Genomic DNA, 223,415 nt, shown 5'->3' with positions numbered 1-223,415 from the left:
CCACCGGCAGCCGAGGCCGCCATGGCCAAGGCGATCGGCGCCGAGGTGACCGAGCTATCGACCAGCCACGTCCCGATGCTCTCCAGGCCGCGAGAAGTCGCCGATGTCATCCTGGCGGCGGCGGACGCGTTGAAATAGCCAAGAACCGTCCCATCGCATGCTCTTTCGTCGCACCGCGACTGTCGCACTCGAAGACGAACAGACGCGGCCAAGGGATTCCGCCGAAACGGTTTTGGCGCAGGGCTTACGCCACCCTGTCACCCCGCTGGCGCGTATCGGCTCACCACCATGCCGCAGGCATAGGATTTCGAGCCGAGCAGCCGCAATGTCCGGAACCCGCCTTGGTCGAAGATGCGGCGTCCGGCGCCAAGCACCGCCGGGTTGATGAACAGCTGGAACTCGTCGACCAGCCCGGCCGCGATCAGCGCCGAGGCGAAGCCGGCGCCGCCGAATACCGCGATGTCGCCGCCCTCACCCGCCTTGAGCGCGCCGACCTCCCGTGGCAGGTCGCCGCTGACCACTGTCGTGCGCTCCCATCGCGAGGCCTTGAGCCTGTCGCTCGGCACCACCTTCTTCGCCTCGACGATGCGCTGGGCAAAAGCATAGAACGGGTCCCTGGGAAATTTCTTGGCCGCATTGCCCCAATGGGTGAGGTAGCCTTCCTCGGCCATCTTGCGGCTCAAGAGGATGGTATCGATGCCGGCGAAGACGGCGTTGAAATCCCGTTTCAGCTCCTCGTCCCAGGCGCTGTCGTCGCCCCATTCCCAGAGCTGCCAGCGATGATCCGCGTCGGCGCCGACAAAACCGTCGACCGACATCTGCATCTGCAGGATCAGCTTTTTCATCATGGTTCTCCCCGGTCAAAGGGCCGAGCGGCTCGTTTTACCCGCTCGGCCGGCACGGCTGCCGATGGTTTACATTTGGAACTATTGACCTGAGATGAAAACGCTGTCAATAGTAAAGCGATTTAAAAATGGAACCATGCACATGTCGACGCGGGACCGGTCCGGCTGCCCCATCAACCTGTCGCTCGAACTGCTCGGCGACCGCTGGACGCTGCTCATCATCCGAGATCTGGTCTTCGCCGGAAAAAAGCACTTTCGCGAATTCCTGCAATCCGACGAGGGCATATCCTCGCGCACGCTGGCCGAGCGCCTCCAGACATTGCAGGACGAAGGCATCCTCACCCGCAGCGGTGATCCCACGCATGGGTTGAAGGCGATCTATCGCCTGACCGAGGCCGGCATCGACCTTGTGCCCGTGCTGGCCACGCTCGGCGCCTGGAGCAGCAAGCACCGCAAGGCCGACGATCATCTGGCAAGGATCGCCGATAAGCTCGCTGCCGGCGGGGAGCCGGCGCTGGAGCGCCTGAAGCAGGCGCTGCGAGCGGAGCATCTCGGTTAATGGATGCCGCCCAAGGCTACCTCGGGACAACGACACGCATAGGCAACGCGCGTTGAAAAGCGTGTGACGGCCCTGTGTTCGGAATAGCGCAAAAACAAGCACGCCGGCGACGAGCTATGGCGTGCGCAATATGTCGGCGCCCGCCTGCTCATCGAACAGCACGGCACAGCCGCATTGCAGCGCGACTTCACTCAACGCATTCGCAACCGTTTCGTCGGCCGAGACGAAATCGCCGGTCAGCACCCGCAATTCCTCCACGGCCCTGGCCATCGACACCAGCCGCCCGGCGGCGCGGTCGGTGGAGCAGGCGTTGACGACGCAAACCAGATCGATCATTTCAAAGTTGCCCATGCCAGCCTCCGCATGCAGCTCCCTTCGGCCCGTCAACGCGATTGTGAGCGACAATGTTCCGGCAGATCGCGACCTCGCTTGACAGCGAGCAATGTTTGTTCTCTTTATGTTCCATATTCTACAACGTGGCGAGGAACCGGGGATGGAGCCCACCATCCTGCATGCCGATCTCGATGCTTTCTATGCCTCGGTCGAGCAGCTTCTCGACCCGTCGCTGCGCGGCAAGCCGATCGCGGTCGGCGGCGGCGTCGTGCTCGCCGCCTCCTACGAGGCCCGCGCTTTCGGCGTGCGCGGCGGCATGCCGGGCCGCAAGGCGCGCGAGCTCTGCCCGCGGCTGATCTTCGTCGGCGGAAATTTCCGTGACTACCAGCGGCTCGGCGACGCCGCGATGAAGGTGCTCGACGATTTCACGCCGCTGGTCGAGCGCATCTCCATCGACGAGGCCTTCGCCGATGTCGCCGGTTGCACGCATCTGTTCGGACAGCCGCGGGAGATCGCCTCGACCATTCGCCGCCGCGTGCGGAGCGAACTCGGCCTGCCGATCTCGATCGGCGTGGCGCGCACCAAGCACCTGGCCAAGATCGCCTCGCAAGTTGCCAAGCCGGATGGGCTGGTGGTGGTCGAGCCCGGCACCGAGATCGCCTTCCTGCACGACCTGCCGGTCTCGCTGATGTGGGGCGTCGGCCCGGCGACCAGGGCACGGCTGGCCGAGATCGGCGTCGAGACCATCGGCGAACTGGCCAGGACGCATAGCGGCGCGCTGGCGCGGCTGCTCGGCCCCGCCGCCGGCGAAAAGCTCGCCGCCTTGTCGTGGAACCGCGACCCGCGCAGATTGGAAACACATCGCCGCGCCCATTCGGCCGGTGCCCAGTCGGCGCTTGGCCGCAAGCCGGCGCTGGAATGCATCTACATCCCCGTCCTGCTGCATCTGGCCGATCGCGTCGCCAGCCGGCTGCGCGCCAAGGCGCGCCCCGGCCGCACGGTGACGGTGCGCGTGCGCTTCGCCGACCTCAGCGCGGTCACCCGCTCGATAACGCTCGACCAGCCGATCTCGGCGACGGTGATGCTGGCCGAGATCGCGACAGACCTGGTGCGGGGCGTGCTTGCCGATCATCCGCATGACAGGACGATTTCGCTGCTGGCGATCTCCGTCTCGCATCTGGAGGAAAGTGCCGAATTGCAGCTCGAACTGCCGCTCGGCCTCGCCGACGAAAAGCGCCGCCCCGGCACCAGGAAGGGCCTCGCCCGCTTTGGCGCCGACCGCGCCATCGACAAGATCCGCGAACGCTTCGGCAAACAGGCCGTCGGCTACGGCACCGTGGCGCTGGAGGCGGCCCGCTCCGTGCCCGACGAGTTCAGGGAATTGGCGCAGAAAGAATTGTGAGCGGGAATGGCCGCCTCATCCGTCCGACCTGCGCTCCCCGAATGGCGCGCACCTTTGGGCTTCAGAGGCGCATCGTGCCGAAAACCCGATCCCAGAACAGCGACGTCACGCCGTAATTGACGTTTTCGTCGACATGATGATGCAGCGCGTGGCGGCGCTTCAGCGTGTAGAGATAGCTCGGATGCCTGGGATGCCAGTGATGGATTATGTGGTGGATGCTGATGTACCAAAGGTAGCCCAGCATCAGCCCGCAGCTCGCCGCGCTGGCGACCGCGAAATCCGAGACCATCCATACGGGAAAGAACGCGACAAGCGCATGCACGCCGAGGCTGAGCCAGGTGGGCGTGCCCACCGGACTGCGCTCCTCGACATGATGGCGGTCGTGCAGATCCCTGATCCAGGGAATGTGGTGAAGGACGAACCGGTGCATGACGTATTCGATCAGCGTCCACAAGCAGAGACAAGCGATGACCGTGGCCAGCCAGCCCGGCGCACTCTCTTCTCCGGCCTCGAGCAGTCCGGCGACGGCGAGTACGACGATCGCCAGCGGATACACCACGAAGTCGCTATAGTATCCAACGAGACCGAGTTCCATCGGGACCAAGCCTTCAACGCCGAAGAAGCGATCAGATTGCCGAACGCGCGCGCGAGAAGCAACGCGGATGTACCTGACATAGCGTCGCAATCACCTCGCGCAAGGTCCGCGGCAACGATTTGGAAACAGTCAACCGGCTGCTGCCCTCGAAACCAGCCTCGCAACGAACTGAAAAATGGCGGAACTCAGCATGGTCCCGAATGGACAGCCAACTCTTGATCGCCGTCAACAGCGCGGCACCGTCGACGTGGCCGCGATGGCGTGCTTCGCATTCGACGGCACACCCCTCACCCGAAGCTTGCCGCCGTCCACGCCCCATCAGCCGCGTTCGACTCCACCGCCGCGGCGACGAACTTCACGCCGCGCGCGCCGTCGACCACATCGGGCACCTGCGCCGCCCGGGCCGCATCTACGGCAGCGCCCGAACGATGCGCGCGGATGATGTCGACGGCGTCGCGGTAGAAATTGGCAAAGGCCTCGATATAGCCTTCGGGATGCGCCGCCGGCATGCGTGACACGCGCCGGCTTTCCTGCGTCGAGCCATGGCCGCCGCGCACGAGCGTGCGGGTTTCCTCGCCATATCTGGAGAAACGCAGTTCCTCAGGCCGCGTGCCCGACCATTCGAGCCCGGCCTTGTCGCCATAGATGCGCACGGAGAGATCATTATAGTGGCCGGGCGACGTCTGGCTGGCCAGGATCGTGCCGCGTGCGCCGCCCGCCCAGCGCACCAGCACATGCGCGTTGTCGTCGAGCCGCCGTCCCGGCACGGCGGTGAACAGGTCGGCTGACACCGTCTCGGCCTCGTGGCCGCTGATGAAACTCGCCAGATTGAAGGCATGCACGCCGATATCGGCCAGCACCGCCGATTGTCCGGCACGCGCCGGGTCGGTACGCCATTCCGCCTGCTTCTGGCCGTCGGCATCGATCGGCCTGGTCAGCCAGTCCTGGATATAGGCGCCGTGCACGGAGACGATGCGGCCGAGCTCACCCGCCGCCACCATCTCGCGCGCCTGGCGCACCATGGCGTAGCCGGTGTTGTTGAGGGTGACGACGAAGCGGCGATTTTTCTCCCGCGCCAGCGCGACCAGCGCTTGCGCCTCGCCCAGCGTCGTCGACAGCGGCTTGTCGCAGATCACATCGATGCCGGCTTCGAGAAAGGCTGTCGCGACCGGCGCATGCAGGTGGTTGGGCGTGACGATGACGACCGCCTCGATGCCGTCCGGGCGCGCAGCCTCCGCCTTTGCCATCATGCGGTAATCGGCATAGCTGCGCTCGGGCGCGATGCCGATCTCGGCGGCCGAGGCGGCGGCGTTCCCGGGGTCGGACGATAGCGCCCCGGCCACCAGCGCGATCTGGTCGTCAAGCCGCATGGCGAGGCGATGCACCGCGCCGATGAAGGCGCCCTGCCCGCCTCCCACCATGCCGACGCGCAAACGCTTGCCCGCCGATCCGTCGGATGTCGCATAGACCATGCTGATGATTCCTCCCGATAGTTTGTTTGCCCAGCACCCACTGTCGAGTTCTGTGGCGCCCCCCTCTGTCCTGCCGGACAACTCCCCCTCAAGGGGGGAGATCGGATGTCACGCCGGCTTTCGCCAATTGCCGGCGTTGCATGAAAGGCGTCGCGGTCGACGCTTCCAATCTCCCCACCTGTGGGGGAGATGTCCGGCAGGACAGAGGGGGGCGCCGTAGAGCGCTATGGTTGAACAGATCGAACTTCTTCGCTGCAGAACGGCTATCACCTTCGAACAGGATTTCCAATTTTCATATTGTAAAACGATCGTATCGCGCTAGCCTGAAATCATGAGCGGGGCGCGCAAAACATCCGGACGGTCCAGTGCCGACGAGGCGGCGACCCGCAAGCGCGGGCGCTCGCTGGCGGCGCTCGGCCATATCAAGCCGCAGACTTATGAGGAACTGCGCGCGGTGCTGTCGTCGGGCACGGTCCATTTCCCCAAGCGGCTGCGCCAGGTCGCGATCTTCCTGTGGCAGCATCCGAGCGATGTCGCGCTCGGCACCATCGCACAGGTCGCCGCGCAGGCAGGGGTGCAGCCTTCGACCCTGGTGCGCTTCGCCCAGATCTTCGGCTATGCCGGCTTTTCCGATTTCCAGGGCCTGTTCAAGGACCATGTCAAGGCGTCCTGGCCGGAGGGACGTGGCGAGCAGCGGACCGAGCCCAACGCCGACCTGCATTTCCTGCGCGGCATTGTTGGCGCCTCGCAGGCCTCGCTCGGCCGCATCGAGGCCGGCTTCGATACGGAGAGCTTCGAGAAAATGGTGGCGCTGCTTTCGGCCGCCGAGCTGATCTATGTCATCGGCTCCAAGCGTGCCTTTCCCGTCACCAGCTATCTCTCGCTGACCTTGTCGCAGCAAGGCGTGCGCAATGTGCTGGTCGACAATGTCGGCTCCACCGCGCTCGACCAGGTCGGCTGCATCGGCGGACGCGATGCGGTGCTGGCGGTCTCCTTCAGCCCCTACAATTCGATCACGCCCGACCTCGTCGCGGTCGCCCATGAGAGGCGCGCGCGGATCGTCACCATCACCGACAGCACTTTTTCTCCGCTGGTCAAGTTCTCGGACACCTGGCTGGAAGTGGTGGAACAGGACTTCGCAGGCTTCCGCTCGCTGGCGGCGTCGCTCGCCGTCGGCATGGCTTTGGTCCATGGCGTCGTGGCCCAACGGGCAGAATGATCGCGCGGTTGACTAACAAGAACTGACATTCCATATTTCCAGAAATAGAAACTTTGTTCCGGGAGGAGGAATGGAGCTTCAGCTCGACGGCAAGATGGTGCTGGTCACCGGCGCGACGCAAGGCATCGGCCGGGCGGTCGCCCAATCGCTGGTGCGTGCCGGCGCCGGCGGCCTGCTGATCACCGGCCGCGACAGGACGCGCGGCGACGCCGTCGCTGCGGACCTTTCCCAAACCGGCACGCCGGCACACTTCGTCGCCGCCGAGCTTTCCGACCCGGCAGCCCCTGCCCTCCTGGCGCAAGCCTGCATCGACCGCTTCGGCCGTATTGACGGCCTCGTCAATGCCGCCGGCCTGACCGACCGGGCCTCCTTCCTCGATGCGACCCCCGAGGACTGGGCCTCGCTGTTCGCCGTCAATGCCCGCGCCCCGTTCTTCCTCATGCAGGCGGCGATTGCCGACATGCGGAAGCGGGGCCAGGCCGGCGCGATCGTCAACATCCTGTCGATCAATGCCCATTGCGGCTCGCCCGAGCTCGCCGTCTATTCCGCCACCAAGGGCGCGCTGGCGACGCTGACCAGGAACGCCGCCAACGCCCACCGCTTCGACCGCATCCGCGTCAACGGCATCAATGTCGGCTGGACCGATACGCCCGCCGAGCGCGTCATGCAGGCCGAGACGCTCGGCCACGGCGCGGGCTGGCTCGATGCCGCCAACGCCGCGCAGCCTTTCGGCCGGCTATTCTCGGCGGAGGACGTGGCCAGGCTCGCCGTCTTCCTTCTCTCCGACGCCGCGGGACCGATGACCGGCGCGCTGATCGACCAGGAACAGTGGGTGATCGGAGCCAACCGGTGAGCACGGCCGCACCCGAGACGCTCGGTCCGGCCTTGCTCGGCCGCCTGCCGGCGACGGTGCAAAGGCCCGGCTATGACCGTGCCTTGCTCAAGGCCGGCATGGCGCACCTCGGCGTCGGTGCCTTCCACCGCTGCCACCAGGCCGAATACACCGACGACCTCCTGGCGCGGACCTTCGGCCGCTGGGGCGTGGTTGGCATCAACATCCGTCCGCCGGCGCTCGCCGATACGCTCGGCCCTCAGGACGGGCTCTACACCAGGCTCATCCGCCAGGATTCCCATGTCGAGGCCCGCGTCATCGGCAGCATCGTGCGCGTTGTCGACAGCCAGGCGACCGCTATGCCCGCGCTCGAAGTGCTCTCCTCCCCGGACATCGAATTCGTGACGCTGACCGTGACCGAAAAGGGCTACTGCCATGTCCCGGCCAGCGGCGCGCTCGACCTCGACCATCCCGACATCGTCCACGATCTCGCAAACGCGCTGACGCCGCGCAGCGTGCCCGGCATTCTGGCGCGGGCGCTGGAGCAACGCATGGCCACGCACGGCCGGCCGCTGACGCTGCTCTCCTGCGACAACATCCCGGCCAACGGCACAATCCTGGAAAATGTCGTGCGGACTTTTGCCGAACGGCGCGGCAACGGCCTTGCCGGCTGGATCGCGGCCAATGCCGCCTTCCCCAGCGCCATGGTCGACCGCATCGTGCCGGCGAGCACGCAGGCCGATCTCGACGGCGTCGAGCAGCTTTTCGGCTACCGCGATGGAGCCGTCGTCGCAGGCGAGCCGTTCCGGCAATGGGTGATCGAGCAGAAATTCGCCGGCCGCACGCCGCGCTGGGACCTGGTGGGGGCAACCTTCGTCGACGACGTCACGCCGTTCGAGCATCTCAAGATGCGTGTGCTGAACGGCGCCCAGACGACGCTCAGCTATCTCGGCGTGCTGGCCGGCCTCGAACACACTTCCGATGCGATGGCGGACCCGCTGCTGTCAGCCTTCGTGCGCCGCATGCTCGTCGAGGAGACTCTGCCAACGTTGAAGCCGGTGCCCGGCATGGACCCATCAGCCTATGTCGAGCAGAGCCTTGGCCGCCTGAAGAATACCGCGATCCGCCACCGCAACCACCAGATCGCCACCGACGGCTCGCAAAAGATCGTTCAACGCCTGCTCAACCCGATCCGCGATCGGCTGGGCGAGGCAAAAAGCATTGCGCTGCTGTCGGTGTCCGTCGCCGGCTGGATGGCCTATCTGATCCAGGCCTCATCCCGGTTCGGCCGGCGCTGGCCGGTGTCGGATCCCTATGCCGGCAAGATCGCCGGCATAGCGGAGGCAAGCGGACGCGATGTCCCGGCGCTGGCCGCGGGCATCCTGGCGATCGACGCCATCTTCGATCCCGCTCTCGCCGCCAATGACATGTTCCGCAAGGCCGTCACATCGGCGCTCGACGGGCTGTTATCGGACGATCCGATGGCAACCGTCAGGCGTGCATGCGCGCAACCGGCAGATGAGCGGTTGAAGCAGCCGGCACGATCTGCATAGTAGGAATCGGTCGTGAATTCACGATCAGGGGAGGCATTATGAGGCTTGGACTGCTCACCGCACCGTTCGCGGAGACGCCGCTCGACGCGGTCGCCGACTGGGCAAGCTCGGCCGGCTTCGAGGCGCTGGAAATCGCCTGCTGGCCGAAAGCCTCGGGCGCCAGCCGCCGCTATGCCGGTACAAGCCATATCGACGCCGCCGCGACCTCGCCGGCGCAGGCCAGGGACATCGCGGCAAACCTAACCGGCAAGGGGCTGACCATTTCCGGTCTCGGCTACTATCCCAACCCGCTGCATCCCGATGCCGCCCACCGCAAGACGGTGATCGACCACCTGAAGCAGGTGATCGTGCTGGCCGCGAATATGGGCGTGCCCCTGGTCAACACCTTCTGCGGCGGCGATGCCTCGAAGACCGTCGACGTCAACTGGCAGCACGCGCTCGAGGTCTGGCCCGATATCGTCGCCCATGCGCGCGACCACGGCGTCAAGCTCGCCTTCGAGAACTGCCCGATGATCTTCAGCCATGACGAATGGCCGGGCGGCCACAACATCGCCTATTCGCCGCTGGTCTGGCGCCGCATTCTCGAAACCTGGGGCGGCGATGTCGGGATGAATTTCGATCCTTCGCACCTGGTCTGGCAGATGATCGACCAGGCCCGCTTCATCAGGGAATTCGGCCCCTACATGCTGCATGTCCACGCCAAGGACCTGATGATTGATCATGATGGTTTGTACGAGCGCGGAATCCTTTCGTCCGGCATAGGCTGGCAGGTGCCGCGCATGCCGGGGCTGGGCGATGTCGGCTGGAACGGCTTCTTCTCGGGCCTTTACCGCGCCGGCTATGACGGCCCGATCATCATCGAGCACGAGGACCGGTGGTTCGAGGGCAGCGACGATAAGGTCAAGCGTGGTTTCCTGCTCGCGCGGGACGTGTTGCGACCTTTCGTGAAATGACGGCGGAAAACTGAAACGGAAACTTGAATTTACGCCGCCTGAATCTCTTTCTGAGCGGCGCGGTGTAACGACTTGGAATTGAAATTAAAATCAAAGTGGAGGAAATCTGAAATGAAGAAATACCTGACCATGGCGCCGCTGCCCATTGTTCCACTCCTTGCCGGCGCTGCCTTGCTGGCCTCGATGGGCGTCTCGTCCGCCGAGGGCAAATACACGATCGGCATCTCCAATACCGTGCAGGGCAATGGCTGGCGCGAGGAGATGGTCTGCGCCATGAAGGCGCAGGCGCTGGCCTCCGGCGAAGTGACCAAGCTCAACATCGCCCACCGCAACACCGACGCCGCCGGGCAGCTCGAGGATATCCGCAACCTGATCAGCGCCAAGGTCGACGCCATCGTCGTCAATCCGGCTGATCCCGCCGGCATCAAGGCGGGGCTGGAGGAAGCCACCAAGGCCGGCATCGTTGTCGTCGCCGTCGACCAGGCGGTCACCGAACCGTCGGCCTACATCATCTCCAACAACCAGGAACAATATGCCTATCTCGGCGCCAAATGGCTGTTCCAGCAGATGGGCGGCAAGGGTGAGGTGTTTTACATGCGCGGCGCCGCCGGCGCCTCGGCCGACAGCGACCGCGACAAGGGCTTCAAGAAGGCGCTGGCCGAATTCCCCGACGTGAAGGTCGCGCAGGAAGTGTTCACCGGCTGGCAGCAGGACCAGGCCAAGCAGCAGATGCTGTCCTTCCTCGCCACCGGCACGCCCTTCAACGGCGTGTGGACCTCGGGCATCGACAACGTCATCGTCGACGCGCTGGTGGAATCGCAGGCGCCGATGGTGCCGGTCGTCGGCGCCGACAATGCCGGTTTCGTCGGCCAGCTGAATTCGGTCAAGGACCTGGTCGGGGCAGCCGTGACCAATCCCGGCTCGATCGGCGGCGCCGGCGTGACGCTCGCGCTCCAGATCCTCGACGGCAAGAAGCCGGCGCAGCAGACCGTTCTGGTCGAGCCGCAGCTCTGGGAAAACGCCACCGAGGAAGGCAAGGCCAAGCTGAAAGCCGCCGCCGATCCGTCGCTCAGCCCGGAATGGCCGGTCTCGATCTCGATCCCGGACTGGACGACCTATACCAAGGACCAGATCGTGGCTTGTAAGGGCCCGGGCGAGTAAAACAGGATTGACGAGCCGGGGTGTGCTTCTTCCTTCCCCCCTTGTGGGGGAAGGTGGATCGGCGCCCTGGCGCCGAGACGGATGAGGGGTGTTCCAGCGGAGTGAAACGTTAGTGCTCCCTGGAGCACCCCTCATCCGACCTCGCTTCGCGAGGCCACCTTCTCCCACAAGGGGAGAAGGGAAGGCCGGCATCGGAACTGCCAATCTCCCCTTGTGGGGGAGATGTCCGGCAGGACAGAGGGGGCGCCGTAGAGCGCCAGCAATTGAGTTTCTGATACGGACAGCAATTTGACCACCAGCCCCCTCCTCGACGCCTCCGGCGTCGCCAAGAATTACGGCGCGGTTGCCGCGCTGCGCGACGCGTCGCTGTCGGTGCTGCCGGGCGAGGTGCATGCCCTGATGGGCGCCAATGGCGCCGGCAAGTCGACGCTGGTGAAGATCCTGACCGGCGCGGTTCCTGCCTCGGCCGGGCGCGTCCTGATCCGTGGCGAGGCGCGCGATATACGCTCGCCCGCCGCCGCGCGTCGCGCTGGCCTTCTGCCCGTCTACCAGGAACCGTCGTTGATCCCCGATCTCGACATACTGTCCAATCTGCGGCTGACCGGCACGCCTGTCGAGCCGTTCCGCGCCTGGGTGCGCGAACTCGGCATATCAGACCTCGACCTGCGCGACACCGCGCGCGACATTCCGCTGGCGGTACTGCGCGTGCTCGACCTGGCGCGGGCGCTCGCCGTCGAACCCGACGTGCTGCTGCTCGACGAGATGACCGCGGCGCTCCCCGCCAACCTCGCTGAAAAAGTGCTGGAAGTCGTGCGCCGCCAGGGCGACAGCGGCCGTGCCGTGATCTTCATCTCGCACCGCTTCGTCGAGATCTCGGCGCTCTGCGACCGCGCCACCGTGCTGCGCGACGGCGCGACCGTCGGCGTTCTCGACATCGAGCCCGGCGTGGAGGAAAAGATCGTCGAACTGATGCTCGGCGCCCGCATCGAAAAAACCAAGGTGGCCGCCCGCGCCGCCGGCCAGGCCGCCACGTCGACCCCTGCCCGCCCGCGTCTCACCGTGCGCAACCTGCGCGTCGGCACCAAGCTCAACGACGTCTCCTTCGATCTCGCCGATGGCGAGGTCGTCGGCGTCGTCGCGCTCGAAGGCCAGGGACAGGATGAATTGTTCGCCGCCCTTGCCGGCTCGATCAAACCGTCCGGCGGCACCATCGAGGTCGACGGAAAGCCGGCGAAATTCACGCATCCGATCGACGCCATCCGCGCCGGCATCGCCTATGTGCCGGGCGACCGCTCCGAGGCCCTCGCCATGCAGCGCTCGGTGCGCGAGAACATCGCGCTGCCCTTCAGCGCCGCCTTGCGCAACTGGGGGCCGATCGCCATGCGCAAGGAGCGCGCCACGGTGGCGAGCGCCATCGCGCGCCTCCAGATCGACACCCGAGCGCAAGGCGAGGTGCAGCGCCTGTCCGGCGGCAACCAGCAGAAGGTGACCATCGCCCGCTGGATCGCGGCGGACGCCCGCACCATCCTGTGCTTCGACCCGACGCGCGGCATCGATGTCGGCACCAAGCAGGAGATCTATAAATTGCTGCGCGAGCTCGCCGGCCACGGCAAGTCGGTGCTGTTCTACACCTCGGAACTCGAAGAGGTGCAGCGCGTCTGCGATCGCGTCATCGTCATCTTCGGCGGCCGCGTCGTCGATATCTTCCCGGTCGAGGAGGCGGACGAGCCGGCACTGATGCGCGCCGCCTACGGCCTGCCGCGCGGCGTCAAGGCCGATGTCGGCATCTTGGCGGACCCGACAGCAAATGCCCCGGATGCACCGGAGGCGACGCCATGAGCCATCTCTTGCGCCGTCAGGGCTGGGTCGCCGGCCTGTTCGCCCTCCTCATCGTGCTGTTCGTCGTCACCAAGCTGATCCAGCCCGGCTACGGCAGCGGCGATTTCGGCTCGCTGGCGCGCGCCGTCTTGCCCTACGCCTTCGCCGTGGCCGCGCAGACCGTCGTCGTCATCGCCGGCGGCATCGACCTGTCGGTCGCCGCCATGATGGCCCTGACCAGCGTCACCGCCGCCTCGATGATGGCCGGCGCCTCGGAAGAATACGCGCTGTTCGTGGTGCCTTTCGTGCTGGCCATGGGTTTTGTGCTTGGCGCGCTCAACGGCCTGCTCATTGTGGTCACGCGCGTCCCCGACATCGTGGTGACGCTCGCCATGCTGTTCGTCCTGCAAGGGGCGGCCCTTCTGGTGCTCGGCGCGCCGGGCGGGGCCGCCGCCGAATGGCTGAAGGCGATGATTTCAGGCACCGTGCCGATACCGGGCCTGCCGCAGAACATCGACGCCTGGCTGCCGAAGGCGCTGCTGGTGCTGATCATCTGTCTCTGCATCGTCTGGATACCGCTGAGGCGCTCGCGCCTCGGCCTGTCCATCTACGCCATCGGCTCGAGCGAGCTGGCGGCGTTCCGCAGCGGCGTGCCGGTCAAGCGCACCCGCATCATCGCCTATGCGCTGTCGGGCCTGTTCGCGGCCATGGGCGGCCTGGCGCTGACCATGAGCACCGGCATCGGCGCCCCCATCCCCGGCCCCTATCTGCTCGCCAGCGTCGCGGCCGTGGTGCTGGGCGGCGTGGCGCTGGGCGGCGGCAAGGGCGGCCTGCTCGGCCCCATCGTCGCCGTCTTCGTGCTGCGCCTGGTGCGCACCGACCTCACCCTGCTTGCCATCGACCCCAACGTCACCGCCATCATCGAGGGCCTGATCATGGTCGCCGTGGTGATGTTCGGGGCGTTCATTACGATGCGAGGGCGGCAGTCGTGAGGGGGAATGACTTGGCGCGTAGCGCTCTACGGCGCCCCCCTCTGTCCTGCCGGACATCTCCCCCTCAAGGGGGGAGATCAAAAGCTTTGGCGCCCCGCGCTTTCCCGCAACGTCGGAGATTGGCGAAAGCCGCGACAACAGCCAATCTCCCCCCTCGTGGGGGAGATGGCCGGCAGGCCAGAAGGGGGCGCCGTAGAGCACAACCTTCCCAGAGCATCGGGCAAACTCCATGAGCACCACCGCGATCACACCCGTCCCCTTCGGCCGCCGCGTCAAACGCTTCATGGCCGACCGGCCGCTGATCCCGCTGATCATCCTGCTGGTCATCCTGGTTGTGATTTTGCAGATCCTGCGCCCCGGCATCGTCAACGAGCGCTGGATCGCCAACACCATCAAATTCGCCATTCCCCTGGCGATCCTCGCCGGCTGCCAGACCATGACCATGCTGACCGGCGGCATTGATCTCTCGGTCGGCACGGTGGCGACGATGAGCGCCTTCATCATGGCTACCCAAGCCGTCAACCAGGACTCGGCCGTGGCCTTCCTCCTAGCGATGATGCCGGCGGTGCTGATCGGCCTCGTCAACGGCATCGGCGTCGGCGTCTTCCGCGTCCATCCGCTGATCATGACGCTGGGCACCAGCCTGATCGGCACCGGCTTCCTGCAGGTCTATCAACGCACGGTGATCGCCTCGGGCGCCAAGATCCCTGATTTCCTCGCCTGGCTCGGCACCGGCGTGACCGCGGGGTTTCCCAACGCGCTGCTTCTGTTCATCCCCGTCGCGGTGCTGATCGTCTTCGGCTTGAACCGCACCGGCTTCGGCCGCCTGCTCTACGCCGTCGGCGACAATGAGCGCGCGACCCGCCTCTCCGGCGTGCGCTACTGGCAGGTCATCACGGCGCTCTACGTTCTCTCCAGCCTGCTCGCCGGCATCACCGGCCTGCTCTATATCGGCCTGATCAAGGCCCCTTCCCTGTCCCTTGCCGAACCGCTGGTGCTGCCCTCGGTGGCCGCCGCCGTCATCGGCGGCACGTCCATTTTCGGCGGCCGCGGCGGCTATACCGGCACTATCATCGGTGCCTTGATCCTGACCGTGCTGACGACGCTGCTGACGATTTTGCAGATGCCGGAGGGGGCAAGAAGGATCCTGTTCGGCCTGATCGTCCTGTTCGTGACCGCGGCCTATCTGCGGATCGTGGAGGAGCGGTAGGAAGGGGCCGCCGGCCCATCCCTCGAAACACCAACGCAGTGACCGCCCTCACTTCACCGTGATGCTCATGCCGCTGAGATCGGCGTTGACTTGCAGCCCTACCTGCCTGCCCGTGAGCTCGAGCTGGGCGCCCTTGTCGTTCGTCATGACGATCACCTGGGCGCCTTTGCCGAGCGCGCCGCCGCCGCCCGCTGCGCCGTACACCCCGGTCACGTCCCGCGCGCGCTTGATATGGCGCACGGTGCCCCGGAAATAGGTCTTGGAGGCACCGAAGGCGAGGCCGCCCGAGATGCCGCCGACCGAGATCGGATACCGGCGGCCATGGAAGGTCAGCGTGCCCTCGCCTCCGGAGCCACCGATGAAGAAGGCCGCCTTGTAGACGGAGAAGCGGATCGTTCCGCTGTCGGCGTGCGCGGCACTGGCAAAGCCAACGCCCGCGGCGGTGATGACGGCAATCGCGACTGAACGAAACCTGGACGAAATCATCATGACGAAGCGCTCCTCAAGATTGCCGCCTACCGGCCGGGCCGGGACGTCGGCATCGCATCGAAGTCATGGCTAAACAGTCTCGCCCATCAATTGGTTCCAAGCACATGGCCTCGCTCCGGCCGTGAGGAGACAGTCACGAAACGGGGCGGCCAGTGGGCGAATTGTCGAGCGGCCGCGGGCGGCGTCGCGGATCGAGCAGGGGAGCACGGGAGAGCCTTGGCGCCATCTGGAGCGGGCCTCGTGAAACCTTTTGATTTTTAGGCCGTTGTCGCCGTTACATCCGAGGCTGAACTCATGCCGAAATCGGTCGACGGCGCCAGGCGGCGCAAGGCAGAGAAGTCGCACCAGGAGAAGGCCTCGACTGTCGAAGTTGCATCCGAGGTCGTGGGCGAACCTGCGCCGCCGCCCGGGGCCATCGAACCCGGTCCGGAGCTGACGCCGCAGGAGGCCGAGGAGGCGCGCAAGCGATACCTGCTGAGGCGCTTCTGGATCAGCGCGCGCGGCTATTGGAGCACGCGCGGCGACAAGCTGGCCTGGCCGTTCACAATCGGGCTGTTGATGCTGATATGCATCAATGTCGGCTTCCAGTACGGGATCAACATCTGGAACCGCTCGATCTTCGACGCCATCGAGCAGCGCGACGCCCACACCGTCTATGTGCTCAGTGCCGTATTCCCGCCGCTCGTGGTTGGAAGCGCAAGCCTTGTCGTTGCGCAAGTCTACCTTCGCATGACGATCCAGCGCCGCTGGCGTTCCTGGTCGACCACCGCGATCATCGCGCGCTGGCTGGCAAGCGGCCGCTATTATCAGCTGAACCTCGTGAGCGGCGACCACACGAACCCTGAAGCCCGCATAGCGGAGGATTTGCGGATTGCGACGGAGTCGCCCGTCGATTTCATTTCCGGTGTCCTCAACGCGTTTCTGTCGGCCTCCACCTTCATCGTGGTGCTGTGGACGATCGGTGGGGCGCTGACTTTGCCGGTCGGAAGTTGGAGCATCACCATCCCCGGCTTCCTCGTGGTGACCGCGGTGATCTACGCCGCCATCACCTCCACCTCGATGGTCGTCATCGGCCGCCATTTCGTGCGGCTCTCCGAGCAGAAGAACCAGGCGGAAGCCGATTTCCGCTACACGCTGACGCGCGTGCGCGAAAACGGCGAGAGCATCGCCTTGCTCGGCGGCGAGGAGGAGGAGCGCAGCGGCATCGACAAGACGTTCGGCACGGTGCTCCGGCAATGGGCGCTGCTGACAGGCCAGCACATGCGCACAGCCCTGGTATCGCAGGGGTCGAGCCTGTTTGCGCCGGTCGTGCCGGTCTTGCTTTGCGCGCCAAAATTTCTCGAAGGCAGCATGAGCCTCGGACAGGTCATGCAGGCCGCCTCCGCCTTCGCCATCGTGCAGGGCGCGTTCGGATGGCTGGTCGACAACTATCCCCGCCTCGCCGACTGGAACGCCTCGGCACGGCGTATCGCCTCGCTGATGATGTCGCTCGACGGGCTGGAGCGCGCTGAACGCAGCGATGCGCTGGGACGGATCAGGCACGGCGAAACCGAAGACGGCGCGATGCTCAGCCTGGACAATCTCTCGGTGTCGCTCGACGACGGCACCGGCGTGGTCAAGGAAACCGAGGTCGAGATCGAGCCTGGCGAGCGGGTGCTGGTGGCCGGCGAATCCGGTTCCGGCAAAAGCACGCTGGTGCGGGCCGTCGCGGGTCTGTGGCCGTGGGGTGGCGGCAGCGTCGACTTCCACCCCGGCAGGCGGCTGTTCATGTTGCCGCAACGTCCCTACATCCCCTCCGGGACGCTGCGCCGCGCGGTCGCCTATCCGGCCGCCGCCGACAATTGGACGCTGGAGAAGATCAACGCCGCCCTGGAAAAGGTAGGGCTCGATTACCTCACCGGCCGGATCGAGGAGGACGCGCCCTGGGACCAGACCCTGTCCGGTGGCGAAAAGCAACGGCTCGCTTTCGCGCGCCTGCTCTTACACCATCCCGATATCGTCGTGCTGGACGAAGCGACATCGGCCCTCGATGAGAAGAGCCAGGACAAGATGATGGAGACCGTCATCCATGAATTGCCGAAGGTGACGATCATAAGCGTCGCGCATCGCGCCGAGCTGGAAGCCTTCCATAGCCGCAAGATCACACTGGAGCGGCGCGAGGGCGGCGCAAAGCTTGTCAGCGACATCGATCTTGTGCCGCGCAAGGGCAGACGAAACTTGCTCGGGCGCGCCTTGTGGGGCTCCGGCGCTCCGGCCCAGAGGCCGCGCGAGCTGGAGTAAAGCCGACTTCGTCCCTCCTCAGCGCCCGCTCAGCGCCGCGACGCGGTCGAGGGCGGCGCCGAGGCCTTTCAGGGAGACGGGAAAGTTGAGCTTGGTCTCGGCGTCTGTGATGACGTTGAGCGTCAATACGCCGCCCGCTTTCAGCTTCTGCGCCAGCGCCCGGTCGATCGGAAACTGCGCCACGCATCCGTTCGGCAGGCAGGTGCGGAACCGCAATTGGCCGAGGGGCGGCTGGTCGTCGATCTGGATCGTCACGCCTGGATCGAACAGGATGCCGAAAGGCAGAAGCAGGGTTCCGCTCAATCCACCCTTCGGCCCCGTGCGCAACTCCACCGCCAGCAGCCTCTGGCCGTTCTTCTGCGTCTGGTCCTGCGAAACCGAGCAGGACCGTGCATTGTCCTGGATGGTGCAGGCCAGGCTCCAGTCCTGATAGGTCTCCTGGAGCGACGACGCGCCGTTTGGAAGCGTGGCCGCCTGCTGCTGTTGCGCAGAGGCACTCGATGCGGCCAAGGCCGCCGCGCAGAGTGCGGCCGCCTTCAGAAGAACAAATCTGTCAAACAACGATTGCGACTTTCTCTTTCGGGTTTTTACGCGCATGGCCCCGAAAACCGGTGCGATCTTCGGGACCCGAGGGCCACCGTCATCTGCCTCACGCAGGGTGCAAAAGCAATTCCAAAGCGCCTCGCCCGAATCCGTTTCGGCCGGCGCGCTTCAGGTACAGACCCACTCGCGGATCTTGCATTCGGTTCCCGCCGCCTCGCAGGCATGCAAAGCGAGGTCTTCCGCGTCCTTGCGGGTCTCGGCCGAGTTCGCGCCCCACGGCGTCAGCCGGTCGCTCTGCTTCTCCTTAGCCACGGCCAGGGCGCCGCAGTGCTTGTAGGGAAAGCCCGTCTCGTCGTCGTCTGTCCAATGGCGGTGGTTGCGGAATACGGTGACAACAGTGCAGCCCTTGCCGCCGGCGTTCTCGCAATATTTCATCGCGGCATCCTTCGCCTCCTGGCGCTTGTCGGCGCCCCAGAAGAAGCCGTGCTTGGTATCGACGCTGGAATAGGCGATCGCCCCCCAGATGCCCTTTTCCTCCTTCGGCTCCGGCTCCGGCGGCGCCACAAGGTCGGCCGACACAACCTGCCCGCTCCACAGCAGGGCCATGCACAAAACTGCCAGACGTCGCGATTTCATGGTCTGCAATCCTTTCCAGGAGCCCTCGCCCATTCGCCTATCCCGTAGCTCACTTCGACGCCGACGCGATCGAGATCACCACGCAGCTGTTGCCGGTCGGCAGCAGAAGCGCTTCACCCGAATTGCCGCCGAGCTCGTACACTTCCACCTGGCCGAGATGATCGGTGATCTTGCTGCCTTGCGGAAGGATGGAGGGAATGTCGGAGCAAGCGCTGGCGAACGGCGCCACCCGCACCATCGCGCCTTCGCAACCCGAGGCGGTAGGCGATGCGAAAACCACGCCGGCGGCCGGTCCGCTGTATTTTTCCGTTGCATAATCCATGCCGACGAGGGCCTGCACGGCGTGCTTGTCGGCGGCCTGGTCGTTCCACAAGGATTTGACGCTGTATTTCGCGCCCGTCGTCAGGACCTGTCCGAGCACCGGAAAGATCGTCGAGCAGGCCTGCACGCCGGCCTGTTTGACATGTTCGAGGAAAGGCGAGTCCGGCAATGCGGGCGGCGCCGTGCCGGCCTGCGGGGCCGTCGGGGTGCCGACGAGCCCGGCGATCGCGGCATAGTTCGCCGCGGCGAAGCCGATGCCGATCATGGCCAGCCCCAGCAGGGAGAAGCCAAGAACGCGCGGCCACCGTCGCTGCGGCTCGGCGACCCTCTTGCGATCGGGCTCGACGATCCTCTTGCGATCCGGCTCCACGCTCGGGCCGCGCGCTGGGGAGATGAACGGGTCTTGCTGGCTCACGGTGCTGCCTCGGTTATTTGATTGGCGCAAGGGCCTCGGACAGTCCCTTGAGCGTTGCGGTCACGGTAATCGTCTGGCCGTCGACGGTCGGGTAGGAGATCGCCGGCGTCGCTTTCTGCACGATCTGCTGGCGCATGATAGGTCCCACCGGCAGCATTCCGACACAGACCATTTCGTTGCAGCCATTCAAGCGAACGCCGATCGGGTCGCGCCCGTCGAACTTCACCGACACCAGGCCGTCGCTCTTCGCGTTCGGCGCGGTGCGCAGGATCATGTAGGGCTTGCCGTCCTGCGTGGCGGCGAGCGACCAGCTGAAGGCCATCTTGCCGGCCCCGTCCTCGATCACCTGCGAAACGTTGCAGACCTTCTTGCGCGCCTTGAGGTTCTCGTCGCAGATCAGCGTCCAGTTCTCGAAGGGGCGGATGGTGCGCTGGTAGTCGCCCAGCTTCACCTCCGGCGGCACCGCCACGTCGGACGGCTTGATCCTGTAGGGCGCGGTCGCTTGCGCGGCGGCCGACCCGGCGGCCAGGGAGAGGCCGCCGGCAGCCGCCAGGCAGGTCAGGAGGAAGAGCCGGGCATGATGGCTGGTTGCCCCGTTCATTCCCGCCTCAGTTCAACGTGAGGCTCAGGCCGGCGCCGACACCGACATTTCCGCCCGCCGCCGTGCCCGAGACATTGCCGCGGATACGACCGTCCTCGCTGGTGTAGCCGGCGCCGAAGGCGAAGGCGCTCGCATCCCGCCAGAAGCCGCCGCCGACCGCCACGCTCAGCTTGCCGGGCCGGTCGTCATAGCGCAGCGAGGCAGCCGCAAGGCCGATTGCCGCCGCTTGCCGGGCTTCGTCGCGGATGCCGCTGATGTCCGAATTCAGTTGGCCGAGTTTCTGGTCGGTATAGTCGTTGGCCTGTTGCAGGGTCGTGGCGGCCACCTTGTCGGTATAGGTGTTGGATGTGCTGATGGCGGTGTCCAGGCCCTTGGTCAGCTGGTTGACATTGACCGCGTCGGTGCCGGCGACACCGGGGCCGACATTGGAGATGACGACCGGCGCGTTGACGTCTCCGCCTTGCAGCGTGATGCTGTTCTTCTTGCTGCCGTCCGGATTGGTGTCGTAGGTCACCGCGGTCTGGTTGAGATTTCCGACGCCGGTTTGCAGGTCCTCGATCGCCTGGTTGGAGGCGAAGAGCTGCGAACCGTTGATCGCGTCGGTGCTGTCGGCTGCGACCCGTCCGGCAGCGACATTGGTGATCGTCCTCTCCGCGCCAGCATCGCCGACGCTGACCGTTCCGATCGGCGTCGTGCCGGCAAAAGCGTAGGTCTTGCCGTTGATGACGGTGCTCGACGTGCCGACGGCGGTCTGCGTCACCGAGCCGGAGCCGAGCGCCACGTCGTTGGCGTTGTTGGCCTGCGCGCCCTGGCCGAGCGCGACCGCGCCCTGCCCGGTGGCCGTCGAGCCATGGCCGGCGGCCAGGCTGTCGGTGCCGCTGGCCACGCTTTCAGGTCCGATCGCCACGGCGTCGGTGCCGCCGGCGATGCTGTCGGCCAGTGTCGAATTGGCGTGGAAGTACTTGATGCCGCCGCCATTGTTGATGGTGGTCAGCGCGTTGTCGACGGCCGTGAGGCCGTCATAGACGGTCGAGTAATTGTTGCCCTGGATGGTGTAGGTCGGGCCGGTGACCGAGCCGTCGGGATTGAGGACGGTGGTGCCGCCGAACAGGCTGCTGACATTCTGCTCCAGGCCGCGCAACTGCGAGACGTTGACGCCGTCGGTGTCGGCCGAGCCGGCCGCGACATTGGTGAGCTTGCGCTCGGCCCCGGCACCGCCGATCGACACCTCGCCCACCGAGGTCTGCGGGGCGGTCAGCGCAAAAGCCGTGTAGCCGGCCTGCGCGCCGACCGAGGTGATGGACTGCGCGCCCAGCGCCACGCTGTTGATGAAGGTGCTTTGGGCGCCGGCGCCGAGCGCCACCGACTGGATGCCGGAAGCGAGCGAATTGGTGCCGAACGCCAGGCCGTCGGCCAGCATCACATGCGCGTTCTGGCCGATGGCCGTTCCGCCGGGCGCTGTCTGGTCGACGACGGCGCCGTTGCCGATGCCGATGCCGTTATCGCCGTTGACGACCGTGGTCGGACCGACCGCGACCGATTCCGCGCCGACCGCCAGCGAGTCGGCCGCCACCGAATTGGCATGGAAATACTTGGTCGAGGTCGCCGATACGGCGGCGATGGCGCCGGCGAGCTGGCGCACCGTCACCGCGTCGTGATCCTGCGTGCCGTCGGCCACGTTGGTGATCTGCCGGTAGGATGTAGCGTTGCCGACCGACACGGCGCCGAGCAGCGTCTTGTCGGTGGTGTTGTACTCGATGAAGTTGGATGGGCCGGCGGGCAGTTGCCCGGTAACCGGAGCGATCGGGCGATCGGAGACCGAACCCGAACCGAGCGCCACGCTGCCGTCGGTGCTGGCCAGGGTGCCGCGGCCAAGCGACAGCGCGCTGTCCCCGGTTGCGGTCGCCTGGTAGCCGACAGCCGTGGAGCCGACGCCCTGTGCGAAGGAATCGGTCTGCGCCAGGCCGGCTTCGTTGGTGCGGGCGTAGCGGATGCCGATGCCGTTGGCGTCGGTATAGGCGGTCGAGGTGTCGCCGGCGATGTTGTTGATCGTGTTGCCGAGATCGGTCACGCCAGTGCCGATATTGGCGATATCGGTCGTGTTCTGCGTCACCTGCTGGTTGGTGGCGAAGAGCTGCGAGCCGTTGACGGCATCGGTCGAACCGCCGTTCAACTGTCCGGCCGCGACATTCTGGATCTGGCGCTCGGCGCCCGCCGAGCCGACCGAGAAGGCGCCGGCTGGAGTGCCGCCGGCGAAGGTGTAGTTGACGCCGCCGATCGTCGTGCCGCCGACTGCGGTCGTCGCGCCCGACGCCGAATTCAGGCCGATCGCCACGTCGCCGGCATTGTTGGCCACCGCATTGGGACCGACGGCGACGGAATCGGCTCCAAGAGCCTGCGAATCCGCCAGGATCGAGTTGGCGTGGAAATATTTGATGCCGCCGCCGACATTGATGTTGTTGAGCGTGACGCCGATGGCGTCGACCGCCTGGTTGGTGGCGAAGAGCTGCGAACCATTGATGGCATCGGTCGAGAGCGCACTGATCCGCCCCGCCGCCAGGTTGGTGAGCGTGCGTTCGGCGCCGGGCGCGCCGATGCTGACGGTCGAGAGCGGGTTGGTGCCCTGGAAGGCATAGGTGGTGCCGTTGACCACCCCGCTCGCCGTGCCGACCGCCGTGGCGGTCACCGAGCCGGAGCCGAGCGCCACGTCGCCGGAGCTTGCCGCCGCCGTCGCGCCGTCGCCCAGCGCGACATTGCCGGCGAGGCCGGCCGCGCCCGCCGTGGAACCGTTGCCGAGCGCCACCGAGCCCTGCCCGATCGCCTTGTTGCTGTTGCCGATGGCGACGGCGCCGTTGGCCATATTGGCCGCGGTGGCGGTCGCCGTGCCGTCGCTGTTTGCGATGTTGTTGGCGCCGCCGGTGAAGGCGCCGGTGCCGCTGGCATAGCTCGGATCGCCGATGGAAACCGCGCCGTCGCCATAGGCGGTGTTGCCGGACCCGATGGAGACGGCCTTGCCGCCGGTCGCCACCGCATTGGTGCCCATCGCGACCGCTCCGGCGGAATCGGCGGTGGCAGCCGGGCCGACAGCAATGGCGTTATCCGCTGACGCATTGGCCTGGAAACCCGCGGCGAACGAGTTGACGCCGGTGGCATTGGCATTTGCGCCAACTGCCGCAGCGCCGCTGGCAGTGGCGTTCGCGCCCCCACCGACAGCCGTCGAGGTCTCGCCGGAAGCCACGGAGAAGACGCCAACCGCCAGGCTGTTGGTTGCGCTAGCGCTTGCGCCGCCGCCGAGCGCCGTCGAACCACTGGTCCCCGACGCAACGGAGCCTACGCCGATGGCAACGGACTGGGCGGCCGAAGCCGCCGCCGTATCGCCTAGCGCCACGGACTGGTTTCCGCTCGCGGCGGCTTGGTATGCCCCGGCGAACGAATTGGTGCCGGTGGCCTGGGCCACCGTTCCGATCGCAATTGCGTTCTCGGCTCCTCCGTTCGCGTTGATGCCCAAAGAGACCGCCTGAATCCCGCTGGAGACCGCGCCACCGCCGATCGCTGTGCTGTTCACACCGCTGGCAGTGGTGGACTCGCCTAAAGCCAGGGTGTTTGCCTGGCTCGCGGCCGCGCCAGCGCCTAAGGCGACGGCATTGATGGCTGTGGCTTTTGCGAGAGACCCCATGGATACGCCGCCCGTCGCCGAGGAGGTCGCTCCGTTGCCTATCGCGACGGTCAGATTGCTCGAAGCAACGGCTGTGGCGCCCATCGCGATGGCGGCCGTTCCCGTTGCCTTGCTTGAGCGTCCGATCGCGGTGGCATCAACCTGAGACGCCGTCACATCCGTGCCGATGGCGATTGCGCTCTGGGCCAGCGCCCCCGTTCCGGCGGCGGTGAGCGATCCGAGATAGACGGCGTTTATCGCGGTTGCGGTCGACTGGAAGCCGACAGCGATGGCATTCTGGCTGTTTGCAGTGGCGTTGGTACCCTGGGCAATGGTGTCCAGCCCCGACGAAACTGCTTGACTCCCGAGCGCAATGGCGCGCCCCCCGGTTGCTCGGGACCCCCAGCCTCCAGCGAATGACGTGCCGCCGCTGGCTAAGGAGCTGACGCCGACGGCGGTGGAGTTGCCTCCAGAAGCAACGGAGAAGGTGCCAAGAGCACTGGAGCCGGCGGCGATGGCCTGAGCGTCGACGCCGAGCGCCACCGTATTGACGTTGTTCGAGATCGTGCCGGAGCCGATCGCCACCGCGCCGCCGGTGCCGGTGGCCGACGCGGTCCGACCAATGGCGACCGAGTATTGCGCCGCCGAGTTGGCCTGGAAGCCGAGCGCTATTGCCCAGACATTGGTGGCGGTTGAGCCATTTCCGATCGCCACGGCTTCGGGAGTGGTCGCGGACCCGCCACCGGCCTGATATTGCGCCTGGGCCGGCGTCGCAGCCATGCCGATCGCGAAGGCGCCCAGCATCGCGGCCGCCGCTGACGCCCCGCCGACGCCCAGCGTCCCCAGCCCCAGGCGCTTGCGCCGCATGCCGAGCACGCTATGAGCCAGACGCAGCACCGCCATCAGGCGGCGCCGGGTCGAACGGGAGCGAGGATCGGCATTTGCGATCCAGTGAGTGGCGAAATGCGCCGCACGACGCTGAACAAAAGAGCCGCTCGAAATGTGGCCGCCCGAAATCTGATTGTCGGTCATGGTTCCCTCTCCGCTGGCCGGCACGAAATGTGACAATTCCGCTCGGCAGCAGAAAGACATGATTCCCGCTCGCGGTATTTCACGAAATTGCTGTGTTGTGAGAAAAGATCCGAGCATATAGGCGGAGGTTAACGGCTCGTTACCTTAGCAACTGCTTTAAAACCAAGTAATCAAATAATGCCGAGGGCGCGACTTCATCTAACCTTGGCCTTAAACTTGGCCACCCGCGCCTGCATCGGCGTCATCTGCCGGTATTTCTTCATCATCGTAGTGAAATGGCTCTGGCTCGAAAAACCGCTGACATGGGCGATGTCGGCGATGGTCATGCGGCTGTCGGCAAGCAGTTTTTCCGCGAAGTCCAGTCGGAGATCGAGGACATACTGATGCGGCGGCATGCCGAACGTCTTCGAGAAGGCGCGCACGAAGTGATAGGAGGAAAACCCGCAAACCTCTGCCATTTCGGCAAGCGCCAGCTTGCGCGAGAAGTTCTCGTTCAGGAACTCCTGCACCTTGCGCGCGCTGCGGACGGAAAGCCCGCCCTTCACGTTGAGCAGCGGCTGCCGGGCCGAAGTGGCTCCGGAAACCGATCCGGGGGGACCATCATCGCCCGGCATTTTTCGGCCTCCCGATATTTCCCAGATGAACTTCAACCTGAGGCCTCCCTCCCCGTTCCCCTGAAAAACAATTCGTGATTGATCGAAGCGGGCCCGCATCGCCAGCCCCGCATGTGATCGATCCGGCCGGATGGCAAACAATGCACGAACTGAATGGCATTCCAATGACTCCAGCAAAGCTTGGGGCACAGGTGGTGACGGATGTATTTTGAAAAACTCCGGAAGCCTTGTAGGAAATTCCGGTCCTGGATGGTCGGCCAGCAGGTGTTGCTACTTTGCCATAGTCGGGCCTTCAGGTCTTGAGCGAAGCATTCCCGGCCTCGCCCGGCGTTCTTCCCCTGTATTTCTTCATGGTCGCGGCCAGATGACTCTGATCCGAGAATCCGGCGAGGTAGGCGATTTCGGCGATCGGAAACTCGCCGCCGGCCAGCAGCTTTTCCGCGAGGTCCAGGCGCAGGTTGATCAGATACCGATGCGGCGGCATGCCGAACGTCCTGGCGAACCTTGCGATAAAATGATTTGGTGACACCCCCGCGACCGATGCGAGCTCGGCGACCATGACTTTTCGCACGAAGTTCTGGTCGAGATACTCTCGCACGCGTCGGGCGCCAACGGCCGAGAGCCCGCCTTTGGACGACACGGCCTGCCTGTTGCGGCCCGTGTAGGTGCGCAGCAGATGAACCCCGAACACTGTCAGCAGCGAGTCCAGGTAAAGCTCGTTGGGCGGCAGCCTGCCGGTCAGTTCGGCAGTGATCATTTGCGCTATGTTGAGCGCCCTCAGGTCAACCGTGCCGAACGCGGGCGGCTCGAGCTCCACGCCCGGGAGGTCGAGTTCATGGGCCGCCAACTCGGACAGCGCTTCGGGAGAGATGGAAACGACGGCGTTCTCCCTGGTCTGCGACCAGGCCAGCCTGCTGTCGACGCCCGCTGGGTTGATGACGAGACAGCCGACCGGCGCATCGTACTGCGTGGTCCTGTCGCTGCCGAGCGAGGCTCTCAGTTTGCGTGCCGGCCTCAGCACGATCCCCGTCGAATGCTCCCTGGCCAGGAATTTCTGCGATCCAGGGCTGCGGACGGAATAGATGACGCTGCCGCGCGCAGTGGCTCTTCTGGGACCAGCACTTTCCGGAATGATATCCAGGACGTATCGAGCTGTCCGCTCTTGATCGACACCCCGGGAAGCGCCGCTTTCCCGAGCCCCGCCCGCATGTTTCATACGTGTCGCCTCAGCCGGCTCACCGCCGCTTGGTATCCCCTTCCCCTAACCCGGAATCAACGTAACGCACACACCTCGGATTGGAAAGAACTTCCACGCGCAAAGAAAATTCTTTATTCGAGATAAGAAAGAAGAATTGACCGTCGAAGGAAGTTCAGCAGCATTTCTACCGTCAATAGCGAAGAGCCTTGACGGTTCTTCGCTTACGGATTCGTCGGCCCGGGCGGAAGCCGGCAACGCATCGGTCACGAAGGAAGAGTTCACATGCACGGCTGTGTCGGCCCCGTGTTCCGACAGCGTTGTTCGGTATCAGTGGCACGCAACGGCGCGGCGTGGAGCCAGTCGTTCATGGCCGTCTATTGCGGGTCCCCGCGACCTTTCTCGTAAAGATCCCACGCGAGTTCCACAAAAGCCAGAAGCACATCATCCTTGTCCCAGCCGGCCGCGACCGCCGCCTCGACGATTTCGCCCACGAGAGGCAACAATTGGCGCTGGCAGGCGAGCGGGATGTCGGCCTCGGACTCATCCACTGGAGGTCCATCGAAGTTGAACTTCATCGTTTGGCGCTCCCCTCGCCATCAAACGAAATGCTACTCGTTCCCAACAAACGAAGTGCTATTCGCCAGACCTTATTCCTATACAATAAGTCCAACATTAAACATAGCAGGCTAGGCCGCCAAGGGCGCGCAAAACAGGATAATCCGTGGATCGACCGGCTGTCCTAGTGACGCTGGGGAAAGCGTTATTACATCACTGTCCAAGGCAAGCTGCCGAATGGACGCCCGTCGGCCGCGCCGTCATGAAGCACGAGGAGTTGGCCGGGTTCGGAGACGAACCAGGCGAACGAACCCCAGGCAAGCTGCGCGACGGTCTTCTTGAAGCCGGCTGACTGGCGGTCCTGATAGGCGGTCAGGAACGCGATCTGCTTTCGGTCGAAACCGGCCGCGTCCGTGACGGCATGGAGGGCATCGCGCCGGCGATCCGTGATGGCGCCATCGGTCGCCACCACTTCCACGAACAGGATCAAGGGCTCCTTGCGGCCGAGATCGGCGAGGATGATGTCGGGCAGGTTCCTGTCGGCCTCGATCTTGAGGCCGATCGCACTGGCGACGGCGTCGTCGCGAAGGACCACCTTGTTGCCGCTCTCGCTCAGCCACAACATGGCAGGGGCGGCGAGAAACCGTTTGGCGAACACCTCGATGACGGCTTGCGCGATGACCGAACTCGGTCCCGGCGCCAAAAGCCTCGTGTCGCCGTTCGGAAAGGTGACGCGGATGCCGGCGGTGTTGGCGACGGCGCCGGCGCGCATGATGGTCACGCGGGCCAGCGCGCCCTTGCTGAGATGCGTTTCCTGGAAGTCCGCGATGGCTGTTTCCAGCGCCTCGCCTTCCAGCGCCGGGTCGAACAGGGCGGCAAACGCCGCTCTCAGCGCATAGCGGGGCTGGCCCGAAGTCGTCGGCAGATCCTCGCGACGCAGCACCGCGCCGATCGCCACCAGCCCGTCGCGCAGCGTCTCGTCGCGGATGGGCTCGCGCGTATTGTCCGCGTACCAGCGCGATCCCGCGACGGCGCCGTTCTTGCGCAGGACGGTTGCGGCATAGGCATCGCGATCCGCATCGTCCGCCAGCGCCGCCTGCTCGCGGGTCATGCGATAGACATGGACGGGGCCCAGGAATCGCCCCGAACCCTCGACGGCGCCGATATAGAGAGCGGCAAACACGGTGCTGGCGGCAAGTTCGCGGATGCAATAGATGCGGTTCGGCGTGCCCTCCGGAAAGATCAGCGGCAGGCGCCCGGCGACAAGATCGCGCGTCGCATAGGGCGGCCGTGCCGTCATGCAGGCTCACCGTAGAGGCGGCTGCATTCCGCCTCGATTTTTTCGCGCGTCGCACCGGCTGCGACAAGCTTCGCCAACGTGCTGGTGCTCTTGGGCGGCGGCAGCGGCAGCGCTTCCAGTTCGAAGGCGGAAACGGCGACGCTGCCGCTGATGCAGCGGAAAAGATCATCGACGACGCGGCTGTTCAAAAGCGCCGCCACGACCGCCGCCGGCACTTTCGCGCTGCCGGTCGCGCGGACCATGTTGAGATGGTTTTCGACGACGACGCCGCCATGCGCATCGATGAATTCCTGGCGAAGTTCGGCGGCGATCAGGCGCCGGGCCTGTTCCTTGGCGGTGGTGCGCTGGACGAGGATGCAGGGTTCCTCGACAAGCAGCCAGCCGTCGCCGGCCTCCAGCTTGAAATAGGGAGCATGGTTCTTCTTGCGCGCGCGATAGGCGAACTGGCCGTCGGCGGTCACGGCTTCGGCCCAGATCAACGGATGCACCCCCTTGCCGCCGGCGCGATCGCGCAATTGACCCTTGAAGCGGTTCCAGACCAGCGGACCGGTCGAGACCCCATAACCCCAGTCGGCAAGGCGATGCGTCATGGTCTCGGCCCGGGCGATGAGCCGGCTGTGCTCCGGCGTGCGCGGCGCAAGCCAGGGCGCGGCGCGGTCGGATGGCAAGCCTATCGTGCCGTTGCGGGCAATCCCGGCCTCGGTCTCGGAGGCGACGGTCAGGTAGTGGATCTGCGCGCGCCGCGGCTCCGCGCCGTTGACGTAGACGGCAAGCAGCGTCTCCTGCAGCACATCCTCGAAAACGCCGCGCCGCGCATGCACGAAGTCGATCGCGACGGGCGGCGCCTCCTTGGCCAGAAGGCTGCGCAGCGCCGAATAATACTGGCCGCCGAGAAAGCTTGTCGGCGTCAGGAAGGCGATGAGGCCGCCAGGCTTGGTCCAGCGCAGCGCGGTGTCGGTGAAAACGCCGTAGAGATTGGCGTGCCCGTAGAGCCCGCGCGCATAGCGCTCGCGCAATCGCGACGGCAGCGAGACCCGCCCATAGGGCGGATTGCCGACCACGAGGTCGAAGACGGGTTCCGGATCGGCTTCAAGCGTGTCGCAGGCCATCACCATGGCGGGGGCGGCCCGCCCGGCCCTGGTCGCGATATCGGCGAGCGCGATCTCCAGGGCGCCTTGCGCCAGCCGCGCCGCGAGAGGGTCGATCTCGAAACCGGCAAGCCTGGTGCCGACATGGCTGAGCGCGAAGGCGGGCTCGCAATCGCCGAGCGCCGCGATCATGCGGTGCGCGGCATGAAACAGAAACGTCCCACCGCCGGCGGCGGGATCGAGAACCCGGGCGCTGCGCCAGTCGAGGCCCTCTTCCTCGGCCTGGTCGAGCAGGCGGTTGACCAGGGCCGGCGGCGTGTAGAAGGCGCCGCGCTCACCGCGCTCCCTGGCCGGAAGCAGGACCGGATAGAGGCTGGTGACGAGATGCAGCGCTTCGAGGATCGGCAGCCGCGCGGCGGTCTCCCCGATGCTGCGCGCAAGGGCGGAGGCCGGCTTGTCCAGCGCCTCCGTATCGAAGGCGAGCGAGGGGCAGATCGCCGGGGAAATGCCGAGCGCCGCCGACAAGGCCTCCAGCGCGCGCCGGGTCAGCGAAACCGCATAGGTTTCGCGATCGCATTCGTCGATCGTCTCGCACCATGCGCGCGCCAGAACGCGAGCCTTCGACAGCTCCGCGCGCGCCGCTGCCAATGCATCGGCCGCCGAGCGCAAGACGGCAGCCAATTTCGACCCGCGAATCTGTGAAATTTTTCCCATCGCCCTCGACCATACCGCGCAAGACTCACCGATGCGATAGAGTATCACATGTTCTCGTTATGTTCCAGTGGAAAACCGCAACCATGCCGCGCATGCATCGTTCACAGCGCCAGGCTGCCCTGCTCCGTCTCCTCGGCATTGGGCTCGCCCGGCGCCGCATTGGGATCGCCCGGCGCTGTCGCCCAGGCGAGTTCAACCAGCGTCACGGTGCGCCGGCCGGTGCCGTCGAGCTGGCACACGATCAGGCCCTGCTCCTCGATATAGGTGAGCAGGCGCCGGGCGCGGCGCATGGAGTGCGAGCCATAGGCGCGGGCGATCGCGGCGTCGCTCGGGCAGGGCCAGCCCTCCTTGGCCGCGCGGGCGATCATCATGAACACGCCCTGCATGTCCTCGGGCAGCAGCGAGGCACGCACGGAGACGTCGCGCCATGCATCGCCCTGCGCCATATCGGAGCCGACGCCGGCGCGGGCGCGCGTCAGCATGCGGCGGAACTCCTGCAGATCGGGCACGACCGAAGCCAGCCCCTCGATGCGGCAGCGCACCACGAACTCCTGGTAGAGCACGCCGATGACGCGGAAGCCCGCATCGGGTTCGGCCAGGATGGCGCGCAGGATGCGGTCCATCCGCTCACGCCGCTCCGCCAGGTCCGCCGCGCTGGGCGCCGGCTCGGTCGGTTCGGGGCGGATCTCCAGCGCCGCCGACTTCGCCGCCATCAACTGGTCGAGCAGGTCCGGCGACGTCACCCGCCGCTGCGTCCGCACGGCCTCCGGCGGCGGCGCCGCCAGGATGATCGCGCGGGCATCCTCCAACGCCGCTTCCGGCAACGGCATCAGCCGCGGCGTGCCGTTGCGCGGGCTGGTATCCGTCGGGCCGATGCGCAGGCCGAGCGGACGGCGCGACAGCGCCGGGCCCAGCGCCATGAAATGCCCGCGCTCCAGGTCGCGAAAAGCCTCCGCCTGCCGCCGCTCCATGCCAAGCAGGTCGGCCGCGCGCGCCATGTCGATGTCGAGGAAGGTGCGGCCCATGAGGAAATTGGAAGCCTCCGCCGCGACGTTCTTGGCAAGCTTGGCCAGGCGCTGCGTGGCGATGATGCCGGCAAGCCCGCGCTTGCGCCCGCGGCACATCAGATTGGTCATGGCGCCGAGCGAAAGCTTTCTCGCTTCGTCGGAAACCTCGCCGGCCACCGCCGGCGCGAAAAGCTGCGCCTCGTCCACCACCACCAGCATCGGATACCAATGGTCGCGCGCGACCTCGAACAGACCGCCAAGGAAGGCGGCGGCGCGCCGCATCTGGTTCTCGGCGTCGAGCCCCTCGAGGTTGAGCACCGTGGAGACGCGGTGGATGCGCGCCCGCTCGCCGGCGCTCTGCAACCCGCGCTCGGTATGCTCCTCGGCATCGATCACCAGATGGCCGAAGCGTTCGCCCAGCGACACGAAGTCGCCTTCGGGGTCGATGATGGTCTGCTGCACCCAGGGCGCGCTCTGCTCCAGCAGCCGGCGCAACAAATGAGATTTGCCGGAGCCCGAATTGCCCTGCACCAAAAGCCGGGTCGCCAGCAGTTCCTCAAGGTCCAGCGCCGCCGGCGCGCCCGCGGTCGTCTGTCCCATCTCGATCGCAACGGTCATGTCAGACTCAGCCGCTCCTTCGCAGAGGGACTTATCAACCCGATTGCAACGCGTCGAGCGCCGATGGCCGGCAGTTGGGCGTTGCGCACAGTTGTGCGAATGCTGCCTGCCTGATGTGAACATCCGGCGGGCTGAACGATTGCATGACAAGCGCGCAATCGTTTCGGATGCACATGAAAACAACCAGTTGAAGAGGAATCGCGATTCAAACCCTGAAGCCTGGTCGACCGCTCCCCCGTCGTCTCACGCGGGCATCACAGTCCGGGGACCGGCGCCAATGCGGGCGCGTCCAGTCCCTGGAACGGATCGCGCCAGGCCTCGATCTCCTCGAGCCGGCGATACCAGCGCTCGATCTCGGGATAATCGCCGAGCGGCAAGCGGGCGGCGTCGTTGAAGGGCAGGAACGTCGCCATGCGGAAATCGGCATAGGAAACCGAAGTCCCTGCCAGCCATGGCCGCCGGCCAAGTGCCGCCTCCAGGATCGGCGCGGTCCTGTGGAACTGCTCCAGTCCTTCCGCGACCTTTTCCGCGTCGATCGGACCGATGCCGTAGCGCTGCTTGGTGCCGCGCTCGAAATGAACGATGTCGCAGGCCCTGACGAACTCCTCCTTGCCCCAGCTCAGCCAACGGATCATCTCGGGTTCGTCATCGCCCGCGCGCCAGAAATCCGAACCCATGTCGCGCGAAAGCCGGCAGGCTATGGCGTCCGCTTCCCAGAGGCTCCCACCAGGCCAGGCCAGCAAGGGCAGGGAAAGATTGGGATTGAGCGGACGGAACCGCTCCGCCTGCCCCGGCGCCATGGGCGACGCGAATTCGAACGCGACCTTCGCCCCGAGGTGACGGGCCACCGCGACTCCCAGGCGCGGATTGGGGTTCCGGCTGAAGAACAGTTTCATCCCCGCGTCCGCCCCGTGCGGTTCCGGCCCGACCTTGTCACTCGCCATCGCCTCGCTCCTTTGTTGCGGCATTCACGCCAAGGACGGATAGAGCCGATCGAATCCGACAATGCGGTCGACCGCAATGACGGGTTTTGCGAAAAGTCCGGGTTGACCGCTTCCGGACGCGAGGCGACTATCCCTCTCGAAGCACGGCAATGGATCTCGAGGAGGATGAGCGATGGATGAGCCCGACCGCTGGCGCCACATGTCAAGCGCGCCCAAGGACGGCAGCAGGATCCTCGTCACGGTCCGGCCGTCCGAGCAGGGGCCGGCGGAAGTCGACCTCGCCTATTGGTCGGATGGCGACCAGTTCGGCGAAGAGGGCTGGCGCGCGTCGGACTCCTCGCCCGGCCGCATCGTCGAATATGCCGAGCCGGAGCTGAAATGCTGGATGCCCATGCCCTCGGCCAATCTCGCCCGCGCCTCCATGCCCTCGCCCTGGGAAGGCGACGACGCCCAGCAGCTGGATGGCTCCGGGATTTGAGGCACTGAAGCTGCTGATCTCCTGAGACGCCGGCGGGACAGCCCCCCTCTGCCCTGCCGGGCATCTCCCCACAAGGGGGAGATCGGCTGTCGCGAATGCTTTCGCCAATCTTCAACGTTGAAGAATGTGGCGCTGAAGTCAAAGCTGCCAATCTCCCCCCTCGTGGGGGAGATGTCCGGCAGGACAGAGGGGGGCGCCGTAGAGTAAAAACGTTGTCGTCATAACCTCAGCTCAAGCAACCTCACACCATGCCACACACACCCTTGCCCCCAAAACACCGCGCTAACGCGAAATCGATGCGCAGGATCATGACCGATGCCGAACCAAAGCTCTGGAATGAGCTTCGTGCGCATAGGCTGATGGGCCTGGGCTTTCGCAGGCAATTCCCCATCGCCGGCTACATCGTAGACTTCGCCTGCCCGGAGAAAAAGTTGATTGCAGAGGTCGATGGCTCGCAGCACGGCGACGCCGGTCGTGCAAATGCTGACGAGGCCAGAACCAAACGCTTGGAACAGGATGGCTGGATCGTCTTGCGCTTCTGGAATGACGATGTCATCCGCGACATAGACAATGTCTGCCAGCATATCGTTATCGCGGCAGGTCTGGGCGGGCCACCCTGAGACGCCGGCGGGACAGCGCCCCCCTCTGCCCTGCCGGGCATCTCCCCCACAAGGGGGGAGATCGGCAGCTTTGGCTCCAGCGCCACATTTTTCAAAGTTGAAAATTGGCGAAAGCATTCACGACAGCCAATCTTCCCCCTCGTGGGGGAGATGTCGGGCAGGACAGAGGGGGCCGCCGTAGAGTAAAAACCTTGGTGACCTCAAAACAAGAACGCCGCCGTCGCAGGGTTTGGCCCGACGCGGCCGTCGGCTGAATCCATGCCGCGGATGGCTTTCAGGTCCTGCGCGTCCAGTTCGAAATCGAAGACGTCGAAATTGGCTGATATGCGGTCCTGGTGGACCGATTTCGGGATGACGATCAGCCCTTCCTGGAGATGCCAGCGGATCATCGTCTGCGCCGCGGACTTGCCGTGCTTTGCGGCGATGCCTGCTATGGTCGCGTCGCCGAGCAGCCTGCCGCTGCCGAGCGGGCTCCAGCTTTCGGTATGGATGTTGTGCCGGGCATGGAACTCCCTGATCTCGCGCTGCTGGAAGCGCGGATGCAGCTCGATCTGGTTGACGGCGGGCGTGACGCCGGTTTCGCCGATGATGCGCTCCAGGTGATCCCGGTTGAAATTCGACACGCCGACCGACTTGATCCGGCCAGCCTTCTGCAGCTCGACCAATGTCTGCCAGGCCTCGACATATTTGTCCTGGCTGGGCACCGGCCAGTGGATGAGGAACAGGTCGATCTGGTCGATGCCGAGCTTGTCCATCGTATCCTCGAAGGCGCGCAATGCGGCATCGCGCTGGTGCGCGCCGTTGCGCAGCTTCGAGGTGATGAACAGCTCGCCTCTCGGCACGCCCGCGCTCCGGATCGCCTCCCCCACGCTCTTCTCGTTCTGGTAGCCTTCGGCGGTGTCGATCAGCCTGTAGCCGGCCTTGATCCCCCAGCCCACCACCTTGGCGGTGATAGCGGGATCGACCTGCCACACGCCAAGGCCGAGCCGGGGAATGGTCGAGCCGTCGTTCAACGAAATCTGTTCAGGCATGGTCTGGTCCTTTGTAAAGCTGGTCCAGCCTATCTAGGCCCGGCATCGGACGACGGCCAGCCGGCGGCGGACAAATTGCCGAATGTGTGATCGACACAGGCGATGCTCCTGTCGCTTGTCGCAGGCGCCGGCAGGTGAGCTCACCGCGAAGATCAGCTTTCATTTCGGCCGGCGCACGGTCCTCACCATGCCGCCCGGGCCACCGCCGCAGAAGAAGCGGTCGCCGCCGTCGGATTCGAGCCCCGATACGCCTTTGCCGGGTGGCATGTCCAGCCGTTCCAGCACGTCTCCGGTCTTCGGGTCGACGCGCCGCACGTCGCTCTGGTCGCCTTCCCAGGTGCCGTGCCACAGCTCGCCATCGACCCAGGTCACGCCGGTGACGAAGCGATTGGATTCGATGGTGCGCAGGACCGCCCCGGTCTCGGGATCGATCTGGTGGATCTTGCGCTGGCGGTTCTGCCCCACCCACAACGTGCCCTCGGCCCAGGTGAGGCCGGAATCGCCGCCGCCGCCGGGCGCCGGAATGGTGGACAGCACCGTGCCGGTGTCGGGATCGATCTTCTGGATCCGGTCCTTGGCGAGCTGGTAGAGATAGTGGCCGTCATAAGCCGTCCCGGCATGCGCGGCGACATCGATCGAGCGCACCGCCTGCCCGCTCTCAGGGTCGAAGGCGGTGAGCCCCTTGCCCGAGGCAAACCAGACGTTCTGCCCGTCGAAGCTCACGCCATGCACGCTGTCCACGCCCGCGAAGGGGCCGTATTCGCGCAGGATCTCGGCCGCTGCATGTTTCATCTCTTTTCATCCTCGCCTTTGATCGAATGATCCATTCCTAGCCGTTCGGCAACGGCGCCGGGAGTAACAAGGTGGTCGTGAAACCCGCCACCGGCGGCGTCATCCAGCGGCGCGCCCGGCCATGGCCGAACCATTGCACCTTGCCCGTCTCGGCGAGCTGTTCAAGCGCGCGCTGCACGCTGCGCTGGCTGGATGCGAGCGCCAGCGCCAGCGCCGAGCTCGACCAGGCTTCGCCGTCGGCGAGGAAGGCGAGCACCGCCGCATGTCGCTCCTCGATCGGCCGCGCCAGCACCAGCACCTCGCCGCCCCCTTTCGGCGCCAGCGAAAAACCGCGTTTCGTCGCCTGGATGCCGGCCAGCCCGCGCAGCTCGGCGCGCAGCCGGCCGATCTCGACCCGCAGCCTGGCGCGATGCGATTCGTCGGCGTGCCGGCCGCCGAAGGCCCTGGCGATGAGCGCCGCGCGCGGCATGTCCCCGGGCCAGGCCTCGGCCAATGCGCGCGCCAGCGCAAACAGCACCGGGCGCGTCGCCAGCGAGGCCAGCGCCTCCTGCCTGCGCACGACATGACGAAGAGCGTCGACCACCAACGCTTCCGATGCCTGCAAGGCCTCGACCTCCTCGAGCAGCAGCGGACGCTCCTGGCCGTTCGCGATCAGCCGTGCCGCCGGCGTTGCCAGTGCCCGGAACGCGCTGTCGACCTCGGCCATCAGTCCCGGAATGCCGGACCGCCATGCGGCGTGCCGTGCCCGCTCGAGTGCCGCGCGCGCGGTCTTCGTCCTGAGGCGCCGCATGGCGATGCCGGCGACGACCAGCTCGTGCGCGGCCCGCGAGGCCGGCGGAAAGGGCGTCGCATCGAGCCCGGCCAGCACCTGCTCGGCTTCGTCGAGGCGGCCGATCAGCAACAGGAACCGCACTTCCAGGTGCCGCGCATGCGCGGCGTTCAGCCGGTCGCCTTGCCTTTCCAGCGTCACCCGCGCCGCATCGAGCGCCTCGGCCGGCCAGCCGAGGTCGCGCGAAACCAGCGCGATCTCGGCTTCGGCGACGACGCACCTGGCGCGCGCCACCGCTTCCCTGGGTCCGAAGGCGCGCCCCGCCCGCCGCAGCAGCGCCCTGGCCCGGTCGAGATCGCCAAGCTGCGCCATGGCGATGCCGCGCAGCGCCAGCGCCGGCGCGTCCTCGCGCAGCGCCACGCGGTCGAGCGCGCCGAGCGGATCACCCGCCGCCAGCAACAGCCCCGCGGCCGTGATCAGCGAATCCATCAAAATCCCGCCACGGCGAATCCCGCCACACTTGTAACTCTCACCATCCCGCTGTCCGGCGCTATGTCAGTCCCGTCACATCAAACCGGAACAGCGAGGCAAAAGCCATGACCAAGCAGATGCACACACCGCCGATCGTTTCCCAGCAAGCATGGGAGGCGGCGCGCCAGCAGTTGCTCGTAAAGGAGAAGGCGACGCTCCGCGCCAAGGACGCGTTGGCCGCCGAGCGCCGCCGCATGCCGTGGATGGCCGTCGAGAAGGATTACACGTTCGAAGGACCCAACGGAAAGGCGAGCCTGCTGGACATGTTCGAGGGCCGCCGCCAGCTGATCGTCTACCGCGCCTTCTTCGAGCCGGGTGTGTATGGCTGGCCCGATCACGCCTGCCGAGGCTGCTCGCTGGGCGCCGACCAGGTCTCCAACCTCGCCCATCTCAACGCCCGCGACACCACGCTGGCCTATGCCTCGCGCGCGCCGCAGGCCGACATTGCGCGGCTGAAGAAGCGGATGGGCTGGGCAATGCCCTGGTACACAATCACCGACAGCTTCGACAAAGATTTCGGCGTCGACGAATGGCACGGCCACAACGTCTTCATCCGCGACGGAGACCGCATCTTCCGCACCTATCTGATCAACAACCGCGGCGACGAGGCGATGGGCACCGTCTGGAGCTATCTCGACGCCACGCCGCTCGGCCGTCAGGAGGTCTGGGAGGACTCGCCCGAAGGCTATCCGCAGACCCCGACCTACAAATGGTGGAACTGGAGCGACAATTACGACGCCGACACCGCGCCGGACAAGAAATGGGACGAAGTGTCTGCTGCCGGCGAGGCGGCGTTCCGCAACAAGGACGCCCAGTAGAGCCTGGCTAGAGCGCCGGCTCCGCGCAAGCGCGGCCGGACGCTCTTCGCAAGGCGACAGCTTTCCGGGAAGGCCACAGCCTTCCAGGTCCTCGCCACTACGCGACCGAGGTAGCAAGACATGAGCGACATCCACACAGCCGACCACCCTATTCCCGATCAGGACGCGGCCCGCCTCGGCATCGCCGACTGGCTGGGCCTCGCCGCCGCGCCGACCTTCGCCCTGATGGCGCTGCTGGCCGGCATCTTCGGCGGCGATGCGGCGATGCTGTGCATGGGCACGTCCTCGCCGCTCACCGGCATGCCGGCCATGTACCTGCTGATGAGCGCCTTCCATCTGGCGCCCTGGTTGCGCATGATTTCCAACAGGCAGGCGGGCCGGGACAAAGCAAAGCGCTTGGAGAAAGCACCGCAAAAACAGAGCATTGCGCAAGCAGTTTGAATCGCCGATGCAACCATCAAGGAGAAGGACCATGACACGGACGACCGAGACGCACGGTCCCGACACACGGGAGCCGATCGAGGCGGAGCCGACACGGCGGGGCGACGAGCCGTCGCAACCCGCCAAGGGCTGCCCCTGGTGCACGCCCGAAAAGACCTGACGCTTCGACAACGGAGCCGGCGCGCCGCCCAGGCGGAATGACGCCGGCCGTTCGCCCTGCTCATCGCCGCCAAGCGCGCTGGCTTTTACGTCGCGATGTCGTTGACAGGCAGCAATGGCGCGGGCAGGTCGACCTCGCCGAGCCCGGTCCGCATCTCGATCTCGATGTCGCGGCAGATCTGCGAGATCGGCACATCGTTGGCGTTGCCCTCGAAAGGGTTGGCGCTGCTCTCGCCGACCTGGTCGAGAGACATGTATGCCCAGCCCAGCAGCGTGCTGAACGGGATCGTCAGCCAGATCGCGATCGAGCCCAGCGCCCCGCCGAATTTGCCCATCTCGGCGAAGACCGGCACGACGCCGAACGGCAACAGCGTGCAGAAGATCATGACGAACATGGAACTGACGATGGCGTATTGGCGGGGATAGGGATTGTTCTTGATGCGGTCGCAGCGCGCCTGCTGGTCGTGGAAGTCGCGGATGAGTTTTGTCAGTTCGCCATAGACCTGCGGAGGAATCTTGGCGTCCTTGAACAAGCCATTGACCTGCACCGATTGCATTTCGAGCAAGGCGATCGCCGGGCGGGGCGATTTCAGGACGTCCCCGGTCTGCTCGGCCAGCAACGGCCGCAATTCGTCGGCAATCGAGCCCTTATCCTCCTGGACATGGTAACGCCGCCGATATTCGATATTGGCGGCCCGCGCCATGGATTCCCATGGCATCGGCCGCCGCAGCGCGAAACGCAGCGCCGTCATCCAGGCGATGTGGCGATAGATGAGTTGCTTCGCCGTCGGGGCGTCGGTGAAGTCCTTGCAGAAATTGGACCACAACCGGCTGCTGGCCGTGATTTGCGCAAAGGCCTGCAGCGCTTCACCGCTGCGGGTGAACACCTGGGAATTCTTGAAGCCCGCAACCAGTGACACCGTGGTGCCGAGCACCAGCACGACAGACCATGGCACCGAGAACCCAGCAAGGCCGGGAAGGCGGTAGGCCGCGACGGCCAGTCCGCTGACGACCACCATGTAGATGACGCTGCGCCGCGACCAGAGCGCGAAATCCATCACCTTGTAGGAACGGCCCACATACATAAGATGCCCCCAAATCGCGGACGTGCCCGCTAGCCGCAGGCCAGTCTCAAGTCGCCCTCACCTAGCCTTGGCGGCGCCGAACCGCAATCCGTCCATCAGCAGCCGGACCAGCCGGCGCGAGCGATCGCGCCAATCCGGGGTGTCGGGCGCCGAATAGATGCCGCCCAGCGCATGCAGCACGTCGGACGCGTCGACATCGCCACGGATGGTGCCGTCGGCCACCGCCGCCTCGACCAATTGCCGCAACGCCGCCGAGACCCGACCCGACGTGTCGGAATAGAGATTGGCATTCGCCGTCAACAGGATGCGCAGGCTGGTCGCAAGCCCTCGCTTGGTGGCGATATAGTCGACGAAGCGCCGCATCCATTCTTCCAGCGCGACGTCGGACGGATGCTTTGCCGCCAGTTCGCCGGCAGCCGCGCACAGCCCCTCCACCTCGCGGCGGTAGACCACCTCGACCAGATGCTCGCGTGTCGGGAAATGCCGGTAGAGCGTGCCGATGCCGACGCCCGCGCGGCGCGCGATCTCCTCCAGCGAGGCATCGATCCCGCGCTCGGCGAAGACCGAGGCCGCCACCTCGACCAGCCGGTCGCGGTTGCGCTGCGCGTCGGCGCGCAGCGGCTTGGCCCCTGCGGTCTTCTGGTCGGGGATGGCGGACGGCTCTGCAGCCAATTTTTTCTCCACTGTCGAAATATGGGGCTTGAACCCCATCGGGTCAGCCCCCACGTAATAAACGGAGGCGCCTCCGCTTTAGTGGAGCACCTTTATCATATAATCAAGGGAACCGGTATGTCACGTGCTGAAAGCTTGCAAGCCAAAGCCGATATTCGCTGGAGAGTGGCCGTGACCGCGAGGCTGCCAATCTCACCTCTTGCGAGGAAGATCGCGCTCTCCGCCGCTCCGCCTCCGGCCTTGCCCTTCCCCGCCCCGACACCACTTCATTTCCCTCAGCGTCAAGCAACTGGAGCCAGACGCCCATGACGAACACCACAATCCCCGTCCATCTCGATATCAACGGCCAGCCGCATACGCTGGACCTCGAACCGCGCGTCACGCTGCTCGACGCCTTGCGCGACCGCCTCGGCCTGACAGGCACCAAGAAGGGCTGCGACCACGGCCAGTGCGGCGCCTGCACCGTGCATGTCGACGGCGAGCGCGTGCTGGCTTGCCTGACGCTGGCGGCACAGGCCGAAGGCCGCACCGTCACCACCATAGAGGGGCTTGCACGGGAGGGCGAACTGCATCCCGTGCAGGCTGCCTTCCTCGACCAGGACGCCTTCCAGTGCGGCTATTGCACATCGGGGCAGATCATGTCGGCGGTCGCCTGCATCCGCGAAGGCCATGCCGGCTCCGATGACGAGATCCGCGAATACATGGCCGGCAATCTCTGCCGCTGCGGCGCCTATCCGCACATCGTCGCCGCCGTGCGCCAGGCAGCGCTGGAGGCCGCGTCATGAGGGATTTTTCCTATCTTCGCGCCACATCGGTCGACGCCGCACGCCAGGCGGCCGCCCTGCCCGGCGCCATGCTGCTGGCCGGCGGCACGACGCTGATCGACCTCGCCAAATGCGGCGTCGCCGAGCCCGATAGCCTGGTGGACATCACCCATCTCAAGGGGCTCGATACCATCGAGATCGACGAGCGCGGCGCCGTCATCGGCGCGCTCGCCAGGATGAGCCATGTCGCCGACCATGCCGGCATCAAGGGTGGCTTTCCCGCCGTCTCGGAGGCGTTGTGGCAGGCGGCTTCGGCGCAGCTCCGCAACATGGCAACCGTCGGCGGCAATTTGATGCAGCGCACACGCTGCCCCTATTTCCGCGATCCCTCGAATTTTGCCGCCTGCAACAAGCGCGAGCCCGGCAGCGGCTGTTCGGCGATCGGCGGCGTCACCAGGGGCCATGCGGTGCTCGGCACCAGCGAGGCCTGCATCGCCACGTATCCCGGCGACCTCGCCACCGCGCTGGTCGCCTTCGATGCGGTGGTCCATCTCGGCGAACGTCGCGTCTTGGTCGACGACTTTTTCCTGCTGCCCGGCACCACGCCTCAGAAGGAACACGCGATCCAACCGGGCGAGATGATCACCGCCATCGAAATCCCCGGATCCGCCGCCGCCCGCCGCTCGACCTACGTGAAGGTCCGCGACCGGCAGTCTTACGAGTTCGCCGCCGCCAGTGCCGCCGTCGGCCTCGAACTTGAGGCCGACGGGCGCACCGTCCGCGACCTGCGCGTCGCGCTCGGCGGCGTTGCCACCAAGCCTTGGCGGGCGCGCGCCGTGGAAGAGGCGCTGAAAGGCAAGGTGCTGGAGCCTGAGGCTGTCCGCGCGGCCAGCCTGCTCGCCGTCGAGGGCGCCGTCGACCATGGCGCCAACCACTACAAGATCGAGCTCGCGCCGCGCGTGGTGGCCAGAGCGATCCTCAAACTGGGAGAAGCGGCATGACCGTTCACATCGCAAGACATGGCGACGCCTCCGACGGCGTGCTGGCACAAGCCGTCGGAGGCCGGCTGTCGCGCGTCGACGGCCCGGCCAAGATCACCGGTGCGGCCAAATACGCCGTCGAACAGCAGCTCGAAGGCTTGGCCTATGCCGTGCTGGTCGACAGCACGATCGCGTCCGGCAAGGTGCGCGCCATCGATACGGCGCAGGCTGAGGCGGCGCCCGGCGTGCTGCGAGTGCTGACGCCGGACACCATCATCGCCTTGAAAACCGCGTCGGACTGGTTCGGCATGCCCCCGCCCGACAAGCCCTATTGCCCGCTGGCGCGTGACATCACTTTTTCAGGCCAGCATGTCGCCGCCGTGGTAGCGGAAACCTTCGAGCAGGCGGTCGCGGCAGCGGCCCTGGTCAAGGTCGACTATGACGAGACGCCGGCCATCGTCGACCTCAACGATGCCAAAGCCGGGGACGGCATTCCGATAGAGGCCATGACCAAGGAATGGGGCGACGCGCAGGCTGCCTTTGCGTCCGCTCCCGTCCGGATCTGCGCCGCCTACAACACGCCGCGCGAATATCAGGCGCCGATGGAGCCGCACGGCCTGATCGCCCGCTGGGATGGCGACCGGCTCACTGTCTGGGAGCCGAGCCAGTGGCTCGACGGAATGGCGCGCACCTATGCCGAATGGTTCGATGTGCCGTTCGAGAATGTGCGGCTGGTCTCGCCCTATATTGGCGGCGGCTTCGGGTCCAAGGCGCTGGCGCTCGGCCACGGCGCGGTTGCCGCGAGTGCCGCAAAAATGCTCGGCCGGCCGGTGCGCCTGGTGATGACGCGCCCGCAGACCTTCACCGGTTATGGCGGCCGCGCCGCGACGCGCCAGACGGTGGCGCTCGGCGCCGACGCGGAAGGAAAGATCCAGTCGATCGTGCATCGGGGCGTCAACGAGACGTCGATCGAAGGCATGTGGGTCGAGCCGTTGGCCTCGGTTACCTCGATCATGTACGCGACGCCGAACTTTTCGTCCCGGCAGAACGTCGTGCGGGTAAATTCCGTGGTGCCGGGCGCCATGCGCGCGCCGGGCGAAAACCCTTCGGCCTTCGGCATCGAAAGCGCCATCGACGAGCTCGCTTACGAAGTCGGCATCGACCCGTTGGAGATCCGGCTGCGGAACTATGCCGAGCAGGATCCGGAAGTGAAAAAAGCCTGGTCCACCAGACAGTTGCGCGAGGCTTTTGCCACAGGCGCCGAGCGCTTCGGCTGGGCCAGGCGCACACCGGAGCCGCGTTCGATGCGCGACGGCAGCCAGCTGATCGGCTGGGGCGTGGCCGCCGGCACCTACCCGGTGCGGCGCGCCTATGGCGAGGCGATCGTGCGCATCCTGGCCGACGGCTCGGTCGAGGTCGAAAGCTCCTCGATCGACATGGGCCAGGGCACCTACACCATCCTGGCGCAGACGGCGGCCGAGACGGTCGGCGTGCCGGCCGACGACGTCGTGGTGAAGCTGGGCGATTCCCGCTTTCCCCGCGCCGGCGTCGCAGGCGGCTCGCGCCTGGCCGGCGTCATGACCGGTGCCGTCTACAAGGCCGCTACCTCGGCGCTCGACCAGCTTGTCGGCCTGGCGATCAGCGACCCGCGCTCGCCCTTCCATGCGCTGCAGGCCAACACGCTGGTCGTCGCCAATGGCCGTATCGCCTCGCCGCGCGGCGACGGCCCCGACGTGTCGATCGCCGAGCTCCTCAAAAGCGTCGGCCGCGACCGCATCGAGGCGACAGGCGATACCATGCCGGCCAACTCGAGCGCCGAGGACCGCTACAAGAACTACACCACCATCGCCATGGCGCTGCCGCACACGGAAGGCGACTATTCCCGTCACTCCTGGTGCGCGCATTTCATCGAGGTGCGGGTCGACGAGGATTTCGGCACGGTGCGCGTCTCGCGCGTCGTGTCGGCGCTGGATTCGGGACGGCTCTACAATCCGAAGCTGGCGGAAAGCCAATGGAAGGGCGGCATCATCATGGGGATCGGCCAGGCGTTGCTGGAAGAAGGCATCATCGACCGCCGCCACGGCCGCATCGTCAACAACAACCTCGCCGACTATCTGGTGCCGACCAATGCTGACATCCCGGACATCGAGGTGATCTCGGTCGGCATCCCCGACCCGCACTCCTCGGTACTCGGCGGCAAGGGCGTCGGCGAACTGCCCATCGTCGGTGTGGCGCCTGCGATCGCCAACGCAGTGTTCCACGCCACCGGCAAGCGCGTGCGCGACTTGCCGATCACGCTGGAGAAGTTGATCTGAGGTTTGGAGCTGCCAATCTCCTGCGCAGGGGATTGGCAGCTCGACCGTCTCGCCAATCTCCAGTATCAGCCCCGCCTACCGACATGACCCGCCCCCTCAAGGACGGTCACGCATGGTCGCTCGCCACGCTTTTGCGGCGCAGGCGAACCCGATGCACAACCCTCGTCGGCCACATTAACGGCACGGCAGGTGCCACACATGAACCATTCGTCTCGCCGCCAAACGCATTGACAACGGCGAAATGATTGATCGTGGCCACCATCGCTGCGATCCCAAGCAGGCGCTCAATGACTGCCGAAAGCGGCATACATCAAGTGAGCAAAATCAACATCTTGCGGGGCTTCTGGACAGTTTCGCTTTCCACCCAATCATCAGGCTTTTTGAAATAGCGCGTCCAGCCGCCAATCGGACCGCGCCCGGCCAATTACCGCTTGGGCGTCTGCCGGCCCGTAGGCGAGATATCCGGCGTACAGGTCAGCCCGACATCCTGCCGCCGCACATGGCGGTGCCCTGCCAGAGCGGCAGCCCGGTCGAAACCGCGACTTCAGGATCGGCCGTGAAGATTTTAGCGCCACGGCTGTGAAGCTTCAGCAAGATCGAGCGGTCCATGTCGCTATGAAGCCTCCTCAAGCCGAGCTCGTTGTAGTCATGGCCGGTCGAGCTGGGATTGATGCCGGAGATGACGACAGCCGACGCGCCGCTGTTGAACGCGTAGAGTACGGCGGTGATGCCGTTCGAAAACTTTCCCGCATTGTCCAACTCGCTGTGGCGAGTGCCCATGACCGCTTCGTGCAGGGCCATGCGCTGGTACTTGTTAACCAGCCGGAGCTGGTCGTAGCGATAGTGGAATGCCGCAAGGCCATCGCGCAGGCGCTGCTCGTCCCACTGCCAGCGGAGCACATGCAGAATGCCGGTCTCTTCGCCATTGAGGAGGCGCCGTACGGCCACCGCATTCTGGTTCTTGCCTTCGACCTGGGCGAACTGAAGAAAGGTCGCATCAGGCTTGGCGATGCCCCATTTCTTCGCCACCGACTGCGAACCGTTGACGGTGAGAACCGAAAAGCTCTCGTCGAATCCCTTGGGCCGGTTCGATCCAGGGGCGGAACCGACGACGAGCACCGGGCCCACGAACTGCATTGGATGACGCAGGGGCTGAGGGCGGGAAAATCTGTAGACGAGTGCTTCCTTGATCGTTCGTCTGATCGTGGAATAGCGCATCGACTCGCCAACCCCGTTGAAATCCATGAGGCGTAGAAACCACGCTGCATCATCCTGCGTATGACTTTCAATTCCCCGGAAAGAGAGGCGTTCCGGTGGCGGAGAGAAATTGTAATCCGATCAGCCTGAAATCAGGATTGGGCCAAGCGGTTTGTGCGCGGGGATGGCGGCAAAGATCAAATTCCTGCTCGATCTCGGGATGACGGAGCACGACATCGCTGCTCATTTTAAGATCAAAGACACGAGCCTCAACCCCGAGGACACCCACATCACCGACCCAAAAGCTGGCAAGCCTCATTGTCATCGTCATGCCCGCCACATGGGCTTATCGATGCGCCACCCACACGATGGGCATGAAGGCCATACTCCGCAAAAGCCACCGCCGCCGCGAAAAATCCTGGTTCCGCATGAGCTTCGACGCGCTTAATGCGCTGCCAGGGGCGTGCCTATGTCCGAGACGAGCTTGACGAGATCGGCTTGGCGTCTCGTCCCGGTTTTGGCGAAGATACGATTGAGGTGTGTCTTCAAGGTGTTTTCGCCGATGCCGAGCGACAAAGCGCTCTTCGACGCCGACAATCCGCTGCCGATCCGCAGCAGGACCCGCGCCTCCGCGGGCGTAAGGTCGAACAGCGTGGTCAGGACGGCCTCCGGCAGAGGAGAAGCCGACGTCGTGGTCGATATGAAGACAGCCGCGCATGCCGGCCGGAAAGCCGCGCGCGCGGTTCCTTCGGTCAGCGGCAGCACATAGGCAACGGCGGGTGGGCGGCCCGAGGCCGAGATCGGCAGTCCTATGCCGCGGGCGCCAAGCGAAGCATCCGCGCTCGCCGCACTGGCGATCGCTTCGAGCAGGGCTCGGGCCACCGCCGGATTCTGCGCCTGAAGCAGGCCATTCCTGGAAAGAATCGGACCTTGCGCCGACAACATCCGTTCGGCAGCGCCATTGGCATGGAGGATTGCCCCGTTGGCGCCGGCAAGCACGACAGGCACTGCGAGATTGTCGAGCGCCTGGCGGTAAAGGCTGGCGGTAACGCGAGCCTGGTCGAGCAGGTCTCCGATCAGGGAAGCACGGCGCAGATGCGGCGAGAGCAACGCCAGGAAATGTTGGTCTTCGGCGGATATGGTCCCCCTGTCGGCCCATGTGGTGCAACCCATGAGCCCGATCCGGTCCGATGTGTGGACGAATTTGGTGATGCAGGCTTCGCGCAATCCCTGCGGTTTGGCCCAATTCTGAAAAAATGCCGTCTGCCCGAGTTCGGCTTCGCTCATCAACGACAGCGTCGCGACGGGCGTGTCGACATCGCCGACGACCGCCGTCTTCAGACCTGGAATTGCGTCAAAGTCATAATCCTGGAGCACGCGCATTTGCACGGGATCCCAAGGCGATTGAGCGGCGAAGCGGCCATGATTGTCGGCGGTGCTGGCAAGCGCGATGGTTGTATAGGCCGCGTCCATGGCGGTCGTGATCCGGGTCATGACGCCGGCCCAGCCTTCCGGGTTCAAAACGCAATCGTAAATATCGCCGATAATGGAACCAAGAACTTCGCTGCTCAGCCTCTCCACCACGCCTCCAGACACACTGCGATCTCGCCTCGGAGAATTTTGCGGCGTCATACTTTTGGATGACGCCACTCCTGGCTGATCTCGATTAAGATTCAACTCGATTGCTTGATGCCAGCCGCCACTGTTGCCGGTTATTCTGCCGATGGAAAGTATGGCGATCGGTATTTTTTAAGCGCGGATACTTTATCGAGGTTTTCCATTGTCGCGAAAGACGGTGTTTTCATCGGCTCGGTTGCCACCGCATCTTAACGAACGCGAGCGATTTTTCCTGTGGCAGGACATCCACGTCGCGGAAATATGGTCGGTGGAGTACGGCATATCGGAAAACCTGCCCTTCGAGGCCTCGATCGAAGCCACGGCTGTCGGTTCACTGGTTCTCGGACAAATGTCCGGAACGATCAAGCAGGCGACAAGGAAGGCGAGCAACATCGCCGAGGACGACAATGATGGCTATTTGCTGCTGATCAACAACGCCGACACCCTCTTGTCCGGCGCACAGGTCGGCCGCGAATATGCTGTCGGTCGGGGAGAAGCCGTCCTCGTCACGGCTTCGGAAGCGCTGAAAATGACCGGTGCCGACCGCAATATCTGGACCAATGTGGTCGTCCCCCGCGCGGTCCTCATGCGCGCCTTCCCGCAAATCGACGACAGGCTGGGGTTGAAGATCGGCGCCGACAACGAAGCCCTCGATCTTCTCAAGCGCTATTGCCAGCTTCTTGAAAGCGGCAGCCCGCTCGCCTCGGCCGATCTCATAGCCCATGCGACGGATACGATCGTGGACCTGATCGGCCTTGTGACCGGGGCGAAAGGTCGGGCTGCCGAATTGGCCGGCCTTCGCGGCCTGCGCGCCGCCAGGCTGGAGGCGATCCTGGCAAGCATCGCCGAGGATTTCGCCGACCCCGGCATTTCCGCTCAAGGTGTCGCGCAAAAGCTCGGCCTGTCGGCGCGCTACGTCCACGATCTCCTTCAGGAAACGGGAGTGAGCTTCTCCGAGCGCGTTCTCGAGCTACGGTTGCAGAGCGCCCACAGGATGCTCTCGCTGGGACACAGCGACATGCGGGTCAGCGATATCGCGATGACGAGCGGGTTCAGCGATGTATCGTATTTCAATCGCTGCTTCCGTCGCCGTTTCGGCTACACTCCGACAAGCGCCAGATAAGTTGCGGCATTTTCTGTGGCCGGCCGGCGGGAGTTCGATTCTCTCTTTGAGCGGCCGGTGCGGCGCGCCTGCGCGATCGATGGCGCAGAACTGCCACAGTGCGCGCAAAAGGCACGGCTTTTCACTCCAGTCCAATTCCAGTGCGGCCCTGCCCAAGACAAGCCCGGGCTCCAATGACATGTCAGCCTCAGGGTGAAACGACTGTCATGTCAGGGGTTTGGATGCCGCAGAATGGTTTTGGTGGCCGTAAGGCTAACGCGTGGAAATATCTGGCGCTGACGTCGACGGCGCTGGTCGGGCTCGGCCAGCCGATGGCCGCGACGGCGGCCGAGATCTGGACCGGTGCGGCCTCCACGGATTGGTTTACCGCCGGAAACTGGAACCCCGCCGCCGTTCCGACGTCGGGCGATGACGTTTATCTCGATGCGACGTTCCCGAATCCGGCCGTCATCGATGCGGCGAATGCAGCGGCGCACACTCTGTTTGTCGGCACTATCGCAAGCTACACGGGCTCGCTGACGATTACGAATGGCGGCATACTTGCCGGGACCGCCGGCTATCTCGGCTACGCTTCGGACGCAAGCGGCGAGGTAAGCGTGGTTGGAGCAGGCTCCGCCTGGAACAACAGTTCGGACCTTTTCCTTGCCTTGGGCACCAACAGCAGCGGCACCTTGACGATCTCGAACGGCGGCGTCGTGAGCGACACCGTGGGTCATGTGGGCTACGGCAAGGGCACCGGAACGGTGACCGTAAACGGGCCCGGTTCGACATGGACCAACAGCGGCGATCTCTATATTGCTGAGTTTGGCGACGGCACGCTGGACATCACCAATGGCGGCGCAGTCAACAATGCCACGGGCACCATAGGTTGGCATGCGGGCTCCAACGGTACGGTCACGGTCGACGGCGTGGGCTCGACCTGGACAAACGCTTCCCACCTGTTCATCGGCGATCAGGGCACCGGTACGCTGACGGTTTCGAGCGGCGGCAAAGTCAGCAACCTGAGCGGCATTTTGGGCAACCTGGCGGGTTCCACTGGCACGGCAACCATCGATGGTGCTGGCTCCACCTGGGCCAACGCCGCGCTCGCGGTCGGCAACGCGGGTTTCGGCACGCTGACGATAACGAATGGCGGTAAAGTCACCAGTTCAGTGGGATATGCGGGCTATGCCGCGGGCTCCACCGGCATGGTGGCGGTCGACGGTACCGGATCGTCCTGGACAAACACTTCCGACCTGTTCATCGGCGACCAAGGCCAGGGTGCGCTGACGGTCTTGGGCGGCGGCACGGTCAGCAGCGCGATCGGCACGATCGGCGCGCTGACGGGCTCTGTCGGCTTCGCGACGGTCACCGGTTCCGGCTCGACCTGGACCAACAGCTCGGATCTATTCGTTGGCGATAGCGGCAGCGGCACGCTCTTGGTTGGAAGCGGCGGCGTGGTCAGCAACGCCTCGGGGAATATCGGCGCGAAGGCAGGTTCGACCGGTTTCGCGTTCGTCGACGGCGCCGGCTCGACCTGGAACAACAGCTCCAACCTGGCTGTGGGCGATTTCGGCACCGGCACTCTGGCGATCTCCAGCGGCGGGGTCGTCAAGAACAGCGCGGCGGTCATTGGCGCGAAGGCAGGTTCGACCGGCAGCGTGTTCGTCGAAAATGCCGGCTCGACCTGGACCAACAGCTCCAACCTGACTGTGGGCGATTTCGGCACCGGCACTCTGGCTATCGCCAATGGCGGCGTCGTCAGCAATGCCTGGGCCTATGTTGGCAACTCTGCGGGCTCGACCGGCGCCGTGTCCGTCGATGGAACGGGCGCGGCCTGGAACAGCAGCGGAAACCTGTATCTCGGCGGGCTCGGCACGGGCACGCTGTCGATCTCGAGCGGCGGCGCAGTCAGCAGCGACGCGGGCTTTGTCGGCTACGGTGCCGCCTCGATCGGCACGGTAGCGGTCGACGGCGCAGGCTCGATTTGGACCAACAGTTCGGACCTGATCGTTGGCGATCAGGGCACAGGTATGCTGACGGTTTCGAACAAGGCCACGGTCAGCAATCAGAACGGCATTTTGGCCAACGTTGCGGGCTCCACCGGCACGGCAACGGTCGACGGTGCAGGCTCGAGCTGGGCCAGCGCAGCCCTTATCGTCGGCTTCGCCGGCACCGGCGAACTGAACATCCTCAACGGCGGCGCGGTCAGCAGTGACCTGGGCTTCGTTGGTCTCGATTCTGGTTCCGCCGGCACGGTCACGGTTGACGGCGCGGGATCGACCTGGACAAACAGTTCCAACCTGTTCGTCGGCGATCTGGGCACCGGCACGCTGAATATCTCGAACGGCGGCAAGGTCAGCGATACCACAGGCTATGTGGGCACATTGGCGGGCTCGACCGGCACGGTAACGGTCGATGGTGCGGGTTCGGCCTGGAACAACAGCTCGGACCTGTTCGTAGGCGGCTTCAGCACGGGTACTCTGACGATCTCGAACAGCGGCACGGTCAGCAATAGCTGGGGCTATATCGGCTTTGTTGCCGGTTCGACCGGCACGGCTGCGGTTGACGGCGCGGGATCGAAGTGGACGAACAGCGGGGACCTCTATGTCGGAGGCTATGGCACGGGCACGGTGACGGTTTCGAACGGCGGCGTGGTCAGCAATGGCTTGGGCTTGGTTGGCTACGCCGCAGGTTCGGTAGGCACGGTAGCGGTCGACGGTGCCGGCTCGATTTGGGCAAACAGTTCGGACCTGACCGTCGGCGAAGACGGCACCGGCACGCTGGCGATCTCAAACGGAGGTATCGTCTCCAGCGCTGCTGGCTATCTGGGCTTTGACGCCGGGGCGGTGGGCACGGCAATAATCAGCGGCGCAGGCTCGACATGGGCCAGCAGCGGAGATCTCGATGTCGGTGTCAGTGGAGCGGGCACACTGACGATCGCCAATGGCGGCGCCGTGTCGAGCGGCGGCGTGGTCAACATCGCCGCCATGGCGGGTTCCGTCGGCACGCTCAACATCGGTGCGGCGAGCGGATCGCCAGCAGCGGCCGCGGGTACGCTCAATGCGGCTGGCGTCCAGTTCGGACCGGGCGCGGGTGCGATCAACTTCAACCACACCGATACGAACTACACCTTCGCGTCGGCGATCGGTGGCGCAGGCACGATCAACCAGATCGCCGGCGCGACGAACCTTACCGCCGATTCGGGCGGCTTCACCGGCGCTACCAATGTGGATGGCGGGCGGTTGGCCGTAAATGGTTCGCTGGCCAACTCGCTGGTGACGATCTTCGGCGGCATTTTGGGCGGCAACGGTACGGTGGGCGGTGTCATGGCGCGGTCGGGCGGCATCATCGCACCCGGCAATTCGATCGGCACGCTCAACGTCGCCGGCAATCTCGACCAGGCGGCGGGCTCGATCTACCAGGTCGAGCTGACCTCGACCGGCCAGGCCGATCTCATCCACGCGACGGGCACGGCGACCATCGCCGCCGGCGCGATCCTCGACGTGATCAAGACCGACGCGGCACCTTACGTGGCGGGCACGCATTACACCGTGCTGCAGGCAGACATGGGCGTCACCGGCACCTACACGATCAGCGGCCTAGGCCCGTTCACCGGCCTTTCCGCGAGTTACGACCCGACGCATGTCTATCTCGACGCGACGCAGGCAAAATCCTTCGCCGAGGTCGGCCTGACGCCAAACCAGATCGCCACCGGCGGTGGTGCCGAAAGTCTTGGCAGCGGCAATCCGCTGTTCGATGCCATATTTGCTTTGCCGAGCGAAGCAGCCGCCCAGGACGCCTTCGACCAGCTTTCCGGGGAAATCCATGCCTCGGCCAAGGGCATGCTGCTTGAAGACAGCCGCTTCGTCCGCGACGCCGCCAGCAATCGCATCGCTGCCGCCTTTGGCGATGGCGGCGCTGCGGCACTGCCGGTCATCGCCTATGGCGAGGGTGGACCGGAAATGGTGGCGGCCGATACCGACCGCTTCGCCGTCTGGGGCCAGGTGTTCGGTTCGTGGAGCAACACCGACAGCGACGGCAATGCCGCCGCCTTCGACCGCTCGACCGGCGGTTTGCTGGCCGGCGCCGATACTTTGGTCGGCGGCTGGCGTGTCGGCCTGATCGGCGGCTACGGCCATTCCTCCTTCGATGCCGACGACCGCGATTCATCAGGCAAGGGTGACAGCTATCATCTCGGCCTCTATGGCGGCACCAACTGGGGTGCCATCGCCTTCCGCAGCGGCGCGGCCTATAGCTGGAGCAGTATCTCGACCAGGCGCTCGGTTGCTTTCAACGGCTTTGCCGATCAATTATCAGCCGACTACGATGCCGGCACCGCGCAAGTGTTCGGCGAACTCGCTTACAAGGCGGATGCCGGTCGCTTCCATTTCGAGCCCTTCGCCAACCTCGCCTATGTCAGCGTGCACACCGATGGCTTCACCGAAACGGGTGGTGCCGCGGCGTTGACCAGCGCCAGCACAAACAGCGACGCCAGCTTCACCACGCTCGGCCTTCGCGGCGCGACCGACTTCGCGCTTGGCGGCATCGACGCCACCGCCCGCGGCACGCTCGGCTGGCGTCACGCCTTCGGCGATGTCACGCCGACCTCCGCCTTCGCCTTCGCCGGGGGCGATCAATTCACCATCGCCGGCGTGCCGATCGCCAGGGATGCCGCAGTGATCGAGGCCGGGTTCGATATGCACCTCGCCGCCAACGCGACGCTTGGCCTGTCTTATACCGGCCAGTTCGGCAGCGGCACGGTCGACCAGGGCGCGAAGGTCGATCTGGGCGTGAAGTTCTAAACGACGATGGCGAAACCGGGTTTGCAGCACGAACCTGTACGTTGACCAGCCCCTACTCCGGCGACGGCACGGGCGGCTTCGACGTCAGTGCGGTGCCGGCGGCCGCGACGATGACGGCGGCGATGCCGGCCAGTTGCGGCGCGGTCAGGCTCTCGTGCAGGAACAGGAAGCCGGCCAGCGCGCCGAGCCCTGGTTCCAGGCAGGTCAGCGTGCCATAGATGCGGGCCGGCATCCGGGTCAGCGCCACCATCTCCAGAAAGAACGGCAGCGCGCTCGAGAACAGGCCGACGAGCAAGGCACTGACCAGGATCGACGGCGCGAGCAGGCCCGTTCCCGCCTGCGCCACGCCGAAAGGCAGCACCAGCACGGCGGCTATCGCCATGCCGTAGGCGGTGGTGCGGGTGCCGAGCTCCGCGCCCGCCTTCTGCGCCAGCACGATGTAGAGCGCCCAGAAACCGCCGGCCGCCAAGGCCAGCATCACCCCGGTCGGATCGAGCGGCTGGAGCGAACGGATGAAGGGTGACAACAGCACGATGCCGGCGACCGCCAGTGCGATCCAGGCAAAGTCGCCCGCGCGCCGCGAGGTCAGCGTCGCCACCAGCAGCGGTCCTGAAAACTCCAGCGCCACCGCGACGCCGAGCGGTATAGTGGCGAGCGCGGCGTAGAACAGGAGGTTTAGCGCGCACAGCGTTACCCCATAGGCGACCAGCCACGGCATGGTGGCGCGCGAAGGCCGCATTTGCCAGGGCCGCAGCACGGCGATCAGCATCAGCGCGCCGACGACCAGCCTCAGCGTCGTCGTGCCCTGCGCGCCGATCACCGGAAACAGCGTCTTGGCGAAGGTGGCGCCGATCTGGATCGACACCATGGCGCCCAGCAGCGCCATCACGGGCAAAGGCGCCGCTTCACGACTGGCAACCGGCGTCGATGTCACTTGATCCCCTCCTCCATGCGCCATCAGGCAAACGCTGCGTCATGGGAGATAGGGCGAACCGGCCCGCTCGTCGTGAGGCAGGGCCGGCATCTGGATGGGGCAAGAAAGGCCACGCACGAGCCGGCCGCTCTCAGACGCGGCCGTTGCGCGCGTTCGGCAGTCTCGTGATCGCTGTCAGGACCAACAGTGCGATGCCGCCCAGAAACGCCATTGCCCCCAGCGACCAGGCAATGCCGACATGGACGATGGCAAAGGCGAGCGCAAACGGCGCGACGGCCGAAACGAGCAGCCGGGCCGATGTGACGCACCCCTGCAACCGGCCATAGTCCGCACTGCCGAACAATGTCAGCGGCAGGGCGCCGATGACGATGCTGAAGAGCCCGTTGCCCATGCCGAACACGACGGCGAAGATCATCGCGCCAGCGACGGAAGGCGCCGTGCAGTCCAGCACGACGACCCCGCTCGTCATCAGGCCAGCCGAGATGATGGCCAGCGTCAATGGCGGAAGGTTGATGCCGAAGATCATGTTGATGAAGCGGCTCAACACCTGTGAGGGCCCGAACAGCGTTCCGACGATGGCGGCGGTCGCCCCCAGGCCAAGTCCGGAAAGCAGCGGCACCATATGCACCAGGACAGCGGCGCCAAGCAGGTTCTGCAGCGAGAAGGCGATGACCATCAGCGCGAAGCCGAGCGGCCGCGCCGAAGCGGGAAGCGAGCCCTGGACATGCCGTGGCGGCTCGGTCGCCGCACGCCTGCTCTTGGCCAGCCCATGCGAGAGCCAGGCGTGCAGCGGCAGGCAGACGAGCAGGTTCAGCCCCGCGAAGACGAGATAGACACTTCGCCATGACATCTGCGCGTGCAGGGCCGAGGTGATCGGCCAGAACACGGTCGATGCGAAGCCGGCAATGAGAGTGAGATAGGTGATGCTACGTTGCGCCGCGCGCGGTCTTATCTGCACAAGCAGCGCGAAAGCGGCGCCGTACTGGACCAGGTTCGATGCCACTTCCAGCACGATCAGTGCCGCCACGAAGGCCCCGGCCGCCGGCGCGTAGGCACAGGCGGCGAGCGCAGCCGCGGCAAGGATCGAGCCGGCGGTCATGATCTTGCCGGCGCCGAAGCGGTCGATCCAGTTTCCGAGCCAGGGCGCCGTCAGGCCGCCAACCAGCAGAGCCGCCGAGAGCGCGCCGAAGATCCATTCGGTCGGCCAGTCCAGATCCCTGGCCATATCGGCGGCGAGAATGCTGAAACTGTAGTACAGTGTGCCGTAGCCGATGATCTGGGTGACGCCGAGGGCGGCAATGGCGGCCAGCGGCGAGCGCTCCGGGACTTCGAGATCGGAAAGGCTTCGATCACTTGATGCCACGGTCATGGATCACCACCTCGCCGTCTTCCTTGGTGAAGCGGGCCACCGGATGGTCGAGCAGATCGAGCACGAGTTCGGACGGACGGCACAGCCGCGTCCCCTTGGGCGTCTCGACGATCGGCCGGTTGATCAGGATCGGATGCCTCAGCATGGCGTCTATCAGCTGTTCATCGGTCCATTTGGCATCACCCAGGCCGAGCTCGGCATAGGGCGTACCCTTTTCGCGCAGCAGGGCGCGCGCGGGAATTCCCATGGCGGCGATCAGCTGGCGCAAGCGGTCCCGGCTGGGCGGATGTTCCAGATACTCGATGATGTCAGGCTTCTCGCCGCTCGCCTGGATCATGGCTAGCGTGTTGCGCGAGGTGCCGCAGTCGGGATTGTGGTAGATCGTGACGGTCATGGCTTGGTCTCGACGGCAAGAAGTTGGATTTCGGACCGCCACTTCGGCAGCGGGATGATCGCCCGGGCTGTCGGCGCGACGATCACTGAACCGATCCCTTCACATCGGTGGGGCAGCAGCCTGCGGCCAACGCCGAAGCGCGGATCTCCAGCCGGCCGGAGCAGCAATCCTCCATCAGGAAACGGATGAGGCCGCTCAATGCGTCATATTGCGCGCTGTAGACCATGGAGCGCGAATCGCGCCGCACGCTGATCAGCCCTGCCCGCTCAAGCTCCTTCAGGTGGAAGCTCACATTCGAGGCCGAGACCTCGACTTTTTCGGCGATGGCGCCGGCGGCAATCCCGTCCGGACCGGCAATCACCAGATGCCGCAGGATGCGCAGGCGCGTTTCTTGCGAAAGGGCCGCAAAGGCGGAAAGGGCTTGACGTTCATCCATATTTCATCAATCCTAAAAATGTTGAAACAAGGATTACCCCACATGCTCGTTTCTGACAATCGGGAATTTGAACCCGCTGACGTCGTTGATCCCGGCGACATCACCATCGCTGGCTTGCTGGAGTTTCTGGCGGGCTACGAGGACCGGCGGCTGGTGTTCTTCTACGACGGCCGGCCGGTGCGGCCTGGCTATCACGTCACCGAAGTGAAGGCCGGCCAGTTCGCTGCGCTGGACTGCGGTGCAAACCCGGAATCCTGGGCCGAGATCTTCGTGCAACTCTGGGACGTCGAGGAGGACCGCACCCATATGCCGGCCGGGAAATTCTCGGCGATCATCCGCAAGGTGACGGAGCATGTCGGCCTCGACCATTCCGCCAAGCTCACTTTCGAAGTCAGCGACGGCGTGCGCCCGATGCAGCTCTACCGCGCCGCGCTCCCCCGGCTCGCCGGTGATGCGGTGCATGTCGAGCTTTCGCCGCGGCCGGCAAGCTGCAAGCCACGTGACCGCTGGCTGGAGGAAGAGAGGAAAGCCAAGGCCTGTTGCGGACCTTCGGCCGGACCGCAACCTTGCTGCGGCTAAAGCAATTCCAGGAAAAACGTGCACGGTTTTCCCGGGAAAAGCGCGTAGCGCTTTCCTTTGGGAATTGCGTCAAATCAAAGAGTTAGAGCGGTTCGCCGTTTCCGTGAAACGGTGAACCGCTTCAACCTTTCGCAGCCAAGCACATCGCTTGGCGCCGTCCTGACGGCCAAGACGGCCTTCCGCTCTTTCAGTTCAGCGATTTGCCCGGCAGCGCGGCGCCGGGTGGCGCTGCTCGAGTTCCTCCGCTGCGGTGGCGTTCGAGGCCGAGTGATCGCGTTGAGGCTTTTGGCGGCATCGTGAAAGGCAGCGAGCGCGGAACGCCGCCAGCAGCGGAACCTGAGGCCATGCCGGGGGAAATGAGCTACGGCGTGGCGCGGAGATTCCTGCGGATGCGCCGCCTGCCCGTTCCACGGGCTTTCTCCGCCACTACGGTGGCGATGTCGACCACGTCGGCCTCGCGCGATCTGCCGTTGGTGGCCTTGTGGAGCCGCTCGTAAGGCAGCAATTCCTTGATCCGCGCATTGAGCGACACGATTTCAGCTTTGAGGTCCTCGCATTCCTGCCTCTGGACATCCAGCTGTATCTGTTCCGATGCTTGTTGCAGCGCAAGCTGCGAAAGATTGGCGTTCGCTTTCGAAAGGCTCGTCTTGTCGTTTTCGTTCTCGTCAGTGAGCGAGGACAACTTTTGATCGGCGATTTTCTTTTCGGCCAGGGTGTCGTTCAAGTCGGTCTTGAGCCTGGCGATCTCGGCTGCGGCCTCGCTGTTCTCGTGCGAGGCCCGCTCCAGCCGTGATTGCAGGTCCTGGATCTCGGAACGCAATCCGCGCATTTCCGTCTGGCTGCGCGCGAGTTCAGCTTGCCTGTCGCCTTCCATCATGCTGGCCGCTTCGGTCATTTCCGATAGCTTTGCCTGGGCAGTCTCGAGTGATTTCTGGAGCCTTATCTCCTCCTTTTCGCTCTTGCCGAGCGCGGCCAGCAGTTCGGTAAGCCGCGCTGCTTCGCTGGCATGGATCGTCGAGAGCTCGTCGAGCCTGTGGCGCGTCTGGGTTTCCCGCTTCAGCGCCTTGTCGAGCTCGATCGACAGGCTGACATGTTTTTCCCGCAGCATCTTGCTCTCGCGCAGGCGCCTGTTGGCCTCGACCGCCCTGGCCGTCAGCCGCTTGGCGATGTCGCCGAACTCCGCGTCGCGTTTTGCGCTCGCATTGGCCGTTTCGGCAAGTTCCAGCCTGGCCGCTGCCAGCGCTGCGCGAAGCGCCTCCCTGTCCTGCACCAGGCTTGTCTCGCGCTGTTGCAGCAATTCGCAGGCGCTTTCACGCTCGCGCAGCTTTCTTGCCGTGTCGTGCAGCTTTTCCGACAGCGTTCTTTGTTCCGCGATCAGGTCGCCGTTTGCGAGCTCCAGCTCGTTGGCGCGAAGAATGTCGGTGTGGAGGATGTTGAGGAATTCGCGCGTCAAATGGTGCGAGGTCGCGATCTCCGACAGTTTGCCGTTGATCTCATCCAGATAATCCCTGGCATCATGGAACATCCCTTCGAAGGCACTCAATGCCGCCATCCGGGTCTGGGTATGGGGCGTCAGTCGTGGCGCGGTTTCGGTGGCGTCGGCGTTGCCCGCGCCGTCCGGATTATCCGCACCATCCGCCTCTGCCGCATTGGCTTCGGGTGCCGAGGCCTCGGCTCCTGGAGCGGAATCCGGAACATAGCCGCTGTCTGGCGGCGCGTCATATTCGGTATCGAGGCTGGCATCCAGAGCGTCCGCAAGATCGGCCTGCAGCTCCTGGAGTGCATCATCTACGTCTTCGGCACGCTTGATCAGACCCTTGAAATTCATAACGAATGCCCTTTACGCATACCCCATTCAGTATTTAATAATTGGCTAATATGTATGCTTACATCCACTGATTGCGCAGGGGAAGCCCCCCATTAGGGGGAGCGTAAAGCTGAACATTTGGGGTTGGGATGCGGCGGGCGACCAGTGCCGAGGCCGTCTTTTTGCAGAATTGACGCACCCAATCTCTGGGTGAAATCTGAATGCGGAAAATCCTGGGCTCCTACTTCCCCTCGTGGAAGGTAGGACCGAGGGCGCTGGCGCTGGAGGATGCTCGTCCTGGAGCGCCGCGCCAACTCCGCCCGCTGCTTGCTGCGACCCTCCCCACAAGGGGAGGGTAAAAGTCAGCCCGCCATGGCTAGCGGCACGGCGCTTTTGTTGGGGATCTGGATGTCGATTTCCAGCGTCGACATAGTCTCGCCGCGGTCCATCGAGATTTGCAGATAGTCCTGGTCGATCTGCACGTGCTTGGCGATGACGGCCATGATCTCCTCGCGCAGCACCGAGACGAGGTCGGGCTGGCCACGGTTGCGGCGTTCGTAGGCGAGCAGCACCTGCAGCCGCTCACGCGCCACGGGCGCGCTGGACCGCCGCTTGAAGAGGTCGAGAATGTTCATGCCGCCCTCCTTCCGAGCAGCCTGTCGAGGAAGCCCTTGCGCTCGAAGGGAACCACGACCGGCAGGTCTTCGCCTTCCAGCCGCCGCGCCGCTTCGATATAGGCCTTGGCGGCGGCGTTCAGCGGATCGCTCAGCGTCACCGGCGAACCGAGATTGGAGGCCCTGAGCACATCCTGGCTCTCCGGGATGATGCCGAGCAGCGGCACCGACAGGATTTCCAGCACGTCGTCGATTGACAGCATCTCGCCGCGAGCCGCGCGGCCGGCATCGTAACGCGTCACCAGCACGTGCTTGGCGATTTGCTCGCCCTGCTCGGCGCGCATGGTGCGGGCGTCGAGCAGGCCGATAATGCGGTCGGAATCGCGCACCGACGACACTTCCGGATTGGTGACGATGACCGCCTCGTCGGCGAAGCGCATGGCGAGCTGCGCGCCGCGTTCGATGCCGGCCGGACTGTCGCAGAACACATAGTCGAACACCGAGCGCAGCTTCTCGATCACCTCGCCGACGCCTTCTTCGGTCAGCGCGTCCTTGTCGCGCGTCTGCGAGGCCGGCAGCAGGAACAGCGTGTCGACGCGCTTGTCGCGGATCAGCGCCTGCGACAGCTTGGCCGTGCCCTGGATGACATTGACGAGGTCGAACACCACGCGCCGCTCGGCGCCCATGATCAGGTCGAGATTGCGCAGACCGACGTCGAAATCGACCAGCGCCACTTTCTTGCCGGTCCTGGCGACCGCGGCCCCCAATGCGGCCGTCGAGGTCGTCTTGCCGACACCTCCCTTGCCTGAGGTGACCACCACTACCTTGCCCATGAAAAAAGCCTCCGTCGCCTGATGTTGTCGTTTGTTATTGCTCCGTGCGTCGCACGGCTATTGTTGGAACCTGCCATCATCCCACGCGAAACCGGTCCCAACCTTGCGGGGCTGAGCATCCTGTCCGCGGTCGGACAAGATGAGAACTGGTTCGGCGTTTTCATCCCGGCGCCCTAGTTCAGCGGCACGACGCGCAGCACGCCGTCTTCGAGGAAGGCCTGCACCGGCTTTCCGCGTGAGGCGCCTTCCATGTCCTCCGCCGTGGTGTACCAGCCGTCGATGGCGAGCAGTTCGGCCTCGTTCCTGCGGCAGAAGATGCGCGCCGAAATATTGCCTTCCGAGCCCGCAATGGCGCGGCCGCGCAGCGTGCCGTAGACATGGATCGAGCCCGCCGCGATGATCTCGGAACCGGAAGCGACCGATCCAAGCACGATGACATCGCCATGCGGATGAAAGATCGATTGACCCGAACGGAGGGGCGACTTGACCATGAGCGTTCCGGCCGGCACCGGCTCCGCCGCACCGGCTTCCTGTTCTGCCTTGACCGGCTTGGCCGCCTTGACCTTTCCAGCCTCGGCCTTGCCCTCGTCGGGCTTGCCCGTTTCCTTGCCGCGTTCCGAAGACTCCGCTTCCGTTTTGCGGGCCTCCTCCGCGACGCCTGCCTTGCCGTTGCGGCCGGGCTGCGCCAGCAGGCCATCTGAAGTGGCCTCCTTGGCGCCGGTCAGCAGCGGCGGCAGCTCGGGCCCGAGCGAGGCCCCTTCGAGCTCGATGGCATAGACCCGGATGCCACGCGCGCCGAGCGAGGCGACCAGCGTCGCGATCTCGCCGGCCCCGGGCTTCAGCGCATTGAGATCGAGTACCACCGGCCGACCGGAGAAATAACCCGGCGAATTGCCGATCCAATGATCCAGCCCCTCCAGCCAAGCACCGATCGGCGCCTCCGGCGTCAGCGTGAACGCGACGAACGAACGGGCGCGAAAGCGGATGGATTTGGTCTCCAGGGGAGCGGCAAAGGTCACGGCTGGCGAATCCTTACTCAATGGTTAAAGGGTGCCGGCCGAATGGTTAACAAATGGTTAATAAAGACGGCTGGCACCTTGGAAGCCGCCAGAAATTGGAGGGTCGGCTAACCGCCAGTTGCGGATGCCGGCTGACAACACGCGGAATGTGCTGATAGCGCCGCATCAGCAAGCGGATTACCACCGTTCAATCGACAAGCTAGATCTCAAAATGCACCAAGGCCGGTAACAGCGGGGGCCACCGCCAGCGACGACCGATCCCCTCCCGAAAGGCGCGCGCGCAGGTTGACAATCCTTGGGTTGATGCAACATCCTGCCGACCTTTGACCGGGAGGTAGTATGACTGTTTCGATCAATCGTCGCGTCTTTTCCGTCTACGCGGGTACTTTGGCGCTGGCCGCGGCGGGGTTTTCGCCGGCGCGCGCGCAGCAGGCTTTTTTCCGTATCGGCACCGGCGGCACGTCCGGCACCTACTATCCGGTGGGCGGGCTGATCGCCAACGCGATCTCGGCGACGGGGCCGGCCGGCGTCGAGGGCCTGGTTGCCAGCGCCACGTCCTCCAACGGTTCGGTGGCCAACATCAGCGCCATCCAGTCGGGCGCTTCCGAATCGGGCTTCACGCAATCCGACGTCGCCTACTGGGCGCATTCGGGCACCGGCCTCTACGAGGGCAAGCCCAAGGTAGAGGATCTGCGCCTCATTGCGACGCTCTATCCCGAAACCATCCATCTGGTCGCGCGCGCTGACGCCGGCATCAAGACAGTGGCGGATCTGAAGGGCAAGCGCGTCTCTCTCGACGAGCCGGGTTCCGGCACCATCGTTGATGCGCGCCTGGTGCTCGGCGCCTACGGCCTAACCGAGAAGGACGTAAAGCCCGAATATCTCAAGCCCGGCCCGGCAGGCGAGCGCCTGCAGGACGGCGCCATGGACGCCTATTTCTTCGTCGGCGGCTATCCGACCGGTGCCATCGTCGAGCTTGCCAGCACCAACAACATCACGCTGGTGCCGATCACCGGCCCCGAGGCCGACAAGCTCCTGTCCGAACAGAAGTTCTTCTCGACCGACATCGTGCCCGCGGGTACCTACAAGAATGTTGGCGAGACCAAGACCATTTCGGTCGCCGCGCAATGGGTGACCAGCGCCAAGCAGAGTGATGACCTCATCTACAAGATCGTCAAGTCGCTCTACAGCGACGAGACCCAGAAGGCGCTGCAGGCTGGTCATGCCAAGGGCAAGCTGATCACGCTCCAGAACGCGGTCACCAGCGCCGGCATTCCGTTCCATCCGGGCGCGGAGAAATTCTACAAGGAAGTTGGCGCCCTGAAATAAGCGGCCACCCGACAGACTGGCGATAACGAGGCGGAAGGCGTGCTTTCCGCCTCCTTCGTCTGGGGATTCAGGATACGGAACCGGCTATGAGCGACGACGACAAGATCAGGCTTTCCGGCATGGAGTTCGACGAGGAAAAGGCTCGCGAACTGGAGGAGAAATTCGACTCCGAGATCCGGTTCCGGCCGCTGACCCGGGCCGCCGGCTGGCTGGTCGGCTTCCTTCTGGTGGCCTTGTCGCTGTTTCACTATTACACGGCTGGCTTCGGCTTGCTGCAGGAGATGCTGCACCGGGGCATCCACCTGTCGATGGTGCTGTCGCTGATCTTCCTCGTCTTCCCTCTGGTGAAGAAGGGCTACGACCAGCCCGCCCAATCCAGCCTTCTGCGGCCGCTCGGCATACCGGTTTTCGACTGGTTGCTGGCGCTTGCCGCGGTGGTTGCGGTCCTGCACGTGCCGATGATCCCGCTCGACGATCTTGCCTTCCGCGTCGGCAACCCCACGACGACGGACGTCGTGCTCGGCCTGATTCTCATTCTGCTCCTGCTGGAGGCGACGCGCCGGTCCGTCGGCATCCCGCTGCCCATCATCGCCATCCTCTTCATGGCTTATGCGCTGTTCGGCCCCTATATGCCGAGCATCCTGGTGCATCCCGGCGCGTCCGTCTCCCAGCTCGTCGACCACCTTTACCTGACGACGCAAGGCATCTACGGCATCGCGCTCGGCGTCGTCGCCACCTACGTTTTCCACTTCGTCCTGTTTGGCGTCTTCGCCACCCGCATCGGTCTCGGCCAGCTCTTTCTCGATTGCGCGGCATGGGTCGCCGGCCGCTACGCCGGCGGTCCGGCCAAGGTATCGATCTTCGGCTCGGCCCTATTTGGCATGATTTCCGGCTCGTCGGTCGCCAACACCGTCACCGTCGGCTCGCTGACCATCCCGGCGATGATCCGGCTCGGCTACAAGAAGCATTTCGCCGCCGCGGTGGAGGCGGCCTCCTCCACCGGCGGGCAGGTGACGCCGCCGATCATGGGAGCCGCCGCCTTCCTGATGATCGAGTTCCTCGAACTGCCCTACACGACCATCATTCTGGCAGCGATAGTGCCGGCCTTCATGCACTTCTTCGGCGTGTTCATGCAGGTGCATTTCGAGGCCAAGCGCACCGGCTTGCGCGGACTGCGGCCGGACGAGATGCCGGACGTGGTCGAGGCATTGAAACGGGACTGGCCGACCATCATCCCACTCGTCGTCCTGATCGGCGTGCTTCTTGCGGGTTATACGCCCTACATGGCTGCCTTCTGGGGCATTACCCTGTGCATCCTGGTCGGCCTGTTTAACCCGCGCCGGCGCATGTCTCTCGCCGACATCGTGGTGTGCCTGCGCGACGGCGCCAAGTATGCGCTCGCCGTTGGCGCCGCCGCCGCCACGGTCGGCATCGTCGTCGGCGTCGTCACCCTGACCGGCGTCGGCTTCAAGCTGTCCTACATCGTAACATCGACGGCAGGCCATCTGTCGCTGCTGTTCGGCACCTTTGTCCCCGAGGCGATCTTCTCGACGCACGGGCTGACCCTTTTGTTCACGCTGATCATGACCGGCGTGGTCTGCATCCTGATGGGTTGCGGCATCCCGACGACAGCGAACTACATCATCATGGTGACGATTGCCGCACCGGCACTGGTGATGCTCGGCACCGAGCCGATCGTCGCCCACTTCTTCGTCTTCTATTATGGCCTGCTGGCTGACATCACGCCGCCGGTTGCGCTGGCTGCCTACGCTGCCGCCGGCATGGCGGGAGCTGATCCATTCAAGACCGGCAACACTGCCTTTCGGCTCGGGCTCGGCAAGGCGCTGGTGCCCTTTGTCTTTGTCTTCTCGCCATCGCTTCTGCTGGTGACGAAAGATTTCACCTGGCCGAACTTCCTCCTGGCCTTCTTTGGCTGCGCGCTCGGCATCACCTGCCTGGGCGCCGCCCTCTCGCGCTACCTGCTCGTGCGCACCCGGCCATGGGAAAACGTGTTGCTGGTGCTGGCCGCCCTGCTTCTGGTGGCGCCCGAATTCTATTCGTCCCTACTCGGCCTGGTGCTTATCATTCCCGTCATCTTGCGCCATTGGAGCGCGCGCAACGTCGAAGAGGCGCGACCAGCTTGATCAGCGCCGTCCCAACGATCCCTCCCGGAGAATTCAAAGGGGCCGGGAACGTTTGGGGGACTTCAGGAAGTCAGCTTGCTTTTCAGCCTGAACCTGACGCGAACCGCCAGGATCGGTTCTGCGGGGGAAATGCTCCCGGAGAGCTGACAGACGGCTTTCAACATCAGAAGACGGCAGCCGAAGTTTCAAGTCATTGAGGGCCTGTGACGAAAGGCATGATGTCCACGCCGTCTCCCGGGAAGACCGTGAAATGCGGGTGGCTTTCGAACAGGCGGGCGGCGGCATCGATTGTATCGGCCTCGACGACAATGTAGCCGCAGAAAGGGTTCACCGCGTCTGCGATCCCATCCTTGGTAACGCGCGTCGTCCTGCCGACCATGCCGCCGCGATCGGGGAAAGATGCGGCATTTCTCTCCTCCCAGTCCGTCCACTGCTTTAGGCCGACGGCATCAATCGCATCTTGCTCGGGCTTGGGCAGGCTGCGAAAGCGGGCAAGGTCTTCGGGCTTCATGGTGTAGACGGCAAGAAAGCGGGGCATGTGACGGCCTTCGTGCTGACGGAAACGCATGCCAGCCTAGACTCCCGGTTGGCCAAAGTCACTAAGCACTATCACCCTCAGGCACGGCGAATTGCCCTTGTCCGGGCACTTTCGGATCATCTCACTCTCCTTTCGAAAAGGGCCACGGTCGGGCCCTTCAGTCGCGGTGCTCCGGCACTCCTTTCAGCTGGTCCTTGGTCCATTGGGTCACGGCGTGGCGCCCGTCCTCGTCGTGCATGAAATCGAGCTCGGTGACGGCCACCGGGCTCGGCGAAGGGCGAGGAACGCCAGCCGTTCAAGTTTTCTCCGCGTCCGCGCAGGTCACTAAACACCGCTCTTGGCGCTGCCATGAAGATGTATCGCTTCGGCCATCGTCTCTGGCCAGCTTCAGGCCGGCGCCTGGTCGGATGTGGGTGACCCCATGCCGAAGACATGGGGTCACATCGCTCTCAGACAGTTTGATACGACTGCCCGCCAGTCAGTGAATGTTGATACGTCGCGTCACCTGACCGTTGCTTTCCCAATAGGTATGCTTCTTGGCAATGATGGGATCGTCCATTGCGGGTTGGACCTGCCCTCCCGTATCAACCGCGCGCGAGGTGACGGTGTGCTCTCCGGCGGAAGGCTTGGGCCAGTCGACGGACCATAGTTTCCAGGCAAAGTCCGCCTTGTCGGTTTCGTCGATGGCCGCCGGCATCCATGGCCCGTCATCGATCTTCACCTCGACCTGGTCGACCGGTGCGCCCCAGGCGGCCCCGACGATCCGGTAGTCATCGCCGATATGAGTGACCCGGGCCGGTGCCGATTTCAGCCGCGCCCGCCCGACCGAAGTTTCCACCCATACTGTCTCGCCGTTGTGGTCTTCCTCGCGCAGCGTGACATAATCGCGTCCCATGAACCGGTTCTCGAAGCGCTGATCGTTCACATCTATGCGCTTGATCCATTTGACGTTCGCGATCCCGTACCATCCCGGCGCAATCAGCCGCAGCGGGAAGCCGTTGTCGGGAGGCAAGGGGGACCCATTCATCTCGTAGCAAAGGATGTTTTTGGGATCCATGGCGTCGGCAAGCGACATGCTGCGCGCAAAATTCTGCGTGAACTTGACGTCGTCGGCCCGCTTGATTTCCCCTTTATCGGTGCCCCAGAAGACGACCTCGATACCAGTGTCGAGGACTCCGGCCTCCTTGAGGATCGGCGCGAGCGGCGTGCCCGCCCAGCGCGCATTGCCAATGCCGCCATTGAAAAACGGCAGGCCGGTATTGCCCGAACATTCGACCGTGAAGGTGACTTCCTGGCGCGGTCGAGCCTTGATGTCGGCGAGCGTCAGGGTTGTCGGCTTTTTGACGGAGCCGCCGATTTCGAGCTTCCAGGTGCTCTCGTCGATCACCGGCCGGTCGAAATGCGCGATTGAAAAGAACTTGTCGTTGGGCGTCACCCAGGAATCGAGATCCTCCCACACCAGCTGATTTTTGATGACTTGCGGAACCGGGTTCGGCGGCAGCTGATCGAGCCATTTGATGACTTCCTCGCCGGCCCGGCTTGGAAAGGCAGAGGCAATCCGCGATTGAAAGGACGCCAACGCTACGAGGGCTGCCCCGCCTTGAACGATGAATTCACGTCTGGGAAGGTAATGCATGACGACTTCTCCTCCAGTGAAAAGCTCAGTTCTCCTTCAGTGATAGATGCAATAGCGACCGGGATCGCGCAAAGCAGAGGCCGGCCGCGGCGGGCAATTATGAGAGCGTGTGAAACAACCCGAGTTAGAAGCGCGCCGTAGTTAAAGCGACGTCTCCGCTCTCAATCGCCAGCTTGTCAGGTCCGAGCCGGCGATCTTCAACTATATGCCCTATCTGTCCTCGTGGCGAGGGCAAGGGCCGCATCTTCGCATCACGATTGGCATCTGCATCGTGTTCCAAAATCCAATACCGCCTACAATTGGTGGGTTGGATTTTGTGAGCGGCAGGGACAACGCCGAGAATAGAGGACCAACGAGTCGATTTCCTCAATGGCGCTTGAAATACTGCACCTCCCGCTCGTGCTTCTCCGCTGCCTCACGCGTATCGAAAGTCCCCAGGTTCCGTCGCTTGCCCGTCTTCTCATCCTTCTTGCGCGAATAAAGCCGGTATTTTCCGTCCTTGAGTTTGCGGATCATTTGGCCTCTCCCTGACCGGGATTTCGCCGCCGCTTGCCCTTCAGCCCGAGTGCTGCCTGTTCGATCGCGGCGCGGTCGTTGCCCAGCCTGTCGATCAGGTCCTGTGCCTGCTTGCCTGATATGCCGGTGCGCATGGCCAGCTCCTCGACCGTAAGCACGTCGGTGCTGGCGATCTCGCGCGGCGGCGCATTGCCTGCCGCCATCGACAGCTCCCTGTCGATCTCGGCCTCGGCCCGGTGCCAGTGCTGCTCGGAGTCGCCGCCGCCCTCGCGCTCCCAGATCCGATAGGCGCGCTCCTGAATTTTCCCATGCCGTTGGTCGTCGCCCATTTTTCAAATCCTCCGTTGGGTAGCATCTGAACGCCGCCCGCGTCCGAACGATCCAAAGAAATTGCGCCATCGCCGGGCTGGTTCGCTGGAGGATGGGACGATGCAAGGCAGAGCCCGACGCTGTGCAAAATAATCCAGGCGGCGGGCCCGCCCGCCGCCTGGCTGCCGGCCGTGGCGGCCGGCTTTGTCGTCAGCGTCCCCAGATGCCCTGACCATAGCCCTGTGCAGGCATGTCGCGGTTCGAGTTTGCCCCCATTGCGCTGTCAGCGATGCTGTTTGTGACGCTCGGGACAGCCGTCTTGGCACCGCCCGACATCATCGCATGGGTGGTTGGATAGCTGCTTGCCGCAGGGATGAAGTCGGAGCCGAAGTGGTCGCTGCCGGCAAAAGCCATGCCAGAGGCGAACAACAACGAGGCAACGGTCAATACGATCTTCTTCATTTCGGTTTCCATCTTTTGAAGTTGACATTTGGCCCCAACGCGCCGCCCGCCCGCGTTCATGGGACCGTGTTTGTTGTTTCAGGCGAAACCGGCCAACCGCGATCCCACTGGATCTTGCAGTGACAGGTCGTTCAGCGCACGACCGTCTCGGTCCGTTGTTGCGCTGTTGGCGGCTTGATAAGGGCGTGGTGTTTGTGCGGGCGTGGTAGGCGGCGTGGTAGAAACCGCTGCCGGAGTGGAATTTTGCGTGGAATGCAGCCGGAAAGCGCAGCGCCCGCTATTGGCATTGCCGCCTCGGCCCGCCGGAATAGGGCTGGTAGCTGTTGTCTTCCGGGCGGTAGGAGCGGTAGCGGCTGAAGCAGGAGGCGACATGGTCGTCATCCCCGGCGGCCGCATAGGCGCCCCGCCCGGTGCCGTTTTCCTCGACGTAGCTGGCCTCGGCGGCGGACGGCGCGGCACGGTCGGCGTCGAGATAGGGCGAGATGCAGGGGCGCTGCTGCCCGCTATAGGACATGTAGCTGTTGTCCTGCGGCCGGTAGGAGCGGTAGCGGCTCGCGCACCAAGCGATATGCGGCTGCGGCAGTTCGGCCGTGGCGGGCGCGATGGCGCCGGTGGCGGTGGGGTCGGTCTCCCCGACCTGGCGCTTGGGCTCGATATTAGCGGGCGCGAGCTGCTCGGCCGGCAGGCGCTCGAGATTCTGCGCCGCTTTGTCCACCGGCCGCGCCGTTTTGGTCCAAAGCTCCGCCATGCTGACGGTGGCCGGTGCCTGGCCCGGCGGGCTCGCGGTAATTAGCCAGACGGCGAAGGCCAGGCCGCTACCGAACACCGCAAGGGTCAAAACGAAACCGCAGGCCAGTCCCAACAATGCTTTCACGCCGCGCTCCTTGAGCCCCTGCTAAAGCAATGCGGGGGGGCAAGGCTGGTTCCAGCAAAGCGCGGGAAATAGGCGCGGCGCTCCGCTGGGGGCGTGCGAGGGCAGCGCCGTTCAAACCGGCGGCTTCACGTCCACTGGCAATTGGTTCTCCGCTGGGAGCAGCGCCGCCGGCATGTCCTCGCCGCGCTGGCGCTGCCGCAGATGGAGCGCCAACAGCCGGTCCAGCGAGACCCTGCCGGCGCCGGCAACGGCCAGCACCAACATGCCGCCCGATATCGCCAGGTCCTTTTCGAAATGCAGCAGTTCGTTCTGGCTGCCGAAATTGGTGTGGAACAGCATGGCCGTTGCCAAACAGAACAGGCCTAGCGCGATGGCGCCAAGCCGCGTCAGCAGGCCTGACGCGATGGAGAGCCCTGCCCCCAGTTGCAACGCGACGGTGGCGACAAACAGCGGCAGGTTGACCCCAAGCGCTGCCATCGCTCTGGCGGCGGCACCGAAATGGGTGGCCAGCGTTGCGCCCTCATGCAAGAAGATGAGGGACAGAAGCAGGCGGCCGGCAAGCAGGCCCACGTCCCCGACATGGCATTTAGCGGCGAGATCCCGCAGCTTCGCGGAGCGTTCGGTCAATGTCATGGTCAGCCTCCGATCTTTTTGGCACGGGTAGGCGCCAAGCGCCTGATGTTGAAAAGGCCGGAGCCGGCGCGAGGGAGAGGATGCCGGCTCCGGCAAAGCGCGCCAGCCACGAGCGCCCAACGGTGATGGACGAAGGGGCGAGCTCGGTGCCAATGCTCGCACTCCGTTTCGGCTTCGCCGAGCCAGCTCTCCCATTCCGTGAGAGAGGAAAGGCTCTACTTCGTCACCTTGGTGTCGATGGCCTGCCGCAGGTCGGAAAGCTCGTCGCACCCGGCCGGGCACAGCTTCCGCAGGGAGGCCAGTTGCTCCTTGGCCTTGTCCATGTTGCCGGTCTCGACATAAAGCTCGCCCAGATATTCGCGGGCTGCCCTGTGGTCGGGCTTCAGCTCCAGCGCCTTGGTGTAGTAGGTGAGCGCGGTCTTGTAGTCGCCGGTCTTGCGCAGGGTGAAGCCGAGCAGGTTGTAGACGTCCGCCTGCTGCGTGTCCTGCGCCAGATCGCGCAGCTCGGCCAATGCGCCGGAATAGTCCTTGGCATCGATCTTGGCCTTGATGGCGGTGAGATCCGGCGCGTCGGCGCCTTCGATGTCGTCGACCGCATAGGCCGGCATGATTGTCGCGACGGGAAGCACGGTCAGCACGGCAATGGCGCCGAGCAGGCCGAACATTGCATGTCTGCCCGACAGGGCATTTCTGCTCAAAAGGGATCGTTTCATTGTCTTTCTCGCTTGCGTTGGAAGCTCGTGCTCAGATCTGGACCGGAGTAAATCCGTATGCCTTGCCGTCCTTGACGAAGGTGCCGGTGCCCGGGAACGGGAAGTGCGACCCGGAAATGCAGATATTGTCCGATATCACCCGGTCGATGATCTTGTGGCGCGTGGCGATTGCCGTCGGTCCGTCCTGGTCGTAAGCGCCCTGCCACTCCGGATGCGGCGCCAGCAGCGCCGGCACATACATGGTGTCGGCCGAGATCATGATCTGCTCCTTGCCGGAGTTGGCCAGGTAGACAGAATGGCCTGGTGTGTGGCCGGGCGCGGCGATGATCTGGATGCCGGGCGTGACCTCGGCGCCGTCCTCGACCAGCTTCCAGTTCTTCCATTTCGGAAAGTTCTCGGCGATGCGCTTGCCCGCCGGTTTGCGGCCCTCGGGCAGCTTGGCCAGCCGGCTTGGGTCGGTCCACCACTTGTATTCGGTGGCGTTGACAATGAGCTCGGCATTGGGGAACACCGGCGCGCTGGTGCCCTTTTCCATCAGGCCCCAGACATGGTCGGGGTGGAAATGCGAGATCATGACGGTGTCGATCGCCTTGTAGTCGATGCCGGCGGCGGCCATGTTGGCCGGCAGATGCGTGGCATTGGCCTGCCACTGGCCGACGCCCGAGCCGGCATCCATCATGATCAGCTTGCCGCCCATCTTGAGCACGACGACAGTGAGCGGGATGGGCATGAAGTCGGTGGTCAGCCCCGCTTTGGCGAGTGCTGCCTTGGTGTCCTCGACCGAGACATCCTTGATGAAGGCCGGGTCGTGCGGCTTGCGCCAGATGCCGTCATAGATGGCGGTGATCTCGATATCGCCGACCTTGTATCTGTAGAAGCCGACGGTGGGCTCCACCGGAGCTTGCGCGAAAGCCGGACCGATGAATTCAAGCTTGCCGGCAAGGCCGAAGGCGGCAGCAGCGGCGGCGGTGCCAAGCACTGTGCGGCGTGTCATGGTGAACATGGTGATCTCCTGTTCGAGGTGGTGGCTAAAGTCGCGAATGGCCAAGTCCTGGAAGGAATGACGGAGAGAGGCCGGTACCCAGGGGCTGGCTCCGCTCCATGACTTCAGCGACCCCAGAGGCTGTCGTTGTTGTGCCTGGTGATGATGTCCTGCACCGACCCCTGGCTCGGCCCCGTCTTTATCCTGGTGTCGACGCCATTGGGGCGTGCCGTGTAGGGGATCGAGCCGGTGGCATTGGTGTCGACCGGAGCGACCGGCTGATTGGCGTTGTTGGCGCCATGATCGCTGCCGGCGAAGGCAGCGCTCGAGGCAAGCATCATGGCAGCCACGCTGAGTGCGAGCTTGGTCATTTTGGCTAGGTCCTTGTTTCGTTTCCTCGGCGCGGGCCGTCAGATTTGGCCCCGCTACAGTGAAGACCCTGCAGCCCCGCGCTTTATTCCCGGGCGCGATGAGATTCTTTTGAGGGAGAAAAATCAGGGGGCTCGGCGGCCACAGGACTGGTGTTCCTCGCCCACGAATATCAGCGAGAGGACCAGGCTGGGAATGCCGCTGCCTTCCGGCCCGCCAACCGCCTGTACGCACGAAAGGCGCCGGCACAGCGCGCCGGCGCCTCCAATGATACGCCAGCCCGTGCTGGTTACGGACAGGTCTTCTTGCCGCAGACCGCGATGCAGATCGCCGGGTTCGAACAGGTGTAGGTTTTTCTGGAGCTGGTCCCGGACGAAGACCCGCTGCTGGAAGCGGCGATCTGCCCGGCCGCCCCCTTGGACAGGTCCAGCGCCTTCATGTCGGGATCGCGCGCGGCGATCTTGCCGCATGTTTCGCTGCCGCAGACCGCCCTGCAGATTGCCGGGTTCATGCATTTGTAGGCCGCGAAGACCTCGGTGGGAAGAATTGCGCAGAAAACCGTAATGCCCAGTATCAATCTTTTCGCCGCACGCATTTTTATCTCCAGGGCCAGCTTTCCGATGTCACGGAGGCCTGGCCGCTCGCCCCCGCTCCCGCGCATGCCGTTGCACCCGCGTCCGCCGGCGCGACCATGCCCGCGCCGGGACAAAGGCGTGTCGCACTGACGGCACAGGCAAGTGGCACCGACGGAACAGGTGACCGGCTTGCCATGCGTGAGCGGCCGCATGCGTCTCATGGCGCGCGGCCGGCGCGCACCTCCGATGGGGTCATGCGATAGCGGGACCGGAATTGCCGATAGAAGGTCGAGGGTTCGACCAGCCCCGCCTCGAAAGCGAGATCGGCGATCGGCCTTGCCGAAAAAAGCGGGCTGGCGAGTTGCCGGTGGACCCGCTCCAGCCGTCTTTGCATGACATAGTCGGAAAAGCCCTGCCCCTCTTCGGCGAAAAGGCGCCTGATGTAGCGCGGGCTGAGCCCCAGCCCCCGGCCCGCCGTCTCTGCTGAGAGCCGCGCTCGGTGCAGGTTCTCTTCGATGTAACGCTTGATGGCATGCATGCGAGCGGCGCGAACGCCGCGACCGGCGACCACCTGGTCGACCTCGCGGTTGGCGCCGACTGCCGCGGCGAAGAGATCGGCAATGTGCTGGGCGGCCAGCGGTGCCAGACCGGGGCTGATCGCCCCACGCGCCACCGCCTCGATATAGGCCAGCAGAAGCCGCGCTTCAGGCGTGCCGGGATTGATGGCATCCGGCCTGAGATCGCCGACATGGCGAAGGAGAGGAGTGAGCATCGACCGGGCAAATCGGGCGCAGATCGTCCAATCGCCGTTCTGCGCCCTCGCTCGCCAGCTCCGGTCCATCGGCATGATGCAGGGCGCACCGGGCGAGGTCTCAACCGCCTCGTGCCGTGCCGTATCGAAACGCCACCCGCCCGCGATCCAGGACACCACCACGTCGTCATTGGCGTCCTGCTGGAGCGCGGCCGTGCGTTCCCAGGCCATGGGCGCGACCTGCCCGTGGGCCACGCTCACCCCTGGCAGGATGGTGGTGGAGGCGCTCAGCCGCAACTCGCCGCGTTCAAGGGGCGCAAGGTCCAGCCGCATGCAGATGCGGCCATAAAACTCGCGCGCGGCGGCTTCGCGGTCGCGGTCCGAAAACTCGTCTGTCGACAGGACGATGACATTGTCCTCGGTCGCCACCGGCGTTCGATCCCCCGTTTAGAACCTCACAGCGAACCGCTTTTTCGTGCGGGCAACGGCGGCATTTCAAGACTTGTGTGGAAGCTCCGCGCAAATGTGGCACGAGGCGCAAGGAATGTGGCCGCTGCTGCAAAATCGACCGGTAAAGTTGCGCCGGAGAGCACGGCAAGGCTCTTCACATACCTGCTGATCGAACACCGCTTTCCCATTGATTCATTTTGCCTTTCGGCTGGCACGCCGCTCTATCGCAGTTCCCGGATCCAGTGCCACATGGTGCGGTTCTCGCCATGGCCGAGGGACTGGCTGCGCCCTTGGGCGGCATGTGCCCGCATCTCCCGCGGGGTCATGTCGAAGGAGCGGCGGAAGGCGCGCACGAAGCTCTTGCGGTGACCGAAACCATAGCGACCGGCGATCTCGGCAATGCTTTCGTGCCGGCGGCCGGGATCGGCGAGCTCGGCGCGGCAGCGGCGCAGCCTCTCCTCCTGGATATATCTGGAAAGACCGCCATGAGGCTCGAAGAGGTAATAGAGCTTGCGCATGGAGATGCCGAACATGGCGGCGATGGCCTCGGCGGTGAGGTGCCGGCTGCGGATATGCGCGTCGATGTGGCGACGGATCTCGCCGGTAAGCGCCAGGTGGACCGAAGCAGCGTTCTCCTCCGCCACAGCCGAATTCACGGCCGCGGCGGCGAGTTCCAGCGTCGGCCCGATCACCGCCTCGGCGTCCTGATGGCTCATTGCGGGCGCGGCCCCGTAGAGGCCCACAAGATGCCCGCGCAACAGCGCCGCCAACGGCGCGTTGCCGGAAATGACGCGCATATTGTGCTCGTCCGGCGCCTTCAAAAATGGCGCCAGCAGGCGGCGCGGCATGGTCAGGTTGAGGCTGTCGAAATCGGAGGTGCCCGTCGACTGGGCCTGCGCCAGGTCGGCCACGATCAGGTCCCCGGATGATGCCTTTTCATCCGATGCGCCATCGCGCCGTCCATGGCTTCCGCGCAGGCAGACCTGCACAGTGATGTGATCGAGGCCGTCGCGGCCGATCCGGGCGCGCGAGCGGTCGAAGCTTTGCGCGATGCATCCATACGAGGTGAGGACGATCTCGCCGAAATGAAAGGCATCGGCGTGGAAATGAAACCGGTCATCGCCGGCGTTGCGCGGGCGAACGTCGTAGAGCAGGCCGATATTCTCCTGCCACAACGCAACGGCTTGCCGGGGCGCAAGGCCCACCGTGTCCAGCACGCAGCGCTGAACCCCGGTGTCGACGAATTGCCTTTGCGGCACAACGCTTTGACTGCTGTCTACTGCTGCCACCCGCCATGCCCCGCAATCCGCGAACCGCTCACAATATGCATTTATGCCGGGGCGCGACAACGCCTGATTGCACGGCCGCCCGCCGGAAATGTCGGCTCAGAGCTGGCTCAACACTTCGGTGTATTCCCTGACCTCTCCATCCTGCCCACGAATGCGCCAGTTGCCGCCGCCGCAGTCTTCCACGTAATCCGGCCCGATCGGCACCTTGCCGCCACCGTCGGGCAGGTCGAGCACGTAGACCGGATTGCAGATGCCGGACAGGCGCGCGCGCAGCGCGGCCACCAGCGCCTGGCCTTCGGCGATCGTGGTGCGGCGGTGCGCCATGCCGCGCGCAAGGTCGCCATGGTGGAGGTAATAGGGCTTTACCCCCAGGCGGTACATCAGCTCGCGGCAGAGTTCTTCCTGCACCTCGACAGTGTCGTTGACGCCCTTGAGCAGGACGCTCTGGTTGAGCAGCACGAAACCGGCCTGCCGCAGGCCGCGGCAGGCCGCCTCGGTCGCATCGGTGATCTCGCGCGGATGGTTGAAATGGGTGACGACCGTGATCATCAGCCGGCCTTGCAAGGCAGAGATCAGCCCTGGCGTGATGCGTGAAGGCAGCGAGACCGGCACGCGGGTGTGGATGCGCATCAGCCGCACATGCGCGATCGCCTCGATGCGGGCGCGGATTTCGCTGAGCGCCTTGTCAGGCAGCGAGAGCGGATCGCCGCCAGTCAGGATCACCTCGCGGATCTCGGGGTGGGAAGCGATATAGGCGAGCGCCGGCTCCAGGGCTTCGCGCGTATAGCCGCGTCCGATCGAGGTCAGGGACTCCTTGCGGAAGCAGAAGCGGCAATAGACCGCGCATTGATAGGTTGGAAACAGCAGCACCCGGTCGGCATGGCGATGCGTCAGCCTGGGCACCGGGCTGAAGGCGTGGTCGCCGATCGGGTCGTCGAGCTCGCCTTCGCCGGTCACCAGCTCGTCGGGAGACGGGATGACCTGCGCCCGGATAGGATCGGCGGGGTCTTCCCAGTCGATCAGCTCGAGATAGGATTTGGGGATACGCACCTTGTGGCGGGAGGCTGCTTCCTGGGCCGCCGCGCGTTCGCCCGGCGACAGCGGCAGCACGGCCAGATCGCGCACATGGCGCACGCCGGCGCGGATGTCGTCCTGCCAGGTGACGTCGGCATCGGAAGCGGACTCAGCTTCGGCCGTCGTCGCATCGTGGAGCTGTGTGGTCATGGGGTTCTCGAGGTCTTTGGCGGACCTATCGGCCGGATGGCCTGCCGGGTCAACCGCCTTGCGCCCGCCTTCCCCGTGTAGCAAGGAGGGTCTGTGCTCTCGAAAATGCCGCGGAGAAGACCCCGATGGAATCGCAGAAGCGGAAGCGGGACTGAACTTGGGAACGCCGGCCATGACGACCATTTACGAATTCGCGGTTGTCGAGGGCCAGGAATGGGTGCTTCCTCTCGACGACGCCTACTACGAGGTCTTCTCCTCCCTTGACGGAACACCCCTCGAGAACTGGGATCCACCGGTCATGCGCCGCGTGTCGGAGGGCGACCCCCACTATTCGGACTTCCCCTGGCTTGGCGAGCATGCCCCGCTTTTGCGCAAACCTGCCGTCGATGCGCTGAAGGCATATCTGCTGCCCTATGGACAGCTGATCCCGTTGCGCGGGGAAGAGGTCTGGCTGTTCAACGTGACCACCGTGATCGATGCGCTGGACGAGGAGCGGTCCGGAATCGTCTATTTTGATGACGGCGCCATTCTCGCGATCGAGCGATACGAATTCGACGCGGATAAGATCGGCACCGCCGAAATTTTCAAGCTGCCGATGCGCGCGTCCCCGGTGTTCGTCAACGACACATTCGTCAATCGCGTGCGCGACGCTAGACTGCGGACGGTATCGTTCAAACCCAGGTGGCGCCGCATCGATGGGTGACGTTTGATGGCCCCTGCGATGCCAACTAGATCAGGTTCTGTCCGCCATCGATGCGGATCGTCTCGCCGGTCGTGAATTCGCTTTCCATGAGGTAGAGATAGGCAGGGGCGACGTCGGCGGGCGTAGCGACCTTCCTCGCGGGCAGGCGCTCGGCCATGCCGGCGAAAAAACCGGATTTCGCCTCACCGACGAGTTCGTCCCACATCGGCGTGTCGACCCATCCCGGCGACACGATGTTGACGCGCGTCGGGGCCAACTCCAGCGCCAGCGCCCGGGCGAAATAGCTGAACGAACCGGCGATCGCGGACACCACCGAGCCGCCGGGAACCGGCGGGCGGTCCTTGTTGATGCCTGAGGTGAAGGTCATGGACCCTCCGGCTTTCAGCGTGCGCATGCCATGTTTGGCGAGCATCACGGCGCCGATCAGCTTGTTGTCGACGAAGCGCCGCACGAAGTCCATGTCGGTCTGGCCGATCGGGTCGTTGGGCGGCGGCGTGCCGGCCGTCGAGACGAGGTGGTCGAAGGCACCGGTTTCGTCGAATATCCGGGCAATGTCCGCCTCATCAGTCATATCAGCGGAAAGGCCTCGCACGCGACCGCCCGGGCCGAGCGTCCGTTCCGCGGCCTTGAGCTTTTCGCCCGAGCGGCCGACGATCACCAGCTCCGCGCCGCGCTCCAGCGCGGCTGCCGCTACGCCGAGCCCTATGCCGGAACTGCCTCCGACGACAATAATTCTCTTGCCCTTGAGCGATGCCATGGGAACCTCCGTCTTCAGGATGGACTGCTGGATTTACGCCTTGCCGGCGTGGGCCGCCTCGATATCGGCGACGATGATCTTGCTCATCTTGTACATCGCCTGCCGCGCCCGGCCGGCCTTGTCGCGGTCCGGGTCGTTCATCAGGCGCAGGGCCGCTTCGGGGATCACCTGCCAGTAGACGCCGAATTTGTCCCTCAGCCAGCCGCAAGGCTTTTCCGCGCCGCCGCCCGCCGTCAGCGCGTTCCAGTAATAATCTGTCTCGGCCTGGTCCTTGGTCTCGATGTAGAGCGCGATCCGCTCGTTGAAGGGCGGCATCGAGCCGGCATTGAGCGCGGTGAAGCGCTGGCCCTCGAGCTCGAAGTCGAAAATCGCGTGTGGCACCGTTTTGTTCGTGCCGCCGACGAAGTCGGTGAACTCGATCGCCTCAAGCGCCCGGCCATTCTTGAATACAGACAGATAGAAGTCGCGCGCCTCTTCGGCGTTGAGATTGAACCAGAGGAAGGGGTGAACGGTCGCCATGCTGCTCTCGTGAGGTTTGATCACAAATCCTGCGAGCATTCTGTCCAGCATGCGCTGGACAGACAATCTAAACTTTGGCAAGGATTTGTGATCATATCTCACAGATTGGCCATGATCCGCAGACTTCCCCCACTCAACGCGCTGCCGGCCTTCGAGGCCGCCGCGCGGCATTTGAATTTCTCCAGGGCAGCCGACGAGCTCAACGTCACGCACGGCGCCGTCAGCCGGGCGATCAAGCACCTTGAGGAACAGCTCGGCGTGCTCCTGTTCGAGCGCGCGACGCGCTCGGTGCGCCTCACCGCCGTCGGCGAACCCTATGCGAGGGCGGTCCACGAGATGCTCGACCAGCTTGCGGCCGCCACCCAATCGGCGACGGGCGCCCATTCGGCCTCGACATTGAACGTCTCCACCTCCGACGGCTTCGCGGGAAAATGGCTGGTGCCGCGGCTCTATCGCTTTCATCGCGCGCATGGCGACATCGACGTCAGGATTTCGACGACCGGCAGGTTGACCAATTTCCTTGGCGACGGCATCGACGTCGCCATCCGCTATGGCGCGGGAAACTATCCGGGGCTCACATCGGAATTCCTCACCGGCGAGGAGGTGTTTCCGGTGTGCAGCCCGAGGCTCATGCAGGGCGCCTGGCCCCTGGAGAAGCCCGACGATCTCAGGCACCACACGCTGATCCATGATGGTTTCCCGATCGGCTGGGCGGCCTGGCTGTCCAGCGCGGGAGTGGAAGGCGTGGATCCGCGGAGCGGGATTACCTTCGATTCCGCCACTTTCGCGGTCGAGTCGGCCGTGCAAGGCGAAGGCGTGGTGCTTGGCCGGACCATGCTCGTTGCGGCCGACCTCGCCACCGGAAGGCTTGTCCGCCCTTTCGGCCACGCGCTGAAATCGGTTTCCAGCTTCTACCTGGTCTACCCTCCGGACGCGGTCCGCCGGCGCAAGGTGAAGGCTTTTCGCGATTGGCTCTTTTCGGAAATGACGGCGCAGGGTGCCACGGCCGTTTCCGGAGAGTAGCCTCTGCGCTAGCTTCTCAGTCCCGGTGCCTCCTGCCCGGTGCGCTCGACATATTCGGTGTAGCCGCCACCATAGGTGTGGATGCCTTCCGGCGTCAGTTCCAGCACGCGATTGGACAGCGCCGCCAGGAAATGGCGGTCATGCGAGACGAACAGCATGGTGCCCTCATACTGCGACAGCGCCTCGATCAGCATCTGCTTGGTGGCGATGTCGAGATGGTTGGTCGGCTCATCCAGCACCAGGAGGTTGGGCGGATCGAACAGCATCAGCGCCATCACCAGCCGCGCCTTTTCGCCGCCCGAAAGCACCCGGCACTTCTTCTCGATCTCGTCACCGGAAAAACCGAAGCAGCCGGCGAGTGCCCGAAGCGGAGCCTGGCCGGCCTGCGGAAAATTGTCCTCCAGCGTCTGGAACACGGTGCGCTCGCCTTCGAGCAGTTCCATGGCATGCTGGGCGAAATAGCCCATCTTGACGCTCGGACCGCGCGCCACCGAGCCCTGGTCGGGATCGGACGTGCCGGCCACCAATTTCAACAGCGTCGACTTGCCGGCGCCATTGACGCCCATGACACACCAGCGCTCGCGGCGGCGAACCTGGAAGTCGAGCCCTTCATAGATCGAACGGCTGCCATAGGCCTTGTGGACGTTCTTCAACGTCACGACGTCCTCGCCGCAGCGCGGCGCCGGCTGGAACTCGAAATTCACCGTCTGGCGGCGCTTGGGCGGCTCGACGCGATCGATCTTGTCGAGCTTCTTCACCCGGCTCTGTACCTGGGCCGCATGCGATGCGCGGGCCTTGAAACGTTCGATAAAGGCGATCTCCTTGGCCAGCATCGCCTGCTGGCGCTCGAACTGCGCCTGCTGCTGCTTGTCCGCGATCGCGCGCTGCTGCTGGTAGAATTCGTAATTGCCGGAATAGGCGGTGAGCGAACCACCGTCGATCTCCACCACCTTGTTGACGATTCGGTTCATGAACTCGCGGTCATGCGAGGTCATCAGGAGCGCGCCGTCATAATTCTTCAGGAACTGCTCGAGCCAGATCAGGCTTTCCAGGTCGAGATGGTTGCTCGGCTCGTCGAGCAGCATGGCGTCGGGCCGCATCAGCAGAATGCGCGCCAGCGCCACGCGCATCTTCCAGCCGCCGGAGAGTTTTCCGACGTCGCCGTCCATCATCTCCTGCGAGAAACCGAGACCGTCGAGCACTTCCCGCGCCCGGCCGTCGAGCGCATAGCCGTCGAGTTCCTCGAAGCGGTGCTGCGCCTCGCCATAGCGTTCGATGATCTCGTCCATCCGGTCCGCCTGGTCGGAATCGGCCATAGCTGCTTCCAGCGCCGCCATCTCGGCCGCCACTTCGCTCACCGGCCCGGCGCCGTTCATCACTTCGGCCACCGCGCTGCGGCCATCCATGTCGCCGACATCCTGGCTGAAATAGCCGATGGTGACGCCGCGATCGACCTGCACCTGGCCCTCGTCGGGCTGTTCCTGGCCGGTGATCATGCGGAACAGCGTCGTCTTGCCGGCGCCGTTGGGGCCGACGAGCCCGACCTTCTCGCCCTTCTGCAAGGCGGCCGACGCCTCGATGAAGACAAGCTGACGGCCGTTCTGCTTGCTGATACTTTCCAGTCTGATCATGAGTGGTCCGGGATGATGTGAGGGAATTGTCCCGGCCCATACGCGAATGACAGCGGCGGGGAAAGAGGCGGAAGCGCCGCATCGGACGCAGCGCCCCTTTCCCACGGCGGAGAAGGGAGAAGCGGCGCTGCCATAAGCATTCCCTCGACGGCGGCCACCGCGGCGAAGAACCAGGTGGAGACAGCCGCGCACAAGCACGTCGAGCATCCCAAGAAACACCGCAAGCACACCCGCAAGCACATCGCCAGGAAGCACGCCGTCAGGAAGCCCAGGCTGCGGCTTGATCTTCTCAAGCTCGAACAAGGAGATAGAGCGGCATCTTGATTCTCTTTGATCGCTTCTTCCCGATGTCCTCCCGTAAAAAGGCCGCCACGCGCAAAAAGCATGGCGGCTTTTCTTTGGCGGCAGCGCCATCACGGCTTTCCGTTATGGCCATCCATCGGATATTCCGATGACGCTATCGGCTTCTTCCGTTTCCATTGCCTGCACCTGTCTGTCAATTCCCTGTCATCGATCATCGAGACAAGGGCTGCGGACATGGACATTTCCAACACAAAAACCCTCATCGTCGGCGGCGGCTCCGGCATGGGCCTGGCGCTGGCGCGGCATTGCCTTGATGCCGGCGCCGACGTGATCATCGCAGGGCGCAGCGCGGACAAGCTGCACCATGCCCGCGAGACGCTGGGCAACCCAGCCACGCTGGACACCATTGTGGCCGACATTACCCGCGAGGACGAGGTCGCCGCCCTGTTCGAGCGGATCGGCCAGCTCGGCCATATCGTCAGCACCGCCGCCGACATCGAGGGTGCCTATCAGCTGTTGCCCGCGCTGGATCTCAAGGCTGCGCAAAGGGTGGTGGAAAGCAAGCTCTACGGACCGCTGCTGCTCGCCAAGCATGGTGCGCCCCGGCTATCATCCACGGGCTCCATCACCTTCACCTCGGGTATTGCCGCCTACAGGCCGGCGGCGCGCGGCTCGGTCGTAGCCGCCGTCAACGCGGCGCTGGAAGGGTTGGTGCGGGCGCTGGCGGTCGAACTGGCGCCGATCCGTGTCAATGCTGTGTCGCCGGGCTGGGTCGACACCTCGATCTGGGCTTATGTTGCCGGGGATCGGAAAGACGAGATGCTCAATGCCATGGCAGAGCGGCTGCCCGCCGGTCGGGTCGGCCGGCCCGACGACATCGCCTCGGCCATCGGCTTCCTGATGCGCAATGGTTTTACGACGGGGACAACGCTGCATGTCGAGGGCGGGCATCGGCTGATTTGACCGGCGCGAAGCTCCCGCCTGCGGCCGTCAGCAGCAACTTCAGGGATGGCGGCTGCACGCGCCTGCGCCGCCAGATCATGGCGAGCGCAACCGTGCGGGCCGCGCCTGGCCACGGCATTTCAATGAGTTCGCCCCGCTCCAGCGCCTCGGCCACGGCCATATGCGGCACCAGCGCAAAACCGGCACCCGCCGCCACCAGGCCGGCGATGGTGCCGATGCTGCCGACTTCGCACGCCGGCTTTGGCGCCGCGAGGCCTGCCTCGGTGAAGGCGGTATCGAACATGTGCCGGTAGACGCATCCGGGCTCGGTGGCGACAAAATTCATCGCGGCAAGCCCGGCGAGTTCCTCCCGCACTTGGCCCTGCCCTGGAGGGCCGACCAGCACCAGGGGTTCAGCCGATACGGTTCGCCTCGCCAGCGGTTCATCGCGCCTGAAGGCATCGCCGCGGTCAAAGCAGAAGGCCACATCGATTTCGCCGTCGCCGAGCTTGCGCAGCAGTTCACCGCTGCCGGCGACCGACAAGCGAAAGGCAATGTCGGGATGGCTGGCCTGAAACCGCGCGAGCCAGTGCGCAAGCCTGGTCGAAGCGATCGTCTCCAGAGCGCCGATCGTCAGCGAGCCGCTTACCTGCCCAGCACCTGCCTGAACGGCGGCGCGCGCCTCGTCAGCCAGCATCAGCAACTCTTCCGCGTAAGGCTGCAAGGTTCGGCCCGCTGGCGTGAGGTCCAGACCAATGCGCGAGCGCACGAACAGCGCGGTCCCGAGGTCAGCCTCGAGCGTCTGGATCTGGTCGCTGACGCTCGACTGCGCCAGATGGACTTCTCGTGCGGCACGCGTGATGTTGCGGCTACGCGCCACCGCCAGGAATGTCTTGAGCAATCTGGGATGCATCAGGCGGCTGATATCACTGCAACTGCGGCTTCTTCAGGAAACTGCCGCGATCGGCGGATTTGACGCGCAGCCAGGTTTCGCGGCCGTCGCGCAGGACCCGCATCGGGATCTCGGCGCCGGCCGAACCGCTGTCCCACAGCTTGCGATAGAAATCGGCCAACCCGTCGACCGCGCCGTCGCGTATGTCGGAGATGACGTCGCCCTCGCGCAGGCCCGCCTTGGCGGCTGGGCCGCCTTCGGTCACGCTCATCACCACCACCCGGCCGTCGCTTTCGGCCGAGAGGGCGCCGAGCCATGGCCGTGGCGGCCGCGCCACCTGGCCGCGCGTCAGGAGATCGTCGAGGATCGGCGGCAACAGGTCGATCGGCACCACCATGTTGATATCGGCGACCTCGCCGTTGCGGCTCATCTGCAGGCGCAGCGACCCGACGCCGAGCAGCGCGCCCTTTGCATCGAACAGCGCCGCGCCGCCCCAGGAAGGATGCGCCGGCGCGATGAAGATCGCTTCCTCGAGCAGATATTCCCAATAGCCGGCGAATTCCTGCTTGGTGACGATCCTGGCCTGAACCGACTGGCCGATGCCGTCGGCGAGCACCACGCTGTCTCCGATCCTGGCCCTGCCGGCGTCGCCCAGCGCCACCGCAGGCAGGCCAAGCGGCGCCAGCGCCTGCACCAGGCCGAAGCCCGATTCCTGGTCGTAGGCCAGCGCATGCGCCGGCACGACGCGGCCGTCATGGGTCGTAAGCCATACCTCTTCCGCCTCGGTGATGAGATAGCCGATTGTCAGCACCAGCCCATTGTCGCGGATAACGACGCCGCTGCCTTCGCGCAGCGTGCCCAATGCCCCGGCAGTGAAGGCATCGTCTGGAATGGTGGCGCGCACCGCCACGACTGAGCGTCTGTTGGGATTGATGGGCATACTCTTGTCCTGGACGGGCTTGGGGGTCACGTTCCTATAGGTATGGCACGCGAACCAAGGCGCAAGGGGTTGGGGGCATCCCCTCCTTCCTTTCGAAGCCCGAAGGGAAGATGAGCGGCATGGTCATTGACAATAGTTCAACGCAAGTTGAACTTTCCCGTTTGCAGCCCTAGCTGTAGCTGCAACTGCCCAGTCCCGTTTCCAACCTGTCTCTCCCCCACGATACGAGGCCCTGCGATGACCGAATACACTCCGCCGAAAGTATGGACCTGGAACAAGCCGAGCGGCGGCGCCTTCGCCAGCATCAACCGCCCGATCGCGGGCCCGACGCATGACAAGGTGCTGCCGGTGGGCAAGCACCCGTTGCAGCTCTATTCGCTGGCGACGCCGAACGGCGTCAAGGTGACGATCATGCTCGAGGAATTGCTGGCGCTTGGCCACAAGGGCGCCGAATACGATGCCTGGCTGATCAGAATCAACGATGGCGACCAGTTCGGCAGCGGCTTCGTCGAGGTCAATCCGAACTCCAAGATCCCAGCACTGATGGACCGAAGCGGCGCCACGCCCATCCGCGTCTTCGAGTCCGGTTCGATCCTCACCTATCTCGCCGAGAAGTTCGGCGAGTTCCTGCCGACCGGCCAGCCGGCGCGCGCCGAGACCCTGTCCTGGCTGTTCTGGCAGATGGGCTCGGCCCCTTATCTCGGCGGCGGCTTCGGCCATTTCTACGCCTACGCCCCGACCAAGATCGAATACGCAATCGACCGCTTCGCCATGGAAACCAAGCGCCAGCTCGACGTGCTCGACCGTCGCCTGGCCGAGACCGAATATCTCTCCGGCGCCGGCTACTCGATCGCCGACATGGCGGTCTGGCCCTGGTATGGCGGACTGGCGCTCGGCCGCATGTATAATGATTCCGGCGAGTTCCTTTCGGTGCAGGACTACAAGAACGTGCAGCGCTGGGCGAAGGCGATCGACGAGCGTCCCGCGGTCAAACGTGGACGCATGGTCAACCGCGCCTTTGGCGAACCCGCGATGCAGTTGCACGAACGCCATGACGCCAGCGACTTCGACACGAACACGCAGGACAAGCTGGCGGCCGAATGAAGTGCGGGGGCGGGCAGCGCCGCTGCCCGCTCCCCTTTGATTTGCGAAGCATCGATGACGGCAGCGTCTCACCTGGAAGGAGGCGTGGGCCATCGCGCCAAGTTCGATCAGCGCGGATCCGCTCGGGCGCCTTTCAGGACGGCAATGCGTCTCCTTCTGTCGTCGCCCAACGTCAATAGCGATAGCGGTCCCCTCCCACAGGTCACCTAGAAAATCTGTTGCGCAAATGGCGGCCGAGGCGCAACGTGTTGCCAGCAGATCGATGCATGCGAGCAAATCGATCCTGCGGCGCGGCGTCCGTGCCGCGCAGGGCATGCTTGGGGTTGCAGCGGCGCCAACGTCCTTTTCGGGCGCGGGCACGCCGCTTTGGTTGGGTCGGGGGAACAGATGACGCTCACACTGATCGGGGCCGGTTTCGGCCGCACCGGCACATGGTCGACCTTCGCCGCGCTGAACAGGCTCGGCCTGCCCTGCTATCACATGCAGGAAGTGATCCTGAACAAGGCCAACAAGGGCCATCTCGATTTCTGGCGCAAGGTGGCCAACAGCCCGCCCGGCACGCAGCAGGACTGGAGCCGGGTGTTCGGCAATTACAAGGCAACGGTCGACAATCCCGGCTGCTGCGTGTGGCGCGAACTGATGGCCGCCTATCCCGATGCCAAGGTGCTGCTCACCTTGCACCCGCGCGGCGCGGAAGCCTGGTACGAGAGCACCATCGACACGATCTACTTCACCGAGAATGTCTGGCAGTTCAAGATCCTGGAATGGCTGACGCCGTTCGGCCGGAAATTCGGCGACATGTCACGCAAGCTGATCTGGGGCCGCACGCTAGCCGGCGTCATGGGCAACCGCGCCAAGGCCGTGGCGCGCTACAACGCCTATGTCGAGGAAGTGAAGGCGGCGGTGCCGCCGGAAAGGCTGCTGGTGTTCAAGGTCAGCGAAGGCTGGGCCCCGCTCTGCCACTTCCTCGACGTGGCGCAACCGAACGAACCCTTCCCCAATCTCAACGACCGCGAGACCATCAAGAAGATAATCGCCGACATCATCAAGGGCTCCTACATCATGCTGGGGCTAAGCGTGGCGGCGGTTATGGCGGTGATCGCGGCGCTGTGGTGGTGGCTGGGGTAGTTGGGCGCCGTTCGTCGATCCCTCGGTGCAGCAGGGGCGAAGCGACGCGGCTTTGCGATCCAGGCCACGACGATTGCCAAAAAGCGCTGCGGTCAAAAACAAGGGCGTCGTTGTCGATACCACCAAGCAGGCTGAATCGCGCGATCACCGTGTTAATTGGTGCCGCCGTCCGAGGACCGTCGTACCCGAATTTCAATGCGCCGGCGCTCCCGGATATCGCCACCGTGGCTGCCGTCGGCGATAATGTCTCCCGGCATTACGAGCTGTGCCGCTGACAAGGGAATGATCTTGACACTGCCCAGCCGTCCCGTCTGGATCAATGCGTTCGCTACCGCGATCGCGCGCGAGAGCCCCAGCCCCGCATTGTCGGCCGGCGTCAAATCGCTGATAGCGCTGGCTCCGTTCATCGCCGAGATCGCGGCCGCGTCGAGGTTGGACGGTTTGGCCGGATTGATTTTCTGCTCATCCGTGTGACCGACGATCTCGACGACATCGACTTTGTAGCGTGTCAGCAAAGACAGCACGTCGTCTGTCACCTTGGTCTGCAAACGAGCCCGGAACGCGTCGGTGAGAGCAGCGCTGCCACGTTCAAATGTATAGCCGTCGTCGCTCAACGTTATCATCGGCGGCCACTGCATCGACGATTCAGCGTCCGCGCTCCTGTCGTTGGAGGCCGACAGCGTCTTTTCAAGTCGGTCCAGCAGACGGGGGTCAGCGGCTTTGGCTTCGCTGATTTCGAGCAGCAATTTCCGCAGCGTCGGGTCTGACGTCGGCGCGGCGTCGATGCCCTTTTCCGCGAGCCCGTCAATCACCGCTTTGGCCGCCACGAGCTCGGTCCAGTTGGCTGGCGGCAAAGGAAGCGCCGCTTTTGGAAACAGCGCCTGCAGGCGCGCCAGTTCGGCACGCATGTCGGCAAGCTGGCCCACCGTGATGTCCAGGTTCGCGGAGGCCTGCAGCTCGGCGATCCTCTCATCTTTTCGCTGTGCGATGCTGGCCGATACCAGCAGGAGACAGAAAAGCAGAAGGAGGAGAAGCTCGGCCATCGTGAGCCCAAGCACCACGCCTCGGCGATGGCCGCGTTCCCCTTCGGCGATAAGCGAGGAAGGCATCTTCATCGACATCGTTCCACACTGACCATGCAACGCGCTTTAGCCGCCACGCCAGAGCCGTCTGAATAGACCCTGCCGCGTCGGCGCTCGATCATAACCCTCAAATGTCGCCGCAAGTTTGTCGAGCACATCGCTGGCTCGAAGCGCTTCCGCCGTGGACTGTTCCAGCCCTCGCCGAAGCTCCGCCACATCGCCAAGACGGGAAGAGAAATCGCTCATGGCGGTTTCGATCGCCCGCTGCAAACCGGCCACGACCGGCTCCAGCCGAACCTCGATGACCTTGTCGGGTGTCGACATGCTACCGAGCTTGTCGGCGACCGACTGCGTCGCGGCCGCAATCTGAGTACTGGCGCTGGTCAGGATGGCGTTGATATCGTGAACTGCCTTGGCTGTCTGGTCGATGCCGCCCCGCAGCTCCTTGGTGTCTATTCCATTCTGGATCGCCAGCGAGGATACCCTGATGTGCTCGGAAGCCTCTTTGGCGAGTAGGTCCAGCGACTGGACCAGGGACTTCGCCGAGGTTTCCACTTGCGTTCGTATGTCGTGATAGCCTTCTTGCAGCATCTGCTGGTTGGAGCGTTGGAAATGGTTCATCTCGCTCAGGATGCCATCGAGTTCCCGGCGCACCTTGCGGGACGCTTCTGCAAGCTCGAGACGTGACACGCGTTCCACCTCCATGGGGTCGCGCCGGAGCTGATTGAAGACGATGCGAAATGCAATGCCGGCGATGGTGGAGGAAACCGCGATGCCGAAATTGCGCACGATCTCGTCGACCGCGCCACCGCCCCCATATTGGTAAAGCGAAACGGCGAGGCTGGTGAGCGTGAAGATGAAGCCCATATAGTAGAAGTTGTCGCCGGTTTGATCGTCGCGCAGCCGGAGCCCGCGCGCGATCATGATCATCGCCGCGTAGCCGATCATCAGCGCGATCGGCACAAAGGTAACGACGAATGCCGAGACCGAAAGCGATTTGGCCGCGACGATGTAGGCGGCACCCAGGCCGGTAAAGACGATAAAGACTATTGGCGCCGCAGCGTCCAACTGCCGGCTGGCCGCGCGGGGCCGTCTCACCCTTCAACCCCTTGCAACGACTTGGCGGAGCTGAAAACGCCGTGATTGTAATCAATCCACTGCTGCCAGAATGCCATCAACGCGACGCTGTCGACGGGCGACTTCGCCCGGCGTATGAGCCAGATCGACACATCGCTGCCAGCGAGATCCGTAGCGAACCGGTTTGCCGCGGGCGATTTTTTGAAGGCATCGAAATCTGTGGCGCCCCGGTAGTGGGAGAAGAATTCGGTGTTCTCGAACATGTCCGAAACGACAATCAGCCGCGAGGGGATCGCACGCGCTTTCTGGGCGACCAGATGGCTGACGGCTATCGACTGAATGCCGGCCATGATCGGCGAGCTGTCGGCCTTGTTTGCCTCGACCGCTTTCTCAAGCGCAACCAGCAGCGGCTGGCCGAATCCCGCTTGCCAACGCTCTCGCGCCAGCGCCGCATTGCCGGTGAAAGCACTGAGGTCGCCGCCATTGCCGGGGTTGCACAGCGAGAAGAGTTCTTTCGTATAGGGTGCCGCAGCCGTAAGGGCTCTGATCTCGAGCAAGCCACCGCGCTGGATGCCGGAGGCGGTATCGCGCAATAGGGTCTGGATGTTCAGTTTGGTGACGTCGGCGATTGCATCCGTGGTATCGATCAGGATGATGGTTTGCGACACAGCTCCGACAACCGGGCAAAGCCGATCGTCAAGTTCGACGAGTTGCGAGCGCGCCGAGACATAGACGTAGGTAAAGCCCACTGCCGCGGCAACGAGGCCGAGCGCGAACAGAATGATCCAGCCCCAGTTGAGAAGGTTGGAAGGCGAGCGCCGGGACCGTCGACCGCTCATTGGGCTTCAGGCACCAGCACATCCAGCTCGCGATACTGCTTCAACGCCGCCTCGAACTGTTCACCCAGGCCAACCAGCATCTTGTCGAGGTCGCCTTGCGCATCCTTGATGGAAGCTTGCAATTCGTCGCTGTTCCATTCCCCGTCGCGGAAATACTGAACGCCGATCCGGCCGAGTTGGTATGGCCGCGAAAAGCGCTCCGGCGCGGGTGTCGTGCGTGCCGCGATATTGGCGTCCCTGTAGATTCGGAACAGGCTGTTTGCGGCACGTTCAAGCTGAGCTTGGTGGGCGTCGAACAGCCCAACCAACCGAGAGCGATGCGCCACGATCGCATCGTGTTCTGTCCGCTGCTTGCTGAGATCGGCGCGCGCATCGGCGAGTTCATCCTCGTAACCACTGCGAACATCGGAAAGCTCGCCGATCAGGCCTTGCCGCTTGTTTCGATAATTTGCCCGCGCCTCGTCAAGCCGGTGATCAACCGTGGCGTAGCCTGGATAAGTGTCACGCATGCTGAGCCCGTCGATCAGGGCAAAGAGCGAAAACATCACACCGAGGAAGAAGAGTATCCAGGAGCGAAATTCGTTCAACGCGAATGGCGCGCTTAGCAAGCGTCGCATCACCTCGTCGCCATTGGTCGCGATCGTTCCGGCAACCTCGCGGTAATGCGCCAGTCCCAGATTGATGGCAATCGCGGCGCCGATATAGGCGGCGATGGCCAGAATGCCGACAAATTTACGAAAAATCGAGCGATGCGCGATCTCGCGCACGCCATAGAGGGCGAACATTAGCGCGACGCCGACATTGAGAATCGCGAAGATCAGCGCCTCGACGATGCCGCCGACCAGCCCGAGCTCGTTTCGCTTTGCAAGCAGTTCGCCATTGATGACGAGCTCTGCCATCACCAGCGCCACCACAAAGAGCCATTTCAACGTGGTACCGATGGCCGTGGTTTTCTTGCAGGGGCGGCGAAGCCCGTTCTGATCCTTGAAATCACGATGCCAGGACTCTGCCTCCTTCAGATCGCGCCGCAGCCCATGCAGATCATCGATCCCCATCTGCAATTCGGCTTTCAAGTCGGAGAGACCAGCCGTGGATGCCGCCTTTATATTGGCAAAGCGCGATTCAAAGTCGAGGTCGATGAGACGCTGCCTGAACCCCGCAAGTTGGTTCTCCAGGTGATCGTGGGATTGTTTCTGGGCGGCTCCGACCAATTCGATGATATCGTTTTCAACGGCATCGTAAGGTAGGTCATCGCTTTGAGGCAGATTCTCCCTGCCCCGCTTCTCGCCTTTCTCCGCAAGCCGCATATCCGTTGCAATGCGCTGGACGTCGATGTCGGGGAATGACTCTGTCGTCGGCCTATAGGCATGCGGCGGCCGCAGCAGCCGTTGCTTGAGCTTTTCCAGTGACCCGAACATTCCACCCCACGTACACTCTTCCGACCACCCGGATCGAGGCTAGCGGTAAGCTACGGATTCTTCAACGAGTTTCGCCCAAATCGAAATTCGACCTGAAATATCTCTCGCGGACGCACAGCATCTGCAATTCCGCCGGAATGACTGTCTATTGCTAGGAAGCCGTATTGCACTTCACACCGTATACTGCATGGCCGCTGTTGCTGACCAACGCCGCAGTCTCGATCGCACGGCGAAGCTCTTGCCCTACCCAGCGAGCTTCCCATCCTTCGCGATTTCCCTCCCTCCACGATACACCGTGCGCTCCTTCGGCACCGCCACCACTGCCTCGGGCACATGCTCGGCCCTCAGCGTCACGAAATCCGCCCTGGCGCCGACGGCAATTCCGTAACCTTCAAGTCCGAGCGCCTTGGCCCCGGCATAGCTCACCACGTCGAAGGCCGCTTCCAACTCGCCGTCCTGATAGAAGCCGGAGCGGTAGCCGATCATGTTGGCGCGGTTGAGCATGTCGCCATCACCATAGGGCCACCAGGAATCGCGGATGTTGTCGGAGCCGCCGAATACGGTGACGCCGGCCGCGCGCAGCGCCGCCACCGGCGGGAAGGCGTGGTTGCCGGGTGCGTTGGTCATGATGGCGACGCCCGATCCGGCGAGCATTTCGCCGGCCTTGGCCAATGCCTCGGGGCCGATATCGCCCAAGGTATAGGCGTGGCTGACGCAGACACGGCCTTGCATGCCGAGCGCCTTGGTGCGCGCGGCGATCTCCTCGATCTGGAACAAGCCGAGGCTGCCGCCGTCATGCAGATGGATATCGACGCCAGCGCCATGCTTTTGCGCCAGCCCGAACACCACGTCGAGATGGCTCTTCACGTCGCGGTCGAAGCTTGCCGGGTCGAGCCCGCCAACGAGATCGCAGCCGAGCCTGAGCGCCTCGTCGAGCAGTTCCGGCGTGCCCGGCGACGACAGGATTCCGCTTTGCGGGAAGGCGACGATCTGGATGTCGATGCGCTCGCGATAGGTCTCACGCACGGCCAGGATCGTCTCCATATGCCTCAGCCCGACCGAGCCATCGACCATGACGTGGCTGCGCAGGGCAAGGCTGCCGTTGCCGATACAGAGTTCGAGCTGGTTCTTCGCCCGCTCTGCCATGGGCGCCGCCGCCGCGAGGTTACGCGCCTGGAAGTTAACGCGCTCGCGCACATCGAAACCGTCACTGCAGGGAATATGCGGGCGCCACGCATCGCCGTAAAAGGAGGTGTCGAGATGGATATGGCCCTCGACGAAACCCGGCACCACGAGCACGCCGCCGAGATCGATGATGGTAGCGTCGGCGGCCACTTCGCCACCAGCCGGCGCGACAGCGCTGAAGCGACCGCCGGCGACGGCAAGGTCGACCAGCGCGCCGCTGTTCAGCTTTGCGTTTCGGAAAATGGTGGTGTTCAAGATTGGGAAGATCCTTCGCTGCTGTCGACATCATCCACCATGAGCGCATGGCTGGCGTCAACGCCGCAACAGGTGGAAACAGTTTCCAAGGGACCGCGAAGATCCGGCCCGAACAAGGCCATAGTCGCACATCTTGAATCGGCACGACAGGCCTGCTTCCTGGCTCGTTGACTCCGGCGCCCCGGGGAACAGCGCCTTCGCATCACCGCCGGCTGGTAGCGGGCCGCCGTCGGCACCGTAGCGTCGGCAGCGAAGCCGGCCCTATCGCTGTCGAAAGGGCGGGCTGAAGCCGACTACAGGGCGGGACAGAGGCAGGAGACCGCAAGAGATCTGGCATCCCGCGCCGTCAGCGGCCGCCCTCACCCCAACTCCACCCACACCGGCGCGTGGTCGCTGGCGCCGCCCTCACCGCGCACGCCGCGGTCGATGCCGGCAGCCCTGAGCTTGCGGGCGAGCATCTTCGACAGCAGGATATGATCGAGCCGCAAGCCCGCATCGCGCGGCCAGCGGTTCCGTCGGTAATCCCAGAAGGTGTAGAGCGTCTCTTTGGGGTAGACCTTGCGCAGTGCGTCCGTCCAGCCTTGCTCGATGAGCGCCGCAAAGGCTGCCCGGCTTTCCGGCTGTACCAGCGCGTTATCGTCGTAGGAGCGCGTGGCATAGATATCGCGCGGCTCGGGCACGATGTTGTAGTCGCCCGCCAGCACCACCGGCAGCCCGGTATCGAGCAACTGTTCGGCATGTGCGGCCAGCCGCGCGTGCCAGGCGAGTTTGTACTGAAATTTCGGCCCCGGCTGCGGGTTGCCGTTCGGCGCGTACAGGCAGCCGATGACGATGCCGTTCACCGCCGCCTCGATGTACCGGCTCTGCCTGTCCGCATCGTCGCCGGGCAGCACGTCGCGCGTCAGCACCGGCTCGGCGCCCCGCGCCAGTATGGCAACGCCGTTCCAGGTCGGCTCCCCCTTCCACACCGCGCCGTAGCCGGCATCGGCCAGGGCAGTGCGCGGAAACTGCATATCGCGCGCCTTCAATTCCTGAAGGCAGACCACATCGGGGCTTGCCGCCGCCAGCCAGGTCAGCAGATTCTTCAGCCGGCTGTTGACGTTGTTGATGTTGAAGGAGGCGATTTTCATCGGCGGGTCAAGAGACGACCTTGCCCCAAGCCTTCACCGTCTCCGCTAGCGTCTTCAGATGATCGGCCGTCGAAAACCCCGAAATGCTCTTGCGCGGCTTCAGATCGTGGTCGCCATCCCTGAGCCAGATCACCTCAATGCTGTCGGAGAGCCCATAACCGGCCACCTCGTCGGGCGTGCCGAACTCGTCGCGCGTGCCCTGGAAGATCAGCGTCGGCGTCGTCAGCCCTGCCAGATGCTTGGTCCGCAACTGCTCGGGCTTGCCGGGCGGATGGAAGGGATAGCCGAGGCAAAGCAGGCCCGAGATTTCGCCCTTGGCGAACATCTCGTCCGCCACCATCGAGGCGACGCGCCCGCCCATCGACTTGCCGCCGATGATCAACGTCCCGGTCACGCCCCTCGCCCTGAGGTCGGCGATCGCCTTGATGTATTCCGGGTTCACCGTCTCGGCGCGCGGCGGCGGCTTGCGGTGGCCGTAGCGGCGGGCCGCCATATAGTGGAACTCGAACCGCGCGACCTGAAAGCCCACGGCCGCCAGCGCCTTGGCGGTGGCGGTCATCGAGGGAGAATCCATCGACGCGCCGGCGCCATGGGCAAGCAGGATGGTGACCGGGGCGGTGTCGTCGCCGTCGAAGAGGAAGCTGGTCATGGAATAGGACTCCCGTGGCTCGGCATTGGTGACCCCTTCTCCCCTTGTGGGAGAAGGTGGCCTCGCGAAGCGAGGTCGGATGAGGGGTGTTCCAGGGAACGCAAACGCCTCATTCCGTCACGCACCCCTCAACCGTCTCGGCGCTGCGCGCCGATCCACCTTCTCCCACAAGGGGAGAAGGAAAGAGCCTCACCCCGCCGACTTCGCCAGTTGCATATCCACGAACTGCACGCCCCTGGCCGCTACGCCGGCCCATTCGGATTCGGAATCGAGCTCCAGATAGCGCGCCCACAGCCGCCGCGCCTCGAGCAGTTCGCCGGCATCGAATTCGAGCCGGGCCAGATTGAACACCGGGTCGGCGTAATCGCTGTCGAGCGCGATGGCCTTGCGCAAGTGCCTTCGCGCCGACGCCGTCTTGCCTTCCTCGCTCATCAGCCCGGCGAGGTTGAACCAGGCCTCGACGAAAGCCGGATCGAGCTTGATCGCGCGCGCATAGTCATGGGCCGCTTCCGCCGGATGGCCGCCGGCGCGCAGGCAATTGGCGCGGTTGAAGGCGGCGATCGCGTCGCCTGGATCGATGGCAAGGCAGCGTTGGTAGAGCGCGGCGGCACCGTCATGGTCGCCGTCCTGCTCCGCCGCTTCGGCATCGGCGAAGAGCTCTTCCAGCGGATCGTCGTCGGAGGCGCCGAGATCGAACAGCAATTGCCCGTCGAGCTCGCTCTCGCCGCCATCCAGATAGATCGCGTCGGGCCGCCCGAATGCCGAGCCGACCGCGAGCGACTTGGCGGTGAGCGAAGCCACCGGGCCGGAACGGTGCACCGAGCGCGCGATAGCGCCCCATGTCGCGCCACCGGCGACCAGCCCGGCATATTTGCGCGCCAGGATCAGGTCGCGGAAGGAATAGGGTTCCGAGTCATGTTCGAAGGCATCGAACAGCGACAAGAGATCGAGGTCGGCGCCGGACAGCCGCGACTGATCGATCAGCGATTGCCGCGACAGCGAGGAGGCCTCGGGCGCCTTCATCAGTCCAAGCAGGCGCAGAAAACCGTTCTCGCTGAGCAATGCACGCCCGGCGCCGCGCTCGGCGGCGACGCGGCGTTCAATCTCGACATCGCCGGTCTTCGTAAGCCCGGCCTTGACCAGAAGACCGCGACCGAACACGACATGCGTGGTGCGCCGGGTGACGCCGCGCCTGAGTTCGCCATGCTGGCGCGCGACCTCGCGCGCCGCCAGCCTGAGCGGAAAGGCCGCCAGCGCACCGATCGTGCTGTATATGGCGCCGGCTGGTGCCGTCACTTCTTGCTCTTGCCGACCGCCTTCAGCAGGTTGGCTTTCAGCGGATTCTCAGCAGCCCCACCCGCGGCCGCCTTGGCCTTGGCGGCGGGCTTCTCGTCGGCCTTGCTCTTCGACTTGGCCGGCGGCTTCGACTGCGACTGCGACAGGCTCGCCTTCAGCGCATCCATCAAATTGATGACGTTGCCGCGCTCGGGTGCCGCCGCGATGATCGGCTTGTGCCCTTTGAGCTTCTCGCGGATCATCGCCATCAGCGCGATCTCGTAGCGATCCTCGTAGTTCTTCGGATCGAAGGTGGTTTCCTTCTGCTTGATCAGCGCTTCGGCCAGTTCGAGCATTTCCGGGTCTGGGTTGCCGGCCGGGATGTTGCCGAAATATTCAGCCGTGCCGCGCACTTCGTTTGGATTCCTCAACGTACACACGAACATGCCGTTTTCGCGCGCGCCGATCGTCACCACGCGCTCGCGGCTGGACAGGACCAGCCGGGCGATCGCCAGCTTGCCGGATTTGCGCATCGCTTCGCGCAGCACGGCGAAAGTCTCCTCCGCCATCGCGCCGTCCGGCGCCATGTAGTAGGGCGCGTCCTGGTAGATGACGTCGACCTCGTCCTCGTCGACGAAGGCCTCGATGTTCATCGTGTGGTTGGATTCGATGCGCACCGCGTCGAGGTCGCTGTCGTCGATGATGATGTACTGCTTGTCCTCGTACTCGTAGCCCTTGACCAGGTCCGAACGCTCGACCAGTCCGAGTTCCGGATCGACCGGCTTCATGTTGATGCGGTTGTGGGTCTTCTTGTGCAACTGGTTGAACGAGATGCGCTCGCTGGCGCTGGTGGCGGGGTATAGCCGCACTGGACAGCTCACCAGACTGAGCTTGAGGTAACCTTTCCAACTTGCCCTGGGCGCCATGATGAACTCCTACGCGGCCATGCACTGTCACACCGGTGCAGCGCTGTTCGTCCACAGGACGAACGAGGCTGCGCAAATCCTACACCGACCCCGCATGATACAGGCAAATCCCTGACGAAATCTTCCGCTGTGCCTTTGAGGTCGTTGGGACAGAATAATTCAAATTGTCGGAAGCGTCGATGGCGCGCAAGGCGCAGGTGATTGGCCGAATGCCGCGAGGCTTCGTGATCCTGGGGTCTGCGCGCGTCGCTTCGCTCTTGCTTCGCCCTAGGTCTTCAAGGCTGGCAAATCCCGCGCAAACTCGTCAATCTCCGCCCACGGATCGCCCGACGTCTCCAACAACCCCGGCAGCGACGAGTAGTTCAGATCCTGCGGCGCGTCGATCGCCTCCAGATCGCTCCAGCTCACCGGCGTCGAGGCCGGCAGGTTGGTGCGGGCGCGCAGCGAATAGGGGGCGGCCGAGGTGTGGCCGCGCGCGTTGCGGTGATAGTCGATGAAGATGCGTTTCTTGCGGTTGTCCTTCCCCATGGTGGTGGTGAATGTGTCGGGCGCGGTGGACGCCAGATGCATTGAGATGACGCTGGTCGCCTGGTGCAGCTTCTTCCAGTTCTGCCTGGGAGTCACCGGCACGGTGATGTGGATGCCGTTGCCGCCGGAGGTTTTTGCGAAAGGCACCAGCCCTAGCCCCTCCAGCTCGCCCTTGATGTGGACGGCGGCCTCCACCACTTCGCGCCAGGCAATCCCCTCGCCCGGATCGAGGTCGAAGACGATCTGGTCCGGCCTGTCGAGGCTGGTGCGGTGCGTGCCCCAGGTGTGGAACTCGACGACGCCGAACTGCGCCAGCGCCAGATAGCCCTTTGCGCCCTCGACCGAGAGATAAGATTTGGTCTCGCCCTCGGAATTGGTCGCCTGGAACGTCACCACGGAGGGCGGCATGCCGGTGAAGGCGTGGCGCTGGAAGAAACAGTCCTTGGGCAGGCCGGTCGGGCAGCGCACCAGCGACACCGGGCGGCCCAGTATGTGCGGCAGCATGAAATCGCCGACCAGCGCGTAGTAGACGGCGATATCGAGCTTGGTCGGCCCGGTCTTGCCGAACAGCCGCCTGGTCGGATTGGTGACCCAGATCGTGGCGAGGTCGGCCTCCGCGATCAGCCGCTTGCGCTTGGCCGAGACCGGCGTCGACAGGCCGACATCCCTGAGGCCGCGAAACACGCCATGGCGCAACGAATTGTCCGCCGTGCGGTTGGCGTAATGGATGCGCGCCGAAAACAGCGGCTTCACCCAGTGCATCTCGCGCATGATTTCGCGCGGCACGCCTTCCGGCGCCGTGGCGCCCGCTGTCAGCGGCTCCAGCCGGGCGAGCAGGTCGGCCGCGGTCTCGGCGTCGAAACCGGTGCCGACCTTGCCGCGATAGTGCAGCTCGCCGTCCTGCCATTCGGCCATGCCGAGTGCGGCCAGCCCTTCCGCCGCTTGCGAGGTCGTGTAGCCGGCGATGACGAAATCGTCCCTCTCGAGCGCCTTGCACTTGGTCCAGCTCTTGGTGCGACCGCTCTGGTAGGTCGCGGTGGCGCGCTTGGAGACGACGCCTTCCAGGCCGAGCTCCGTCGCCTGGTCGTACAGCCCCTGCCCGGAGCCCTCGACATGGTCGGAGAACTGGATCGCGGAATTGGCGCCGAGGCCGGCGAGCAGTTCGGCCAGCAGCGCCTTGCGCCTCTCCAGCGGCGCCTTGCGCAGATCCCAGCCGTCGAGATGGAGGAGATCGAAGGCGTAGAAATGCAGCTTGCTGCCGGCGCCTTCGGCCAGCGCGTCCTGCAGCAGCGCGAAACGCGAAATGCCCTTGCCGTCGAGCACGACGATCTCGCCGTCGATAATGGCCTCGCGGCACGGCAGCTTGGCGAAGGCATGCGGCAGATCGCCATAGCGTTTTGTCCAGTCGATGCCGCCGCGAGTGATCAGCCTGACCTCGCCATCGGTCAGATGCGCCATGGTGCGGTAGCCGTCGAACTTGATCTCGTGCAGCCAGATCTCGCCGGTGCGGTCGCCAGGATCGTCACCGCCCGGCGGTTTCGGCACCTGTGTCGCCAGCTGCGGCTCTATGCGGGCGGCGGGCGAGGCCTTGACCGCGCCGGGCAAGGCGCAGGGCTTCAGCGTGCCGGGCCTTGGCGCAGCCTTGGCCGGCGGCTTCACCAGGTCCTCGATACGGCGGCCGGACTTCACGCTCTCCGGCCGTGCTTCCAGGATATCAAGCGTGGGATTGGAGGCGAGGTCGCGCTCCTTGAACAGAAGCCAGTTCTTCTTGCCCTCATCCTCGCCGGGCTTCGGCTTCAGCCTGGTCAACATCCAGCCGCCATTGAGCTTCTGGCCCGCCAGCCGGAACTTGAAGGCGCCGGTGCGCAAGCTCTTCTCGACATCCTCCATCGGCGCCCAGGTGCCGGCATCCCAGACGATCATCGGCCCGCCGCCATACTCGCCCTCGGGGATGACGCCTTCGAAGTCGATATATTCGAGCGGATGGTCCTCGGTCTCGACAGCCAGCCTTTTGTCGGCCGGATTGAGCGAGGGCCCGCGCGGTACCGCCCAGCTCTTCAGCACGCCGTCAACCTCCAGGCGCAGGTCGTAGTGATCCGCCGTGGCATGGTGCTTGTGGACGACGAAGCGATTGCCGTCGCCTAAGATTAGCCCGCCGGCCGGTTCCGGCGTTTTGGTGAATTCGCGCTTGGCGCGATAGGTTTTGAGTTCGGCGGGGGGCATGTCAAAAGCCGAGCCTGGTGGAAACCAACAACCGCCTCGTTCGCCTTAGGGCGCTACCTTTGCACCACTCGCGATCTTTCACCACACTCAATCGTCGGCAGCCGGCGTCAGTTCGAGCTCCGCGGGCGACAGGCCCTGTCGCAACTGGCTCAACCGGAATTCGTCGACCCAGTAGGCCTCGCCATCGACCAGCACACGCGCTCTATAGGTGCCGCCTGAAAAACTCTGCGCGGTGATGTAGACCTTATGGCGATCGAGCGCCTTGCGCACCGCGGCGCGCTTGGAGTTCTGGCTGTTCACGGCACTGGACATGCGTTTCGCCCTCGGTCGCCCTGACACGGAACTCGACCGCTCTTCGCGGTCCGGCGACTGACCCCAAGGATGGCGGAGAGCGGCGCGGGTGTCAATTTCCTCGCCGCGGCGGCTCCCTGCAAGACGCAAGCACAGCCGACGGCATCGGATCGGTTAGGTCGGCGAATCTGCGGCTGGAACAATATGAGACCCTGTTTGGCATACGCGCCGCGGCGGCGCGGCGCTTCTGCTTTCCGCATTGTTAACCTCGGCGCGCCTAGGAATAGGGCGGGCTCCGGCCGCGGCGCCAATGCGTCAGAGCGGCGCGGGGATGGCGCGGCCATCCAGGAGAACAAGGTTCATGACCGCTTCCGTGCGAAGCAATGACTGTGAAGTGGCTGTTGTCGGCGCCGGACCTTTCGGACTTGGCGTCGCCACGGCGCTCAGGGCAGCTGATGTAGACGTGCTTGCCTTTGGCAGCCCGATGGGCTTTTGGCGCGAGAACATGCCTCGGGGCATGCGGCTTCGCTCGCCCTGGCGCGCAACCTTTATCGGTAACCCGAACGGCCCGCTGTCCCTCGATTCCTACGCCAGCGGCCAGCGCGTCCGTTTGCGCGAGCCATTGCTGCGGCAAGATTTCGTCGACTATGGAATGTGGGTTCAGGCTCAGGCAATTCCGGATCTCGACACGCGCATGGTGAGCCGTGTCGAACGGACCAATGCGGGATTCCGGCTGATCCTTGCCGACGGCGATGCGGTTCGCGCCGGGCGCGTCATCGTCGCCATGGGCCTGAAGAACCAGGAACTGGTGCCCGCCGCCTTCAGTGGCCTACCTTCCGAATTGGTCAGCCACACCAGCGCGCACACCGGATTCGAAGCCTTGGCCGGCAAGCATGTCGCCGTCGTCGGGCGCGGACAAAGCGCCTGCGAATCCGCCGTCCTGCTGAGAAAGGCGGGAGCCGACGTCGAACTCGTCTGCCGGGGCGACATCCATTGGCTGGGCGCGCCGTCCAGCAGGCGGGGCCGCAATGTGCTAGGCGCCGCCGAGGAACTCCTGGCGTCGCCCTCGCGCGTCGGTCCCTTCCCGTTGTCATGGCTGATCGAGGCGCCGGGTCTCGTGCATGGCTTGCCGGCGGCGGCGCGACGCTGGGTCAATGCGCGTGGCCTCAGGGCCGGCGCGTCGGGCTGGCTGCTGCCGGACATCGGCGGCATCAAGGTCAAGGCCGGCCGCGTGATCGTCGACGCCTCCGCCAGCAACTCCGGAATAGACTTGCGGTTCGAGAACGGCTCGACCGCTTACGATCACGTCCTGCTCGCGACCGGCTACCGCATAGATATCAGTAAGCTTGGGCTCTTCGCCCCCGACTTCCTCGACGCAATCGCCTGCCACGACGGATCGCCGATCCTTTCCGCGGGACTGGAATCGAACATTCCCGGGCTGCATTTCGTCGGCGCCAGCGCGGTCGCGAGTTTTGGCCCGTTGATGCGTTTCACCGCCGCCACCCCGTATGCGGCGCGGGCCGTCACCCGTTTCATACGCGCCGCGAGACACAAGGGCCAGAACGCACGGCGCTCTACCGTGAGACTGGGCGAGGCCTCGGCTCCCGTCGGGACGAAGCCCCGTTGAGCGTCGCCGGCCGCGCCATGTATCAGCGCGATCGGGCGGGGCTCTCGCCTCTCAAAGCGGAAGAGCTGGGCAACCGGCCGTGCCGGACAACATGTGAGGGTGGAGGCTTGGCACCGTCAGGCGCAGTGTTTCTTGGTGGCGCGCACGGCACGCTTGCCCTGGCGCGCAGCCTCGGCGCCCAAAAAGTGCCCCTCACCTACATCACCAATGATTCGCCGCTGCCGGGCTGGTCGCGATTTGTCGGAGCCACCATCCGCTGGCCCGGCCCGAACGATGAGCGGGCGCTGCCGTTTCTGCTGGAAGCGGCGCGTAAACACCGTCTGGAGGGATGCCTCCTGGTTCCGGCCGCCGATCCAGAGGTTCGCCTGGTCTCTGAAAACCTCGCTGCCCTGTCGGCGCTCTACAGGATCGTGCTGCCCTCCTGGGATGCGCTGCAGTGGGTCTGCGACAAGCCGTTCCTCTACAGGCGGGCAACCGAGTTGCGGCTGTCCATTCCAAGGACCTATGACATCGCATCCATGGCGCAGGCCTCATCCCTGGACATGGTTTTTCCGGTCGTTCTCAAGCCTCACATGGGTGGCGGCAACACCCGCATCGCCAGGGCCAAGGTCGTCCAGGCCGACGACAGGGCCTCGTTTCTCGCCGCCTATCGCGACGCGGCCGAACAGATCGGCGGCCAAAACGTCGTCGTGCAGGAGCGCGTGCCGGGCGGGGGAGAAAGCCAATTTTCTTACGCCGCGCTCTGGAACGAGGGCAAGCCGATCGCGGAGTTCACGGCGCGCCGCTCGCGGCAATATCCGGTCGACTTCGGCTATACCAGCACCTTCGTCGAGATCGTCGACGAGCCCCGCGCCGTCGCCGCCGCGCGCATATTGCTGTCGTCGATCGGCCATAGCGGCCTGGTCGAGGTCGAATTCAAGCACGATTGTCGCGACGGCACGCTCAAGCTTCTCGACGTCAATCCGCGCCCCTGGTCCTGGTTCGGACTTTGCGCGCCCGCCGGCGTCGACCTGGGAGCGATGCTGTGGGAGACAGTGAACGGCCGGGCCGCCGCAGCCGCCACCCCTCGTCCGGGAACGGCATGGATGTATCTGGCCCGCGACGCTGTTTCGTCCGTGACGCTGATGTGGCGCGGTAGCCTCGGCATCGCGGCCTATCTCAACTCCTTCGCGACGGTTCGATCCTGGGCGGCGTTCGCCTCAAACGATCTGCTGCCGGGGCTGATCGAACTGCCGCTGACGGCATGGCGGGTGCTGACGAAACGGCTGCTGAACCCGTCCGGCCGCCGGCGCTGACAAAATCGCTCTTTATGATGGCCGGTAGTCGAAGATCGCGTAATCGATGGTCCGCACCGCGTCGAGAAAACGCGGCATGGGCGGCGTCACGCGTTGCTGGAAAGACCCGGCAGCGCGGATGGCGGGCTTCGCCCAGCCGATGGCCCTGTGGCTCGAACTGCCGTAAACGACGAGGCAGGGCCGCTTGTGCCGTTCCAGCGACGACATGAGATTGCCCAGCACGATTTCGAACACATCCCTGGAAAAGGGATTGTAGAAATAGACCAGCAGCGGCGTCGGCGGGAACTCATACGTCGCGGCATCCGCTTCGATGACCGCAATCTCGCGGCATTTCTGGGCCGGGCTCTTGTATCGCTCGATGTTGCGCCGGGCGATTGCGACGAGCTCCCGCGCGAACTCCACACCGACAATCGCGGCGAACGGGTAGTGCGACGCCAACAGGAGCGTGCGCGACTTGCCCGAACCGATATCGATGAAGGTGTAGTCTGCGAGATCGTCCGTCAGCCTGTCCATGATGAAGGCGAAGGATCTGGGCGACGTGCAGACGCATTCATTGCCCTGGTCCCGGTGCGGTCCGACGACATCGAGCGTGTCGAGCCGGATCGAACCCGCCGTGTCGACGCCATTGTCGCGATCCCACTGGCGCGCCAGCCGGTCGGCAACGAGATGGCGGATGTTGCGTGCGACGAAGCGGCCGCTTTCGCCGAGGCCATGCCGTCGCACGAGCCGGAACGGTTCGAGGATTCCTTGCTGCCGGACGAACCGCAGCGCCCTCGCGATGCGTCCCCTCGATCTGTCCTGCAAATCGATGCTGTGCGTTTCACGGTTCATTGCGGATCGGCTCGGTTGCCTGTCAGCGCAAGCGGCGCAGGCCGCGCACCAGGCCTTGGCCGGCCTTGAGCAGCCGCGGTTTGGAGCGAATGAAAAGCTCGATCCGGCAGCGCAGCGAAATATAGGCGGTGGCGCCCCATCCCCGCAGTGTCATCGACTGGCACAGTTCGGCCAGGACCGAACTGGTGGCGCCGATATGCTCCTTATAGCCCTGGCTGCCGACCGAAAGGTCGAAATAGTCGAAGCCGTGCCCGCGCCCCCACATCATCAGCTTGCCGAATGTCGTCAGTCCCGGCGGGGCAACGGCATTCTGGTCGATCCCGAGCAACAGGGTATGGAGAGTGCCTTTCCTGACCAATACATAGATGACGGCGAGCCAGGCTTCCCCTCCGCGCAATCCGAAGATGCGCACCGAGCCGTCGGAAAGGCCATGCAGCGCGGCATCTCGGTAGAAGTCGACGACGGGCTCCTGCGTCAAAAGGTCGAAACGGCCGAGCTCGCGAAACCGCTTCAGTCGCAGTTCAAGGAGCGTGTCAAAGAGCGTTTCCGTCAGCGCCGGCGTGTCGGCCTCGACCAGGCTCAGGCCGCCGCGCTTTTCGAGGCGGCGGCAATGCTTGTGAAAGCTCTTGGCGAAGGAGGGCCTGCAGATGCGCTTGATAAGCGTTTCCGGTTCGCCGTGCAGGATTAGGCCGGAGGTGATCTGGAGGGAATCGTGCGCCGCCGAAAGCAGCGCCAGAGGATTGGCGACTCGTTGGATCTGTTGCGGGATTCCCGAGATATGGATGCGATCCGCCGGTGGCAGCACGGCGCGGACTGCCGCCCATGCGGCGTCGGCGCCTTGCCTGGTCCACGCCCTGTCATCCGCCAGCAGCGGTGCCGAATAATCGCAGACGCCGCAGCTCAGCCATTCGATCACGGAGTGGCCCAGCGCCCGGCGTCGCATCAGCGGCAAAAGCATGACCGGCGCGCCCGTGGCGGCATCGTTGACCTCGACGACAAGCAGTTCCGCACCTTTGGGCATCAGTCGTTTGGCGATCCCCCCGACCCAAGCATAATGCTGATGCGCGGTGCACACGCCATCGGCCTGAAATCGCAGCCAGAGCGGCTTTACAGCGTCGAGGCTGGTGTGCAGCCGGGCTTTGAAGCGCGCGGCTGTACCGGCGCTGGCGGCAGTCGGGGACAATAACCCGTCGGATAGATCCGTGTTGGGAGCCGTTCCCGTGGCTTGCCACATGCTTCTCCTGTCCTCCCGGCCGGCCATAAACATCGTCCACGCAAGCAGTGTAAACCCCGCCAACTCAGGACCGCCTCGGGCAGCAGTGCGTTGGAGCGCACGAAAGCCACGGTTGCGGACTAATGGCAGTGCTTGCGATACCCCCGCATCGTAAACCACGGCAAAGTTCGGTCAGGACCAGACCTTTGGCGCCCATTATGTTCGTTGCTTTCGCCTACCGGCCGACGGCCGAAATAGTCGAACCTTTGCCCGCGTGCCCAGCTCGTCGACCTGCCATGAGGCCCGGTGAGACGTTGGGCACTTGCGCTCAAGTCGACCGCTAGCATCAAAGCATGAACGGTGCGTTGATGAACAATCAGAAATTGCACCGATCAGTCGTGCCATGTTGGGTCATTCGTGGAGACCACGCCGACGACAAACGGCAGGCCTCCTCGGGCAGCGCGTTCGTTACACTTTCACTGCCTCGCCTGCCACCCGTCTCTGCTACCGTTTTACCGGGGCGAACGGGACCGACCGCCGCCACCCGCCCAACCAGCTGTCGCGCTGCTGGTCCGGGTGCTCGATGTTCCATATACGGTAACGCGCGAAATGCCATGAAGCGGCAAGGACGAAGATTTCGGAAACCGCGGAACCCAATAGCGACCACGGCGGAGGCGCGATTGCCAGCAGGATTGCGATCAGCGCCAGCCCGACGATTGCGCCACCAGTCGTGATGAACGCGACGGTCCGGAAATCGCCGAGGATCTCAAGGATGATGCGAGGCATGACATAAAGCATGACCGGGATGAAATTCGCGATCACGAAAAGTCCGATGAATCCGACCGAGGCATCCTGGAGAGCCTGGGATTTTATCATCGGCAGGACGAATAGGATGGCACATCCATAGACGAGGCCACCGATCCCCATGACCAGTGACCAGATCTTCGCCTGCGCCCAGACACGGCTTGTTTCGTTGTTGCGCATCAGCTTCGCCAACTCCGGCTGCGTCATGTTGAAGAGAGCAAGGCTGACGATGCGCAGTGGGGCAAACAGCACGAGGACCGCCGCCAGCGGCGCGTAAGCGGCGGGTCCGGCAATGCCGGCGACCAGCAGGGCCAGGCATTGACCCTGGATGTTTGTGGTGGTCGCGCTGAACGCCGACCAGCGCAGCTGCGGCCAAAGCCTTGTATAGCGGCGGCGCGTCGGCATGCGGAAGCTGATGCGAGGTGTGCGGCGCGCCAGCCGAACCAGGACGACGATGCCGAGCAGATTTGCTGCCGCAAGCGCATAGAACACGGTTTGCAGCGCGTCCTTCGCCAACCACATGGTCAGTCCGGTCAGGATGATGCCGGTGATCGTGAAAGCGGCGTCGCTGATGGAGACGATCACCTGCTGGCGCCGAGCGAACAATGCCGTGCGCATGTGGCTGCGCAGCGACCATGCGCCGACGAAGCAGCCGGCGGCGATGCCGCTCGGATCGCCCAGCAGATGCATCAGGATCGCCGTGCCGACCGCCATCAGCAGCGACAGCACCAGCGCCGCGGTCCCGAAGGCCACGTCATGGGCATCGACACCGGCGCTGTTGGTGCTCTTGCCCATCCATATCGAGGCGGGGACGGCGGTGAGCGATCGGATGTACGACAGGCCGACGCCGCCCATCACCATGCCGATGGCGAAGAGACCGTAACCTTGCGCCGACAATATGTGCAGCAGCGCGATGTTGAGGGCAAAGTGAAAGCCGCTCTGCATCGCCTCGCCGCCGACCATCAGCACGAGCCGCCGCACCAGATGGACCGGGAATTTCACGGCCGGGTCTCCGCCTGGCGAGCGGTTGCCGGTCTGCCCGGCCTCGCTATCGTCACTTTCAGTTTGTCGGCGGCGATCGCGGCGATCGCCGCAGCTGCGACCGATTCGCTGAAGACGGTCTCGTAGCGCGCGCGGCCGGCGGCAACAAAACCACGCCAGGCCTCGGGCCGCAGGATGATCGCCTGCAATTTCGCGGCAAGAGCGGCGGCGTTGTTAGGCGGAACATGCCAGCCGGTCTCCCCGTCGCTGACCACCTCGACCAACCCGCCGATCGCCGATACCAGTGGCGGCCGGCCATAGGCCATCGCCTCGATTGCGACGCGGCCCAGCGATTCCGGGCGCCGCGACGGAACGGTGACGATGTCGGCCCAGCGGTAGTGTTGCGAGGGGTCCGGTATGAACGGCAGCACGCTGACGCGATCGGCCAATCCCATGGTGTTCACCAGCTCGGCCAAGGCCAGTTCGCGCTCGGTGCTTTCGAAGGCGCCGCCCACCAGCCGCACGTCGATGCGCGCGCGCAATTCCGGCGGCATCGAGGCGACCGCCTCGAGCAGCACTTCCTGGCCCTTGATCCTGTTGATGCGGCCGAGCAGCAGCACCCGCAACGGCCGGCTGCCGTCGTAGCGCATCGGCTCGGCCGCCGGCGGGCCGGCAACGCCATTATAGACCACATGCGTGCGTGAACGGCCGGCAATGCCGAAGGCGGCGCGCGTGGCGCGTGAATTGAAGATCAGGTCGGCATGGCTCCAGCGCATCAAAGCGACCAGGATCGTGCGCATGAAACCTTCGGGGATCTCGTGGATATGCAGGACAGCCTTGTGAGGCAGCAGGCGGGCGGCCAGAGCGTAGTCGGCCACGATCGAGGTGTTGACATAGACCAGGTCGCATTGCCTCAGACGTCGCCATGCCCGCCACAGGGCCAGCGGCAGGCGCGCCATCTCGACGGTCGCGAGGCGCAGGATGGCCTGGCGCCGCAACACCCAGAGCGGCTCGAAGACGATCCGGCTGGCATGCGGTTCGAGAATCTGCACGATCGGCCCGCTGCGCGGCAGCACGACTTCGATGTCGGCGGACGGAAACGCGGCCCGCAGGGCTGCGACACTCTCCGCGAAGCTTCGGTCGGAGCCATAGAGTTCGTAGCCCTGATGAACGCAGGAAATCCGCATCTTAATATCCCGCCAGGTTCACACCCCATCCTGCATCACGCGAGGCAGATGGCTGCCGAAGCCCAGGAGCAAGGATCATGCCCGGTCCGCTTTCCCAGGCCGTTTGGCCGAGGAATCCCCGCAACGCCTCGTTTCGGTACGGATACGCCCGGAAAGTTGACCGATAATGAAACAACCCCGGCGTTTGGTAAGAATTTTTTACGACGTTCTGCGACAGTTGCTCCCACTCTTGCCCGGCTGGAAGTTGCGGGGTGGGTTCTGGTGCAATGAACATTCCGGAAAGTCCCGTCGGCCATGACATCAAAGCCCTCCATCCTGATCCTGGGAACGCGCGGCATACCCGCGGCCCATGGCGGTTTTGAAACCTTCGCCGAGAAGCTGGCGCTTTTCCTCGCCGGACGCGGCTGGAGGGTCGGCGTCTACTGCCAGGACGAAGTCGAGCGGGTCGAACAAAGGGTGCGCAGCGAAACCTGGCGCGGCATCGAACTCATCCACATCCAGGTCGCCTCGAAAGGTCCACGCGCAACGCTGGAATTCGACTGGCAATGCGTGCGCGATGCCGTGCGGCGGCCCGGCGTGTGCCTCGTCCTGGGTTACAATGGCGCACTTTTCCTGACTTGGCTCAGGCTGATGCGGCGCAAGATCATGACCAATATGGACGGCATCGAATGGCGCCGCCCCAAATGGGGCCTGGCGGCGCGAAGCTGGTTCTGGCTCAACGAATGGATCGGCGCCTGGACCTCGCATCGCCTCGTCGCCGATCATCCTGTCATCGCCGATCATCTGGCGACACGCCGGCCACGCAGCGCGATCGTCACCATCCCCTATGGCGGCGATCCCGTGACGACGGCGCCGGAGGCACCGGTCAGGGCGCTCGGGCTCGAACCTGGAAAGTACCTGATCTCGATCGCGCGCATCGAGCCCGACAACAATATCCTGCCGATCGTCGAAGCCTTTTGCAGCAAAAAGCGCGACATGAAGCTGGTGGTGCTTGGAACGCTCTCGGATGAAATCCCCTATCACGCCGCCATTCGCAAGGCCGCGAACGGCTCGGTGGTTCTGCCCGGGGCCATCTATGACCAGGCGACAGTGAAGGCCCTGCGCTATCACGCGCGCGCCTATATGCATGGCCACACTGTCGGCGGCACCAACCCGTCATTGGTCGAGGCGCTGGCTGCCGGCAACATGGTGATCGCCCATGACAATCCCTACAACAGGTGGACCGCGGGCGCCGCCGCCCTCTATTTCACCGATATCGGCACTTGCGCCGGCCGGATCGATCGGGCCATCGAAGACAACGCCCTGGTCGAGAGTTGCGGTGAGGCCGCCAGGACGCGCGCCCGCGAAGCCTTCCGCTGGGAAGACGTGCTGCTGGCCTATGAGAATGAAGCCTTCCGGCTGCTCGGCGTCGTCGCCGGCGAGGCCGTCCCGGTCGACCATCCTTCGCACGCATGACGACGTGGTCGCGCCGGCGGCTTCTCGGAGCGGCGCTGTCCACGGCGGCGTTGTTCGCGCCGCTTCCTCCCGTGTCGTCCAGCCTGGCCGCCACCGGCGAATGGCGCTTCCGGCGCGGCGTCAACGCCTTCCCCTGGTTCTCGCTGACGCGTGAATTCCCCGCACCCCGTACCGACTACGACTGGCCTCCATTCCAGCAGCGGCCGGTCCCGACGGCGGCCGATCTGCGCCGGCTGCGCGCGACGGGTCTCGATTTCATCCGCCTGCCGGTCGATCCCGGCCCGTTCCTGGCCGGCGATGCCGGCACGCGCGGCCGTTTGCTGGCGATGCTCGATCGGGCCGTCACCGGCGCCCTCGACGCCGACCTCGGCATCATCGTCAACGTGCAGGCCAATAGCGCCACCCATTATTGGAATCCGGACCGCATGGTCTCCAGCACCGCCGCGCCCGCCTTCGATCTCTATCGCACGCTGATCGGCGAGCTTGCCGGCCGGCTGGCGCGGTTTCCATCGGGCAAGGTCGCGCTGGAGCCGGTCAACGAGCCGCAGCAATCCTGCGAGTCCAACGTCTGGTCGCAGGTCCAGCTCGCGCTCCTGACCGAAGCCAGGGCATCGTCCGCTACCCTGCCGCTGATCGTGACCGGTGGCTGCGGCTCTATGGTGAGCGGGCTGACCGCGCTCGATCCGGCGCCGCTCTCGCCCTTCGAACCGATCCTGTTCACCTTCCATTTCTACGAGCCCTATCTGTTCAGCCACCAGGGCGCGCCCTGGATGGACGAACCCGTCTACCGCTCGCTCAATAACGTGCCGTGGCCCGCCTCGGCCGGGTCGCTCGAGGCGACGCTGGCTTCGGTGCGGGCACGCATGGCCGAGGACACCGAAACCTCCGAAGCGGACAAGAAAGCCGCCTACACGGAAACCGAGCGCGTGCTGAAGGTCTATTTTGACGCCCGGCCCGACCGCTGGTTCATCGACAAATATCTTAGCCAGGCGCGCGATTGGGCCGATAGCCATGACATCGCGCCCGAACGCATTGTCATGGGCGAGTTCGGCGCACTGCGCACCGACGCCCGCTATGTCGCCGCGCCCAATCCCGACCGCGCCCGCTACATCGCCGACGTCAGGCAAAGCGCCGAGTCGTTCGGCTTTGCCTGGGCCTTCTGGGCCCTCTTCGACGGCATGGGCATGATGGACGACACAACGCGCGCGCTGGACCCGGAGATAGTGGAGGCGCTTGGTCTGACGATGCCGGGCTAGACAGCGCATCCCGATAGCCTGTCAGGCGGACGCAGCGATTTCCGCGGCGAAGTCGCGATATGGGTGCAGTGGGCGTCCGAGCAACTCAGTCAGGCGCTCGACGTCGCCGGCCGCAGGCAGCATCCCGTCGGTGAAGAAGCGCTCGCCCATCAGGCGCATGTCGTAGGCCATCCAGGCGGGCAAGAACTGCCTGAGATTTTGCTCGAAGCCTTCGGCATTGTCGCCGCCGTAGTTGATCGGGCAGGCGAGCACGTCCGACCAGATTGCGGCAATATCCGTCCCGGTCAGCGTCTCTGGGCCGACGAGGTTGATCCGGTCGAGCGCAAGCGGCTTCGTGGACTGTTCGCGGCGCAGCAGCTCAAGGGCGGCGATCTCGGCGATATCACGCACGTCGATCATGGCGAGGCCCTTGGCGCCGATCGGCATTGGGTAGGTGCCGTAGCCGGTGATGACGTCTTTGATCATCAGATCGTTCTGAATGAAGTAGGCCGGGCGCAAGATCGTAGCCTTGAAGTCCATCTGCTCGATCATGCGCTCGACGCCGAACTTGCCCGCGAAATGGGGCACGTTCACGTAGACGTCAGCGTGGATCACCGACAAATAGACGATCCGCTCGATGCCGGCAGATCGGGCGACGTTGAGCGCGATCAAAGCTTGCGTGAATTCGTCCGGTACCACGGCGTTCAAGAGGAACAGAGTGGAGACGCCAGACATGGCTTTGCGCAGGGAATCGACATCGAGAAAGTCGCCTTGCACGACGGAGACGCCTGCCGGGAAGTTGGCTTTCGACGGATCGCGGACGAGAGCACGTACATCGGCGTCGCGCTTGACGAGCTGTTCGACGACTTGGCGGCCAATGTTGCCCGTGGCCCCGGTAACGAGAATGGTCATGAAATTTCTCCTGTTGGATTGCTTGACACCTCCAATGTGTGTGGCTCACTAACTGTCCAACAGGCGGAAATTTTAGACACGTCGTCTCACTGGTGGAACACCCATGGACCTCCTTGCCCTCGCCGATTTCAATCTCGTCGCCCGGCATGGCGGCTTCGGCAAAGCGGCAAGGGCCACCGGCCGGCCCAAGGCAACCTTGTCCCGGCGCGTTGGAGAACTGGAAAGCAGCCTTGACCTGCGCCTGTTTGAACGCGGTGCGCGTAACCTGAAGCTCACCGAAGAAGGACGGGCGCTCTTCGAGCGGACGGGAGCGTTGCTCGCCGAACTGGACGAGACGGCTTCGGCGATTGCCTCAGGCGGTCAGAGGCCCAGGGGGAGACTGCGGATCAGCGCGCCTTTGCATTTTTCGCAGACCGCAATGGGCAGGATCGCTGCGGGGTTCGCCCTCAAATATCCTGAGGTGAGGCTGGAGGTCACGACCGAGGACCGGCCCGTGGACATGATCGAGGAAGGCTACGACCTGGTAGTCCGGGTCAATCCGGATCCCGATGAAAGCCTGGTCGGACGGGCGTTTGTCCGCGACCGTCTGGTCGTCGTGGCGAGACCCGACCTTCCTCGCCCGGCCGGCGGACTGGCCGCTCCTGGCGTTGCGCGCGGGGCAGGCGATCGGCAAACATGGCACGTGAAGACACAAGATGGCCGGTCAACGATCAGGATCGAGCCGGTCCTCGCTTTGTCCACACTCATCATGGTCCGGGACGCGGTGCGGGCCGGCGTCGGTGCGGCACGTCTTCCCATTTCATTGGTGAGCCACGACCTGGCTGACGGCACACTGGTAAGTTGGGGGGATATCGACGGCCCCGAGATCGCACTATGGACGCTCTACCCATCTCGACGGCTGCTCAGCGCGCGAGTGTCGGCGTTCATGGACTTTCTAAAGCAGGCCTTCCCAAACGGGACGCCCGACGAACTCGCCGCCTATATTGGCAGGTGACGACCGTACCCGCTTTCGGGCGTGGAAAGTCCTAAGGGGATCAGCCTCTAACGGCGGAGAGGCTGCGCTCTTCGCTGGTCGTCTCCAATTGCGCGCACTGGCTGCGCCTTTTGCCGCGCCACCGCCCGCGTCGGCCGGTAGAGCACCAGCGCCAGCACCACGAATTTGGTCAATAGCGTCGTCTTGGAGGCGAGGGTCTCGGAGGTGTTGAGCAGGATCAGCCAACCCAGCATGGGCAGCCAGATGCCGGGATGGCAGCGGCGTGCCACTTCATGCATGAACAGCACGAAGCCGAACAGCATGAGCAGGGTAAAGAAGGCGCCCTGATAGAGCACCATGCGTATGATCGGGTTCTCGATGCCTTGTTCCAGGCCGTTGATGCGGCGCATGCTTTCGATCAGATCGATATCAGGCCCCACGATCAGGTCGCCCAGCCCGAGATTCTTGAAGAGGTCGAACATTTCGACGCGGGCATTGGCGCTGCCGCTGTCGGACACGAAGCGTTCCAGCAGCGCGTCGAAGAAGCCGTAGGAAAAGAGAAGGGCGACCGCCACCGGCAATAGCGTGGCGAGCAGGACCGCAAGGGCCGCGCCCAGCAGGCTGACGCGTCCATGCCGCAAATAGGCCACGCCGCTGAAAAGCAGATAGATGCCGCCGAGCGCGAGCGTCGTCACCATCGCCGAGCGTCCGCCGAAGGCGACCAGCGCCGCGGTTTGCAGGCCGATCAGCGCAAGCCGCAGCGGCATCGACAGCGACCGTGAGCCGGAGAGCAGCGCCAGCACATAGACCGCGGTGATCGTGGCATTGGCCAGCGGATGGCCCTGAAGCGCGGTCGAGCGCAGGTCGGTGAACACCTCGCCGTCGAGCCTGTAGGGAAACACCAGCGTCTTGGTCGCGAACTCGAACAGCGCCAGCAGCGCATTCGCCGACATCACCGCGTGAACGACCGTCTGGAGCCGCGCGAAGGTCCGTTCGTCGTCCTCGGCCAGCATCAGCACCAGCAGCGCCGCCGCCACGAACGTATCGACCATGCCCGCCATGCCCGGCCGATGCCTGACGACGACCACCACCAGGAGCACGATCGAGATGACCGCCATCAGCGCGCTGGCCGGCCGCCGGTCGGCAACGGCAGCCATATAGCCGACCGGATTGCCGAACGTACACGCACGCCAGGCAAACACCATTACCAGGAGATAGGTCGACGGATGGATCTTGGTGGCCGGACTGCCGAGCAGGCCGTCGTAATTGTAGCCCACCAGCCATAGCATGCCGCCGGAAACGGCAAACAGCACCGCCACCGTGACCACCAGGCCGAAGCGGGTCACCCAGTCGACGGAACCGCCGGCGCGGGATGCGGCGGCGGCTTGACCCTGCGCGGCCCAGCCGGCTGCCGGGCTGGCGGGCCGGACTGCGGCCATGTCAGGCCGCCTCGTCGACCAGCAAGGCGCCAGTCGGCAACCGCCCCATGACGGAAATGGCTTGCGAGGCCGCCGCGACATCGCGCATCGGCGTCGAGTTCAGCGTGGCGACGAGCAGGATTTCGTCGGCCATCGCTACCAGCGGCGAGGCATTGAGATTGTCGGCCAGCGCGCCGCCATCGATGACGACGAGTTCGAAGTTGCGGCCCGCCTGGGCCAACATCTGCTGGGCAAAATAGACGCCCTGCGCTTCCTGGAAGACGGCCTTTGACCGGCCCCTGCCCAAAAGCGCGACATTGCTGCCGGGCGTATACTGGCTCAACGCCTCGATGCCGTATTCGCCGCGCAGCACGTCGAGCACGCCCGGCTGCTGATCTTTCTGGCCGCCGCCGGCATTGGTATCGATGAACAGGATACGGCCGCCCCGGGCTGCCGCGGCATTGGCCAGCAAGCGCGCCACCCTGCCGCGATGCGCGGCGTCCTCGGGCGGCGACGTCACCAGTATGGACGGCACCAGCGGCCAGTCCGGCGGACGCCGGCCCGACGAGAACATGCGCCTCAGCGCCAGCCCTACAACCGCGTCCGTCTTCTGGCTCGCCGCGGCGGCCGTGCCGCCGAAAGGCCACCAGCGACGGGCGTTGCCCGATTTTGCCGGCACCACGCCAAGCACCGGCGCGTCGATGGCCGATTGCATCTGCGCGCTGGAAAGCACCGTGGGCGAGGAATATTCCGCGATCAGCGCCAGGCCGGTGCCGAGACCCAGGCCGCCGAAGAGCGCGCCCAGGACAAGCAGCGACAGCGGCGGCCAGCTCTTCTTCAGGGCCGGCATGGCGCTGGAGATGATCCGCGCATTGGTGCTGTCGACATTGATCTGCTCGCGCGTCTCCTGCACACGCTGCAGATAGTTGGCATAGACGGAGCGGACGGCCTCGAGATCGCGCTGCAACTCGCGCAGCCTGACCGAAGCCTGGTCCGTATCGAGCGACTTGGCCTTCATGCCGGCGACCTTGGCCTCCAGCGCCTGCTGGTTGGCCAACGCCCGCTCGTAGTCGGTCTCGGCAGCCGCCCCGATGCGGCCGAGCTCTCGCGCGATCAGCGCACGCGTGTCGCGCAGCTGCTGCTGCGCCGCGATCATCGAGGGATGGCGTGGCCCAAGTTCCGTGCCGAACTGCGATACCTTGTCGACAAGCGTCGCCTCCTGCGCCCTGAGGCTCGAAATCACCGAGGAGCGCATCGCTTCCGAGGTCGCGTCCGGCGCCCCGCCCGACCTGCGCAATTGGTCGACCTGCGCCTTCAGCGCCGCGGTGCGGCTTTGCGCCGCCGAAAGCTGCGTATTGAGCTCGGTCAGTTCCTGGTCGCTGACCAGATTGCCCGCCGCCATCACCATGTTGTTGGCGGACCTATAGGCCTCGACGGCATTCTCGGCCTGCTGGACGCGCTTGCGCTGCTCATCCAGTCGCGCGGCGATGGCGTCCGAAGCGTCCTTGGCCATCCGCGCGCGTGAGCTCGCCTGATCCGCCAGGTAGGCCTGCGCGATCGCATTGGCCAGCATCGCCGATTTCTCGGCATTCTTGGTGGTGATGATGACCTCGATGACCAGCACCTTGTCCGCTCGCCGCACCGCCAGACGTGCGCGCAACGCATCGAGCGTCTTGGCCGTCTTGTCGGCTTCGCCCGACCCCGAACCCAGCAATCCGCCGAGTAAGCGTCCCAGCATGCCCTGCCCGTTGAATTCAGGATCCTCGGTCAGGTTGGTCGCCTTGATGGCCCTGAGCAGCACCCCCGTCGACTGGACGACGCTGACCTGGCTTTCCACACGGGTTATGCCGCCGTCGGGCGGCACCTGGCTCGGATTGACGTCGTTGCTGACCACCTGCAGGTCTTGCGGATCGATGATGATTTCCGCCGCCGAGCTGTAGAGCGCCGGCGTCAAAAGCCCATAGAGCAATGCGCCGAGGGTCAGCAGCGCGGTGATGGCAAAGATGAGGAAACGGCGGCGCACCAATATGCGCCTCAGGTCGCCCAGCTCGACGGTCGAGGCCGGGTAGGACGGCGCCGTCGGAACCGCTTCGGGAGCGTATTGCATCGCCTCCGGAGCGTATTGTTGCGGCAACGAGAGCAGGGATGATTGCAAGGGTCGCTCCGACAACACTCCATGCGCCTGCAAAGATCAAATTGCGGCTTTGTCTTAGCTATGCTTCCAACTGTTAAAACACTGTTAATTATATTGAGAGCTCTTGTGATTTTTGGCACGGAGTTTGCCTAGGAGTGGCACGGGGGTGTTGACACGGCGCGGGCAGCGGGGAAACGACATGGAATGGGGCAATGCGTCACCAGTCCGGCCGTTTCCCGCGCCCAAGATCGAACACCGGCCCAATATCGAACATCACAACGATGAGGATGCGACATGCAGGTGAGCCTGCGCCTGGACAGCGAATGCCCGCGTGCCTTTCACCTGACGCTGCTGGAGCGTCTCGCGGCGCTGGCGCATGTCGAGGTCTTCATCGATCTCAGGCCGGCCGAGGGCGCCATACCACCCAGCGCCGCGGCGCTGTTTCAGCTGGAGACGGCCATCCATGGTCTGCCCGCGAACGGGCTGGCAAAACGCCTGCCGCTTTCGGCGCTCGCGCCCTATCGGGCGCCGCCGGTTGGGCCCGATCTGGTGATCGACCTCTGCGGCGACGTGCAGCGCGAAGGAACGCGCGTCTGGCGCGTGACCTATGACGGCGCCGCGGGCGAAGCGGCCCTGCTGGCGCTGATCCTCGATGGGCGAACGCCGATTGCCCGTATAGAGGAAAACGGCGCGAACGTCGCCGAAGGCCGCCTGGGCACCGAATATGGCGGCATCGCGCTTGCCTCGTTCCAGGATATGCTGGCGCGCACCGCGAGCCTGATCCTGGCGGCGATGACCGGCGCGGCGCGGCACGCTCTCCCTGTCCTGCCGGAGCCGGCGCACGGCAACGCCGCGCCCGCCATGCCGTCCGCCGCCAAGCTTGGCATTAGAGCCGGTAAGGCACTGGCGCGGCGCGTCGTCCAGAAGATCTATCATCTCTGCTACAACGCCCCGCACTGGAAGGTCGGCTGGCGGCAAACGCAGGGGCAGGATCTGCTCGACCTGCGCGCGCATCCGGCAACGGGCTGGCAGGTGCTGCCCGACGACGGCAGCCGCTTCTATGCCGACCCGTTCCCGATCCTGCATCAGGGCAAGGTGACCCTGTTCGTCGAGGACTATATCCACCGTCTGGGCCGGGCCATCATTTCCGCCGTGCCGTTCGGCCCGTCGGGGCCGATCGGCCGCCCGGAACCGGTGCTCGACCTGCCCTACCACCTGTCCTATCCGTTCGTCTTCGAGCGCGACGGCGAAGTCTGGATGGTGCCGGAGAGCTGCGCCAACCGCACGGTCGACCTCTACCGCGCCACCGCCTTCCCTGGTGGCTGGGTCAAGGAAGCGACGCTGCTGTCAGATATCGTCGCCAGCGACGCCACCCTGGTCGAGCATGGTGGACGATGGTGGCTGTTCGCCACCGTCAGGGACGGCGGCGGCGCGTTTTCCGATGCGCTGCATCTGTGGTCGGCGCCGGACTTTCGCGGGCCGTGGACGCCGCACCCCAAGAACCCCGTGCTGATCGACATCGCCTCGGCGCGGCCGGCGGGCCGCATGGTCGAACGCGACGGCCAATTGCTGCGCCCCGTGCAGGACTGCCGCAGGAGTTATGGCGCGGCGCTCGGCATCGCACGCATTGTTCACCTCGATTTGGACGGCATGAGCCAGGCTGTCGAAACCATCTTGACGCCTGGCGCGCTATGGAGCGGACGCAAGCTGCACACGCTCAACGAGGCGGGCGGCCTTGAATTCATCGACGGTTCCGCGATCGCACCGCGCTGGAAGCAAAGGAACGGCAGGCGCTGACGACGGCCTGCGCATAAGCTCGATACGGCCCTCCGGCAAAAAGCCCCGCCAGTCAAGGCCGGCGGGGTGAGGCTCTGGAGTAAGCCGGAATCGGTCCGGCATGGATCAACGTATGGCGCGAAGGTTGGTTGCGGCGCCAGAAGCGCATTCCCTTCCCCCCTTTTTGGGCCTTGTGGAAGAACCGCCCTCGCCCTAGCCGCAATCCCGCCTTTCTTGTCGCGAAATTCTCCTCCTCCGTATGCATGTTGTAAGTCGTTTAATCCGGGATAGATTGCATCCAGAAGGGCGCCAAAACGATCGCGCCGGGAGGAATTCGCCATGTCCGACAGCGCCTTGCCGCTGGTCATCAGCGCGCCCGAACCGCGCACGCTCGACCTCATCTTCACGCCGCCGCAGCTGGCGCGCTTCAAGGCGAAATATCGCATCGTCGAGACGACGCCGGACGGCGTGGCGAAACTGCCGGGCGATGTGCTGGCCGAGGCCCGCTACATCGTCGGCCAGCCGCCGATCGCGGCCGAGACGCTGGAGAAGATGAAGGCGCTGCGCTGCGTCTTCAATGTCGAGAGCAACCTCATCGACAATATGCCCTATGAGACGCTGTTCGCGCGCGGCATCCATGTCGTCACAACGGGCCTGGTCTTCGCCGAGCCGGTGGCCGAGCTCGGCCTTGCCATGGCGCTCAACCTCGCCCGCGGCATCGTCGATGCCGACCTTGCCTTCCGCAAGGGCGAGGAATTGTGGGGCGGCGACGGCAACCGGACGGCGCGGCTGTTGTCAGGCGCCGATGTCGGCATCATCGGCTTCGGCGATCTCGGCCGCGCGCTGAACCGGCTGCTGTCGGGTTTCCGCACCAGGACAAAAGTCTTCGATCCCTGGCTGCCGCCGTCGATCCTGATCGACAATGGCGTCGAGCCGGCCTCGATGGACGAGGTGCTGTCCGGCAGCGACTTCGTCTTCGTCGTCGCCTCGGTGACCAGCGAGAACCAGGGCTTCCTCGGCGCCGACGCCTTTGCCAGGATGCGCAAAGGCGCGGCCTTCATCCTGCTCAGCCGCGCCGGCGTGGTCGACTTCCCTGCTTTGATGGCGGCGGTGAAGAGCGGCCATATCCTCGCCGCCAGCGACGTCTTCCCCGAAGAACCGCTGGCGCGGGATCACCCGGTGCGCGCCTTACCCGGCTTCCTGCGCTCGGCTCACCGCGCCGGCGCGCTCGATATCGCCTTCAAGCGCATGGGCGACATGGTGCTGGAGGACATGGACCTGATCGATCGCGGCCTGCCGCCGCTGCGTTCCAAGCGCGCCGAGCGCGAAACGGTCTCGCGCATGCGCTCAAAGCCGGTGGACAGGAATTGACGGGTGGCTGGGTCCGCGCAAATCGGCGGGCCTTCGCATCGCCTTCGCGTCGCTTGACAAAAGCATGGCCAGCGACGACCCTCGACCGGCCCATCGGGGAGAAATCGACGCGCAACGCCTGTGAAAAGCTGAGGCTCGGCAAACGGCAGGGGGCGTCGGCGGTAACGGCGCAGCCGGCGGGCCCAGGGCCAATCGGTCCGGCCGGCCAAGCGGTCCGGTTTTCTTTTTTCGCCATGGCAAGGCGGCAAGAGCGGCCCTTGCCATGAGGCTGTCGAAAACGCGACGGAGCGCGATGCTCAACACGATCGATTATGGCGGCAAGGAAGCCGATATCGTCCACGCACTGGAGGAAGACATCATCTTCGGCAGGCTGGCGCCCGGCGCGCGCCTGGTCGAGGACGTGCTGCTCGCCCGCTTCCCGGTGTCGCGCCATACCATCCGACAGGCGCTCTATCAGCTCGAAAGGCTAGGCGTCGTCACGCGCGAGCGCAACAAGGGCGCCATGGTGCGGCGGCTGTCGCCCGACGAGGTGCGGCAGATCTACGAGGTGCGCGAGATGCTGCAGCGGCAGGCGGCGCTGATGATCCGCCTTCCCGCGAGCGAAGCGCTGATCGAAGAGCTGACGCAGATCCTTCGCATCTATAACGGCCATGTCGAGAGCGGCTATCTGCGCGGCATCCACGAGGCCAATGACCGTTTCCATCTCACCATGTTCTCGGCCTGCGGCAATGCCTATCTGGTGGCCTCGATCGAGCATTACATGCGCCTCAGCCTGCCGGTGCGGGCCAATTCGCTGGCCGACAGGGAAAAGCTCGACATCTCGCGCCAGCACCACGCAATGATGATCGAGGCGCTCAAGCGCCGGGACAATTGGGTGCTGGCGCAGCTCTGCGTCGACCATTTGCAGCCCAGCAAGACGTTCTATCTCCAGGAAATCGAGAGCGGCGACGCCGGCTGAAACCGGGCCGACAGAAGGCAGCAGCAGCGGATGAGCGAGTCCGGTCGCTGCAAATCTAACGATGCAGCCAAACGAAGAAAAAAGCGGAAAGTTTCGCGGGCGTGGAAGAATATATTTCTTCAGACCGGCCGTGGGCGGGCACGGCGAACCGGAACTTTCCTCCGAACCTTCCGTTTCTTTGACGATCGTTGCTTCGACGGTCGAAGAGCAACAGGGAAGGATCCTATCATGAACATCAAGATGATCTGCGTCGGCGCGATGACACTTTCGATGCTCGCGGGCTCGGCCCTCGCCGCCGCGAACAAGGGCACGTCGGCACTCGACGATCCGGCCAAGATGCAGCCGTTCTACACCGACTCCAGCATGAAGAAGATGCGCAGTGGTGACGAGTTCGCGAAGGTGTGGAAAGCGCTCACTCCGGAAGACCAGAAGATGATGATGACGGCCTGCGAGGATGAGGCCAAGGACGCCAACGCCGCCAACAGCCATCCGGAGTTCTGCAGCAGCGTCAAGGCGAATGGCGGCAGCAAATAGACCGGCGGCGAGCAGGCTTTTATAGCCCGTATCCTGAGACAGCCCCGGCCCGCGGGGCTGTTGTCATGCGCCGATGCGCCGGCCGGTTTCGGCGTCGAACAGATGCGCGCAGGCGCGGTCGACCTGGATGCGCACCGGCTGGCCCTGCTTGAGCGCCAGCCGCTCGCGGAAAAGGCAGTCTATCTCCTCGCCGCCGCAGTCGACCTTGGCGGATATCTCCGAGCCGGTCGCTTCCAGCAGCGTGACGCTGCCCGGGATGCCGTCGCTGCTGGCGCGGATGTGTTCGGGGCGGATGCCGTAGACGAACTCCCCGCCCGGGATCTGCGCCGGGTGAAGCGGCGCCGGCAGCGGCAGGGTCAGCCCGCCTGCGCTGCGGAAGATGCCTTCCTCGATGCGGCCGCGAATGAAATTCATGGCGGGCGACCCGATGAAGCCGGCGACGAAGAGATTGGCCGGCCGGTCGTAGAGGTCGAGCGGCGCGCCGACCTGCTCGACCAGGCCATCATGCAGCACCACGATCTTGTCGGCCATGGTCATCGCCTCGATCTGGTCATGCGTGACATAGATGGTGGTGGTGCCCAGCCGTTGGTACAGCGCCTTGATCTCGCCGCGCATCTGCACGCGCAGCTTGGCGTCCAGGTTGGAGAGCGGCTCGTCGAACAGGAAGACCTGCGGGTCGCGCACGATGGCGCGCCCCATGGCGACACGCTGGCGTTGGCCGCCCGAAAGCTGGCGCGGGAAGCGGTCGAGCAGCTTTTCCAGGCCGAGGATGCTCGCCGCCCTGTTGACGCGGCCGGCGGTATCGGCCGGATCGGCTTTCTTGATCTTGAGCGCGAAGCCCATATTGTCGGCCACCGTCATATGCGGGTAGAGCGCGTAGTTCTGGAACACCATGGCGATGTTGCGATCGCGCGCCCTGAGATCGTTGACGACCCGCTCGCCGATGGCGATCCTGCCGGCCGAAATCGTCTCCAGCCCCGCGATCATGCGCAGCAGCGTCGACTTTCCGCAGCCCGAAGGTCCGACCAGGATGACGAACTCGCCGTCGGCGATGTCGACGCTGACGTCGTGAATGATCCGGGTCGCTCCGAATGCCTTCTGCACATTGTTGATCGTCACCGCTGCCATTTCATGTCCTCACCTGGAAAGAGTGTCGTCGGCGTCAGCCGCCCTTGACCGCGCCGGCGGTCAGCCCGGCGACGATCTGCCTTTGCGCGAACATGGTCAGCACCAGCACCGGCAGCGTCACCACCAGTGCGGCGGCGGCCAGCGGCCCCCAGCTCACCTGCTCGTAGGAGAGCATGTTGTAGACCGCGACCGGCAGGGTCCGCGTCTCTCGGCTGGCCAGCACCACGCCGAAGACGAAATTGTTCCAGGAGAAGATGATGGACAGGATGAAGGCCACCACGATGCCCGGCCTGGCGATGGGCAGCGCGACCAGCCGGAATACCTGCCAAGAGGAGGCGCCGTCCATGCTGGCGGCCTCCTCCAGCTCCATCGGCGTGGTCTCGAAATAGCCGATCATCACCCAGACCACGATCGGCACCGTGACCACGAGATGGATGATGATCTGCGGCCATAGCGTGCCCAGTATGCCCGCCCATTGGAACAGCAGGAACAGCGGGATGAGATAGGACAGCCCCGGCGTCATGCGCGCGATCATGATGACAACCGCCGACCGTTCGGCCTTGAGCCGCGCTATGCCGTAGCCGGCAGGCACGCCGATCAGCAGCGCCAAGAGCGTCGCCGTGCCGGTCACCAGCACCGAGTTCCAGAAGTAGAGCAGGAAATTGTTCTCCTCGAACACCTTGGCATAGTTCGACCAGGCCACATGCTCGGGGATGAAGACCGGCGGCGAGGCGCCGTTGTCGATCTCGAATTTCAGGGACAGCGAGATCATCCAGAGGAAGAACAGGATCGCCGGCGAGACGAAGACCAGGGCGGCGAAGAACAGGCCGATCCGGTTGAGCAGTCGCGAACGCATCTATTTGCCCTCCCCGTCGGTCCAGCGGCTGCGCTGGCGCAGCATCAGCAGGACGAAGGACAGCGCTACGATAAGAACAAAGAACACCACCGCCATGGCCGAGCCGTAGCCGACGTCGTAATAGGAGAAGGCGATGTTGTAGAGATAGATGTTGATGGTCTCGGAGGCCGTGCCCGGCCCACCCTGGGTCATCGCATAGATGATGTCGAAGCTCTTCAGCGCGTCGATCGTGCGGATGATCACCGCGATCATCAGGAACGGCGCGATCATCGGCAAGGTCAGGTAACGGACCTGCTGCCAGGCATTGGCGCCGTCGATCTCGGCGCTCTCGAAGGGTTCGCGCGGCACCGAGGCCAGCCCGCCCAGAACGATCAGCATCACCAGCGGCGTCCACTGCCAGGTCTCGACCGCGACCAGCGAGGGGATGACCGTCCTGGCGTTGAAAATCCATTCCTGCGCGGGAATGCCGACCAGCGACAGAAGGTAGTTGAGCACGCCGAGTTGCGGATGGAACATCATCGTCCAGACCAGCGCCACGGCGACGGGCGTGGCCATCATCGGCATCACGAAAATGCCGCGCAGCACGCCGCGCAGCGGGAACCGGGCATCGAAGATCAGCGCCGCGATGGTGCCGAGAAGCATCGGCGCGGCCACCGAGAGGAAAGTGTAGGACAAGGTGTGCGCGAGCGATTCCCAGAACCGCCCATCGCCGACCAGTCGCAGATAGTTCTCCATCCCCGCGAAGCTTCGCGACTGGCCGAGCGTCCAGCGGTTGACGCTCATCCACAGCGTGAAGGCCCAGGGAAAGACGATGACGGCGCCGACGACGACCAGCGCGGGGACGACGAAGGGCCAGTAGCTGGGAGCCAGCTTGACGGGCCGGCCCCCTTCGCTTTCCTGTTTCGCCACCCCGGCGCGATCGATCGTCGCCCCGGCGCGATCCGTCGTCGCCCCGGCGCGACTCGTCGTCGCCCCGGCGCGACTCGTCGTCGCCCCGGCGCGCTCTGGGGCAGTTGCGGACATCAGCCTTGCTCGCTCCTGTCGAGGACCGGCTGGAACTGTTCCGTCGCCTTCTTCAGTTCCTCCGCCGGGTCGGCCCCGGCGAGCAGGTTGCTGAGCGCCACGCCATAGATGTCGCGGAACTCGGTGACCGGAATAATGACCGGCAGCGCCAGCCGGCTGACATTGCCGGAGCCGACCACGGCGTCGAGCCAGCTCGCCGGCATGGTCACGCCCTGGCGCACCTTGGGGTCTTCCAGCACCGATTTGCGGAACGGCACACCGGCACCTGCCTGCAGCAGCCGGGCGCCCATGCCGGCCGACACCGCCCATTGGCAAAAGAGATAGGCTGCTTCCTTCTTCTCGCTGGCCGTGGTCACGCCGAGCCCGTCGCCGAACGTACCCGAGGCATGCGCCTTGGGGCCCTTGGGCATGACGCCGTAGCCGACCTTGCCGACCACCCTCGACTTCTCCGGATTTTCCATCGGCGGCGCGAAACCGACGCCGTCGAACCACATGCCGATCTTGCCTTGCAGGAAGGCGGATTGCGCTTCGGCCCAGTTGAAGCCGGTAACGCCGGGCGGCGCGGATTTGGTCATCAGCCGCTGGTAGAGGGCGGCCGCCTCCACCGCTTCGGGCGCGGTGGTGCGCAGCTTGCCCTTGTCGTCGAGCGGCGTCATGTCGTAGCCGAGCATCAGCGAGGTCCAGACCGGCGTATTGGCGTTCTTGAGGCCGCGCGCGACGAAACCGTAGGTGTTGGCCGACGGGTCGGTCAGCGCCTCCGCGGCCGCAACGAGCTGATCGAAGGTTTCGGGATATTTGAGGCCCTTGGCCTCGAACAGCTCCTTGTTCCAGTAGATTATCCAGTAGTCGACCGAGAACGGGAGCGAGCGCAGCACGCCCTCGCCGTCCTTGGCAAACAGCATGCCGGCATCGGCAAAGTCCTTTTCGACTAGGCTCGGATCGGTCAGCGTCGGGTCGGCAAGGTAGCCCGATATGTCGGCCAGCCAGCCGCCCTTCTCGAACTGCCGCTTCTGCACATGGTAGCTCAGATGCACGACGTCGAAGCTGGGTTTGCCGGAGCTGAGCTCGATGACCGTCTTCTGGCGCTGCTGCTGCTCGGGCGTCGCCTCGGCATTGACCTTGATGCCCGTCAGTTCCTCGAACTCGGCGAGATATCTGATCAGCGTGTCGCTGCGCGGGCTTTTCACCAGATTGACGTCGAGCGTCGAGCCCGCGAAGCGCTTCCAGTCGACGCCGGCGGCAAGGCTCGGGCGGATACCGGCAAGGCCGGCGCCGGCGAGCATGGCGGCGCCCGTAAGGAGTTGTCTTCTGTTTGGGTTGAATGGATTGGACGGCATTTCTTCCTCCCGGTTGCTGTCGTTGTCGATTGCACCGCGACAAGCACGGCGCGGCCTGCTTCCTCAGATATGGAGCGCCAGCCGGCGCGCATTGTCGATATGCTGGCTGATCGCCTCGACCGCCTTTTGCGGATTGCGGCTTTCGAGGGCTTCGATCACGCTCAGATGCTCGCGCATCACCGGCACCACGCGGCCGTCGATGCGGAACCGTTCCTGGTGGATCAGGCGGATCTTCACCGAATTGACCAGATAGGCCTTGGCAATGATCTCGTTGCCGAGCGCATCGATGAAAGTGTCGTGCATGGCCCAGTCGATGGTCTGCGCCCTGGCCTCCATCTCCGGCGTCGGGGTCTGCGCCAGCGCCTGCGCCAGCATGTCCTCATGCTCGCGGCGCAAGCGCGCGAGTTCGCCGTCGGAGGCGCTGACGGTGAACAGCGCCACCGCCTCGCGCTCCATGAACAGGCGGAACTGGAAGGCCTCGCGGATCAGGCTGATGTCGATATGCGCGATCTGCATGCCGCGCTGCGGGATCGTCGTCAACAGCCCCTCGGCTTCCAGGCGCGGCACGATCTCGCGGATGGCGCCGAGCGGCAGGCCGGTGAACGCGACGAGTTCGCGCTGCGACACGAACTGGCCCGGCTTGAGGTCGCGGGCCAGCAAATGCCGCGTGAAGCTGGCATAGGCCTGCTCCCGCAGATTTGTCTGGTCGCCGCCATTGGCCATTTCAGTGCTTCCTTCCCCGTCAGGCCGCCGCGGCCGCGAAAAGAGTGTTGTAGGCAGCGCCAAGCTGCTGGCGCTCCGGCGCCGCGATCGGCTCGAGCGGCGGCCGCACCGCCAGCCAGCGCTCGTCGCCGGTCTTGCGCGCCACCATCACCTTGACCGCGGGAATGACCGGGTGCTTGAGCAACTCGAGCACGAAACGCTCGACGCGCACGTCGTCGTGCCCTTTCTCGGCCATGGCGAGGACCTCGCCGGCGGCGAAATTGGCCATGCCCGAAATCGCGCCCTGGCCACCGATCCTGACCGCCCGCGCCAGATGCCGCTCGTCGCCGATCAGGATCACCAGATCGCCATGGGCACCGAGCAGCGCCTCGCTATAGGCCCAGTCGCCGCCGGAATCCTTGACGCCGGCGACCACGTCCGGAAACGCCTGGCGCAGCCGGCCGATCAGCCCAAGCGAAAGCTGCACCGTGGTGACCGAGGGAATGTTGTAGAGCAGCACGCCGCGGGCCAGCGGACCGAGAGCGGCAAAGACGGCGGAAAACCAGCCGAAAAGTCCATCGTCGCCGATATTCTTGAAATAGCTGGGAGGGGCAAGGAGGATGTTACGGGCGCCGCGCTGCAAGGCATGCCGAGCCTGCTCGGCTGCATCCTCGGCCGCATCGACCAGCACGCCTGCGACAAGCTGATGCGGCGCGATGCCGGCCGCCAGCATCTCCTCGGTGACAGCCCCCCGCTCCCCGGTGCCGACCGAAGCGCCCTCCCCGGTGGTGCCGAAAAGCGTCACGCTGGTGCAGCCCTGCGCCAGGCAGCTCCGGGCCAACGTCACCATGGGTGGAATGAGGATTTGCCCCGACGCATCGAAAGGCGTGGCCAGGGCAACCGAAAGACCAAAACGCGATGTCACCAGCGAGTCTCCCAAAAAAGCAGTTCGCAGGCAGTGCTAACATGCTAACATGTTAGTCGTAAATAGGGTGAGTGCCATTTACGGAAACACAAGTTGTGATGCTTCCTGTGCAGGCTCTATCCATGCCCAGGCCCTTTTGTGCCGTTTTCCTTTTTCCTGCCATGTTGCGTTGCGAAAGATTTGTTGCATTGCGATACGATCCGCCCCGGCCGACAATGGCCGCGGGTTGGGCTTGCACGAAGGATTTGTCGTGGCAGCATCGTTCCGACCCGATATCGAGGGAATGCGCGCACTGGCGGTAGCCGGTGTCGTCGCCTATCATTTTGGCCTCACCGCCCTGCCCGGCGGCTTTGCCGGCGTCGACATCTTCTTCGTCATCTCCGGCTATCTCATCACAAGACACCTTTTGCAGGAGATCGGCGAGAGCGGCCGGCTGAACCTGTGGCGCTTCTATGCCCGCCGCGCCCGGCGGCTGCTGCCGGCCTCGCTGTTCGTCATCCTCGCCACGCTGCTGGCCGGCGCCTTCATCCTGTCGCCGGAGGAACAGGCGCTCTATTCGAAGGGCGCGATGTTTGCCTCGGCCTATATGATCAACCTGTGGCTGATCCGCTGGTCGTTCGACTATTTCGCTTCAGACGCCGCCAACAACCCGTTCATCCATTTCTGGTCGCTATCGGTGGAGGAGCAGTTCTACCTCGCATGGCCGGCGCTGCTTCTCCTCGCCGCATGGCTGCGGCCGGGACGGCGCGCGGCCATCGTGGTCATCGGCGTCACCGGCCTGGTGTCGTTCGTGGCCTGCGCCTGGCTGACCAGCGTTTCGCCGCCCTGGGCTTTCTATTTCTCGCCGCTGAGGGCCTGGGAGTTCGCCGCCGGCGGGCTTGCCACGATGGTGCCGGCAAATTTCCTCCGGTACCACCCGCGGCTGCGCGCCGCGCAAGGCTGGCTCGGCCTGGCGCTGATCGTGCCCGCCTATCTGCTGCTGGACGAGGCGCTGCCCTTCCCCGGCCTGCTGGCGCTGCTGCCGGTCGTCGGCACGGTGCTGCTGCTGGTCAGCGGGGCAGGCGAGCGCCAAGCGGGTGGCAAGCTGGCCGGCGCCCCCACGGCTGTCCTGTCGCTGCCGCCCATGCAATGGATCGGCAGGCTCTCCTATTCGCTCTATCTCTGGCACTGGCCGGTCATCGTCTATGCGGGAATGGTCACCGCGGAGCTTTCCGGCCTGGACAGGTTTGCCTGCCTGGCACTGACGCTGATGCTCTCCATCTTCACCTATCACGTCGTCGAAAACCCCGTTCGCCGCAACGGCTGGCTGATGGCAAGCGCCGCCCGCGCGCTCGTGCCCGCGGCGCTGCTGACCGGCGCCGGCGTGGTCGCGGCCTACGCCAACGCCAAGTTTGCCGTTCACGAACTCGATCCGGAGCAGCGCGTCATCGCCCAAAGTGCGGCGCGTCCATCCACCGCGCGCGCCAGGGGCGGCTGCGTGCTCGACTACGAGACCGTCACCCCGAAGCCCTGCGTGTTTGGCGCCAAGGATGCGAAAGGCACGATCGCGCTGTTTGGCGATTCACATGCCGACCACTGGTCGACGCCGCTGATCGAGGCAGCCGAAAAGCGCGATTACCGGGTGGTTACCTGGCTCAAATCCTCGTGTCGGGCGTCCCGGCTGTCGACATGGTCGAGCAAGCTGAAGCGCGACTACGCCGAATGCGACCAGTGGCGCGAGCAGTCGATCAAGGAGATCCTGGCGCTGAGGCCGGCCCTGGTGGTGATCTCGGAAATCGCCCTGACCAGCTCGCGCAAGATGGCGGCCGGCAAGGATGAGCCCGACAGCCAGGACGCGGAGTGGAAGGCGGGCTTGCGTTCGACGCTGGAGACGTTCAGCAAGGCCGGGCTGAAGATCGCCTTCATCCGCGACGTGCCCTTCAACGACGAGCAGGTCGACACCTGCGTGGCGCGCGCGCTGTGGCGCGGCGACACGCCCTCGCTCTGCGACCAGACGCGTGCCTATGCCGCCAACGACGCCATGGCCGCGGTGGAGCGCGACGTCGTGCGCAGCGTTCCGAACGCCAGCTATGTCGATATGACCGACCAGTTCTGCAACCAAACCACCTGCCACGTCTTCATCGGCGGCAAGATCGCCTTCCGCGACCGCCACCATCTGGCGACGGCCTTCGCCGAGACGCTGGAGAAGCCGCTGGAAAAGGCACTGTTTTAGAAGGGTTAGCGCCCCAAAAGGCGCGCTGCCGACGAAGTCGCTCCGTCACGGCGCGCGCGGGCGCGAAACATTGCTTTACCGACTCTACGGGAACGGTGCCGCGTGAGGAGCGTTTATTAGAGGGACCTTAAGAGGAGGTTGTCATGAAGAAACTCTTGCTCGCATCCGTGATTGCCGTCGCTTCGGCGGTGGCGGTGATGGCCCCGGCAAATGCCGCCAGAATCACGCTCGGCATCGGCAACGGCTATGACGACGATTATTACGTTCCCAGATATCGTCACCATTATCGCGATTATTCCGACGATGACGGCTACTATGGCCGTTACAGCATGTATGACGAGAGCTATCGTCCGCGTTACTACGGTCATCGTCGCTGCCACACCGAGGTGATCAAGCACTGGCGTCATCACCATCGGGTCATCGAGAGGGTCCGTGTCTGCCGACGTTGAACTGACAATTGATCCGGCCGGCGACGCGCCGGCCGGATTGTAGTGCACAGCCCATGCCCAGGAATGGCGCTGCCCCGGCACCCGGCTGTTATTTTCGCATCATCATCCCGTAGTGCATCGCCAGCAGATCGAGCCCGATTCTCAACAGCTTTGCCGCCACGTCCCTGCCCTCGCTCACCTCTCCCGCCACGCCTCTGACCGACTGCTCCAGGCACACGATCTTCCGCACCACGTCGACCACCTCCCAATGGCCGAGCGCGCGGGTCGCGGCGGCGTGTGACCGTCCGGCATTGAGCACGCTCTCGGTGATGCCGCCGCTTATCCTGTCGCCGTCGACGCGTTCGCTCCAGCGCATCGGCTTGATACCAGCCTGCTGGCTGGCGCGGAAATCCTCGCGGTAGCGCAGACCAGCCTCGCGCTGCTGGTGCGACAGCGAGGTGATGCCCAGCAGCGGATCGATGCTGCGCACCCGCACGATACCACCGGTGGAGGTATGGCCGTCATTGGACACCTCATAGACGCGCCGCGCCTCAGACGTGCCGGTTGCGAGCCGCTTGCGGCCGAACTCGTCGTCCCGCAACGCGAAATCATGGCCAACCTCGCGGCGGATGCGCACCTGCTCGGCCTCGCCCTTCGGCAGCTTCGGCGTCTGCGGTTTAGCTGATCTGGCGGCTTTCTTGCTCATGGCTGCGTCCTTGTGGGGGGAGTGGATTGAGGTGCTGGCTGGCTAGGCCGCGATCCCTGGCGAAATTGGCTGCGTGCGCCGGAACCAGCGGCGAGGCTGGGCGTTGTGCCGCACCAAACCAACAGGAGGTATGCCCATGACCGCCTTCATGCCGGTGACCTTGCGCTTCTGCGACAACAAGACCATGCTGGTGGGCTCCATCGCCCAGGCGGCGACCGCGCTTCGCCGGCAATGGCCTGACAAGACGGCCACCGCCTATCTGGATGCGACAAGGCTGGTCAGGCTCGCCATCGATGGCAGCTGCCGCCAGCGCGTCGCCTTCGAGGCTTTCACCAAGGCGGCAGGACAGCAGGGGCTGCTGGTGGCGAAGCCGCGTAGCCGCGCCCATGAATGGCTCGACGCCGCCGCGGGCCCGTGAGGCGGCTGAAAACGTGATGCAACCGCGCCGCCGCCTTGCACGTTGAGAATCGCTGGCTTTCGAGCCGCGCGCAACGCCAAGGTAAGTGCCGTGGGTACCATGAAAACAGGATCTCCGCTCAAAGTATACCTGGACGGGCATGTCGAGGTGATCGACAGCGTCGCTGAGGCAGCCGACTTCCTGCAGCGTTGGCCGGTTGAACGGCGCGGTCACGTCTACCGCAGTGCGCTCAACGCGTGCAGCGCAGCCATCGCGGCGCAGATTTCGCACGCCGACGCGATGAAAGCGTTCATCGGCTTCGCCCGGGTCACCCGTATATTGGCCGGCGATGACGGCCGGCCAACGATGCCTGATGCAATGAGCGTGCGGATGCCAAAGCAGGGCCACGATCTGCCAAAATAAAAGCGTTGCGTGGCCGCCGTTCTCGCCAGATCGCCGACACTGCAGAAGCAAAGCCGGCGTTGCGGCCAGCTTTGTCCCCGCCTTATGGAGAAAGATGCTTAGTGGGCCAATGAGAGGCGCCAACGCTTCGATACCTTGCATCTGAACCAATCTCCCAAAACTCTCGGCTGTATTCCCAATCCTGCACCGGCGTTGCCTCCTGCCGGCATCGTCCCTCCCGAACGGGAGGACGCTCATCCTGCCTCGCAGACACGCCGGCGGAAGCGCGCCTGGTGATAGGTGCAGTAGCTTTTCATCGCCATTGTGCGCATGCCGCAGCACAGCATGTGGGCGCCCGGCCGGCCGCCGGGCGCATCGTTTTCCGGATTTTGCTCCAGCGTCAGGTCGAGCGGAGCGCGGCAGCGGCCGAACAGGCAGTCGACGAAGCGCATTGCCACGCCATGCGGCTGGCGGCCAATCGGGCTTCGCTGCGGCACCGGCACCTCCAGGCGGTAGGCTTGCCCGTCCGCGATCAGCAAGCCGGCCCCGCGCGCTGCGAGGCGTTCCGCACCTTCACCCTTCGGCACGCGCTTGCGTCCGGCCTTGGCGGCGCGGTCCGCGGCCTTGTCATTCGCCCTCTCGGCTGCCGCGATGCGCTTGCTGTTGGCAAAGCCGATCGAACTCAGCATGGCGTTGCGGTGAACGATGCCGATGATGGCGTCGCGCGACACCGGGCTGCCTCGCGACGCGCTGAACCGAGCCGCGATGCGCGAGGCGGAAAGTCCGTCCGTCAACCAGCCGGCGATCGCCTGCAATTCCTTGTCGCCGTAAAGTGCCATGTCTGGTCTCCGTCCATTGCGCGGGCGCGGCAGCGCGCGACGCCGCCGACGAGTGTCGGTGTCGGCCCGCCGCAGGCGGTGGGCATTGTCGGGTTCGATCCGGCCTGTCGGCCGTTGGGTTGGCGGCCTCAGCCCGGCCGGCCGTCCAGCGCGGCGAGGCGCGCCTCTGCCGTCTTCCGGTCGGGTGCGGAAACCGCCCTGCCCGTCAGCCTGTCGAGCAGGATCACGGTGCCGTCCTCGGTGCGTATCAGGGAGCGGATCCGCACCGCGCTGAATTGGGGGCCGGAGCCGCGGGGAGCGACGGCTCCGGCCGTTCCGGCCGCCGGTGACGGGCGGACCGGACGTGCGGCTGATGCATCGGGGCAATCAGCCTCACGCATCGCCCTGGCCGGGGAGGAGGACAGCCGGGGCGAAAGGGAATGAGCACTGGCCGGCTCGCGTGAAGCTGGCCTGAGGGCGCTTTCGACTCGAAAGGGGTTGAGCTTTTGCATGAACGGATATAAGCATAACTCAAAAACAGATGCAAGCCATTCTTTCATGGACGAAAGCAGCGCTTGTTGGTCACATGGGTGCCATGGTGAAAACGCAACTGTCGATCAAGGTCGGAGCGGCAATCCGCCAGGCGCGCAAGCAGCGCGGCCTGGTCATGCGCCACATCGCCGAGCACAACGACACCGACGTCGCCGCCGTCGGCAATTGGGAAACCGGTCGCAACCTGCCCAAGACGGAAAACCTCCTGAAGACCGCCGCCTTTCTGCGTGTCGACCCGGTGGCGCTCGGCAAGGGCGACGTGGTCTTCCTCGACGATGCCGGACCGGTCAACGACGCCGAGATCGTCACCGATGCCGGGCCGCCCCCCGCCGGGCCGATGGACATCCAGGTGCTGGGCGCCGCGGTTGGCGGCGACGACGGCGATTTCACCTTCAACGGCGAGCCCGCCGGCTACGTCCAGCGCCCACCCGGCATCCGTAACCTCGCCAAGGTGTTCGCGCTGCACGTGCTCTCGGATTCCATGGTGCCCCGTTACGAGCCCGGAGACCTGATCTATTGCGGCGGCCGCGATGCCGTCCCGGGCGATCATGTGGTGATCGAAACCTTCCCGGAAGAGAACGAACGCAACGGCAAGGCCTTCATCAAGAAATTGGTCAAGCGCACCGCCGCCGACCTGGTCGTCGAGCAGTACAATCCGCCGAAGACGTTGACCTTCAACCGCTACGCCATCAAGCAGGTCTGGCGGGTCATTCCGTTGAAGGAATTGCTGGGCTATTGAGGGCGACGGGGCAATTCTTCCTCCCACAAGCGGAGAAGGCAAAACCCAGCGTCGACGCCCTCGCCTTCACGCCCGCCCCGATCCCTCCAGCGGCATCTCGCGCTCGCTCAGCATCAGCGCCTCGCTGCGCACGCGCTGGCGCTCGTCGATAAACGCCGCCCGGATCTGGATCGCCGTGCCCGGCAGCCCGTCGGCGCGGCAGGCCGAGCAGACCAGCCGGCCCGAAAGTGCTGCCAGCGGCGTATTGCCAGTCACGCCGAAGCGCCGCAGCTGATCGGGCTTCCACCACCTGTTGCGGCCGCAATCGGCGCATTCGACCGATATCGAAATGACATCCGCAATCACTGATCCCCTGCCCGTCAATGCCATCGCGGCTCGCCTCTTTGTTCCCTGTTTGTTCGCATCTTCCTGTGTTTTGAAACGAGAGTCGAGTCGCATCTTTCAGCGTTCTGCAAAAGTTTCTCTTTCATCAATTTTTGAGTTATGCTTCTATGTAGCTTGCAAAGCCGAGTCGGCGCGCGTGCAGCACCCCGGGAGAGATGATGGACACCCTTGCCGCCGATTTCGCTCACGCCTGCGGCTATGGCGGCGACGATCACGCTCTCATCGAAGCCTTCGCGAGAATCCGCGAACACGGCATCCGCCAGGCGCGCCTCGGCCATTTCAGGCGCAAGGTGATCGTCGACGCGCTGAAACAATCGGAAGCGCTTTTCCTGGCGGCGATCGGCCCGGCGCTATCGGCACAGGAAGCCATCGAGGACGCCGCCCGCTTCATCGCCTTCTGGCGCAACATGCCGCGCTGGCGCCAGGAACGGCGTCTGGCGGACCTCGCCAGGGCGAGGCAACAACGCCTGCTGGCGCGCTTCTTCCGCCGCTACGGCCACCGCATCTGGGCCTTGGAGGCGGCATAGGCGGGCTCGCCAAGCCATCGGCGACCATACTGCGCCACGAGGGAAAGGCAGCCATGAGAAGAGCTGGGCAATGCCGCCATTTGCGGGTTCCCATCCGAGTGTTTTCTTCCTAGATTGCCTGCGGGTGGCTGATCGTTCGACGTGCATATCAGGGAATGTTCAAGACTGCCCGTTCAAGAGTCCAGGCCTGGATGACGGCAGGCGCGGGAACCATCGCCGCGCTGCTGGCGGCCGGCCTCATGGGCGCCTTTGGCGCCCTGCCCGCTCACCCTCCGCCGCAACTGCCGTCCGATGCCGCCATCGATGCCGGCCGCTGGCGCATCAAGCCGGTGCGTGCCTATGTCAGCCATGCCGACATCCATGGCGTGCCGCTGAAACCGGGCCAGAAGGCACTGGTGCTGGAGGCCGACATGACCAACCGCACGGCCGAATCCAACAAGGCCTATTTTGCTGTCTTCAAGCCGGAGGGGATCACCCTGCCGGACCCGATGCCGATGATCGCCCTGATACGCGATTCGACCCTGGCGCCGGAACTGCACCCCGGCATGACCGAGCGCCTGGTCTATGTCTGGCCGCTGGCCGGCGACGCCGCCGTGCCGCCTACGCTCGCCTTCGGCGTCACCGCGGAAATCTTCAAGCCGCGCGACAATCTCTACGGCACGCCCGGCTGGTACAATCCCTACCGTCTCGGCACCGTCACCTTGCCGCTCGCCGATATGCCGGCAACGGACACGCCGGGAGCCGGCTCATGAGCATGCGGGTCCTCGGCAATCTCGTGATTCTCGCCGCCACCGTGGCGCTGAGCTACGGCATGCAGCTTTCCAAGCCGCATTATGCCGACCTTACCGCGCCCATACCGGTCGACGGCGCCATGCACGACACGGTGCGGGCACGCAGCTTCGACGTGCGGCTGGACGGGGTCGTCTTCGCCCGGGCGCTGAAGACCAACCAGTTCGGGCAGCAAAAGCTTTTGACGACGAGCGGCGTGTGGGCGGTGGTGACGACCAGCCTCACCGCGACCGACGCCTCCATCACGGTCGCGGACGGCACCTGGCAAGGTCCGACCGGTCTGCGCTATCGCCAGACGGAGCGGCTGGGCTATCGCCAGGACATGCCGCCGCACAGCGTCGATCCCGGCTTGCAAAAACGCGGCCTGTTCGTCTTCGAAGTGCCGCCCGACCAGATCCGCGGCGCCAGGCTGCTGATCGCCGGGCGCCAGTTCGGACCGCTCGATGCACAGGCCCGTATCAGCTTCGACGGACTGCCGGCCGGAGCCGATGGACGGCCGGCCGGCATCCTGCCGCAATACGACCTGGATGCACCACCGGGCCGGACATCGCAGGGCCAGATATCGCAGGGCAAGCCATGAGCGCCGTCTCGACCGATATGGAGCCGGCGGCCGAGCGGCAGGCCGAGAAAAAATGGCGCAGGCGCAGCCTGGCGGCGCTGGTCATCCTGCTGCCGCTGGCGCTGGCAGAAACCAGCCATGACAGCCTGCGCGAATGGCTTGGCGGCGAAGACCTCATCGCCAGGGATGTCCAGTTTGGCCAGTCCGCGCGCTTCGGCGGCAGCGACTGGAAACTGGCGGACCTGCGCGGCGGCAAGGCCGGCCGCTTGCCCGATCAGGCCTTCGCCGTCATCGCCACCTTCTCCGTCACCATCGGCGATCCCGACTTGCAGAAGCAATGGCTGGGCTGCAAGCTGATGCTGACCGATGCCGCCGGCCGCCGCTGGCTCCCCGACATGATTTCGGGCGTCAGACTGCCGGACGGCGTGATGAACTGCACCTCGGCGATCTTCTCCGGCGCCAAGACAGGCGACGTCATCACCATCGGCGACACCTTCATCGTGCCCGAGGATGCCATCAAGACCATCCGTCCCGCCATTGGGCTGGGAAGTGAGCGGCCGTGGTACCTGCGGTTTCAACGGCCGCCGAAGTAACGACAGCGCCGGCAGTCCGGAGTCACGGCACGGCGATCAACAGGACGTAGGCAACAAAGACGACGAGGTGAGCAAGTCCTGTGAGAACCGTCGTGCGTCCGGTACTGAAACTTATGACACTCACCGCAAGGGCCAGAACCAGCAAAATCACGTCGCTCGGACCGAGACCGAGGTTGAGCGACTTTCCGGTGATGAGGCTGGCCGCCGCCACTGCCGGGATCGTCAGTCCGATGGTCGCGCACGCCGAGCCCAAAGCGACGTTCAATGCGCGCTGGAGCTCATTCCCCCACGATGCCTTGACGGCGGAGATCGCCTCGGGGAGCAGCACGACAAACGCAATCATCGCGCCGACGATCGCATCCGATTGCGGGATCTGCAGATAGGTAAGGCCATCTTCAACGCCAGCCGCGACCCGTTCCGTCAGCAGAACGATCCCGACCAGTCCCAGAAGCAGGAAGACGAAATGCGTCGGCACGCCGTGAACCTGCGGAGAATGGCTTTCCGGGGCGCTTTCACGGACCTGCACCTCCAGGAAGTCCTCTTTCTGGCTGTAGCTCTGGGCGAAAACGAAACTGCCGTAGAGCAAGAGCGACAGCAGCGCGACGAAGGCCAGTTGCGTGGGAGAAAATGTCCCGGGGCTGGTGGCGAGCGTGTAGTTCGGAAGCACCATGGTCAGCACCGTGATCGCGGTCAGCACCGAAAGAAAGGAACTTGTGCCTTGCCTTCGGATGTCCTGGTGGCGGTGCCGCCACCCGCCGAGTGTCAGGCACAGCCCCACGATGCCGGTGCAAACGATCATGACCGTGGAGAACACGGATTCTCGCGCCAGGGTCGGATTGTTGGCGCCATGTCGCATCATCGAGACGATGATCGACACTTCGATCGTCGTTACGGCCAAGGTAAGGACCAGGGTGCCGTACGGCTGTCCGACACGTCGGGCTATCGCCTCCGCATGTCGCAACACGGCAAAGACGGTTGCCAAGGTAAGAACGATCGATATGCCGGCAACGATCACCACAATCGCCGTCCGGTAATCGTCGATCGGCTCTATGTTCGATTGCAATATCAACGCCAGCGCGCAGCAGACCACAGGCAGGCCGAAGGTCATTGTCTCACTTCGACGGCGGAAGAAGTAAGTCATGGCATTCTCTTCGATCTTGCGAATGCAAACAGGCGGTCTGTTTACGAGACCAGGAAAGATCGCACTTTCGCCTCATCACACGTACATGGCAAGGCGCGACAAGGATACGCTACGGTCGTTCCCGTCGCCACCGGGAACGACCGCCCGCCTCAACCGTCCCCTTGGAAAGCGAGAACGCCGTCTCCAGCACGGCGGCGAGGAAGCAGATGCGCAGCGGCTCGACCAGGATGCCGGTGGAGGAATCCTGGAACGGGCTGCCGAACAACAGCGTCACGCCATGCGACAGGATCTGCCAGACGTCGAGTTCGTGCGGGCCGATCAGCCGCGTCGCACCCAGCCACAGCCAGGCCGCGCCCCAGTCGAGCAGGCGGTAGCCGACGATCAGCGTGCACAGCAATGCGAGGCTGGAGCTTACCGTCAGCCGCACGCCATTGGCGATCGGCAGATAGCGCGAGCGGTAACCGGCGATGAAATGCTCGACGAAATCGCGCAGGAATTTCGGCAGGCCGGCATAGCGCTTGCCGACGCGTTCCAGCCGGCCGTGCACGCGCATCAGTGCCGTGTCGTCGCGCACGTCATAGCCATAGATCAGCGCCGCCATGACCAGCCAGATCAGCGGCAAGAGCATGTAGAAGAACAGGTTGACGGCGATCGTCGAGGGCGCGATCGAGGTGATCTCGACCGGCACCATGGGCGCGGCCGTCGCCGCCGGCACCGGGCTCGCCAGCCCGTCGGCAGAGGCCTGCAGAACGGACCAGAAATTGCGGCTCATCAGCCATTGCAACGCGCTGTCCTTCCAGCGGCTGATGACGTAGAGACCGACGAAGATCCAGTTGGTCTCGCAGATCACCACCACGATCTGCCAGAACGAGCCGGCGCCCGTTTTCGTCTGCATGAATTTGGCCAGCCGGCGCACCAGCCAGGACACCGCCACCGAGACCAGCAGCCAGCGCGAATCCAGCACGTCCAGCACATTGGCGCTCTGGCCGAAACCGGCCTGGTCGAGCGTTTCGCGCGAATATTGGCGCACGATGTCGCCGAGGAATCCCCAGGCCGCATAATAGGCGAAGAAGGGCAACAGCGCGATGGTGATCATCCGCACCAGCCGCGAACCGCGCTCGTCCGCGGCTCCCTCCCTCTCGGCGACCGTGGCCTTTTCCGCGCCACGCTGCGCGGCCAGCACATGGGGCAAGCCGGGGCGCAGCACATGGAACATCGCCACCGTCACCACCAGTTGCGCCAGTGCCACCAGCGTCAGCATGGCGAGCCCGGCGAAATGGTTGGCGAGCGCCACCTTGGCCGCCAGTTGCAACAGCAGGTCGCCGGCCAGAACACCGGCCAGAACAAGCGCGACCAGTTGCGGCCAGAACCGCCGCAGCAGCGAAAAACTCAAGCTGATCGGTTTGATGATATCGGCAAACATGAGGTTCTCTCAGAATGCCACCCGCCCCGGGCCTTTCTAGCAAGCACGGATCGTTTTGCAACCGGAGCGGGTTCCTCCCCCTTTTCAGAGGAAGGGAAAAATCCGGCGTCCCTTATTCCGTCGAATGATGCGCTGACCGGCATCGTTGCGGTTCTTCCTTCTCCCCTTGTGGGAGAAGGTGGATCGGCGCGTTGGCGCCGAGACGGATGAGGGGTGTTCCAGCGGGATGAGACGTTGGTGCTCCCTGGAGCACCCCTCATCCGACCTCGCTTCGCGAGGCCACCTTCTCCCACAAGGGGAGAAGGCAAAAACCGTCCTACCTTCTCACCCGCGACTTCAGCCAGCGATCGAACGCCACCGCCAGGATCAGGATAAGGCCGATGACGATGCTTTGCGTGTAGGACGAGACGTTGTTGAACTGGAGCCCGTTCTGCAGCACGCCGATCAGGGCGGCGCCCACCACGGTGCCGCCGACCGAGCCGATGCCGCCGAACAGCGAGGTGCCGCCGATGACGACGGCCGAGATGACCGTCAGCTCGTAGCCGATGCCGGCCACCGCTTCGGACGAATTCAGCCTGGCCGACAGCACGAAGGCGGCGAGCCCGGCAAAGAAGCCAACGATGACATAGACCGAGACCAGGATGCGGTCGACACGCAGGCCCGACAGCCGTGCGGCCTCGGCATTGCCGCCGACGGCGTAGACGGCGCGTCCATAGCGCGTATAGCGCAGCACGATGTGGCACAGGATGGCGGCCACCGCGAAGATGAGCGCCGGCACCGGCACGGGGCCGATCAGCCCGGTGCCGAACCAGCGCATCGAAGCGTCGAAGCCCGAGATCGGGCCGCCATTGGAGATGGTCAGCGTCAGGCCGCGAAACACGGTGAGCCCGCCCAGAGTGACGACGAAGGGCGGCACTTTCAGCCTGGTGATGGCAAAGCCCTGCACGCCGCCGGCCACCGCCCCCACCACCACGGCGGCGAGCAGCGCCGCGAACCAGCCATAGCCCTGCGTTCCCGACGTCGACAGCGACAGCGTGTTGGCAGTACCGCCCTTGGCGACCACGGCCGCCACCATGCCGCAGAAAGCGAGCAGCGACCCGACCGAGAGATCGATGCCGGCGGTGAGGATGACGAAGGTCATGCCGAGCGCGATCAGCCCGGTGATCGATATCTGGCGGGTGATGTTGAACAGATTGATCGGATCGATGAAGCTCGGCTTCAGCACGGTGAAGACGACCACGAGCGCCGCCAGGAACAGCAGCGGCCCGAAATTCATCAACAGCCGCGCAATGCTGATGCCGCCACGCCGGCTCTGCTCCTCGGCCACGCTCATCGTGCCTCCTCCTCAACCGCTCCCGGCTGGTCGAGCGCCATCAGTTCCATCAGTTTTTCCTCGCTTGCCTCGATGCCCGGCATCTGCCCGGTGATGCGTCCCTTGCGCATGGTCACGATCCGGTCCGACACAGCCAGCACTTCGGGCAGCTCGGACGAAATCATCATCACCGCTATGCCGCGCGCTGCCAATTGCACCAGGATCTGGTGCACCTCGGCCTTGGCGCCGACATCGACGCCGCGCGTCGGCTCGTCGACGATCAGCACCTTGGGATCCCGCGCCAGCCAGCGCGCCAGGATCACCTTCTGCTGGTTGCCGCCCGACAGGCCCTCGATCGCCTGCTCGGCCGACGCCATGCGGATCGACAGCATTTTCCGGAACCCCGCCAGCGCATCGCGCTCGCGCCGCTCGGCCATGAAGCCGAAGCCATTGCTGAACCGCCCGAGCGAGGCGACGGAGAAATTCGGCAGGATGCCGAGCGCGGCGAAGATCGCCTGATGCTTGCGGTCCTCAGGCACCAGGCCGATCCCGAGCGCTATGGCATCCGCCGGCGAGGCCGGCGCGATGGGTCTGCCGTCGAGCGTTATCGTGCCGCCCGCGATCCGGTCGGCGCCGAAGATGGCGCGCGCCAGCTCCGTCCGGCCCGAGCCGACCAGGCCGGCGACACCCAGGATCTCGCCGGCCTTCAGGTCGATGTCCACGCCGTCGAGCACGATGGCGTGCGGCGCTTCGGGGTCGCGCACCGTGCGCAATCCGCGCACCGACAGCACGACGTCGCCGGCCACCGTGCGCTGCGCCGGCCGCGCATAGAGTTCGGACGCCGCGCGGCCGACCATTTTCTCGATGATGCGCGGCAATCGGATCGGCCCGCCTTCGCGGTCGAGATTGCCGGCCAACCTGCCGTCCCGGAGCACCGTCATGCGGTCGCAGATGGCGGCGGCCTCCTCCAGCCGATGGGTGACGAACATGATGGCGACATGGTCCTTGCGCAGCCTGTCCATGATCGACAGCAGCCGCTGCACCTCTGTCTCGGTCAGCGCCGAGGTCGGCTCGTCCATGATGATCAGCCGGCTCTTCAGCGACAGCGCCCGTGCAATCTCGACGAGCTGCTGCTCGGCCACCGAAAGCGCCGAGACCGGCGTCATCGGATCGATCGTGAGGCCGACGCGGGCGATGATCGTGCGGGAGTCCTGCTCCATCTTGCGCCAGGAGACAAGGCCGAGCGGACCGGTCGGGGCGCGGCCTATGAAGATGTTCTCCGCCACCGTCAGCGTCGGGATCAGGCTGAGTTCCTGGTAGATGGTGACGATGCCGAGCCGCTTGGCATCCTGCGGGCTCGACGGCCGGTAGTCGGCGCCGTCGAAAATGATGTGGCCGCTGGAGGGCGGCATGACGCCCGACAGGATTTTCAGCAGCGTCGACTTGCCGGCGCCGTTCTCGCCCAGCAGGCCGAGGATTTCGCCGGGCCTGACATCGAGCGAGACCTCGCTGAGCGCCGTGACGCCGGCGAAATGCTTGGTGACGCCCTCGACGGCGAGCAGGACGGGTGCGGCTTCAGCTGGCAAGGGTGGCTTCCTTAGTGAAGTTCATCCGGGCTCCGTCAGCGCTTGAACGCCCCCCTCTGTCCTGCCGGACATCTCCCCCTCAAGGGGGAAGATCGGCGGTGTCACGGGCATCGCCTTTTCTTGCAGCATAGAAGAATTGGCGAAAACAGAGCAAACAGCCGATCTCCCCCCTTGAGGGGGAGATGGCCGGCAGGCCAGAGGGGGGCGTGCTCCGCCAGCCTTGCCAATCCAGCCCTCACTTCGTCTCGTTCAACCTCTCGGCCTTGTCGAGATTGTCCTTACCGATGACGATCGGCGTCAACAGCACCAGCTTCTCCTTCGGCTCCTTCTTGTCCCTGGCGTAAGCGACGGCGATCTGCACGGCGGTGCGCGACTGCTGGCCCGGGAACTGTTCGACCGTGCCGGCGAGCTTGCCGTCGCGGACCGCGACCAGCGCTTCCGGCAGCGCGTCGAAGCCGTAGATCTTGACGTCGGTGAAGTTGCGCGCGGCACAAGCCTCCATGGCGCCCAGCGCCATGTCGTCATTGGCGCAAATGATGGCGTCCGGCTTGCCGTTGGCGGCAAGGCCGGCTTCCGTCACCGACAGCGCCTCGGCACGGGCGAAATTGGCGGTCTGCTCGAAGACGATCTGGTATTTGTCCTTCAAGGGATCGAGCACATTGTGCACGCCCTTGTTGCGGTCGATCGCCGGCCCGGCGCCGGGCTGGCCCTGCAGATGGAACAATTTGGCGCCGTTGGGGAATGCCGCCACCACGGCCTGAGCTTCCGCCTCGCCACCCTTGACGTTGTCGGCGCCGACATGGGCGAGAATGCCCTCGACACCGTCGACGCGGCGATCGATCGTGACCACGGGAACGCCCGCCTTGACCGCTTCCTCGATGGCCGGCGCCAGCGCGTTGACGTCGAGCGGCGAGATCACGATGGCGTTGACCTTCTGCACCAGGGCCGCCTCGATGTCGGCGGTCTGCTTGGTGGCCGAGTTCTGGCCATCGCTCTCGGTCAGGTTGACGCCTTGCGTGGCGGCTTCCGCCTTGATCTCGTTCAGCATGTGCACGAAGAACGGAAAGCCGAGACTGGGCACCGAGCCAAGAATGGTGAGCTTGTCCTGCGCAAATGCCGAGGGCGCGGCAAGCACCATGGCGCCCGCGGCCACGGACGTCATCAGGAATTCACGTCTGTTCATGGGATTCTCCTCCACAAGAACGCACGGCCCCGGAAACCGGGACGGTTTCAGGAAGGATCATGCGTCGGTTCAAAGTGTTGGAGCATCCTCCTTGCGTTTGCTAACGCATGCCGCTCCAGCTGATCGCCGTTGCAAAAACTGCCTCCCGTCGGCACCAGCAAACGGATGCTAGCCCAGGCTCAACCATTTGTGCAACATCGATATAACAGGGCCAGACGGCAATGGTCGGAATTTGGATGAGCCGGGTGCCCAGCTTCCATTCTCCGGCGCTGGCCCTAGTTTGAACCGCGCCTGAGCCCATTCCCCGGAGACACCCGCATGAAACCGCACATCATCTGCCATATGATCTCATCGCTGGACGGCAGTCTTCACCCGAGCCGCTACACGGCCAGTCCCGATGGCACCCGGGCCGAATGGTCGAGCCTTTACGAGCACATCCATAATGATCTTGCGGGCGACGGCTGGATCGTCGGTCGCGTCACCATGGCCGAGATGAGCAAGGCCGGCGCGCACCCGCCCGCCGATGCGGGCAGGGTCGACCGACCCTACCATGTCGCGCAAACCGGTACGGGCAGCTATGCGGTGGCGCTCGATCCCTCGGGCAAGCTCCACTTTTCCAAACCCGACATTGGCGGCGACCATGTCGTGGTGCTGCTTGGGCACGACGTCGCCGACAGCCACCTGGCCGAGCTCGCTGCCGACGGCGTGTCCTATATCGTGGCGGAAACGGCCGACATGGATCTCGGCCGGATGCTCGAAGTTCTCAACCGCGAATTCGCCATTCGTCGGCTGCTGCTCGAGGGCGGCGCCGGCATCAACGGTTCCTTCTTCGCGGCCGGCCTTGTCGATGAGCTCAGCCTTCTCGTGGCTCCCGCCCTTGACGGGCGGGCGGCGAACCAGGGTTTCGTCGAATTCGGCGAGACCGGCCTCGCGGGCAAGATGCAACTGTCGCTCAAAAGCTGCGAAGCCCTTGCCCACGGGCTCGTCCATTTGCGCTACGCCGTCGGCTGACGACGCTTTATCGGCGCGTCAAGCGTCGTACCGCATGGCCTCGAGATCGGCGATCAGCGTCGGGCCGGTCGGCTGCCAGCCGAGCCGCGCCTGGGTCAGCGCGCTGGAGGCCGGCAGATCCATCGGGGCGAACATCGCCATCCAGCCGAAATGCTCCGCCGCCTGTTCCGGCGCGATCGAAACCACCGGCACGTTGAGGCCCCGCCCGATCGCCTCGGCGATCGCGCGTACTTCGACGCCTTCCTCGCCGACCGCGTGATAGCGCGCGCCGGGCTGCCGCTTTTCCACCGCCAGCCGGTAGAGGCGCGCCGCGTCCAGGAGATGGCCCGCCGCATAGCGGTTGCGGCCCTCGCCGACATAGGCCGAAACGCCTTTCTGGCGCACGATTTCGATGAGTGGCGTGATGAGCCCTTGCTTGACCGGGTTGTGAACCTGCGGCAGCCGCACCACCGAGACGTTGACGCCGGCTTCCAGCAAGGCATTGCCGGCGAGCTCCGAGGCGATGCGCGGATTGGGATGGCTGGCGTTGAAGACGTCTTCACTGGCAAGCTCGCCATGTCCGGGGCTGCCCACGCCGACGCCGGAAGTGATCACCAGCGGCCGGTCGGATCCGGCCAATGCCTGGCCGAGTGCCGCGATGACGCGGCTATCCTTCTCGCAATTCTCGGCAAAGCGGGAGAAATCATGGTCGAAGGCCGTGTGGATCACCGCTTCCGCCTTCGCCGCGCCGTCGCGCAGGCCCTCGGGATCCTCGAGCGTTCCCCGATGCACCTCGGCGCCCGCCGCCGTCAGCGCTTCAGCCCCCGCTTCGGAGCGAGTGACGCCGACCACCTGATGGCCCGCCTTGATGAGCTCGGCAACGAGCGCCGAGCCTATGAAACCGGTCGCGCCGGTCAAAAAGATACGCATGCGAATTCTCCTGCACGATTGCCTGCGCAGTATCGCCGGCCTACTATTCCATTAAAGTAGTGATCTTATCGTGGTATAATGGCTAACAGGATGCCCACCAATTCCGCCGGTTCGCTCGCGGCGTTTCTGAGAGACCGGCGCTCCCGGCTCGATCCGGCCTCGTTCGGATTTTCAGGGCGCCGGCGCACGCCGGGGCTGCGCCGGGAAGAGGTGGCCCAGCGCGCCAACATCAGCCCTACCTGGTATACATGGCTGGAGCAGGGTCGTGGCGGCGCGCCTTCGGCCGATGTGCTGAACCGCATCGCGAAGGGGCTGATGCTGACCGAGGCCGAGCGCGAGCATCTTTTCATGCTCGGGCTCGGACGCCCGCCCGAGGTCCGCTATATCGGCGCGGAAGGCATCAGCCCCCGGCTGCAGCGCCTCCTCGACACGCTTGAAGCGAGCCCCGCCTTGGTCAGGACCGCCACTTGGGATGTCGTTGCCTGGAACCGCGCCGCCCAGGTCGTGCTGACCGACTACAGCGCCCTGCCCGCCTACCAGCGCAACATTTTGCGCTTCATGTTCCGCAGCCCGGCCATCCGGGAAAAGCAGCACGACTGGGAAAGCCTCGCCCGTTTCGTGGTGGGCGCCTTCCGCGCCGACGCGGCGCGTGCCGGCGCGGTGTCCGAGGTACGCGAACTCGTCGACGAACTGTGCAGCGCCAGCCCCGAATTCGCCGCCCTGTGGCGCGAGAACGACGTGCTCAGCCATGGCGACGGAACCAAGCGGCTGAAGCACCCGGTGCTCGGCGATATCGAGCTGGAATATTCGGGGTTCGCGGTCGACGGCCGCCCGGATCTGAGCCTGACCGTCTACAATCCGGTCGACAACGCGGTCGCGGAGCAGATTCGCGAGCTGGCGAAGCGCGCCAAGGTGTCATTGGACCCGCCGCGATGATCCCTCCTGGAACATTCCAGAAATGGGCGGCGGGTTGCGTCCGACGATGCGTCCCATGAAACCGTCATCGCGGCGCCTCACCACCGCATCCCGCCGACAAAGTCGATGAATGCCCGCAGCGGCGCCGGGATGAGGCGGCGGCCGGGGTAATAGAGGAACGGGCCGGAAAACTCCTGCCACCAGGGCTCCAGCACCGGCTCCAGCCTGCCATCGTCGAAATAGGGGCGCAGCCAGTCCTCGAACAGCGAGACGATGCCGCCGCCGGCGACCGCCACATCGAGCGCAAGCGCCATAGCCGTGCCGGTGCTGACCAGCAGCGGCCCGTTCGGCTCGACGCTCACTATCTCGCCGTCGCGCTCGAACTCCCAGGGCGGCGTCAGGCCGCTGGCGAAGCGGCCGCGCAGGCATGCGTGATCGAGGAGGTCGCGCGGATGGTCGGGCCGGCCACGCCGGTCGAGATAGGCCGTTGCGGCAGCGGTGGCGAAGCGCTGCCGGCGCGGGCCGATCGGTACGGCGATCATGTCCTGCTCCAGCCGCTCGTCATAGCGGATGCCGGCATCGCAGCCGCTCGCCAGTATGTCGACGAAACTGTCCTCGGCGGTCACCTCCAGTCTTATGTCGGGATAGGCGGCAAGGAAGGGTGGCAGAAGGCGCGGCAGCACCAGTTTCGCCGCCACGACAGGCACGTTGAGCCGCAGCGTGCCGGCTGGGCGGCCGCGAAAGCCGTTGACGACATCGAGCGCTGCCTCGACCTCGCCGATCGCGGGGCCCAGCCGCTCCAGCAGGCGCGCGCCGGCCTCGGTTGGGGCGACGCTGCGCGTGGTGCGGTTGAGGAGCCGCACGCCGAGCCCGGCCTCCAGCCGCCGCACCGTTTCGCTGAGGCTGGAGGCGCTGACGCCACTGACCCTGGCCGCCTCGCGAAAACCGCCGGCGCGCGCCACCGCCATGAAAGCCTGGAGGTCGCCCAGATCCGCCATTGTTCGCCTTTCCGCACAGCCTGTGCCGATTGCGCCATATTATCGCGCAAGCGTGCATTGTCTATATCTGGGCCGATCCACAGGAGATTGAGACCATGACTGACATCAGCAAGGCCGGAACCTTCAAGCTCGGCGACCGCACCGTGAAGCGCCTCGGCTATGGCGCCATGCAACTGGCCGGACCCGGCGTGTTCGGCCCGCCGAAGGACCGCGATGCGGCACTCGCCGTGCTGCGCGAGGCGGTAGCGAGCGGCGTCGACCACATCGACACCAGCGATTTCTACGGTCCGCACGTCACCAACCAGATCATCCGCGAGGCGCTGCACCCCTACCCCGCCAATCTCACCATCGTCACCAAGATCAGTGCCCGGCGTGGCGCGGATGCATCATGGATCCCCGCAATGTCGCCGCAGGAACTGACGCAGGCCGTGCACGACAATCTCCGCAATCTCGGCCTGGACGTGATCGAGGTGGTGAACCTGCGCTCCATGCATGGCATCCACGGGCCCGCCGAAGGTTCGCTCGAGCCGCAGTTGAACACGCTCGCCGAATTGCAGCATCAGGGCCTGGTGCGCCATATCGGCATGAGCAACGTCACCCGCGCCCAGATCGCGCAGGGACGTGGCATCGCCGACATTGTCTGCGTGCAGAACCAGTACAACATCGCGCATCGCGAGGACGACGCGCTGATCGACGAGCTTGCCGCCGACGCCATTGCCTATGTGCCGTTTTTCCCGCTCGGCGGCTTCACGCCGCTGCAATCCAGCACGCTGGCCGATGTCGCGCAAAAACTCGGCGCGACGCCCATGCAGGTGGCGCTCGCCTGGCTGTTGCAGCGCTCGCCCAACATCCTGCTCATCCCCGGCACCTCGTCGGTCGGTCATCTCCGCGAGAACCTGGCGGCGGCGGAGCTGGAGCTGCCGGCCGACGCGCTTGCCGTGCTGAACGGGATCGCGGACGAGACCCACCAAGCGGCCTGAGGTGCTATGCCGTGAGCGTGGCGCTCTACGGCGCCCCCCTCTGTCCTGCCGGACATCTCCCCCACTTGGGGGGAGATCGGCAGCTTGATCGTCGGCTCTCTATTTCTGCAACGTCGAAGATCGGCGAAGGCCGTGATGACGGCCAATCTCCCCACTCGTGGGGGAGATGTCCGGCAGGACAGAGGGGGGCGCCGTAGAGCGCGACAGCGGGTGCTGAAACTCCCTCCGCCGGCTTGCGAAGCCAGCGTCGCCCATGCCATCAGTCGACCGAACCGGCGACTGCAAGATGACACCACGGCGGACAGAAAACACCGATAGACCGGCAAGCACCGGCGTCAGCCTCAACCGCGCGCTGTCGAAGCTCGGCCTGTGCTCGCGCACGCAGGCCGAGCGGCTGATTGCCGACGGCCGCGTGCGCGTCGGTGGCAAGGTCGCGCGCAACGCCTCCCTGCGTGTCGACATGAAGCGCGACCGCATCGTCGTCGACGGCGAAGAAATCGTTGCCGAGCGTAAGGTCTATCTCATGCTCAACAAGCCGCGTGGGCTGGTCACGACCCGCGACGACCCGCTCGAGCGCGACACCGTCTATGCCTGCCTCGAAGGGCTCGACCTGCCTTTCGTCTCGCCGGTCGGCCGGCTGGACAAGGCGAGCGAAGGCCTGCTGCTGATGACCAACGACACCCGCTTTGCCAACCGGCTGATGGACCCGGCCTCGCACCTGCCCAAGACCTACCATGTCCAGATCGGTACGGTGCCCGACGCGGCGGTGCTGGAAGCGCTGCGCGCCGGCGTGCGTGTCGACGGCGAGACCTTGAGCGCCAATTCGATCGAGCTGCTGCGCAGCGGCGGCCGCACCGCCTGGCTGGAGATCGTGCTCGACGAGGGCCGCAACCGCCACATCCGGCGCCTGCTCGCCGCCCACGGCATCGAGGTCAAGCGCCTGATCCGCGTCGCCATTGGCCGCTTGCCGCTCGGCGATCTCGCCAAGGGTACGGCGAGGCATTTGACGCCCGACGAATTGGCGCTGCTGGCGGGGTGAATAGGCGCAGGGTCGGCACTTCGTTCGGCAGATCTGAAATCGCGCCGGCACTTCCGTCTCCTGACGGAAAGCTGTCAGGAGCCCCGGCCTATAGAAGGCCGGGGGCCCAGCCGCGGTTTCGACGATCAAGGAGCCAATGCGATGAATTTCGTCTCTGTCCGCATCATCACGTCCGATGTCCAGCGCCTCGTGCGCTTTTATGGCGAGATCACCGGCATGCCGGTGACGATGTACACGGAGGACTTCGCCGAACTGGCGACACCGGCCTGCACGCTGGCGATCGGCAGCACGCGCACCCTGATGCTGTTCGGCAGCGACATCGCCCGCCCAGCCGACAACCGCACGGCCATCATCGAATTCCGGGTCGGCGACGTCGATGCCGAATTCGCCAGGCTGGCGGAAACCATCAAGGGCGCAATTGTCCAGGAGCCTACCACCATGCCTTGGGGCAACCGCTCGCTGCTGTTCCGCGACCCCGACTGCAATCTGGTGAATTTCTTCACGCCGGTAACCGCCGAGGCGATCCGGAAGTTAGACAGCTAGGCCGCCCTACTTCCCGTTCCACTTGCGCACCACTGGCTCGCCGAGGTCATGCTCGTAGCCGAGCACGCTGATGCTGGCCGTATCGAGCACGAACAGCGCGCCGTCCTCCGGCGGCAAGCCGAGCCAGCGGGCGGTGAGCACGCGCAGGAAGTGCGCGCTGGAAAAGATCAGCATGTCGGCATTTGCCTCGCGCAGGCGATCGATGATCCTGTCGGCGCGGGCGCCCACATCGGCCGCCGTTTCGCCTTGCGGGCAGCCGTCGCGAAAGACGTTCCAGCCCGGCCGTTCGGCCAGGATCTCCCTGGTGGTTCGCCCTTCATAGGCGCCGTAGTCCCATTCCTGCAGGTCGTCCATCTTGATGCTTTGCGCCCCGAAACCGGCAAGCAGGCTGGTGTTGTAGGCGCGCTGCGAGGGGCTCGACCACACGGCCCAAAACGGCAGGCCTTTCAGCCGATCCGCCACACCCCGCGCGGCGGCCTCGCCGGCCGCCGTCAGCGGCATGTCGGTGCGGCCGGTGTGCTGGCCCGAAAGGCTCCACGCCGTCTCGCCATGCCGGACCAGATGGATTTGAGGAAACGCACTGCTCATGACGGCCCTTTCGAAGTTGCCGCACCTTAGAGGACGATGCGGCGAAGGGGAATCCAGCTGGCGCGAAAGTCCGGGGGGGAACGCCCGTTTGGGTGCGGTCCACACAATGCCCACCACATTCCCTGGCCCTGATCCCCGCCGCATTGGCACAATGACTGGGCGCCGGGCATAACTATGTGTGGTCCATAGTTCACCAAGCACGATAGGTCACGATCATCATGTACAAACATCTGCTCATCGCCACCGACGGGTCGGAACTGGCCGACAAGGGCGTTGCCCACGGCCTCGGGCTGGCAAAGGGCCTCGGCGCCACCGTGACCTTTGTCACCGTCTCGGAACAATTCCCGATCTTCGCCTGGGGCGGCGCCATGGCCGGCTACGCCGCGGGCGATGAGCTGGCCGCCTATCAGGAAGAAGCCCGCAAATACGGCAAGGAAGTGCTCGACAAATGCAAGGCTTCCGCCGAGGGGCTGGGCGTGTCGGCCAAGGTCGTGCACATCGAGGACAGAAGGCCCGCCGAGGCGATCCTGGAACTGTCGCAGACCGAACGCTGCGACCTGATCGTCATGGCCTCGCACGGCCGCCGCGGACTGGGCAGGCTGCTCCTGGGCAGCCAGACGGCGGAAGTCGTCTCCTACAGCGAAATCCCGGTCCTGGTGGTGCGGTAGGCCGGGTCCGGCCGGGTCGGCGCCCTGCAAGCGGCACTCAGAATGCCGCTTCGGCCATGAGATAAAATCCAAGCGCCAAGAGCCCGGCGAAGAACACTTTGCGAAAAGTCTCGACGCTCATGCGCTGTCGCAGCGCCTGGCCGACAGCCATGCCGGCGAGCGCAGGCGCCAGCGCCGCGACCGAGCCCGCCAGCCCGGCCGTCGGCGACGCCAGGGCGCCTGCCCTGAACAGCCCGATGGCCAGCGCCGCCGTCGACACGGTGAAGGACAGGCCGAGCGCCTGGATCAGCTCTTCCCTGCCCAGCCGCAGCGATTGCAGGTAGGGCACCGCCGGAATGACGAAGACGCCGGTGGCGCCGGTGACCAGGCCGGTCGCCACCCCGACCAGCGGCGACAGCAAGGCCTCGTGGCGTGGCGGCGTCGAAAAGCCGGCCTTGGCGAGGCCGAGAAAGGCGTAGAGCATCAGTGCCACGCCGAGCGCGCCGGACGCGGCCGCCGTATGCGCGCCGGTGAGCAGGCCGGCGCCGGCAACGGTGCCGATCACCACGCCGGCCATCATCGTCCATAGCCGCCTGGCGAGCCCGCCGAACGAAGGACCGGTGGACAATTGCCACAGATTGGTAACCAGCGACGGGATCAGCAGAAGCGTGGCCGCCTCGGCCGGCGCCATGGTCACCGCCAGCAGGCCCATCGCCACCGTCGGCAGGCCCATCCCGACCACGCCCTTGACGAAGCCGGCGGCAAGGAAGACGGCGCAGACCCAGGCGACGGCGGCGGCGCTCAGCGGCTCAATCATGGAGCAGCATGTCGGCGGCGTCGGTCCTGGCTGCCGCTAGTCCGGCGGCGTCGCTGCCGGCAGGGGTGGATGTCATGGCGCATCCTGGCATGCTGGGATCCGTGCGCGCCATGGCCAGAAGGGCAACGGCGACCGCCAGCAGCATCGCCGCGCTTTCAGCAATGCCGAGCCCTTGCCGGTTCGATGCTGGTTTTCTCATCATGGACCTCCACCGAAACTGTTTGACGAAATTCGCCGTCACCCACAATGTGGGAATTGCGACGCCAGCCTTCGGCTGAGCCGAAGGCTGGCGCTGAAAGCGATCGGCCGGATCGCTGTCGATCGCGTGTGTCCGGGCTGTCTTGCGGGAGGAAAAAAGATGCGCTTCGACCTCGTCGATCTCCGGCTGTTCCTGCTGGTTGCCGAGCGCGGCAGCATCACCCATGGCGCCGAGCTCGCGGGCCTCGCGCTGGCCTCGGCCAGCGCCCGCATCAAGGGCATGGAGGACAGGCTCGGCGCCCCGCTGCTGGAGCGCCGCCGGCGCGGCGTGGTGCCGACGGCCGCCGGCCAGGCACTGCTGCACCACGCGCGCGCGGTGCAGAACCAGATCGAGGCGATGGCCGGCGAGCTCGGCGCCTATGCCACCGGCCTGCGTGCGCGGGTCCGCCTGCTCGCCAACACGGCCGCCACCAGCGGGCTTCTGCGCGACAGGCTGCCGGCCTTTCTGGTCGCGCATCCCGGCATCGACGTAGAGCTCGATGAGCGCCCCAGCCACGAGATCGCCGAGGCGGTGGCCAGCGGCGCCGCCGATCTTGGCATTGCCGCGACCTGGGCCGGCCTTTCGCATCTCGACCAGAAACCGTTCTTCGTCGATAGGCTGGTGGTGATCGCCGCGCGCAACCGCCCCGGCCTCGAAGGCCGCGCCACCGGCCTCGCCGACGTTCTGGGCGAATCTTTCGTTGGACTCGCAGCCGGCCATCCGCTGCAGGAACACATTAACCGGCAGGCGGCGCGCCTTGGCGGTCATCTGCATATGCGCATTCGCGTGCCTGGCCTCGACAATGTCTGCCGGCTCGTAGCGCAAGGCGTCGGCATCGCCATCGTGCCGGAAAGCGCCGCCCGTCGCTCGGCGCGAAACCTGCGCAGCCTGCGGCTGACCGATGAATGGGCGACGCGTCAACTCAATCTCTGCGCCCGCCGCTTCGACAAGTTGACGCCGCAGGCCAAGCTGCTGGTGGCCGCACTGGTGTGAAGCCGCCGCCCACATGCTGAATTCGCGTGGAATCATGCCTTGCCTTTAAGGAATCCATGAAATAGCTTGTTTGCACATAGGCAAAAAAATCGCCTAGCTTTTTTCGTTTTATGAAAGACGGGGGATTTGCGGGAACATCTCGATCTGACCGATCGGCGACTGGTCAAACAGTTGTCGCAGGACGCGCAGCCGGGCATCAACCGCCTCGCCGAGATTCTGGCGATCTCGGTGCCGACGGTGCGCACGCGGCTGCGCAACCTGCTCGACCGCAACCTGCTCAAGATCGTCGGGCTCTTGAACCTCACCGAACGCCCCGAACTGATCTCGGCCATCGTCGGCATCAACGCGCAAGGGCGCGGCCGCGCCCGCGAGCTGGCGCAACGCATTTCCGAACTGCCCTTCGTCAACTCGGCCTCGGTCGTCACCGGGCGCTTCGACATCATCGTCGACGTGACGGTGGCCGGCGACGTCGCCGATCTCTACCGCGTCACCAGCGAGTTGATACCGGGCGCCGGCGAGCCGGGCGAGGTCGTGCGCAGCGAGACCTTCGTGGTCATGGCGTCCTGCAACAAATGGGTCAGCCTGCCGGAAGGCTGCTGGTCGGACGACAGCATTCGCAAGGAGCCGGCATGAGGATAGCGGCTTTCGGGGGCCTCGGCCTGTTCAACTCGCTGCTGCATGTGCCGGACGCGCCTTTCGTCGACGCGTGGGCCAGGCGCGGCGTCACGGTCGCCGAAACGGTGGCCCGGCACTGAGGAGACGGATTTTCGAACGGTGGCCGCCGCCGGCAACGGCGCCGCCGCTCAAAAAGCACCCTGTAGGGTAGACAACAAGACGACAAATAGGAGGAATGCCCAATGAAACCAATGAACATTGCCAAGCTTTTCATCGCCGGCCTCGCACTGGCCGGCCTTACCGCCGCCGCCAGCGCCGGAGCGCTCGACGACATCACCAAGCGCGGCGAACTGCGTGTCGCGGTGCAGACGCAGGGACCGCCCTTCTCGCTGGTCGGCGCCAATGGCGAACGCACCGGCAGCTCGGTGGAACTGGCCGAACTGATGGCCAAGGAAATGGGCGTCAAGATCACCTTCCTCGACTTCGACTGGGACGGCCTGATCCCGGCGCTGCTTTCGGGCAAGGCCGACCTTCTGGTCGCCGACATGACGCCGACGCTGGCGCGCGGCATGAAGGTCGCGTTCACAACGCCTTACATGTACACGGGCAGCACCGTCTTCACCAAGGCCGACGGCAAGTTCAAGACCACCGAGGACTGCAAGGCCAAGGGCACCAAGATCGCCGTGCTGCTCGGCGCCACCGGCGAGAAGGAAGCCAAGGCCGCCTTCCCCGATGCCGACATCAAGAGCTACAAGGGCGGCGGTCCGCTGCTACTCGACGCCGTCAACAACGGCCAGGCCGATTGCGGCGTCAACGACGTCTCGGCGGTCAAGGGCCAGTCGACAGCCTATCCGGCCGGCACCTTCACCATCATGCCGGACCTGCTGTCGAAGGAACCGCTTGCCTTCGCCACCCGCTATGACGAGCCGGACCTCCTGATCTGGATGAACCTGTTTCTCAACCAGGTCACCATCGACGGCCGTCTGCAGAAGAACCTCGACTACTGGGTCAATTCGGAAGACTGGAAGAAAGATCACTGATTAGGAATTAGAAAGTAGGGAGTAGGGAGTAGGGAATAGGGAATAGGGAATAGTGGGTAGGGAATTCCGGACACGCGCTTCCCTACTGCCTACTGCCTACTGCCTACTCACTACCCCCTAATCACCATTCACCGCCCATGCTCGAAAATTTCAGCTTCCGCGCCATCGTCGAATACCTGCCCCTGTTCGGGCAGGGCCTGGTCACGACCGTGTGGCTATCGGCGCTGTCCTTTGTCGGCGCGCTCGCAGTCGGCATTCTGTTGTGCGCGATGAACTTGCAGCGCGGCTGGCTGTTTCGGGTGCCGGCCAAGGCCTATATCGACGCCGTACGCGCCACGCCCTTGCTGGCGCAGCTCTATTTTCTCTATTTCGGCCTGCCGCGCCTCGGTTTCGTGCTGCCCGAACTCGTCGTCGGCATCCTCGCGCTGTCACTGAACAGCGGCGCCTATGTCGCTGAAATCATTCGCGCCGGCATCCTGTCGATCCCGCGCGGCCAGGTCGAGGCCAGCGCCGCTTCAGGCATGACCTATGTCCAGCGCATGCGCCTGATCGTGCTGCCACAGGCATTCAAGGTGACGATCCCGCCCCTGCTCGGCCAGGCGATCGTGCTGGTCAAGGATTCCGCCCTCCTGTCGCTGATCTCGGTTGCCGAATTGACGCGCGCCGGCCAGTTGCTGGCCTCCGACCGCTTCATGCCGGCGGAAGGATTTCTCACCATCGCCGCGTTCTACCTCCTGCTCTATTACGGCCTCAAAGGGCTGGCGGTTCTCTCCGGCCGCTGGCTCGGCTCGGCGGGAGCGCGCACATGATCTGGCAACAGTTGCAGAGCCTTGCCGGCAGCTATCCGCTGGCGCTGCGCGGCCTCGGCATGACCGTGGTGCTGTCGCTGATCAGCCTGGTGCTGGGCACCCTGCTCGGCTTCGGCCTCGGCATCCTGCGGACCGGCGGCAACCGGTTGATCGCCGGCGTCATCGGTGCCTGGGTAGACCTCATCCGGGGTACGCCGTTCCTGGTGCAGATATTCCTGATCTTCTTCATCTTGCCCGAGTTGGGCATCGAGCTCGACGCCTTCACCGCCGGCATCATCGCGCTGACCAATCTTGCCGCCTGCTTCATCTGCGAGATCGTCGCCGCCGGTATCCGCTCGGTGCCGACAGGCCAGGTCGAGGCGGCGCTGGCGTCCGGCCTGTCGCGCTGGCAGCGCATGCGCCAGGTGGTTCTGCCGCAGGCGATGCGCATCGTGCTGCCGCCGCTGGTCGGGCAATATGTGCTGCTGATCAAGGATTCTTCCGTCGTCTCGGCGATCGGCCTGACCGACCTCACCCGCGTCGGCTGGCTGGTGGTGCAGCGCGTGCCGAACGGCCTGCTGGTGTTCTTCCTCGTCGGCGTCGGCTATTTCATCGTCTGCTATCCGCTGATCATGCTCGCCCGCCGGCTCGAACGACGCATGGGTGCCGCCCATGGCGAGGTGCAGATATGACATCGAACCCAAAGGTGCCGACCACATGACCAAAACGGGCATGATCGATTTTCGCGGCGTCAACAAATGGTTCGGCACGCTTAACGTCCTGAGGGACATCACGCTCAGCGTCGAGCCGCGCGAAGTGGTCGTCGTCTGCGGCCCGAGCGGCTCGGGCAAAAGCACGCTGATCCGCTGCATCAACGGCCTGGAGACGATCAAGGACGGCGACCTCGTCGTCGACGGCCAGCGCCTCGGCGACCCCGCCACCAACATGACGAAGCTGCGCACCGAGATCGGCTTCGTCTTCCAGTCCTTCAACCTCTACCCGCACAAGACCGCGCTCGAAAACGTCACGCTGGCACCGATCCATGTCCGCAAGGTTCCGCGCGCCGAGGCCGAGCAGGCCGGCCGCGAACTGCTGGCCAAGGTCGGGCTTGCCGACAAGGTCAACGCCTATCCCGCGCAGCTTTCAGGCGGTCAGCAACAGCGTGTGGCGATCGCCCGTTGTCTGGGCATGCGCCCCAAGATCATGCTGTTCGACGAGCCAACCTCGGCGCTCGACCCCGAGATGATTTCGGAAGTGCTCGACGTCATGGTCGCGGTCGCCGAGGAAGGCATGACCATGATGGTGGTGACGCATGAGATGGGCTTTGCCCGCAAGGTCGCCCAGCGCGTGGTGTTCATGGACGCCGGCGCCATCGTCGAAAGCGGCAGGCCCGACGAATTCTTCTCGCATCCCAGGACCGATCGCAGCCGCGCCTTCCTGAGCAAGATCCTGCGGCACTGACCGGCGCTGCCGCCTTCAAGTGACCGCCAGCACCTTTCCCGTATCGTGCTGGCGCACGAAATCCACGCGGCCGCCGTTCCAGTGATAGCTGTAGTGGCGGCCTTGCACCGGTACTGAAATCGCATCCGGCCAGAAAATGCCGACGCACTGCCCGCTTGGCATGCGCACGCTGTTCCACACCAGCCCGTCGCTGCCGGCCGCACGCAAGGCGCGGCCTTCGGCCTGCGAGGCGGTGTAGTCGTCCGGGTCGAGCGCGCCGGGCACCGCGTTGACGTCATCGAGGTCGCGGTCGACGCTGCCGATCAGCACGCGGAAATCCGCCGTCCAGCCCGGCTCCTCCTTGGTGGCGCGCATGAAATTCTGGTGGTGGTGGATGGTTTCGGCCAGCGCCACCTCCTCGCTGTCGCCGGCATAGTAGATGCCGTAGCTGCCATCCGAGAAACGGCCGGGCCGCAGCGTCGAGCAATGCACGAAGGGAGCCATCACGAAGCTTGCGCCGGGTCCGGATACCCGCCTTGCGGCCGGTACCTTGCCGAGATCGCCGAGTTCTAGCCGGATGCGCGGATTGGTCTTCTCCTCGACGGCGGCCAGGGCCTCCCAGTCACGCGGGTCGGCGATGTCCTCGAAGAGGTCGATCGGCGGATGAATGGAGCGGATGATGCGGAAGGTCTTGGGCCAGTGGACGCGGCGCCGGACCGCGAGCCCACTCACCATGCACCACGCTCCGCGTCGAGCCATTCGCGCATCGCTGCAAGGTCGGAAATTTCGCCGCGCAGCATCAGGTCGAGCGCCGACTGGCCACCGAACGTCGCGTTGGGCTTGCGGATCCAGGCATAGCCGCGCGCCGGCTCGGTGAAGAGATAGCGCAGGCCCTTGTGGATGCCCATCAGATGCGCCATGCGGGTGCGCAGGTCGCGATCGATCCTGCCGATACCGCCTTCCTTCCAGCGCGCCCAGGTGCGCGCCGACATGCCGCCGAGCAGGATGCAGGCCTCAAGGTCGGTGAGGCCCCACGCCTTGAAGAGATTGACCGTGGTGCGCGCCAAGGCGCCGGCCTCTTCATCAGAGATGGCGCTGCCGACCGCGGCCGGCGTGGTGACGATGGACTGAAGCTGCATTTTCGGCTCCCGCTATTGGCATAGATATAGCATGCATTTGCCAATTGGCAAGGAGCGGCGCAACCACATCACCGAACCGGCGATGACAGCGTCCCCTCTCCCGTCACTATACGGGGAGAGGATGCCGGCAGGCAGGTCAGGGGCGCCGGCTTCGGGCGATTGGCCAGTGCCTTACTGCGCCGCCTCGTACCCCGCGATCCCCTTGATCTCGAGGAAATCCTCCAGCCCGTATTCGGCGTATTCGCGGCCATTGCCCGACTGCTTGTAGCCGCCAAAGGGCAGGCCGGCGTCCCATTGGGGATAGTTGATATAGACGCTGCCGGAGCGCATGCGCGCCGCGACCTCGCGCGCCTTCTGGAGATCCTTGGCCTGGATGTAGGAGGCAAGGCCGTAGACGGTGTCGTTGGCCTGCTCGACCGCCTGTTCGACCGTATCATAGGGCATGATCGCCAGCACCGGCCCGAAAATCTCCTCGCGCGCGATGCGCATGTCGTGGGTGACATCGGCGAACACCGTCGGCCTGACATAGTAGCCGCGGTTGAGTTCGGCCGGCCGGCCAGGGCCGCCCGCGACCAGCGTGGCGCCCTCGTCTATGCCGCTCTGGATCATGTCCTGAACCTTGTCGAACTGGGCTTGGCTAATGACAGGGCCGAGCTTGGTGCCGGGAGCGTCCGCCGGACCGACCACGAACTTTTCCGCCGCCGCCTTGGCATGAGAAGCCGCCTCGTCATGACGGTCGCGCGGCACGAACATGCGCGTCGGCGCGTTGCAGGACTGGCCGCTGTTGCTGAAGCAGCCGGCGACGCCCTTGGCCACGGCGGTGGCGAGGTCGACGTCCGGGAACAGGATGTTGGCCGACTTGCCGCCAAGCTCCTGGTGCACGCGCTTGACCGTATCGGCGGCGGCCTTGGCCACCAATATGCCGGCCCGGGTAGAGCCGGTGAACGACATCATGTCGATGTCGGGATGGCTGGACAGCGCCTGGCCGACGCCGGGGCCGTCGCCATTGACGAGGTTGAACACGCCCTTCGGCACGCCGGCCTCGTCAATGATCTCGGCGAAGATGATGGCATCGAGCGGCGCGATCTCGGACGGCTTCAGCACCATGGTGCAACCAGCGGCAAGTGCCGGACCCACCTTGCAGGTGATCTGGTTCAGCGGCCAGTTCCATGGTGTGATCAAGCCGACGACGCCGATCGGCTCCTTGACGATCAGCGAGGAGCCCTTGACCTGCCGGAACTGGAAGCTCTTCAGCACTTCCGCCATCTTGACCAGATGCGCAAGCCCGATGCCGACCTGGCTGTCGAGCGCCATCCGGCGCGGCGCGCCCATCTCGCGCGACACGGCGAGCGCAAGGTCCGGGCTGCGCTTCTTGTAGACCTCGATGACGCGGTTGAGGATGTCGAGCCGTTCCTCGACCGAGGTGAAGCCGAATGTGCCGAAGGCGCGCTTCGCGGCGGCCACCGCCTTGTCGACATCAGCCTTGGAGCCCAGCGAAATCTGCGCGAAGGCATCTTCGTTCGAAGGATCGATGACGTCGAGCGTATTGGGGACGACAGGATCGACCCACGCGCCATCGATGTAGAACTGCAGGTTATGTGACATGATTTCTCCTGAGGGGCGCCGTACAGCCGTCCGCCGTGATATCTGGCTAGAAATAACGATGCGCGACCGGCACTGTCAAACGCCCCCGAACTGGTGAGCGAGCCGCGAGCGGTTGAACCAGCCGGGCGGACGATAGCTGGAGCAGAACGAATTACAGCAGAGTATGCCCCGCTTCGCCCAGAAGCCGTATCGCCGCCACCCGATCGGCGGCTTTCACCAGCAGGTGATCGCCGTCGAAAGTCGACACCACAAAAATGCCCAGCTCGTTTTCCGACAGTGGCCTGATGACCGACAACACGATGCCGGTTTCATCGAAAGCGAAAGGCCCTTGGAGCTTGAAGGCGACCCACTCGTCATCCCGCTTGACGGAATCCGGAACGCGATCCTGCAGACAGGTGATCGAAAGTTCATCCTCGGTTCTGGTGATGCTGACGAAGCCTGGCCCGTCCGCCCAACCGGGAATGCCTGCTCTAGGCTCGAGCCGCGAAATCGCGTAGAGCCCCGGCAGTTGCTTGAGCCTGATTCTGACAGCCATTGTCGAACTCCGATTGCGGTCTACCCGGCAAGCCTCTTGCTCATATAAACAGTCGTGCCGTTCATGAACGGCTCCTCCCGGTCGATCCTATAGCCGTGTCTCTTGTAAAGCGACACATTGGCCGCAAAGGCGCCATTGGTCAGCAGGCGAAGTTCGCTGCGTCCCGCCTCGGCCGCCTTGCGTTCGGCCCGCCCCAGCAACAGCCGGCCGATCCCCCTTCCCTGCGCATGCGGCGCCACGCAGACATTCTCGATCCAGACATGATCATCGGCCGGCATGGTTTCGATCGCGCCGACGATTTCGCCCTCCTCGATCGCAAGGTCGAACTCATGCTCGGCAACGGCTATGTCGTAGTTGGCGCGCATGGGCAGCGGCTCGCGGCCGATCAGCGGCACCCATTTGGCATAGGCCGTGCGCACGATGTCGCGGATGGCGGCAGCGTCGGCGGGCTCGGCCGGCCGGAACTGGATGGAAGGATTGATGTTCATCGAGAGGCTCCAGACATGAAAAGCCCGCCGGCGGTTTCGCGGGCGGGGCCGGAAAGAACGAACCGGAATTAATGGGCCAGCCTTCGTCGTCGCGCAATCAACACACCGCCTCGCACTGTGGAGGTTCGGCGTCGCGTGGCGTTGGCGCGGGGAAAAACGAACATGGCGCCAAGCTGGCGCAGGACGAGTGCTCCGTCAAGCCGATGGCGAGCCACCCTTCTGGCGGCGCCCAGCCTCTTTTGCCGCGCTGCCTCATCAGCCCTGGCATTTTGGTCACGCAAATTTGGAGACCGTCCTGGAAAATCGATCATTCTAACGAAAATAATTCATTGGAAAGATTAGTTGGGGAATGGCATTCCCCAGGCGAAGTCGCCTGGAGCATGACGTTGTCTTCCTTATCCCACATTGCGAACGATATTCCAAAAAGCCTGATTTCCGCCGAACCTGCGCAGGGCCGCAGGGCGCTCGACTCGACCAAGGCCGGACCCGTGCCCGGTGTGATATTGGTCGCGATGATCACTGCGGTGGCCTTCTCGGCCCGCAACGTCTCCGGCTTCGCCCTGTTCAGCCCGATGATCCTGGCCGTCGTCGCCGGCATGATCTACTCCAACGTGCTCGGCACGCCGGCGCACGCCAAGGCCGGCATCGCATTCTCGCAAAAGCGCCTGCTGCGCTTCGCCATCGTGCTGCTCGGCTTCCAGCTGACGCTCGGCCAGGTCGTCTCGATCGGCGCGGGCGGCATCGGCATTGTCGCGGCCACGCTTGGCGTCACCTTCCTCTTCACCCTCGCGCTTGGCCGGCTGATCGGCATCGACGCCAAGCTGGCGCAGCTGATCGCCGCCGGCACCTCGATCTGCGGCGCCTCGGCAATCGTGGCAACCAACATTGTTACCGACGCGCGCGACGAGGACGTCACCTACGCGGTCGCCTCGATCACCCTGTTCGGCACCGTCGCCATGCTCGGCTTCCCGCTGCTGGCGCCGCTGCTCGGCCTCGACCAGCATGCGTTCGGCCTGTGGGCGGGCGCCTCGATCCATGAGGTGGCGCAAGTCATCGGCGCCGGCTTCCAGAACGGCACCCAGTCAGGCGAGATCGCCACCGTCGCCAAGCTCACCCGCGTCGCCATGCTGGCGCCGATGGTCATAGCGCTGGGCCTGACGGTGCGCCGCAAGAGCAGCAGCGACCAGCAGACGGCGCGCCCGCCCATGCCATTGTTCGTCGCCGCCTTCGTCGCTGTCGTGGCTCTGAACAGCCTTGTCGCGATACCCGCCGAAGCAAAGTCGGCGATGGCGCTCGCCACCACCATCATGCTGACCATGGGGCTGGCCGCCATGGGCCTGCAGGCCGATATTTCGCAGCTGCGCTCGCGCGGCCTGCGCCCGCTGGCGCTCGCCTTCTCGGCCTTCCTGTTCATCGGCTGCTTCAGCCTGATGCTGGTGAAGTTCGCCTGAGCCTTGCTGCAATTCAGATCGCACCAGCACGAACAGCAAACCTCATCCGCGGGCCTACCGCGTTGACGTGGCAGTGTTCGGCTCCGCTTCAGGAGGGTTGTTGACTTCTGAGCCTGTTGCCCAACTTTGCTGTGGTAGTACGGATGCCGTTTGGAGGATTTCCGATGAACATCATTACACCCACGGCCGCCGAGAAGCTGGCGGAAAAAGCGCGGATACCCTTTCCCGGTGCGAGCGATGAGTACCGGAAAGCCCGCCAGGCACTGCTGAAGGACGAGATCGAATTTCGCAGACACATGACCGAGGTCACGGAACGGCGCCGACACCTTCCGGACGGACCCGTCATCGAGACAAACTATCGCTTCAGGGACGCCAATGGCGCCGATCTCGGGCTTGTCGAACTGTTCGGCGACAAGGATGCACTCGTGACCTATTTTTGGATGTTCGGACCCCAGCGCGCACGCCCATGTCCAATGTGCACCAACTGGTTGGGTGCGGTGAATGGAAACGCTGCTGACATCAAGCAGCGCGTCGCCCTGAAGATCCTTGGACGCAGCCCGGTCGAGCGGCAGATCGCATTCGCGCAGGAACGGGGGTGGCGCGATCTGGATTTTGTCCAGACGGTGGGCGACACCTATGCCAACGATCTCGGACTGATCAACGCCGATGGCAGCGAGAACCCGGCTCTGGTGGTGTTCAAGCGCGACGGCGAGCGCGTGCGCCTTTTTTGGGCGAGCGAGATGTCGGCGGAAATGGCTGATCCCGGCCAGGATCCGCGAGACGCACCGGACATCGCCTCCCTCTGGTCGATCCTGGACCTTACGCCGGGTGGACGCGGAACGGACTGGTATCCGAAACTCAGCTACTAGAGCTCAGTGTCGCGAAACCACAGGCTTTTTGCCTAATCCGCGAACGAACTCGCCGCGACATAGATCGCCGCCAATGTCTCGATTCCCGCCTGGTCTGCCTTGTCGAAGCGACCGGGCAGCGGGCTGTCGAGATCAAGCACGCCGAAGACGCCGTCATCGTCTTCCAGGAGCACGACCAGTTCCGAACGCGAATCGACGTCGCAGGCGATGTGGCCGGGGAAATCGTGCACGTCCTTGATCAGCATCGAGGTGCCGAGTTCGACCGCCGTGCCGCACACGCCCTTGCCGACGGCGATGCGCACGCAAGCCGGCTTGCCCTGGAACGGACCCAGCACCAATTCCTCGTCCGAGGCCAGGAAATAGAAGCCCGCCCAGTTGAGATCAGGCACCATCTGGAAGATCAGCGCCGCCGTGTTGGCAGCGTTGGCGATCGAGTCGCCCTCGCCCTCGAGCAGCGCCTTCAGTTGCGCGGCGAGGTCGCGGTAGAACGCGGCCTTGTCCGAGGTGTCGATAGCCTTGGCGGCAAACATGGCTTGTCTCCGAAGTGAGAATCGCGGTTCCGTTTTCCGCAAGCTCTCTGCACAAACGACCACAGGGCATACTAGCGTGAAATCCAACCGATCCGAAAGCCGCAAGATCAGGATCGCCGCCGGCGTCGTCGCGCATCGGTGGAGAATTTGATTTCCTTGGCAGACATGATTTTATCCAGTTCGCATTTGGGGTGAGCCGACACCGCGCAGAGGCGCGGTGCTTCAGTCAGGCGGCCTTCTTGGCTTCGGCGCTTTCTTCGATGACGCCCATAATGTCGGCTTCCTTCATGATCAGGAGGTCCTCGCCGTCGATCTTGACCTCCGTGCCCGACCATTTGCCGAACAGGATCAAGTCGCCGGCCTTGACGTCGAGCGGAACAAGCGCGCCGTTTTCGTCGCGGGCGCCGGGACCAACCGCGATCACTTCGCCTTCCTGCGGCTTTTCCTTGGCATTGTCGGGAATGATGATGCCGCCCTTGGATTTGATATCGCCGTCGGCGCGCCGGATGACGACGCGGTCGTGGAGTGGCCGAAATTTCATGAGACTTCGTTCTGGGGCCGGCATAGGCGGCCGCTGCATTCATACAGGCGGTTTGGCACTCGATAGATAGGAGTGCCAAAATTTATTCCGCTCTGATGTTAAATAATCAAAAGTATTATTCGGCGCCCGGTTTCATGGTAGCGGAAATCCACCAAATATTTCAAAAATTTGAATTTTCCCGGCCGAGTCCCTATTTATCGGACGAGTTCATTTTCACGATTTCAGACGCAAGGGAGATTTCCTCGATGGCCGACGGCAACCAGACGATCATGGAAAAAGCTGAAGCCCGCTTTGTCGACAAGCAGAAGAAGACGGCGGAGCGCAACAAGGCAACCGCCGAATATATGTCCGAAGCGAGGGCCAGGGAGATCAAGACGGCAAGGCTGAGGCAATTGCGGCTGGCCAAGGAAGAAGCCGACCGCGTGGCCGAGGCCCTGAATCCGACGCCGAAGAAGAAACGCGCGGTGAAGAAAACGACGGAGGCAAAATCATGAGCCTGACCTTCCCCAACCGCAGCCGCAGCTATGACGAAGCCGGCAAGCGCATCCGTTTCGTCGGCTATGACGGCATGTTCCAGATTTCCTTCTCGGTCGCCGCCGATGCCATGACCAGGATGCAGCCGGCCACGGCAGCCAATGAAGCCGGTTATCTCGCCACCTTCGACACCGAGAGCAGTGTCATCCGCGACGTAGCGTCAAAGGCCTATGACCGCACGCGCAAGAGCATGTATGTGCTGACGGCGGAAGACTTCCGCTGAGACAATAGGCAAACGGCACCGGATCAGGATTTACGCTCCGCCTTCTCCCGGCGCTTGACGTCCCGGACATTCATCTGATCGACCATGGCGTTGGCGTCGCGCGGGCTCATGCCGACCATCGCCCTTCGCCTGACGACGACGGGCTTCAGCACCATGCCGCCATGCGCGGCCAGAGCCTCCCGCAGCCGCGGGGCGATACCTGTCGGCGGGACCGACTCTATCGCGACGGCACGGGGTCCCTTGGCGCCAAGTTTTCGAAAGACGGGCAACAGCGACGGTTCACGCACGAAAAATGGCCTCGAATGTCGGGGAAAGTCGGAGCGGCAAGCGCGCGCTTCCATAGCACTCTTTTGGCGAGTGCCCCTGCATGCCAAATGCAAATAGGCTGCTTTAACGCGGGCCGCATGCCTCCTGACCCCGATCGTCAGATGCGGCAATGACTGAAAGCGCGCAAGTCGGCTGGGTAATAATCTGCTTGCCGGCGCGTCGGCGTCACAACCAAGACGAGGACATGCCCGGCCTAGGCCACAGATGCAAGCTGGCAAGGCCCATCGCCCTCGATGGTCCGACGCAGGCTCTACGCTATATGATTTTTGGAGGCCTCGCCTCGGGATCGAACCGAGGCTTCAGAGATTTGCCGTCTCCAGCGTAGCCGCTCCGCCACGAGGCCATGACTAGCGAACTAACCGATAATATTTGCGGAAGCGTTAAGACCGAAGAGTCGTTTATAGACATGTCGCCGATTGCCGCTTTTCCGGCCCGCGCCATGGGAGCACTGACGGCTGCCGATCAGGAATTCGCCTGATATGAACTCGCCGGGCGCAAGGCCTGTGAGCCCGCCCTCCGGCGGCCGCCTCGCACCACCGGAGGACCAGCCACTTTTTCCCTTGAACAGTCTCTCGATCTCGCTTAGTTTGGGCTGAGAAAAGGTTTTTCCAAACATTTCCGATCGGGCTCGGCCATTGGCCGGGCCTCATTCCGGCCTGTAAGAGAAAACCTTTTCCCAATCGGGATTCTCGCCACGATGGCATTGGACGATCAGCCAGTCTTTCCCAAGCCCGTCACCTTGCGTGACGTGGCGGCCGAGGCTGGCGTCAGCGTCGCCACCGCCTCGAAGGCGCTCAACGACCAGGGCCGCATGACCGCCGAAACCCGCGAACGCATCCGCGAGACTGCGCAGCGCCTCGGCTTCCGGCCTAACAGCCTGGCGCAGAGCCTGCTGCGGCGGCGCTCCTTCACCGTCGGCCTGCTCACCAACGATACCTATGGCCGCTTCTCGCTGCCGCTGATGTCGGGCATATCAGACGCGCTGGTCGACGCCGGCGTCTCGGTGTTCCTGTGCAATGTCGAGGAGGATCCGCGTCTCGGCCAGCTCCATGTCGAGGCTATGCTCGATAAGCGTGTCGACGGCATCATCGCCACCGGCAAGCGCATCGACCGCCATCTGCCGGTCGACCTGTCCAATCTGCGCATCCCGGTGATCTATGCCTTCACCCAGCCCGATCCCGACGCCATCGCCTTCGTCTCTGACGACGCCGGGGGCGCGCGGCTGGCGGTGGAGCATTTCTGTCGACTCGGCCGCAGGCGCATCGTCCATGTCAGCGGGCCGGCGAGCTTTGCCGTGGTGCACGCCCGCGCCCAGGCCTATCGCGACGTGCTTGCCGAAAACGGCTTGCCGGCGACCGATCCGCTGCTCGGCCCCTGGTCTGAAGCCTGGGGCCATGAAGCGGTGTCGGTCCTTTTCGACGGCGCAAGCGAAAGGCCGGACGCCGTCTTCTGCGGCAACGACCAGATCGCGCGCGGCGTCATCGATGCCTTGCGCGAACGCGGTCTCGACGTGCCCGGCGATGTCGGCGTCATCGGCTTCGACAATTGGGAGATCGTGGCCGAAGCGACGCGCCCGCCGTTGACCTCGATCGACATGAACCTGGCTGCGCTCGGCCGCGAAGCGGGGCTGACCTTGCTTTCCCTGGTCGGCGGCAAGCCCGCCGCGCCAGGCATCCGGAAACTGCCGTGCCGGCTGGTGGTGCGTCAGTCCTGCGGCCGCCTGCCAGATGGTTGAGAAAGACGGCTGAAGAACCAAACGCCGCAATCGGCGGCAAGCCGCGCACCGCGGCCAAAACATGGAGGAGGAGAACATGAGGACTTTGATTGCCAGACTGGCCTTGACGGTCGCCGTACTCGGCTGCGGGCTGCAACTTGCCGCCGCCGAGACCGCCAACATCTGGGTGCGCGCCGACGGCTCGAACTTCATGCCGCGCATCGTCGACGCCTACAACAAGGGCCACACCAACCAGATCAAGCTCGACATCATCCCCAATGCCGAGATCATTCCGAAATACGGTGCCGCCGCCGCTGGCGGCACCGCGCCCGACGCGCTGTCGCTCGACCTGATCTACACGCCCTCCTTCGCCGCCGCCGGCCAGTTGGAGGACATCACCGACTGGGCGAAATCCCTGCCTTATTTCGCCAGCCTGTCGCCGGCTCATGTGAAGACCGGCACATACAAGGACCGCATCTACGGCCTGCCCTTCTCGGCCGACGCCTCCGTGCTGATCTGGAACAAGAAGCTGTTCAAGCAGGCCGGCCTCGACCCCGAAAAGGGCCCGGCCAACTGGGCCGAGATCGAAGCCGACGCCGAAAAGGTCAATGCGCTCGGCGGCAACATCAAGGGCTTCTACTTCTCCGGCAATTGCGGTGGCTGCAACATCTTCACCTTCACGCCGCTGGTCTGGGCCTCCGGCGGCGACATCCTCTCGCAGGACGGCTCCAAGGCGACGCTGGACAGCCCGCAGCTGCGCGGCGCCATCGATCTCTACCGCTCGATGGTCAAGAAGGGCCTGGTGCCGGAAGGCGCCCAGACCGACACCGGCGCCAATTTCTTCGCCGCCTTCGCCGGCGGCAACATCGGCATCTCGCCGTCGGGTGCATTCGCCATCGGCGCGCTCAACACCCAGTATCCCGACATCGACTATGGCATCACCTTCCTGCCGGGCAAGGATGGCGGCTGGTCGTCCTTTGCCGGCGGCGATAATTTCGTCGTCACCAAGGGCACCAAGAAGATCGATGTGGTGAAGGAGTTCCTCGACTTCGCCTATTCGCTGGAAGGCCAGACGATCCTCGCCAAATATGGCAGCCTGCCGGTGCGCGGCGACATCGCCAAGGATGCTCTGAAGGACCTCGACCCGCGCTACCAGGTCGCGGCCGAGGCGATGGCCAAGGGCAAGACGCCCTATTCGGTGGTCTTCAACGATCTGATCAACTCCGCCAATGGTCCGTGGACGCAGATGATCAACGAGGTCTTCTTCGGCGACGACGTCGACGGCGCCATCGCCAACGCCCAGGAGACCATGCAGTCGATCATCGACCAGGCGCCACAGAAATAGGCGCCTGCCGGCCGCCTGCCTGTCTCCTGGGCGGGTGGCCGGAATTCGCATCGCCAACGGCAGGGCTAATCCACATGGAAGCTTCGAGACATCTGCCCGGCCTATCCAGCTTGGGTTCCCCGCCCCCGCGAAGTGGGGGAGAGGAACCCAAGCTGGAATTGTCACCCCAACCGGAGCGGGGCGAGCGGCCATGACCACCATCACAGCCGCCACCACTGCACCGCCCAGCGCCCGAAAACTGGTCGGCGCCGGGCGCCGGCAATGGATCGGTCTCATCTACGTCGCGCCGGCCGTGGCGCTGGTCATGGTGTTCTTCGTCATTCCGCTCGGCATGACGGCGTGGATGTCGCTGCACAATTGGCCTCTGATGGGCGGGCACTCCTTCATCGGCCTCGACAATTACGTGGCGATCCTGCGCGACACCAGGTTCTGGAATGCACTGAAATTCACCGGCTACTACACGGTGATCGTCACCATCGCGATCTTCGCCGTCGCCTTCCCGCTGGCCATCTTCATCGAACGGCCGCGCCCGCTGACCAATCTCTACCGCACCGCCTTCTTCATGCCGGCGGTGGTCGGTTTCGCCTCGGCGAGCCTGCTCTGGTCATGGCTGCTCAACGTCGATTCCGGCCTGTTCAGCCCGGCCGCCTACAACCTCGGCCTGATCGACAGGAAATTCAATCTTCTGGCCACCTTCCAGCCCGCCTTCTGGTCGATCATCGCCATGGTGGTGTGGAAGGTCGCCGGCTTCACCATGATCATCCTGATGACCGGCCTGCAATCGATCCCGCAGGATTTGCAGGAAGCGGCCGTCATCGACGGCGCCGGCCCGTTCGCAAGATTCCGGGCCATCACCTTGCCGCTGATGCGCCGCACCCTGGCGCTGGCCCTGATCCTGTCGGTGGCCGGTTCGGTCCTCGCCTTCGACCAGTTCTACATCATCCTGCGCGGCGGGCCGCGCAACCAGACGCTGACGGCGGTGTACTGGATTTTCAACCAGTCTTTCGTGTCGTTCAAGCTCGGCTATGGCGCGGCGCTCTCCATGGTGTTGCTGGTAATCCTGGTGGCGCTCAGCCTCGTGCAGCTCTGGCTGTTGAGGAAGCCCGAGGGCGTCGACTGATGGCGCACGCAATGTCCGCTCAAGGCAAGCTCGCCGCCAGCGTCGCCAGGCACTCTACCGGCATCATCGCCTCGGTGCTGTTCGTGGCGCCGATCGTGTGGGCCGCGCTGTCGGCCTTCAAGCCGGCGCAGGAGGCGCGCCAGCCGCCGTTGCCGCCCTGGCCGACGACAGGCTTCTCGCTGGAGAACTACGCCACGCTCAACACGTTCGGCGACGGGCTCTGGGTCTCGGCGCAGAACAGCATCTACGTCTCTGTCATGACGGTGCTGGTCTCGGTCGTCGTCTCCGTGCTCGCCGGCTATGGTTTCTCGCGCTTCCGATTTCCGCTCAAGGACCTGTTCTTCGTCCTCATCCTGTCGACGATCATGATTCCGTTCCAGTCGATCCTGACGCCGATCTTCCTGGTGCTGACCAAGCTCGGCCTGCACAACACGCTGACCGGGCTGGTCGGCGTCTATGTGACGCTGCAACTGCCGTTCTCGATCTTCATGATGCGCAACGCCTTCGACGCGGTGCCGCGCGAGATCGAGGAGGCCGCGCGCATGGACGGCGCCGGAAACGCCACCATGCTGTTGAAGGTGATGCTGCCGCTGGTCTGGCCGGGCGTCGTCACCATCGCGCTGTTCGCCTTTCTCGGCGCCTGGAACGAGTTCCTCGCCGCTCTGGTGCTGATGACCGACCAGTCCAAATTCACGCTGCCGGTGATGATGACCGCGCTCCAGTCCGGCCGCTTCGGCGCCATCGACTGGGGCGCGGTGCAGGCGGGCGTCACGGTGATGATGGTGCCGTGCCTGATCCTGTTCCTGGCTTTGCAGCGCTTCTACATCCGCGGCCTGATGGCCGGGGCCGTCAAGTAATCGATCGAATGGAGTAAGTTCATGACCGCATCGTCATCCGCCAGGCCTGCCAGCGCCTCCAGGCCCAAACTCGCCTTCCGGCCGCTGCCGGTGCCGCAGGTCGACGTGCACGGCTTCTGGGGCGACCGTGCCGACGCCGTCGCCGCGCGCACCGCCGATATCCTCTACGACCGCTGCGTCGAGGCGGGCATGCTGGAGCAGATCGATCCGGACCGGCCCTCGCCCGGCGTCGTCATCCCGTTCCATTCCCCATCGCCCGACGAGGCAGCCTCCCCCGGCTTCACCGGCTCGACGGTGACGACGCAGATGTTCTGGGACTCCGACTGGGGCAAGACGATCGAGACGGCGGCCTATTCGCTCTACCGTGCCAAGAACCCGGAACTGGAGAAGAAGATCGATGCCGTCATCGACCTCTACGAAAAGCTGCAGCAGCCGGACGGCTATCTCTCGAGCTGGTACCAGCGCATCCAGCCCGGCCTGCGCTGGACCAATCTGCGCGACTGCCACGAGCTCTATTGCGCCGGCCATTTGATCGAGGGCGCCGTCGCCTATTACCAGGCAACCGGAAAGCGCAAGCTGCTCGACGTCATGTGCCGCTATGCCGACCATATCGCCTCGGTGCTCGGGCCCGAGCCGGGCAAGAAAAAGGGCTATTGCGGCCATGAGGAGATCGAGCTGGCTCTGGTGAAGCTCGCGCGCGTGACGGGCGAGAACAAATACATGGAGCTGGCGAAATACTTCATCGACCAGCGCGGGCAGCAACCGCATTATTTCGACGAGGAGGCGCGCGCCCGCGGCGCCGATCCCAAGGCCTATCATTTCAAGACCTATGAATACAGCCAGTCGCACATTCCGGTGCGCGAGCAGGACAAGGTCGTCGGCCATGCAGTAAGGGCGATGTATCTCTATTCCGGCATGGCCGACATCGCCACCGAATATGGCGACGACAGCTTGCGGATGGCACTCGACCGGCTGTGGGACGATCTCACCAGCAAGAACCTCTACATCACCGGCGGGCTCGGTCCGTCGGCGCACAATGAGGGTTTCACCAGCGACTTCGACCTGCCCAATGAAAGCGCCTACGCCGAGACCTGTGCCGCCGTCGGCCTGGTGTTCTGGGCCAGCCGCATGCTCGGCATGGGGCCGAACGCCCGCTACGCCGACATCATGGAACGGGCGCTCTACAACGGCTCGATCTCGGGCCTGTCGCTCGACGGCTCGCTGTTCTTCTACGAAAACCCGCTGGAAAGCCGGGGCCGGCACAACAGATGGAAATGGCACCGCTGCCCGTGCTGCCCGCCCAATATCGGGCGCATGGTGGCCTCCATCGGCAGCTATTTCTACAGCCTGGCGGACGATGCGCTTGCCGTCCATCTCTATGGTGATTCCACCGCTCGTTTCGACATAGCGGGCGTGCCGGTAGCACTGACGCAGGCGAGCCGCTACCCCTGGGACGGCGCGGTCGCCATCACCATCGAGCCGCAGGCGCCGGTCGCCTTCACCCTGCATCTGCGCGTGCCGGCCTGGAGCACCGGCGCGACGCTCAAGGTCAATGGCGAGACGGTGAAGCTCGAGGACGTCACCAGCGAGGGTTACGCGGCGATCCGGCGCACATGGAAGAAGGGCGATTGTGTCCGCCTCGATCTCGAAATGCCGATCGAACGGCTCTACGCCAACCCGCAGGTGCGCCAGGACGCCGGCCGCGTGGCGCTGTCGCGCGGCCCGCTGATCTACTGCGTCGAGGCGACCGACAACGACGGCAGCCTGCATCGCATCGCATTGCCGCGCACCGCAAGCATCGAGGCGCATGACGAGCCGGACCTGCTGGGCGGCGTGGTGACGCTTTCGACCGCGGCACTGGCCGATACCGATGAGGGCTGGCAAAACGGGCTCTACCGCACCGATCCGCCCGCTGCCACACAGACGCGGCTGACCGCGATCCCCTATTTCGCCTGGGACAACCGCGAGCCGGGCGAGATGCTGGTATGGCTGAGGGACGGGTGAGGCCAGAGCGGCGCGTGAAGGAGCGCGACAGGCTTCGTTCTGCCCGCCGCGTTCTTCGGTGCCAGTCACATGCGCCTATCGCCGGGCCTTTGACTTGTTCAGAGCCACGGCGGCGCGGATAAGCGCCTTGAACGCGTCCTCGTTGACCTCCTCGCCCTCTTGGAAATCGATGGCGCGCCTGGTGTTCCCTTCCAGGCTGGAGTTGAACAGGTGCGATGGATCGGGCAGCGCCGCACCCTTGGCGAAGGTCAGCTTGACGACGTTCTTGTAGGTCTCGCCGGTGCAGATCATTCCGGCATGCTCCCACACCGGGACTCCTCGCCACTTCCACTCCTCGACGATCTCGGGGTCGGCCTGCCTGATCAGGCCGCGCAGCCGGCTCAGCATCTCGCCCCGCCAGTCGCCGAGTTCCTCGATCCTGCCGTCTATGAGCTGCGAAGGAGACCTTTCCTCTGGCGACCCGGTCTTTGTCATGTCCGTTCTCCTTCAAGCTTGAGGGCGATCCCCGCCCCGTCCGCCCGATCATAGGCGCTCTGCTGCGGGCGGCAAATCCGGGCCCCGGCGTGCAAATCTCACATCCGTTCGCCGGGCAATCGGCTCGCCTGCTTCACCCAGTCGGTGAACTGGGCCTCGTCGAACTCGTCGTCCTCATGAATATCAAGGTAACGCGTGTCCTTGCTCTTGGACTGGCCAGGCGGCACCGGGTCCAGCGACATGCCGCGGAAGAAGGCCACCTTTATGTATTTCGTGAAGCAATGAAAGCTGAGGAACCAGCCCTCGCCTTCCATGCCATAGAAAGGCGAGTTCCATTTGATGGCCTTATGCACGCCCGGGACAGCCTGCTCGATCAGCGTGTCGATGCGCTGGCCAACCTCGCGCTTCCAGTCCGGCATGGCCGCGATATAGGCCTGCACCGGCGCATCGCCATAGCCCTTGGCGATCTGCGGGTTGCCGCCGGACAGCAACTTTACGGAAGGAGCCTCAGTAGCGGGTTTGGTCGATTTCGCCATCCGTTCCTATCCATTGGCGCGCTGAACGTCGCGTGTCTTTGCGACATAGGGCAGTACGAACATGTAGAGGCCGCTGAACAGCAGGAGGAACAGTGGCAGGAGCGGTGAATAGACCACCCAGGCGGGCGGCTGCCCGAACGCCATGGTGATGAAGTTCGCGGCTACGGTTGCCGTGAAGATGATCGACAACCAGCGGTGAATTTGCCTGATCCACTTGCTCCAGTCCAATGCTGCCTCCTTTGCAATATGCGTTGAAATCGGGCCTTACCAGCGCGCCAGCTGCGTGATCTGGATGAGGTTGCCGCAGCTGTCGTTGAGCTGCGCGATGGTCGAACCGGTCACCTCCGTCGGCGCCATGGCGAAGGCCGCGCCCCGCGCCTTGATGCGCTCGTGATCGCCCTTGATGTCGTCGGTGAAGAGCATCAGCGCCGGCTGGCCCTGCTTGAACATGGCCTGCTGGTAGGCCTTGGCCGCCGGGTTGTCGTTCAGCGCAAGCTGCAGCTCGGTTCCCTCAGGCTCGTCCGGCGAGGCGACGGTCAGCCAGCGAAACGGACCGTTGCTGAAATCGGCCTTCTTGGTGAAGCCCAGCACGTCGGTGTAGAAGGCAAGTGCCTTCTCCTGGTCGTCCACATAGACGCGGGTCAATTTGATCTTCATCGCATGTCCTCCATAGGTTTCGTTTGCGGCCGCCGCCTTCGAACAGCCTTGTCATGAACCCCGGCTGGTGGATTTCAGTCCGTCCGCGCCAGGAGCTCTTCCAGCTTCTCCAGGAATTTCGGCCATCCCATCTTGGCGCCGCCATAGGCCCGCCTTTGCTCGGGCCGGAAACCGGACTGCTCCATGCGCAGATGGGTTCCGGCAGGCGTCGGGGTGAGCGTGAAGGTCACCACGCTCCTGAGATCGAAGGCCGGGTCCTGGTGCGCGAGGTTCCAGGTGTAGGACAGCGTCTTGTGCGGCTCGACGGCAAGCACCTCGCAATCCAGCACGCCGCCCCAGGCGGTGCTGATGTTGAAGCGATGGCCCACGACCGGATTCAAATCGTTCTTCATCAGCCACTCCTCGATCAGATGCGGTTGCGTCAGCGCGCGCCAGAGCTTTTCGGGCGGATGGGAAATCTGCCGCTCGACGACGACAGTGCGGGTCTCGGCGGCACTGTCGTTCACTGGTCCATCCTTTTGAGCAGATCCTCGAGATCGTCGAACCGGCTTTCCCAGAACCCGGCCATCTCCCGTGTCCAGTCCATCAGTGGCGCCAGTGCGGCGAGCTGCGCGCTGTAATGCGTCTGGCGGCCTTCATGGCGGTCGCGTACCAGCCCGGCCTGCTTCAGCACGCCAAGATGCTTCGACACGGCCGGCTGCGAGACCCCCGACTGGATCGTCAGCGCTCCCACCGTCTGCTCTCCCTGGCGGCACAGCCGTTCAAAGATGGCGCGCCGCGTCGGGTCGGCAAGCGTCCTGAAGAGCGCATCATGAGCATCCGGCATTTAATCGATAACCCGTTGGCTATTGATCGACGTATAACCACCGGGATATGTATTCGTCAAGCGAAGATTTGGAGGGGGAAAAGCGTCCGGAAACTTTCGGGTCGCGCTGCGCTGGGAACGCCGATCGCTAAACCGTGGCGTGGACGCGGTTGATCTCCTCGGCCACCAGCGCCTGCAACTGCCACAGGTTGCGATCGCGAATGCCGCAGGCGTCGAGGTGGCGGATGGTCTCGAACAGATATTGCGCGCCCGAGCCCCAATGGCCGGCGGCCCGGGCCAGCGTCGCCGCGACCGCCCGTTTGTCGAGCCTGCCGACATAGCGCGCATTGGCGGGATCGACGACGAAGCCGAGCGCGCGGCACATGCCGCCCTCCGTCCTGACCCGCAGCCAGCGCGGCACGTTGACGGCGGGCAGGATGGTCATCTCGCGGCGCAGCAGCGCCTCGAGATTGTCGGCGACCGGCTCCGCGATCTCGAACACCATGCCCTGGCATTGGCCACCACGGTCGAGCGCCATCATCAGGCCGGGCTGCTCGACGGTGCCGCGAAACCGCTGCACGGTGAAGCAGAAAGAGCGGTGCCAGCCGGTCGCCACCGCGCGCTCGCCTCCCCTCACCTCGCCCGCCGGCTTCCATAGCAGCGAGCCATAGGCGAACAGTTTCAGCGGCCCGGCCGGCGCATCGGCCAGGATTTCGTCGCTGAAACGCGCATAGTCGGCGTCGGTCATGTAGACCATGCCCGGCGTCGGCCCGGCATCCTCGACCGCGCGCAAGGTGCGGGCGACCAGCGCCTCCGTCAGCGCCATCGCCGCTTTGAGTGGCGGCGCGGTGGGGATCGGTTTGTTCATGTTCGCATCTCGGCCGTCACCGCCATGTTGCCGAAGGCGCAGGGATTCTCAAGGGGCGGCGCCGACGCCGATGACTGATTGGGATCGCCGGGTTGGGATCCGCCGGCCACCAAACGCAACTGGATGTTCAGGGATTGGTCGTCGCCGGCGACCGACGAGCCGTTGACAGCAAGGGGACATACAGAGAGGCCAGGCTCCTCGCCATGGTTGCGGTAATGTGATCGGCGTCCTTGTAGATCGGCAGGCCGTTTTGAACCGCGTCGCAGTGGCCAATGCTGCAGAACGCTGGAAGCGGGTCGACAACCGCAGCGCCGTATTTTGCGGCAAGACGTGTCAAGATCGCGCGCGAGAGCGCTTGCCGCTTCGCGACATAATCCCATGGCGGGGCCACATCCGTGGAACGTCCTGCTATCATCGCCCTGGCGACGGCTTCCGGCATATAATGTCCCATCTCCGGGACGTCCATGACCAAAACGACCTTGGTGCCTTGTTGCGCCAACTCCCCCATCAGGCGGTCGAGCGTTTCGACGACCGAGGCGGATTTGTCTTCAAGCGGCGGCGGCACCGACGGATCGAAATAAACGCCCTGGTTCGGCAGTTCGGAATCGTGCACGTATTTGGGCCAGTAGGCCAGCAGGAAGACGAGCGGGATGTGCCTGGACGCGATCAGATCGCGCACTGCTCCATTGAAATCGCCACACTGTTCGGTATGGCTACGCCGCGTCAACTGAACGCCCGGCAAAGGCGGACATGAAGCATGTCCTGCAAAGAGACCAGCAACGCCGGTCCGGGTGGCGGCTGCATCGATGGCCGGAGCCATTGCGCCGGCGTGGGAGTCTCCCCACACGAGGAAGGCGGGATTGTTCGAATGCTCGATGCCGAGCGGGCAGAGCTTGCCCGCGCGTATGTCGGCCGGCGTCGGTCCCGTTGCATCGAAATCGGCGAAACAGGGCGGCACGCTGAACCGGCTTTCATCGTAGGTCGCGGCGTAGACCTTGCGAACATCGACAGGAACACGGGATGGAACGCCCTTGTCGCGGATCACATCGGTTCCAAAGCCGACGGCCACAGCAACCATCAGGGCCGCTCCGGCAAACAACGAACGCCGGCCGACCCAGGCATTGCTGCCGCGGAAGGGCCGTTCGATAAACCGCCACGAAAAAACGGCGATTGCGAGCGACGTCAGGACGATCAGGCTGCCGTGAAGCACGGAAAATTCACGGTCGGCCATCGCCCTGCTAAACACGATGACGGGCCAATGCCACAGATAGAGCGAGTAGGAGATCAAGCCTATGAATACAACCGGCTTCGATCGCAGGATGTGGCTGACCGGCCCTTGCTCGTCGCGTGCATGGATCACCAGCGCGGCGCCGAGGCAGGGCAGCAGTGCCGCCGGGCCGGGAAAGAGAGTGTGATCGTTGAATCCGAACACGGCTAAGGCGATCAGCAAAATGCCGCCGGCTGCCAAGCCTGCCCGCATGGTCGGCCGCGTCGGCGTCGGTATCGCGCCGAAGGCAAGCAGGGCGCCAACGAGCAGTTCCCAGGCGCGAAACTCCAGGAGATAGAACGCCGCGACCGGCGAACGGAAGACCGTCCATGCGCTCGCCACAAACGAGACGATCAGCAACCCGACCAGGATGGACACCGTGTGTCGCCGCGCGAACCGGTTGATTGCGACCAGCAGCAGCGGAAACAGAATGTAGAACTGCTCCTCGACTGCAAGCGACCATGTGTGCATCAGCGGCTTCATCTGCGCACCGACGTCGAAGTAGCCGCTTTCCTTCTCGAACTCGATATTCGATGTAAACAAGGCTGCGGCTTTCAGGCTGCGGGCGAAGTATTCCAGCTCGGCGGGCATCAGCAGGAACCATGCGGCTATCGACGAGGCCGCCAGAATTGCAAAGAGCGCCGGAAAGATCCGCCGGATGCGACGCTCGTAAAAACGCAGCAAGCTGAAATCACCGCAAGTGATCTCCCTCGAAATCAGCGACGCCATGAGAAAGCCGGAGATGACGAAGAACACGTCGACGCCGACGAAGCCGCCACCAAAACCCGGAATGCCGGTGTGGTACAGCACCACCGGAACGATCGCCAAGGCACGCAGCCCGTCAATATCCGCGCGATAGGCAAGTCCGGCTTGTCCATGCCCGGGAATTGAAGCCTGGGCGACTGGACGCCTGACAACGAGATTCAAACATATTCTCCGAAATAGTGCCGGTGGCCTGGCCTTTTATTGGCGCAGTATGTCTTCAGCGAGGCAATCCGGGGCCGCTGCCGAACCCCTGGCCGCCGTCGGCGGAACGAGATCGCCTTCGACGCGTTTCGTTGGGTTGGGAGGGAACTATGAACGATGCGCCGGCAACGCCCGTCGGCAGGACGCTTTCGCCCAGCGAAATGGTGACCGTGATGTCGCATTTCCATCGCGCCGAGATTGCGCGCATGGCGGGATGGCGCGACCGCATCGACAGGACCAGCAACTGGGCGATCACCGTTGTCGCCGCGATGCTGTCGGTGTCGCTGTCGACGGCCAGCGCCCATCACGGCGTGCTCTTGTTCGCCATGCTGCTGGTGCTGCTGTTGCTATGGATCGAGGCGCGGCGCTACCGCTTCTTCGACGTCTACCGCGCCCGCGTGCGCCAGTTCGAGCGCCACTATTTCGCGCAGATCTTCTCGCCGCAGCCGGACTTCGCCTCGGACTGGCTGCTGATCGTCGGAGAAAGCCTGCGCACGCCGAAATTCCTGGTCTCGCAGCGGGTGGCGCTGGCGCGCCGTCTGCGCCGCAACTACATCCACATGATGCTGATCCTGCTGCTCGCCTGGATCCTCAAACTGTCGACGCCCAGCCTGCTCGACCAGGCCGCGCCGGTCGGTTTCGTCGGCACATTGCGCGAGGCCGTCAACGCCGCCGCCCTGGGCCCCGTGCCCGGCGTGGTCATCGTCACGCTGGTCGCGATCCTCTATGCCGGCCTGCTGGCGGCCGCCTTGCTGACGCCCGACGACAATGGCGAACTCTCCTTCGGCGACGTGCATGTCTAGCGCCAGCCGACGTATGAAAACCCTTTTTGGACAATCGGGTAGTGCGCCATTCTGATTCAAGATGCGAACCGTGGTCTACGTGACGCTTGGAAAATGGCCGCATGGATGCCATCTAGATGCGCAGAGAGCCGGTTCTTAAGCGGCCGGCCACGGAGATATCGAAACCAGTGACGCAGCGAAGCGGCAGCGCCGACCTGCCGCTGCATGGCGGACGGGTCCCGAAATGGCTGGGCGACCGCATGACGCGGCTCGGCGCGGTGCTGTGCGAGGCGATCGTCCACCATTACGGCCGCGACGAGCTGCTGCGCCGGCTGGCGCATCCCTTCTGGTTCCAGTCCTTCGGTGCGGTGATGGGCATGGACTGGCATTCGTCCGGCATCACCACCAGCGTCATCGGCGCGCTGAAGCGCGGGCTGACGCCGCTGTCGGGCGAGCTTGGCATCCATGTCTGCGGCGGCCGCGGCGCCCATTCGCGCAAGACGCCGCATGAGCTGGAAATGATCGGCGAACGCGTCGGCTTCGACGGCGCGGCCCTTGCCACCGCCAGCCGCCTGGTCGCCAAGGTCGACAGCGCCGCCGTGCAGGATGGTTTCGACCTCTATCTGCATGGCTTCATCGTCACCGACGACAGCCGCTGGGTGGTCGTCCAGCAAGGCATGAACGGCGACAGGAGGCAGGCGCGCCGCTACCACTGGCTGTCGGAAGGCTTGAGGAGTTTCGTCGACCAGCCGCACGCGGCGATCGAGGGCGAGCGGCAGGGCGAGATCGTCAATCTCACCGACCATCGCGCCGAGGCTTCGCGCAGCGGCCAGCTCGACCTTCTGCGCCAGCTCGGTCCAGACCGCATCGTGCGCGAATTCGCCGCCATCGAGCCCATGGCGGACGATCCTTCGGCGAAGTGCGAGAGCGCACAGCCAATGCTGCCCAATCTGGTCATGCCGGCGCACCATGACGTGCGCGAAAGCGACATCGTCATGCGCCGGCTGCACGGCAACATCTGCGCCGCCATCGAGAGCGGCCCGGCGGATTTTCCCGAATTGCTGCTGGTGCCGGGCGTCGGCGCCCGCACCGTGCGGGCGCTGGCGATGGTGGCGGAGGTGGTGCATGGCGCGCCGTGCCGCTTCTCCGACCCGGCGCGCTTCTCGCTGGCACATGGCGGCAAGGACCGGCATCCCTTCCCGGTGCCGCTGAAGGTCTATGACGAGACCATCGCCGTCATGAAGTCGGCGGTCAGCAAGGCGAAGCTCGGCCGCGAGGAGGAGCTTGCCGCCTTGCAGCGGCTCGACGGCCAAGCGCGGCGGCTGGAGCGCTACGTCACCGGCCCGAGCCTGAAGGAGATCGTCGCGGGCGAGTTCGACCAGTCGCATCTGCTCGGCGGCCGCAGCGTCTTCGGCCCGGAGCCGCCGCCCGCCTCGCCGGCGCAGCCCTTGCCGGCGGCCGGTCCGAAGCGGTCGGGCTAGGATGTGTTGCGCAACCTTGCGCAGCCTTGCACGTTTATAGCAGCGATGCGTGCGGACCTGATCCGATCCTGCCGGAACAGGCCAGCCCGCATCCTGCCGAACGGGAACAGTGTTCCGGAAATCATCTGTTGAGGGCTGGATGGACCGGCAGCGCCTGCAAACGACATCTCTCCTGGCCGTCTTGACCATTGCCGCGAGCGCCGTGGCGCATCCCGTCTGGGCCGCGCAGGCGAGCGGCCATGCGGCGGGCATGGGCGGCTCGGCGGAGGGCCTGTTCGTCGCCGAGATCGTGCTTCTGCTGCTGGTCGGGCGTGGCCTGGGCGAAATCTTCCAGCGCTACGGCCAGCCGGCGATCATGGGCCAGCTGATCGGCGGCATCCTGCTTGGGCCTTCGCTGTTCGGCTGGCTCTGGCCCGGTGCGCAGCAACTGATCTTCTCGACCGACCCGGCGCAGAAGAGCATGATCGAGGCGGTCTCCCAGCTCGGTGTCCTGCTGCTTCTGCTGCTCACCGGCATGGAGACGGACCTGCGCCTGGTGCGCCGGGTGGGCGCGGCGTGTTTTTCGATCTCGGTCACCGGCATCCTCGTGCCCTTTGCCTGCGGTTTCGCGCTGGCGCAAATCCTGCCCGACACGCTGCTGCCCGACCCGAGAGAGCGCGTCGTCGCCGGGCTTTTCCTCGGCACGGCCCTGTCCATCTCCTCGGTCAAGATCGTCGCCATGGTGGTGCGCGAGATGAACTTCATGCGCCGCAATCTCGGCCAGGTCATCATCTCCTCGGCCATCATCGAGGATACGATCGGCTGGCTGATCATCGCCGTCACCTTCGGCATCGCCACCAATGGCAGCCTGCAAATCGTGCCGTTGGTCGTAACCGTGGCGGAAGTGGCGCTGTTCATGGTGTTCTCCTTCACCATCGGCCGCCGGCTGGTGTTCACGCTGATCCGCTGGAGCAACGATTCCTTCCGCAGCGAATACGCCGTCATATCGGTCATCCTGATCATCATGGGCGTGATGGCGCTGATCACCAACCTGATCGGCGTCCACACCGTGCTCGGCGCCTTCGTCGCCGGCATATTGGTCGGCGAATCGCCGATCCTCTCCAGTCACATCGAGAGCCAGCTGCGCGGCGTCATCACGGCGCTCTTCATGCCGATCTTCTTCGGCATGGCCGGCCTTTCGGCCGACCTCACCGTGCTCGTCGATCCGACCCTGGCGCTGCTGACGCTGCTGCTGGTCGTCATCGCCAGCATCGGAAAGTTCGGCGGCGCCTTCATCGGCGGCCGGTTCGCCGGCATGACGCTGAAAGAAGCGACCGCCGTCGGCAGCGCCATGAACGCGCGCGGCTCGACGGAGGTGATCGTCGCCTCGATCGGCCTGTCGATGAACATCCTCTCCCACAACCTGTTCACCATGATCGTCACCATGGCGGTCATCACCACGCTCGCCATGCCGCCGATGCTTCGCTGGGCGCTTGGACGCCTGCCGGTCGGCGATGCCGAGAAGCAGCGCGTCGACCGCGAGCTGCTCGACGAGCGCGGCTTCGTCTCCAAGTTGGAACGGCTGCTGCTGCTGGTCGACGACAGCCCGGTCGGCAAGTTGGCCGCGCATCTCGCCGGACTTGTCGGCGGCGGCAGCGGCATGCCGACCACGCTTCTCCACCTGCCCGATGGCAAGATCGCCGGCCCGGCCGGCACCAAAGGGCCGGAACGCGCCTCGAAGGAGGTCAAGCGCGGCGCGCAAAAGAGCGCCAGGGCCGTCAGCAAGGCCGAGGACACGCCGGTCGACAAGGTGCATCTCATCGCCCGCACCGAGCCCCAGGCCACCGCCGAGACGATCGCCGAGGAAGCCCGCAAGGGCTACGGCCTCCTGCTGGTCGGGCTGGAGAATGCGCTGACCGCCAAGGGCTCGTTCACCGAGGCGCTCAACGACATGACCAGCGGCTTCGACGGCCCGCTATGCCTGGTGCTGAATGGCGCCAGATCCGCCGGAAAGATGCCGATGCTGAAAGCCGGCGCGACCATACTGGTCCCGGTCAACGGCACGGAGGTCTCGCGCCGCGCCGTCGATCTCGCGCTCGCCCTGGCGCGGCCGCACCGGGCGCGGGTCAAGGCCCTCTATGTCTCGCAGGCCAGGAAAGGCAGCCGGCCGAGCTCGGTCTCGCACCGCCGCGAGGAGGCCGTGCTCAAGGACGTCGTCGATCTCGCCGACCGCTACGGCGTCGCCGTCGACACCGCGATCCGCGCCCGCGCCACGCCCGACAAGGCGATCGCCAGGGAAGTGGCCAAGGGTGCCGCGATGGTCGTCATGGGCGTCGCGCAACGGCCGGGCGAAGAGCTGTTCTTCGGCGACACGGCGACCGCGGTGCTGGCCGCCGTCGCCTGCCCGGTCGTGCTGCTGGCCAGCGACCGCATCCGCGCCGAAGCAAGGGCCGAGGTCGCCGCCGAAACCGGCGCCTGACGGCGGAGCCTAGAGGCCGAAGAACTGCCTGCCGATCATGTAGCCCAGCGCCACCACGGCCAGCGGGAACAGGGCCGGCGCGACCTTGCCGAGGATCGAGCCTTGCTGCTCCTTTGGCGGCACGTAGCGTGCATTGCCGAGATTCTTGGTCATTGCGTACCCCCGCGCGAACCAGTTCATTAGCAGATGCTTATTAACAGCACGGCCGAATTAACGGTTCGCGAAGAAATTCGCTCGAAAGCCGGCCATTTGAGTGGAGGGCTGGCGAATGCGCCTTGGCTCAACCTCGATCTCGGAAGCGGCTTTGCCTGCGGCTCGCGCAGCGCCGCGGCATCGGTCGTCGCGGCGGAGCGCTAAATCCGGCAAACCGCCATCACGAAGAACTCGCGGTAGCAGAAGTCCGGATCGTCGAGCAGGCGATCCGGCCTCTCCTTCAGGTCCCGCCAATAGGCCTGGTCGGCGTCAGGCAAGGCGTAGCCCGGCGCGACGCTGGCAAAATAGGCCAGCAGGTCGCGAACATAGTCACGCGTGAAGCGAGGCGCGGGCGCCCAGCGCTCGACCAGCCAGCCCTTGCGGCTGACGACCTCCAGGCCAGCCTGGCGCAGGCGCGCGGGAAGCGTCGAACCGCAATCGGTGCCGAGCACGCCCCGGTCGCGAAATCCCTGCAGCCTGGCTGCCATGAAGCGCGCCAGCAGCGCCCGGTCCATGGGCAGGATCTGCAGGATGGTCGAATCGAAATCCTTGACCGCCAGGATGCCGCCCGGCTTCAAGACGCGTCTCGCCTCGCCGACGGCAAGCTCGAACTCGGCCGGCGTCAGATACTGCATGACATTGCCGGACCACACGCAATCGAACGATGCGTCGGCGAATGGCAGCGACAGGATGCTGCCGACATGCGCGGCAATGTCCGGTGGCTCGGACAGCGTGCCCGCGAGCGCCTCGACCCGGGCGATGTTTTCGGGCGCGAGGTCGAGCGCGGCGATGAAGCCGGAGGGGCCGACGGCGCTCGCGATGAGCGGCAGGAAGCCGCCGCTGCCGCAACCGGCATCGAGCACGCGCCAGCCCGGGAGGATGCCGGCTTCGAGAAAGGCCGCCTCATATTCGGGCCGCGACGATTCGAAATGAAGATCGAGCCAACCGGCCTCGCTCGCTTCGTGACCGGTGGACGTTTGGTTCCTGGCAGACAAATGATGACCCCCCATGGCACGGCAGGGATAGAAGCGCACCGAGCGGCATCACGCAATGGCTGCGAATCTGTGTGGAACCAATACCTGTGATTGCCCTCGTCAGTTGAAGGTTGGATGGACAGGATGCGTTGCGCGACCACGGTGGAGATCACGGCTGCGCTGGGAACCGCGTTATGATGGCCCGGACGCCATTGCCTGTAGTCGGCAGCAAGTTAGCGGATCGAAATAACCGCCTCTTCTGCCCGGACAAGGCTTTACGAGTTGGATGAAGCACCTTAAAATCAAACTACTGTCAATGCGCTCTCTGCGCATCGTGATTCTTTGCGGCCGGTCGTTGAATTCAGAAACGCAAAATACAGAAATGGGATCGCCGCGCAATGCCAGTCGCAGCACGCAGCGTTCTTAGACCGCAAGCGACTCCTCGCGTACACAACACCGACGAAAAACTTCTGCGCCTCCTTAGTGATCGGAGTGCGGACCCTGACTTTTGGTCATTGAAAGACAGAGACCGAAACGACAGCGCGCATAATATATTTCAGTATCCAGCGATGATGGTTCCAAAGGTTCAGCGTCGGCTCCTAGGTGCGGTGCTCGACGCACGGCCGAGCATCACTTCAATATACGATCCTTTTGTCGGCTCAGGAACTTCTCTTGTAAGCGGTATGCATTATGGCTTAAACGCTTACGGAAACGATATAAACCCGCTAGCAGTCCTCCTCAGTCGAGTTCGAACCGCTCGACGTGTCGAATCTGGCATTGGCCTAATTGCGGAACAGGTTGTCATTGGGGCTAAGGCAGATCGGAAGAGGAACATAGAAACGGCACTGCCAAACCACGAGAAGTGGTTCCATGATGAGGTTGCTGAGGAACTCTCAAGGTTAAGGCGATCAATCAGGCGGTGTGATGATCTATGGGTACGTCGCTTTCTCTGGGCAACGCTTGCCGAGACAGTGAGGCTTACCAGTAACGATCGCACGTCGACCTATAAACTACACGCTCGCCCAACTGAGGAGATCGCGAAACGAAAACTCTCGCCGTTTGCGGTCTTCAAAGACCTCGCGCGCGACAATTGCTCAAGCATTTTGGCCTTTAGGAAGCAGCTCGAAAATGCAAATAATATAAAAGACAGTGAATATAGGTCTGACACAAGTGTATTTTTGCGTGACACCAGAGAGGTCAGCAACAACTGGTCGCCTGGAGGCTTCGACCTGATCATGACTTCGCCGCCATACGGTGACAACCTTACCACAGTTACCTATGGCCAGCACTCTTATCTGCCGCTCCACTGGATTGATTTTAATGACATCGATGAACACGCTGATGCTGACGCTGTTCGTACCACTCACGAGCTCGATGCACGAAGCTTGGGAGGCAGCATTCGAGGAAGTACATGGAATGAGGAAACTCTATTCGAGAATTCGGTTCATTTGAAGCGTTTTGCGGATAGCCTTCCGCCAAAGCCGGGCGACGGTCGAACAAGACTAATCCGTTTTTATGGTGACTTTGCTGAAAGTCTTACGAGGATAATAAAATTACTTTCTGCCGACGGCTACATGATATGGACAGTAGGAAATCGCAGTATCTCTGGGCTGCAGGTCCCGACAGACATCGTTCTTTCTGAATTGTTGGATGGGCAGGGTTGCAAAGTCATCACCACCTTAACTCGTCAGATTCATCACAAGCGAATGCCACACAGAAACGCGAGTTCGGCTACAATGAAAGAGGAGAAGATTCTCCTCGTTCGTAAGAGCGAGAAATAAAGGCCAATGGCCAAGATTCCACACTTCGACATTAGTGCCGCCGTTGTGCGCCAACTCGGAGAAGAGCTGGTTTCTGACGAGGTTACCGCAATCGTCGAACTTGTGAAGAACGCTTACGACGCTGATGCAACCTTTGCCCACGTATCGGTAAACACATCGGAGAGGCTACCTATCGATGGTGCCAAATTTACTCGTGAGATTGGATACATAACCATCGAAGATGACGGGATGGGAATGGATCGTTATGACATTGAGCGAGGCTGGTTGATTATCTCCCTCTCCGGGAAGCGCATTATGAAAGGCCAAGGGCTTACAACGCCCAAAGGCCGTGTGCCCCTTGGCGACAAAGGCTTAGGACGTCTTAGTACTCAGAAGCTGGGCCGGAATCTCGAGATGTTTACTCGCAAGGACGGCAACAGCGAAACACTGCATGTGTCTTTCGCCTGGACAGCGTTCAGCGACGACAAGAGCCTCAGCGAGGTTCCAGTTTACCTGGGGCCGGCCACACCCGGGCGAAAGAAGGGCACATTGCTTGCAATCAGCGGGCTGCGCAATGCCGAAGTCTGGCGTGGAAAAGCGGCGGAGCAACTTGTGTCCGACCTCTCACAAATTATCTCGCCTTTTCCAGAAGCTCGTCCGTTCATGGTAACTTTGCGAATCGACGGGCGGCCAATTGATCTCGCATTAGTTTCAGAGCGCGTTCGCAATGCCGCAATCGGACGCTTCCAGATCGACTTTGAAAATGGCCGCTTGGGACTGTCCGGCAGAGTTCGCTTAGCAAAATTCCGTGGCAACAAAGCGGAGGACACATATGCGTTCGAGCGACTCCTCACGCAAGACAACGGGCAGGCATTTTTCGAGTTTTTGTCGGGTCGGACACCTCCCGTAGAAATACGCTTCAGTCCGGACACCGCATATTTTCTTGAATTTAGCCATTCTGTGGATCTTTCGGCTTTGGGAAAGATCGAGAGGGACCCAGGTGATCCTTCTAAGCCTGCCAATCCGGGGCCGTTCCATAGCGAGATCGACGAGTTTTCGCTTCGCTCTGACGAGGTTGCCGTCAAGCTTAGCGGTTTGGCTAACGCCACTGAAATTCAGCAGGTCGTCAAACAACATGCCGGCATAAAAGTATTCCGTGATGGCTTCGCAGTTAGACCCTATGGGATTAATGGAGAGGATTGGTTACGTCTTAGTGAGGGTCAGACCAGCGCATCTTCCTGGTACGGCTTGCGCCCCCACAACGTTATCGGCTTTGTTGCGATATCCGAAGCTAGGAATAGTCAGCTGCGGGAGAAGACAGACCGCGAAGGATTTGTTTCGAACCCATATTCCCAGAATTTTCGTCGACTGATGGGAAAGGCAGTCGACACTATTGCGATCTTCTATGAATGGGCGCGGCGCAACTACAACAGTTATAAAGCGGAGCATGCTTCACGCGGAAAGCCCTTTGACCGCGGCCGCACAGCTGTGCTCGATGCCGCGGCTGTTTCTAACAGGCTTGCAAGTTATGCCAAGCGCGCGGCTACGATAAAAACTCGCACGTCCACCGTTCAAAAGCAAATCGCCTCTGTTACGAACCGCATTGAGACAACCCCACTGCTCTCAAATGCCGCAGAACGAGAATTGTCCGTTCTGCTTGCAGAGGCGCGCCAGGCGCTTGAGGCATCTGAGGCAATCTTCGATGAACTTTCCGACTATGCTTCCGAAGCTCAGGGTTTGGAGCAAGTTGTAGCGAGCTTGGGACCTCGACTCGATGTCCTCTCGGATCAGTTGCAGGATTTCTCTGAGCTAGCAGGTCTCGGCCTGCTAGCCGAGACCTTATCCCATGAGGTCCAAAATCAGACGGACCGTTTGATGCAGAGGTCTACGGCTAACACTTCCAAGGCGCGCAAGGCCATACCCATCAACAATGATTTGCTGGTATTCTCCACCGAAGTGACGTCCATCGCTTCAGCACTCAGACGACAAATTAGTCATCTGGCACCTTCTCTTCGGTACCAGCGCGACAAGATTGAAGTCTTCTCCGCGAATGAACTGGTTGTGGATATCTGTGATCATTTTGAACGCCGATGGCAACAATTAGGTATCTCAACAAACATCGAGGCGGGCGAAGATTTTCGGGTCAGAACCAATCGAGGGCGCTTGACCCAAGTAATCGACAACGTACTATTGAACGCTGAATATTGGCTTCAGCATGCCAAGCCAAGCATCAGACAGGATCTTGTTCTAGCGATTGAAATCAAATCACCGAGACTCAGAATTTGGGATAACGGTCTAGGGGTCGACCCTTCAGTTGAAGATTCCCTTTTTGAACCGTTTATAACTCTCAAGCCAAAAACTCAGGGGCGAGGACTTGGATTGTTCATTAGTGCGCAAATCCTGGAATCGATGGGTTGCTCAATCTCGTTGCTGGGCACACGAAATGCGCACGGTCATCGCTATATTTTCGAGCTGGATTTGTCAGGTGTTGCGAATGGATAAGAAGGCGCCCGTGATGCAGGCTGAGGCCGCGGCGCCGGCGCCTATTGCCGAAGAAGTTGCAGCAGGCCAAACGGCGGTGGCGGCCCCGCGTGGCGAAGCATTCGAAGGCAACCTGACCGAGCTTTTTGCGCGTCTCAAAATCGTCAAGGTCGTCCTTGTCGATGACAAGATCGACCAGGAGATGGACCCTGGAGTTATTTTCGACGTAATTACTACTCACCCAGAAAGTAGAAAGCGCCTATCTGATCAGTTTTTCAATCTTGATTTGGATCCTCAAAACGAGGTGTTGTTCGAGCAAATCTCTGCTACATTTGCTGAGCTAAATTCAGAGCAACTGGAATTGTTGCGAGAGACTATCAGCCAGATGGCGCCTGAAGTTTTCGAGAAAGTAGTCTTCGATGAATTGAGAGCTCTTTTGCCTGGTGACATTGAGATAGAGTTCCTTGTGCCTAATGTCTGGAATGATATGCGAGCGGCCCTTCTGGCGGAATGCGATAAAGATAGACGAACACTATTTCTGTTTGACCAAGAACTTGGAAACAACGACGGCCTTCTTTTCGCAAAGGGATCAGATATCATCAAGGACTTGGCGCTGACTGACAAGGAAGCCTTCGGTACGAGATGGTTCTGTGGTATGCTTTCACATACTCTACAGCCTGGCGACGAGGTCGATACTTGGCTTAAGTTGGAGCAAGAAGAAGATATAAAGCTCAGTTTTTTTATGCCTATCGCGAAAGGCAGCCTGAGAGAACTGCCGACATTTTATGGGGCTGTCTATAGGACCCTCATCAACACGTATTGCGCCAGCATGAAGGACTTAGCGAAGGCAGCGTTTAAAGAGGCGCTTGAAGCTGCCCTCGATCGTTTTTCTAAACTCGACCCAATCGACTTTGAGCATATGGTCCTTAAGTCGTCGGAAGATGAGGGAGTCTCCGAACTCGAAACTCTGATCCGGCTATACGGGATAATCCATAAGGATCAGGTAAAGGCTCAGATACTAAAAGAGGCGACCCTGCAGGAGTTTTCGACTGCAGCGACCGGGGTGAAGATTGTCGCCGATTTTGCGCGAAAGTTGCCGCAGACAGCACAAGAGCGCTTGGCAAAGCTCCGTCAAACCGAACTCTACGAGGATGAAACGTTGGTAAACGGATTTCATGATCCGCTGCGAAATGGTGACGTCTTCGAAATTGGTGAGGGCCAGGGCATTAAGTTGTGGGTACTCATCGCGCAGCCCTGCGATCTCATGGTTCGAAGTAATGGCGAGCGAGCCAGAGAAGATAACTTTAAAGTGGCTGTTCTGGCGCCTATTCGAGCCGTGCCATTGGACGAAATGCCGAAGCCTGGTTTGTCATTTCGCCTTGATCATTTCGACAAGGGCGGGATGGCGAGTTCGTATGTTGACTTTGCTGAAGCGACTTCGGCAAATCTCCGCGTTCTCGATCTTGCTGTCCTGAGTAAGTCGGGGAAATGCGAAATAGGAGCACTGAAGGACTTGGACCCCAATTTGCTCTTGCCCACCAAACCCTGGGCCGACCGAGCAGTTATCCTTACAAAGCATTTCGAGAAGGTAACGAACGAAATCGAGAACGCTCGCAAAAAGTTTAAGGATGATGGTGCAAAGATGCTTGAGATTGCAACGTTGCCGCGCCTCTCCTCAGCTAGAAAACTGATTCGGCACGGCTCTTACGATAAAGGTAGATTCGTTTATCCAATAAGACGGATCACGCGCATTCGTGATCCGTTAGCTGGTTCTCTTTTGGCTGCCTTTAGCCAATACTTCTCCCGTGACGCTTATGAACATGATTTTTCGAAAGATGCCACAAGTAAGGCAGATGCTGCTTAGCATCGGTCGTTGCGTTTCTGCCGCTAGCCGTCAGGCGCGGCGTATCCATTGGCACAGCCTCCCCCTCACCCCCCAGCCAACCTTGGCAGCAAAAAAATCTCCGCCCCCGGCGGCAGCTTCTTCCCCCACGTATCCCTATAAATCACCCCGTCGATCGCCACCGCGATCCCCCGGTCGATCAACGGCTCCAGGCCGGGATACTGTTCAGCCAGTTTCCTGAACAGTTCCCTTATGTCCTTGGCCTCGACCTCGACCTTGCTCTGGCCTCCGGCGGTCGCGGCAAGCGCCCCCCAGAGCGTCACTTGCACCATCAGCCTTCCCGTTCCGCCTCGATCGCCGCCAGGATGCGCGGCGGCGACATCGGGATGTGGGTCATGCGCACGCCGGCGGCGTTCGACACCGCGTTGGCGATCGCCGCCAGCGGCGGCACGATCGAAGTTTCGCCGACGCCGCGCACGCCATAGGGGTGGTTGGGGTTGGGGATTTCCAGGATCTGCGTGTCGATCATCGGCAGGTCGGAGCAGACCGGGATGCGATAGTCGAGGAAGCCGGCGTTCTGCAGCCGCCCGTCCTTGCCGTAAATATACTCCTCGTTGAGCGCCCAGCCGATGCCTTGCGCGGCACCGCCCTGGTACTGGCCCTCGACATAGGTCGGGTGCACCGCCTTGCCGGCATCCTGCACCACCGTGTAGCGGATCACCCTGGTCGAGCCGGTCTCGGGATCGACCTCGATGTCGCAGATATGGGTGGCGAAGGAGACGCCGGCGCCGTCGGCGACGAGCTCGCTATGGCCGGCGATCGGCCCGCCGGTCTTGCCGGATTGCGCCGCGATCTCCTTCAGCGACAGTTTTCCGAGATTGCCGTGCTTCTCGCCCTTGGCCACCGCATGGCCCTGTTCCCAGACCACGTCGTCGACGGAAATATCCCACATCTGCGCGGCGCGCTCGCGCAGCACCTTGATGGCGTTGCGGGCGGCCGAGATGGTCGCCATGGAGGAGGAGAAGGTGCCGCGGCTGCCGTCGGTCATGTCGTTGTAGCCGAGGCTGGACGTGTCGGCGACGACGGCCTTGACCTGCGAATAGTCGATGCCGAGCTCCTCCGCCGCCACCAGCGACAGCGACGCGCGCGAGCCACCCACGTCCACCGTTCCGACGGCGAGCGAAACCGAGCCGTCCATGCCGATGTTGAGGTCGGTGCAGGTCTGGCCGCCGAAATTGAACCAGAAGCCGCAGGCCATGCCCCTGCCCTGGTTTTCTTTTAGCGGCGCCTTCATGTGGGCATGGTTCTTCACCGCCTCCAGCGTCGGGCCGATGCCGATCGGGCCGTAGACCGGGCCGTAGGACGACCGCGTGCCTTCCTGCGCGGCGTTCCTGATGCGGAAATCGACCGGGTCCATGCCGAGCTCCTTGGCGAGCTCGTCGACGGCGCTTTCCACCGCGAAGGCCGCCATCGGCGCCGAGGGCGCGCGGTAGGCCGCGGTCTTCGGCCGGTTGACCAGCACTTCGTAGCCGACGGTCTTGACGTTCTCCAGCCTGTAGCAGGCGAACGCCGTCATGGCGCCGATCTCGGCCCAAGTACCGGCATAGGGGCCGCTGGTGTAGCGCAGCGTCGCTTCGGCAGCCGTGATCGTACCGTCCTTGCGGGCGCCGATCTTGACGTCGATCGAGGTGGCGCTGGTCGGGCCCGAGGCGCGGAACACTTCGTCGCGGGTCATCACCAGCTTCACCGGGCGGCCGGCCTTGCGCGACAAAGCGAGCGCCACCGGCTCGGCCCAGACATGGGTCTTGCCGCCGAAGCCGCCGCCGATCTCGGAGGAGGTGACGCGCAGCTTCGAGGCTTCCATGCCCAGCAACTGGGCGCAATGCTGGCGGTAGACGAAATGGCCCTGCGTGCAGACCCACAGGTCCGCCGTGCCGTCGGAGCTGACATTGGCCACGCAGGCATGCGGCTCGATATAGCCCTGGTGCGTCTGCTCGGTCTTGAAGGAGCGCTCGACGATGAAGTCGGCCTGCCCAAAACCCTGATGGATGTCGCCATGGCCAAACTGGCTGCGCTTGGTGACGTTGGACGGCTTGACCGGCTTTTCCTCCAGCCCCTCGGTGAAGACGGCGTCGTTGATCAGCGGGGCGTGGTGCCGCATCGCCTCGTCGACATCGGTGACATGCGGCAGCACCTCGTAGTCGACCTCGATCAGCTTCAGCGCCTGCCTGGCGGTGCGGGCGTCGACCGCGGCGACAGCGGCCACCGCATGGCCGTCATAGAGCGCCTTGGTGCGCGCCATGCAATTGTCGAGGATGTCGTACATAGCGGCATCGCCGTCGGTGAGGTCCGGCAGGTCGGCCGCGGTGATCACCGCCTTCACGCCGGCGAGCTTTTCCGCCTTCGAAGTGTCGATCTTCCTGATTTTGGCGTGGGCGTGCGGGCTGCGCAGCACACGCCCGACCAGCTGGCCGGCCATGTTGAAGTCGGCGCCGTAGCGGGCGCGGCCGGTCACCTTGTCGACGCCGTCGGGACGGATGGGACGCGTGCCGACGGAGGCGAAATTGCGATTGGAAAAACGCGGATCGAAATTCATCGTCAGGCTCCCTTCATCACGCTTGCCGCGTCCTGGACGGCGCGCACGATCTTGTCATAGCCGGTGCAGCGGCACAGGTTGCCGGCGAGGCCAAAGCGGATCTCCTCCTCGGTCGGGTCGGGGTTCTTGGCCAGAAGGTCCTTCGCCGCGATCAGGAAGCCCGGCGTGCAGACGCCGCATTGCAGCGCGGCGTGCTCGAGGAACTTCTGCTGGAGCGGATGCAGCCGGTCGCCATGCGCCATGCCCTCGACGGTCTCCACGCGGCGCCCTTGCGCCTCCGCGCCCAGCACCAGGCACGAGCACACCAGCCGGTCGTCGAGGATGACGCTGCAGGCGCCGCAATCGCCGGTGCCGCAGCCTTCCTTGGCGCCGGTCAGCCCGAGCCGGTCGCGCAGCACGTCGAGCAGCGTCTCGTCGGGCTGGCAGAGGTACTCGACGCTGTCGCCGTTGATCGTGGTTGAAACTGCTACACCGGCCATCATTTGCCTCCTGCACGCTTGTAGGCTGACGTGGCGGCCCGCCTGGCCAGCACGCCTGCGACTTTCCGCCTGAACTCGATCGTGCCCCGCTTGTCGTCGATCGGCCGGCAGGCGCCGGAGCAGACCTTGGCGAGCCGCTCGAGGGCTGCTTCGTCCAGTTTCCTGCCGATGAGGGCCTCGGCCGCCTCCTGCACCAGAAGCACCGTTGGCGCGGCGGCGCCCAGCGCCACGCGGGCCGCCTGGACGACGCCTTGCTCGTCGAGCGTCAGGTTCACGCCGGCGCTGACCACCGCGATATCCATCTCGGTGCGGGGGATGAACCTGAGATAGGCATCGCCCGAGCGCGCGGCGCGCTTGTCGAGCAGGATCGCCTCGATGATCTCGCCCTTGGCGAGCGAGGTCTTGCCCGGTCCGGTCGGCACGGCCTCCACGGCAATGGTGCGCCTGCCCGCGGGCCCGACGATCACCGCTTTGGCGCCGGCCGCCACCAGCGCCGGCACGCTGTCCGCGGCCGGCGAGGCGTTGCACAAATTGCCGACGATGGTGCAGCGTCCCTGCACCTGCTTCGAGCCGATCAGCTTGGCCGCCTCGACGACGCCGGGCCAGGCCTTCTTCAGGGCCGCGTTCTCGCCCAGCACCGCGCAAGGAACCGCCGCACCGATGCTGAAGCCGTCGGCCGTCTCCCTGATTTCGCTCAAGGCAGCGATCGCCTTGATGTCGACGATCAGGTCGGGTTCGATGAAGCCGCCCTTCATCCTTACCAGCAGGTCGCTGCCTCCGGCGAGAATGGCCGCCGTTCCGGCCGACCCGGCCAACTGACCGACGGCATCTTCGATTGAAAGTGGACGTATGTAGCGCATCGTCTCCCCTTGGTCACAGCGATCTCAGCGACCGTTATAAACAGTCTCCTCATAATGGCTATCCGGTTCGTCATTTTCGACGATTGGGCCAGCCGCCGCAAAATCGAGTCCCAACCCAGGCTGAACTGGCGTAAGCCAGTCGCGCAGGCCGCGGCCGAGGCTTTGGAAAAAATTCCAGGAGCCGGTGTCGGACTGGCCGGGCCCCGCTCGTCCTTGGGGCATCGAACAGGCATTATGAAAGGATATGATATGCCCGGCACCGTACGTTTGCACCGTGTTCTCACCACCAGCCCGGAAAAAGTCTATCGCGCCTTCGTCGAAGCCGACGCGCTGGCGAAGTGGCTGCCGCCGAACGGCTTCACCTGCACGGTTCATCACTTCGAGGGCAAGGTGGGCGGCACGTTCAAGATGTCGTTCCGCAACTTCACCACCGGCGACAGCCATGCCTTCGGCGGCGAGTATCTCGAACTCGTTCCCGGTGAGCGCCTGCGCTACACCGACAGGTTCGACGACCCCAATCTGCCGGGCGAAATCCAGGTGACCGTAACCCTGAAAAAAGTCTCTGTCGGCACCGAGCTCGACATCACCCAGGCCGGCATTCCCGATGTCATCCCGGTCGAGGCCTGCTATCTCGGCTGGCAGGAATCGCTCAGGAACCTGGCGAAGCTGGTCGAACCCGAGATCAATCAATAGGCCAGACGGTGGCGGTTTCAGCCATTTGCCGCTAGCAATTGGCCGACGCGCCCGGTCGACCGGGCGCGTCGCGAGCGATACAGCGGAGGCCAAAAGCATGACTCTCACCAACCGGGACATCGTCGAGCTGACCGAGTGGCGGCGCCAGCTGCACCAGCAGCCGGAAATCTCGAACGAGGAGGAAAAGACGGCAAAAGCCGTCGTCGACTTCCTCGCCGACACGGGACCCGACAAGGTGCTGACCGGATTGGGCGGCCATGGCGTGGCGGCAGTCTACGACAGCGGCAAAAACGGACCAACCGTCCTGTTTCGTTCGGAACTCGACGCCTTGCCCATCGAAGAACTGTCCGGCGTGCCGCATGCCTCGCAAGTGCCGGGCAAGTCGCATATGTGCGGCCATGACGGACACACCGCGATCCTGGCGGCGTTGGGCCGCCAGTTGGGGCGCGAGCGGCCCGCCAGCGGCCGCGTCGTGCTGATGTTCCAGCCGGCGGAAGAAACCGGCAATGGCGCCGCCGGCGTCGTAGCCGATCCGCGCTTCGGCGAGATCGCGCCGGATTTCGCTTTCTCCCTGCACAATCTGCCCGGCGTGCCGTTCGGCGAGGTGCGGCTCAAGCCCGGCGTGGTCAACTGCGCCTCGCGCGGCATGCGCATCGTGCTCGAGGGCAAGACCGCGCATTCCTCCATGCCCGAGACCGGAATCTCGCCGATGCCGGCAATCAGCCAATTGATGCCTGCCCTGCCCGCGCTCGGGCGCGGAACGTTCGCCGACGACGATTTCGCCATGGTCACCGTCACCCACGCCGAGATGGGCGAAGCCGTGTTCGGCATCGCACCGGCCCACGCCGAGGTCTGGGCGACGCTGCGCACCAGGCGCGACGAGCGCATGGCGGATCTGTGCGCCGCCGCGCAAGCGCTGGTCACGAAGATCGCCGGCCAGCATCGCCTGTCCGCAAGCTGGGATTATCACGAGATCTTCGTCGCCAGCGTCAACGCGCCCGACGCGGTGGAGCATCTCCAGCGAGCCCTCCAGGAAGAAGGCGTCGCGCACTCGGAGGAAGCGCTGCCGATGCGCGCCTCGGAGGATTTCGGCCTGTTCGGCCACAGCGCGACGTCGGCCATGTTCTTCCTCGGCGCCGGCGAACGCCACCCTGCCCTGCACAATCCGGACTATGATTTCCCCGACGATTTGATCCCGATCGGCTCGAGGATCTTCATGCGCACGGCGCGCAATTTGCTGGGGTGAGAGCTGCCAAATGGCCGATCGGGGCGAGCCAGAACGCCACGCTGGGCTGTGGCGGAACGGGCTTCGCTAAACGTCGAGAACGACCATCATTCCACGGACCTCGGCCATCTCGAGCAGCAGATCCTGCAGGCGGTCCTCGGTCACCGTCTCGCCGATTCGCTCCAGCAGTTCGTCAATGCTTTCCTTCATCGAAATGACGGCAACCCCAGTCTTTTCGGCGAGCAGCCGCCCTATGGCAGCGCGGATGAGGGCAGTCTGGTCAGGCATGATTCCCCCTTCATGCTGGGACGGCGGCATGGGTTTTCTTCAATGCATGCTTCTGCCGCAACTTCTGCGAGCTTCAGCCTACGCTTGCAAGTCGTTTTGAGGGACTGATATTCACTATTTGGCGGATAGTTGCCTGGAGACGACACCAGAGACGCAACTCCTCGTTGCCGGATCCGGACTTCACCGTTCCCGGGCACCGGACACCCCATCTCGATTAGAGGCTGCATCGGTCAGCCGCTTCCTTGCCGATCGCGATATGCAAACCGCGGCACCCGCCCGACGTATGCAGGACACGGGCGCAGGCGTCCGACCCGCGCCGGAAGACGACTGCAACAACAACACTTCCCGACAAGGACGACCGACAGTCGCGATTGGCCCTTGCCGAAGCAGGCGGCCTCGCTCATCCATGGCGCGTGCCAATGACAGCCCGAGACCAGCCGATGACCGATGCCAGCTTTCATCTCGTCGAAGCGACGATCGAACAATTGCGCCGTGCCCTCGATGAGGGCACTGTCACCAGCGTCGAACTGGTGGGAGCCTATCTCAGGCGCATTGCGCATTTCGACCGCCACGGCATCACACTCAACGCTGTCCCCATCCTCAACCCGGCCATGTTCGAGGAGGCCGCGGCTTCGGACCGGCGCCGCAGCCAGCGCAAGACGCTCGGCCCGCTCGATGGCATCCCCTACACCGCCAAGGACAGCTACAAGGTATCTGGCTTGACTGTCGCCGCCGGCTCGCCGGCCTTCGAGCATCTCATCGCCAACGAGGACGCCTTCACCGTCGCCCGGCTGCGCGCCGGCGGCGCGGTGCTGATCGGCCTCACCAACATGCCGCCCATGGCCAATGGCGGCATGCAGCGCGGCGTCTATGGCCGCGCCGAAAGCCCTTACAATGCCGACTATCTGACCGCCGCTTTCGCGTCGGGCTCGTCCAACGGCTCGGGCACGGCAACGGCGGCGAGCTTCTGCGCCTTCGGGCTTGGCGAGGAGACCTGGTCGTCCGGCCGCGCGCCGGCCACCAACAACGCGCTGGTCGCCTACACGCCGTCGCGCGGCGTCATTTCGGTGCGCGGCAACTGGCCCCTGGTGCCGACCATGGATGTCGTCGTGCCGCACACGCGCAGCGTGCCCGATATGCTCGAATTGCTGGATGTGATCGTCGCCGACGATCCCGAGACGCGGGGCGATTTCTGGCGCGCGCAGCCCTGGGTCGCGCTGCCGAAGAGTTCCGAACTGCGGCCGCCGCGCTACACCGGTCTCACAGTTGCGGGGTCGCTGGAAGGGATGCGGCTTGGCGTGCCCCGCATGTATATCGGCCGCGACAGCGGCGCCGATCGGCCGATCGAAACCCGCGCCTCCGTGCTTGATCTCTGGGAGCAGGCGGCGGCGGACCTCAGACGGCTTGGGGCCGAAGTGGTGGAGGTCGATTTTCCCCTCGTCTCCAACTATGAGCGCGATCGCCCCGGCGCGCGCACCATGGTCGAGCGCCGCCTGGTGCCACGGGAGTTCGCCGACCGTGAAATCTGGGATCTCTGCATTTCAGCTTGGGACGATTTTTTGCGCGCGAACGCCGATCCGAACATCCCCGATCTCGCTTCGGTCGACGGTCCGAAGATTTTTCCGCAGCCACCGGGCACGCTGCCCGACCGCTATGAAGGCGGTTTCGACCTGGCGGAGTATGTCGAGCGCGCGAAATCCGGCGTCACGCCGTTCCGGGACATTCCGACGATCGAGGACGGGCCGATGGGGCTGGAAACGACACGGCGGCTCGATTTCGAGGACTGGCTGGACGCGAACAGGCTTGATGCCGTCGTGCTGCCCGCAGTCGCCGATGTCGGGCCGGCGGATGCCGACATCAACGAGGCCTCCGCCGCGCTCGCCTGGCGCAACGGCACCTGGGTCGCCAACGGCAATCTGGTGTGGCGGCATTTCGGCATCCCGACCGTCACCGTGCCGATGGGCACGATGGCCGATATCGGCATGCCGGTCGGCCTGACCTTCGCCGGCAAGGCCTATGACGATGTAAGGCTGCTGCGCATGGCCGGCGACTTCGAACGCTCCACGCAGCGCCGCACGCGCCCGCCACGCACGCCGGAACTCGCCGATGATGTGTTTTCGAGCCGGTCCGCCCAAGCCGGCAATGGCAAGGCGCCTGCGCTCGCAATCAAGCTAGCGGCCGAGGCGCGCGGCACCGGCGATCAGGACGAGATCATCATCACGCTCAACCTCCCCGTCGACGCAACCGAGACGGAGCGCGCCAGCATCAAGGTGCATGTCAACGGCGAGGCCGTCGCGATGCAGCGGGCCGGCGCGCTTTTGACCGGCCGGGCGTTTGTCCCGGCCGCGGAGCATCAACGGATCCACAGCGTCTGGCGCGGCCCCTACGGCTCGATCGTCACGGCGGTGATGCGGCTGCGGGATGGATGCAGCGCGGGCGCCTATGTGGTCACCGGCGGGATTGGATGACGATGAGCCCGCGCGGGCCAATTTCGCGCCGGGCTCGCTATGTGAACCGGGGAATTATGAGGAGCCAGCCATGATCAAAGTCAAACAACTCGCCCATGTCTGCATCTTCGCCAACGATCTGGACGAGACACGGCGCTTCTACGAGGATGTCCTTGGCACGGATATCCAGTTCAATTTCCTGCGCGATCGCGAGATTTTCGGTTTCTACTTCAATTGCGGCGGCCGCAGCCATATCGAGGTTTTTCAGAAAGAGGGCGCGCGGTTCGGCGAGACGAACCAGATCAACCATTTCTGCCTGGAAGTGGAGGATATCGACGCCGCGATCGCGCATATTGCATCCAGGGGTGTGGAGGTCACCGCGAAAAAACTCGCCTGCGACGACACATACCAGGCCTGGCTGCGCGATCCCAACGGCGTGAAGATCGAACTGTTCGAATACACCGGCAAGAGCGCGCAATTCACCGGCGGCGACCGCGTCGCCGATTGGTAGGCTGTCGCGGTTTCAGTGGGCGCTAGCCCCGCGCGGCCCAGAGCAAACCACGCTCGACAATCAGCGCCATTTCCGGCACCGCGAACTCGTCGGCCGTATGCCCAAGCGAACTGTAGAAGACCTTGCCCGCGCCATGCCGGCGCTTCCAGACCACCGGCATGACGACGCCGCCGATCCCCGGGAAATGCGCGTCGGTGAAGATGGTCGTCGCCAGCACGTCGTTGCTCGGATCGACATGCATGTAATACTGCTCCGACCGGTAGGCGAAATCGCCGACGCCGCTCATGATCGGGTCGTCCGGCTGGGTGATGACGACCTTATAGTCGATGATATCGCCGGGATGCGCGACCCATTGGCCGCCCGTCATGAACTGGTAGTCCGGCTCGTTGCGGAAACTGTCGCCCATCGTGCCGTGGAAGCCGCCGAGCCCGCTTCCCTCGCGAACCGCACGCGTCAGGTTCTGCAGTTCGGCCTTCTCGATCGTCGACATGGTGATGACAGGCACGATGAGATCGAAGGAACCGAGCTCCGGATCGGCGAACATCGCCGTGCCCTCGCCCAGCGTGACGGTGAAGCCATTGCGCTCCAGCATGTCGCGCACGACCTTGGCGCTGCGTTCCGGCGTGTGACCTTCCCAGCCGCCCCAGGCAATCAACGCCTTCTTCGCCATGTCGTGAACCTCCTAAATCGCCCGCTGCGGTCGATGGTTACACGGCGCGGCTTTCAGCGCCAGCCCAGCGCCGGCGCGACATGGGTCAGGATCGCCTCGATGACATGGGCGTTGTAGTCGACGCCGAGCTGGTTGGGCACGGTGAGCAGCAGCGTGTCGGCCTCGGCGATCGCCTCGTCCCCGGCCAACTCCTTGATCAGCACGTCAGGCTCGGCGGCATAGCTGCGCCCGAAGATCGCCCGCGTGTTTTCCTCGATGAAGCCGATCTGGTCGCGGCTCTCATTGCCGCGGCCGAAATAGGCGCGGTCGCGGTCGTCGATCAGCGCGAAGATGCTGCGGCTGACCGAGACGCGCGGCTCGCGCGCGTGGCCGGCGGCCTTCCAGGCCTCGCGATAGATCCGGATCTGCTCGGCCTGCTGGATGTGGAACGGCTTGCCGCTTTCGTCGAATTTGAGCGTCGAGCTCTGCAAATTCATGCCGAGCTTGGCCGCCCATTCCGAAGTGGCGTTGGTGGCGGCACCCCACCAGATGCGCTCGCGCAGACCCTCCGAATGCGGCTCGAGCCGCAGCAGGCCGGGCGGGTTGGGAAACATCGGCCGCGGATTGGGTTGGGCGAAGCCTTCGCCGCGCAGCGTGTCGAGGAAGACCTCGGCGTGATGCCGCGCCATGTCGGCGTCGCTTTTGCCTTCCTGCGGCGCGTAGCCGAAATAGCGCCAGCCATCGATGACCTGTTCGGGCGAGCCCCGGCTGATGCCGAGCTGCAAGCGCCCGCCGGCGATAATGTCGGCGGCACCCGCATCCTCGGCCATGTAGAGCGGATTCTCGTAGCGCATGTCGATGACCGCCGTCCCGATCTCGATGCGGCTGGTCTTGGCGCCGACCGCCGCCAGCAGCGGAAATGGCGAGGCGAGCTGGCGGGCAAAATGGTGGACGCGGAAATACGCGCCGTCGGCGCCGAGTTGCTCGGCCGCGACGGCGAGATCAATGGATTGCAACAGCGCGTCCGATGCCGAGCGCACCTGCGATTGCGACGAGGGCGTCCAGTGCCCGAATGACAGGAAACCGATTTTTTTCATGGGCATGACGTATATGCGACCAGCACGTGCTTCAATGCCAAAAGAGCAGGGTTACACACCGTCGCCCCTGCGTGACACCAAAAGTGCGCCTTACCGAAAGTTTGAATGCCGTGGAGGGTAGGATGCTCAGGGGAATCCGCATCGTCGAGATCGAGGCGTTGGGGCCGGCGCCCTTTGCCGGCATGCTGCTCGCCGATCTCGGCGCCGATGTGATCGTCGTCCACCGCAAGCATGCATCCCTGCCGGGCCTTCCCGAGCGCTCGCTGCTCGATCGCGGCAAGCGCTCTATCGCGCTCGACCTCAGGAATGCCGAGGACGTTGCCGTGCTGATGCGCCTGATCGCCACCGCCGACGGCCTGATCGAGGGCTTCCGGCCGGGCGTGATGGAGCGTCTCGGGCTTGGTCCAGATGCGTGTCTGGCCGCCAACCCTCGCCTGGCCTTTGGCCGCATGACCGGCTGGGGGCAGGAAGGCCCGCTCGCCCGCATCGCCGGCCACGACCTGAACTATACCGGCGTGTCGGGCGCACTCTGGTATGCCTCCCTGCCGGGCGAGCCGCCAATGGCGCCGCCGACGCTGGTCGGCGACATAGGCGGCGGCGCGCTCTATCTGGTGATCGGCATGCTGGCCGCCGTCATGAACGCCCGCGCCGGTGGTGAAGGCACGGTCGTCGACGCGGCGATCGTCGACGGCTCGGCCCATATGATGAACCTGTTGATGTCGCTTGCACAATCCGGCGCGCTTGCCGCCGAGCGTGGCCGGAGCCTTCTGGACGGACCGCATTGGTGCCGCGTCTACCGTACGTCAGATGGCGGCTTCATCAGCGTCCAGTGCGTCGAGCCGAAATTCTATGCGCTGTTCCTCGACAGGCTTGGCCTGGGCGGCGATCCGCAGTTCGCCGCTCAGTTCGACCGCGGCCTCTGGCCTGAGCTCGGCAGCCGGCTGGAAGCGATCTTTGCCGAAAAATCCCGAGACGAGTGGATGAAATTGTTCGAAGGAACGGATGCCTGCGTCGGGCCTGTGCTCAGCCCGCATGAGGCGGCGCTGCATCCGCACATGGCCGCACGCGGCTCCTGGCTGACGGTGGACGGCGCCCTTCAGGCGGCCGCCGCCCCGCGTTTCTCCGGAAGAACGGAGCGGACACCAGCGAAAAGCCCGGCACGCGGCGAACACGATGCGGAGATTCGCGCCGAACTGGCGAATCCTGCCGCACCCCGTTGAAATCGAGCACTTTTCACTGCTGAGTTCGCCATGATCCGGTTGCCGCGAAATAGGCGGCACTCGTTTGCGCCCGCATGGCACGCGTGTATGGCAGACCTGACGCGACGATCGCCAAGGTCCGCCGCCTACTTTCCGCAATGGTGGTCGTTGATCTTGTTCAACGCATTCGCATCCGGCCCCACCCGGTGGTAGGAGCAGGCGCCGGCGGCCGTCGTGACAAGCTGCCGGTCATAGTAGCGCGGGCCGCCGAACAGTATGTCGATAATATCGCCGTCAGCGGGAACATAGCGTTCGGGTTCGCCTTGGTGGTGGCGGTGCCTTGCCCCGGCGGACGCCGAAGAGACGATGCCGCAGCCCATCACAAGGGCGAGAGCGCAGATCGCAAAGCGTTTCGTCGTCATCGACAACACCTTCCTAGCCAACCTGAGTTCATCTTATACCCAAAAATCGCCGGATAAAGAAAAGTTCCTGAGAACGGTCGCCGGTTGATTTGCAGCCGGCGTGCATGAGCGGCTGCCTGAGAACCGGCGGAGCAGGCCGGCTCGCCTGACAACCGACAAAAGCCTCAGTCGGTCTGGATCCACACCGACTTGGTCTCCAGATATTCGTGCAGATGTTCGATGCCGCCCTCGCGGCCGTAGCCCGACATCTTCATGCCGCCGAACGGCACGGCTGGGTCGATGGCGTGGTACATGTTGACCCAGACGGAACCCGCCTTGACCCGGCGGGCGAGCTTGTGCGCCGTGCCGAGATGGGTGGTGAAGATGCCGGCAGCCAGCCCATAGGGCGTCGTATTCGCGCGGGCGACGGCTTCGTCAAGCGTATCGAAGGGCATTGCCGAGATAACGGGCCCGAAGATCTCTTCACGCGCTATGGTCATCGTGTCGGACACCGCGCCGAAGACGGTTGGGGCGATGAAATTGCCGCCGTCATAAAGGTCCCCGGTCAGCCGCGATCCCCCGGCGACCAGTTCCGCGCCCTCCTCGCTGCCGGCCTTGATGTAACCCTCGACCTTGCCGGCCTGCCTCGCATTGATGAGCGGCCCTATTTCGGTTTCGGCCTCGATGCCATGGCCGATGCGCAACCTGCCGGCGAAATCGGCGAGCCGGCGCACGAACTCGTCATGGATTTCGCGTGCCACGAACAGCCGCGAACCGGCGATGCAGACCTGGCCCGAATGCACGAAGACGGCCATCGCCGCGATCGGAACGGCCTTGTCGATATCGGCGTCGCGGCATACGATGAGCGGCGACTTGCCGCCGAGTTCCAATGAAACGCGCTTTAGATTGGCAACACCCGCCCGGGCGATCGCCTGACCGGTGAGCGTCGAGCCGGTGAAGACGATCTTGTTGACGTCAGGATGTTCGGCAAGCCGCGCGCCGGCTTCGGCCCCGGTTCCGGTGACGACGTTGACGACGCCATCGGGAACGCCGGCTTCCTGCATCAGCCGCGCGATCAAAAGCGGCGTCAGCGATGCATCCTCGGAAGGTTTCAGCACGATGGTGCAGCCCGCAGCGAGCGCCGGCGCGATCTTCCAGATCGAGGCGGCGGTCGGCGCGTTCCAGGGAATAATGGCGCCAACCACGCCCACCGGCTCGCGTCTTGTGAAGGTGACGATCTCGCCCGGGATCGAATTGTCGATTGATTCGCCGTGCAGCGCGGTCGCCATGCCGGCATAGAAGCGCAGCATGCCGATGACCCGGCGCCGGTTGGCGAGCGTGCGCGTGATCGGCAGCCCCATGTCGAGCGTGTCGGAGACGCAGAGCTCTTCCCAGTTCTTCTCGAAGAGATCTGCGATCCTGAGCAGCACGCACTGCCGTTCGTAAGGGGAAAATCCGGACCACGGACCTTGGAAAGCGATGCGCGCGGCCGCCACCGCCGCTTCGACGTCGGCGGCGCCTCCGCGCGGCACCGTCGCCAGCAATTCGCCCGTCGCCGGGTTGAGCGCCTGCATCTCCTGCCCGGACTGCGCCGCGACCCACTTACCGCCGATGAACATCGGCCGGAATTCGCCATGATAGAGCGTCGCGGCCTTCGCCCTCGGGTCGAAGTTCAGCGTCATATCCTCCTCCTCGCCATTCCGTCGCGACTATTACTCCGGTGCAGGCACACCTCAAGCAAGGAAGCCGACAAGCCGTCGAAATGACCGAACTGCGTCCCCTGGCTATCGGCCGCCTCACCCGCCGCAGGCGAAGCGGTAGCCCTCCAACGCCTGCTGAACCGCCGCCACCAACACCGCCTCCGGATCGAGCGGCTGCCCGGCAAAGCGGTCGAGCGCGGGCAGATGCTGATGGAACAGCGTCGCCGACACGGCCTTGCCCGACAAAGCGGTCATCAATTGCTGGACAGCGTCCATCGCCTCCGGATGGTTCCAGTAGTAACGTATGCGGTCCGACAGCGAATAGTGCCGCTGCACGCGCTGTTGCGCCGCAGAGCCGTGGTAGTGGCTGTGCCAGTCCTTGGCATCGGCAGTCATCAGCGCTTCCATGGTCTGATAAAGCGGGCGCGCGCCGTAATCGGGCAACAGATCGGAGGCGATCAGGTCCAGCCCGTAGAGCGCTTCGCGCAGGACGAAGGTCAGCTGCGGCCCCACCTTGAGGATGGCAAAGCCGTCGTCGACCAGTTCGCGCAGGGCCGCTTGCGTCTGATAGTCGGTGGAATGTGCCTCGTAGACCAGGCCGGATTCCTGTTCGAGCAGCGCGCGCAGATGCAGCGCCTTGGCGCGATCGTAGAAGACCACGTTCTCGTTGCCGAACTCCACGCCCGGCTGCACGACCACGGCGATGACCCGCGAGAAGGCGTCAGCGAGGCCGTTCTCGTGGAAGACCTGCCGATGCACCGCCAATGTGTGCCGGACCGCGGACAGGCTTGTGGGGCTGATTTCGCCAATGAGATGATCCGCTCCGCCTGGCGGCGGAACCTCGGTGCCGATCACGTAAAGCGGCCGGTCGGGGCCGCTGGCGACGTCCTCGGCCTTGCGCGCAAGGCGCGCGGCGCGCCTGGCAATCGTAGCGTCATCCAGCGCCGCCGGCTCGCCCGCACATCCCATGGAGGCATCGAGATGGATCTTGCGGAAACCGGCCCGGACATAGCCGGACACCATGTCCTCGGCCTTCGCCATCGCCGCGCCGGCATCTTCCTTTCGCCATGGATTGGGACCGAGATGATCCCCGCCGAAGATGACCCGCTCGGGCGCAAGGCCTTCGGAGCCGGCAATAGCGGTCACCGCCGCGACGAAGTCGGCGGGCTGCATGCCGGTATAGCCGCCGAACTGGTTGACCTGGTTGCAGGTAGCCTCGATCAGCAGCGGCCGGGAGAACAGCGCGGCGTCGCGCACTGCGGCCCGGATCACGACCGGATGCGACGAGCAGACGGAGGTGATGCCTTCCGCCACCCCCTGACGCCGGGAATTTGCAAGTTTCAGCAATGGATTTGCAAGTTTCAGCAATGGATCGGTCACGGGCGTCGCCTCGGCATGTTGGCAATGAACAGATCCAGTTCGGCACGCGTGCCGGCCCCTTCCATCGGACCTTGCCGCGTCACGTTGCGCGCGCCTGCCGCATTCGCGTAATCGAGCGCTGTCACGGCAGGCATGCCGAGCCTGCGGCAGGCGATGTAGGCGCCGCCAAAACAGTCGCCCGCGCCGGTCGGATCGATCTCCTCGACCAGGAAGCCGGGCGCCTCGACGCGGCTGCCGTCAGCGCCGAACAGGGACGCGCCCAGCGCGCCGCGCTTGACGACGACCTCACCGGCGCCGCGGGCAAACAGCGAGACGAGCGCGTCGGCTTCATTGTCGTTGCCCGAAGCGGTGTGGAGTTCCTCACCCGACGGCAGGATCAGATCCGCAATGTCGAGAAGCCGCGCGAAGCGCTCGCGCGTCTGGCCATGGCCGAGCAGTTCCTTGCGGAGGTTGGGATCGAGCGAGATGCTTCCGCCACGCGCCTTGACGGCATCGATCGCATGGTCGAGCACCTCCCAAATGGGGGGAATGCTGAGCGCGGTCCCCATGACGTGCAGATGGCCCGAACGCGCCAGCAGCGCCTTGGCCTCGGGGGTCAACCCGACCAGCGCCGCCGCCGATTTGCCGATATTGTAGACGAAGTCGCGCGAACCGTCCTCGCGGTAGCGCACGAAGGCGCTGCCCGTCGGATAGTCTGGACTGACGGCAATGGCCGAGACATCCGCACCGTCCCGGCGCAGGCGCTCGACGTTGATCCTGCCGAAATCATCGTTGCCGACGCAGGCGATGATGCCGGCCCGCCCGCCAATCCTGGCACATTGGTCGATGAAGATCGCCGGCGCCCCGCTCGGATAGGGTCCGGTCAGCTCCATGGGCTCGAGAAAGCCGTTGCCACGGCTCGTCGCCATGATCTCCACCAGGATCTCGCCGACGGTGACGGTCGGCCCGAGTCCATCGGGCGCCAGTGTCTTCAATGGGGATTTGCTTGGCATAGCGAAGGCTCGGTGTGAAAGGCAAGGGAAATGCGATTCGAAAAACGGATAGAGCGGTTGCGCGATTCTATCAAACGTTGGACGGCCCTGGCTCCGGCCCCCCGAACGCCCCGGGCGTCGGCGTCGTCACGATGACGGCGTCGCCGGCCTGAAGCACCGTCTGGTCGCAGGCTTTCAGCATCTCGACCGTGCCGTCCTTGCGGCGCACCTTGGTCGAGCCGGCCTCGCCATCGCCACCACCGGCCAGCCCTTGCGGCGGACGGTTGCGATGCGAGGAGAGGATGGCGCATTCCATTTTCTCCAGGAAGCGGATGGTGCGCTTCGTGCCGTCGCCGGCATTCCACCTGCCCTTGCCGCCGGAGCCCTCGCGGATGTGGAAATCCTCCAGCATCACTGGGAAGCGCAACTCCAGTATTTCCGGGTCGGTGAGGCGCGAATTGGTCATATGGGTGTGAACGCCCGAAGTGCCGGGAAAGCCGCGGCCGGAATTCATCTGGCCGGCGGGCGAACCGGAACAGATCGTTTCGTAATACTGGTACTTGCTGTTGCCGAAGGTCAAATTGTTCATGGTGCCTTGCGCATTGGCCATGGCGCCCATGGCGCCGAACAGCGCGTTGGTGACGTGCTGCGAGGTCTCGACATTGCCGGCGACGACGGCGGCGGGATAAGCGGGTTTCAGCATCGAGCCGTCGGGGATGATGATGTTGATCGGCCTCAGGCAACCGGTATTCATCGGGATCATGTCCTCGACCATGACGCGGAAGGCATAAAGCACCGCTGCCCGGGCGACAGGCTCTGGCGCGTTGAAATTGTTCTTCATCACCGGCGACGTGCCGGTGAAGTCGACCGTCGCCTCGCGCTTTTGCCGGTCGACCGATATCTTCACCTTGATCACCTGGCCGGTGTCGGTGGGATATTCATAGGCCGATGTATCAGGCAGCCGCTCGATCACGCGCCGCACGCTCTCGGCCGCATTGTCCTGCACATGGCCCATATAGGCCTCCACGACATCGAGCCCGAAATGCGCCACCATCTTGCGCAGCTCCGCCACGCCCTTTTCGTTGGCGGCGAGCTGCGCCTTGAGATCGGCGATATTCTGGTGCGGATTGCGGGCGGGATAGCGGTGATCGGTGAGCAGCGCCCGCAGCTCATTCTCGCGGAACTTTCCGCGATCGACGATGCGGAAATTGTCGAACAACACGCCTTCCTCGTCCACCGTGGTGGCAAGTGGCGTCATCGAGCCCGGCGCGGTGCCGCCGATATCCGCGTGGTGCCCGCGCGAGGCTACCCAGAAGAGGATTTTCTGCTGGGGGTCATCGAACACCGGCGTCACGACAGTAATATCAGGCAGATGCGTGCCGCCATTGTAGGGGGCGTTGAGCGCAAAGACATCGCCGGGATGGATGTCGCCTGAATTGAGCCGGATGATGGTTTCAACCGAGCGATCCATCGAGCCAAGATGCACTGGCATATGCGGCGCGTTGGCGACCAGCGCGCCATTCCGGTCGAAGACGGCGCAGGAGAAATCCAGCCTTTCCTTGATGTTGACGGAATAGGCGGTGTTCTGCAGCGTCACGCCCATCTGCTCGGCGATCGACATGAACAAATTGTTGAACACTTCCAGCATCACCGGATCGGCCTCGGTGCCAAGTGCTGCCTGCCGGCGTTTCTTGCTGGTGCGCCGCATCAGCACATGGTTCCTGGCCGTGATCTCGGCCTGCCAGCCCGGCTCCACGACGATAGTCTGGTTGGGCTCGATGATCAGTGCGGGGCCGGCGACCCGATCGAACGGCCGCAATGCCTCGCGCCGGCAGACGCCGGCTTCGTGCCATTTTCCTTCCGTGTAGATCCGCCGGGCCTCCTCGGCCCTGGCTTTTGATGGCTGCCCCGCCGGAGCATAGGCTTCGGCAGCCTGCTCGCCGCCTGCCTCCATGCCCTCGACGCTCACCGCCTCGACGATCATCGGCTTGTCCTCATAGACAAAACCGAATTGCGCCTTGTGGGCGGCCTCGAAATCGGCCCTCGCGCGCAGCATCGAGCCATGCTCGAAATGCACCGGAAGTGCGGTGTCGGTGCCGTCATAGCGGATCTGCAGCGCCGGCCTGGCCGCAACCGCGTCCTCGGCGATGCCTTGCGCGGCGAGTTCCGCGACGACGGCGGTTCGCAAGGCCGTGATCAGCTCTTCGATCGCCGGCCTGGATTCTTCCGCCAGCGGTGCAAGCAAGGCCTGCTGGCGTGAGGCAAAGACCGAAGACAGGCCGATGCCGTAGGCCGACAGCAAGCCGGAAAACGGATGGATCAGCACCGCCTCCATGCCGAGAGCGTCGGCGACCAGGCAGGCGTGCTGGCCGCCTGCGCCGCCAAAACAGTTCAGCAGATATTCGGTGACGTCGTAGCCGCGCTGCACCGAGATCTTCTTGATCGCGTTGGCCATGTTTTCGACCGCGATGGTGACGAAGCCTTCGGCGACCGCTTCAGCCGAGCGGCCGTCGCCGATCTCGGCGGCGAGCGCGGTGAATTTCTGGCGAACGGTCTCCACGTCGAGCGGCTCGTTCTGGCCGGGGCCGAAGATGGTAGGGAAAAAATCCGGCTGCAGCTTGCCGAGCATGACGTTGGCGTCGGTGACGGCGAGCGGGCCGCCGCGCCTGTAGGCGGCGGGGCCTGGATTGGCGCCGGCGGAGTCCGGGCCGGTGCGAAAGCGGCCTGCCTCGTAATGCAGGACCGAGCCGCCGCCGGCCGCCACGGTGTGGATGCGCATCATCGGCGCGCGCACACGCACGCCTGCGACCTCGGTATCGAAGGCGCGCTCATATTCGCCATCATAATGGGCCACATCGGTGGAGGTGCCGCCCATGTCGAAGCCGATCACCTTTTCGAAGCCGGCGAGCCTGGCCGTCTCGACCATGCCGACGACCCCACCGGCCGGGCCAGACAGCAGCGCATCCTTGCCCTGGAACAGATCCGCGGCGGTCAGCCCGCCGGAAGACATCATGAACATAAGGCGGGGCGATTGGCCGATCTTGCCGGCGGTGGGGGAGATTGGCGCCGTGCCCAACTCCTCCGCTACCCTTTGCACATATCTCGACAGGATCGGCGACAGATAGGCGTCGACCACGGTGGTGTCCCCGCGGCCGACCAGCTTGATCAACGGCGATACCTCGTGGCTGACCGAAACCTGCCCGAAACCGAGCTTACGGCAAACCTTTGCGACGGCCTTTTCGTGCTCGGGATATTTCCACGCATGCATGAAGACAATGGCGACCGCGTCGATGCCGTCCGCCTTTGCCTGTTCGATCGCCGGGCGACAGGCCGCGATGTCGAGCAGCCGTTCGACGCAGCCGTCGGCAAGCACGCGCTCGTCGACCTCGATGAAGCGCTCGTAGAGCTGTTCGGGGAGGAGGATCTCCTTGGCGAAGATGTCGGGACGCGCCTGATAGGCGATCCTCAACGCATCGCGAAATCCCTTGGTGATGAGCAAAAGCACGCGGTCGCCCTTGCGCTCCAGCAGCGCATTGGTGGCGACCGTTGTGCCCATCTTCACGTCGCCTATCAGCCCGGCGGGGATAGGCTCGCCGGGGCGCAGGCCGAGAAGGTCGCGAATGCCCTGGATGGCGGCGTCGGCATAGGCCTCGGGATTTTCGGACAGAAGCTTGCGCGGATGCAGGCCGCCCTCGGGATCACGGCCGATGACATCGGTGAACGTGCCGCCGCGGTCGATCCAGAAATCCCATTTTTGTCGCATTCCGACACCCTCTTTATCGCGAGTATGGCAGCAAAGTCATACTCTTTGATACCCGAGTTCGCGCCGGAACAAGTCGTCGCGCCATTGCCTCTTCGACGAGGGTGGCTTTGGATGTCTGAGGCAATGGCAAGGCACGCGCCTCCGCGGCGCGCCGGCCGGAGCCGTGAGCGCAGCCGGGCTGGCTCGCCGGCCGCTATCTGGATCCAGGGTGGAAGAATGCACGGCAGGCCCGAACCTGCCTGCCGTGCAGGCCGGGCCTTCCGTCAATCGACCAGTGCGGCAACCACCGAGACGCAGTCGCCGGCCTTGACCAGGCCGGGGAAATGTCGCGCGGCCAACATGCCCGACATTTTTGCTCGGATCTCCTGGGGGGCGATGCCGGTTCGGCCAGTGGAATGGATGCGCGCCAGCACCGCGCCCTTCTCGACGGGCTCGCCGAGATCGACCATCGTCTCGACCATGCCGTCGTCCTCGGCGAAGGCAAAGCAATCGCCGGACGGCATGTCGAGCCATCGGGTTGGCGTCTTCTCGACCGCACCAGCGACGATGCCGGCATGCCGCAGCACGTTGAGCATGCCGCGCCGGGCGATCCGCACCGTCTCGGCTCTGGACGTGCCCCCACCGCCGAGCTCGGTGGTGACGAACACCTTGCCCATGTCCTCGGCGGCGGTATCGTACATGCCGACGGCATCGATCTCGATCATGCGCATCGAGAACGGCGCCGCGAAGGCTTCGACCGCCGCGAAGGCCCTTTGTTCCAGGGCTTTGTCCGGCAGCGTATGGGCGGCGCAGAACGGTACGAAGTCCAGCGTCTTGCCGCCGGAATGGAAGTCGAACACGATATCCGCGCGGGGAAGCAGCTCCCGCTGGAAATAATCGGCGATCTTTTCCGTCACCGTACCGTCTGGCCGGCCTGGAAAGCTGCGGTTCATGTTGCCCTTGTCGATCGGCGAGGTACGTGTGCCGGCGCGGAAGGCGGGATAGTTCATCGCCGGCACGATGATGACCGTGCCGCTGACCTGGGCGGGATCAAGCGTGCGCGCCAGATCATAGAGCGCCAGCGGCCCTTCATATTCGTCGCCATGATTGCCGCCGGTCAGCAGGGCCGTCGGCCCCTTGCCGTTGCGGATGACGCAGATCGGGATCATCACCGAGCCCCACGCCGAATCGTCGCGGCTGTAGGGCAGGCGCAGGAAACCGTGCTGGGCGCCGTCGCGATCGAAATCGACTGACGGCGAGACCGGCGACGGGCGAAGGTCGGACATCGGTTTCAATTCTTCACCACCAGCTTGCGCGGCACATTGGCCAGGCACTCGACGCCCGTCTCGGTGATCAGGATGGATTCGGTGATTTCCAGCCCCATCGTCTCCAGCCACAGGCCGGTCATGAAATGGAAGGTCATGCCGGGCTTCAGCTCGGTGCGGTCGCCGGGGCGCAGGCTCATCGTGCGTTCGCCCCAGTCCGGCGGATAGGAAAGGCCGATCGGGTAGCCGGTGCGGTTGTCCTTGACGATGCCATATTTCTTCAACACCGCGAAGAAGGCGTTGGCGATGTCTTCGCACGTGTTGCCGGGCTTGGCTGCCGCGAGCCCCGCGTCCATGCCTTCGAGCGTCGCCTTCTCCGCATCGAGGAATTCCTGTGTCGGCTTGCCGAGGAACACTGTTCGCGACAGCGGGCAATGATACCTGTTGTAGCACCCGGCGATTTCGAAGAACGTGCCCTCGCCCGACTTCATCGGCTTGTCGTCCCAGGTCAGGTGCGGCGCCGAGGCGTCGGCGCCCGACGGCAGCAGCGGCACGATCGCTGGATAGTCGCCGCCAATGCCGTCGACGCCGCGCGTGCCGGCATCATAGATCTCGGCGACGAGATCGCATTTGCGCATGCCGACCTCTATCTTGTCGACGATGCGCTGGTGCATCGCCTCGACGATGCGGGCGGCCTTGCGCATATAGTCGATCTCGGTCGGGCTCTTCACCGCGCGCTGCCAGTTGACCAGCGCGGTGGCGTCGACGAAACGGGCATTGGGCAGGTGCTTCTGCAAAGAGGCGAAGGCGGCGGCCGAGAACCAGTAATTGTCCATCTCGACGCCGACGGTCAGCTTGCCCCAGCCGCGATCGGCAAGCACGCTCGACAGGAAATCCATCGGATGGCGTTCGGTCGACTGCACATAGTGATCGGCATAGCCGACGATGTTGTCATGCGCGAGATAGGCGGTGCGCTTGGCGCCGTTGGCGTCCTGGCCGCGGCCATACCAGACCGGCTCGCCCGACGGCGGCACGATGACCGCCTGATGCACATAAAAGGACCAGCCGTCATAGCCGGTGAGCCAGGCCATGTTGGAGGGGTCGCTGACAATAAGCAGATCGACGCCTTTCACGGCCATGGCTTTCCGCGTCTTGGCGAGGCGATCCGCATATTCGCTTCGCGAGAATTTCAAGTTCGGTTGCATTTTGTTGGTCCTCGTTTGTTAGGCCCTGGAACCCGCTTCGACTTCCGTTGAATCTGGCTCCAGGTAATTTTTTGTTTGAGCATGATCTCCTCGGAAAACCGGTTCCCACTTTTCCGCATCATGCTCTTGCGGCCAGCGTCAACTTTCAAAAATGGTTCCGGCTTTCGCAGTCCGGGCCCGGTCACGGGCGAGCGTGGCGATCGCCGTGTCCTGCACGCCGGTGCCGGTCAGGTCGGCGATGGTGATGTCGTCCGCCGCGCGCCGGCCATGCCGTTCGCCGGCGATGATCTGGCCGAGTTCGGTCACCTCCGCCTCCGCCGCCATCACGCCGGCGGAGATGGCATGGTGCAATTCGCCGAGCCGGCGCGCCTGCCTTGCGCTGTCGGCGACATAGAGATCGGCCATGCGCAGGATTGCCGGCGCGATCTCGTTCTTGTGCTCGGCATCCGAGCCCATGGCGGTGATGTGCTGGCCCGCCGAGACGAAGCCGGCCTTGATCAATGGTTCGGTCGAGGGCGTGGTGGTGACGATGATGTCGGCGCCGGCGACCGCCTTGGCCGCATCCGTTTCTGCGTGCACCACGATGCCCAGTCTTTCGCTCAAGGCGCTGGCCGCGGCTTGCGCCTTGGCCGTGTCGCGCGCCCAGATGCGAGCTTCTTCGATCGGTCGCACCAGGCGCAGCGCCTCGAGCTGCAATCCGGCCTGCACGCCGGCGCCGAAGATCGCGGCAACGGACGAATCCGGCCGCGACAGATGTTTTGCCGCGACTGCCCCGGCTGCGGCGGTGCGGACGTCGGTCAGGTAGCCATTGTCGAGCAGCAACGCCTCGACGAGACCGGTTTTTGCCGACAGCAGCACCATCATGCCGTTGACGCTGGGCAGGCCGAGCTTGGGATTGTCGAAGAAGCCGGGGCTGATCTTGATGGCGAAGCCGTCGATGCCGGGCACATAGGCGGTCTTCACGTCGACCTCGCCGCGATGCTCAGGGATGTCGAGCCGCAGGATCGGCGGCATCGCCACCGGCAGGGTAGCGAGCGCCCGGAAGGCGTTCTCGACACAGGCGACGGCGTCGAGATCGAGAGCTACGATTTCGCGCAGTTGTTTCTCGGTAAGGATGGTCATCCGGCTCATCAGGCGCGCTCCGCAACGACTTCGCCGCAAACGATCTTTCTGTGCAGGCTCATATCGATATTGCGACCGGAAAGCAGAACGACCACCGGTCCGTTTGGCTTCACCTTGCCGGCGACGAGCGCCGCGATACCGACCGCGCCGGCGCCCTCGACGATCTCGCGCTCCTGTTCATAGGCATGGCGGATACCGGCGGCGATCTCTTCTTCGGAAAGCAGCACGACGTCGTCGAGCAGGTCTCGGCACATGGAAAAGGTCAGCCGGTTGTCGAGGCCAATGCCGCCGCCGAGCGAATCCGCCAGCGTCGGCAGTTCCTCCACTTGCAACGGGCGCCCCGCATCGAGGCTGGCTTTCATCGCCGCACCGCGCGCCATCGAGATGCCGACGACCTTTGTGCTCGGCCTGACGCCCTTGACCGCCGCGGCAATCCCGGAGGCCAACCCGCCGCCGGAGAGCTGCACCAGCACCAGAGCGGCGTCAGGAACCTGCTCCATGATCTCCAGCCCGAGCGTGCCCTGCCCGGCGATGATGTCGGGATGGTCGAAGGGTGGCAGCATCACCAGACCCTCTTGCGCCACCAGCCGCTCGACCTCCTGTTGCGCGTCGTCCTGGCTGTCGCCGACAATGCGGATTTCCGCGCCGAGGCGGCGGATGGCATCGAGCTTGTTCTGCGGCACCAGCCGCGACATGCAGATCACCGCGCGCATGCCTTCGAGCCTGGCGGCATGGGCGAGTGCGCGGCCGTGATTGCCGGTCGAGGCCGCGACGACACCGCGTGCCCGCCGCTCGGCATTGAGCGAAGCAATGGCGTTCGAGGCGCCACGCAGCTTAAAGCTGCCCGTGGTCTGGCGGTGTTCCAGCTTAAGGTGAACGGGAAAGCCGAGCCGCTCCGACAGGCTCTCGGACGGCACGACCGGTGTCGGCTCGACCTTGCCGGTGATGCGTTGGCGCGCGGCGCGGATGTCTGAAAGGCCGACGGCGTGCGTCATGGGTCGCTCGTGCATGCAGGACATAACCTTACTGTCCAAGCGGCAAGGTCGTCAGCCGTCCGAACTCCGGACGCGGCACATCATCGCCACACAGTCGCAGGCAATTCCACGCGCTCGCCTGGTTGCTGGTGACGACCGGACGGCCGATAGCCTGTTCCATCGCGGCGACCGCCAGCGCCGAGCGCAGCGCCGTGCAGGACACGAACAGCGCCTCGGCCTGCGGGTCAGTCGCCTCGCGCGCCAGCTCGACGAGAGCCGCCGGCGCAATGCGCGCCATCTCGCGGTCGTCCTCGAAGCCGAGACAGGTGAAGCTGGCGATCTCGAAGCCGCGTTCGGCGAAATAGGCCGCCATCGGCCGGCTGGTCTCGACGGTGTAGGGGGTGAGAATGCTGATCCTCTTCGCGCCCAGAGCCCTCAGTCCGCGCACGCCCGCCATCGGCGGCGTGACCACGGGCACGCCAGGCTTGGCCGCCTGGATCGCCGCCTCGATCTCGGCGTCGCCGATCACCACGGAGGCCGACGTGCAGGAGTAGCAGATGGCATCGAGCGGTTCGTCCGGCAGGATCAGCGCCGCGCCTGCCGTCAGTTCGGGCTGCATCTTGCGCAGATTCTGCGGTGTGGTCGGATTCTTATAGGGGATGCGGGCGACATAGATGCCGATCCTCTCACTCGCCACCATGCGGCGGAAGTCCGGCTCGCTGGTGTGGTCGGTGGCCAGGATGATCAGGCCGACGCGCTTTTCCAACGGGCGCGCCTCGAGTGCGGGCCTTGTCGGCATCAGCCTGATTTCGGGAAGCGGCTTCATGGGAACTACCTTTCGATCTTGCCGTAGCGATGTTCCAGCCAGCGCAGCAGCATAACCGAGAAAAGGCTGATGATAAGGAAGAAGGCGCCGACCAGCGTCATCGGCTCGACATAGCGGTAATAGGTGTTGGCGACGCTCTTGGCCTGGTTCATCAGTTCCAGCACGGTGATCGCCGACAGCAGCGGCGTCTCCTTGAACATGGCGATGAAATAATTGGCCAGCGCCGGGATCATCGGCGGGATCGCCTGCGGTATGACGATGTGGGTCCAGGTCTGGCGAGCGCTGAGATTGCAGGCTTTGGCCGCCTCCCACTGGCCGCGCGGCACGTTCTCGATGCCGGCGCGATAGACCTCCGCCGTATAGGTGCCGTAGTGCAGCCCAAGCCCGATGACGCCGGCCACCAGCGGCGGCAGCAGGATGCCGAAATCGGGCAGCACGTAGAAGATGAAGTAGAGCTGCACCAGCAGCGGCGTGCCGCGGATGAATTCGGCCGCCCAGCCGATCGTCCGCGACATCATCTTGTTCGGCGAGCGACGGGCCAGTGCGATGCCCAGCCCGACGATTGCCGCCAGCACCGAGCCGAGCACCGTCGCCAGGATGGTGATCTTCACCCCCTCGATCAGCGTCGGCAGGATCTGCCGGACGAAATCCCAGTCCCAATCCATTACAGGGCCCAATCCATCAGACGCGCACTCCGTCGAGGCCGCGCGCCATGCGGCGCTCCAGCGACCGCACACCCCAGGAAATGACGAGCGCGAGCACGAAATAGATCACCAGGATGGTGGTGAACGGCATCAGCGTGCTGCCGGTCTGCGAACGCACCACCTGCGCCTGGAAGGTGAGATCGGCGAGTGAAATCAGCGAGACGACGGATGTCGCCTTGAGCAGTTCGATGGCGTTGTTGCCGAAGGTCGGCAGCATCACCAGAAGCGCCTGGGGCAGGATGACATGGCGCATGCCTTGCCAGCGGCCGAGATTGAGCGCCGTGCAGGCTTCATATTGCTCGGCGCCGACCGACTGGATGGCGCCGCGCACCACTTCCGCCGCATAGGCGCCGACATTGAGGCCCAGCGCCAGCACGCCGGCTTGCAGCGGAGTGAGTTCGACGCCGGCCAGGGGCAACACGAAATAGGCCCAGAACAGCTGAACGAAAATCGATGTGCCGCGGAAGAATTCGATATAGGCGGTGGCGAGCGCCCGCAGCGCGAAGAAGCGCGACAGCCGCCCCATGCCGGCCAGGAAGGCCATGACGAGGGCCAGCACCGACCCCATCAGCGTCAGCTCGATGGTGACAAGCGCTCCCTGCAATATCAGGCCGAGATAGCCGGACCATTGGGTCATTTATCAGAGGCTTCCAACGTTTGGTTCTAGCATCTTCTCCTCTCTCACGAGGAGAAGATGCAGGTTCACCCTCCCTAGCCGCAGCACAGCTGCCGCGAAGGACGGGCAGGCGGATGAGGCGCGGCTCCCAGCTCGCGAAAACGCGCGCTGCCCCTCATCCGGCCCTTCGGGCTCCCTTCCCCCGTGGACGGGGGGAAGGGAAAAGGCCTTATTTCGCGGCGCAGAGCTTATCGCGCGTCGTCGACATCGCCGCCGCAGCCGAGAAGCCGTAGGGCTCGATGATCTTGGCGAACTCGCCCGACTTCTTCATCTTGGCGAGCTCGACATCGAAGGCGTCGCGCAGTGCTTCGTCGCCCTTCTTGAAGGCGGCGCCGTCGCAATAGACGGGCGCGCCCTGCACGGGTGCTATGACTTCGAGGCTCGGGTCATTGGCCTTCTTCATCAGATCGTTGATCGACAGGACGGGGAGCGAATAGGCGTCGATGCGGCCGTCCTGCACCATCTTCAGCCCGCTCTGGCCGTCGGGCACGACGATGACGCGGTCACGCGGCACGCCGGCGTTGAGCGCGAGCTTCTCCTCGGTGCCGCCGCCGGGCGCGCCGATGGTGGCGGAGGTGTCCTTGGCGACATCCTCGTAGCTCTTGAAGCCTTTCGGATTGCCCTTCTTCACCAGCATCGCCTCGGCGTCGCACAGCACCGGCTCGGAATAGGCAACCGCCGCACAACGTTCCGGCTTCATGAACAGGCCCGCAGTGACGACGTCGAAGCGGCCGGCCTGCAGGCCGGGGATCATGGCGCCATATTCCGAGATCGAGGCGACGACGTCGGCGACGCCCAGCCGCTTGAAGATTTCCCGCGCCACGTCGGGCGCGGCGCCCGAAACCTTGCCGTCGGCAGCGACCGCCGTGTAGGGTGGCTCGTTGGCGATGGCGAGGCGGGCGAAGCCTTGCGCCTTCAACTGCTCGAGCTTGCTGTCGTCGGCCGATCCGATGTTCGAGGCGGCGAGCACCGCGGTCAGCGCAAGACCGGCGACGCCGGCCAGAATGCCAAGTTTTTTCATTGTTCCCAACTCCATGTTTGTGTTCTTGGTTGCAGTGATCTCAGGACGGCAATGCCGCCCTTGCGGACGGTATCGCCGCCTCGGGCATGGCGGTCAGACGCGATGTCCGGCCGCGATGATCTTCTTCAGGAAACCTTGCGTGCGCTCCTGTTTGGGATGGCGGAAAATCTCGTCGGGTTTGCCCTCCTCGACGATGCGGCCGCGGTCGAAGAACAGCACCCGGTCGGCGAAGTCGTGGGCAAAGCCCATTTCATGGGTGACGAGCAGCATCGTCATGTCGGTTTCGGCAGCGAGCTTGCGCATCACATTAAGCACCTCCTCGACCAGTTCGGGATCGAGCGCCGAGGTGACCTCGTCGAACAGCATGATCCGGGGCGACAGTGCCAGCGCGCGGGCAATCGCGACGCGCTGCTTCTGGCCGCCCGAAAGCTGCGCCGGCATGGCCTTGGCCTTGTCGGCCATGCCGACCATGTCGAGCAATTCCATCGCCCGCTTCTCGGCGGCGGCGCGCGGCGTGCCCTTGGTCAGCATCGGCGCCAGGGTAACGTTGTCCATGACGCATTTGTGCGGGAACAGATTGAATAGCTGGAAGACCATCCCGATCTTCTGGCGCATCCTGGCCAGATGCCGCTCGTCGGCGGCCAGCAGCTGGCCGTTTCGCTCCATGTGATAGAGATGCTCGCCATCGATCTGGATGTGGCCGCCATCGATCCGCTCCAGCGTCATCAGGATGCGCAGGATCGTCGTCTTGCCCGAGCCGGACGGGCCGATCAGCGCCAGCTTCTCGCCGGGCATGACCTGCATGGACAGGCCATCCAGCACCTTGAAGGTGCCGAAGCTTTTCGAAATGCCATCGACCTTGATGATAGGCGCGGATGCGGACAAACGAATTTCCCGTGCTGGAGAAGCCTATGCCCTTAACGATGCGGAACCCGCCAAATCATGTCAATCGGGAAAATAATATCATGACAATTATTCTGATCCCGCACAATTCTTGGGCATTCAGCGCCTAGCAATGTGCCGGGATCGAGATCAAGTCGAGCCGAAATGACGGCACGGGGACGCCTTTGGCGGGTCGGCCAATCGTCTGGATAGCGGCACATCTCGCTAGATTGCGAGCAGCAGATGCTCGGGGTCGCCAAGCAGCAGCTTGGTGACAACGCCGAGGCCGGCGCGCAGTTCCCCTTCGGTGGTTGAGCCCAGCGAGATGCGCACCGCCGGTTGCCAAGGCGCTTGCGAGATACGGAAGGAGGCGCCGGGCGCGATCGCCACGCCTTGCAGGCGCGCCTGGGCGACGAAGCTCTCCTCGGCACGGTCGGCCGGCAACTGCAACCAGACATGCAGTCCGTCGCGCCGGGTGCGATAGTCGACGCCGGCCAGCACCTCGGCGACGATGTCCTGGCGTCGCCGCAATGCTGTGCGCTGCCAGCGCACGAGTTCCATCGCGGTGCCGTCGGTCACCCATTTGGTGGCGATCTCCGCCACCAGCGGCGTCGCCATCCAGTTGGAAACCAGATGGCGGTTGGCGACCGCGGCGGCATAGCGGTCGGGCGCGGCAAGATAACCGATGCGCAGGCCCGGTACCACGATCTTCGTGAAAGACGTGACGTAGAGCGTGCGCTCAGGCGCGAAGGCGGCGACCGGCGGCGGCCGGTCCTCGACCAGCGGCCCCAGCACATCGTTCTCGATGATGGCTATGTCGTGCCTGCGGGCAACCGCCGCAATCTGCTCGCGCCGCACCGCATCCATCAGCGTCGCCGTCGGGTTGATCACCGAAGGCTGCACGAACACGGCGCGGATGTCGGAGATCCGGCAGGCCTCGTCCAGCGCTTCCGGGATCAGACCATTGCCGTCTATCGGCAGGCCTTCGAGGTTGAAGCCGAGATAGCGGGCGAGCGGCACCAGCGTATGGTGGCCGATCGCCTCGGTAGCGACGGTCGAGCCGGGCGGGGCCACGCTCATCAGCGCCACCGTCATGCCGGCGGTAGCGCCATTGGTCAGGCTGATATTCTGGGGCGAGGCATCAAGGCCGCACAGTTTCAGCCACTCGACCGCCACGGCGCGGTGGCGGGGAAACACCATGTTGGGCCGGAACGACAGCGCCGAGCTCGACGGCAGGTTGTCGGCCAGCCAGCCCAGAGCCTGCTTCAGCCGCTCCAGATGCATCGGCTCGCAGACCGGCTTCAGGATCGAAAGATCGATCACTTCGCCTAGCCGCTCCGGCAGATAGGGCGGTTCCGGCTCGCGCCGCTGCGTCTGGACGAAGCTGCCGCGGCCGATCTCGCCCGAGATCAGGCCGCGGCGAATCAATTCCTCATAAGCGCGACTGACCGTCTGCACCGATAGTTTCAACTCGTCGGCCAGCCGGCGATGCGTCGGCAGCCGCGCGCCGTTGGCGAGCCGCCCGTCATGAATGGCGCGCGCGAACTGGTCGGCCAGCGACTGGTAGGCCGGCCGCCGGATGAGCGCGGGATCGGGTTGCCACAATGTCATGACTTATTAGAGATCGAAATCAGTGCAATTGACAATCGAAATAATGCGCCGTCATGGTACAGCGGACCAAAAAGTGGATACAGATGGCCGCCGCGAAACTCGACCCGATCGACCTCAGAATCCTCGACGCCATCCAGCGTGACGGGCGCATCACCAAGCTGGCGCTGGCCGACAAGGTCGGCCTGTCGCCGACACCGTGCTGGATGCGGCTGCGCAAGCTCGAAAAGGCCGGTATCGTCTCCGGCTATCATGCCTCGATTGCCATGCGCGTTGTCGCACCCGTCGCCACCGTGCTGATGGAGGTGACTTTGGCCAGCCACCGCCAGGCCGATTTCGACCGCTTTGAGCGCGTCATCCGCGACATACCCGAGATTGTGGCCTGCTGGTCGGTGGGCGGCGGCGTCGACTATGTTCTGAAGGTGATGGCGCGCGATATCGATACCTATCAGCGGCTGGTCGATGCCTTGCTCGACCGCGAAATCGGCATCGACCGCTACTTCACCTATATCGTCATCAAGACGGTGAAGGACGAGACCGTACTGCCGCTTGCCGATCTTTTGCCGGTGCAGGCCTGAGAACGAAACGCTCGGAGAATGCGCGAAAGCACCCGCCCCACCCCTGCGGCTAGACAGATCGTCCTGCTCTCCAGCCGAATAGAGAGAATCTCTCTATATAGCTGCACCTAAACAGCCTCATCCTTCGCGCCGACGCCCTAGTCTTGCGGCATCACCCCAATCGGGAGCAATCGATGATGTCAGCGCATTTTGCCCGTTCGCACCGCCATGAAGCGCTCGACCGCCTCGCCGACCGCCGGCTGCTGCGCGAGCTTGCCTATATCGACGGGCACTGGACGGCAAGCGAGGCGGCGGAGAGCTTCGAGGTCACCGATCCCGCGACCGGCGCCACGGTGGCCTTCGTCGCCGCGCTCGATGGCCGCCAGACGGCAAGTGCGATCGACGCGGCGGCGCGCGCTTTCCCTGCCTGGCGGGCGTTGTTGCCGCAGGAGCGCTCGAAAATCCTGCGCAAATGGTTCGACCTCATCATCGCCGCGAAAGACGATCTCGCTCTGCTGATGACGCTGGAACAGGGCAAGCCCTTGAAGGAATCGCTCGGCGAGATCGATTATGCCGCTTCCTTCGTCGAATGGTATGCCGAGGAAGCAAAGCGCCTCAATGCCGAAAGCGTAACCAGCCATCTGGCGAACGCGGAAATGACGGTGCGGCGCGAGCCGCTCGGCGTCGTCGGCGTCGTGACGCCGTGGAACTTCCCGTCCGCCATGCTGACCCGCAAGGCGGCTGCGGCCCTTGCCGCCGGTTGCACCATCGTCGCTCACCCCTCTTCGGAAACGCCGCTCTCGGCGCTGGCGCTGGCCGAACTCGGCGAGCGCGCCGGCCTGCCCGCCGGCGTCTTCAACGTCGTCACAGGCAAGGCGTCGATCATTGTCGGGCGAATGTGCGAGGACCCTCGCGTGCGCGCCATGAGCTTCACCGGTTCGACCGAGATCGGCAGGCTGATCGCGGCCCAGAGCGCGCCGACGATGAAGCGGCTGGTTATGGAACTTGGTGGCCACGCGCCGCTGATCGTCTTTGCCGACGCCGACCTCGACAAGGCTGTGCGCATCGCCGTCGACGCCAAATTCGCCACGTCCGGCCAGGACTGCCTCGCGGCCAACCGCATCTATGTCCAGCGGCCCATCTACGACCGTTTCTGTGCCGCCTTCGCCAAGCGCATCGAGGCGATGCGGACCGGCAATGGCCTTGCCGACGAAAGCGACATCGGCCCGCTAATGCATGAGCGCGCCGTCAAGAAGGTCGAGGAGCAGGTCGCCGACGCGCTCGCCCATGGCGCCCGCTGCCTCGTCGGCGGCAGAAGGCACCAGGCCGGCCCGTTGTTCTACCAGCCGACGCTGCTGGCCGACGTATCTGACGAGGCACTGATCATGCGCGAAGAAACGTTTGGTCCGGTGGCAGCCGTGACACCATTCGACAGCGAGGACGAGGTGACCGCGCGCGCCAACGCCACCGAATATGGCCTGGTCGCCTATGTCGTGACCGAGAACGGCGCCCGACAGCAGCGCATGGGCCGTACGCTGGACTACGGCATGGTCGCCATCAACCGCGTCAAGATCACCGGTGCGCCGATCCCGTTCGGCGGCGTCAAGCAGTCCGGCATCGGCCGCGAGGGTTCGCGTCACGGGCTCGAAGCTTTCACCGATCTGAAGTATCTCTGCCTGGATGTCGCATAGCTTCGTCCGGCCATCCCTCAAGGAGTCAAAAAATGCTCGACCAGTCCAACGAACTCGCCGCCTGGGACCGTGATCACTTCTTCCACCCCTCGACCCATATGGGTACGCACGCGCGCGGTGAATCGCCGACGCGCATCATGGCGGGTGGTGAAGGCGTCACCGTCTGGGACAGCAATGGCAGGAAAAGCATCGATGCCTTCGCCGGCCTCTATTGCGTCAATGTCGGCTACGGCCGCCAGAAGATCGCCGACGCCATCGCCGCACAGGCCAAGAACCTCGCCTATTATCACGCCTATGTCGGCCACGGCACCGAAGCCTCGATCACGCTCTCGAAAATGATCATCGACCGTGCGCCGAAGGGCATGTCGAGGGTCTATTTCGGCCTCTCCGGTTCGGATGCCAACGAAACCAACATCAAGCTGATCTGGTATTACAACAACGTGCTTGGTCGCCCGGAGAAGAAGAAGATCATCTCGCGCTGGCGCGGCTATCACGGCTCCGGCGTCATGACAGGGTCGCTGACCGGGCTCGATCTTTTCCACAATGCCTTCGACCTGCCGCGCGCGCCGATCCTGCACACAGAGGCGCCCTATTATTTCCGCCGTGCCGACCGCTCGATGAGCGAGGAGCAGTTCTCGCAGCATTGCGCCGACAAGCTGGAGGAGATGATCCTGGCCGAAGGGCCCGAGACCGTCGCCGCCTTCATCGGCGAGCCGATTCTCGGCACCGGCGGCATCGTGCCGCCGCCCGCCGGCTACTGGGAGAAAATCCAGGCGGTGCTGAAGAAATACGACGTGCTGCTGGTCGCCGACGAAGTGGTGACGGGCTTCGGCCGGTTGGGCACCATGTTCGGCTCCGACCATTACGGCATCAAGCCGGACCTGATCACCATCGCCAAGGGCCTGACTTCCGCCTACGCGCCGCTGTCGGGTGTCATCGTCGCCGACAAGATGTGGCAGGTGCTGGTGCAGGGCTCCGACAAGCTCGGCTCGCTCGGGCACGGCTGGACCTATTCGGCGCATCCGATCTGCGTCGCCGCGGGTGTGGCCAACCTCGAACTGATCGATGAGATGGATCTGGTGAGGAATGCCGGCGAGACCGGCGCCTATTTCCGCGCCGAGTTGGCCAAGGCCGTCGGCGGCCACAAAAACGTCGGCGAGGTGCGCGGCGACGGAATGCTGGCGGCGGTCGAGTTCGTCGCCGACAAGGACGACCGTGTGTTCTTCGATCCGGCGCAGAAGATCGGACCGCAGATCGCCACGGCCCTCGCCGCAAGCGGGGTCATCGGCCGCGCCATGCCGCAGGGCGACATTTTGGGCTTCGCGCCGCCGCTCTGCCTGACGCGCGAGGAGGCTGACACCGTGGTGGCCAAGACCGCCGATGCCGTAAGGAGCGTGTTCGCCAGTCTCTAATTGTCGATGATCGGCGCTGCCCCTCATGCGCCTGCGGCTCCTCCTCGCCGTTCACGGAGAGAGGGTAAAGGTGAGAGGCAGCGCCAACCTACCAAGTATTCGGAAGTGAACGCGATGACCTCTCATCCCCCCCTCCCCGCCACCATGGCGGCCGTGCAGCTTACCGGCCACGGCGGCCCGGAAAAGCTTGTCTACCGCACTGATGTGAAAGTGCCTGTGCCCGCCGCCGGCGAAGTGCTGGTCAAGGTCAGCGCCTGCGGCATGAACAACACCGACGTCTGGGTTCGCCAGGGCGCCTATGGCACGGAGGAGGACGCAGGGGCCGTGTCGACATGGCGGCGTCAGGGCAACACGCTGACCTTCCCCCGCATCCAGGGCACCGACACGGTGGGAACCGTCGCTGCCGTTGGCGCAGGGGTCTCGCCTGATCGCATCGGCGAGCGAGTGATGGTCGATTTCTCGATCTACAATCGCGACGACGATTCGCTCGCCGACATCGACTATATGGGCCACGGCCGCGACGGCGGTTATGCCGAATACCAGGCTGTGCCGGCCGAGAACGCCCATGTCGTCGACACCGACTTGAGCGACGTCGAACTCGCCACCTTCTGCTGCGCCTATCTCACCGGCGAGCAGATGCTGGAACGTGCAGGGCTCAAGGCCGGCGAACGCGTGCTGGTCACCGGCGCCTCGGGCGGCGTCGGCTCCGGCATCGTGCAATTGGCGCGGGCGCGCGGAGCCATTCCCTATGCCGTCGTCGGCAAGGGCAAGGAGCAGGCGGTGCTCGACATCGGCGCCGAGGCCGTCATCACCCGTGGCGTGGCCGACCTGCCGCACGCCGTGGCCAAGGCGACCGGCGGCCAGCCCATCGACGTCGTGGCCGACCTTGTCGGCGGCGCGATCTTCAATGACTTGTTGCGCATCCTGAGGCCCGAGGGCCGCTACACCACCGCCGGCGCGATAGCTGGCCCGGTCGTCCAGCTCGATCTCAGGACCATGTATCTCAAGCAGCTCCAGCTCCACGGCTCGAGCCAGGGCACACGTGCGGATTTCCGCCGTATCGTGCGCTATATCGAGGAAGGCAAGATCCGGCCTCTGGTCGGCGGCGTCTACAGGCTTTCCGATTTCCACCACGCCCAAGCCGATTTCATCGCCAAGGATTTCGTCGGCAAGCTGGTGGTGGTGCCTGATGCCGTGGCTGAACGGCGGCACCCCGAATAAAAGGAGGGAGCAGCAGCGCTTCTCGCCGCCGGCATGCAAGCTACGTCACCGTGACAAAGGACGACCGTCAGGTCTTGCCGTCAAATTCATCATGTCGGCCGGCATGGCGCACCATGCGCCGAAAGCTCATCGAGATATGGGCTCGCCTGATGTGCCCGATCGATTCCCAATCCCCGATTTCCGCGGCGGCCAACACTTCCTCCATTTCGCGCCGGAAGGCCGTGAACTCCTCCACCAGGCCGAGCTGCGGCATCATCTTGAGGACTACGCGCGCCACCTGAAAATACAGCCTTTCGCTTATTTCGCGCAGAGGCTGGTTGCCGGTCATGCCGGACAGTTCAGTGAAGAAGTCCATATTCAACTGCAGGAAGGCACGCTGATCCGGGTTGAGCATGTCGGAATCGCAGCGCGCGATGAGCGCTCGAATGCGATCGAGGTCGACCGCCGTTCGGGGAATTGGCGAAAGCTTGC

215 protein-coding genes and 1 pseudogene (2 of these 216 cut by a window edge) are annotated in these 223,415 nt (G+C 64.5%); 85 read left to right on the top strand and 131 right to left on the bottom strand.

Annotation, left to right across the window (positions count from 1 at the left end):
* A protein-coding gene (locus LB566_RS10540) for an alpha/beta fold hydrolase (protein ID WP_224624372.1) crosses the window boundary here: on the top strand, positions 1-138 show its 3' end. 621 nt of this gene lie to the left of the window's left edge; only the last 138 of its 759 coding nucleotides appear in the window; its start codon lies off the left edge, out of view; its stop codon occupies positions 136-138.
* Between the two features lie 119 nt (positions 139-257).
* On the opposite strand, the gene LB566_RS10535 is transcribed toward LB566_RS10540, so the two are convergent.
* A complete protein-coding gene (locus LB566_RS10535; protein ID WP_224624371.1) occupies positions 258-845 on the bottom strand; it encodes a dihydrofolate reductase family protein in 588 nt (195 codons plus the stop codon).
* Positions 846-987: 142 nt separating this feature from the next.
* Here LB566_RS10535 and LB566_RS10530 point away from each other — a divergent pair, with 142 nt between their 5' ends.
* Complete coding sequence (locus LB566_RS10530) at positions 988-1,404, top strand: winged helix-turn-helix transcriptional regulator (protein WP_224624370.1); 417 nt, start codon at positions 988-990, stop codon at positions 1,402-1,404.
* 114 nt (positions 1,405-1,518) lie between these two features.
* Here the strand turns inward: LB566_RS10530 and LB566_RS10525 are convergent, their stop codons facing one another.
* Positions 1,519-1,755 carry a hypothetical protein gene (locus tag LB566_RS10525; protein ID WP_140552234.1) on the bottom strand — a complete coding sequence of 79 codons (237 nt, stop codon included), beginning with the start codon at positions 1,753-1,755 and terminating at the stop codon, positions 1,519-1,521.
* A 142-nt stretch (positions 1,756-1,897) separates the two neighbouring features.
* On the opposite strand from LB566_RS10525, the gene dinB reads away from it, so the two are divergent.
* Entirely contained in the window at positions 1,898-3,139 is a 1,242-nt protein-coding gene (gene dinB, locus LB566_RS10520) for a DNA polymerase IV (RefSeq protein WP_224624369.1), read from the top strand.
* 61 nt (positions 3,140-3,200) lie between these two features.
* On the opposite strand, the gene LB566_RS10515 is transcribed toward dinB, so the two are convergent.
* Together LB566_RS10515 and LB566_RS10510 are read right to left on the bottom strand one after the other, a co-directional pair.
* The gene (locus tag LB566_RS10515; RefSeq protein ID WP_224624368.1) at positions 3,201-3,734 is read right to left on the bottom strand and encodes a sterol desaturase family protein; all 534 of its coding nucleotides are present in this window, start codon (positions 3,732-3,734) and stop codon (positions 3,201-3,203) included.
* A gap of 287 nt (positions 3,735-4,021) precedes the next feature.
* Positions 4,022-5,206 carry a Gfo/Idh/MocA family protein gene (locus LB566_RS10510; RefSeq protein WP_224624367.1) on the bottom strand — a complete coding sequence of 395 codons (1,185 nt, stop codon included), beginning with the start codon at positions 5,204-5,206 and terminating at the stop codon, positions 4,022-4,024.
* 331 nt (positions 5,207-5,537) lie between these two features.
* Between LB566_RS10510 and LB566_RS10505 the strand changes: the two genes are divergently transcribed.
* The 8 genes from LB566_RS10505 to LB566_RS10470 all read left to right on the top strand — a co-directional run bounded on the left by LB566_RS10505 (position 5,538) and on the right by LB566_RS10470 (position 14,944).
* A complete protein-coding gene (locus tag LB566_RS10505) occupies positions 5,538-6,425 on the top strand; it encodes a MurR/RpiR family transcriptional regulator (RefSeq protein ID WP_140552238.1) in 888 nt (295 codons plus the stop codon).
* 70 nt (positions 6,426-6,495) lie between these two features.
* Entirely contained in the window at positions 6,496-7,278 is a 783-nt protein-coding gene (locus LB566_RS10500) for an SDR family oxidoreductase (RefSeq protein ID WP_224624366.1), read from the top strand.
* The gene (locus LB566_RS10495) at positions 7,275-8,810 is read left to right on the top strand and encodes a mannitol dehydrogenase family protein (RefSeq protein WP_224624365.1); all 1,536 of its coding nucleotides are present in this window, start codon (positions 7,275-7,277) and stop codon (positions 8,808-8,810) included. Before LB566_RS10500 ends, LB566_RS10495 begins: the two co-directional genes overlap by 4 nt.
* A gap of 38 nt (positions 8,811-8,848) precedes the next feature.
* A complete protein-coding gene (locus LB566_RS10490; RefSeq protein WP_140552241.1) occupies positions 8,849-9,763 on the top strand; it encodes a sugar phosphate isomerase/epimerase family protein in 915 nt (304 codons plus the stop codon).
* Between the two features lie 111 nt (positions 9,764-9,874).
* Positions 9,875-10,924 (top strand): ABC transporter substrate-binding protein, encoded by a 1,050-nt coding sequence (locus LB566_RS10485; protein WP_140552242.1) that lies wholly within the window; start codon positions 9,875-9,877, stop codon positions 10,922-10,924.
* 288 nt (positions 10,925-11,212) lie between these two features.
* Positions 11,213-12,763: a sugar ABC transporter ATP-binding protein gene (locus tag LB566_RS10480; protein WP_224624364.1), complete on the top strand. Its 1,551-nt coding sequence runs from the start codon at positions 11,213-11,215 to the stop codon at positions 12,761-12,763.
* Complete coding sequence (locus LB566_RS10475) at positions 12,760-13,734, top strand: ABC transporter permease (RefSeq protein WP_224624363.1); 975 nt, start codon at positions 12,760-12,762, stop codon at positions 13,732-13,734. The genes LB566_RS10480 and LB566_RS10475 overlap by 4 nt, the downstream gene beginning before the upstream one ends.
* A 229-nt stretch (positions 13,735-13,963) precedes the next feature.
* Positions 13,964-14,944 carry an ABC transporter permease gene (locus LB566_RS10470; protein ID WP_224624362.1) on the top strand — a complete coding sequence of 327 codons (981 nt, stop codon included), beginning with the start codon at positions 13,964-13,966 and terminating at the stop codon, positions 14,942-14,944.
* Between the two features lie 48 nt (positions 14,945-14,992).
* Here the strand turns inward: LB566_RS10470 and LB566_RS10465 are convergent, their stop codons facing one another.
* Complete coding sequence (locus LB566_RS10465) at positions 14,993-15,433, bottom strand: hypothetical protein (protein WP_224624361.1); 441 nt, start codon at positions 15,431-15,433, stop codon at positions 14,993-14,995.
* A 294-nt stretch (positions 15,434-15,727) separates the two neighbouring features.
* On the opposite strand from LB566_RS10465, the gene LB566_RS10460 reads away from it, so the two are divergent.
* Positions 15,728-17,713, top strand: coding sequence for an ABC transporter ATP-binding protein/permease (locus LB566_RS10460; RefSeq protein ID WP_224624360.1), 1,986 nt, complete (start codon positions 15,728-15,730; stop codon positions 17,711-17,713).
* A gap of 18 nt (positions 17,714-17,731) precedes the next feature.
* Here LB566_RS10460 and LB566_RS10455 read toward each other — a convergent pair whose 3' ends face one another.
* The 12 genes and pseudogenes from LB566_RS10455 to LB566_RS10400 form a co-directional block, all read right to left on the bottom strand.
* Positions 17,732-18,274: an invasion associated locus B family protein gene (locus tag LB566_RS10455; RefSeq protein WP_224624359.1), complete on the bottom strand. Its 543-nt coding sequence runs from the start codon at positions 18,272-18,274 to the stop codon at positions 17,732-17,734.
* Between the two features lie 150 nt (positions 18,275-18,424).
* Entirely contained in the window at positions 18,425-18,892 is a 468-nt protein-coding gene (locus tag LB566_RS10450; protein ID WP_224624358.1) for a DUF4189 domain-containing protein, read from the bottom strand.
* Positions 18,893-18,941: 49 nt separating this feature from the next.
* Positions 18,942-19,628 carry a hypothetical protein gene (locus LB566_RS10445; protein ID WP_224624357.1) on the bottom strand — a complete coding sequence of 229 codons (687 nt, stop codon included), beginning with the start codon at positions 19,626-19,628 and terminating at the stop codon, positions 18,942-18,944.
* Positions 19,629-19,641: 13 nt separating this feature from the next.
* On the bottom strand, positions 19,642-20,229 hold the full coding sequence (locus LB566_RS10440; RefSeq protein ID WP_224624356.1) for an invasion associated locus B family protein: 588 nt from the start codon (positions 20,227-20,229) through the stop codon (positions 19,642-19,644).
* 7 nt (positions 20,230-20,236) lie between these two features.
* Positions 20,237-24,811, bottom strand: a pseudogene (locus LB566_RS10435) (YadA-like family protein); the annotation flags it as partial.
* Between the two features lie 299 nt (positions 24,812-25,110).
* Positions 25,111-25,695: a helix-turn-helix transcriptional regulator gene (locus LB566_RS10430; protein ID WP_224624354.1), complete on the bottom strand. Its 585-nt coding sequence runs from the start codon at positions 25,693-25,695 to the stop codon at positions 25,111-25,113.
* 127 nt (positions 25,696-25,822) lie between these two features.
* On the bottom strand, positions 25,823-26,551 hold the full coding sequence (locus tag LB566_RS10425) for a helix-turn-helix transcriptional regulator (protein ID WP_224624353.1): 729 nt from the start codon (positions 26,549-26,551) through the stop codon (positions 25,823-25,825).
* A gap of 551 nt (positions 26,552-27,102) precedes the next feature.
* Positions 27,103-27,303 carry a hypothetical protein gene (locus tag LB566_RS10420; RefSeq protein ID WP_140500096.1) on the bottom strand — a complete coding sequence of 67 codons (201 nt, stop codon included), beginning with the start codon at positions 27,301-27,303 and terminating at the stop codon, positions 27,103-27,105.
* Positions 27,304-27,491: 188 nt separating this feature from the next.
* Positions 27,492-28,583 carry a BsuBI/PstI family type II restriction endonuclease gene (locus LB566_RS10415; protein ID WP_224624352.1) on the bottom strand — a complete coding sequence of 364 codons (1,092 nt, stop codon included), beginning with the start codon at positions 28,581-28,583 and terminating at the stop codon, positions 27,492-27,494.
* Positions 28,580-30,352, bottom strand: coding sequence for a class I SAM-dependent DNA methyltransferase (locus tag LB566_RS10410; protein ID WP_224624351.1), 1,773 nt, complete (start codon positions 30,350-30,352; stop codon positions 28,580-28,582). Before LB566_RS10410 ends, LB566_RS10415 begins: the two co-directional genes overlap by 4 nt.
* Positions 30,353-30,486: 134 nt before the next feature.
* Complete coding sequence (locus LB566_RS10405; RefSeq protein WP_224624350.1) at positions 30,487-32,010, bottom strand: ATP-binding protein; 1,524 nt, start codon at positions 32,008-32,010, stop codon at positions 30,487-30,489.
* Positions 32,011-32,264: 254 nt separating this feature from the next.
* Complete coding sequence (locus tag LB566_RS10400; protein ID WP_224624481.1) at positions 32,265-32,906, bottom strand: glutathione S-transferase family protein; 642 nt, start codon at positions 32,904-32,906, stop codon at positions 32,265-32,267.
* Between the two features lie 220 nt (positions 32,907-33,126).
* Here LB566_RS10400 and LB566_RS10395 point away from each other — a divergent pair, with 220 nt between their 5' ends.
* Both LB566_RS10395 and LB566_RS10390 read left to right on the top strand, forming a co-directional pair.
* The gene (locus tag LB566_RS10395) at positions 33,127-33,432 is read left to right on the top strand and encodes a hypothetical protein (RefSeq protein ID WP_140500102.1); all 306 of its coding nucleotides are present in this window, start codon (positions 33,127-33,129) and stop codon (positions 33,430-33,432) included.
* Positions 33,433-33,680: 248 nt separating this feature from the next.
* Complete coding sequence (locus tag LB566_RS10390; protein ID WP_224624349.1) at positions 33,681-34,052, top strand: endonuclease domain-containing protein; 372 nt, start codon at positions 33,681-33,683, stop codon at positions 34,050-34,052.
* 200 nt (positions 34,053-34,252) lie between these two features.
* Here the strand turns inward: LB566_RS10390 and LB566_RS10385 are convergent, their stop codons facing one another.
* The 3 genes from LB566_RS10385 to LB566_RS10375 all read right to left on the bottom strand — a co-directional run bounded on the left by LB566_RS10385 (position 34,253) and on the right by LB566_RS10375 (position 37,133).
* Entirely contained in the window at positions 34,253-35,083 is an 831-nt protein-coding gene (locus tag LB566_RS10385) for an aldo/keto reductase (RefSeq protein ID WP_224624348.1), read from the bottom strand.
* Positions 35,084-35,242: 159 nt separating this feature from the next.
* Positions 35,243-35,875, bottom strand: coding sequence for a DUF5074 domain-containing protein (locus LB566_RS10380; protein WP_224624347.1), 633 nt, complete (start codon positions 35,873-35,875; stop codon positions 35,243-35,245).
* 37 nt (positions 35,876-35,912) lie between these two features.
* The gene (locus LB566_RS10375) at positions 35,913-37,133 is read right to left on the bottom strand and encodes a helix-turn-helix domain-containing protein (protein ID WP_224624346.1); all 1,221 of its coding nucleotides are present in this window, start codon (positions 37,131-37,133) and stop codon (positions 35,913-35,915) included.
* Positions 37,134-37,240: 107 nt separating this feature from the next.
* Between LB566_RS10375 and LB566_RS10370 the strand changes: the two genes are divergently transcribed.
* The 3 genes from LB566_RS10370 (at position 37,241) to LB566_RS30320 (ending at position 38,594) form a co-directional block, all read left to right on the top strand.
* The gene (locus tag LB566_RS10370; protein ID WP_224624345.1) at positions 37,241-37,993 is read left to right on the top strand and encodes a DUF899 domain-containing protein; all 753 of its coding nucleotides are present in this window, start codon (positions 37,241-37,243) and stop codon (positions 37,991-37,993) included.
* A 120-nt stretch (positions 37,994-38,113) separates the two neighbouring features.
* The gene (locus LB566_RS10365) at positions 38,114-38,434 is read left to right on the top strand and encodes a hypothetical protein (protein WP_224624344.1); all 321 of its coding nucleotides are present in this window, start codon (positions 38,114-38,116) and stop codon (positions 38,432-38,434) included.
* Between the two features lie 31 nt (positions 38,435-38,465).
* Positions 38,466-38,594, top strand: a complete 129-nt coding sequence (locus LB566_RS30320; RefSeq protein ID WP_263498082.1) for a hypothetical protein — start codon at positions 38,466-38,468, stop codon at positions 38,592-38,594.
* Between the two features lie 85 nt (positions 38,595-38,679).
* Here LB566_RS30320 and LB566_RS10360 read toward each other — a convergent pair whose 3' ends face one another.
* Together LB566_RS10360 and LB566_RS10355 are read right to left on the bottom strand one after the other, a co-directional pair.
* Positions 38,680-39,678 carry a bestrophin family protein gene (locus tag LB566_RS10360; protein WP_224624343.1) on the bottom strand — a complete coding sequence of 333 codons (999 nt, stop codon included), beginning with the start codon at positions 39,676-39,678 and terminating at the stop codon, positions 38,680-38,682.
* Positions 39,679-39,735: 57 nt separating this feature from the next.
* Positions 39,736-40,350, bottom strand: coding sequence for a TetR/AcrR family transcriptional regulator (locus LB566_RS10355; protein WP_224624342.1), 615 nt, complete (start codon positions 40,348-40,350; stop codon positions 39,736-39,738).
* Between the two features lie 305 nt (positions 40,351-40,655).
* Here LB566_RS10355 and LB566_RS10350 point away from each other — a divergent pair, with 305 nt between their 5' ends.
* The 3 genes from LB566_RS10350 to LB566_RS10340 are packed head-to-tail and all read left to right on the top strand — an operon-like array spanning position 40,656 to position 44,409.
* Positions 40,656-41,135, top strand: a complete 480-nt coding sequence (locus LB566_RS10350) for a (2Fe-2S)-binding protein (protein ID WP_140552266.1) — start codon at positions 40,656-40,658, stop codon at positions 41,133-41,135.
* Positions 41,132-42,115 carry an FAD binding domain-containing protein gene (locus tag LB566_RS10345; RefSeq protein WP_224624341.1) on the top strand — a complete coding sequence of 328 codons (984 nt, stop codon included), beginning with the start codon at positions 41,132-41,134 and terminating at the stop codon, positions 42,113-42,115. The genes LB566_RS10350 and LB566_RS10345 overlap by 4 nt, the downstream gene beginning before the upstream one ends.
* Entirely contained in the window at positions 42,112-44,409 is a 2,298-nt protein-coding gene (locus LB566_RS10340; RefSeq protein WP_224624340.1) for a xanthine dehydrogenase family protein molybdopterin-binding subunit, read from the top strand. Before LB566_RS10345 ends, LB566_RS10340 begins: the two co-directional genes overlap by 4 nt.
* Before the next feature lie 474 nt (positions 44,410-44,883).
* Here the strand turns inward: LB566_RS10340 and LB566_RS10335 are convergent, their stop codons facing one another.
* The 3 genes from LB566_RS10335 to LB566_RS10325 all read right to left on the bottom strand — a co-directional run bounded on the left by LB566_RS10335 (position 44,884) and on the right by LB566_RS10325 (position 47,100).
* Positions 44,884-45,627: a membrane-anchored protein gene (locus LB566_RS10335; protein ID WP_411910468.1), complete on the bottom strand. Its 744-nt coding sequence runs from the start codon at positions 45,625-45,627 to the stop codon at positions 44,884-44,886.
* Between the two features lie 67 nt (positions 45,628-45,694).
* Complete coding sequence (locus LB566_RS10330) at positions 45,695-45,937, bottom strand: hypothetical protein (protein ID WP_224624338.1); 243 nt, start codon at positions 45,935-45,937, stop codon at positions 45,695-45,697.
* A 113-nt stretch (positions 45,938-46,050) separates the two neighbouring features.
* On the bottom strand, positions 46,051-47,100 hold the full coding sequence (locus LB566_RS10325; RefSeq protein WP_224624337.1) for a helix-turn-helix transcriptional regulator: 1,050 nt from the start codon (positions 47,098-47,100) through the stop codon (positions 46,051-46,053).
* A gap of 541 nt (positions 47,101-47,641) precedes the next feature.
* Here LB566_RS10325 and LB566_RS10320 point away from each other — a divergent pair.
* The gene (locus LB566_RS10320; protein WP_411910467.1) at positions 47,642-48,346 is read left to right on the top strand and encodes a helix-turn-helix transcriptional regulator; all 705 of its coding nucleotides are present in this window, start codon (positions 47,642-47,644) and stop codon (positions 48,344-48,346) included.
* A gap of 221 nt (positions 48,347-48,567) precedes the next feature.
* Positions 48,568-53,130, top strand: a complete 4,563-nt coding sequence (locus tag LB566_RS10315) for an autotransporter domain-containing protein (RefSeq protein WP_224624336.1) — start codon at positions 48,568-48,570, stop codon at positions 53,128-53,130.
* A gap of 52 nt (positions 53,131-53,182) precedes the next feature.
* Here LB566_RS10315 and LB566_RS10310 read toward each other — a convergent pair whose 3' ends face one another.
* The 4 genes from LB566_RS10310 to LB566_RS10295 all read right to left on the bottom strand — a co-directional run bounded on the left by LB566_RS10310 (position 53,183) and on the right by LB566_RS10295 (position 56,263).
* Positions 53,183-54,064 carry an EamA family transporter gene (locus LB566_RS10310; protein ID WP_140552273.1) on the bottom strand — a complete coding sequence of 294 codons (882 nt, stop codon included), beginning with the start codon at positions 54,062-54,064 and terminating at the stop codon, positions 53,183-53,185.
* 130 nt (positions 54,065-54,194) lie between these two features.
* On the bottom strand, positions 54,195-55,433 hold the full coding sequence (gene arsK, locus LB566_RS10305; RefSeq protein ID WP_224624335.1) for an arsenite efflux MFS transporter ArsK: 1,239 nt from the start codon (positions 55,431-55,433) through the stop codon (positions 54,195-54,197).
* Positions 55,414-55,827 carry an arsenate reductase (glutaredoxin) gene (gene arsC / locus LB566_RS10300; protein WP_224624334.1) on the bottom strand — a complete coding sequence of 138 codons (414 nt, stop codon included), beginning with the start codon at positions 55,825-55,827 and terminating at the stop codon, positions 55,414-55,416. The genes arsK and arsC overlap by 20 nt, the downstream gene beginning before the upstream one ends.
* Positions 55,828-55,909: 82 nt before the next feature.
* Positions 55,910-56,263: an ArsR/SmtB family transcription factor gene (locus tag LB566_RS10295; RefSeq protein ID WP_224624333.1), complete on the bottom strand. Its 354-nt coding sequence runs from the start codon at positions 56,261-56,263 to the stop codon at positions 55,910-55,912.
* A 42-nt stretch (positions 56,264-56,305) separates the two neighbouring features.
* Between LB566_RS10295 and LB566_RS10290 the strand changes: the two genes are divergently transcribed.
* On the top strand, positions 56,306-56,842 hold the full coding sequence (locus LB566_RS10290) for a DUF6428 family protein (RefSeq protein WP_224624332.1): 537 nt from the start codon (positions 56,306-56,308) through the stop codon (positions 56,840-56,842).
* A gap of 361 nt (positions 56,843-57,203) precedes the next feature.
* Here LB566_RS10290 and LB566_RS10285 read toward each other — a convergent pair whose 3' ends face one another.
* From LB566_RS10285 to minC, 4 genes are all read right to left on the bottom strand, one after another.
* Positions 57,204-58,670, bottom strand: coding sequence for a hypothetical protein (locus LB566_RS10285; protein ID WP_224624331.1), 1,467 nt, complete (start codon positions 58,668-58,670; stop codon positions 57,204-57,206).
* Between the two features lie 341 nt (positions 58,671-59,011).
* Positions 59,012-59,284 carry a cell division topological specificity factor MinE gene (minE, locus tag LB566_RS10280; protein ID WP_224624330.1) on the bottom strand — a complete coding sequence of 91 codons (273 nt, stop codon included), beginning with the start codon at positions 59,282-59,284 and terminating at the stop codon, positions 59,012-59,014.
* Positions 59,281-60,096 (bottom strand): septum site-determining protein MinD, encoded by an 816-nt coding sequence (gene minD / locus LB566_RS10275; protein WP_140500139.1) that lies wholly within the window; start codon positions 60,094-60,096, stop codon positions 59,281-59,283. The genes minE and minD overlap by 4 nt, the downstream gene beginning before the upstream one ends.
* A gap of 173 nt (positions 60,097-60,269) precedes the next feature.
* The gene (gene minC, locus LB566_RS10270) at positions 60,270-61,115 is read right to left on the bottom strand and encodes a septum site-determining protein MinC (RefSeq protein WP_224624329.1); all 846 of its coding nucleotides are present in this window, start codon (positions 61,113-61,115) and stop codon (positions 60,270-60,272) included.
* 339 nt (positions 61,116-61,454) lie between these two features.
* On the opposite strand from minC, the gene LB566_RS10265 reads away from it, so the two are divergent.
* Both LB566_RS10265 and LB566_RS10260 read left to right on the top strand, forming a co-directional pair.
* Positions 61,455-62,444 (top strand): TAXI family TRAP transporter solute-binding subunit, encoded by a 990-nt coding sequence (locus LB566_RS10265; RefSeq protein ID WP_224624328.1) that lies wholly within the window; start codon positions 61,455-61,457, stop codon positions 62,442-62,444.
* A gap of 86 nt (positions 62,445-62,530) precedes the next feature.
* Positions 62,531-64,588 (top strand): TRAP transporter permease, encoded by a 2,058-nt coding sequence (locus LB566_RS10260; RefSeq protein WP_224624327.1) that lies wholly within the window; start codon positions 62,531-62,533, stop codon positions 64,586-64,588.
* Positions 64,589-64,778: 190 nt separating this feature from the next.
* Here the strand turns inward: LB566_RS10260 and LB566_RS10255 are convergent, their stop codons facing one another.
* The 14 genes from LB566_RS10255 to LB566_RS10185 form a co-directional block, all read right to left on the bottom strand.
* Positions 64,779-65,126 (bottom strand): hypothetical protein, encoded by a 348-nt coding sequence (locus LB566_RS10255; RefSeq protein ID WP_224624326.1) that lies wholly within the window; start codon positions 65,124-65,126, stop codon positions 64,779-64,781.
* Between the two features lie 478 nt (positions 65,127-65,604).
* Complete coding sequence (locus LB566_RS10245; RefSeq protein WP_224624325.1) at positions 65,605-66,762, bottom strand: sulfite oxidase; 1,158 nt, start codon at positions 66,760-66,762, stop codon at positions 65,605-65,607.
* Between the two features lie 366 nt (positions 66,763-67,128).
* Complete coding sequence (locus tag LB566_RS10240; protein WP_023677295.1) at positions 67,129-67,278, bottom strand: hypothetical protein; 150 nt, start codon at positions 67,276-67,278, stop codon at positions 67,129-67,131.
* Complete coding sequence (locus tag LB566_RS10235) at positions 67,275-67,607, bottom strand: DUF2934 domain-containing protein (protein ID WP_224624324.1); 333 nt, start codon at positions 67,605-67,607, stop codon at positions 67,275-67,277. The genes LB566_RS10240 and LB566_RS10235 overlap by 4 nt, the downstream gene beginning before the upstream one ends.
* Before the next feature lie 190 nt (positions 67,608-67,797).
* Complete coding sequence (locus tag LB566_RS10230) at positions 67,798-68,049, bottom strand: hypothetical protein (protein ID WP_224624323.1); 252 nt, start codon at positions 68,047-68,049, stop codon at positions 67,798-67,800.
* Between the two features lie 277 nt (positions 68,050-68,326).
* Positions 68,327-68,923 carry a BA14K family protein gene (locus tag LB566_RS10225; RefSeq protein WP_224624322.1) on the bottom strand — a complete coding sequence of 199 codons (597 nt, stop codon included), beginning with the start codon at positions 68,921-68,923 and terminating at the stop codon, positions 68,327-68,329.
* 111 nt (positions 68,924-69,034) lie between these two features.
* Positions 69,035-69,556: a DoxX family protein gene (locus LB566_RS10220; RefSeq protein WP_224624321.1), complete on the bottom strand. Its 522-nt coding sequence runs from the start codon at positions 69,554-69,556 to the stop codon at positions 69,035-69,037.
* A 215-nt stretch (positions 69,557-69,771) separates the two neighbouring features.
* Positions 69,772-70,221, bottom strand: coding sequence for a tetratricopeptide repeat protein (locus LB566_RS10215; protein ID WP_224624479.1), 450 nt, complete (start codon positions 70,219-70,221; stop codon positions 69,772-69,774).
* Positions 70,222-70,300: 79 nt separating this feature from the next.
* Positions 70,301-71,272 carry an MBL fold metallo-hydrolase gene (locus LB566_RS10210; protein WP_224624320.1) on the bottom strand — a complete coding sequence of 324 codons (972 nt, stop codon included), beginning with the start codon at positions 71,270-71,272 and terminating at the stop codon, positions 70,301-70,303.
* Between the two features lie 104 nt (positions 71,273-71,376).
* Positions 71,377-71,622 carry a DUF680 domain-containing protein gene (locus LB566_RS10205; protein ID WP_140552289.1) on the bottom strand — a complete coding sequence of 82 codons (246 nt, stop codon included), beginning with the start codon at positions 71,620-71,622 and terminating at the stop codon, positions 71,377-71,379.
* Positions 71,623-71,909: 287 nt separating this feature from the next.
* Positions 71,910-72,407, bottom strand: a complete 498-nt coding sequence (locus LB566_RS10200) for a hypothetical protein (protein ID WP_224624319.1) — start codon at positions 72,405-72,407, stop codon at positions 71,910-71,912.
* Between the two features lie 5 nt (positions 72,408-72,412).
* A complete protein-coding gene (locus LB566_RS10195) occupies positions 72,413-73,375 on the bottom strand; it encodes a helix-turn-helix transcriptional regulator (protein WP_224624318.1) in 963 nt (320 codons plus the stop codon).
* 242 nt (positions 73,376-73,617) lie between these two features.
* A complete protein-coding gene (locus LB566_RS10190) occupies positions 73,618-74,685 on the bottom strand; it encodes a helix-turn-helix domain-containing protein (protein ID WP_224624317.1) in 1,068 nt (355 codons plus the stop codon).
* A gap of 96 nt (positions 74,686-74,781) precedes the next feature.
* Positions 74,782-75,909, bottom strand: a complete 1,128-nt coding sequence (locus LB566_RS10185; RefSeq protein ID WP_224624316.1) for a KamA family radical SAM protein — start codon at positions 75,907-75,909, stop codon at positions 74,782-74,784.
* A 172-nt stretch (positions 75,910-76,081) separates the two neighbouring features.
* On the opposite strand from LB566_RS10185, the gene LB566_RS10180 reads away from it, so the two are divergent.
* A complete protein-coding gene (locus LB566_RS10180; RefSeq protein WP_224624315.1) occupies positions 76,082-76,612 on the top strand; it encodes an imm11 family protein in 531 nt (176 codons plus the stop codon).
* Positions 76,613-76,637: 25 nt separating this feature from the next.
* Here LB566_RS10180 and LB566_RS10175 read toward each other — a convergent pair whose 3' ends face one another.
* Together LB566_RS10175 and LB566_RS10170 are read right to left on the bottom strand one after the other, a co-directional pair.
* Positions 76,638-77,369: an SDR family oxidoreductase gene (locus tag LB566_RS10175; protein ID WP_224624314.1), complete on the bottom strand. Its 732-nt coding sequence runs from the start codon at positions 77,367-77,369 to the stop codon at positions 76,638-76,640.
* 33 nt (positions 77,370-77,402) lie between these two features.
* Entirely contained in the window at positions 77,403-77,888 is a 486-nt protein-coding gene (locus LB566_RS10170; protein ID WP_224624313.1) for a VOC family protein, read from the bottom strand.
* A 111-nt stretch (positions 77,889-77,999) separates the two neighbouring features.
* Between LB566_RS10170 and LB566_RS10165 the strand changes: the two genes are divergently transcribed.
* Positions 78,000-78,911, top strand: coding sequence for a transcriptional regulator GcvA (locus LB566_RS10165; protein ID WP_224624312.1), 912 nt, complete (start codon positions 78,000-78,002; stop codon positions 78,909-78,911).
* 8 nt (positions 78,912-78,919) lie between these two features.
* On the opposite strand, the gene LB566_RS10160 is transcribed toward LB566_RS10165, so the two are convergent.
* Positions 78,920-80,542, bottom strand: coding sequence for an ABC-F family ATP-binding cassette domain-containing protein (locus tag LB566_RS10160; RefSeq protein ID WP_224624311.1), 1,623 nt, complete (start codon positions 80,540-80,542; stop codon positions 78,920-78,922).
* 537 nt (positions 80,543-81,079) lie between these two features.
* Between LB566_RS10160 and LB566_RS10155 the strand changes: the two genes are divergently transcribed.
* Entirely contained in the window at positions 81,080-81,808 is a 729-nt protein-coding gene (locus tag LB566_RS10155) for an SDR family oxidoreductase (RefSeq protein ID WP_140552300.1), read from the top strand.
* On the opposite strand, the gene LB566_RS10150 is transcribed toward LB566_RS10155, so the two are convergent.
* Together LB566_RS10150 and LB566_RS10145 are read right to left on the bottom strand one after the other, a co-directional pair.
* A complete protein-coding gene (locus LB566_RS10150; RefSeq protein WP_224624310.1) occupies positions 81,759-82,700 on the bottom strand; it encodes a LysR family transcriptional regulator in 942 nt (313 codons plus the stop codon). The two genes, LB566_RS10155 and LB566_RS10150, sit on opposite strands and share 50 nt — an antisense overlap.
* Before the next feature lie 13 nt (positions 82,701-82,713).
* Positions 82,714-83,619, bottom strand: a complete 906-nt coding sequence (locus LB566_RS10145) for a S1C family serine protease (protein WP_140552302.1) — start codon at positions 83,617-83,619, stop codon at positions 82,714-82,716.
* A gap of 237 nt (positions 83,620-83,856) precedes the next feature.
* Between LB566_RS10145 and yghU the strand changes: the two genes are divergently transcribed.
* On the top strand, positions 83,857-84,723 hold the full coding sequence (gene yghU / locus LB566_RS10140) for a glutathione-dependent disulfide-bond oxidoreductase (protein WP_140552303.1): 867 nt from the start codon (positions 83,857-83,859) through the stop codon (positions 84,721-84,723).
* Between the two features lie 387 nt (positions 84,724-85,110).
* Complete coding sequence (locus tag LB566_RS10135; protein WP_224624309.1) at positions 85,111-85,851, top strand: sulfotransferase family protein; 741 nt, start codon at positions 85,111-85,113, stop codon at positions 85,849-85,851.
* 152 nt (positions 85,852-86,003) lie between these two features.
* Here LB566_RS10135 and LB566_RS10130 read toward each other — a convergent pair whose 3' ends face one another.
* The 11 genes from LB566_RS10130 to LB566_RS10080 all read right to left on the bottom strand — a co-directional run bounded on the left by LB566_RS10130 (position 86,004) and on the right by LB566_RS10080 (position 98,750).
* Positions 86,004-86,966: an OmpA family protein gene (locus tag LB566_RS10130; protein WP_181172565.1), complete on the bottom strand. Its 963-nt coding sequence runs from the start codon at positions 86,964-86,966 to the stop codon at positions 86,004-86,006.
* A 33-nt stretch (positions 86,967-86,999) separates the two neighbouring features.
* On the bottom strand, positions 87,000-88,031 hold the full coding sequence (locus tag LB566_RS10125; protein WP_224624308.1) for a hypothetical protein: 1,032 nt from the start codon (positions 88,029-88,031) through the stop codon (positions 87,000-87,002).
* Positions 88,028-88,678, bottom strand: coding sequence for a hypothetical protein (locus LB566_RS10120; RefSeq protein ID WP_140552306.1), 651 nt, complete (start codon positions 88,676-88,678; stop codon positions 88,028-88,030). Before LB566_RS10120 ends, LB566_RS10125 begins: the two co-directional genes overlap by 4 nt.
* A gap of 167 nt (positions 88,679-88,845) precedes the next feature.
* A complete protein-coding gene (locus LB566_RS10115; RefSeq protein ID WP_224624307.1) occupies positions 88,846-90,267 on the bottom strand; it encodes a hypothetical protein in 1,422 nt (473 codons plus the stop codon).
* A gap of 243 nt (positions 90,268-90,510) precedes the next feature.
* On the bottom strand, positions 90,511-91,707 hold the full coding sequence (locus LB566_RS10110) for an amidohydrolase family protein (protein WP_224624306.1): 1,197 nt from the start codon (positions 91,705-91,707) through the stop codon (positions 90,511-90,513).
* A 359-nt stretch (positions 91,708-92,066) separates the two neighbouring features.
* Positions 92,067-92,837 carry an exodeoxyribonuclease III gene (locus tag LB566_RS10105; RefSeq protein ID WP_224624305.1) on the bottom strand — a complete coding sequence of 257 codons (771 nt, stop codon included), beginning with the start codon at positions 92,835-92,837 and terminating at the stop codon, positions 92,067-92,069.
* Between the two features lie 7 nt (positions 92,838-92,844).
* Positions 92,845-93,486 (bottom strand): alpha/beta family hydrolase, encoded by a 642-nt coding sequence (locus LB566_RS10100; RefSeq protein WP_224624304.1) that lies wholly within the window; start codon positions 93,484-93,486, stop codon positions 92,845-92,847.
* A 189-nt stretch (positions 93,487-93,675) separates the two neighbouring features.
* Entirely contained in the window at positions 93,676-94,782 is a 1,107-nt protein-coding gene (locus LB566_RS10095; protein ID WP_224624303.1) for a tetratricopeptide repeat protein, read from the bottom strand.
* The gene (locus LB566_RS10090) at positions 94,779-95,687 is read right to left on the bottom strand and encodes a Ku protein (protein ID WP_140552312.1); all 909 of its coding nucleotides are present in this window, start codon (positions 95,685-95,687) and stop codon (positions 94,779-94,781) included. Before LB566_RS10090 ends, LB566_RS10095 begins: the two co-directional genes overlap by 4 nt.
* A gap of 267 nt (positions 95,688-95,954) precedes the next feature.
* Positions 95,955-98,438, bottom strand: a complete 2,484-nt coding sequence (gene ligD, locus LB566_RS10085) for a DNA ligase D (RefSeq protein ID WP_224624302.1) — start codon at positions 98,436-98,438, stop codon at positions 95,955-95,957.
* An 87-nt stretch (positions 98,439-98,525) separates the two neighbouring features.
* A complete protein-coding gene (locus LB566_RS10080; protein WP_140499061.1) occupies positions 98,526-98,750 on the bottom strand; it encodes a hypothetical protein in 225 nt (74 codons plus the stop codon).
* A gap of 340 nt (positions 98,751-99,090) precedes the next feature.
* Between LB566_RS10080 and LB566_RS10075 the strand changes: the two genes are divergently transcribed.
* Together LB566_RS10075 and LB566_RS10070 are read left to right on the top strand one after the other, a co-directional pair.
* Positions 99,091-100,356, top strand: coding sequence for an NAD(P)-binding domain-containing protein (locus LB566_RS10075; RefSeq protein ID WP_224624301.1), 1,266 nt, complete (start codon positions 99,091-99,093; stop codon positions 100,354-100,356).
* Between the two features lie 107 nt (positions 100,357-100,463).
* Positions 100,464-101,651 carry an ATP-grasp domain-containing protein gene (locus tag LB566_RS10070; protein WP_224624300.1) on the top strand — a complete coding sequence of 396 codons (1,188 nt, stop codon included), beginning with the start codon at positions 100,464-100,466 and terminating at the stop codon, positions 101,649-101,651.
* 12 nt (positions 101,652-101,663) lie between these two features.
* Here LB566_RS10070 and LB566_RS10065 read toward each other — a convergent pair whose 3' ends face one another.
* From LB566_RS10065 to LB566_RS10050, 4 genes are all read right to left on the bottom strand, one after another.
* Positions 101,664-102,482 (bottom strand): class I SAM-dependent methyltransferase, encoded by an 819-nt coding sequence (locus tag LB566_RS10065; RefSeq protein ID WP_224624299.1) that lies wholly within the window; start codon positions 102,480-102,482, stop codon positions 101,664-101,666.
* 22 nt (positions 102,483-102,504) lie between these two features.
* Positions 102,505-103,716 (bottom strand): GNAT family N-acetyltransferase, encoded by a 1,212-nt coding sequence (locus LB566_RS10060; RefSeq protein WP_224624298.1) that lies wholly within the window; start codon positions 103,714-103,716, stop codon positions 102,505-102,507.
* 483 nt (positions 103,717-104,199) lie between these two features.
* The gene (locus tag LB566_RS10055; RefSeq protein WP_224624297.1) at positions 104,200-105,501 is read right to left on the bottom strand and encodes a hypothetical protein; all 1,302 of its coding nucleotides are present in this window, start codon (positions 105,499-105,501) and stop codon (positions 104,200-104,202) included.
* Positions 105,498-106,667 carry a glycosyltransferase gene (locus LB566_RS10050; protein ID WP_224624296.1) on the bottom strand — a complete coding sequence of 390 codons (1,170 nt, stop codon included), beginning with the start codon at positions 106,665-106,667 and terminating at the stop codon, positions 105,498-105,500. Before LB566_RS10050 ends, LB566_RS10055 begins: the two co-directional genes overlap by 4 nt.
* Positions 106,668-106,961: 294 nt before the next feature.
* Here LB566_RS10050 and LB566_RS10045 point away from each other — a divergent pair, with 294 nt between their 5' ends.
* Complete coding sequence (locus LB566_RS10045) at positions 106,962-108,122, top strand: DUF1972 domain-containing protein (protein ID WP_224624295.1); 1,161 nt, start codon at positions 106,962-106,964, stop codon at positions 108,120-108,122.
* Positions 108,119-109,378 (top strand): glycoside hydrolase family 5 protein, encoded by a 1,260-nt coding sequence (locus LB566_RS10040; protein ID WP_224624294.1) that lies wholly within the window; start codon positions 108,119-108,121, stop codon positions 109,376-109,378. The genes LB566_RS10045 and LB566_RS10040 overlap by 4 nt, the downstream gene beginning before the upstream one ends.
* 21 nt (positions 109,379-109,399) lie before the next feature.
* Here LB566_RS10040 and LB566_RS10035 read toward each other — a convergent pair whose 3' ends face one another.
* Positions 109,400-110,269, bottom strand: coding sequence for an SDR family oxidoreductase (locus LB566_RS10035; RefSeq protein WP_224624293.1), 870 nt, complete (start codon positions 110,267-110,269; stop codon positions 109,400-109,402).
* A 103-nt stretch (positions 110,270-110,372) separates the two neighbouring features.
* Between LB566_RS10035 and LB566_RS10030 the strand changes: the two genes are divergently transcribed.
* Positions 110,373-111,263 carry a LysR family transcriptional regulator gene (locus LB566_RS10030; protein WP_224624292.1) on the top strand — a complete coding sequence of 297 codons (891 nt, stop codon included), beginning with the start codon at positions 110,373-110,375 and terminating at the stop codon, positions 111,261-111,263.
* 47 nt (positions 111,264-111,310) lie between these two features.
* On the opposite strand, the gene LB566_RS10025 is transcribed toward LB566_RS10030, so the two are convergent.
* Both LB566_RS10025 and LB566_RS10020 read right to left on the bottom strand, forming a co-directional pair.
* Complete coding sequence (locus LB566_RS10025) at positions 111,311-112,681, bottom strand: VpsF family polysaccharide biosynthesis protein (protein WP_224624291.1); 1,371 nt, start codon at positions 112,679-112,681, stop codon at positions 111,311-111,313.
* Between the two features lies 1 nt (position 112,682).
* Positions 112,683-114,815: a GumC family protein gene (locus LB566_RS10020; protein WP_224624290.1), complete on the bottom strand. Its 2,133-nt coding sequence runs from the start codon at positions 114,813-114,815 to the stop codon at positions 112,683-112,685.
* 273 nt (positions 114,816-115,088) lie between these two features.
* Between LB566_RS10020 and LB566_RS10015 the strand changes: the two genes are divergently transcribed.
* From LB566_RS10015 to LB566_RS10000, 4 genes are all read left to right on the top strand, one after another.
* Positions 115,089-116,591, top strand: a complete 1,503-nt coding sequence (locus LB566_RS10015; protein ID WP_224624289.1) for a formyl transferase — start codon at positions 115,089-115,091, stop codon at positions 116,589-116,591.
* Positions 116,592-116,909: 318 nt separating this feature from the next.
* A complete protein-coding gene (locus LB566_RS10010; protein ID WP_224624288.1) occupies positions 116,910-117,941 on the top strand; it encodes a hydroxyacid dehydrogenase in 1,032 nt (343 codons plus the stop codon).
* 292 nt (positions 117,942-118,233) lie between these two features.
* A complete protein-coding gene (locus LB566_RS10005) occupies positions 118,234-118,899 on the top strand; it encodes a GntR family transcriptional regulator (RefSeq protein ID WP_224624287.1) in 666 nt (221 codons plus the stop codon).
* 228 nt (positions 118,900-119,127) lie between these two features.
* Positions 119,128-119,433 carry a hypothetical protein gene (locus LB566_RS10000; protein WP_140552326.1) on the top strand — a complete coding sequence of 102 codons (306 nt, stop codon included), beginning with the start codon at positions 119,128-119,130 and terminating at the stop codon, positions 119,431-119,433.
* Between the two features lie 63 nt (positions 119,434-119,496).
* Here LB566_RS10000 and LB566_RS09995 read toward each other — a convergent pair whose 3' ends face one another.
* The 6 genes from LB566_RS09995 to LB566_RS09970 all read right to left on the bottom strand — a co-directional run bounded on the left by LB566_RS09995 (position 119,497) and on the right by LB566_RS09970 (position 125,404).
* The gene (locus tag LB566_RS09995; RefSeq protein ID WP_224624286.1) at positions 119,497-120,561 is read right to left on the bottom strand and encodes an ABC transporter ATP-binding protein; all 1,065 of its coding nucleotides are present in this window, start codon (positions 120,559-120,561) and stop codon (positions 119,497-119,499) included.
* Positions 120,562-120,595: 34 nt separating this feature from the next.
* Positions 120,596-121,417, bottom strand: a complete 822-nt coding sequence (locus tag LB566_RS09990; protein WP_140499101.1) for a carbohydrate ABC transporter permease — start codon at positions 121,415-121,417, stop codon at positions 120,596-120,598.
* Complete coding sequence (locus tag LB566_RS09985; RefSeq protein ID WP_224624285.1) at positions 121,418-122,440, bottom strand: carbohydrate ABC transporter permease; 1,023 nt, start codon at positions 122,438-122,440, stop codon at positions 121,418-121,420. It lies immediately after the preceding gene.
* On the bottom strand, positions 122,440-123,777 hold the full coding sequence (locus LB566_RS09980; RefSeq protein ID WP_224624284.1) for an ABC transporter substrate-binding protein: 1,338 nt from the start codon (positions 123,775-123,777) through the stop codon (positions 122,440-122,442). The genes LB566_RS09985 and LB566_RS09980 overlap by 1 nt, the downstream gene beginning before the upstream one ends.
* A gap of 63 nt (positions 123,778-123,840) precedes the next feature.
* The gene (locus LB566_RS09975; protein WP_140552330.1) at positions 123,841-124,500 is read right to left on the bottom strand and encodes a GntR family transcriptional regulator; all 660 of its coding nucleotides are present in this window, start codon (positions 124,498-124,500) and stop codon (positions 123,841-123,843) included.
* A 19-nt stretch (positions 124,501-124,519) separates the two neighbouring features.
* Positions 124,520-125,404, bottom strand: coding sequence for a dihydrodipicolinate synthase family protein (locus tag LB566_RS09970; RefSeq protein ID WP_224624283.1), 885 nt, complete (start codon positions 125,402-125,404; stop codon positions 124,520-124,522).
* A gap of 250 nt (positions 125,405-125,654) precedes the next feature.
* Here LB566_RS09970 and LB566_RS09965 point away from each other — a divergent pair, with 250 nt between their 5' ends.
* Together LB566_RS09965 and LB566_RS09960 are read left to right on the top strand one after the other, a co-directional pair.
* Positions 125,655-127,616 carry an acyltransferase family protein gene (locus LB566_RS09965; RefSeq protein ID WP_224624282.1) on the top strand — a complete coding sequence of 654 codons (1,962 nt, stop codon included), beginning with the start codon at positions 125,655-125,657 and terminating at the stop codon, positions 127,614-127,616.
* Positions 127,617-127,759: 143 nt separating this feature from the next.
* Positions 127,760-128,065 (top strand): hypothetical protein, encoded by a 306-nt coding sequence (locus tag LB566_RS09960; RefSeq protein ID WP_224624281.1) that lies wholly within the window; start codon positions 127,760-127,762, stop codon positions 128,063-128,065.
* An 88-nt stretch (positions 128,066-128,153) separates the two neighbouring features.
* On the opposite strand, the gene LB566_RS09955 is transcribed toward LB566_RS09960, so the two are convergent.
* Entirely contained in the window at positions 128,154-128,750 is a 597-nt protein-coding gene (locus tag LB566_RS09955) for a DUF6456 domain-containing protein (RefSeq protein ID WP_224624280.1), read from the bottom strand.
* Positions 128,751-128,886: 136 nt separating this feature from the next.
* Here LB566_RS09955 and LB566_RS09950 point away from each other — a divergent pair, with 136 nt between their 5' ends.
* Both LB566_RS09950 and LB566_RS09945 read left to right on the top strand, forming a co-directional pair.
* The gene (locus tag LB566_RS09950) at positions 128,887-129,168 is read left to right on the top strand and encodes a DUF982 domain-containing protein (RefSeq protein WP_140552338.1); all 282 of its coding nucleotides are present in this window, start codon (positions 128,887-128,889) and stop codon (positions 129,166-129,168) included.
* 99 nt (positions 129,169-129,267) lie between these two features.
* A complete protein-coding gene (locus tag LB566_RS09945; RefSeq protein WP_224624478.1) occupies positions 129,268-129,570 on the top strand; it encodes a DUF982 domain-containing protein in 303 nt (100 codons plus the stop codon).
* 233 nt (positions 129,571-129,803) lie between these two features.
* Here the strand turns inward: LB566_RS09945 and LB566_RS09940 are convergent, their stop codons facing one another.
* Positions 129,804-130,388, bottom strand: a complete 585-nt coding sequence (locus LB566_RS09940; protein ID WP_224624279.1) for a GcrA cell cycle regulator — start codon at positions 130,386-130,388, stop codon at positions 129,804-129,806.
* A 128-nt stretch (positions 130,389-130,516) separates the two neighbouring features.
* The gene (locus tag LB566_RS09935) at positions 130,517-130,768 is read right to left on the bottom strand and encodes a hypothetical protein (RefSeq protein ID WP_224624278.1); all 252 of its coding nucleotides are present in this window, start codon (positions 130,766-130,768) and stop codon (positions 130,517-130,519) included.
* Between the two features lie 185 nt (positions 130,769-130,953).
* Here LB566_RS09935 and LB566_RS09930 point away from each other — a divergent pair, with 185 nt between their 5' ends.
* Positions 130,954-131,658, top strand: a complete 705-nt coding sequence (locus LB566_RS09930) for an XRE family transcriptional regulator (protein WP_224624477.1) — start codon at positions 130,954-130,956, stop codon at positions 131,656-131,658.
* A gap of 66 nt (positions 131,659-131,724) precedes the next feature.
* Here the strand turns inward: LB566_RS09930 and LB566_RS09925 are convergent, their stop codons facing one another.
* Complete coding sequence (locus tag LB566_RS09925; RefSeq protein ID WP_224624277.1) at positions 131,725-132,027, bottom strand: hypothetical protein; 303 nt, start codon at positions 132,025-132,027, stop codon at positions 131,725-131,727.
* 173 nt (positions 132,028-132,200) lie between these two features.
* Between LB566_RS09925 and LB566_RS09920 the strand changes: the two genes are divergently transcribed.
* The 4 genes from LB566_RS09920 to LB566_RS09905 all read left to right on the top strand — a co-directional run bounded on the left by LB566_RS09920 (position 132,201) and on the right by LB566_RS09905 (position 134,510).
* Complete coding sequence (locus LB566_RS09920; protein WP_224624276.1) at positions 132,201-132,569, top strand: hypothetical protein; 369 nt, start codon at positions 132,201-132,203, stop codon at positions 132,567-132,569.
* A 191-nt stretch (positions 132,570-132,760) separates the two neighbouring features.
* Positions 132,761-133,321, top strand: a complete 561-nt coding sequence (locus LB566_RS09915) for a hypothetical protein (protein ID WP_224624275.1) — start codon at positions 132,761-132,763, stop codon at positions 133,319-133,321.
* Positions 133,318-133,938, top strand: a complete 621-nt coding sequence (locus tag LB566_RS09910) for a hypothetical protein (RefSeq protein WP_224624274.1) — start codon at positions 133,318-133,320, stop codon at positions 133,936-133,938. Before LB566_RS09915 ends, LB566_RS09910 begins: the two co-directional genes overlap by 4 nt.
* On the top strand, positions 133,935-134,510 hold the full coding sequence (locus LB566_RS09905) for a hypothetical protein (protein WP_224624273.1): 576 nt from the start codon (positions 133,935-133,937) through the stop codon (positions 134,508-134,510). Before LB566_RS09910 ends, LB566_RS09905 begins: the two co-directional genes overlap by 4 nt.
* A gap of 22 nt (positions 134,511-134,532) precedes the next feature.
* Here the strand turns inward: LB566_RS09905 and LB566_RS09900 are convergent, their stop codons facing one another.
* The 5 genes from LB566_RS09900 to LB566_RS09880 all read right to left on the bottom strand — a co-directional run bounded on the left by LB566_RS09900 (position 134,533) and on the right by LB566_RS09880 (position 141,155).
* Positions 134,533-135,618, bottom strand: coding sequence for a calcium:proton antiporter (locus tag LB566_RS09900; protein ID WP_224624272.1), 1,086 nt, complete (start codon positions 135,616-135,618; stop codon positions 134,533-134,535).
* A 142-nt stretch (positions 135,619-135,760) separates the two neighbouring features.
* Positions 135,761-137,074 carry a hypothetical protein gene (locus tag LB566_RS09895; RefSeq protein ID WP_224624271.1) on the bottom strand — a complete coding sequence of 438 codons (1,314 nt, stop codon included), beginning with the start codon at positions 137,072-137,074 and terminating at the stop codon, positions 135,761-135,763.
* Between the two features lie 316 nt (positions 137,075-137,390).
* Positions 137,391-138,407: an ABC transporter permease gene (locus tag LB566_RS09890; protein WP_140551997.1), complete on the bottom strand. Its 1,017-nt coding sequence runs from the start codon at positions 138,405-138,407 to the stop codon at positions 137,391-137,393.
* Positions 138,404-139,972, bottom strand: a complete 1,569-nt coding sequence (locus LB566_RS09885; RefSeq protein ID WP_224624270.1) for a sugar ABC transporter ATP-binding protein — start codon at positions 139,970-139,972, stop codon at positions 138,404-138,406. Before LB566_RS09885 ends, LB566_RS09890 begins: the two co-directional genes overlap by 4 nt.
* Positions 139,973-140,207: 235 nt before the next feature.
* On the bottom strand, positions 140,208-141,155 hold the full coding sequence (locus LB566_RS09880; RefSeq protein ID WP_140551999.1) for a substrate-binding domain-containing protein: 948 nt from the start codon (positions 141,153-141,155) through the stop codon (positions 140,208-140,210).
* A gap of 318 nt (positions 141,156-141,473) precedes the next feature.
* Between LB566_RS09880 and LB566_RS09875 the strand changes: the two genes are divergently transcribed.
* A complete protein-coding gene (locus LB566_RS09875) occupies positions 141,474-142,166 on the top strand; it encodes a RibD family protein (protein WP_224624269.1) in 693 nt (230 codons plus the stop codon).
* Between the two features lie 18 nt (positions 142,167-142,184).
* On the opposite strand, the gene LB566_RS09870 is transcribed toward LB566_RS09875, so the two are convergent.
* A complete protein-coding gene (locus LB566_RS09870; protein WP_224624268.1) occupies positions 142,185-143,075 on the bottom strand; it encodes an SDR family oxidoreductase in 891 nt (296 codons plus the stop codon).
* A 90-nt stretch (positions 143,076-143,165) separates the two neighbouring features.
* Here LB566_RS09870 and LB566_RS09865 point away from each other — a divergent pair, with 90 nt between their 5' ends.
* Positions 143,166-144,011 (top strand): helix-turn-helix transcriptional regulator, encoded by an 846-nt coding sequence (locus LB566_RS09865; protein WP_224624267.1) that lies wholly within the window; start codon positions 143,166-143,168, stop codon positions 144,009-144,011.
* 77 nt (positions 144,012-144,088) lie between these two features.
* Here the strand turns inward: LB566_RS09865 and LB566_RS09860 are convergent, their stop codons facing one another.
* The gene (locus LB566_RS09860; protein WP_224624266.1) at positions 144,089-144,988 is read right to left on the bottom strand and encodes a LysR family transcriptional regulator; all 900 of its coding nucleotides are present in this window, start codon (positions 144,986-144,988) and stop codon (positions 144,089-144,091) included.
* A 95-nt stretch (positions 144,989-145,083) separates the two neighbouring features.
* Here LB566_RS09860 and LB566_RS09855 point away from each other — a divergent pair, with 95 nt between their 5' ends.
* The 3 genes from LB566_RS09855 to LB566_RS09845 all read left to right on the top strand — a co-directional run bounded on the left by LB566_RS09855 (position 145,084) and on the right by LB566_RS09845 (position 147,550).
* Positions 145,084-145,968: an aldo/keto reductase family oxidoreductase gene (locus LB566_RS09855; RefSeq protein WP_224624265.1), complete on the top strand. Its 885-nt coding sequence runs from the start codon at positions 145,084-145,086 to the stop codon at positions 145,966-145,968.
* Positions 145,969-146,254: 286 nt separating this feature from the next.
* A complete protein-coding gene (locus LB566_RS09850) occupies positions 146,255-147,007 on the top strand; it encodes a pseudouridine synthase (RefSeq protein WP_224624264.1) in 753 nt (250 codons plus the stop codon).
* Between the two features lie 141 nt (positions 147,008-147,148).
* Positions 147,149-147,550, top strand: a complete 402-nt coding sequence (locus LB566_RS09845) for a VOC family protein (RefSeq protein WP_224624263.1) — start codon at positions 147,149-147,151, stop codon at positions 147,548-147,550.
* 6 nt (positions 147,551-147,556) lie between these two features.
* Here LB566_RS09845 and LB566_RS09840 read toward each other — a convergent pair whose 3' ends face one another.
* Positions 147,557-148,138: a histidine phosphatase family protein gene (locus LB566_RS09840; protein WP_224624262.1), complete on the bottom strand. Its 582-nt coding sequence runs from the start codon at positions 148,136-148,138 to the stop codon at positions 147,557-147,559.
* A gap of 218 nt (positions 148,139-148,356) precedes the next feature.
* Here LB566_RS09840 and LB566_RS09835 point away from each other — a divergent pair, with 218 nt between their 5' ends.
* Entirely contained in the window at positions 148,357-148,806 is a 450-nt protein-coding gene (locus LB566_RS09835) for a universal stress protein (protein ID WP_140552008.1), read from the top strand.
* A gap of 37 nt (positions 148,807-148,843) precedes the next feature.
* Here the strand turns inward: LB566_RS09835 and LB566_RS09830 are convergent, their stop codons facing one another.
* Positions 148,844-149,602, bottom strand: coding sequence for a sulfite exporter TauE/SafE family protein (locus LB566_RS09830; protein ID WP_224624261.1), 759 nt, complete (start codon positions 149,600-149,602; stop codon positions 148,844-148,846).
* Positions 149,595-149,801 carry a hypothetical protein gene (locus LB566_RS09825; protein ID WP_224624260.1) on the bottom strand — a complete coding sequence of 69 codons (207 nt, stop codon included), beginning with the start codon at positions 149,799-149,801 and terminating at the stop codon, positions 149,595-149,597. Before LB566_RS09825 ends, LB566_RS09830 begins: the two co-directional genes overlap by 8 nt.
* Before the next feature lie 159 nt (positions 149,802-149,960).
* On the opposite strand from LB566_RS09825, the gene LB566_RS09820 reads away from it, so the two are divergent.
* The 7 genes from LB566_RS09820 (at position 149,961) to LB566_RS09795 (ending at position 154,737) form a co-directional block, all read left to right on the top strand.
* Positions 149,961-150,833, top strand: a complete 873-nt coding sequence (locus tag LB566_RS09820; RefSeq protein ID WP_224624259.1) for a LysR substrate-binding domain-containing protein — start codon at positions 149,961-149,963, stop codon at positions 150,831-150,833.
* 126 nt (positions 150,834-150,959) lie between these two features.
* Complete coding sequence (locus LB566_RS09815; RefSeq protein ID WP_140499160.1) at positions 150,960-151,466, top strand: Lrp/AsnC family transcriptional regulator; 507 nt, start codon at positions 150,960-150,962, stop codon at positions 151,464-151,466.
* Positions 151,463-151,588, top strand: a complete 126-nt coding sequence (locus tag LB566_RS30315) for a hypothetical protein (protein WP_263498079.1) — start codon at positions 151,463-151,465, stop codon at positions 151,586-151,588. Before LB566_RS09815 ends, LB566_RS30315 begins: the two co-directional genes overlap by 4 nt.
* 111 nt (positions 151,589-151,699) lie before the next feature.
* Complete coding sequence (locus LB566_RS09810) at positions 151,700-152,488, top strand: ABC transporter substrate-binding protein (protein WP_140556462.1); 789 nt, start codon at positions 151,700-151,702, stop codon at positions 152,486-152,488.
* A 137-nt stretch (positions 152,489-152,625) separates the two neighbouring features.
* A complete protein-coding gene (locus LB566_RS09805; protein WP_224624257.1) occupies positions 152,626-153,297 on the top strand; it encodes an amino acid ABC transporter permease in 672 nt (223 codons plus the stop codon).
* Positions 153,294-153,968: an amino acid ABC transporter permease gene (locus LB566_RS09800; protein WP_140499164.1), complete on the top strand. Its 675-nt coding sequence runs from the start codon at positions 153,294-153,296 to the stop codon at positions 153,966-153,968. Before LB566_RS09805 ends, LB566_RS09800 begins: the two co-directional genes overlap by 4 nt.
* Before the next feature lie 25 nt (positions 153,969-153,993).
* Positions 153,994-154,737, top strand: a complete 744-nt coding sequence (locus LB566_RS09795; protein ID WP_318012835.1) for an amino acid ABC transporter ATP-binding protein — start codon at positions 153,994-153,996, stop codon at positions 154,735-154,737.
* Between the two features lie 15 nt (positions 154,738-154,752).
* On the opposite strand, the gene LB566_RS09790 is transcribed toward LB566_RS09795, so the two are convergent.
* The 5 genes from LB566_RS09790 to LB566_RS09770 form a co-directional block, all read right to left on the bottom strand.
* Positions 154,753-155,451: an RES family NAD+ phosphorylase gene (locus tag LB566_RS09790; RefSeq protein ID WP_224624256.1), complete on the bottom strand. Its 699-nt coding sequence runs from the start codon at positions 155,449-155,451 to the stop codon at positions 154,753-154,755.
* Complete coding sequence (locus LB566_RS09785; RefSeq protein WP_140499170.1) at positions 155,445-155,855, bottom strand: MbcA/ParS/Xre antitoxin family protein; 411 nt, start codon at positions 155,853-155,855, stop codon at positions 155,445-155,447. The genes LB566_RS09790 and LB566_RS09785 overlap by 7 nt, the downstream gene beginning before the upstream one ends.
* Before the next feature lie 171 nt (positions 155,856-156,026).
* Positions 156,027-157,460, bottom strand: a complete 1,434-nt coding sequence (locus tag LB566_RS09780; protein WP_224624255.1) for an aldehyde dehydrogenase family protein — start codon at positions 157,458-157,460, stop codon at positions 156,027-156,029.
* Positions 157,461-157,611: 151 nt separating this feature from the next.
* Complete coding sequence (locus LB566_RS09775; protein WP_224624254.1) at positions 157,612-157,995, bottom strand: ACT domain-containing protein; 384 nt, start codon at positions 157,993-157,995, stop codon at positions 157,612-157,614.
* Between the two features lie 20 nt (positions 157,996-158,015).
* Complete coding sequence (locus LB566_RS09770) at positions 158,016-158,483, bottom strand: GNAT family N-acetyltransferase (RefSeq protein WP_224624253.1); 468 nt, start codon at positions 158,481-158,483, stop codon at positions 158,016-158,018.
* A gap of 386 nt (positions 158,484-158,869) precedes the next feature.
* Between LB566_RS09770 and LB566_RS09765 the strand changes: the two genes are divergently transcribed.
* Together LB566_RS09765 and LB566_RS09760 are read left to right on the top strand one after the other, a co-directional pair.
* Entirely contained in the window at positions 158,870-159,934 is a 1,065-nt protein-coding gene (locus LB566_RS09765; protein ID WP_224624252.1) for a YeiH family protein, read from the top strand.
* 164 nt (positions 159,935-160,098) lie between these two features.
* Positions 160,099-160,803 (top strand): DUF899 family protein, encoded by a 705-nt coding sequence (locus LB566_RS09760; protein WP_224624251.1) that lies wholly within the window; start codon positions 160,099-160,101, stop codon positions 160,801-160,803.
* Positions 160,804-160,835: 32 nt separating this feature from the next.
* On the opposite strand, the gene LB566_RS09755 is transcribed toward LB566_RS09760, so the two are convergent.
* Positions 160,836-161,333 (bottom strand): GAF domain-containing protein, encoded by a 498-nt coding sequence (locus tag LB566_RS09755; protein ID WP_224624250.1) that lies wholly within the window; start codon positions 161,331-161,333, stop codon positions 160,836-160,838.
* 226 nt (positions 161,334-161,559) lie between these two features.
* Positions 161,560-161,874 carry a co-chaperone GroES gene (locus tag LB566_RS09750; protein ID WP_140552021.1) on the bottom strand — a complete coding sequence of 105 codons (315 nt, stop codon included), beginning with the start codon at positions 161,872-161,874 and terminating at the stop codon, positions 161,560-161,562.
* A gap of 245 nt (positions 161,875-162,119) precedes the next feature.
* On the opposite strand from LB566_RS09750, the gene LB566_RS09745 reads away from it, so the two are divergent.
* On the top strand, positions 162,120-162,368 hold the full coding sequence (locus LB566_RS09745; protein ID WP_140499188.1) for a hypothetical protein: 249 nt from the start codon (positions 162,120-162,122) through the stop codon (positions 162,366-162,368).
* Positions 162,365-162,631 carry a DUF1488 domain-containing protein gene (locus LB566_RS09740; RefSeq protein ID WP_140552023.1) on the top strand — a complete coding sequence of 89 codons (267 nt, stop codon included), beginning with the start codon at positions 162,365-162,367 and terminating at the stop codon, positions 162,629-162,631. Before LB566_RS09745 ends, LB566_RS09740 begins: the two co-directional genes overlap by 4 nt.
* A 23-nt stretch (positions 162,632-162,654) precedes the next feature.
* On the opposite strand, the gene LB566_RS09735 is transcribed toward LB566_RS09740, so the two are convergent.
* Positions 162,655-162,918: a hypothetical protein gene (locus LB566_RS09735; protein ID WP_224624249.1), complete on the bottom strand. Its 264-nt coding sequence runs from the start codon at positions 162,916-162,918 to the stop codon at positions 162,655-162,657.
* Between the two features lie 737 nt (positions 162,919-163,655).
* On the opposite strand from LB566_RS09735, the gene LB566_RS09730 reads away from it, so the two are divergent.
* From LB566_RS09730 to LB566_RS09710, 5 genes are all read left to right on the top strand, one after another.
* The gene (locus LB566_RS09730) at positions 163,656-164,693 is read left to right on the top strand and encodes a LacI family DNA-binding transcriptional regulator (protein WP_224624248.1); all 1,038 of its coding nucleotides are present in this window, start codon (positions 163,656-163,658) and stop codon (positions 164,691-164,693) included.
* 76 nt (positions 164,694-164,769) lie between these two features.
* Positions 164,770-166,017 carry an ABC transporter substrate-binding protein gene (locus LB566_RS09725; RefSeq protein ID WP_224624247.1) on the top strand — a complete coding sequence of 416 codons (1,248 nt, stop codon included), beginning with the start codon at positions 164,770-164,772 and terminating at the stop codon, positions 166,015-166,017.
* Positions 166,018-166,207: 190 nt separating this feature from the next.
* Positions 166,208-167,137, top strand: a complete 930-nt coding sequence (locus LB566_RS09720) for a carbohydrate ABC transporter permease (RefSeq protein ID WP_224624246.1) — start codon at positions 166,208-166,210, stop codon at positions 167,135-167,137.
* The gene (locus tag LB566_RS09715) at positions 167,137-167,994 is read left to right on the top strand and encodes a carbohydrate ABC transporter permease (RefSeq protein ID WP_224624245.1); all 858 of its coding nucleotides are present in this window, start codon (positions 167,137-167,139) and stop codon (positions 167,992-167,994) included. The genes LB566_RS09720 and LB566_RS09715 overlap by 1 nt, the downstream gene beginning before the upstream one ends.
* Positions 167,995-168,015: 21 nt before the next feature.
* Positions 168,016-169,998 carry a glycoside hydrolase family 127 protein gene (locus tag LB566_RS09710; protein WP_224624244.1) on the top strand — a complete coding sequence of 661 codons (1,983 nt, stop codon included), beginning with the start codon at positions 168,016-168,018 and terminating at the stop codon, positions 169,996-169,998.
* Positions 169,999-170,073: 75 nt separating this feature from the next.
* Here LB566_RS09710 and LB566_RS09705 read toward each other — a convergent pair whose 3' ends face one another.
* From LB566_RS09705 to LB566_RS09670, 8 genes are all read right to left on the bottom strand, one after another.
* Positions 170,074-170,472: a DUF1801 domain-containing protein gene (locus LB566_RS09705; RefSeq protein ID WP_224624243.1), complete on the bottom strand. Its 399-nt coding sequence runs from the start codon at positions 170,470-170,472 to the stop codon at positions 170,074-170,076.
* A gap of 98 nt (positions 170,473-170,570) precedes the next feature.
* A complete protein-coding gene (locus LB566_RS09700; RefSeq protein WP_224624242.1) occupies positions 170,571-171,008 on the bottom strand; it encodes a DUF1801 domain-containing protein in 438 nt (145 codons plus the stop codon).
* Between the two features lie 6 nt (positions 171,009-171,014).
* Positions 171,015-171,236: a hypothetical protein gene (locus LB566_RS09695; RefSeq protein ID WP_140552033.1), complete on the bottom strand. Its 222-nt coding sequence runs from the start codon at positions 171,234-171,236 to the stop codon at positions 171,015-171,017.
* A 36-nt stretch (positions 171,237-171,272) separates the two neighbouring features.
* Complete coding sequence (locus LB566_RS09690) at positions 171,273-171,665, bottom strand: VOC family protein (protein ID WP_224624241.1); 393 nt, start codon at positions 171,663-171,665, stop codon at positions 171,273-171,275.
* A gap of 74 nt (positions 171,666-171,739) precedes the next feature.
* Positions 171,740-172,171 carry an SRPBCC domain-containing protein gene (locus LB566_RS09685; RefSeq protein ID WP_224624240.1) on the bottom strand — a complete coding sequence of 144 codons (432 nt, stop codon included), beginning with the start codon at positions 172,169-172,171 and terminating at the stop codon, positions 171,740-171,742.
* Positions 172,168-172,491 (bottom strand): ArsR/SmtB family transcription factor, encoded by a 324-nt coding sequence (locus LB566_RS09680; RefSeq protein ID WP_224624239.1) that lies wholly within the window; start codon positions 172,489-172,491, stop codon positions 172,168-172,170. The genes LB566_RS09685 and LB566_RS09680 overlap by 4 nt, the downstream gene beginning before the upstream one ends.
* A 127-nt stretch (positions 172,492-172,618) precedes the next feature.
* A complete protein-coding gene (locus LB566_RS09675) occupies positions 172,619-173,338 on the bottom strand; it encodes a gamma-glutamylcyclotransferase (RefSeq protein WP_224624238.1) in 720 nt (239 codons plus the stop codon).
* 127 nt (positions 173,339-173,465) lie between these two features.
* The gene (locus tag LB566_RS09670) at positions 173,466-175,532 is read right to left on the bottom strand and encodes an acyltransferase family protein (protein WP_224624237.1); all 2,067 of its coding nucleotides are present in this window, start codon (positions 175,530-175,532) and stop codon (positions 173,466-173,468) included.
* A gap of 149 nt (positions 175,533-175,681) precedes the next feature.
* Here LB566_RS09670 and LB566_RS09665 point away from each other — a divergent pair, with 149 nt between their 5' ends.
* The 3 genes from LB566_RS09665 to LB566_RS09655 all read left to right on the top strand — a co-directional run bounded on the left by LB566_RS09665 (position 175,682) and on the right by LB566_RS09655 (position 180,292).
* The gene (locus LB566_RS09665; RefSeq protein ID WP_224624236.1) at positions 175,682-176,374 is read left to right on the top strand and encodes a DUF2270 domain-containing protein; all 693 of its coding nucleotides are present in this window, start codon (positions 175,682-175,684) and stop codon (positions 176,372-176,374) included.
* 167 nt (positions 176,375-176,541) lie between these two features.
* Positions 176,542-177,834 carry a DUF763 domain-containing protein gene (locus LB566_RS09660; protein ID WP_224624235.1) on the top strand — a complete coding sequence of 431 codons (1,293 nt, stop codon included), beginning with the start codon at positions 176,542-176,544 and terminating at the stop codon, positions 177,832-177,834.
* 139 nt (positions 177,835-177,973) lie between these two features.
* Positions 177,974-180,292: a cation:proton antiporter gene (locus tag LB566_RS09655; RefSeq protein WP_411910466.1), complete on the top strand. Its 2,319-nt coding sequence runs from the start codon at positions 177,974-177,976 to the stop codon at positions 180,290-180,292.
* Positions 180,293-180,301: 9 nt separating this feature from the next.
* Here the strand turns inward: LB566_RS09655 and LB566_RS09650 are convergent, their stop codons facing one another.
* Positions 180,302-180,445 carry a hypothetical protein gene (locus LB566_RS09650; RefSeq protein WP_224624234.1) on the bottom strand — a complete coding sequence of 48 codons (144 nt, stop codon included), beginning with the start codon at positions 180,443-180,445 and terminating at the stop codon, positions 180,302-180,304.
* 200 nt (positions 180,446-180,645) lie between these two features.
* Positions 180,646-181,479 (bottom strand): class I SAM-dependent methyltransferase, encoded by an 834-nt coding sequence (locus LB566_RS09645; protein WP_224624233.1) that lies wholly within the window; start codon positions 181,477-181,479, stop codon positions 180,646-180,648.
* A gap of 494 nt (positions 181,480-181,973) precedes the next feature.
* On the opposite strand from LB566_RS09645, the gene LB566_RS09640 reads away from it, so the two are divergent.
* Genes LB566_RS09640 through LB566_RS09630 form a run of 3 tightly spaced genes read left to right on the top strand, consistent with a single transcriptional unit; the run spans position 181,974 to position 187,563 of the window.
* Positions 181,974-183,239: a hypothetical protein gene (locus LB566_RS09640; RefSeq protein WP_224624232.1), complete on the top strand. Its 1,266-nt coding sequence runs from the start codon at positions 181,974-181,976 to the stop codon at positions 183,237-183,239.
* Between the two features lie 6 nt (positions 183,240-183,245).
* Entirely contained in the window at positions 183,246-185,720 is a 2,475-nt protein-coding gene (locus tag LB566_RS09635; protein ID WP_224624231.1) for a sensor histidine kinase, read from the top strand.
* Positions 185,713-187,563 (top strand): hypothetical protein, encoded by a 1,851-nt coding sequence (locus tag LB566_RS09630; RefSeq protein WP_224624230.1) that lies wholly within the window; start codon positions 185,713-185,715, stop codon positions 187,561-187,563. The genes LB566_RS09635 and LB566_RS09630 overlap by 8 nt, the downstream gene beginning before the upstream one ends.
* A 65-nt stretch (positions 187,564-187,628) precedes the next feature.
* On the opposite strand, the gene LB566_RS09625 is transcribed toward LB566_RS09630, so the two are convergent.
* Genes LB566_RS09625 through LB566_RS09610 form a run of 4 tightly spaced genes read right to left on the bottom strand, consistent with a single transcriptional unit; the run spans position 187,629 to position 191,477 of the window.
* Positions 187,629-187,874, bottom strand: coding sequence for a MoaD/ThiS family protein (locus LB566_RS09625; RefSeq protein WP_140552045.1), 246 nt, complete (start codon positions 187,872-187,874; stop codon positions 187,629-187,631).
* Positions 187,874-190,138: a xanthine dehydrogenase family protein molybdopterin-binding subunit gene (locus LB566_RS09620; RefSeq protein ID WP_224624229.1), complete on the bottom strand. Its 2,265-nt coding sequence runs from the start codon at positions 190,136-190,138 to the stop codon at positions 187,874-187,876. The genes LB566_RS09625 and LB566_RS09620 overlap by 1 nt, the downstream gene beginning before the upstream one ends.
* Positions 190,139-190,140: 2 nt before the next feature.
* Positions 190,141-190,617, bottom strand: a complete 477-nt coding sequence (locus tag LB566_RS09615; protein WP_140517305.1) for a (2Fe-2S)-binding protein — start codon at positions 190,615-190,617, stop codon at positions 190,141-190,143.
* Positions 190,617-191,477, bottom strand: coding sequence for an FAD binding domain-containing protein (locus tag LB566_RS09610; protein WP_224624228.1), 861 nt, complete (start codon positions 191,475-191,477; stop codon positions 190,617-190,619). The genes LB566_RS09615 and LB566_RS09610 overlap by 1 nt, the downstream gene beginning before the upstream one ends.
* 249 nt (positions 191,478-191,726) lie before the next feature.
* Between LB566_RS09610 and LB566_RS09605 the strand changes: the two genes are divergently transcribed.
* Positions 191,727-192,170, top strand: coding sequence for an SRPBCC family protein (locus LB566_RS09605; protein WP_140552048.1), 444 nt, complete (start codon positions 191,727-191,729; stop codon positions 192,168-192,170).
* A 97-nt stretch (positions 192,171-192,267) separates the two neighbouring features.
* Entirely contained in the window at positions 192,268-193,416 is a 1,149-nt protein-coding gene (locus tag LB566_RS09600; protein ID WP_224624227.1) for an amidohydrolase, read from the top strand.
* Between the two features lie 66 nt (positions 193,417-193,482).
* On the opposite strand, the gene LB566_RS09595 is transcribed toward LB566_RS09600, so the two are convergent.
* Positions 193,483-193,683, bottom strand: coding sequence for a hypothetical protein (locus LB566_RS09595; RefSeq protein ID WP_224624226.1), 201 nt, complete (start codon positions 193,681-193,683; stop codon positions 193,483-193,485).
* Between the two features lie 440 nt (positions 193,684-194,123).
* Here LB566_RS09595 and LB566_RS09590 point away from each other — a divergent pair, with 440 nt between their 5' ends.
* Positions 194,124-196,151, top strand: coding sequence for an amidase (locus tag LB566_RS09590; RefSeq protein ID WP_224624225.1), 2,028 nt, complete (start codon positions 194,124-194,126; stop codon positions 196,149-196,151).
* Positions 196,152-196,221: 70 nt separating this feature from the next.
* Positions 196,222-196,641: a VOC family protein gene (locus LB566_RS09585; RefSeq protein WP_224624224.1), complete on the top strand. Its 420-nt coding sequence runs from the start codon at positions 196,222-196,224 to the stop codon at positions 196,639-196,641.
* Positions 196,642-196,663: 22 nt separating this feature from the next.
* Here LB566_RS09585 and LB566_RS09580 read toward each other — a convergent pair whose 3' ends face one another.
* Positions 196,664-197,311 carry a ThuA domain-containing protein gene (locus LB566_RS09580; RefSeq protein ID WP_140552052.1) on the bottom strand — a complete coding sequence of 216 codons (648 nt, stop codon included), beginning with the start codon at positions 197,309-197,311 and terminating at the stop codon, positions 196,664-196,666.
* 53 nt (positions 197,312-197,364) lie between these two features.
* Complete coding sequence (locus LB566_RS09575) at positions 197,365-198,387, bottom strand: LLM class flavin-dependent oxidoreductase (RefSeq protein ID WP_224624223.1); 1,023 nt, start codon at positions 198,385-198,387, stop codon at positions 197,365-197,367.
* A 122-nt stretch (positions 198,388-198,509) separates the two neighbouring features.
* Here LB566_RS09575 and LB566_RS09570 point away from each other — a divergent pair, with 122 nt between their 5' ends.
* A complete protein-coding gene (locus tag LB566_RS09570) occupies positions 198,510-199,607 on the top strand; it encodes a CaiB/BaiF CoA transferase family protein (RefSeq protein WP_224624222.1) in 1,098 nt (365 codons plus the stop codon).
* Between the two features lie 125 nt (positions 199,608-199,732).
* Here the strand turns inward: LB566_RS09570 and LB566_RS09565 are convergent, their stop codons facing one another.
* The 15 genes from LB566_RS09565 to LB566_RS09495 form a co-directional block, all read right to left on the bottom strand.
* The gene (locus LB566_RS09565; protein WP_140517323.1) at positions 199,733-200,008 is read right to left on the bottom strand and encodes a hypothetical protein; all 276 of its coding nucleotides are present in this window, start codon (positions 200,006-200,008) and stop codon (positions 199,733-199,735) included.
* A 164-nt stretch (positions 200,009-200,172) separates the two neighbouring features.
* The gene (locus LB566_RS09560) at positions 200,173-201,669 is read right to left on the bottom strand and encodes an aldehyde dehydrogenase family protein (protein ID WP_224624221.1); all 1,497 of its coding nucleotides are present in this window, start codon (positions 201,667-201,669) and stop codon (positions 200,173-200,175) included.
* 114 nt (positions 201,670-201,783) lie between these two features.
* Positions 201,784-203,067, bottom strand: a complete 1,284-nt coding sequence (locus LB566_RS09555; RefSeq protein WP_224624220.1) for a D-tagatose-bisphosphate aldolase, class II, non-catalytic subunit — start codon at positions 203,065-203,067, stop codon at positions 201,784-201,786.
* Positions 203,064-204,059, bottom strand: a complete 996-nt coding sequence (locus LB566_RS09550; RefSeq protein WP_224624219.1) for a sugar kinase — start codon at positions 204,057-204,059, stop codon at positions 203,064-203,066. Before LB566_RS09550 ends, LB566_RS09555 begins: the two co-directional genes overlap by 4 nt.
* A 70-nt stretch (positions 204,060-204,129) precedes the next feature.
* Positions 204,130-207,801 (bottom strand): hydantoinase B/oxoprolinase family protein, encoded by a 3,672-nt coding sequence (locus tag LB566_RS09545; protein WP_224624218.1) that lies wholly within the window; start codon positions 207,799-207,801, stop codon positions 204,130-204,132.
* A gap of 263 nt (positions 207,802-208,064) precedes the next feature.
* Positions 208,065-209,066, bottom strand: a complete 1,002-nt coding sequence (gene doeB / locus LB566_RS09540; protein WP_224624217.1) for a N(2)-acetyl-L-2,4-diaminobutanoate deacetylase DoeB — start codon at positions 209,064-209,066, stop codon at positions 208,065-208,067.
* A gap of 5 nt (positions 209,067-209,071) precedes the next feature.
* A complete protein-coding gene (gene doeA / locus LB566_RS09535) occupies positions 209,072-210,250 on the bottom strand; it encodes an ectoine hydrolase DoeA (protein WP_224624216.1) in 1,179 nt (392 codons plus the stop codon).
* Between the two features lie 138 nt (positions 210,251-210,388).
* Positions 210,389-211,381 (bottom strand): ectoine utilization protein EutC, encoded by a 993-nt coding sequence (gene eutC, locus LB566_RS09530; protein ID WP_140552061.1) that lies wholly within the window; start codon positions 211,379-211,381, stop codon positions 210,389-210,391.
* On the bottom strand, positions 211,381-212,367 hold the full coding sequence (eutB, locus tag LB566_RS09525; protein ID WP_224624215.1) for a hydroxyectoine utilization dehydratase EutB: 987 nt from the start codon (positions 212,365-212,367) through the stop codon (positions 211,381-211,383). The genes eutC and eutB overlap by 1 nt, the downstream gene beginning before the upstream one ends.
* Before the next feature lie 28 nt (positions 212,368-212,395).
* Complete coding sequence (gene eutA / locus LB566_RS09520) at positions 212,396-213,172, bottom strand: ectoine utilization protein EutA (protein WP_140552063.1); 777 nt, start codon at positions 213,170-213,172, stop codon at positions 212,396-212,398.
* A 5-nt stretch (positions 213,173-213,177) separates the two neighbouring features.
* Positions 213,178-213,837, bottom strand: a complete 660-nt coding sequence (gene ehuD, locus LB566_RS09515) for an ectoine/hydroxyectoine ABC transporter permease subunit EhuD (protein ID WP_224624214.1) — start codon at positions 213,835-213,837, stop codon at positions 213,178-213,180.
* 16 nt (positions 213,838-213,853) lie between these two features.
* Entirely contained in the window at positions 213,854-214,513 is a 660-nt protein-coding gene (gene ehuC / locus LB566_RS09510) for an ectoine/hydroxyectoine ABC transporter permease subunit EhuC (protein WP_140552065.1), read from the bottom strand.
* 208 nt (positions 214,514-214,721) lie between these two features.
* Entirely contained in the window at positions 214,722-215,573 is an 852-nt protein-coding gene (gene ehuB, locus LB566_RS09505; RefSeq protein WP_224624213.1) for an ectoine/hydroxyectoine ABC transporter substrate-binding protein EhuB, read from the bottom strand.
* A gap of 93 nt (positions 215,574-215,666) precedes the next feature.
* Positions 215,667-216,458 carry an ectoine/hydroxyectoine ABC transporter ATP-binding protein EhuA gene (gene ehuA / locus LB566_RS09500; RefSeq protein WP_263498078.1) on the bottom strand — a complete coding sequence of 264 codons (792 nt, stop codon included), beginning with the start codon at positions 216,456-216,458 and terminating at the stop codon, positions 215,667-215,669.
* Positions 216,459-216,680: 222 nt separating this feature from the next.
* Complete coding sequence (locus LB566_RS09495) at positions 216,681-218,066, bottom strand: PLP-dependent aminotransferase family protein (RefSeq protein WP_224624212.1); 1,386 nt, start codon at positions 218,064-218,066, stop codon at positions 216,681-216,683.
* Between the two features lie 83 nt (positions 218,067-218,149).
* Between LB566_RS09495 and LB566_RS09490 the strand changes: the two genes are divergently transcribed.
* The 4 genes from LB566_RS09490 to LB566_RS09475 all read left to right on the top strand — a co-directional run bounded on the left by LB566_RS09490 (position 218,150) and on the right by LB566_RS09475 (position 222,944).
* Positions 218,150-218,641 carry an Lrp/AsnC family transcriptional regulator gene (locus LB566_RS09490; protein WP_140552067.1) on the top strand — a complete coding sequence of 164 codons (492 nt, stop codon included), beginning with the start codon at positions 218,150-218,152 and terminating at the stop codon, positions 218,639-218,641.
* Positions 218,642-218,817: 176 nt separating this feature from the next.
* On the top strand, positions 218,818-220,311 hold the full coding sequence (locus LB566_RS09485; protein ID WP_224624473.1) for an NAD-dependent succinate-semialdehyde dehydrogenase: 1,494 nt from the start codon (positions 218,818-218,820) through the stop codon (positions 220,309-220,311).
* Positions 220,312-220,343: 32 nt separating this feature from the next.
* Complete coding sequence (locus LB566_RS09480; protein ID WP_224624211.1) at positions 220,344-221,723, top strand: aspartate aminotransferase family protein; 1,380 nt, start codon at positions 220,344-220,346, stop codon at positions 221,721-221,723.
* 114 nt (positions 221,724-221,837) lie between these two features.
* Positions 221,838-222,944, top strand: coding sequence for an alcohol dehydrogenase family protein (locus tag LB566_RS09475; RefSeq protein WP_263498077.1), 1,107 nt, complete (start codon positions 221,838-221,840; stop codon positions 222,942-222,944).
* A 67-nt stretch (positions 222,945-223,011) separates the two neighbouring features.
* On the opposite strand, the gene LB566_RS09470 is transcribed toward LB566_RS09475, so the two are convergent.
* Positions 223,012-223,415, bottom strand: partial view of a GntR family transcriptional regulator gene (locus LB566_RS09470; RefSeq protein ID WP_140499279.1) — the 3' portion only. 322 nt of this gene lie beyond the right edge of the window; 404 of the gene's 726 nt are visible here — the last part of the coding sequence; its start codon lies off the right edge, out of view; the stop codon is at positions 223,012-223,014.

It is taken from the genome of Mesorhizobium sp. CA13 (assembly GCF_020165235.1).
Taxonomy (GTDB): domain Bacteria; phylum Pseudomonadota; class Alphaproteobacteria; order Rhizobiales; family Rhizobiaceae; genus Mesorhizobium.
This window is presented reverse-complemented; position numbering and strand designations above follow the sequence as displayed.

What these genes read in the sequence shown, in the direction of transcription:
- LB566_RS10535 (WP_224624371.1), bottom strand. Translation starts at nt 845, where the DNA reads ATGAAAAAGCTGATCCTGCAGATGCAGATGTCGGTCGACGGTTTTGTC.
- LB566_RS10530 (WP_224624370.1), top strand. Translation starts at nt 988, where the DNA reads ATGTCGACGCGGGACCGGTCCGGCTGCCCCATCAACCTGTCGCTCGAA.
- LB566_RS10525 (WP_140552234.1), bottom strand. Translation starts at nt 1,755, where the DNA reads ATGGGCAACTTTGAAATGATCGATCTGGTTTGCGTCGTCAACGCCTGC.
- dinB (WP_224624369.1), top strand. Translation starts at nt 1,898, where the DNA reads ATGGAGCCCACCATCCTGCATGCCGATCTCGATGCTTTCTATGCCTCG.
- LB566_RS10515 (WP_224624368.1), bottom strand. Translation starts at nt 3,734, where the DNA reads ATGGAACTCGGTCTCGTTGGATACTATAGCGACTTCGTGGTGTATCCG.
- LB566_RS10510 (WP_224624367.1), bottom strand. Translation starts at nt 5,206, where the DNA reads ATGGTCTATGCGACATCCGACGGATCGGCGGGCAAGCGTTTGCGCGTC.
- LB566_RS10505 (WP_140552238.1), top strand. Translation starts at nt 5,538, where the DNA reads ATGAGCGGGGCGCGCAAAACATCCGGACGGTCCAGTGCCGACGAGGCG.
- LB566_RS10500 (WP_224624366.1), top strand. Translation starts at nt 6,496, where the DNA reads ATGGAGCTTCAGCTCGACGGCAAGATGGTGCTGGTCACCGGCGCGACG.
- LB566_RS10490 (WP_140552241.1), top strand. Translation starts at nt 8,849, where the DNA reads ATGAGGCTTGGACTGCTCACCGCACCGTTCGCGGAGACGCCGCTCGAC.
- LB566_RS10485 (WP_140552242.1), top strand. Translation starts at nt 9,875, where the DNA reads ATGAAGAAATACCTGACCATGGCGCCGCTGCCCATTGTTCCACTCCTT.
- LB566_RS10475 (WP_224624363.1), top strand. Translation starts at nt 12,760, where the DNA reads ATGAGCCATCTCTTGCGCCGTCAGGGCTGGGTCGCCGGCCTGTTCGCC.
- LB566_RS10470 (WP_224624362.1), top strand. Translation starts at nt 13,964, where the DNA reads ATGAGCACCACCGCGATCACACCCGTCCCCTTCGGCCGCCGCGTCAAA.
- LB566_RS10465 (WP_224624361.1), bottom strand. Translation starts at nt 15,433, where the DNA reads ATGATGATTTCGTCCAGGTTTCGTTCAGTCGCGATTGCCGTCATCACC.
- LB566_RS10460 (WP_224624360.1), top strand. Translation starts at nt 15,728, where the DNA reads ATGCCGAAATCGGTCGACGGCGCCAGGCGGCGCAAGGCAGAGAAGTCG.
- LB566_RS10450 (WP_224624358.1), bottom strand. Translation starts at nt 18,892, where the DNA reads ATGAAATCGCGACGTCTGGCAGTTTTGTGCATGGCCCTGCTGTGGAGC.
- LB566_RS10440 (WP_224624356.1), bottom strand. Translation starts at nt 20,229, where the DNA reads ATGAACGGGGCAACCAGCCATCATGCCCGGCTCTTCCTCCTGACCTGC.
- LB566_RS10420 (WP_140500096.1), bottom strand. Translation starts at nt 27,303, where the DNA reads ATGAAGTTCAACTTCGATGGACCTCCAGTGGATGAGTCCGAGGCCGAC.
- LB566_RS10415 (WP_224624352.1), bottom strand. Translation starts at nt 28,583, where the DNA reads ATGACGGCACGGCCGCCCTATGCGACGCGCGATCTTGTCGCCGGGCGC.
- LB566_RS10405 (WP_224624350.1), bottom strand. Translation starts at nt 32,010, where the DNA reads ATGACCGTTGCGATCGAGATGGGACAGACGACCGCGGGCGCGCCGGCG.
- LB566_RS10400 (WP_224624481.1), bottom strand. Translation starts at nt 32,906, where the DNA reads ATGAAACTGTTCTTCAGCCGGAACCCCAATCCGCGCCTGGGAGTCGCG.
- LB566_RS10395 (WP_140500102.1), top strand. Translation starts at nt 33,127, where the DNA reads ATGGATGAGCCCGACCGCTGGCGCCACATGTCAAGCGCGCCCAAGGAC.
- LB566_RS10390 (WP_224624349.1), top strand. Translation starts at nt 33,681, where the DNA reads ATGCCACACACACCCTTGCCCCCAAAACACCGCGCTAACGCGAAATCG.
- LB566_RS10385 (WP_224624348.1), bottom strand. Translation starts at nt 35,083, where the DNA reads ATGCCTGAACAGATTTCGTTGAACGACGGCTCGACCATTCCCCGGCTC.
- LB566_RS10380 (WP_224624347.1), bottom strand. Translation starts at nt 35,875, where the DNA reads ATGAAACATGCAGCGGCCGAGATCCTGCGCGAATACGGCCCCTTCGCG.
- LB566_RS10375 (WP_224624346.1), bottom strand. Translation starts at nt 37,133, where the DNA reads ATGGATTCGCTGATCACGGCCGCGGGGCTGTTGCTGGCGGCGGGTGAT.
- LB566_RS10370 (WP_224624345.1), top strand. Translation starts at nt 37,241, where the DNA reads ATGACCAAGCAGATGCACACACCGCCGATCGTTTCCCAGCAAGCATGG.
- LB566_RS10365 (WP_224624344.1), top strand. Translation starts at nt 38,114, where the DNA reads ATGAGCGACATCCACACAGCCGACCACCCTATTCCCGATCAGGACGCG.
- LB566_RS30320 (WP_263498082.1), top strand. Translation starts at nt 38,466, where the DNA reads ATGACACGGACGACCGAGACGCACGGTCCCGACACACGGGAGCCGATC.
- LB566_RS10360 (WP_224624343.1), bottom strand. Translation starts at nt 39,678, where the DNA reads ATGTATGTGGGCCGTTCCTACAAGGTGATGGATTTCGCGCTCTGGTCG.
- LB566_RS10350 (WP_140552266.1), top strand. Translation starts at nt 40,656, where the DNA reads ATGACGAACACCACAATCCCCGTCCATCTCGATATCAACGGCCAGCCG.
- LB566_RS10345 (WP_224624341.1), top strand. Translation starts at nt 41,132, where the DNA reads ATGAGGGATTTTTCCTATCTTCGCGCCACATCGGTCGACGCCGCACGC.
- LB566_RS10340 (WP_224624340.1), top strand. Translation starts at nt 42,112, where the DNA reads ATGACCGTTCACATCGCAAGACATGGCGACGCCTCCGACGGCGTGCTG.
- LB566_RS10335 (WP_411910468.1), bottom strand. Translation starts at nt 45,627, where the DNA reads ATGCGCTATTCCACGATCAGACGAACGATCAAGGAAGCACTCGTCTAC.
- LB566_RS10330 (WP_224624338.1), bottom strand. Translation starts at nt 45,937, where the DNA reads ATGACGATGACAATGAGGCTTGCCAGCTTTTGGGTCGGTGATGTGGGT.
- LB566_RS10325 (WP_224624337.1), bottom strand. Translation starts at nt 47,100, where the DNA reads ATGACCCGGATCACGACCGCCATGGACGCGGCCTATACAACCATCGCG.
- LB566_RS10315 (WP_224624336.1), top strand. Translation starts at nt 48,568, where the DNA reads ATGCCGCAGAATGGTTTTGGTGGCCGTAAGGCTAACGCGTGGAAATAT.
- arsK (WP_224624335.1), bottom strand. Translation starts at nt 55,433, where the DNA reads ATGACCGTGGCATCAAGTGATCGAAGCCTTTCCGATCTCGAAGTCCCG.
- arsC (WP_224624334.1), bottom strand. Translation starts at nt 55,827, where the DNA reads ATGACCGTCACGATCTACCACAATCCCGACTGCGGCACCTCGCGCAAC.
- LB566_RS10295 (WP_224624333.1), bottom strand. Translation starts at nt 56,263, where the DNA reads ATGGATGAACGTCAAGCCCTTTCCGCCTTTGCGGCCCTTTCGCAAGAA.
- LB566_RS10290 (WP_224624332.1), top strand. Translation starts at nt 56,306, where the DNA reads ATGCTCGTTTCTGACAATCGGGAATTTGAACCCGCTGACGTCGTTGAT.
- LB566_RS10285 (WP_224624331.1), bottom strand. Translation starts at nt 58,670, where the DNA reads ATGAATTTCAAGGGTCTGATCAAGCGTGCCGAAGACGTAGATGATGCA.
- minE (WP_224624330.1), bottom strand. Translation starts at nt 59,284, where the DNA reads ATGAACATTCTCGACCTCTTCAAGCGGCGGTCCAGCGCGCCCGTGGCG.
- minD (WP_140500139.1), bottom strand. Translation starts at nt 60,096, where the DNA reads ATGGGCAAGGTAGTGGTGGTCACCTCAGGCAAGGGAGGTGTCGGCAAG.
- LB566_RS10265 (WP_224624328.1), top strand. Translation starts at nt 61,455, where the DNA reads ATGACTGTTTCGATCAATCGTCGCGTCTTTTCCGTCTACGCGGGTACT.
- LB566_RS10260 (WP_224624327.1), top strand. Translation starts at nt 62,531, where the DNA reads ATGAGCGACGACGACAAGATCAGGCTTTCCGGCATGGAGTTCGACGAG.
- LB566_RS10255 (WP_224624326.1), bottom strand. Translation starts at nt 65,126, where the DNA reads ATGCCCCGCTTTCTTGCCGTCTACACCATGAAGCCCGAAGACCTTGCC.
- LB566_RS10245 (WP_224624325.1), bottom strand. Translation starts at nt 66,762, where the DNA reads ATGCATTACCTTCCCAGACGTGAATTCATCGTTCAAGGCGGGGCAGCC.
- LB566_RS10240 (WP_023677295.1), bottom strand. Translation starts at nt 67,278, where the DNA reads ATGATCCGCAAACTCAAGGACGGAAAATACCGGCTTTATTCGCGCAAG.
- LB566_RS10235 (WP_224624324.1), bottom strand. Translation starts at nt 67,607, where the DNA reads ATGGGCGACGACCAACGGCATGGGAAAATTCAGGAGCGCGCCTATCGG.
- LB566_RS10230 (WP_224624323.1), bottom strand. Translation starts at nt 68,049, where the DNA reads ATGAAGAAGATCGTATTGACCGTTGCCTCGTTGTTGTTCGCCTCTGGC.
- LB566_RS10220 (WP_224624321.1), bottom strand. Translation starts at nt 69,556, where the DNA reads ATGACATTGACCGAACGCTCCGCGAAGCTGCGGGATCTCGCCGCTAAA.
- LB566_RS10215 (WP_224624479.1), bottom strand. Translation starts at nt 70,221, where the DNA reads ATGTTCGGCCTGCTCGGCGCCATTGCCGTGCTGACCGTGCTTCCCGTC.
- LB566_RS10210 (WP_224624320.1), bottom strand. Translation starts at nt 71,272, where the DNA reads ATGTTCACCATGACACGCCGCACAGTGCTTGGCACCGCCGCCGCTGCT.
- LB566_RS10205 (WP_140552289.1), bottom strand. Translation starts at nt 71,622, where the DNA reads ATGACCAAGCTCGCACTCAGCGTGGCTGCCATGATGCTTGCCTCGAGC.
- LB566_RS10200 (WP_224624319.1), bottom strand. Translation starts at nt 72,407, where the DNA reads ATGCGGCCGCTCACGCATGGCAAGCCGGTCACCTGTTCCGTCGGTGCC.
- LB566_RS10185 (WP_224624316.1), bottom strand. Translation starts at nt 75,909, where the DNA reads ATGACCACACAGCTCCACGATGCGACGACGGCCGAAGCTGAGTCCGCT.
- LB566_RS10180 (WP_224624315.1), top strand. Translation starts at nt 76,082, where the DNA reads ATGACGACCATTTACGAATTCGCGGTTGTCGAGGGCCAGGAATGGGTG.
- LB566_RS10175 (WP_224624314.1), bottom strand. Translation starts at nt 77,369, where the DNA reads ATGGCATCGCTCAAGGGCAAGAGAATTATTGTCGTCGGAGGCAGTTCC.
- LB566_RS10170 (WP_224624313.1), bottom strand. Translation starts at nt 77,888, where the DNA reads ATGGCGACCGTTCACCCCTTCCTCTGGTTCAATCTCAACGCCGAAGAG.
- LB566_RS10165 (WP_224624312.1), top strand. Translation starts at nt 78,000, where the DNA reads ATGATCCGCAGACTTCCCCCACTCAACGCGCTGCCGGCCTTCGAGGCC.
- LB566_RS10160 (WP_224624311.1), bottom strand. Translation starts at nt 80,542, where the DNA reads ATGATCAGACTGGAAAGTATCAGCAAGCAGAACGGCCGTCAGCTTGTC.
- LB566_RS10155 (WP_140552300.1), top strand. Translation starts at nt 81,080, where the DNA reads ATGGACATTTCCAACACAAAAACCCTCATCGTCGGCGGCGGCTCCGGC.
- LB566_RS10150 (WP_224624310.1), bottom strand. Translation starts at nt 82,700, where the DNA reads ATGCATCCCAGATTGCTCAAGACATTCCTGGCGGTGGCGCGTAGCCGC.
- LB566_RS10145 (WP_140552302.1), bottom strand. Translation starts at nt 83,619, where the DNA reads ATGCCCATCAATCCCAACAGACGCTCAGTCGTGGCGGTGCGCGCCACC.
- yghU (WP_140552303.1), top strand. Translation starts at nt 83,857, where the DNA reads ATGACCGAATACACTCCGCCGAAAGTATGGACCTGGAACAAGCCGAGC.
- LB566_RS10135 (WP_224624309.1), top strand. Translation starts at nt 85,111, where the DNA reads ATGACGCTCACACTGATCGGGGCCGGTTTCGGCCGCACCGGCACATGG.
- LB566_RS10130 (WP_181172565.1), bottom strand. Translation starts at nt 86,966, where the DNA reads ATGAAGATGCCTTCCTCGCTTATCGCCGAAGGGGAACGCGGCCATCGC.
- LB566_RS10115 (WP_224624307.1), bottom strand. Translation starts at nt 90,267, where the DNA reads ATGTTCGGGTCACTGGAAAAGCTCAAGCAACGGCTGCTGCGGCCGCCG.
- LB566_RS10105 (WP_224624305.1), bottom strand. Translation starts at nt 92,837, where the DNA reads ATGAAAATCGCCTCCTTCAACATCAACAACGTCAACAGCCGGCTGAAG.
- LB566_RS10100 (WP_224624304.1), bottom strand. Translation starts at nt 93,486, where the DNA reads ATGACCAGCTTCCTCTTCGACGGCGACGACACCGCCCCGGTCACCATC.
- LB566_RS10090 (WP_140552312.1), bottom strand. Translation starts at nt 95,687, where the DNA reads ATGGCGCCCAGGGCAAGTTGGAAAGGTTACCTCAAGCTCAGTCTGGTG.
- ligD (WP_224624302.1), bottom strand. Translation starts at nt 98,438, where the DNA reads ATGCCCCCCGCCGAACTCAAAACCTATCGCGCCAAGCGCGAATTCACC.
- LB566_RS10080 (WP_140499061.1), bottom strand. Translation starts at nt 98,750, where the DNA reads ATGTCCAGTGCCGTGAACAGCCAGAACTCCAAGCGCGCCGCGGTGCGC.
- LB566_RS10075 (WP_224624301.1), top strand. Translation starts at nt 99,091, where the DNA reads ATGACCGCTTCCGTGCGAAGCAATGACTGTGAAGTGGCTGTTGTCGGC.
- LB566_RS10065 (WP_224624299.1), bottom strand. Translation starts at nt 102,482, where the DNA reads ATGAACCGTGAAACGCACAGCATCGATTTGCAGGACAGATCGAGGGGA.
- LB566_RS10060 (WP_224624298.1), bottom strand. Translation starts at nt 103,716, where the DNA reads ATGTGGCAAGCCACGGGAACGGCTCCCAACACGGATCTATCCGACGGG.
- LB566_RS10050 (WP_224624296.1), bottom strand. Translation starts at nt 106,667, where the DNA reads ATGCGGATTTCCTGCGTTCATCAGGGCTACGAACTCTATGGCTCCGAC.
- LB566_RS10045 (WP_224624295.1), top strand. Translation starts at nt 106,962, where the DNA reads ATGACATCAAAGCCCTCCATCCTGATCCTGGGAACGCGCGGCATACCC.
- LB566_RS10040 (WP_224624294.1), top strand. Translation starts at nt 108,119, where the DNA reads ATGACGACGTGGTCGCGCCGGCGGCTTCTCGGAGCGGCGCTGTCCACG.
- LB566_RS10035 (WP_224624293.1), bottom strand. Translation starts at nt 110,269, where the DNA reads ATGACCATTCTCGTTACCGGGGCCACGGGCAACATTGGCCGCCAAGTC.
- LB566_RS10030 (WP_224624292.1), top strand. Translation starts at nt 110,373, where the DNA reads ATGGACCTCCTTGCCCTCGCCGATTTCAATCTCGTCGCCCGGCATGGC.
- LB566_RS10025 (WP_224624291.1), bottom strand. Translation starts at nt 112,681, where the DNA reads ATGGCCGCAGTCCGGCCCGCCAGCCCGGCAGCCGGCTGGGCCGCGCAG.
- LB566_RS10015 (WP_224624289.1), top strand. Translation starts at nt 115,089, where the DNA reads ATGCAGGTGAGCCTGCGCCTGGACAGCGAATGCCCGCGTGCCTTTCAC.
- LB566_RS10010 (WP_224624288.1), top strand. Translation starts at nt 116,910, where the DNA reads ATGTCCGACAGCGCCTTGCCGCTGGTCATCAGCGCGCCCGAACCGCGC.
- LB566_RS10005 (WP_224624287.1), top strand. Translation starts at nt 118,234, where the DNA reads ATGCTCAACACGATCGATTATGGCGGCAAGGAAGCCGATATCGTCCAC.
- LB566_RS10000 (WP_140552326.1), top strand. Translation starts at nt 119,128, where the DNA reads ATGAACATCAAGATGATCTGCGTCGGCGCGATGACACTTTCGATGCTC.
- LB566_RS09995 (WP_224624286.1), bottom strand. Translation starts at nt 120,561, where the DNA reads ATGGCAGCGGTGACGATCAACAATGTGCAGAAGGCATTCGGAGCGACC.
- LB566_RS09990 (WP_140499101.1), bottom strand. Translation starts at nt 121,417, where the DNA reads ATGCGTTCGCGACTGCTCAACCGGATCGGCCTGTTCTTCGCCGCCCTG.
- LB566_RS09985 (WP_224624285.1), bottom strand. Translation starts at nt 122,440, where the DNA reads ATGTCCGCAACTGCCCCAGAGCGCGCCGGGGCGACGACGAGTCGCGCC.
- LB566_RS09980 (WP_224624284.1), bottom strand. Translation starts at nt 123,777, where the DNA reads ATGCCGTCCAATCCATTCAACCCAAACAGAAGACAACTCCTTACGGGC.
- LB566_RS09975 (WP_140552330.1), bottom strand. Translation starts at nt 124,500, where the DNA reads ATGGCCAATGGCGGCGACCAGACAAATCTGCGGGAGCAGGCCTATGCC.
- LB566_RS09960 (WP_224624281.1), top strand. Translation starts at nt 127,760, where the DNA reads ATGAAGAAACTCTTGCTCGCATCCGTGATTGCCGTCGCTTCGGCGGTG.
- LB566_RS09955 (WP_224624280.1), bottom strand. Translation starts at nt 128,750, where the DNA reads ATGAGCAAGAAAGCCGCCAGATCAGCTAAACCGCAGACGCCGAAGCTG.
- LB566_RS09950 (WP_140552338.1), top strand. Translation starts at nt 128,887, where the DNA reads ATGACCGCCTTCATGCCGGTGACCTTGCGCTTCTGCGACAACAAGACC.
- LB566_RS09945 (WP_224624478.1), top strand. Translation starts at nt 129,268, where the DNA reads ATGAAAACAGGATCTCCGCTCAAAGTATACCTGGACGGGCATGTCGAG.
- LB566_RS09940 (WP_224624279.1), bottom strand. Translation starts at nt 130,388, where the DNA reads ATGGCACTTTACGGCGACAAGGAATTGCAGGCGATCGCCGGCTGGTTG.
- LB566_RS09935 (WP_224624278.1), bottom strand. Translation starts at nt 130,768, where the DNA reads ATGCGTGAGGCTGATTGCCCCGATGCATCAGCCGCACGTCCGGTCCGC.
- LB566_RS09930 (WP_224624477.1), top strand. Translation starts at nt 130,954, where the DNA reads ATGGGTGCCATGGTGAAAACGCAACTGTCGATCAAGGTCGGAGCGGCA.
- LB566_RS09925 (WP_224624277.1), bottom strand. Translation starts at nt 132,027, where the DNA reads ATGGCATTGACGGGCAGGGGATCAGTGATTGCGGATGTCATTTCGATA.
- LB566_RS09920 (WP_224624276.1), top strand. Translation starts at nt 132,201, where the DNA reads ATGGACACCCTTGCCGCCGATTTCGCTCACGCCTGCGGCTATGGCGGC.
- LB566_RS09915 (WP_224624275.1), top strand. Translation starts at nt 132,761, where the DNA reads ATGACGGCAGGCGCGGGAACCATCGCCGCGCTGCTGGCGGCCGGCCTC.
- LB566_RS09910 (WP_224624274.1), top strand. Translation starts at nt 133,318, where the DNA reads ATGAGCATGCGGGTCCTCGGCAATCTCGTGATTCTCGCCGCCACCGTG.
- LB566_RS09905 (WP_224624273.1), top strand. Translation starts at nt 133,935, where the DNA reads ATGAGCGCCGTCTCGACCGATATGGAGCCGGCGGCCGAGCGGCAGGCC.
- LB566_RS09900 (WP_224624272.1), bottom strand. Translation starts at nt 135,618, where the DNA reads ATGACCTTCGGCCTGCCTGTGGTCTGCTGCGCGCTGGCGTTGATATTG.
- LB566_RS09895 (WP_224624271.1), bottom strand. Translation starts at nt 137,074, where the DNA reads ATGTTTGCCGATATCATCAAACCGATCAGCTTGAGTTTTTCGCTGCTG.
- LB566_RS09890 (WP_140551997.1), bottom strand. Translation starts at nt 138,407, where the DNA reads ATGAGCGTGGCCGAGGAGCAGAGCCGGCGTGGCGGCATCAGCATTGCG.
- LB566_RS09880 (WP_140551999.1), bottom strand. Translation starts at nt 141,155, where the DNA reads ATGAACAGACGTGAATTCCTGATGACGTCCGTGGCCGCGGGCGCCATG.
- LB566_RS09875 (WP_224624269.1), top strand. Translation starts at nt 141,474, where the DNA reads ATGAAACCGCACATCATCTGCCATATGATCTCATCGCTGGACGGCAGT.
- LB566_RS09870 (WP_224624268.1), bottom strand. Translation starts at nt 143,075, where the DNA reads ATGCGTATCTTTTTGACCGGCGCGACCGGTTTCATAGGCTCGGCGCTC.
- LB566_RS09865 (WP_224624267.1), top strand. Translation starts at nt 143,166, where the DNA reads ATGCCCACCAATTCCGCCGGTTCGCTCGCGGCGTTTCTGAGAGACCGG.
- LB566_RS09860 (WP_224624266.1), bottom strand. Translation starts at nt 144,988, where the DNA reads ATGGCGGATCTGGGCGACCTCCAGGCTTTCATGGCGGTGGCGCGCGCC.
- LB566_RS09855 (WP_224624265.1), top strand. Translation starts at nt 145,084, where the DNA reads ATGACTGACATCAGCAAGGCCGGAACCTTCAAGCTCGGCGACCGCACC.
- LB566_RS09850 (WP_224624264.1), top strand. Translation starts at nt 146,255, where the DNA reads ATGACACCACGGCGGACAGAAAACACCGATAGACCGGCAAGCACCGGC.
- LB566_RS09845 (WP_224624263.1), top strand. Translation starts at nt 147,149, where the DNA reads ATGAATTTCGTCTCTGTCCGCATCATCACGTCCGATGTCCAGCGCCTC.
- LB566_RS09840 (WP_224624262.1), bottom strand. Translation starts at nt 148,138, where the DNA reads ATGAGCAGTGCGTTTCCTCAAATCCATCTGGTCCGGCATGGCGAGACG.
- LB566_RS09835 (WP_140552008.1), top strand. Translation starts at nt 148,357, where the DNA reads ATGTACAAACATCTGCTCATCGCCACCGACGGGTCGGAACTGGCCGAC.
- LB566_RS09830 (WP_224624261.1), bottom strand. Translation starts at nt 149,602, where the DNA reads ATGATTGAGCCGCTGAGCGCCGCCGCCGTCGCCTGGGTCTGCGCCGTC.
- LB566_RS09825 (WP_224624260.1), bottom strand. Translation starts at nt 149,801, where the DNA reads ATGAGAAAACCAGCATCGAACCGGCAAGGGCTCGGCATTGCTGAAAGC.
- LB566_RS09820 (WP_224624259.1), top strand. Translation starts at nt 149,961, where the DNA reads ATGCGCTTCGACCTCGTCGATCTCCGGCTGTTCCTGCTGGTTGCCGAG.
- LB566_RS30315 (WP_263498079.1), top strand. Translation starts at nt 151,463, where the DNA reads ATGAGGATAGCGGCTTTCGGGGGCCTCGGCCTGTTCAACTCGCTGCTG.
- LB566_RS09810 (WP_140556462.1), top strand. Translation starts at nt 151,700, where the DNA reads ATGAACATTGCCAAGCTTTTCATCGCCGGCCTCGCACTGGCCGGCCTT.
- LB566_RS09805 (WP_224624257.1), top strand. Translation starts at nt 152,626, where the DNA reads ATGCTCGAAAATTTCAGCTTCCGCGCCATCGTCGAATACCTGCCCCTG.
- LB566_RS09800 (WP_140499164.1), top strand. Translation starts at nt 153,294, where the DNA reads ATGATCTGGCAACAGTTGCAGAGCCTTGCCGGCAGCTATCCGCTGGCG.
- LB566_RS09795 (WP_318012835.1), top strand. Translation starts at nt 153,994, where the DNA reads ATGACCAAAACGGGCATGATCGATTTTCGCGGCGTCAACAAATGGTTC.
- LB566_RS09790 (WP_224624256.1), bottom strand. Translation starts at nt 155,451, where the DNA reads ATGGTGAGTGGGCTCGCGGTCCGGCGCCGCGTCCACTGGCCCAAGACC.
- LB566_RS09785 (WP_140499170.1), bottom strand. Translation starts at nt 155,855, where the DNA reads ATGCAGCTTCAGTCCATCGTCACCACGCCGGCCGCGGTCGGCAGCGCC.
- LB566_RS09780 (WP_224624255.1), bottom strand. Translation starts at nt 157,460, where the DNA reads ATGTCACATAACCTGCAGTTCTACATCGATGGCGCGTGGGTCGATCCT.
- LB566_RS09775 (WP_224624254.1), bottom strand. Translation starts at nt 157,995, where the DNA reads ATGGCTGTCAGAATCAGGCTCAAGCAACTGCCGGGGCTCTACGCGATT.
- LB566_RS09770 (WP_224624253.1), bottom strand. Translation starts at nt 158,483, where the DNA reads ATGAACATCAATCCTTCCATCCAGTTCCGGCCGGCCGAGCCCGCCGAC.
- LB566_RS09760 (WP_224624251.1), top strand. Translation starts at nt 160,099, where the DNA reads ATGAACATCATTACACCCACGGCCGCCGAGAAGCTGGCGGAAAAAGCG.
- LB566_RS09755 (WP_224624250.1), bottom strand. Translation starts at nt 161,333, where the DNA reads ATGTTTGCCGCCAAGGCTATCGACACCTCGGACAAGGCCGCGTTCTAC.
- LB566_RS09750 (WP_140552021.1), bottom strand. Translation starts at nt 161,874, where the DNA reads ATGAAATTTCGGCCACTCCACGACCGCGTCGTCATCCGGCGCGCCGAC.
- LB566_RS09745 (WP_140499188.1), top strand. Translation starts at nt 162,120, where the DNA reads ATGGCCGACGGCAACCAGACGATCATGGAAAAAGCTGAAGCCCGCTTT.
- LB566_RS09740 (WP_140552023.1), top strand. Translation starts at nt 162,365, where the DNA reads ATGAGCCTGACCTTCCCCAACCGCAGCCGCAGCTATGACGAAGCCGGC.
- LB566_RS09730 (WP_224624248.1), top strand. Translation starts at nt 163,656, where the DNA reads ATGGCATTGGACGATCAGCCAGTCTTTCCCAAGCCCGTCACCTTGCGT.
- LB566_RS09725 (WP_224624247.1), top strand. Translation starts at nt 164,770, where the DNA reads ATGAGGACTTTGATTGCCAGACTGGCCTTGACGGTCGCCGTACTCGGC.
- LB566_RS09720 (WP_224624246.1), top strand. Translation starts at nt 166,208, where the DNA reads ATGACCACCATCACAGCCGCCACCACTGCACCGCCCAGCGCCCGAAAA.
- LB566_RS09715 (WP_224624245.1), top strand. Translation starts at nt 167,137, where the DNA reads ATGGCGCACGCAATGTCCGCTCAAGGCAAGCTCGCCGCCAGCGTCGCC.
- LB566_RS09710 (WP_224624244.1), top strand. Translation starts at nt 168,016, where the DNA reads ATGACCGCATCGTCATCCGCCAGGCCTGCCAGCGCCTCCAGGCCCAAA.
- LB566_RS09705 (WP_224624243.1), bottom strand. Translation starts at nt 170,472, where the DNA reads ATGACAAAGACCGGGTCGCCAGAGGAAAGGTCTCCTTCGCAGCTCATA.
- LB566_RS09700 (WP_224624242.1), bottom strand. Translation starts at nt 171,008, where the DNA reads ATGGCGAAATCGACCAAACCCGCTACTGAGGCTCCTTCCGTAAAGTTG.
- LB566_RS09690 (WP_224624241.1), bottom strand. Translation starts at nt 171,665, where the DNA reads ATGAAGATCAAATTGACCCGCGTCTATGTGGACGACCAGGAGAAGGCA.
- LB566_RS09680 (WP_224624239.1), bottom strand. Translation starts at nt 172,491, where the DNA reads ATGCCGGATGCTCATGATGCGCTCTTCAGGACGCTTGCCGACCCGACG.
- LB566_RS09675 (WP_224624238.1), bottom strand. Translation starts at nt 173,338, where the DNA reads ATGAACAAACCGATCCCCACCGCGCCGCCACTCAAAGCGGCGATGGCG.
- LB566_RS09665 (WP_224624236.1), top strand. Translation starts at nt 175,682, where the DNA reads ATGAACGATGCGCCGGCAACGCCCGTCGGCAGGACGCTTTCGCCCAGC.
- LB566_RS09655 (WP_411910466.1), top strand. Translation starts at nt 177,974, where the DNA reads ATGGACCGGCAGCGCCTGCAAACGACATCTCTCCTGGCCGTCTTGACC.
- LB566_RS09650 (WP_224624234.1), bottom strand. Translation starts at nt 180,445, where the DNA reads ATGACCAAGAATCTCGGCAATGCACGCTACGTGCCGCCAAAGGAGCAG.
- LB566_RS09635 (WP_224624231.1), top strand. Translation starts at nt 183,246, where the DNA reads ATGGCCAAGATTCCACACTTCGACATTAGTGCCGCCGTTGTGCGCCAA.
- LB566_RS09630 (WP_224624230.1), top strand. Translation starts at nt 185,713, where the DNA reads ATGGATAAGAAGGCGCCCGTGATGCAGGCTGAGGCCGCGGCGCCGGCG.
- LB566_RS09625 (WP_140552045.1), bottom strand. Translation starts at nt 187,874, where the DNA reads ATGGTGCAAGTGACGCTCTGGGGGGCGCTTGCCGCGACCGCCGGAGGC.
- LB566_RS09620 (WP_224624229.1), bottom strand. Translation starts at nt 190,138, where the DNA reads ATGAATTTCGATCCGCGTTTTTCCAATCGCAATTTCGCCTCCGTCGGC.
- LB566_RS09615 (WP_140517305.1), bottom strand. Translation starts at nt 190,617, where the DNA reads ATGGCCGGTGTAGCAGTTTCAACCACGATCAACGGCGACAGCGTCGAG.
- LB566_RS09610 (WP_224624228.1), bottom strand. Translation starts at nt 191,477, where the DNA reads ATGCGCTACATACGTCCACTTTCAATCGAAGATGCCGTCGGTCAGTTG.
- LB566_RS09605 (WP_140552048.1), top strand. Translation starts at nt 191,727, where the DNA reads ATGCCCGGCACCGTACGTTTGCACCGTGTTCTCACCACCAGCCCGGAA.
- LB566_RS09600 (WP_224624227.1), top strand. Translation starts at nt 192,268, where the DNA reads ATGACTCTCACCAACCGGGACATCGTCGAGCTGACCGAGTGGCGGCGC.
- LB566_RS09595 (WP_224624226.1), bottom strand. Translation starts at nt 193,683, where the DNA reads ATGCCTGACCAGACTGCCCTCATCCGCGCTGCCATAGGGCGGCTGCTC.
- LB566_RS09590 (WP_224624225.1), top strand. Translation starts at nt 194,124, where the DNA reads ATGACCGATGCCAGCTTTCATCTCGTCGAAGCGACGATCGAACAATTG.
- LB566_RS09585 (WP_224624224.1), top strand. Translation starts at nt 196,222, where the DNA reads ATGATCAAAGTCAAACAACTCGCCCATGTCTGCATCTTCGCCAACGAT.
- LB566_RS09580 (WP_140552052.1), bottom strand. Translation starts at nt 197,311, where the DNA reads ATGGCGAAGAAGGCGTTGATTGCCTGGGGCGGCTGGGAAGGTCACACG.
- LB566_RS09575 (WP_224624223.1), bottom strand. Translation starts at nt 198,387, where the DNA reads ATGAAAAAAATCGGTTTCCTGTCATTCGGGCACTGGACGCCCTCGTCG.
- LB566_RS09570 (WP_224624222.1), top strand. Translation starts at nt 198,510, where the DNA reads ATGCTCAGGGGAATCCGCATCGTCGAGATCGAGGCGTTGGGGCCGGCG.
- LB566_RS09565 (WP_140517323.1), bottom strand. Translation starts at nt 200,008, where the DNA reads ATGACGACGAAACGCTTTGCGATCTGCGCTCTCGCCCTTGTGATGGGC.
- LB566_RS09560 (WP_224624221.1), bottom strand. Translation starts at nt 201,669, where the DNA reads ATGACGCTGAACTTCGACCCGAGGGCGAAGGCCGCGACGCTCTATCAT.
- LB566_RS09550 (WP_224624219.1), bottom strand. Translation starts at nt 204,059, where the DNA reads ATGCCAAGCAAATCCCCATTGAAGACACTGGCGCCCGATGGACTCGGG.
- LB566_RS09545 (WP_224624218.1), bottom strand. Translation starts at nt 207,801, where the DNA reads ATGCGACAAAAATGGGATTTCTGGATCGACCGCGGCGGCACGTTCACC.
- doeB (WP_224624217.1), bottom strand. Translation starts at nt 209,066, where the DNA reads ATGTCCGACCTTCGCCCGTCGCCGGTCTCGCCGTCAGTCGATTTCGAT.
- doeA (WP_224624216.1), bottom strand. Translation starts at nt 210,250, where the DNA reads ATGCAACCGAACTTGAAATTCTCGCGAAGCGAATATGCGGATCGCCTC.
- eutC (WP_140552061.1), bottom strand. Translation starts at nt 211,381, where the DNA reads ATGAGCCGGATGACCATCCTTACCGAGAAACAACTGCGCGAAATCGTA.
- eutB (WP_224624215.1), bottom strand. Translation starts at nt 212,367, where the DNA reads ATGACGCACGCCGTCGGCCTTTCAGACATCCGCGCCGCGCGCCAACGC.
- eutA (WP_140552063.1), bottom strand. Translation starts at nt 213,172, where the DNA reads ATGAAGCCGCTTCCCGAAATCAGGCTGATGCCGACAAGGCCCGCACTC.
- ehuD (WP_224624214.1), bottom strand. Translation starts at nt 213,837, where the DNA reads ATGGATTGGGACTGGGATTTCGTCCGGCAGATCCTGCCGACGCTGATC.
- ehuC (WP_140552065.1), bottom strand. Translation starts at nt 214,513, where the DNA reads ATGACCCAATGGTCCGGCTATCTCGGCCTGATATTGCAGGGAGCGCTT.
- ehuB (WP_224624213.1), bottom strand. Translation starts at nt 215,573, where the DNA reads ATGAAAAAACTTGGCATTCTGGCCGGCGTCGCCGGTCTTGCGCTGACC.
- LB566_RS09495 (WP_224624212.1), bottom strand. Translation starts at nt 218,066, where the DNA reads ATGACATTGTGGCAACCCGATCCCGCGCTCATCCGGCGGCCGGCCTAC.
- LB566_RS09490 (WP_140552067.1), top strand. Translation starts at nt 218,150, where the DNA reads ATGGCCGCCGCGAAACTCGACCCGATCGACCTCAGAATCCTCGACGCC.
- LB566_RS09485 (WP_224624473.1), top strand. Translation starts at nt 218,818, where the DNA reads ATGTCAGCGCATTTTGCCCGTTCGCACCGCCATGAAGCGCTCGACCGC.
- LB566_RS09480 (WP_224624211.1), top strand. Translation starts at nt 220,344, where the DNA reads ATGCTCGACCAGTCCAACGAACTCGCCGCCTGGGACCGTGATCACTTC.
- LB566_RS09475 (WP_263498077.1), top strand. Translation starts at nt 221,838, where the DNA reads ATGACCTCTCATCCCCCCCTCCCCGCCACCATGGCGGCCGTGCAGCTT.